The following is a 226,275-nucleotide window of genomic DNA, read 5'->3' on the forward strand; positions in this document are numbered from 1 at the left end:
CTTTCGTCTCGACCGAGGCGCGCATTCTACAGCAGCCTCATTTGCTGTCAAGCGGTTATTTTCAGAAGTTTTCAAAATTTCTTTTTCAACTTCAACCACTTGCGCTTTCGATCTCTCGTCAGCGGGAGGCGAATTCTACAGCGTTGCACGCTGCTGTCAACACCTCTTTTCTCCGCTTTCGACCGGGAGGATCGAAACGCCGAAAGGGCCAAACATCACCACCCTCTTCGACTCCCTCCGGGCTTCGCTGAACTGAAGCGACCCGCTGCCGAAAACTTCGTAACTCGTTGAATCTCAAGGAGTTTTCCGTTTCGACTGCGCCGGAAGTGGGGCGAATTATAGAGAACTGAAATCTGCCGTCAACCGCTATTTTCGGTTTTCTTCCAATAACTTGCAGATTGATCAAAAAGCATCCCAAAACACCCTATATAGAGGCCGGACACCCCGGCCTCTATATAGAAGAAGCATCACAGCACTCCATTCTCCTTCAACCCGGCGACCGCATCGGCTTCCAGGCCCAGCACCCGCTGCAATACCTCGAGCGTATGTTCGCCCAATAGCGGCGGCGCCTGACGATACTCCACCGGTGTCTGCGACAACCGGATCGGGCTCGCCACCTGCGGCACCCTCCCAGCCAATGCATGGGGCAGATCAATCGCCAACCCACGGGACTTCACCTGCGGATCCTCGAACACCTGCGACAGATCATTGATCGGTCCGCACGGCACGCCGGCCTGCTCCAACTGAGCCACCCATTCGGCCGTCGTCTTGAACACTGTCGCCTGACGGATCAGCGGAATCAGCACCGCCCGGTTCGCCACCCGCTGCTTATTGGTGGCAAAGCGAGGGTCATCCGCCCACTGGGGTTGCCCGGCCACTTCGGCGAACTTGCGGAACTGCCCGTCATTACCCACCGTCAGGATGAAATCACCATCGGCCGTAGGAAAATCCTGATACGGCACGATATTGGGGTGCGCATTCCCCAGGCGCTTGGGCGCATTGCCCGTGGTCAGGTAGTTCATCGCCTGGTTCGCCAGGCACGCCACCTGCACGTCGAGCAATGCCATGTCGATGTGCTGCCCCCCACCTTCCTGATCACGGTGAGCCAGCGCCGCCAGGATCGCGACCGTCGAGTAGAGCCCGGTCAGGATATCCGTCAGCGCAACGCCGACCTTCACAGGCCCGGCACCCTCATCACCCTCCGGCCGGCCGGTCAGGCTCATCAAGCCGCCCAAGCCCTGGATCATGAAGTCATAACCGGCCCGCTTGGCGTACGGGCCGGTCTGGCCGAACCCGGTGATCGAGCAATAGATCAGGTTAGGGTTGATGGCTTTCAGCGATGCGTAATCCAGGCCATAGGCCGCCAGCCCACCCACCTTGAAGTTCTCGATGAGGATGTCGGACTTGGCGGCCAGCTCCCGAACCAGTCGCTGCCCTTCCGGGCGGGTGAAATCGATGGTCACCGACTGCTTGTTGCGATTGGCCGACAGGTAATAGGCCGCCTCGGAGGTGTTCTCGCCGTAGGCGTCCTTAAGGAAGGGCGGCCCCCAGGCGCGGGTATCGTCACCGTTGCCCGGACGCTCGACCTTGATCACCTCGGCGCCAAGGTCGGCCAGTATCTGCCCGGCCCACGGGCCCGCCAACACTCGCGACAAATCCAGAACCCGCAGATGAGACAGCGCACCCATGCTCGCTCTCCTATTAATAGAACGCCTGCAGACCGGTCTGCGCACGCCCCAGGATCAGCGCGTGCACGTCGTGGGTGCCTTCATAGGTGTTGACCACTTCCAGGTTGACCAGATGGCGAGCCACACCGAACTCATCGGAGATCCCGTTGCCGCCGAGCATGTCACGGGCCATGCGCGCGATCTCCAGGGACTTGCCGCAGGAGTTGCGCTTCATGATCGAGGTGATTTCGACGGCTGCCGTGCCTTCGTCCTTCATGCGGCCCAGACGCAGGCAGCCTTGCAGGGCCAGGGTGATTTCGGTCTGCATGTCCGCCAGCTTCTTTTGGATCAGTTGCGTGGCGGCCAACGGGCGGCCGAACTGCTGACGGTCCAAGGTGTACTGACGAGCCGTGTGCCAGCAGAACTCGGCGGCGCCCAGTGCACCCCAGGAAATGCCGTAACGTGCCGAGTTGAGGCAGGTGAACGGGCCTTTCAGGCCACGCACGTCAGGGAAGATGTTCTCTTCCGGCACGAACACGTTGTCCATGACGATCTCACCGGTGATCGAAGCGCGCAGGCCGACCTTGCCGTGAATGGCAGGTGCGCTCAGGCCTTTCCAGCCCTTCTCCAGCACGAAGCCGCGGATGTCGCCGGCATCGTCCTTGGCCCAGACCACAAACACATCGGCGATCGGGCTGTTGGTGATCCACATCTTGGCGCCGGTCAGGCTGTAGCCGCCGTCGACCTTGCGCGCACGGGTGATCATCGCGCCCGGGTCGGAACCGTGGTTCGGCTCGGTCAGGCCGAAGCAGCCGATCCATTCGCCGGAAGCCAGCTTCGGCAGGTACTTCTGCTTCTGCGCTTCGGTGCCGAACTCGTTGATCGGCACCATCACCAGAGAAGACTGCACGCTCATCATCGAGCGGTAGCCGGAGTCGACACGTTCGACTTCACGGGCAATCAGGCCGTAGCTCACATAGTTCAGGCCGCTGCCGCCGTACTGCTCGGGAATGGTCGCGCCCAGCAGGCCGACCTCGCCCATTTCGCGGAAAATCGCAGGATCGGTCTGCTCATGGCGGAAAGCCTCCAGCACACGCGGTGCGAGGCTCTGTTGGGCGAACTGCTCGGCGCTGTCGCGGATCATGCGCTCTTCTTCGGTGAGCTGTTGATCCAGCAGCAGGGGATCGATCCAGTTGAAGCTAGCTTTACCGCCCATGAGTGAGTCCTCGCAAATCAGGTGAATTGACGTGGCATTGATCCTAGGCTCGGTTCGCCGTCGCGGCAAACGAGGATTTCGCATCCTGTTGTGCTAATTTCTCACTCCGAAACATCGCCAGATGCCTTTCGTGCGATGTATTAGTGAGGTTGACGTACATGCGCAGAAAGATCCCCAGCACCACGGCCCTCATCAGCTTTGAAGCCGCCGCCCGGCACGAGAGTTTCACCAAGGCCGCCGAAGAACTTTCCCTCACCCAGGGCGCCATTTGCCGACAGATCGCCAGCCTGGAGGAGTTCCTCAGCGTCGAACTGTTCCGACGTTCGCGGCGCGGCGTGAAACTCACCGAAGCAGGGCTTTCCTACAGCCGCCGGGTCGCCACGCAGTTGGACGCCGTCGAGCGCGACACGCTGTCGGTGATGGGCCAGCAGGGCGCCAACGTGATCGAACTGGCGGTGGTACCCACCTTCGGCACCCAATGGTTGCTGCCCCGGCTCAAGGACTTCCAGCTCAAGCATCCGGAAGTGACCGTCAACTTGACCAACCGCACCCGGCCGTTCCTGTTCGCCGACACCGACTTCGACGCCGCAATCTACTTCGGTGACGCCGACTGGTCCGGTACGGAATCCCACAGGCTGATGGGCGAGAATCCGATGCCGGTGTGCAGCCCGGCCCTGCTCGGCCACAAGACGCACCTGACGCCGGACGAGATCGCCGATCTGCCCCTGCTGCAGCAGACCACTCGCCCGTATGCCTGGCGCCAGTGGTTCAACTCACAGCACCTGAATGTGCCCCGCGACATGACAGGCCCGCGCTACGAGCTATTCTCCATGCTTGCCCAGGCGGCCATGCACGACATGGGCATCGCGCTGATCCCGCCGTTCCTGATCCAGCGCGAACTGGCCGAGAAACGCTTGGTGATCGCCAACCCGAATGCGCTCTCCAGCATCAAGGCGTATTACTTGATGATTCCGGAGCGAAAAGTGGAATCGGCATCACTGAAGGCATTTCGCGATTGGCTGGTGAACCAGGCACACGGCTACAACCTAGAGGAATAAAGGCTTTCAGTATTTACTGACCCCGTAGTCAATAAAATTGAAGCCCTACAGATGTAAGTATTTGTCGCAAATCCGCAGACTGTATCCGAAAGTCGTACAGACGTCCCACAAGCGCCTGACGACGTGGCTTTGCGCCACCCAATGCGACTCATCACGGCCCATTCACGCCACCGATGCGATTTTTTTGCAAATTCAGCCAGAATCCTTGAAAGGCACGGCCTGCAAGGGATTCAGCTGGCCATCTGCGACATTCGGTCACGGGATGACTTGTAGTTAATTTTCCGTCACCCGTCATAATCCCTTGAAGGGCATAAACTTCGCCTGCAAAATGCCGCGCCCCGCCTTGATTCGGCGGGGCCGTGCTGATCGGCCGCCCCAGCCGCACCATCCGAAGTGCATGGGTTTACTCAATAAGATCACGCAGGAGATTTGACGTGCACATTGGTGTTCCTCTCGAAACCCAGACCGGTGAAACACGGGTTGCTGCAACCCCGGAAACCATCAAGAAGCTGATCGGCCAAGGTCATAAGGTCACTGTGCAAAGCGGCGCCGGCATCAAGGCCAGTGTTGTGGACAGTGCCTTTGAGGCGGCAGGCGCAACCATCGGCAGCGCCAACGATGCGTTCGGCGCCGAGCTGATCCTCAAGGTGGTCGCCCCCAGCGACGCCGAACTGACGCTGATCAAGCGCGGAACGGTGCTGGTGGGCATGCTCAACCCCTTCAGCAACGAAACCATCGCCAAAATGGCCGAGTGCGGGATCACCGCCTTCGCCCTGGAAGCGGCGCCGCGCACCTCCCGGGCCCAAAGCCTGGACGTGCTGTCGTCCCAGGCGAACATCGCCGGTTACAAGGCCGTGCTGCTGGCCGCCCACTACTACCCGCGCTTCATGCCGATGCTGATGACGGCAGCCGGCACCGTGAAAGCGGCGCGCGTGCTGATCCTCGGCGCGGGCGTGGCCGGGCTGCAGGCGATCGCCACGGCGAAACGTCTGGGTGCGGTGATCGAAGCGTCTGACGTGCGTCCTGCCGTCAAGGAGCAGATCGAATCCCTCGGCGCCAAGTTCGTCGACGTGCCCTACGAGACCGACGAGGAGCGCGAATGCGCGGTCGGCGTCGGCGGTTACGCCCGTCCGATGCCGGCGAGCTGGATGCAGCGCCAGGCCCAGGCCGTGCACGAGCGCGCCAAACAGGCCGACATCGTCATCACCACCGCCCTGATTCCGGGCCGCAAGGCGCCGACGCTGCTGAGCGCGGAAACCGTGGCGCAGATGAAGCCAGGTTCCGTGGTCATCGATCTGGCCGCAGCCCAGGGCGGCAACTGCCCGCTGACCGTGGCCGACCAGGTCGTGGTGAACAGCGGCGTGACCATCGTCGGCCCGACCAACCTGGCCGGCGAGGTCGCGGCGGACGCCTCGGCGCTGTATGCCCGCAACCTGCTGGACTTCCTGAAGCTGGTCTTCACCAAGGAAGGCCAGTTCGAAGTGAACCTCGAAGACGACATCGTCGCCGCGTGCCTGATGTGCCGCGACGGCCAAGTCATCCGCAAAAACGCCTAAGCAGGGATTCAGACGATGGAAGAGCTTATCTCCCCCGGTATCTACAACCTGATCATCTTCGTGCTGGCGATCTATGTCGGTTACCACGTGGTCTGGAACGTTACGCCTGCGCTGCACACGCCGCTGATGGCGGTGACCAACGCCATTTCGGCGATCGTGATCGTCGGCGCCATGCTCGCCGCCGCCCTCACCATCACCCCGCTGGGCAAGGCCATGGGCACCCTCGCCGTGGCGCTGGCGGCGGTCAACGTGTTCGGTGGCTTCCTGGTCACCCGCCGCATGCTTGAGATGTTCAAGAAGAAAGCCCCGAAAGCCGCACAAGAAGAGGCGCCGAAGTAATGAGCATGAATCTCGTCACGACGCTCTACCTGATCGCGTCGATCTGCTTCATCCAGGCCCTCAAGGGCCTGTCGCACCCGACCACGTCGCGCCGCGGCAACCTGTTCGGCATGCTCGGCATGGCGCTGGCGATCCTCACGACCGTAGGCCTCATCTATAAGCTGGGCGCTGAGCTTGCCACCGCCGGCATCGGTTACGTGATCGTCGGCCTGCTGATCGGCGGCACCGCCGGTTCGATCATGGCCAAGCGCGTGGAAATGACCAAGATGCCTGAGCTGGTCGCGTTCATGCACAGCATGATCGGCCTGGCGGCGGTGTTCATCGCCATCGCGGCGGTGGTCGAGCCGCAGTCGCTGGGCATCGTCAAGCAACTGGGCGACCCGATCCCGGCGGGCAACCGTCTGGAACTGTTCCTCGGTGCCGCCATCGGCGCGATCACCTTCTCCGGTTCGGTGATCGCCTTCGGCAAGCTGTCGGGCAAGTACAAGTTCCGTCTGTTTCAGGGTGCACCGGTACAGTTTGGCGGTCAGCACAAGCTGAACCTGCTGCTGGGCCTGGCCACGCTGGCGCTCGGCGTGACCTTCATGGTCACCGGCAACCTAGCCGCGTTCGCGCTGATGCTGGCTCTGGCGTTCGTGATGGGCGTGCTGATCATCATCCCGATCGGCGGCGCCGACATGCCGGTGGTGGTGTCGATGCTCAACAGCTATTCGGGCTGGGCGGCGGCGGGCATCGGCTTCTCGCTGAACAACTCGATGCTGATCATCGCCGGTTCGCTGGTGGGTTCAAGCGGTGCGATCCTGTCGTACATCATGTGCAAGGCGATGAACCGCTCCTTCTTTAATGTATTGCTGGGCGGTTTCGGCAATACCGCCGACGCGGGCCCGGCCGGCTCGAAAGAGGCCCGCCCGGTGAAGTCCGGTTCGGCCGACGACGCCACCTTCCTGCTGACTAACGCCGACACCGTGATCATCGTGCCGGGCTACGGCCTGGCGGTGGCCCGTGCCCAGCATGCGCTGAAGGAACTGACCGAGAAGCTGACCCACCACGGCGTGACCGTGAAGTACGCGATCCACCCGGTGGCCGGCCGGATGCCGGGGCACATGAACGTGCTGCTGGCGGAAGCCGAAGTGCCGTACGACCAGGTGTTCGAGATGGAAGACATCAACTCCGAGTTCGGCCAGGCCGACGTGGTGCTGGTGCTCGGCGCCAACGACGTGGTCAACCCGGCCGCCAAGAACGATCCGAAATCGCCGATCGCCGGCATGCCGATCCTTGAGGCGTTCAAGGCCAAGACCATCATCGTCAACAAGCGTTCGATGGCCAGCGGCTATGCCGGCCTGGACAACGAACTGTTCTACCTGGACAAGACCATGATGGTGTTCGGCGACGCGAAAAAGGTCATCGAAGACATGGTCAAAGCGGTCGAGTAACCCTCTCCCGCACCACCAAAACGCCCCGCTCCGTCGGGGCGTTTTCGTTGGCGCAGATCGTTGGACAATTTGCCGCGTTGTTACCGATCCGGTAACGGTGTTTTACTCGGAACCCGCTGAATAGACGCCTCTTTTGCGACCTTGGTAGCGGGACAGGCGTTCGCGAAATTCAATAGACTGCGCATCCTGCTACTCGCTGCCCGAGATAAAAATCCATGTACCGTGACCGTATTCGCCTGCCTTCGTTGTTGGATAAAGTGATGAGCGCCGCCGAGGCCGCCGCTTTGATTGAGGACGGCATGACCGTCGGCATGAGCGGCTTCACCCGCGCCGGCGAAGCCAAGGCCGTCCCCCATGCACTGGCCGAGCGGGCCAAGGTCACGCCGCTGAAGATCAGCCTGATGACCGGCGCGAGCCTGGGCAACGACCTCGACAAGCAACTGACCGAGGCCGGCGTGCTGTCGCGGCGCATGCCGTTCCAGGTCGACAGCACCCTGCGCAAGGCGATCAACGCCGGCGAGGTGATGTTCATCGACCAGCACCTGTCGGAAACCGTCGAGCAGCTGCGCAACCAGCAGCTCAAGCTGCCGGACATCGCCGTGATCGAAGCCGTGGCCATCACCGAGCAGGGCCACATCGTGCCGACCACCTCTGTGGGCAACTCGGCGAGCTTTGCGATCTTCGCCAAGCAGGTGATCGTCGAGATCAACATGGCGCACAACGCCAACCTCGAAGGCCTGCATGACATCTATATCCCGACCTACCGTCCGACCCGCACGCCGATCCCCCTGGTGAAGGTCGATGACCGCATCGGCAGCACCGCCATCCCGATCCCTGCGGAGAAGATCGTCGGCATCGTCATCACCCAGCAGCCCGACTCGCCGTCCACCGTGCTGCCGCCGGATGCCGACACCAAGGCCATCGCCGACCACCTGATCGCGTTCTTCAAGCAGGAAGTCGACGCCGGGCGCATGACCGACAAGCTCGGTCCGCTGCAGGCCGGCATCGGCAGCATCGCCAACGCGGTGATGTGCGGACTGATCGACTCGCCGTTCCACGACCTGACCATGTACTCCGAAGTGCTGCAGGACTCGACCTTCGACCTGATCGACGCCGGCAAGCTGAGCTTCGCCTCGGGCAGTTCGATCACGCTGTCCGAACGCCGCAACAGCGATGTGTTCGGCAACCTGGAACGGTACAAGGACAAGCTGGTGCTGCGGCCCCAGGAGATCTCCAACCACCCCGAAGTGGTGCGGCGCCTGGGCATCATCGGCATCAACACGGCGCTGGAGTTCGACATCTACGGCAATGTCAACTCCACCCACGTCTGCGGCACCCGGATGATGAACGGCATCGGCGGCTCCGGCGACTTTGCGCGCAACGCCCACCTGGCGGTGTTCGTGACCAAGTCGATCGCCAAGGGCGGCGCGATCTCCAGCGTGGTGCCGATGGTCAGCCACGTCGACCACACCGAGCATGACGTCGACATCCTGGTCACCGAGATCGGCCTGGCCGACCTGCGCGGCCTGGCCCCGCGCGAGCGCGCCCGGGCGATCATCGACAACTGCGTGCACCCAGACTACCGCCAGGCCCTGAACGATTACTTCACCGCCGCCTGCGCCATCGGCGGCCACACGCCGCACATCCTGCGGGATGCCCTGAGCTGGCACATGAACCTGGAAGAAACCGGGCGCATGCTGGCTGTGTAATTCACACAGATCCCCCGCTGACGCAAACACAGTTTTCGTCAGCGGGGGATTGCAAACACTTAACCTGACAAAAACTGTACTTCTGTACCGGTACTTTTCAGCTGTTTTCCCCGCACCTTTCTCTCCAAATGAGCAATAACGCACCAATCAGGTGCGGACAGGTACAGTTTGCTCAATTTTGACCCGTACACCCCCTATAAACAGTTAACTGGTCACTCACAATACAAGTGAACTGTATCTACAGAGACTGGGCAAACGAGAGGATCATGGGCACCAGTTAAACCACTACCTGATCCCGCCACAAGCGGAAGGATGACCACCATGGAACGTACACTCAGTTCCGAACTGTTCTTCGAAGACAAAGCTGTAAAATCCCAGGCTTCCATGCCTCTGCGCGTTCTCGCCAACCTGATGCTGTGGCAGCGCCGCATCTCCAGCCGCCACCAACTGGCCCGTCTGGATTCGCGTCTGCTGGCTGACGCCGGTATCAGCGAAGCACAACGCTACGAAGAGCTCAGCAAGCCGTTCTGGCGCTAAGCAGCGTCGCTGGCCCTGGTCGCAAGACCCACCGCCAGCACCCGAATTGAAACGACAAGGCCCGTCGCGGGAAACCGCGACGGGCCTTGTCGTTTGGGCGTGCCAGAATCTGCGGAACAGGTGCACCGCACAATGACAGGTACAGTTTTAAAACTACTCAAACTGAACCAGTACAATTTAGCCTCGGTGTGTCTGCTCCGTTCTCGGCGCCAGGCTCAACATGACCTTCTCTCCCGCCGCCCAAGGAACAGGTCATGAATGAGTTACAGGACGTATCCAAAGAACAGGACCGGCCCTGCGCGCAACGTCCGTTCACGCGGCTGCTCAAAGGCCTGCTGCAAGGTCTGGAACGTGCCAGAACCCGGCGCCTGCTGGCCGGGCTCGATGGCCGGGATCTCGCCGACTTGGGCCTCAGCCACGCCGACCGGCTGAATGAAATGGATAAGCCGTTCTGGCGCTAGCACTCTGCCCACTGGGCGAATCCGGTGCGCAAGCCTAATATCCACGCAGAACGTGGCGAATGCTGTGCGATCGGCGTCTGACTCCCAGACACCGTGCCACCTCTCAATACGGTTTTATCCACAGGAGTTCTCCCATGTCCGCTCTTCGCCTGCTCAGCGCTGCCGCCCTGCTGGCCGTCGCCGCCAATGCCAGCGCCACCAGCTTCATCGTCACCACCGATGCCGTGGTCGGCGCACTCAAGTCCTCCTCCGACGCCACCTCCGACGTCACTTCGTCCTTCCGCGACGACAAGATCGTCCTGGCCGCCCGTGACGACGCCGCCAGCTTCGTGGCCAGCGAAGGCGACATCCGCGGCGTGAAGCTGGAAAGCGCCCTGGATCACATCCGCCATCAGGCACCGCAACTGAACGCCACCGACGCGCAGCTGGCCCAGGCCATCCTGACCCTCTGAAACCGTTGCGTCACGGGACACGCCAGCCGTGTCCCGATGTTTCGGCGCTGGCTCTGGCCCGGGCGTTGCGTTAGCCTTCAGGCTCTTCAACCGCAGCCGAGCCCCATGCGTTTTCTTGCCAATCTGCTTATCCCTTCCGTTCTGACGGCAGCCTGCTGGGCCACGCCGGCCAACGCCTTCGATGTGTCCACGCAGAGCACCGTGGTCAGCGTCTACGCCACCGGCATGGTGTCTTCCGCGCCGTTCGACCGTAAACTGCTGCTCGCCGCGCACGACGATGCCGCGGCCTTCGTTGCCAGTGACGGCGAACTGCGAGGCGCCCGGCTGGAATCCGCACTGCATTACCTGCGCAAATCCCGGCCCAAACTTCATGTCAGTGACCTTGAACTGGCACAGGCAATTCTCGTCCAATAGTCATCCATGCCCTTTCGGAGTCGTTCCATGCGTAGCCCGCTGATTGCTGCCGCCCTTGGCCTGCTGTTGTTGGCCGATATGGCCCAGGCGCACACCCTGGTAGCCACCAGTAACATCATTGTCCGCGCCTCCCAGCGCACCATCGATTTCACCTCCGACACCACCACGTCGATCCGCGATTCGAAGATCATCCGCGAAGCCCATGACGACGCCGCCAGCTTCGTCGCCAGCAACGGCGACATCCGTGGCGCGCACCTGGAAGCCGCACTCAATACCTTGCGCACCCGCGTTCCGGAAGCCCGTGACGCCAGCGACCAGGTGCTGGCCGAAGCCATCCTCGCACTGTGAAGTCACTCGGCACCTGGCTGCTGGCCGGGGCGCTGTTGCTGACCGGCCACAGCGCCCACGCCGGCCTGCAACTGCGGCTCAAGACCGACGGCCTGAGCACCGCCCAGCAACAGGCCAGCCAGGCGCTGCTCGATGAAGCCATGCAGGCCCTGCCGCCCAGCTTCATCGAGCGGCTGGACCGGCGGATCGACGTCGGCTGGACCGACGACATGCCCGGCAACGCCTACGGCCAGGCCACGCTGGTGGCCGAACTGGACCTGAACCGCAAATTGCTGGCCGGCCTCACCGACGGCAGCGCCGCCAAGGAAAAGACCGGCCGCCCCCACGGCACCGTCCGCCAGGAACTGCTGGCCACGGTACTGCACGAAATCACCCATATCTACGACCGCGCCCGGCTGTGGCCCGCCGCCGAACGCACGCTGATCCAGCGCTGCACCCGGCGCAACGACAGCAGCGGCCTGGTCGGCATCCCGGATGAATGCCGTGGTCAGAACGGCCGCCGCTTCACCTTGAGCGACGATCCCCGCCTGCTGGATCTCGCCGGCTGGCAGCAATACGTCGGCCGCCGCGGCGAACGCGAGCAGCACAACCGGCAGATCGCCCGCAGCCCGGATCTGTACGAAACCTCCAGCCCCAAGGAGTTCGTCGCGGTCAACATGGAGTACTTCCTTCTTGACCCGAGCTACGCCTGCCGCCGGCCCGCGCTGTATCGCTACTACAAGGAACACTTCGGCTGGGCGCCGCCCGCCAAGGACACGTGCGCCAAGACCTTCGCCTTCCTCAACGCCGGCAATGACTTCGCCAAGCAGCCGCTGGGCCAGGTCGACCCGGAACGGGTCTACGCCGTCGACTACCTGCTGGCCGAGGCCAACCAGAACTGGGTCAGCCGCTGGGGTCACAGCATGCTGCGCCTGGTGATCTGCGCCCCCGGCCGCCCCCGTGGCCCGGATTGCCGGTTGGACCTGGACCAGCACCTGGTGCTGTCGTACCGCGCCTTCGTCGGCGACGTGCAACTGTCGAGCTGGGACGGCCTGGTGGGCAAATACCCGTCGCGGCTGTTCGTGCTGCCGCTGGCCCAGGTGATCGACGAATACACCAAGACCGAACTGCGCAGCCTGGCCTCGGTGCCGCTGAACCTGTCGCGCAGCGAGATCGAAGACGTGGTCGAGCACGCTGCCGAGATGCACTGGAGCTACGACGGCAACTACTTCTTCCTGTCCAACAACTGCGCGGTGGAAAGCCTGAAACTGCTGCGCAGCGGCAGCAATAACGCACAGCTTGCCGGCCTGGACAGCATCATGCCCAACGGCCTGCTGGAGGTGCTCAAGGGACGCGGCCTGGCGGACACCCGGGTGCTCGACGATCCGAAGGAAGCCCTGCGCCTGGGCTATCGCTTCGACTCGTTCCGCGAGCGCTATCAGGCGATGTTCGATGTCTTGAAGAAACAGTTGCCGATCCCGCAGGCCACCGTCGAAGACTGGCTGTCGCTGTCCGCCGAAGAACGCCGGCCTTGGTTCGAGCGCGCTGACCTTCGCACCAGCGCTGCGTTGCTGCTGTTGGAACAGGCCAGTTTCCGCCGCCAGTTGCTGCTGGCCCAGGACGAGGTGAAGCAGCGCTACCTCGGTGCCCGGGAGCTGGAGAACGGCGGTATGGAGAAGGCCAACGCCACCCTGCAGCAGATCCTCGCCAACAGCGGCTTCCTCAGCCGTCCGGCGGAGCTGCTCGACTCCCGCGGCTACGGCCTGCCGCAGCCGAGCGAGTTCAGCCGGCTGGAGGCCGAAAGCAGCCAGCGCCAGAAGCAGTTGCTGGCGCTGAGCGGCGACCTGGACAAGGAAGTGCGGGCCTTGCTGGAGCCCAAGCGCGCTGCGGAGATCGCGGCCAGCGAGGCCAATGTGAAGCAGATCGGCGAGCATCTGCGCAAACTGCACAAGGCAGCGGGCGGGTTGGAGTTGCCTTGACCGGCCTGCCGCATGGGCCGAACGAAAAAAGGGATCCGGAGCTTAGCCCCGGATCCCTTTTTACTGCCTGATCAGTCGATGGCGAGCGGCCCCCGCAACGGGAGCCTTGCCCTCAGCCGATGCGCGCCTTGCGCACGCCTTCGGCCAGCGAAGCGCACAAGCCCAGCACACCGTCGACCGCCTGCGCCGGCGTCTGCGCATTGGCGATGTGGTCGATCAGCGCCGAACCCACCACGACACCGTCGGCCAGGCGCGCGATGGACGCCGCCTGCTCCGGGGTGCGGATGCCGAAACCGATGCTGATCGGCAGGTCGGTGTGGCGACGCAGGCGCGCCACCGCTTCCTCGACATGCTCCAGCGTCGCGGCGCCGGCACCGGTCACACCGGCCACCGACACGTAGTAGACGAAGCCGGAGCTGCCGTTGAGCACCTTCGGCAGGCGCGCGTCGTCGGTGGTCGGGGTGGTCAGGCGGATGAAGTCCAGGCCTGCCGCTTGGGCCGGGTCGCACAGCTCGGCGTTGTGCTCCGGCGGTATGTCGACCACGATCAGGCCGTCGACGCCGGCCTCGTTGGCGTCGCTGATGAAGCGCTCGACGCCGTACTTGTGGATCGGGTTGTAGTAGCCCATCAGCACCAGCGGCGTGTCGCTGTTGCCCTGACGGAACTCGCGCACCATCTGCAAGGTTTTCGCCAGGTTCTGCTTGGCGCCCAAGGCACGGATGTTGGCCAGCTGGATCGCCGGGCCGTCGGCCATCGGGTCGGTGAACGGCATGCCCAGCTCGATCACGTCGGCGCCGGCGGCCGGCAGGCCCTTGAGGATCGCCAGCGAAGTGTCGTAGTCCGGGTCGCCGGCGGTGACGAAGGTCACCAGTGCGGCGCGGTTTTCCTGCTTGAGGGCGGCAAAACGTGTTTGCAGGCGGCTCATCAGTGTTTCTCCTGCGTCGATTGTTCCATGTGGTGCATGACGGTCTGCATGTCCTTGTCGCCGCGGCCGGACAGGTTGATCACCATCAGGTGATCCTTCGGCAGCTTGGGCGCGCGCTTGAAGGCTTCGGCCAGGGCGTGGGAGCTTTCCAGGGCCGGGATGATCCCTTCCAGTCGGCAGCACTGGTGGAAGGCGGCCAGGGCTTCGTCGTCGGTCACCGAGGTGTACTGGACGCGACCGATGTCATGCAGCCAGGCGTGTTCGGGGCCGATGCCGGGGTAGTCGAGGCCGGCGGAGATCGAATGGGCGTCGATGATCTGGCCGTCGTCGTCCTGCAGCAGGAAGGTGCGGTTGCCGTGCAGCACGCCCGGCACGCCGCCGTTCAGGCTGGCCGCGTGCTTGCCGGTCTCGATGCCGTAGCCCGCGGCTTCGACGCCGACGATCTCGACGCTCTTGTCGTCGAGGAACGGGTGGAACAGGCCCATGGCGTTGGAGCCGCCGCCGATGCACGCCACCAGGCTGTCCGGCAGACGGCCTTCCTGGGCTTGCAACTGCTCGCGGGTTTCCTTGCCGATGACGGCCTGGAAGTCACGCACCATCGCCGGGTACGGGTGCGGGCCGGCCACGGTGCCGATCAGGTAGAAGGTGTTGTCGACGTTGGTCACCCAGTCGCGCAGCGCTTCGTTCATCGCGTCCTTCAGGGTGCCGGTGCCGGCGACCACCGGGATCACCTCGGCGCCCAGGAGCTTCATGCGGAACACGTTGGCCTGCTGGCGCTCGATGTCGGTGGTGCCCATGTAGATCACGCAGTCCAGGCCGAAGCGTGCGGCCACGGTGGCGGTGGCCACGCCGTGCATGCCGGCGCCGGTCTCGGCGATGATGCGTTTCTTGCCCATGCGCCGCGCCAGCAGGATCTGGCCGATGCAGTTGTTGATCTTGTGCGCGCCGGTGTGGTTCAGCTCTTCGCGCTTGAGGTAGATCTTGGCGCCGCCGCAGAACTCGGTCAGGCGTTCGGCGAAGTACAGCGGGCTAGGACGTCCGACGTAGTCGCGCTGGAAGTAGGCCAGTTCCTCCTTGAATGCCGGATCTTCCTTCGCCGCTTCATATTCGCGGGCCAGGTCGAGGATCAGCGGCATCAGGGTCTCGGCGACGTAACGGCCGCCGAACGCGCCGAACAGGCCGTTGTCGTCCGGGCCGCTGCGCAGGTTGGAGGTGTTCGAAGTCTGGGTCATGGATGACTCCCGGTGAATTCGCCTAAGGGACAATGGCGTTCACTCTACCCCTGACGATCCGGGCTGAAAACCGATAAGATCGCCGCAACCTGTCAGGAAAACTCACAAATAAAATGAGCCATGACCTCCCCCCGCTGAACGCCCTGCGCGCCTTCGAGGCCACCGCCCGGCTGAACAGTGTCAGCCAGGCCGCCGAGCAGCTTCACGTCACCCACGGCGCCGTCAGCCGCCAGCTCAAGGTGTTGGAAGAACACTTGGGCGTGAGCCTGTTCGTCAAGGAAGGGCGCGGCCTGAAACTCACAGATGCCGGCGCCCGGCTGCGGGACGTCAGCGGCGAAGCGTTCGAGCGGCTGCGCAACGTGTGCGCCGAACTCAGCCAGAGCACCGCCGACGCCCCGTTCGTGCTCGGCTGCTCCGGCAGCCTGCTGGCACGCTGGTTCATTCCACGGCTGGGACGGCTGAACGCAGACTTGCCGGACCTGCGCCTGCACCTGTCGGCCGGCGAAGGCGACCTCGACCCCCGGCGGCCCGGCCTCGACGCCCTGCTGCTGTTCGCCGAACCGCCATGGCCGGCGGACATGCAAGTCTACGAGCTGGCCGCCGAGCGCATCGGCCCGGTCATGAGCCCGTTGTTCAGCGGCGCCGCCAGGCTGCACGGCGCACCGGCCGAGGCCCTGTTGAGCGAGCCGGTGCTGCACACCACCTCCCGTCCGCAAGCCTGGCCGGCCTGGGCACGGCAAAGCGGCCTCGACGCCAAGACGCTGAAGCTGGGGCAGGGTTTCGAGCATCTGTATTACTTGCTGGAGGCGGCGGTCGCCGGCCTCGGCGTGGCCATCGCGCCGGAACCGCTGGTGACGGAAGACTTGAAGGCCGGGCGCCTGATCGCGCCGTGGGGCTTTTGCGAAACCCCGGCGCGACTGGCGCTATGGCTGCCCAAGCGCGCCGCCGACGGGCGCGCCCGGCAATTGGCGCAATGGCTGAAGAACGAATTGCGCCAGACCGATCACTCGCCGCGCTTGAACAGCAGGTAAGCGGCCAGCAGGCCCAACGCACCGACCGCCACGCCGGCGGTCGTCCAGGGATGTTCCTGCGCGTAGTCACGGGTGGCGATCCCGGTCTCGCGGGTCTTGGTCTTGACCTCTTCATAGGCGTCGCTGAGCAGGCTGCGCGAATGCCGCAACGCACTTTCGGCATTGCCCTTGAGTGCTTTGAGGGTCTTGCGCGACTCGTCCGAAGCGTCGTCCTTCAGGCTTTCCAGCGACTTGAGCAGACTCTCGATCTCGGCTTCCATGCTTTGCAGCGAAGCTTTGCGTAACGAGGTGTTGGCCATGGTGGTTCTCCTGCATTGGTGAGAAACGGCGTGTGATGGTTGGGACTTCGCCCGTCCCGGAAAGTGCAGAAAATCTGAGCCGCCTCCCCCGCGGCATGCCGGAACCGACACGGCAAATCGCTGCTAGGCTCTATGGCACACTTCAAGGAGAGCGCCATGAGCGACCATCACACCTACAAGAAGATCGAGCTGGTCGGTTCGTCCACCAGCAGCATCGAAGACGCCATCAACAACGCGCTGGCCGAAGCCAGCAAGAGCGTCAAGTACATGGAATGGTTCGAAGTGACCGAGACCCGCGGCCACATCAGGGACGGCAAGGCCGCCCATTTTCAGGTGACCCTCAAGGTCGGGTTCCGGATTGCCAGCAGCTGAGTTTGGTCTACGCTTCTGAACTTGCGCGCTGGCCGAGTGCCATAGGAATGGCAAAGCGCTACAGGGCGAGCGCACCGGACGAACGCTCCGGTGCCGTCTCTTTCGATCCGACCAGGGAGTGCAACCGATGAAGAAGTTCATGTTGGCGGTAGGTTTGTTGAGCCTTGCGGGTGGCGCATTCGCTGCCGGCAAGTCGTGTGAGGAACTGAAGGCCGAGATCGCGGCCAAGCTGGATGCCAAGGGCGTTTCCGGCTATTCGCTGGAGATCGTGGACAAGGGGGCAGCGGCGGGCGGCAAGGTCGTCGGCAAATGCGAAGCCGGCGCCAAGGAAATCGTCTACAAGCGAGGCTGACGGCGCCTGAAAATCAAAAGCCGACGCAACGCGTCGGCTTTTTTGTGGCCATCGTTTCCAGCGAAACGGACTCAGCCCTTCATCACCTGCGCCAGCAGCTCATAGGAATGCAGCCGGTCAGCGTGCTCGTACAGGTCGCAGGTGAAGATCAGTTCATCGGCCTGGGTCTGCTCGATCAGCACCTCCAGCTTGGCGCGGATCTTCTGCGGACCGCCGACCATCGCCAAGCCGAGGAAGTCCCCCACCGCCTCGCGCTCATGGGGCAGCCACAGGCCGTCCATGGTCTTCACCGGCGGCCTTTGCACCAGGCTTTGCCCACGCATCAGCGCCAGGATCCGCTGGTACACCGAGGTGGCCAGGTAATCGGCCTGCTCGTCGGTGTCGGCCGCCACCAGCGGCACGCCCAGCATCACGTACGGCTTGTCGAGCACCGCCGACGGCTGGAAGTGGTTGCGGTAGACGCGGATCGCCTCGTGCATGTAGCGCGGGGCGAAGTGTGAGGCGAAGGCGTAGGGCAGGCCCCGCTGGCCCGCCAGTTGCGCACTGAACAGGCTGGAGCCCAGCAGCCACACCGGCACCTGGGTGCCGGTGCCCGGCATCGCGATCACCCGTTGGTCCGGGGTGCGCGGGCCGAGGTAGCGCACCAGTTCGGCGACGTCCTCGGGAAAATCGTCGGCGCTGCCGGAACGCTCACGGCGCAACGCCCGGGCGGTCATCTGGTCGGAGCCGGGCGCACGGCCCAGGCCCAGGTCGATCCGGCCCGGATACAGGCTCTCCAGGGTGCCGAACTGTTCGGCGATCACCAGCGGCGCATGGTTGGGCAGCATCACCCCGCCGGAGCCGACGCGGATGCTCGACGTGCCGCCCGCCAGGTAGGCCAGCAACACCGAGGTGGCGGAACTGGCGATGCCGTCCATGTTGTGGTGCTCGGCGACCCAGAACCGGGTGTAGCCGAACTTCTCCACGTGCCGGGCCAGATCCAGCGAGTTGCGCAGCGACTGGCCGGGGCTGCCGTTCTCGCGCACCGGCACCAGATCGAGGGTGGAAAACTTTACGTCGGACAGTTGCTTCATAAAGTGCTTCTCCGGGTGAGGGTGCAGGTTCATCCATGCGAACGCCGACCTGCCCCGTTCATAGGCGTGTCCTGTGCAATGAGGGCATATACCCGAGTTTCAATAGCCGATTGGAAAATTCCTACTAAAAAAGTCAACGATTCTCATGGGGCAGAGGTTTGAGCCGGGTCAGAACCTGCCCGGCCAAACGGTGGTCGAATGGTTGACCGCAGCCTTCGCGCATCTTCGTGCGCGCTGCGTCGAGGGAGCTTCAACCATGAAACTTTTTGCTGTGGCGGTGTTCGGTCTGACCCTGGCCAGTGCGGTGCTGGCGGCCCCGAAACCCTGCGAGGAACTCAAGGCCGAGATCGAAGCCAAGATCCAGGCCCAGGGCGTGACCTCCTACACCCTGGAGATTGTCGCCAACGAGGAAGTCCACGATCAGAACATGGTCGTCGGCTCGTGCGAAAACGGCACGAAGAAGATCATCTACCAGAAGAACGACCGCTGATCCGGGCTAGATGATGCAGTTGACCTCACGGTCCTCGGCGACGATTTCCCGCTTGGCGTTGTACAGCCGGGCGCTCGGCGTGAAAGCCAGGGAGCGGCCTTCGAGCAGGTAGCGCTGGCCCGCCTCGAAATGGTCGTAGCGGATAGTCAGGTAGCACAGGCGCTCGACGGGCCCGGTCATCAGGCTGCCGCCGCCGCCGAACACTTCAAAGTCGAAGCGCACCCGCAGTTCGTGGCTGCCGGGTGTGACCTGAAAGAAGCGCCCGTCCCTCAGGCGCTGGTTGTCGAGCCGCTCGGCCATCAACAACTTGCCGCCAGGGGTGGGCGTCGAGAAGTCGACCCAGGCCATCGCGGGATCGACCGGCGGCATCGGCGTCTGGCAACCGGCGATCAGGCCGGCCGCCAGCAACAGCATCAACGTGCGCATGATGAATGTCCGTGGATTCGGGCACCCAGCATAACGCCGATCAGGTGCGCTGACAGCCCGCCGGCTTGGCCTGCCCCACCACCTTGCGCTGCTGATCGTACAGTTTGGCCCATGGCCGGAAACCGATGTTGCCGGCCTGCAACTGATAGCGCTCGCCGGCGTTGAAGTCCTTGAAGGTCAGGCTCAACCGGCAATCGCGCCACAGCGGCTCGGCATCCGGGCCGATGTTGGTCGCCTCCACCGGGAACTGGTAACGCACCTTCAGCTCATGGCTGCCGGGCTGCACTTCGAAATATCGTTTGTCGACCGCCGCCCTGGCATCGACCTCCAGAGCCTGCAGCGCCGTGTCCTGCTGGCGGGACTCCAGGTCGATCCAGGCTTGCGAAGGGTCAGGGGCGGGCATTCCGAATCCGGCACAGCCGGTCAGCGTCAGCAGGCCGGCGGTCAGCATCAACTTGCGCATGGCGAAGCTCCTATGGGCGGGATAGTCTTGCGGGCAGACTGTCCGGGGGTTTCTTATTTTGTTCAGGCCGCTACCCAGCCTTGGGTTACTTGATCGCGTTTTGCGGATTTTGTTTCCGGGTGTTTTGCTTTTGCTGCTCAACGGTTGCGCAAGCCTCAGTTACTACAGCCAGTTGGCCGGCGGTCAGCTGCAACTGCTGCGGGCCCGGGAACCGGTCGCCGAGGTGATCGCCGACCCCGCCCGCGACCCCAAACTGCGCGCGCACCTGGCCGAGTCGCAGAAGGCCCGGGACTTCGCCAGCCGTCACCTGCACCTGCCGGACAACCAGAGCTACCGGCTCTACGCCGACATCGGCCGGCCGTTCGTGGTGTGGAACGTGTTCGCCACCCCGGAGTTCTCCTTGAGCCCGCAAAACCATTGCTTCCCCATCGCCGGCTGCGTGGCCTACCGCGGCTACTACAGCCAGGGCGCGGCCCGGGGCGAAGCGGCGATCCAGCGCCTCAAGGGCATGGACGTGTCGATCGGCGGCGTCGAGGCCTATTCGACCCTGGGCTGGTTCAACGACCCGATCCTCAATTCGATGACGGGCTGGGGCGACGAGCGCCTGGCCACGCTGATCTTTCACGAACTGGCCCATCAGCGCTTCTATGTGCAGGACGACACCGAGTTCAACGAGTCCTTCGCCACGTTCGTCGAGCAGGAAGGCACGCGGCAATGGCGGGCGTTCCGCGGGCTGGCGCCGGACAACGGCTCGCGCCTGCAGCAGCGCGACCAGTTCATCGGCCTGATCCTCGACACCCGTGCCCGTCTGGAAGCGCTCTACGCACAACCGCTGGCGGCCGAGGTCATGCGCCAGCGCAAGGCCGAGGCGTTCGAACGGTTTCGCCGGGATTACCGGGCCCTGCGTGACCGGCAGTGGGCCGGGGACAAACGCTACGATGCGTGGGTGAACGCGCCGCTGAACAATGCTCGCCTGTTGCCGTTCGGGCTGTATGACCAGTGGGTGCCGGCGTTTGCGGCGCTGTTCGGGCAGGTGGGTGGGGATTGGGTGAGGTTCTACGCCGAGGTCGAGAAGTTAGGCAAATTGGGCGCAGTTGAGCGCAAGTCGGCGCTCAAGGCCTTGGCGAACCCTGAACCAGCCGGCTGAACCGACCGGCTGGTTCCCACAGAAACGCCTCAACACGTGTGGGAGCCAGCCTGCTGGCGATGGCTGCCCGATCAGCGCCGCAGGAACGCCTGATGCAGCTCGTCCAGCGTCTCGAAGTGATAGGCCGGCGCTTCGGCGCTCAGCTCCTCATGGCTGCCGAACCCATAGCCCACCGCCGCCGCGTCCAGCCCGTTGCGGCGTGCGCCGATCAGGTCGTGCTTGCGGTCGCCGATCATCAGCGTGTCGGCCGGATCCAGTCCTTCCTCGGCGATCAAATGGGCAATCAGCTCGACCTTGTCGGTGCGGGTGCCGTCCAGTTCGCTGCCGTAGATCACCTTGAAGTGCCGGGCGAAATCGAAATGACGGGCGATCTCCCGGGCGAACACCCAGGGTTTGGAGGTCGCGATGTACAGCTGCCGGCCCTGGCCACCGAGGGTTTCCAGCAACGGCATGACACCGTCGAACACCCGGTTTTCGTAGAGACCGGTGACCTTGAAGCGCTCACGGTAGAAATTCACCGCCTCCCACGCCTTGGCCTCGTCGAAGCCATAGAACTGCATGAACGCCTGCAGCAGCGGCGGGCCGATGAAGTGTTCCAGCTTGCTCAGGTCCGGCTCGTCGATGCCGAGCTTGGCCAAGGCGAACTGGATGGAGCGGGTGATACCCTCGCGCGGGTCGGTCAGGGTGCCGTCGAGGTCGAACAGTACGGTCTGGTAATGCATGAAAATTCCTGGGCTTGTGCGGGACGGTTCAGATCTGGTCGTAGCCTTCGGCCAGGTGCAGATCCTTGAGCTTCACGTAGTTCGCCGCGCTGTAGGTGAAAAAGGCGCGTTCCTTGTCGGTCAGCGGCCGGGCCTGCTTCACCGGGCTGCCCACGTACAGGAAGCCGCTTTCCAGGCGCTTGCCCGGCGGCACCAGGCTGCCGGCGCCGACGATCACGTCGTCCTCGACCACCGCGCCGTCCATGACGATGCTGCCCATGCCGATCAGCACCCGGCTGCCCACCGTGCAGCCGTGCAGCATGACTTTGTGGGCGACGGTCACGTCGTCGCCGATCAGGCACGGGAAACCGTCCGGGTTGAAGGGGCCGGCGTGGGTGATGTGCAGCACGCAGCCGTCCTGGATGCTGGTGCGCGCACCGATGCGGATGCGGTGCATGTCGCCGCGGATCACGGTCAGCGGCCATACGGAGCTGTCTTCGCCGATTTCGACGTCGCCGATCACCACCGCGGAGCCGTCGACAAAGGCGCCTTTGCCAAGGCGCGGGGTGTGGTTCTGGTACTTGCGAAGGGACACGATAAGTTCTCTCTCTGTCGCCGATAGCTGCGGTCGCTGCCGATTGTAATTAAGATGGGCCCACGATTCTAAATGCCTGTTCCCTTCTGCCAAGGTGCCAACCGTGAGCGTGAACAACCCACTTCTGCAGCCCTACGACCTGCCGCCGTTCTCCGCGATCCGTGCCGAACACGTGCAGCCCGCCATCGAAACCATCCTGGCCGACAACCGCGCCGCCATCGCCGAGATCCTCAAGGCCCAGGGCACGAACCCGACCTGGGCCGGCCTGGTGCTGGCGATGGACGAACTCAACGACCGCCTCGGCGCCGCCTGGAGCCCGGTCAGCCACCTCAACGCCGTGTGCAACAGCGCCGAACTGCGCGAAGCCTACGAGGCCTGCCTGCCGGCCCTGAGCGCCTACTCCACCGAGATGGGCCAGAACCGCGAGCTGTTCCAGGCGTACGAAGCGCTGGCCAACAGCCCGGAAGCCGCCGGCTTCGACGTGGGCCAGAAAACCATTCTGGAGCACGCCCTGCGCGACTTCCGCCTGTCGGGCATCGACCTGCCGGAAGCCGAGCAGAAGCGCTACGCCGAAGTGCAGAGCAAACTGTCGGAGCTGGGCAGCCGCTTCTCCAACCAGTTGCTCGACGCCACCCAGGCCTGGACCAAGCACCTCACCGACGAGGCCGCCCTCGCCGGCCTGACCGACTCGGCCAAGGCGCAGATGGCCGCCGCCGCCCAGGCCAAGGGGCTGGACGGCTGGCTGATCACCCTGGAGTTCCCCAGCTACTACGCGGTGATGACCTACGCCCAGGACCGCGCGCTGCGCGAGGAAGTCTACGCCGCCTACTGCACCCGCGCCTCGGACCAAGGCCCGAACGCCGGCCAGAACGACAACGGTCCGGTGATGGACCAGATCCTCGACCTGCGCCAGGAACTGGCCAAGCTCCTGGGTTTCGCCAGCTTCTCCGAGCTGAGCCTGGCCACCAAGATGGCCGAGTCCAGCGACCAGGTGCTGAGCTTCCTGCGCGACCTGGCCAAGCGCAGCAAGCCGTTCGCCGCCCAGGACCTGCAGCAGCTCAAGGCCTACGCCGCCGAGCAGGGCTGCGCGGACCTGCAGAGCTGGGACAGCGGCTTCTACGGCGAAAAGCTGCGTGAACAACGCTACAGCGTGGCCCAGGAAACCCTGCGCGCCTACTTCCCGATCGACAAGGTGCTCAGCGGCCTGTTCGCCATCGTCCAGCGCCTGTACGGCATCGAGATCGCCGAGCTCAAAGGCTTCGACGCCTGGCATCCGGACGTGCGCCTGTTCGAGATCAAGGAAAACGGCCAGCACGTGGGCCGCTTCTTCTTCGACCTGTACGCCCGCGCCAACAAGCGCGGCGGCGCCTGGATGGACGGCGCCCGCGACCGTCGCCGCACCGTCGAAGGCGTGCTGCAGAGCCCGGTGGCCAACCTGGTGTGCAACTTCACCCCGGCCGACAGCGGCAAGCCGGCGCTGCTGACCCACGATGAAGTCACCACCCTGTTCCACGAGTTCGGCCATGGCCTGCACCACCTGCTGACCCGCGTCGACCATGCCGGCGTGTCCGGCATCAACGGCGTGGCGTGGGATGCGGTCGAGCTGCCGAGCCAGTTCATGGAGAACTGGTGCTGGGAGCCGGAAGGCCTGGCGCTGATCTCCGGCCATTACGAAACCGGCGAACCGCTGCCCCAGGACCTGCTGGAGAAAATGCTCGCGGCGAAGAACTTCCAGTCCGGCCTGATGATGGTGCGCCAATTGGAGTTCTCGCTGTTCGACTTCGAGCTGCACGCCACCCACGGCGACGGCCGCAGCGTGCTGCAAGTGCTCGAAGGCGTGCGCGACGAGGTCTCGGTGATGCGTCCGCCGGCCTACAACCGCTTCCCCAACAGCTTCGCCCACATCTTCGCCGGCGGTTACGCGGCCGGCTACTACAGCTACAAGTGGGCGGAAGTGCTGTCGGCGGATGCGTTCTCCAAGTTCGAAGAGGACGGCGTGCTCAACGCCGACACCGGCCGCGCCTTCCGCGAAGCCATCCTGGCCCGCGGTGGCTCGCAGGAGCCGATGGTGCTGTTCGTCGACTTCCGTGGCCGTGAGCCGTCGATTGACGCACTCTTGCGTCACAGCGGCCTGAGCGAGGACGCGGCAGCATGAGCGAGGCACCTGTGAAGACGAAGAAACGCTTTATCGCCGGAGCGGTCTGCCCGGCGTGCAGCGAGCCGGACAAGCTGATGATGTGGAGCGAGGACGACATTCCCCATCGCGAATGCGTGGCCTGCGGTTACGCGGACACGCTCAACGAGCAAGGCCTGTCGGTTCCGAAGGAGCTGGGCACGCGGGTCAACACCGTCGCGCTCAAGCCTGCGCCGGACAAGAGCGTGCAGGCGGTGCAGTTCTTCCCGAATCCGAAGCTGAAGAAAAAGTCAGACGACTGACCTGCCGTCAGCCCCGGACAGGGAGCCTCTGCGGCGAGGGCGCCAGTGCCTCGCCGCAGAAGGTCCGGTTCACTTGAGGTTGACGCTCTGGAACCAGCTCTTCATCGAGCACGTGGCGAAGGGGCTGGTGCTGCAGTCGCCATTGGCCAGCGCCGTACGCAACTTGTCGACATCGGCCTGCATCACGTAGCGGACGCCGTCCTTGAAGTGCCCGCTTTCGCCGAACCCGCCCTGAGTCATCTCATTCAGCGCATCTTCCTTGCTCCAGCCCTGCACCACGATCCGGTACATCGCCGCCATCAGGCCGGTGCGGTCGGAGCCGTGCTTGCAGTGCATCAGCACCGGGCCCTCGGCCTCGGCGGTCTGGATCGCACGCAACGTCTTGAGCACATCACTGTCATCCACGTGATTGGTGCGGTAAGGCAACTGCACAAGGTTCACGCCAGGGGACTTCAGCCAGCCCGAGTCGGACTCCGGCAAGAAGTTGATGACCGTGGCCACCTTCAGGTTCTTCAGCAGCGGCACGGCGCCGCCGTCGGGCAACGCGCTGCGGTAGAGGGTCGGCGACATCTGGAACAGGTTGTATTGCACCTCCACCGGCTGCGCCCATTCGGCAGGACGGGCCGCCGGAGCCTCGGCGGCCTGGACCGGCACCCAGTGCAACACGACAGCAAGCGAAAGACACATGGCGGGGAGGAAACGCAATCGGGACATGCTCGGTGGACCGTAGGGATTCATGATTGAGGGGCCTCGCAGCTTCAGGGTTCGGCAGTCAAATCCCTGTGAGACGCTTGTCAAAGAATCGTGAACCGGCCGGTGCCCTTCGTCGCAATCACGGTTTTTTTCAGATGAATCGATTCATCTCGATGCTTAGCCTGCTACCATTTGTCACATGATGTTGCAGACGCGTTCCCCTTCTTCTGGCCGTTCCGGCCACGTCGCAGCCAAACAACCTTAAGCCGCCCGCAGAGGTGGCTGACAACCATCAATGCCTGACGAGGTGCCCCCCCATGTCTGATGAAAGTCGAGACAACCCGCGGCGTGAGTTCTTGCGCAAGTCCCTGACCTTGATTCCCGTCGTCACCCTGGCCGGCAGCGGTCTGGGCAGCAGCGTGCTGCAGGCCGCCCCTGAAGCCGCGCCTGCTGCGCCTGCCGCAAAATCGGCTGCGGCCCAGACGGGCGAGTATCAGCCAAGCTATTTCACCGCCGAAGAGTGGGCGTTCATCAACGCCGCCGTCGCGCAGTTGATCCCCAACGACGCCCAAGGCCCCGGCGCCCTCGAAGCCGGCGTGCCGGAATACATCGACCGTCAGATGAACACGCCTTACGCCGCCGGCGCCCTGTGGTACATGCAAGGCCCGTTCAACGCCGACGCCGCGCCGGAAATGGGCTGGCAGAGCAAACTGGTGCCCAAAGAGATCTATCGCCTGGGCATCGCCGCTGCGGATCAGTGGGCAAAATCCCTCAACGGCAAAACATTTGCCGAGCAAGACAGCGCTACCCGAGACGAATTGCTCAGGCAGCTCGAAGCCGGAAAACCGCAGTTCGACGCCGTCCCGGCCAAGGTTTTCTTCAGTCTGCTGCTGCAGAACACCAAGGAAGGGTTCTTCTGCGACCCGATCCACGGCGGCAATAAAGGCATGGTCGGCTGGACCCTGATCGGCTTCCCCGGCGCCCGCGCCGACTTCATGGACTGGGTGGAGCGCAACGAGGCGTACCCCTTCCCGGCCGTTTCGATCCGCGGCGAGAGGGCGTGAACATGGCAACGGTAATGAAAAAAGTAGATGCGGTGATCGTCGGCTTCGGCTGGACCGGCGCAATCATGGCCAAGGAGCTGACCGAGGCTGGCCTCAACGTGCTGGCGCTGGAGCGCGGGCCGATGCAGGACACCTACCCTGACGGCAACTATCCCCAGGTGATCGACGAACTCACCTACAGCGTGCGTAAAAAACTCTTCCAGGACGTTTCCAAGGAAACCGTCACCATCCGCCACAGCGTCAACGACATCGCCCTGCCGAACCGCCAATTGGGCGCGTTCCTGCCGGGCAACGGCGTGGGCGGTGCAGGCCTGCACTGGTCGGGCGTGCACTTTCGCGTCGATCCGATCGAGCTGCGCATGCGCAGCCACTACGAAGAGCGCTACGGCAAGCACTTCATCCCCAAGGACATGACCATCCAGGACTTCGGCGTCAGCTATGAAGAGCTGGAGCCGTTCTTCGACTTCGCCGAAAAGGTCTTCGGCACCTCCGGCCAGGCCTGGACGGTGAAGGGGCAACTGGTGGGCCAGGGCAAGGGCGGCAACCCCTATGCGCCGGATCGTTCGAACCCGTTCCCGCTGGAATCGCAGAAAAACACCGTTTCCGCACAGCTGTTCGGCAAAGCGGCCACGGAGGTCGGCTACAAGCCCTACAACCTGCCTTCCGCCAATACCTCGGGACCTTACACCAACCCCTACGGTGCACAGATGGGCCCGTGCAACTTCTGCGGATTCTGCAGCGGCTACGTCTGCTACATGTACTCCAAAGCCTCGCCGAACGTGAACATCCTGCCGGCGCTCAAGCCTTTGCCGAATTTCGAGCTGCGGCCCAACGCCCATGTGCTTCGGGTCAACCTCGACAGCAGCAAGACCAAGGCCACCGGCGTCACCTACGTCGACGGCCAGGGCCGGGAGATCGAGCAGCCGGCGGATCTGGTGATCCTCGGCGCGTTCCAGCTGCACAACGTGCGGCTGATGCTGCTGTCCGGCATCGGCAAGCCGTACGACCCGGTCAGCGGCGAAGGCGTGGTCGGGCGTAACTTCGCCTACCAGAACATGGCCACGATCAAGGCGTTCTTCGACAAGGACACCCACACCAACAACTTCATCGGCGCCGGCGGCAACGGGGTCGCGGTGGACGACTTCAACGCCGACAACTTCGACCACGGCCCCCACGGTTTCGTCGGCGGCTCGCCGATGTGGGTCAACCAGGCCGGCAGCCGGCCGATCGCCGGCACCTCCAACCCGCCGGGCACGCCCGCCTGGGGCAGCGCCTGGAAACGCGCCACCGCCGACTACTACACCCATCAGGTGTCGATGGACGCCCACGGCGCGCATCAGTCCTACCGGGGCAACTACCTCGATCTGGATCCGGTGTACCGCGATGCCTACGGCCTGCCGCTGCTGCGGATGACCTTCGACTGGCAGGAAAACGACATCAAGATGAACCGCTTCATGGTCGAGAAGATGGGCAAGATCGCCGAAGCCATGGGCCCCAAGGCCATCAACGTGATCAGCAAGAAGGTCGGCGAGCACTTCAACACCGCGTCCTACCAGACCACCCACCTCAACGGCGGCGCGATCATGGGCACCGATCCGAAGACCAGCGCGCTGAACCGCTACCTGCAAAGCTGGGACGTGCACAACGTGTTCGTCCCAGGCGCGTCGGCCTTCCCCCAGGGCCTGGGCTACAACCCGACCGGACTGGTCGCCGCCCTGACCTACTGGTCGGCGAAGGCGATCCGCGAACAGTACCTGAAAAACCCCGGCCCGCTGGTCCAGGCTTAAGGAGCGATGACCATGAAGACTTTCGTTATCGCGACCCTGGCGTTGCTCGGCAGCGCCTCCCTGTACGGCGCCGACGTCGATCCATCCTTGATCAGACAAGGTGAGTACCTGGCCCGCGCAGGCGACTGCGTGGCCTGCCACACCGCCAAGGACGGCAAACCGTTCGCCGGCGGCCTGCCGATGGAAACCCCGATCGGCACGATCTACTCGACCAACATCACCCCGGACAAGCGCGGCATCGGCGACTACAGCTTCGAGGACTTCGACCGGGCCGTGCGCCATGGCGTGGCCCGCAACGGCAGCACGCTGTACCCGGCGATGCCCTATCCGTCCTACGCCCGCGTCAACGAAGCCGACATGCAGGCGCTTTACGCGTTCTTCATGCACGGCGTCGAACCGGTGGCCCAGGAGAACAAGGCCAGCGACATTCCCTGGCCGTTGAGTATGCGCTGGCCGCTGACGGGCTGGCGCTGGCTTTTTGCGCCGAAGGTCGAGGACTACAAAGCTACGTCGGACGATGCCGTCGTCAGCCGTGGGGCTTATCTGGTGGAAGGCCTTGGACATTGCGGCGCTTGTCATACGCCACGTGCCTTGACCATGCAGGAAAAATCCCTGAGTGCAGGCGAAGGCAGCACGTTCCTGTCAGGCAGCGCGCCGTTGGAAGGCTGGATCGCCAAGAACCTGCGCGGCGACCACAAGGACGGCCTCGGCGGCTGGAGCGAAGAGCAGTTGGTGCAGTTCCTGAAGACCGGGCGCAGCGACCGCAGCGCGGTGTTCGGCGGCATGAGCGACGTGGTCACCCACAGCATGCAGTACATGACTGACGCCGACCTGACCGCGATCGCCCGCTACCTGAAATCGCTGCCGGCCAAGGATCCCGCCGACCGCCCGCACCAATACGACGAAACGGCCGCCAAGGCCCTGTGGAACGGCGACGACAGCCAGCGCGGCGCAGCGGTGTACATCGACAACTGCGCGGCCTGCCACCGCACCGACGGCCACGGCTACACCCGCGTGTTCCCGGCGCTGGCGGGCAATCCGGTGCTGCAATCGGAAGACCCGACCTCGCTGATCCACATCGTGCTCCAGGGCGGCACGCTGCCGGCGACCCACGCGGCGCCGTCGGCCATCACCATGCCGGGGTTCGGCTGGCGGCTGTCGGACCAGGAAGTGGCGGACGTGGTGAGCTTCATCCGCGGCAGTTGGGGCAACAAGGGGGCGCCGGTCAGCGCAGATGAGGTCAAACACTTGCGTGCCGAACAGATGAAGACGGCATCGACGCAAGAGCCTGCCCACTGACACACCGCAACATAAAAAAGGCCCTCCCCGCAGCAATACGGGCAGGGCCTTTTTTATTGCACGCCGCAAGTTTCGCGGCATGCTAAACCTCAAGGCGTTTTGATACTGACATAAGCCTTGACCAACGCCAGCAACTTGGCCTTATCGTCTGCATCGATATCACCGTCGCCATCGATGTCTTTTTCGTTGCGAACAGTGAACGTCTTGCCGCCGTCGTAGGAAGCGGCGATGAGTGTGCGGGAATCGACCAGGGAGTCCGTCGACACAGCGTTCTCAGCATCCCAGCCGGACTCCTTCAGCGCGAATTGCAGGGATACCAGCACTTCCTTGGGATTGACCGGAGTGGGGCCGAGTTTCTGCAAAAAGATGCCACGAGGATTGAGGTAAGACATGCTTAATTCCTTTTATTTAAATCATCCGAGTTACAACGCAGGCAATCCTAACGCCATAGCAACTAACGAAACTACGCTGAATATATAACCTCACGTTTCTCTCAACTAACGATCCCGATACCGACGCGTTGCGGAGTCAGAACCCGCAGGGGCCGAGCGGCAGAATCGCCGAACGGCACTGGCCGTTTGCGAAGACCAAGGATACTGTATGCACATACAGCACACAGGACACCGCCGATGCACACGCCCTTGCCTCCCCGCGGCCGCGGCACCGCCGCCAACCCGCACAACCGCTTCGCGCCGAGCCGCTCGGTGGCCGAGGACGACGGCTGGCATCAGGAAGTGCCGCAGACCCAAGGCACCGAGGTGCGGATCGAGACGGCGAAGACCATCATCACCCGCAACACCTCACCGGACCTGCCCTTCGACCGCTCGGTCAATCCCTACCGCGGTTGCGAGCACGGCTGCATCTATTGCTACGCCCGGCCCAGCCACGCCTACTGGGACCTGTCGCCGGGTTTGGATTTCGAGACCAAACTGATCGCCAAGACCAACGCCGCCCAGGTGCTGGAAGAACAGCTGGGCAAACGCGGCTACCAATGCGCACCGATCAACCTGGGCTCCAACACCGATCCCTACCAGCCCATCGAACGCGAGCAGCGGATCACCCGCCAGATCCTCGAAGTGCTGCTGCGCCACCGGCATCCGGTGACCATCGTCACCAAAGGCTCGCTGATCCTGCGCGACCTCGACCTGCTCACCGAACTGGCGCAACAAAGGCTGGTGGCGGTGATGATCAGCCTCACCACCCTGGACGACGAGCTCAAGCGCATCCTCGAGCCCCGCGCCGCCGCGCCCAAGGCCAGGCTGCGGGCGATCCGGGTGATGCGCGAAGCGGGCATCCCGGTGGGCGTGCTGTGCTCGCCGATGATTCCGATGATCAACGACAGCGAGATCGAAAGCCTGCTCACCGAGGCCCACGCGGCCGGCGCCCAGAGCGCGGCGTACATGATGCTGCGCCTGCCGCTGGAGGTGGCGCCGCTGTTCGAGGAGTGGCTCCAGGCGCATTACCCGCAGCGGGCGACCCATGTGCTGAGCCTGATCCGCCAGAGCCGCGGCGGCGAGCTGTACGACAGCCGCTTCGGCGCCCGCATGCGGGGCGAAGGGCCGTTCGCCGACCTGCTGGCCCAGCGGTTCGCCAAGGCGCTGAAGCGTCTGGGGCTCGACCGTCGGGAAGGCTTCGGCCTCGATTGCTCGGCCTTTTGTCCGCCGGGTCGCCAGATGTCGCTGATTTAGCGACAATTGCCCCAAGGTTGAGTGACGGAACCGCTCGACCGGTTGCGCCGGTCACGTTTTTTGTGACCTGGAACACAGGTTCCAGAGCCTTTGATTCAGTTTGAGTTAAGTTTCGGCGGTTACCTTGTTCATCGAGTGACTGACGGGTCAGGATCGGCCCGGATGTTTGAACAGCCACTGGCTTCACACCGGAATACACGGGAATGACTCCCCGAATCCGCCAAAGAGGATGAATCATGAGTGACAAGGATAAACAGCCGTTGGCTGCGTCGGCGCCGGCCCCTGAGGCGGAAACCGCCGATGCAGCGCTGAAGCACATCGTCGACGGCTTTTTGCATTTTCATCATGAGGTCTTTCCGCAGCAGGAAGAACTCTTCAAGAAACTCGCCACGGCCCAGTCGCCACGGGCGATGTTCATCACCTGCGCCGACTCGCGCATCGTCCCCGAACTGATCACCCAGAGCTCCCCCGGCGATCTGTTCGTGACCCGCAACGTCGGCAACGTCGTACCGCCCTACGGCCAGATGAACGGTGGCGTGTCCACCGCCATCGAATACGCCGTGCTCGCCCTGGGCGTGCAGCACATCATCATCTGCGGCCACTCCGACTGCGGCGCCATGCGTGCGGTGCTCAACCCGGACAGCCTGGAGAAGATGCCGACGGTCAAGGCCTGGCTGCGCCACGCCGAAGTCGCGAAAACCATGGTGCAGGACAACTGCAACTGCGCCAACGAAAAAGAAAGCATGCCGATCCTCACCGAGGAAAACGTCATCGCCCAACTGCAGCACTTGCGTACCCATCCCTCGGTAGCCTCGCGCATGGCGAACGGTCATCTGTTCATCCATGGCTGGGTCTACAACATCGAAACCAGCGAAATCAAAGCGTACGACGCGGATCAGGGCTGCTTCCTGCCGCTGGACGGCAGCCATCCGATCCCGGTGGCGACGCCAAAAGCGCGCTTCTAGATCCTCCTAAAAATCTCTGTGGTTTGACGCCGGCCGCTGTTTCAGCGGTCCGGCCTCGCCACGCCTGAAGAAAAGTCCGGGAGAATCCCTATGCGTGCCGCTCAATTGAAAGCTGTTCTGCCACGGGAGCTGTTGGCTTCGGTGGTTGTGTTCCTGGTCGCCCTGCCGCTGTGCATGGGCATCGCCATCGCGTCCGGCCTGCCGCCGGCCAAGGGCCTGATCACCGGAATCATCGGTGGGCTGGTGGTGGGTTGGCTGGCCGGCTCGCCGCTGCAGGTCAGCGGGCCGGCGGCGGGTCTTGCGGTGCTGGTGTTCGAGCTGGTGCGCCAGCACGGCGTCGAGATGCTCGGGCCGATCCTGCTGCTGGCCGGGTTGCTGCAGCTGGCGGCCGGGCGCCTGAAGCTCGGCTGCTGGTTCCGGGTCACCGCGCCGGCGGTGGTGTACGGCATGCTCGCCGGGATCGGCGTGCTGATCATCCTGTCCCAGGCGCATGTGATGCTCGACGCCGCGCCGAAACCCTCCGGCCTGGACAACCTCACCGCGTTCCCCGGTGCCGTGGCCCAGGCCCTGCCGTCGTTCGGCTGGCAGGCCGGGCTGTTGGGGCTGGGAACCATCGCGGTAATGTGGCTGTGGGAGAAGTTCCGCCCGCATTCGCTGCGCTTCGTGCCCGGCGCGCTGCTGGGCGTCGGCCTGGCCACGGGCGCCAGTCTGTTGCTGGCACTGCCGGTCAAACGGGTCGAGGTGCCGGACAACCTGGCGCAGGCCATCGACTGGCTCAAGCCGGCGGACCTGCTCAACCTCGCCGACCCTGCCTTGCTGGTCGCAGCGTTCGCCGTGGCCTTCATCGCCAGCGCCGAGACCCTGCTGTCCGCTGCGGCGGTGGACCGCATGCACAGCGGCCCGCGCTCGGACTTCGACCGTGAACTGTCGGCGCAGGGGGTAGGCAACATGCTCTGCGGCCTGGTCGGCGCGTTGCCGATGACCGGGGTGATCGTGCGCAGTTCGGCCAACGTCCAGGCGGGTGCCACCACACGCTATTCGACAATCTTCCACGGCCTGTGGCTGCTGGCGTTCGTGCTGTTGCTGTCGAGCCTGCTGCAGAGCATTCCGGTGGCGAGCCTGGCCGGCGTGCTGGTCTACACCGGGTTCAAGCTGGTGGATCTGAAGGTGTTCCGCGGCCTGGGCCGTTACGGCCGGATGCCGATGTTCACCTACGCCGCCACGGCGCTGGCGATCATCTTCACGGACTTGTTGACCGGCGTGCTGATCGGCTTCGGCCTGACGCTGCTGAAACTGGCGCTGAAGGCCGCACGGCTGAAGATCAGCCTGATCGACCTGCCGCAGGAAGGGGAAATGGAGATGCGCCTGACGGGCGCGGCGACGTTCCTCAAGGTGCCGGCGCTGACCCAGGCCCTGGCCAGCGTTCCGCCGGGCACGACGGTGCATGTGCCGCTCAACAACCTGAGCTACATCGACCACGCCTGCCTGGAACTGCTGGAGGAATGGGGCAGGGCCAATGCCGCCAAGGGGTCGAGGCTGCTGATCGAATCCCGGGGGCTCAAGCGCAGGCTTGAAGGGCGGGTGCGCACCACCGTCGGCATCGGCACGGCCGGCTGAAACAAACCTTGTGGGAGCGGGCTTGCCCGCGAAAGCGGTGGGTCAGTCGAACGGAAAGTGACTGACACTACGTCTTCGCGGGCAAGCCCGCTCCCACCGTCACGATGTGTGATCCGGGATCAGGCGGCCGGCTGGTCCAGCTCCAGGCCCACGCCCAGGCGGCGGCCCATGCACGGCCAGCGTTTCCAGGCGGCGCCGGTGTCCGGGCTGCTGAGCTTCTCGCGGTAGGCCTCCACCGACTCCAGCGCGAAGCTGTCGTCGTCGAGCATGCTGTCCACCGCGTGGTGCACCACTTCGTCGAGTTGGTTGGCGAATGCCTCACCCAGCAGCTGGTGGGCAATCAGATTGGCGACCGTCATGTCCAAGGGGATCAGTGGCTGGCCGAAATGCTTGATGTACAGGTCGTTGACCTCTTCGACAAACCGGTGGGCCAGATAGGCCTCGTCCAGCAGGCTGTCCAGGCCCACGGGGGGCTGGAGGAAGTACTGCTCGGCGATTTTCAGCACCGGTTTGATCTGTGACTCGATTCCCGCTTCCCTGGCGACTTCATTGGCTGCGTCCAGCAGGTCCGGCACTTCATCGATGTAGGCGGCGACGAAGCGCGTCAGGACGGCTTCGGCACCGGTTTCCGGCAACTGGATCGCCGGGTGCAGGTGAGGCAATTGATTTTCCAGCTGACGGGTCAGCCGTCCGGTGTCTTTCTCGTGTTCTCGGGCTATTCGGATCTGCTCGCGCAATGCGGCGGTGTTCATGAAAACTCCAGGGTACAGGGCAATGAAATAGGGAAGACATAACTTAGCTGGCTTACGAAAAATGCTAAGACGCATTTGTCATAATTATTTCATCCTTGATACACCGGGGTTATATCGGTGTGCCACCACTCCGCTGCATCCTTCTCCATTCGTGCCCTGGAACGCAAGTGCCAGCTGTTTCATGCGATTTACGCGCTCGCGTTGCGAGGTTCAAGTCGCTGTCTATACTCGCCAGTGAATGGAGTTAGCTGATGATGCCTGACTGCCCGCGCAGCAAGGCCCGGCGATTCAAGTTCGTAGTCTGATGCAGCCGCTCCCTTGCCGCAGGCGTTGCGCCTACGGGACAACAAGAACGATAAGGGGAACCCGCAATGATGCGACATCCACACGTCTGGATGGGCCTCCTGTTGTGGTCGATTTTCAGCCAGGCGCAAGCGGCCTGGACTGTGAATATGGCGCCTGGAGCGACTGAGATCAGTCACGCTGTGTTCGACCTGCACATGACCATCTTCTGGATCTGCGTGGTGATCGGGATCATCGTCTTCGGCGCGATGTTCTGGTCGATGATCCTGCACCGCCGCTCCACCGGCCAGGTCGCGGCACGCTTTCACGAGAGCACCACCGTCGAGATCCTCTGGACCGTCGTGCCGTTCCTGATCCTGGTGGCGATGGCCGTTCCGGCGACCGCCACCCTGATCAAGATGTACGACACCAGCGAGCCGGACATCGACATCCAGATCACCGGCTACCAGTGGAAGTGGCACTACAAGTACCTGGGCCAGGACGTCGAGTTCTTCAGCAACCTGGCCACCCCCGCCGAACAGATCCACAACAAGCAGGCCAAGGGCGACCACTACCTGCTGGAGGTCGACAAGCCGCTGGTGCTGCCGACCGGCGCCAAGGTGCGCTTCCTCGTCACCTCCGCCGACGTGATCCACTCCTGGTGGGTGCCGGCCTTCGCGGTCAAGCGCGACGCCATCCCCGGGTTCGTCAACGAAGCCTGGACACGCATCGACAAGCCCGGCCTCTACCGCGGCCAGTGCGCCGAGCTGTGCGGCAAGGACCACGGCTTCATGCCCATCGTGGTCGACGTGAAGGAGAAGGCCGACTACGACAAGTGGCTCGCCGAGCGCAAGGCCGAGGCCGCGCAGCTCAAGGAGCTGACCAGCAAGGAATGGACGCTGGACGAGCTCAAGGAGCGCGGCGACAAGATCTACCACACCACCTGCGTGGCCTGTCACCAGGCCGAGGGCCAGGGCCTGCCGCCGATGTTCCCGGCGCTCAAGGGCTCGAAGATCGCCACAGGCCCCAAAGAGGCGCACCTGAGCCTGGTGTTCCACGGCAAGCCCGGCACCGCCATGGCGGCGTTCGGCAAACAGCTGTCGGAAGTCGACATCGCCGCCGTCGTGACCTACGAACGCAACGCCTGGGGCAACAACAAGGGCGACATGGTCACGCCCAAAGAAGTGCTGGAGCTCAAACAGGCGGAAAGCAAATGAGCCGCGCCGCCACGTCCTCCCGCCAACGTCCGGGGCTGCGCGCCCCGCACGGCCCTGCCCGTCCGCTTGAAGGAGAAAGGCCATGAGCGCCGTTATCGATGACCACGGTCATGCCGACCACGCCCACGGCCCCGCCAAAGGCCTGATGCGCTGGGTGCTGACCACCAACCACAAGGACATCGGCACGCTGTACCTGTGGTTCGCGTTCTGCATGTTCCTGCTCGGCGGCTCGTTCGCCATGGTGATCCGCGCCGAGCTGTTCCAGCCCGGCCTGCAGATCGTCGAGCCGGCGTTCTTCAACCAGATGACCACCATGCACGGCCTGGTGATGGTGTTCGGCGCGGTGATGCCGGCGTTCGTCGGCCTCGCCAACTGGATGATCCCGCTGATGATCGGCGCGCCGGACATGGCCTTGCCGCGGATGAACAACTTCAGCTTCTGGCTGCTGCCGGCGGCATTCCTGCTGCTGGTCTCGACCCTGTTCACCCCCGGCGGCGGGCCGAACTTCGGCTGGACGTTCTACGCGCCGCTGTCCACCACCTACGCGCCGGAAAGCGTGACGTTCTTCATCTTCGCCATCCACCTGATGGGGATCAGCTCGATCATGGGCGCGATCAACGTGATCGCCACCATCCTCAACCTGCGCGCCCCCGGCATGACCCTGATGAAGATGCCGCTGTTCGTCTGGACCTGGCTGATCACCGCGTTCCTGCTGATCGCGGTGATGCCGGTGCTGGCCGGCTGCGTGACGATGATGCTGATGGACATCCACTTCGGCACCAGTTTCTTCAGCGCCGCCGGCGGCGGCGACCCGGTGCTGTTCCAGCATGTGTTCTGGTTCTTCGGCCACCCCGAGGTGTACATCATGATCCTGCCGGCCTTCGGCGCCGTCAGCGCGATCATCCCGACCTTCGCGCGCAAGCCGCTGTTCGGCTACACCTCGATGGTCTACGCCACGGCGAGCATCGCGTTCCTGTCGTTCATCGTCTGGGCGCACCACATGTTCGTGGTGGGCATCCCGCTGGTGGGCGAACTGTTCTTCATGTACGCCACCATGCTGATCGCGGTGCCGACCGGGGTGAAGGTGTTCAACTGGGCCAGCACCATGTGGCAGGGCTCGATGACCTTCGAGACGCCGATGCTGTTCGCGGTGGCGTTCGTGATCCTGTTCTCCATCGGCGGTTTCTCCGGGCTGATGCTGGCCATCGCCCCGGCGGACTTCCAGTACCAGGACACCTACTTCGTGGTCGCCCACTTCCACTATGTGCTGGTGCCGGGGGCGATCTTCGGGATCTTCGCCTCGGCCTACTACTGGCTGCCGAAGTGGACCGGCCACATGTACGACGAGACCCTCGGCAAGCTGCATTTCTGGCTGTCCTTCATCGGCATGAACCTGACGTTTTTCCCGATGCACTTCGTGGGACTTGCGGGCATGCCCCGGCGGATCCCGGACTACAACCTGCAGTTCGCCGACTTCAACATGGTGTCGTCGATCGGCGCGTTCATGTTCGGCGCCACGCAGATCTTCTTCCTGTTCATCGTGATCAAGACCATCCGCGGCGGCGCGCCGGCGCCGGCCAAGCCTTGGGACGGCGCCGAAGGACTGGAGTGGAGCGTGCCGTCGCCGGCGCCGTACCACACCTTCACCACGCCGCCGGAAGTCAAATGAACACCGGCCGCCCTGCAGGCGCGAGCCTGCTCGCGAAGAACGATGACGCGCTGTGCCTGCAGCACCGGGTCGTCCGCTTCGCGAACAGGCTCGCGCCTGCAGGGGGCTCGGTGAGGAGCTGGAACCATGGCTGACTCGGTCTCGATGAAAAAACTGGTCACCCGCCTGCTGAGCGTGGTGGTGGCGATGTTTGTCTTCGGCTTCGCCCTGGTGCCGCTGTACGACGTGATGTGCAAGGCCTTCGGCATCAACGGCAAGACCGCCGGGCAATACGAGGGCGAGCAGACCGTCGACACCTCGCGCCAGGTGCGCGTGCAGTTCCTGTCGACCAACACCGCCGACATGCCGTGGGACTTCTACCCCAAGCATGACGAGCTGACGGCCAACCCCGGTGCGGTCAACGAGATGATCTTCATCGCCCGCAACCCCACCGACAAGCCGATGAGCGCCCAGGCCGTGCCGAGCATCGCGCCGAGCAACGCGGCGGCGTATTTCCACAAGACCGAATGCTTCTGTTTCACCCAGCAGGTGCTGCAGCCCGGTCAGCAGATCGAGATGCCCGTGCGCTTCATCGTTGACCGCGACATGCCCAAGGATGTGAAGCACCTGACGCTGTCCTACACGCTGTTCGACATCACCGCCCGTCATCCACCGGTAGCCGCAAGCACTGGCGGTTAAGCGTGCCCGATAAGGAGAACAATAAATGGCGACTCATGAGCACTATTACGTTCCGGCCCAGAGCAAGTGGCCGATCGTGGCGACCGTCGGCATGGTCACCACGGTGTATGGGCTGGCGACCTGGTTCAACGACCTGAAGGCGGCGCGCCCGGAATCCCACGGACCGCTGATCTTCTTCATCGGCGGCCTGCTGCTGGCGTACATGCTGTTCGGCTGGTTCGGCGCGGTGATCAAGGAAAGCCGTGCGGGGCTGTACAGCCCGCAGCTGGACCGCTCGTTCCGCTGGGGCATGAGCTGGTTCATCTTTTCCGAGGTGATGTTCTTCATCGCCTTCTTCGGCGCGCTGTTCTATGTGCGGCACGTGTCGGGGCCGGCGCTGGGCGGCGAAGGCACCAAGGGCATCGCCCACATGCTGTGGCCGAACTTCGAATTCGTCTGGCCGCTGCTGAACAACCCGGACTCCAAGCTGTTCCCGCCGCCCAAGGAAGTCATCAGCCCCTGGGGCCTGCCGCTGATCAACACCATCTTGCTGGTGAGCTCCAGCGTCACCGTGACCATCGCCCACCATGCCCTGAAAAAGGGCCACCGCGGCGCGCTGAAGCTGTGGCTGGCGATCACCGTGCTGCTGGGCTGCGGGTTCCTCGCGCTGCAGGCCGAGGAGTACATGCACGCCTACCACGAACTGGGCCTGACCCTGGGTTCGGGCATCTACGGCGCGACGTTCTTCATGCTCACCGGTTTCCACGGCGCCCACGTGACCATCGGCACGATCATCCTGTTCGTGATGCTGGTGCGCATCATGCGCGGGCATTTCGACGCCGAGCACCAGTTCGGCTTCGAGGCGGCGAGCTGGTACTGGCACTTCGTGGACGTGGTGTGGATCGGCCTGTTCGTGTTCGTCTACGTGCTCTGAGGCTCACCAGGGCGCATGCGAGACCAGTTGGCCGCTCCAGAAGCCCCAGGCGATCAGGCCGACGGTGGCGGCGGCCAGGGTGACCCGAACGCTCAAGGCGATCACCAGACGGTTCGAGCCGCTGTCGTCCTTGACCAGAAAGAACAGGCCGCTGAACAGGCTGATCACCGTGGCGATCAGCATCAGGACGATGGCTGCCTTGAGCATCATGGCAAGACTCCGGGGGGACAGGCGATGCAATTGAGTATAGCGGTCGCGCGCACCGGCTCCGGGGCACGGCCATGAAGCGCTTCCGGCCCGGCGTCGTGCCGACGGTGGCGGTGGTTCTGCTGCTGCCGCTGATGGTGTCGCTGGGTGTCTGGCAGCTGGGCCGCGGCGCTGAGAAGACCGCCTTGCTCGCCAGCTACGCCGAACGCCGCGCCGCCGAACCGATGGCCGCCGCCGAACTGCTGCACAGCGCCGATCCGGCCTTCCGCCGGGTGCACCTGCACGGCCGCTTCGATGCCGACCACAGCCTGCTGCTCGACAACCGCCAGCGCGACGGCAAGGTGGGCGTCGAGCTGCTGCAGCCGTTCCAGGACCGGCGCACCGGCCAGTGGCTGCTGGTCAACCGCGGCTGGCTGCCGTGGCCGGATCGGCGCCTTGCCCCACAGTTCACGACCCCGGCCGACGCGGTGGACATGGATGCCTGGGTCTACGTCGCCCCCGGGGCGACCTTCCAGCTGCATGCCGATCCGGTCAGCGACGCCTGGCCGCAGACCGTCACCGCCGTCGAGCCGGCGCGGCTGTGGAAAACCCTCGACCGCGACGGCTTCGCCTATGAAGTGCGCGCAGAACCCGGCCCCGCCAGCTACGTCACCGACTGGCCGGTGGTGGCGATGGGCCCGGAAAAACACCTCGGCTATGCCGTGCAGTGGTTCGCCATGGCCACCGCCCTGCTCGGCCTTTACCTGTATCTCGGCTGGCACAACGCAAAGGAGAAACACCATGGGAGCGGCCATGAATCCACCCAGCATGTCTGAAGCCAAGCCGGCGGCCGGTCGCCGCCGCGGACGCATCCAGCTGCTGCTGATCGTGCTGGGCGTGGTCGGCCCGATGATCCTCGCCACCGGCATGTACAAACTGCAGTTCTGGGTGCCGGAAGGCCGCAGCTACCACGGCGAGCTGATCGGCAACGGCCAGACCCGCGCCGACCTCGGCGTGACGGCCGACGAGGAGCGCTGGCAGATGCTGGTGACCGCCCCCGGCGATTGCGCGGCAGACTGCCAGCAATTGGTGTACCTGGCGCGGCAGATCCAGATCGGCCTGGGCCGCGACGCCGGGCGCGCCAGCCACGCCCTCGCCGCCGCGCAGCCGCTGGGCGCCGACTACGAAGCCCGGCTGGCCCGCGACTACCCGCAACTTCAGCGCTACCCGCTGGACACCGCCGGCCTGCGCAAGACCGCCGGGGACGCGTCCGCGCCGCAGCTGTGGATCATCGACCCCCACGGCAACCTGGTGCTGCGCTACGGCCCGGACGTCAACGGCAAGGATCTGCTCAACGATCTGCGCCACCTGCTGAAACTGTCGAACATCGGATAGGGACATCGTCATGGCCAAACCCGGATTTCGCCTTGCGCTGTTCGCCACCCTGCTGGCGCTGATCGTGGTGCTGCTCGGCGCCTACACCCGCCTGACCCACGCCGGCCTCGGCTGCCCCGACTGGCCGGGCTGCTACGGCTTCATCAGCGTGCCCAAGAGCGAAGCCCAGCTGGCCCATGCCGAGCTGCACTTCCCGGACTCGCCGGTGGAGGCCCACAAGGGCTGGAACGAGATGATCCACCGCTATTTCGCCGGCACCCTGGGCATGCTCATCGCCGTATTGGCCGGGCGGGCGTGGGTCGATCGCCGGCACCCGGGGCAACCGCTGAAGCTGCCGCTGTTCCTGCTGGCGGTGGTGTTCGCCCAGGCGGCGTTCGGCATGTGGACGGTAACGCTGAAACTGTGGCCGCAAGTGGTCACCGGGCACCTGCTGGGCGGCTTCGCGACCTTGAGCCTGCTGTTCCTGCTGACGTTGCGGCTGTCCGGCGTGCTGCCGGCCCTGAGCGTGCCGCGTCGCCTGCAATATTGGGCGACCGCCGGCCTGGTGCTGGTGATCGGCCAGATCGCCCTCGGCGGCTGGGTCAGCTCCAACTACGCGGCGGTGGCCTGCATCGACTTCCCCACCTGCCACGGCCAATGGCTGCCGCCGGCGGACTTCGCCAACGGCTTCCACCTGACCCAGCACATCGGCCCCAACTACCTGGGCGGGCAACTGGACAGCGACGCCCGCACCGCCATCCACCTGACCCACCGCATCGGTGCCCTGCTGGTGACCCTGGTGCTGCTGGGGCTGGCCTGGCAACTGAAGGCGGTGGGCATGACCCGCCTCGCCGGGCTGGTGCTGGCCGCCCTCGCCGCGCAGATCACCCTGGGCGTCAGCAACGTGCTGTTCCATCTGCCGCTGCCGGTGGCCGTGGCGCACAACGCCGGCGGCGCCGCGCTGCTGCTGACGATGGTGCTGGTCAACTATCACGCGCGCACCGCCCTGGTGCGGATCAAACGGCCGATGCCGGCCGGCTGGCGCCTGAGCCCGCGCAGGCACCCTGCCGCGCCGGTCACCCTCAAAGGAGAGACGCCATGGCGATTCTGATCGGCGAACGCCCTGCCCAAGCGCTGTGGCGCGACTACCTGGAGCTGACCAAACCGAAGGTGGTGGTGCTGATGCTCATCACCTCGCTGGTGGGCATGTTCCTGGCGACCCGGGCCGGCGTGCCGTGGACCGTGCTGGTGTTCGGCAACCTGGGCATCGCGCTGTGCGCCGGCGGCGCGGCGGCGGTCAACCATGTGGTGGACCGGCGCATCGACGCGGTGATGGCCCGCACCCACAAGCGGCCGCTGGCCGAAGGCCGGGTGGCGCCACTGGCGGCACTGACGTTCGCCCTGGCGCTGGCGCTGGCCGGCCAGGCCCTGCTGCTGGCCTTCACCAATGCCCTGACCGCCTGGCTGACCCTGGCCTCACTGCTCGGCTACGCGGTGGTCTACACCGGTTTCCTGAAACGGGCGACCCCGCAGAACATCGTCATCGGCGGCCTCGCCGGCGCCGCCCCGCCGCTGCTGGGCTGGACCGCCGCCACCGGCCACGTCAGCGCCGAACCCCTGCTGCTGGTGCTGATCATCTTCGCCTGGACGCCGCCGCACTTCTGGGCCCTGGCCATCCACCGCAAGGAGGAATACGCCAAGGCCGACATCCCGATGCTGCCGGTCACCCACGGCGAGCACTACACCAAGGTGCACATCCTGCTGTACACCTTCGCCCTGCTGGCGGTCAGCCTCCTGCCTTACGTGATCCACATGAGCGGGCTGCTGTACCTGATCTGCGCGCTGGGGCTGGGCGCCCGGTTTCTGCAATGGGCCGTTGTGCTGTACCGTGGCACTCGGCCGCACGCGGCGATCAACACCTTCAAGTACTCTATTTATTACTTGTTCCTGCTGTTCATCGCCCTGCTCGTAGACCACTACCTATTGTTGAACCTATGACTCGAACCCAGAAAACCGTCTTCATCCTCGTCGCCGTGATCGCGCTGATCCTCGGCCTGACCGTCAACAAGGTGCTGAGCGGCAAGGGCCAGGGCGACCCCACCGCGCTGATCGACGCCGGCATCATCCTGCTGCCGCAGAGCCGCAGCCTGCCGGACGTGACCATGACCGACCAGGACGGCAAGGCCGTCACGGTCAACGAGCTCAAGGGCAAATGGAGCCTGCTGTTCTTCGGCTACACCTTCTGCCCGGACATCTGCCCGACCACCCTCGCCCAACTGCGCCAGATCAAGAGCGAACTGCCCAAGGACGCGGTCGACAAGCTGCAGATCGTCCTGGTCAGCGTCGACCCCAACCGCGACAACCCGAAACAGCTCAAGCAGTACCTAGGCTACTTCGATCCGCAGTTCATCGGCCTGACGCCCAAGTCGGTGGAGGAACTGCAGAAGGTCGCCAACGCGGTGAGCATCCCGTTCATCCCGGCTGACACCAGCAAGCCGAACTACACCGTCGACCACAGCGGCAACCTCGCGGTGATCGGCCCGGACGGCACCCAGCGCGGCTTCATCCGCGCGCCGCTGAACAACGCCAAGCTGGTGGCGCAGTTGCCGGTGATGCTCAACCGGCAGTGAAGCAGGCACAAAAAAAGGGACGCCCGAGGCGTCCCTTTTTCATTGCTGCAGCGATCAGAACGCCGGCAGCACCGCCCCCTTGTACTTCTCGGTGATGAATTGCTTCACCTCCGGGCTGTGCAGGGCGGCGGCCAGTTTCTTCATCGCGTCGCTGTCCTTGTTGTCCCCGCGGGACACCAGGATGTTCACGTACGGCGAGTCGTTGCCTTCGATCACCAGCGCGTCCTTGGACGGATCGAGTTTGGCTTCCAGCGCGTAGTTGGTGTTGATCAGCGCCAGGTCGACCTGGGTCAGCACGCGCGGGATGGTCGCGGCTTCCAGTTCACGGATCTTCAGGTCTTTCGGGTTCTCGGCGATGTCCTTGACGGTGGACAGGATGTTCTTCGAGTCCTTGAGCTTGATCACGCCGGCCTTGTCCAGCAGCAGCAGCGCACGGCCGCCGTTGGTGGCGTCGTTCGGGATCACCACGTTGGCGCCGCTCGGCAGCTCGTCGAGCTTCTTGAACTTGCTGGAGTAGGCGCCCAGGGGTTCCAGGTGCACGCCGGCCACGGCCACCAGGCTGGTGCCCTTGGCCTTGTTGAACTCATCGAGGTACGGCTGGTGCTGGAAGAAGTTGGCGTCCAGGCGCTTCTCGGCCACCTGCACGTTCGGCTGAATGTAGTCGGTGAACACCTTCACCTTCAGGTCCACGCCTTCCTTGGCCAGCGCCGGTTTCACGAACTCGAGGATCTCGGCGTGGGGCACCGGGGTCGCGGCCACGGTCAGGGTTTCGGCGGCGTGGGCCGAGAAAGCGGCGGCGGCAGCGAGGGCAACGAACAGTCTTTTCATTCAGCTAACTCCTTGTGGGTATCCGCCGGCGGCGCCTTGGCGCCTGCCGGGGAAGGCCGGCTCATGTTTTTCTGTGACAGGATCGATTATTTGCGCGAGAAGTGGACGACCAGCCGGTCGCCCACCATTTGCAGCACTTGCACCAGGATCAGCAGCAGCACCACGGTCACGACCATCACGTCGGTCTGGAAGCGCTGGTAGCCGAAACGGATCGCCAGGTCGCCCAGGCCGCCGGCGCCGACCACACCGGCCATCGCCGTGTAGGACACCAGTGTAATCGCTGTCACCGTAATCGCCGCGAAGATGCCCGGACGGGCCTCCGGCAGCAGCGCGTTGACGATGATCTGCCGGGTGGTCGCGCCCATCGACTGGGTGGCTTCGATGATGCCGCGGTCCACCTCGCGCAGGGCGGTTTCCACCAGCCGCGCGAAGAACGGCGTCGCGCCCACCACCAAAGGCGGAATCGCACCGGCCACGCCCAGCGACGTGCCGGTGATCAGCACGGTGAACGGGATCATCACGATCAGCAGGATGATGAACGGCAGCGAACGCAGGATGTTCACCACCAGCGACATGATCGCGTAGACGCCGCGGTTCTCCAGCAATTGGCGCGGGCTGCACAGGAACAGCAGCACGCCGAGCGGCAGGCCCAGCAGGACGGTGAACAGCAGCGAGCCGCCGAGCATCATCAGGGTGTCGCCGGTGGCCAGCCAGATTTCCAGCCAGTCGATGTTTTCGAACAGGGACTTGAGCAGTTCCATCAGCGGAGCACCTCCATGTGAACGTCGGCGGCGGTGAAGCGGGCGAACGCCGCGTCCATGTCGCCGCCGGTGACGGCGAGGGTCAATTGCCCGTAGGGAACGTCTTTGATGCGGTCGATGCGGCCGGCCAGGATGCTGTAGTCCACCCCGGTCTCCCGGGCGACGGTGCCGAGCAGCGGCGCGTAGGTCGCATCGCCCTGGAACGTCAGGCGCACGATGCGGCCCGGCACGTGGGCGAAGTCATCGCGTTGTTCGTTTTCGTCGATCTGCTCGTCTTCCTGGACGAAACGCTTGGTCGTCGGGTGCTTCGGATGCAGGAACACGTCCGCCACCGGGCCTTGCTCGACGATCGTGCCGGCGTCCATCACCGCCACCTGGTCGCAGACGCGGCGGATCACGTCCATCTCGTGGGTGATCAGGACGATGGTCAGTTTCAGCTCGCGGTTGATCTCGGCCAGCAGTTGCAGCACCGAGGCGGTGGTCTGCGGATCGAGGGCGCTGGTGGCCTCGTCGCACAACAGGATCTTCGGCTTGGTCGCCAGGGCGCGGGCGATGCCGACGCGCTGCTTCTGGCCGCCGGACAGTTGCGCCGGGTACTTCTTGGCATGGTCGGACAGACCGACCCGGGCCAGCAGTTCGGCCACGCGGCGGTCGATCTCGCTGCGCGACAATTCGCCGGCCAGGGTCAGCGGCAACGCGACGTTGTCGGCCACGGTCTTGGACGCCAGCAGGTTGAAGTGCTGGAAGATCATCCCGACCTGCTGCCGGAAACGGCGCAGGCCGTTGGCGTCCAGCGCGGTGATCTCTTCGCCGTCGACGATGATCTTGCCGCCGCTGGCGTCCTCCAGGCGATTGATCAGACGCAGCAGGGTGCTTTTGCCCGCGCCGGAATGGCCAATCAGGCCGAACACCTGACCGTTCTCAATCGACAGACGGGTCGGGTGCAGCGCAGTGATGTCCTTACCGGCGACGCGGTAAGTCTTATGGACGTTTTGAAACTCGATCACGTAGCGAACCTTGTGGGGCGCGTTGAAAAGGGTCAGCGGTTAGCCGGGCGCGCATTTTAGCCTGTCCGTATAGAGGTTCTTAGCATTTATTTCGCAAACAACCTTTCTTTTGGCAATAACGCGATCAAAGGTCATAAAAAAGGAACGGTCCGGCGTCTCGGTCAGTCACTCGAATAACCCCTGGAAATGCCCCATGGCTATCGGCACCGCGCCGGAAAACCTGACGGGCCCCGACCCAAACGAGGAGTTCAAGCCTGATGAGCACCAAAAAACCCGCTGCCGAGAAGAGCCGACTGGCCGGAACGGACACCCCCGACCGCGCCAACACCAACGCCAAGCTCGACCGTCTGGAGCCGTTCCGCTCCGACGCCACCGGCCAGGCCCTGCGCACCAACCAGGGCGTCAAGGTCGCCGACAACCAGAACACCCTCAAGGCCGGCGACCGCGGGCCGTCGCTGCTGGAAGACTTCATCATGCGTGAGAAGATCACGCACTTCGACCATGAGCGCATCCCGGAACGCATCGTCCACGCTCGCGGCGCCGGCGCCCACGGCTTTTTCCAGAGCTACGGGAACCATTCGGCGCTGACCAAGGCCGGTTTCCTGCAGGATCCGGCGAAGAAAACACCGGTGTTCGTCCGTTTTTCCACCGTGCAGGGGCCGCGCGGCTCCGGCGACACGGTGCGCGACGTGCGCGGCTTCGCCGTGAAGTTCTTCACCGAGGAAGGCAACTTCGACCTGGTGGGCAACAACATGCCGGTCTTCTTCATTCAGGACGCGGTGAAGTTCCCCGATTTCGTCCACGCGGTGAAACCCGAGCCGCACAACGAAATCCCCACCGGCGGCTCGGCCCACGACACCTTCTGGGATTTCGTTTCGCTGGTGCCCGAGTCGGCGCACATGGTGATCTGGGCCATGTCCGACCGGGCGATCCCGAAAAGCCTGCGCAGCATGCAGGGCTTCGGCGTGCACACCTTCCGGCTGGTCAACGCCGAGGGCACCTCGCGCTTCGTCAAGTTCCACTGGCGCCCCACCGCCGGCACCTGCTCGCTGGTGTGGGACGAGGCCCAGAAGCTCGCCGGCAAGGACACCGACCACCATCGCCGCGACCTCTGGGAAGCCATCGAGACCGGGGACTACCCGGAGTGGGAACTAGGGGTGCAGGTCATCGAGGAACAGCACGAGCACGACTTCGAGTTCGACCTGCTCGACCCCACCAAACTGATTCCCGAGGAGATCGTGCCGATCACGCCGCTGGGCAAGATGACCCTCAACCGCAACCCGGACAACTTCTTCGCCGAGACCGAGCAGGTCGCGTTCTGCCCCGGCCACATCGTGCCGGGGATTGACTTCTCCAACGATCCGCTGCTGCAGGGGCGTCTGTTTTCCTACACCGATACGCAGATCAGCCGACTCGGCGGGCCGAACTTTCACGAGCTGCCGATCAACCGTCCGCTGGCGCCGTTCCACAACGGCCAACGCGACGCCCAGCACCGTTCGACCATCGACAAAGGCCGCGCCTCTTACGAGCCGAATTCGATCGACGGCGGCTGGCCGAAGGAAACCCCGCCCGCCGCGCAGGACGGCGGTTTCGAGAGTTATCCGGAGCGCATCGACGCAAACAAGATCCGCCAGCGCAGCGAATCCTTCGGCGATCACTTCTCCCAGGCCCGGCTGTTCTTCAACAGCATGAGCCCCCACGAGCAGGAGCACATCATCGCGGCCTACAGCTTCGAACTGGGCAAGGTGGAGCGCGCGACCATCCGGGCGCGGGAGGTCAACGACATCCTCGCCAACATCGACCTGGAGCTGGCCAGGCGCGTCGCGGAAAACCTGGGCCTGCCGGCGCCGGCCAAAGGCACGGTGGCGGTGCGCAAGTCCTCGCTGGAGCGCTCGCCCGCGCTGAGTCAGGCCAACTTGCTGCCGGAAAACATAAAAACCAGAAAAGTGGCGATTCTGGCCGCGAACGGCGTCGATAGTGCAGCCATCGACGCCATGAAGAAAGCACTCAGGGCCGAAGGCGCCCACGGGAAGCTGCTCGGCCCGACCTCGGCGCCGCTCAAGGCCGCCAACGGCAAGACCCTGGCGGTGGACGCGTCGATGGAAGGCATGCCGTCGGTGGCCTTCGACGCGGTGTTCGTGCCGGGCGGTGCGGCGTCGGTCAAGGCCTTGGGCGGTGACGGGGTGGCGTTGCACTACCTGCTGGAGGCGTACAAGCACCTGAAGGCAATCGCCTTGCAGGGCGAGGCCGAACAATTGCTGGACATGCTGAAGCTGGAAAAGGACGCGGGACTGGTGACGGGCAAAGACGCCGGGGCGCTGACCCAGGCGTTCTTTGCCGCGATCGGGCAGCACCGGGTCTGGGAACGGGAAGCCAAGGCGAAGGCGGTTCCTGCATAAGGGTTCCCCGGTGCCCATGAGGACGCCATCGCCAGCAGGCTGGCTCCCACAGGATTCGGAACGCCGCAGATCCCTGTGGGAGGCCAGCCTGCTGGCGATGGACTCCGGACTTGGCGCTTAAGGCTTGCGCGGGCTCAAGACCATCTGCGCCGGTACGGTGCGCACGGTCTGCTTGCGGATCTGCAGGTCGAAGCCCGGATCCAGCTTCTTCACGCGCTTGGTCAGCAAGGTCGCCAGCCACGGGTAGTCGGCGGTGCGCGGGGCCTGCAGGGTCACTGCGCAGTCGTAATTCACCACATCGGCGGCGATCGCATCCAGTTGCCGACGCAATTTGCGGCTATCGGTGATGTTCAGCGCCACCGTGGTACTTTCCGCGGTCGGGTCGATCACCCGCGCCTTGGGCTTGGACTCCGCCGCCTGCAGCGCCGCTTCAGCCTTTTCCAGCTCGGCCTTGCGGGCTTCGGTGATGGCGCCGTTGACGCCGCCGGTCAGCGCCGGGGCCTTGGGCATCAGGGCACGGGCACGGCTCAGGGCCATGGCGGCGGCGTTCACGTCGCCCTTCTGCAGCACGATCTGGCTGCGGCGCAGGTAGGCTTCGGCCAGTTGCCTCTGGTACTGCTCAAGGGACTGGTCGTTGGGGGTTTCCGCCTGCAAGGCCGCCAATTGGTCTTCGGCGGTGGCCAGTTCGCTGCTGGCCAGGCTTTGCTCCAGTTGTGCGATGGCCGTGGCCCGCGCGTCGGGGGCTTCGGCCACCGGCGGCGTGCTTTGGCAAGCGCCCAGCAGCACGGAAAATGCGACAAGGAGCAGATAACGGGAGGCGAACGGCTTCATTCCTGCGACTCTCTAATTGCGCAAAAAGCGAGCAAGTCTACACCCCTCGACGGGGCAGGACAAAACTGAGCAGAAACAGTGCGGCCGCCGTCACAACGATCGAAGGGCCGGCCGGGGTGTCCTTGAACCAGGACAGCGCCAGCCCGCCGCACACGGCCAGCATGCCCAACAGGCTCGCACCCAGCGCCATCTGCTCCGGGGAGCGGGCGTGACGCTGTGCCGCAGCCGCCGGGATGATCAGCAGCGAGGTGATCAACAGCACGCCGACGATCTTCATCGCCACCGCGATCACCACCGCGATCAGCAGCATCAGCGCCATGCGCAGCCCGGCCACCGGCAGGCCTTCGACCTTGGCCAGCTCTTCGTGCACGGTGATCGCCAGCAACGGCCGCCACAGCGTCACCAGCAACGCCAGCACCGCCGCGCTGCCGCCGAGGATCCAGGCCAGGTCGGTGGGGCTGATCGCCAGCAGGTCACCGAACAGATAGGCCATCAGGTCGATCCGCACTTCATGCATGAAGCTTAGTACCACCAGGCCAAGGGAGAGCGTGCTCGGCGCGAGAATTCCCAGCAGCGTGTCGGAGGCCAGCGGCTGGCGCTGCTGCAGCGTCACCAGCACCACCGCCAGCAGCAGGCAGCCGACGGTGACCGCCACGGTCGGACTGACATCCAGCAGAAAGCCCAGGGCCACGCCCAACAGGGCGGCGTGGGACAGGGTGTCGCCGAAGTAGGCCATGCGCCGCCAGACCACGAACGAGCCCAACGGCCCTGCGACCACCGCCAGCGCCAGACCTGCAAGCAGGGCGTAGAACAGAAAATCAGCCATGCTTGCAGCCATCTCCGTGAACATGGGGTTGGCCCGCCGGGGCCGCCTTGACCACCGAACCGTGCAGGTCGTGGGCGTGGTCGTGATGGTGGTGATAGATCGCCAGGCTCGGCGCGTTGTTGCCGAACAGCTCGACGAAGGCCGGGTCGCCGCTGACCTGCTCCGGATGCCCGGAACAGCAGACGTGGCGGTTGAGGCAGACCACCTGGTCGGTGGTGCTCATCACCAGGTGCAGGTCATGGGAGACCATCAGCACGCCGCAGCCGTGGCGGTCGCGCAGCCGCGTGATCAGGCTGTACAGCTCGGCCTGGCCGGCCACGTCGACGCCCTGCACCGGCTCGTCGAGCACCAGCAGCTCGGGTTCGCGCAGCAGCGCCCGGGCGAGCAGCACGCGCTGCATCTCACCGCCGGAAACGCTCTGCACCGGGCTGTCGATGACGTGCTCGGCGCCGACCTCCCTGAGTGCCGCCAGGGCCCGTGTGCGGTCGACGCCCGGCACCAGACGCAGAAAACGCAGCACCGACAGCGGCAAGGTCGGATCGACATGCAGCTTCTGCGGCATGTAGCCGACCCGCAGCTTCGGCTTGCGCCAGACGCGGCCGCTGTCCGGCTTGAGCAACCCGAGCACGGCGCGCACCAGGGTGGTCTTGCCGGCGCCGTTGGGGCCGATCAGGGTTACGATCTGCCCCGGCTCGACGCTCAGGTGAATGTTGTCCAGCACGCTCTGCCCGGCGAACCGGACCGCGACCTGCTCGAGACGGATCAGCGTGTCGCTCATCAAGCCCCCCGGCAGCCGGAGCAGAGGCCGACCACTTCCACGGTCTGGGCCTCGACGACGAAGCCGACATCCTTGGCGCTGTGGATGATCGCGTCGCTGATGGCCTTCTGCTCAAGCTCGATGGCGGCGTGGCATTGGCGGCAGATCAGGAACTGGCCCTGATGCGCGTGCTCCGGGTGGACGCAGCCGATGAAGGCGTTGAGCGAGGAGATGCGGTGCACCAGGCCGTTCTCCAGCAGGAAATCCAGCGCCCGGTACACGGTCGGCGGCGCGGCGCGACGGCCGTCCTGCTCGCTCAGCACCGCGAGGATGTCGTAGGCGCCCAGCGGCTTGTGGCTCTGCCAGACCAGTTCCAGCACCCGCCGACGCAGCGCGGTCAGGCGCAGGCCCTTGCGTGCGCACAGGGCGTCGGCCTCGGACAAAGCGCTGTGCACGCAATGAGAGTGGTCGTGGGGGCGGCTGGCAATCGGTGTAATGGGCATGAGCGGCGACGAGTTTGGCTAGAGACGTTATTATGTTACCCGTTCTCGCCTCCTTGAGTGGTCATCGTGTCCCGACTTTTTTCTGTTTTTGTCGCATTCGTCACCGGTTTCCTGCTGATCGGCACGGCCCAGGCCGAGGTCAAGGTGCTCACCAGCATCAAGCCGCTGCAACTGATCGCCGCCGCCGTGCAGGACGGCGTGGCGATTCCCGAAGTGCTGCTGCCGCCCGGCGCCTCGCCGCACCACTACGCCCTGCGCCCGTCAGACGTGCGCAAGGTGCAGTCGGTGGATCTGCTGTACTGGATCGGCCCGGACATGGAAGGTTTCCTGCCCCGGGTGCTGAACGGCCGCACGCTGCCGAGCGTCGCCGTGCAGGATCTGCCTGGCCTGAAGCTGCGCCGCTTCGCCGAGGACAGCCACTCGCACGCCGAAGAGGCCGACGAGCATGACCACGACCACCGTCCGGGTACCCTGGACGCGCATTTGTGGCTGTCTCCGGTGAACGCACGGGTGATCGCCGACAAGATGGCCGCCGACCTGAGCGCCGCCGACCCGGCCAACGCCCAGCGCTACCAAAGCAACGCCAAGGCGTTCGACGGGCGCCTCGATGCGCTGGACGCGCGCCTGAAGAAACGTCTGGCCGGCATCGAAGGCAAACCCTACTTCGTGTTCCACGAAGCCTTCGACTACTTCGAAGACGCCTACGGCCTCAAGCACGCCGGCGTGTTCAGCGTCGCGGCGGAGGTGCAGCCGGGCGCACAGCACGTGGCGGCGATGCGGGCGCGGCTGCAGGAAGTCGGCAAGACCTGCGTGTTCAGCGAACCGCCGCTGCGCCCACGCCTGGCGGAAACCCTGGTGGCCGGGCTGCCGGTGAAACTGGCGGAACTGGACGCGCTCGGCGGCTACACCCCGGCGACCGCCCAGGGTTACGAGCAAGTGCTGGAAAAGCTGGGCAACGACCTGGCGGGTTGCCTGGAGTCGCTGTAAGCGATCCTGTGGCGAGGGATCTTGCTTCCGTTTAGCGCTCAAGGTTCCGTCGACTGCCCGGAACCTTGAAGGGGCATGGCACCCGATGCGAGCACGTTCGCCCGCCACCCGGTCAGAGCGCGAACGGCAACTGGACGCTGATGGCCTGGCGCTGCGCCAGGCGCTGCTCGAATTCCTTCGGATCGTGGATCAGCACGTCCTGCCCGGCGAACGACTCCGCCGCGATCAAACGCGACAGCCAGAACCGCACGCACGCCACCCGCAGCATCACCGGCCACAGTTCGGCTTCCGCCGCCGTGAACGGACGCAGCGCCGCGTAGGCCCCCAGAAGCGCCCGCGCCCGCTGGCCGTCGATCTGCCCGGCGTCGTCGGAGCACCAGTCGTTCAAGGCGATGGCCACGTCGTAGAGCATCGGCCCCGAGCAGGCGTTGTAGAAGTCGATCAGCCCGGTCAGGTGCGTGCCTTCGAACATGGCGTTGTCGCGGAACAGGTCGGCGTGGATGTTCGCCCGCGGCAACGCGAGGATCTTCTCTTTCTGCACGGTGATTTCGTCCAGCGCCTTTTGCAGCAGCGCCCGCGGCTCGTCGCCCAGATGCGACAGGAACTGCGTCCCCTCCTCCAGCATCCAGTCCAGGCCGCGGTCGGTCTTGCGCTTGATCATGTTGGCGCCCTGGGTCGCCAGGTGCAGATGGGCCTGCAGCGCGCCGACCTGCGCGCAGTGCTGGGCGTTGGCCTGCTTGATGTGCTTGCCGGCCAGGCGCGGCTGCAGCAGCGCCGGCTTGCCCTTGAGCTCGCGCAGGGCCTCGCCGTCGGTGGTGCGCAAGGCGTACGGCACCGGCAGGTCGGCCTTATGCAGCACGTCGAGCAGGTCGATGAAGAACGGCATCTCCTGCACCGGGCCGCGCTCGACCAGGGTCAGGACGAACTCGCCCTGTTCCAGGCTGATGAAGAAATTGGTGTTTTCGCTGCCGGCGGCGATCCCCTGGAAATCGAGCAGACGGCCGAGCCCGTAAGGGGCGAGAAAGGTTTCCAGCTCGGGCCGAGCCAGGGGGGTGAACACAGACATGGTCAAAAACTGCTCAGTTCTGGCGCCGGGGTCGGGCCGGCGCCGGGTGAAATTAAGGAACTACTTCCATTCAAAGATCTTCCATGACGGAATCAGCATATCCGGCTGGTCCGAACGGATGAAGTTCGCGTCGGTACCGTCGGCACGCACCAGAAAGTACGGCGGCGCGCCCTTCACGGTGACTTTGATCGCATACAGGAACCCGTTCTGGCGGTACTCCTGGATCGTCCTGTCGCCCTCCGTGCGAATGGTGACCTCCGGATCCGCCGACGGCGCATCATCCGCCGCGATCGCGGCCAGCGGTGAGACAGCGATCAGACTGACCAGCAGCAAGCGATTTAACGTACGCATGATAACCTTGTCCCTTTGTCGTCAACGGTCCCGCTATTCTAGCGCCGGACCCGCCGAAAAGGTTGATCCTGCACATGAGCCAAGCCCCCCTCGTCCTGGTGGACGGTTCGTCCTACCTTTACCGCGCCTTTCATGCGCTGCCGCCGCTGACCACCTCCAAAGGCATGCCGACCGGCGCGGTCAAAGGCGTGCTGAACATGCTCAAGAGCCTGCGCAAGCAATACCCGGACAGCCCGTTCGCCGTCGTCTTCGACGCCAAGGGCGGGACGTTCCGCGACGAAATGTACGCCGAATACAAGGCCAACCGGCCGAGCATGCCCGATGACATGCGCGTGCAGATCGAGCCGCTGCACCAGAGCGTGATCGCCCTCGGCTTCCCGCTGCTGTGCGTCGAAGGCGTCGAGGCCGACGATGTGATCGGCACCCTGGCCCGCAGCAGCGCGGCCGCCGACCGGCCGGTGATCATCTCCACCGGCGACAAGGACATGGCGCAACTGGTCGACGGGCACATTACCTTGGTCAACACCATGTCCGGCAGTTCGATGGACGTGGAGGGCGTTAAGGAGAAGTTCGGTGTCGCACCGGAGCAGATCATCGATTATCTGGCCCTGATGGGCGACTCCTCCGACAACATCCCCGGTGTGCCCGGCATCGGTCCGAAAACCGCTTCAGGCCTGCTGGTGGGCGTCAACGGCGGCCTGACCGAACTCTACGCGCAGCTCGACATCGTGCCGACCCTGCCGATCCGCGGCGCCAAGACCCTGCCGGCCAAGCTCGAAGAGCACAAGGAGATGGCGTTCCTCTCCTATCAGTTGGCGACCATCAAGGTCGACGTGCCGCTGGACATCACTCTCGACGACCTGCACATGGGCGCCGAGGATCCGGCCAAGCTCCTTGAGCTTTACACGCTGATGGAGTTCAAGGGCTGGATCAACGACCTGGAGCGCGACGCCAAGCGCGTCGAACTCAAGGCCGCGGCCGAGCCTGAGCCGGCCGCCGACCTGTTCAGCGCCGCCGAGGCCGAAGCGCCGCAAGCGACCGGCGCAACCCGCTACGAGACCGTCCTCGACCAGGCGCGTTTCGATGTCTGGCTGGAAAAGCTCAAAAGCGCCGAACTGTTCGCTTTCGATACCGAAACCACCGGCATCGACGCGCAACAGGCGCAACTGGTCGGCCTGTCGTTCGCCGTGCAGGCCAACGAAGCGGCCTACGTTCCGCTGACCCATTCCTACATCGGCGTACCGGATCAGCTCGACCGCGACACCGTGCTGCGCGCGCTCAAGCCGATCTTGGAGGATCCGAACAAGCTCAAGGTCGGCCAGCACGCCAAGTTCGACATGAACATCCTGGCCAACTGCGCCATCGGCGGCGACCCGGCCAACGGCATCACCGTGCGCGGGATCGCCTTCGACACGATGCTCGAATCCTACGTGCTGAACTCCACCGCCACCCGCCACGACATGGACAGCCTGGCGCAGAAATACCTGGACCACACCACCGTGAGCTTCCAGGACATCGCCGGCAAGGGCGCCAAGCAACTGACCTTCGACCAGATCGCCCTGGAGCAGGCCGGTCCATATGCCGCCGAAGACGCCGACGTGACCCTGCGCCTGCACCAGGCCCTGATCGAAAAGCTCAACGCCATCCCGAGCCTGGCCAGCGTGCTGACCGACATCGAGATCCCGCTGGTGCCGGTGCTGGCGCGCATCGAGCGTCAGGGCGCGTTCGTCGACGCTGCCCTGCTCGGCGTGCAGAGCATCGAGCTGGGCGACAAGATGGTCGCCCTGGAGCGCGAAGCGTTCGAGATCGCCGGTGAGGAATTCAACCTGGGCTCGCCGAAACAGCTGGGCGTGATCCTTTACGAGAAGCTCGGCCTGCCGGTGCTGAAGAAGACCGCCACCGGTCAGCCCTCCACCGCCGAAGACGTGCTGGCGCGGCTCGCGGAGGACGATTACCGGTTGCCGAAGGTGCTGATGGAATACCGCTCCATGAGCAAGCTGAAAAGCACCTACACCGACCGCTTGCCGGAACAGATCAACCCGCGCACCGGACGCATCCACACCTCCTACCATCAGGCGGTGGCGTCCACCGGACGGCTGTCCTCCAGCGACCCGAACCTGCAGAACATCCCGGTGCGCACCGCCGAAGGCCGCAGGATCCGCCAGGCGTTCGTCGCGCCGGCCGGCTACAAGCTGCTGGCGGCGGACTACTCGCAGATCGAACTGCGGATCATGGCCCACCTGTCCCGCGACGAAGGCCTGATGAACGCGTTCCGCAACAACCTGGACGTGCACACCGCCACCGCCGCCGAAGTGTTCAAGGTCGAACTCAACGAAGTGACCTCCGATCAGCGCCGCAGCGCCAAGGCGATCAACTTCGGGCTGATCTACGGCATGGGCGCGCAGAAGCTGGGCAAGGACATCGGCGTCGACACCAAGACCGCCAAGGCTTACATCGACACCTACTTCGCCCGTTACCCCGGCGTGCGCGAATACATGGAGCGCACCCGTAAGCAGGCGGCCGACCAGGGCTACGTGGAGACTTTCTTCGGCCGCCGCCTGTACCTGCCGGAGATTAACTCCAACAAGCCGCAGGAACGCGCCGCCGCCGAACGCACGGCGATCAACGCCCCGATGCAGGGCACGGCGGCGGACATCATCAAGAAGGCCATGGTGGCGGTGGACAACTGGCTGCAGGCGTCGGGACTGGATGCCAAGGTGATCCTGCAGGTCCACGACGAACTGGTGCTGGAGGTCCGCGAGGATCTCGTCGGTCAGGTCAGCGAAGAAATCCGCACGCACATGAGCGGCGCGGCGAAACTGGATGTTCCGCTGCTGGTCGAAGTGGGTATCGGCAACAACTGGGACGAGGCTCACTGAGCCTTCTGGGACGGGCCTTCGCTGCGGCATGGCGTCGCGGCGAACGCCCGGGAACGGGCTTAGTTCCGATCGCTCTTGGAATTATTCCAAAGCTTTTTGAAAAAAATCTGAACTAATCTTGCGAAGGGCCACTCAGAGTTACTGAATGGCTGGTGAAGCCCTTCGATGCTCCTATGTTGTGTTAAGTGTTGGCAGATATCTGAACCCCGCCCTAGCGGTTCGGAACTTGAACCCCGGAACTTCTCCCTCCCCATATGAAGTCCGGGGCTTTTTTTGCCCGCGATTTACTCGGCCGCCGCTTCGGCGCCCTTGTCCGCAAGCTCCATCCAGCCCGCCAGCACGGTGTAAGCCTCTTCCAGGCCCATGCGCTTGGGCGCGGAGAACAGCTGGATCGAGACCGTATCGCCCCACCCCTTGCGGATCTCCGACTGCACCTTGAGCAGCGTGTTCTTGGCGGCGCCGTAGGTCAGCTTGTCCGCCTTGGTCAGCAGGATGTGCATCGGCATGCCGGCGGCGACGGCCCAGTCGAGCATCAGCCGGTCGAAGTCGGTCATCGGGTGGCGGATGTCCATCAGCAGGATCACCCCCATCAGACTCTCGCGACCGCCCAGGTAGGCCTCGAGGTGGCGCTGCCAGTGCTGCTTGAGCGGGATCGGCACTTTCGCATAACCGTAGCCCGGCAGGTCGACCAGACGGCGTTCATCGTCTAGCTTGAAGAAATTCAACAGCTGCGTGCGGCCCGGGGTTTTCGAGGTGCGCGCCAGGCTGGCGTGGGTCAGGGTGTTCAGCGCGCTGGACTTGCCGGCGTTGGAGCGGCCGGCGAAGGCCACTTCGTAGCCCTGGTCGCTGGGGCATTGATCGACTTTGGCGGCGCTGAGCATGAAGGTGGACTGTTGGCACAGGCCGAGGATGGGGTTCTTGAGCTGCATGGGATTTCCGATGTGGACGGCGCCGGGAATGGGCGCGGCAAGCGAGGTCGCTTCCGTTTCAGTGACGCCAGTATATAATGCCGCAGATTTTGTGTGCGCTTTGTCCCAGCGTAGGATGAAGTTCACGAGAGCGACAGACCTTGATTGCGCAACAGAACGCAGAACGCTCTCAACCCTGAAAAGGTCGTTTTATGACGAAATGGCTGCTGGCTGCCGGGCTTCTGATGCCGCTTCACAGCATTCAGGCCGCACAGGATCCGGAAGCCGTGTACAACCGTGTCTGTGGTGCCTGTCATTCCGGCCAGCTCCCTGCGGCGCCCCGCAAGGGCGATCGGGAAGCCTGGACGCCGAGATTGGCCAAGGGCATGGAGACGCTGGTGCAACACGTGACCCAGGGTTTCAAGGCGATGCCGCCGCGTGGTTTGTGCATGGACTGCAGTACCGAGGATTACCGAGCCATCATCCTCTGGATGAGCGAGTAAGCCCGGTCCATAACTCTTAACCCTTAGCCGTAGTTGGATTAGCTGATGAACAAACTGATCGTGAGTCTGCTGTTGACCGTGGGAATCTCAGGCTTCGCCCATGCTGCAGGCGATGCCGCCGCAGGCCAGGCCAAAGCCGCCGTATGCGGTGCCTGCCATGGCCCGGATGGCAACAGCATGGCGCCAAACTTTCCGAAACTGGCAGGCCAGGGCGAACGCTACCTGACCAAGCAACTGCACGACATCAAGTCGGGCAAACGCACCGTCCTGGAAATGACCGGCCTGCTGACCAACCTGAGCGATCAGGACCTTTCCGACATCGCCGCCTACTTCGCCAGCCAGAAAGGCAGCGTCGGCGCCGCCGATCCCAAGATCGTGGCCCGCGGCGAAGCGCTGTTCCGTGGCGGCAACCTTGAAAAAGGCCTGCCGGCCTGCACCGGCTGCCACTCCCCGAACGGCGCCGGCAACGCGGCCGCCGGGTTCCCGCACCTGGGTGGCCAGCACGCCCAGTACATCACCAAGCAGCTGACCGATTTCCGCAAGGAAGAAGCCGGACGCACCAACGACGGCGACGCCATGACCATGCGCACCATCGCCCGCAAGCTGAGCGACGAGGACATCGCCGCCGTCTCCAGCTACATTCAAGGCCTGCACTGAGGCCAGGCTTGCCGGCGTGATCCGGGCGTTGCGCGCAAGGGAATCCCCCGCTACGTTAACGCTCGATTAATCCGCTCAAGCAAGTATAAAAAGGGTGGCCTTGGCCGCCCTTTTTTGTGGCCGCTGCCGTTACACTACAGGACTCATGCCCGCCACGACCTGTCCGCAGACAGGCTGCGCGAGGCGACCCATTTGCCCAGGAGTAAAGCATGCGTAATCTGATCATCAGCGCCGCCCTCGTCGCTGCCAGCCTGTTCGGCGTGACCGCCCAGGCCGCCGAGGCCCCTGCCGCCCCTTACGTCGAACTGAGCAATCCGGTGCCGGTCGCCGTGCCTGGCAAGATCGAAGTGGTGGAGCTGTTCTGGTACGGCTGCCCGCACTGCTACGCGTTCGAGCCGGTGATCAACCCATGGGTCGAGAAGCTGCCGGCCGACGTCAACTTCGTGCGCATCCCGGCCATGTTCGGCGGCCCGTGGGACGCCCACGGCCAGATGTTCCTGACCCTGGAAGCCATGGGCGTCGAGCACAACGTCCACGCCGCCGTGTTCAACGCCATCCAGAAGGAACACAAGAAGCTGACCGACAAGAACGACATGGCCGACTTCCTCGCCACCCAGGGCGTGGACAAGGACAAGTTCCTCGCCACCTTCGACTCCTTCGCCATCAAGGGCCAGATCGTCAAGGCTCGTGAACTGGCCAAGAAATATGAAATCTCCGGCGTTCCGACCATGATCGTCAACGGCAAGTACCGCTTCGACATCGGCTCTGCCGGTGGTGCCGAAGAGGCCCTGAAACTGGCTGACCAACTGGTCGCCAAAGAGCGAGCGTCCAACAAGGCCGCCGCCAACTAAGCGCGGCGACCGCCATGCGCCGCTGGAGAGCCGAACGCCTCGTCGGCCTGCACGATCCGCAGGTCAACGAGCATCACCTGGAGTCCACGGGCCTGCCCGCAGACAGCCGTCTGCGCTTGCTCAGCTTCAACATCCAGGTCGGCATCTCCACCGAGCGCTACCGGCACTACCTGACCCGCAGCTGGCAGCACCTGCTGCCGCACAACGGGCGCTCCGGCAACCTGCAGAAGATCGGCAGCCTGCTCGGCGATTTCGATCTGGTAGCCCTGCAGGAAGCCGACGGCGGCAGCCTGCGCTCGGGCTACGTCAATCAGGTCGAGCACCTGGCCCAGCTCGGCGCTTTCCCCTACTGGTACCAACAGCTCAACCGCAACCTCGGCCGCCTGGCCCAGCACAGCAACGGCGTGCTCAGCCGCTTGCGGCCGTGGGCGATCGAAGACCATCCGCTGCCCGGGCCCAAGGGCCGCGGCGCCATCCTGCTGCGCTTCGGCGAAGGCCCGGAGGCGCTGGTGGTGGTGATGATGCACCTGGCCCTCGGCCCCCGCGCACGCACGCTGCAACTGGCGTACATCCGCGACCTGATCGGCGACTACAGGCACCAGGTGCTGATGGGCGACATGAACACCCACGCCAGCGACCTGCTGCAGCACTCTCCGCTGCGCGACCTCGGCCTGCTGGCCCCGCAGCTTGAAGCGACTTTCCCCAGCTGGCGCCCCCAGCGCTGCCTGGACCATATCCTGCTCAGCCCGACCCTGACCCTGGAAAAGGTCGAAGTGCTGCCGCAACCGATTTCCGATCACCTGCCGGTCGCGGTAGAGATTCGTCTGCCGGGTTCGCTCACGGCCGATGCATTGCCCGCGTTGAGTCCTGCCCTTCGCGGAAGCCCTGAATGAGCGACGAAGCCCAGCGCTGGAAAGAGAAATACCTCAAAAGCATCGAACAGCAGGAAAAGCTCGAACGTCGTTGGGACGCCCGGCTCGACCTGCTGCGCCGCGGCCTGGTGCGCAGCACCCTGGCGGCCGAAGGCACCGACCGGGTGGTCGACCAGTGCATGAAAGAGATGCGTGATGTGGTGCGCACCGACGACATGGACGCCGGCCTCGCCGCCCTGCTGCCGCGCCTGGAAAAAGCCGTGCTCGACTCCGAGCAGCGCCGGGAGACGCGGATCAACCAGGTCAGCACCGCGCTGAATGCGCTGGTCACCCAGTTGCAGGCCTTGCCGCTGCCGCGGGACGTCGCCCGGCCGCTGAAGAAGTTCGCCAAGCAACTCGACGACCGGGTCGGACAGGCCCGGGAAATGCCGCTGCTGCTCAGCGAACTCAGCGGCTTGCAGGGCAAGGCCCTGAGCCAGTTGGAGACGCCGGCGGAACCGGGCCGGCCCGGACTGCTGCAGCGCCTGTTCGGCCATCGCGACAATGACGAGCAGCCGGAGCCGGTGCTGCCGATACCGACGGCTCCGGCTTCCGAGCACACCGAACCGACGCACGCCCCACCGGCCGACCTGCGGCAAGAGACCGCCCCCAGCCCAGTCGCCGAGCCTGAAGAGGCCGCACCCGCCGGCCACCTGCCGGGGGCCAGCCTCGCCACCGAAGCGACGGCGCCCGCACCGCTGCCGAGCCCGGCCAGCCTGCCGGAGCCGGAGCCGGAGCCGGAGCCGGAGCCGGAGCCGGAGCCGGAAGTATTCGCCTTCACGCCGCAGCCACCGGTCGCCGAGCGCACGCCCCAGGCACCCGTTGCGGCGATCACCGAACCGGCCACCCCCGAACCGGTTCCGGCTGCACCAATGCCCGCGCCGGTCGCGGTCAATCCGGACGAGCTGATCCAACCCGGCGAAAACACCGCCGCGATGATCCTCGACAGCCTGCCCCTGCCCGAGCCCATCGCCCTGGCATTGGCGGCCATCGACCCCGAACAGGCCGAGCACGACATCCTCTACGCCCTGCCGGATTCCCCTGAGCCGTCCTACAGCTCGGTGGCTCGGCACATCGAAGACACCCTGATCGGCCTGCTGGACGACCTGACGCTGCCCGAGCGCCATCGCCCGCAAGCCGAGGCAATGCGCGATCGGTTGAAGAACGGCTTGAACTGGTACGAACTGTTGCCGATCCTCGACGATCTGGCGACGTTGATGCTGGCCATCACCGACAGCGGCCAACACGAATTCGAGGTGTACCTGCAACAGCTCAACGAACGCCTCGAAGCGTTCCAGAGCAACCTCAAGGCCGCCAGCGAGGGGCACGCCGACAACAGCTCCGCCGCCCGGGCCATGGACACGCAGATCCGTGAGCAGGTCGACGGCCTGCAGAACAGCGTGCAGGAAGCCGCCGACCTGGACGACCTCAAGCAAGTGCTGGAAAACCACCTGGAAGGCCTGCTCGGCACCATGGATCAGCACCAGAAGCAGCGCGACGCCCGCGAGCAGGAAGTCGCCGCACGCCTCAAGAGCCTGGCCGAGCGCGTGGCCCACATGGAGCAAGAAGCGCTCGGCTACCGCGAGCACCTCGAAGAGCAACGCCAGAAGGCCCTGATCGATCCCCTCACCGGCCTGCCTAACCGCGCCGCCTGGAGCGAGCGGCTCGAGCAGGAAATGACCCAGTGGCAGCAACACGGCAACACCTTGAGCCTGGCCATGCTCGACCTCGACCACTTCAAGCGGATCAACGACAACTACGGCCACCTGGCCGGCGACAAGGTGCTGAAGATCATCGCCACGGTGCTGCGCAAACGCCTGCGCGGCACCGATTTCATCGCCCGCTTCGGCGGCGAGGAATTTGTCCTGCTGCTGCCGGCCACCACCCCGGCGGTCGGCGCCCGGTTGCTGGAGACCTTGCGCGCGGCCATCGAGGCGTGCCCGTTCCACTTCAAGGGGGAGCGGGTCACGATCACCATTTCCATGGGGTTGGCGTCGTTCAGACCGGGAGAACGCAGCGATCAGGTGCTCAAAAGAGCCGATCAGGCGCTGTACCGGGCAAAAAACGCCGGACGCAACCGGGTGGAGGCCGGCTGAGGCAATTGTTCCATTTTGTTTAAATCGGGCCGATGGCCGTCTGCGGGCCGGGCAGTACGTTACACTGTTGCATTATTGTCTTGCGTGTACTGCCCTAAACCATGAAATTCCTTGCTCTCCTCGTGTCGCTGCTCGTGCTGGCCGGTTGCGCCAGCGGCCCGCGATTCGACACCAGCCACCCTTCAGCCAACCACGACAGCCGCATCCAATACGTGGTGGTGCACTACACCACTGCCTCGCTGGAGCGCTCGCTGCAACTGCTGACCCACGGCGAAGTCAGCAGCCATTACCTGATCGGCGACGACAAGAAGGCGACCATCTACAAACTGATGGACGAAAACCTGCGCGCCTGGCACGCCGGCGAAAGCGAGTGGCAGGGCCGCACCTGGCTGAACTCAAGCTCGATCGGCATCGAAATCGTCAACCCCGGCTTCCGGGACACCCCGAACGGCCGTGTGTGGTATCCGTACAGCGAAGCCCAGGTGCAGTCGCTGATCGTGCTGCTCAAGGACATCAGCAAACGCAACGGCATCAGCCCGCGCCACATCATCGGCCACAGCGACATCGCGCCGCTGCGCAAGCTCGATCCTGGCCCGCTCTTCCCCTGGAAGCGCCTGGCCGCCGAAGGGCTGGGCCTGTGGCCGAACGAGCAGGCGGTCGCCCAGCGGCAGGCGCAGTTCAATGCGCAGCTGCCGGACATCGGCTGGTTCCAGATGCAATTGGCGCGGCTGGGTTACGCCACCCCGCAGACCGGCGAGCTGGATGTGGCGACCCGCCACGTTCTCGCGGCGTTCCAGATGCATTACCGCCCTTCGCGCTTCGACGGCACGCCGGACGCGCAAACGGCAGCGTTGCTGGTGGTGCTGAACCAGACAAAATAATGACGCCCGCCCGACGGTCAGGGCGAAATCGCAATCAGCAGCTATAACTCATTGGTAATTCTTCGGATATCCATGATGGTAGCTACCCGAGAGACGTTGCGTGGCTGGTTTTATCGCCCGTGGTTTTTGGCGATGCTCGCGGCTGTCCTCAGCGCAAGCCTTTTGATCACCGGCGGGCTGTTCGTGGCGGTGCGCCAGGTCGAACAGAACGAAAGCCAGGAGATGAACGCCCAGGGCGCACGCTTCCTCGCCCGCCTCGAGCAACTGTTCGGCCAGCTGCGCGAAAGCCTCGACGACCTGGAGGCCCAACCCCTGCGCAGCTGCGACGAGGAAATGATCGCCACCCTGCAGCAAGTCACCTTCAATTACCGCTTCGTCTACGAAGCCGCCTACATGGACGCTTCGCGGATCTGCTCCAACCGTCCGCGCCAGGATGCCCTCTCGGTGGTGCGCCCGCCGGACATCAAGGGCCCGACCTACAGCTACTGGCTCAACACCACCACCGAACCCGACGAAAACCGCGCCGCCCTGATGCTCGGCCGCGGCAACTTCCGCGTGGCCACCTCCCGCGGGCACCTGACCGACATGGTCGACCTGTCGCCCGGCAGCAGCCTGCTGGTGGTGCTCGATCACGGGTCGCGGGCGATTCCGGTGCTCGGCGTGCCGCAGGCCTGGCCGCCCACCGACCATTGGCCGCCGAAGAACCCGGACGCGCTGCAGGTGACCCAGACGCGCCTGATCTATCGCATGCCCACCGACAACCCGGAGTACCAGCTGGTGCTGATCACCCCGCGCACCGGCATGCACATCCCGGAGCTCTGGTGGTGGATGGTGCCGCTGTGCCTGATGCTCGGCGCCTTCGTCGGCCTGCTGGTGTTCTGGCTGGTGCGCCAGCGGCAGTCGCTGGACGCCGAGCTGCACGGCGCGATCCGCCGGGGCGAGCTGCAGGTGCTGTACCAGCCGATCTTCGACCTCGACAGCCGCAACTGCGTCGGCGCCGAGGCCCTGTTGCGCTGGCGCCGGCCGGACGGCACGCTGACCAGCCCCGATCTGTTCATCCCGATGGCGGAGAACACCGGGCAGATCCGGCAGATGACCGACTTCGTCCTGCAGCGCCTGCTGGAGCAGCTGGGCCAGCTGCTGCGGGCCAATCCGCAGCTGTACATCTCGGTGAACTTGGCGGCCTGCGATGTGATGGTGCCGCGCATCGGCCAGGTCATGGCCCGGCTGCTGGCCCTGCACCGGGTCGCGGCGCGGCAGATCGCGTTCGAGGTCACCGAACGCGGCCTGATCGACGTGGTGGTGGCGCGGGAGAACCTGCAAGCGCTGCGCGACGTGGGGCATCAGGTGCTGATCGACGATTTCGGCACCGGCTATTGCAGCCTCGCCTACCTGCAGACCCTGCCGGTGGACTGCCTGAAGATCGACAAGGCGTTCATCGATGCCCTCGGTCACGACGCCGCCAGCAGCGGGGTCGCGCCGCACATCATTCACATGGCGCAGGCGCTGGATCTGAAGGTGATCGCCGAGGGCATCGAGCTCGAGTCCCAGGCGGCGCTGCTCAGCAGCGAAGGCGTGAAGTTCGGCCAGGGCTGGCTGTTCGCCCACGCCCTGAGCGCGGTGCAGTTCATCGAGCTGATCACCCGTGGCCGGCGCCTGGCCGGGCGTCGGATCGACGACGAAGCCTAGACTGCCAACGCCATGTAGAACTGCGTGCCCTGCCCCGGCCGCGAATAGACGCCCATCCGGCCACCGTGCAGCTGGACGATTTCCTTGCACAGCGCCAGGCCCAGCCCCGCGCCGCCCTTCTTGCGCCCGACCTGAACGAACGGTTCGAAAATCCGTCCCTGCTGACCGTAGGCGATGCCTTCGCCGTTGTCCTCGACGCTGATGATCACCCGCTCGCCGTGGCGCCGGGCCTGAAGGCGGATCAGCCCGTCCCGGGCGGTGTGGCGCAAGGCATTGTCGATCAGGTTGTCCAGCACCCGGTCCAGCTGCGCCTGATCGGCCTGCAGCCGCGGCAACGGCTCCTGCACCTCGACGCTCAGGGTGACGCCCTTCTCGGCCGCCGCGCCGGCAAAACGCGATTGCGCCTGCTCCAACAGATCCCCGATCGAGCACGGCGCCAGCGACAGCTTCTGCAGACCGCTCTGGTAGCGCGAGAAGTTGAGCAGGTCGTTGATCAGTTGCATCAGGCGCTGCATCTCTTCGTTGACCGTGTCCAGCAGATCGGATTCCCGGGAGTCCTCGGCGAACTTCGCCCGCTCGCGGAACAGGCCGAACGCCATGTGCATGCCGGTCACCGGCGTGCGCAGCTCATGGGACGCGCGCAGGACGAATTCACTGCGGACCCGTTCGAACGCGCGCTGCTCGGTCACATCGTGCAGCACCATCACCGCCCCGAGGATATGGCCCTGGGTGTGGCTGACCGGGGTCAGGCTGAACGTCAGCAGCCGCGCCTCGCCGTCGACTTCGACACTCAGATCCTCCGGTGCCCGCTCCAGCGAGCCGCCCCGCAGCACCGATTGCAACTGGACATCCAGTTCGGGCCGGCCCAGCGCCGCGCCCAATCCTTGCCCGCACCGGTCGCTGTCCCAGCCCAACTGCCGCTGGGCCACCGGGTTGAGGTGTTCCAGGCGCCCTTCGCGGTCGATCATCAGCAGGCCGTCATCGATGCTGTCGAGCACCGCCTGCAAGCGCTGCTGGCCGGCCAGCAGCTCGTCGACGTTGGTGGCCTGGTGCTCGCGCAGGGCTTCGGCCATCAGGCCGAAACGCCGGGTCAGCTGGTTCATTTCCAGGGCGGGGGAAATCGGCAGGGTCACCTCGAAATTGCCTTGGCCGATGCTGTCGGCCGCTTTGGCCAGGGCCTCGATGGGGGCGCCGAAACGCCGGGCGATCCCGTGGGCGGTCACAAAACCGATGATCAGCACCGCCAGGCCCACCAGCCCGAGCAGGCCGGCGATCAGCAACGCCCGTTGGCGGGCGGCCTGCTGCACCGCATTGATGTTGTCGAGGGCGCGCTTGTGTTCGGTGACCAAACCGTTGCGCAGAGTGTTGAAGCGTTCGCGCAACTCACCGCTGTCGCTCAAGGAGGTGGCCGACCGGTCATAAGCCTCCATGAAACGCTGGTAATCGTCCTTGGCCTGCTTGAACCCGTACGGGTTGTCGTCGCCTTGGGCTTCGTGGGCGATGCCCTCCTCCAGCAGTTCGCGGTAATGCTGTCGCGAGGCTTCGAACGCCGCAGGGTCGGGCTTTGCCGACAGCATCATGATCAATTGGTCGCCCAGGGTCTGGCGCAGCTTGAGCCCCAGGTCGAGGGTGACAAAGTTGTTGCGCACCAGCGCTTCCTGGCTGCCGGCCATCTGCATGACGCTGACCAGGCCCAGCAGCAGCCCCAGCAGGGCCACGGTGATCAGCGCGGAAATGCTCAGGAACAACCGGGTACGCAACTTCATTGCCAGCTTCATCGTCACCCGCTCACAGGTTGTATTGCTTGCGCTTGCGGTACAGGGTCGAGGCGTCGATGCCCAGTGTCTTGGCCGCCTGGTCGAGGGTGCCGGCGGTGGCCAGCACCGCGCCGATGTGGGCCCGCTCCAGTTCGTCGAGGCTCAGGGCGGCGCCGATCCGCGGCGTATTGGCGGCCGGTTGCTCGGCCATGCCCAAGTGGCTGATTTCCACCCGCTCCTGAGGGCAAATGATGCTGGCGCGCTCGACCACGTTGCGCAGCTCCCGGATGTTGCCCGGCCAGCGGTAGCTGAGCATCGCCTCGCGGGCCTCGTCGCTGAACACTCGGGCCGGACGCGCGTATTCCTTGACGAAACGGGCCAGGAAACGCTCGGCCAGGGTGAGGATGTCCTCGCTTCGTTCACGCAGCGGCGGCAGGTGCAGGGTGATGACGTTCAGGCGGTACAGCAGATCCTCGCGGAAACGCCCGTCACGCACCATGTCTTCCAGGTTGAGGTTGGTGGCTGCCAAGATCCTCACATCGGCGCGCCGAGTGACCGGATCCCCTACCCGCTCGTATTCCTTGTCTTGAATGAAACGCAGCAGTTTCGGCTGCAAGGTCAGGGGAAAATCGCCGATCTCGTCGAGAAACAGCGTGCCGCCGTCGGCCTGGTTGACTCGCCCGAGCGTGCTCTCGCTGGCGCCGGTGAACGCGCCGCGGCTGTGCCCGAACAGTTCGCTTTCCATCAGTTCGGCGTTCAGCGACGGGCAGTTGACCGTGACGCAGGACTTCTTCTCGCGCTTGCTCCAGCCATGGATGGCCCGGGCCAGCTCGCCCTTGCCGGTGCCGGACTCGCCCAGGATCAGGATGTTGGCATCGGTGCCCGCCACTTGGCGCGCGGTCTCCAGCACCACCTTCATTGCCGGGCTGTGGGAGTCGAGGCCGTCCTTCGACTGGCGGATTTCGCCTTCGAGGGCTTCCAGGCGTGCCGAGAGCCGGCGCACTTCCAGTTGCTTGGCCGTGGCCAAGCGCAACTGATCGGGGCTGCACGGCTTGACCAGGTAATCGGCGGCGCCGGCCTGGATCGCATCCACCGCGGTGTCGACCGCCGAATGGGCGGTGACGATCACCACCCGCATCCACGGCGCCTGAACGCGCATCTGCGCCAGGACGTCCAGACCGTTGTCCTCGCCCAGGCGCAGATCCAGAAAGCACAAGTCGAACACCTGCCGCTGCAGCAGCGCATCGGCCTGGGCGGCGCTGGTGGCGGTGGCCACCGTATAGCCCTCGTCTTCGAGGCAATAGCGGAACGTTCGCAGGATGGCGGATTCATCGTCCACCAGCAGAATGCGGCCTTGATGCTCAGTGGCTGATTCCATTTTTCCTACGCTCCATAAGTGAATGTCTTGGTTTAGTCCCGGAAAAATCGGGCAAGTTGCATGGTCGATTCTGATCGATTCCAGTCATGGCAGGGTAGCTCCCTCCTGCCCTTACGGCTAATCCGCTGATTTTTCTGACTTTTGCGGTCGATCACGGATTTCGCCATTACCTCCCGCCTCATTTCTGACATCCGCGCCCCGCCATCCATTCAAAAAGAATGAAATGTCTGTCGGAGCGGTCGTGCAATTCGCACGACGGTGACAGGCGGCATCGTGCAGGATGCGTCGTCATTTTCCTTGATTGATTTTATAAGTTATTGATTTTATTGATTATTTTTGATCAAAAAAAGCTGGCATGCGCTCTGCAAAGACTCCCTCAGACCGGGCAGACATCGATCGCCCCAACGAATAAGAGTGAGGACACCAGGATGACTCGCCCAAGCGCCACCACCGCTCGCCTCTCGTCCCTGCACATCCAGCAAGGCCTGTTCGGCCTGCTCGCGCTGTTGGTCACCCTGATCGCGTGCCAGCAATACCTGCGCTGGGAACAGAGCCAGACGCCTGAACCCCTGATCTCGATCCAACACCCCGTACAGACCCATTTCAGCGCGGTCGCCAGCCGCCAGGCCGAGGACGTCGCGCTGCGCATGGTCGACGTCGACCAGCCGCAACCGCTGGATCAGGCGCCCCGCGAAGAACGCTGGATCTTTTGAATGAATCTGGGCGTCGAACGCCGAGACGGGCAACACCCTTAAAACAGAAGTGAGGAGAATCATCATGTTGAGCTGGGCAATCACCTTCCTGATCATTGCCATCATCGCCGCCGTGCTGGGCTTCGGTGGTATCGCGGGCACTGCCACGGGCATCGCCAAGATTCTCTTTGTCGTGTTCCTGGTGATGTTCATCGCGTCCTTCATCTTCGGCCGCCGCGGCCGAGGCTGACCATGAGCGTCGTGAAGACACTGGCGGCCGCCCTGCTCATGGGCGGCTGCGCCATGGCGATGGCGGCCAATGATGGCCAGACGCGCGTCAACGAGCTGCTCAATGCCGACCCCCAATACCGGGACACCTGGCAAAAAGTGGTGAAGAAAGAGGAACGCCTGCCGGAATGGGTGATGAACCTCTCCGGAGCGCCGCAGCAGCAAATGAATGCCGTCGAAGAGGATGGCGACCAGTACCTGGTGGGGCCGCTGTGCGAGACCGAGCAGACCTGCCTGAACCACCGCCTGATCGTCGCCTTCAGCTTCGACAAGAAGCAGGCCTACGCCCTGCTGGTCGATGTGCCGGAGGGGCTGCCGGCGGACAAGTCGCCGACGCGGCATGCCACTTACCGATTCCTGGGCAAGCCCGATGAAGGCATGCAGGGACTGCTGACCGAAACGCTGAGGAAGGATCCGAACTGGTATTGAACATGAGGGCAGCGCCAAGCTGCCCTTCATTGCGCCCGCCCGAGGAAGGCCGGCGCATGGCCAAGGGGCCGGGACGTTCTGACTGTTGCAGGGTCGGAGTGACCTACGGGTACAGGGAGTGCCTGCGATGAGGGCCGGGCCAGGGCAATGAAGCTGCGCGCAAGTTCGCCGGCCCGTCCGAGGTCCGACGGACTTGCCGAAAGCTTCGAACGCGCCAAACGTTGATCTAGAGCGTCCTGCTCACCGTTGAATCGTTCAGACTGTGGCGAAAACCGTTTCGCCGTGTTTCGCGGCGACCGTATATCGATAAAGAACCCGATTTCACATCGGGCCTTTTCGTTTTCCGTTGTAGGTTTTTTCCCAAATTTTCTTCCGATTCAGGACACCGTAAAAACAAGCCAGCTACGCTGAAATGGCCGGTTCACGGCGCTTATGCCTGCTTGAATGTCGCAATCGAACCGCTTGGGACGCCAGTTTCAATTGAAAAATCTCATGCCGATTCGGCATAGGGTAGTCGCTTACGGCATTAGACGGCGCAACCCCGCATCGGAATAGTTGCGCCTTTTTTCGCCTGCCGGAGAGCGTAATCATGCGCTCCGGAGCACCTTATACGGAGGCAGATGCACAGACTTTTGCGCCGAGCGCGTTCCAGTTCCTGCATGTGCCTGAGTCAAACGCAAGTAAGGGTAAAAATAATGAAGAAGGCAAAGCTCAGCCTCGCCTGGCAAATCCTGATCGGTCTCGTATTGGGGATTGCCATTGGCGCGTTGCTCAACCACTTCAGCGCCGAAAAGGCCTGGTGGATCAGCAACGTCCTGCAACCGGCAGGCGATATCTTTATCCGTCTGATCAAGATGATCGTGATCCCGATCGTCATTTCCTCCCTTATCGTCGGCATCGCCGGCGTGGGCGACGCCAAGAAGCTCGGGCGCATCGGCCTGAAGACCATCATCTACTTCGAGATCGTCACCACCATCGCCATCGTCGTCGGCCTGCTGCTGGCCAACGTGTTCCATCCGGGCGCCGGCATCGACATGAGCACCCTGGGCACCGTGGACATCTCCAAGTACAAGGCCACCGCCGCCGAAGTACAGCATGAACACGCGTTCATCGAGACCATCCTCAACCTGATCCCGTCGAACATCTTCGCGGCCATGGCCCGCGGCGAGATGCTGCCGATCATCTTCTTCTCCGTGCTGTTCGGCCTCGGTCTGTCGAGCCTGCAGTCGGACCTGCGCGAACCGCTGGTGAAGATGTTCCAGGGCGTCTCGGAAAGCATGTTCAAAGTCACCCACATGATCATGAACTACGCCCCGATCGGCGTGTTCGCCCTGATCGCGGTGACCGTGGCCAACTTCGGTTTCGCCTCGCTGCTGCCGCTGGCCAAGCTGGTGATCCTGGTTTACGTCGCCATCGCGTTCTTCGGCTTCGTGGTGCTGGGCCTGATCGCTCGCCTGTTCGGCTTCTCGGTGATCAAGCTGATGCGCATCTTCAAGGATGAGCTGGTGCTGGCCTACTCCACCGCTTCGTCCGAAACCGTGCTGCCGCGCGTGATCGAGAAGATGGAAGCCTACGGCGCGCCGAAGGCCATCTGCAGCTTCGTGGTGCCGACCGGCTACTCGTTCAACCTTGACGGCTCGACCCTGTACCAGAGCATCGCGGCGATCTTCATCGCCCAGCTGTACGGCATCGACCTGTCGATCAGCCAGCAGCTGCTGCTGGTGCTGACCCTGATGGTCACCTCCAAAGGCATCGCCGGCGTGCCGGGCGTGTCCTTCGTGGTGCTGCTGGCCACCCTGGGCAGCGTCGGCATTCCGCTGGAAGGCCTGGCGTTCATCGCCGGCGTCGACCGCATCATGGACATGGCGCGCACCGCCCTGAACGTGATCGGCAACGCCCTGGCCGTGCTGGTCATCGCCCGTTGGGAAGGCATGTACGACGACGCCAAGGGCCAGCGCTACTGGAACTCCCTGCCGCACTGGCGCAGCAAGGACAAGGTTCCGGCGGCCCAGGCCACCAAGAACTGACACACGCCCTGCTGGCTTCCTGCAGTCAGCGGCCGCACAAACAAACCCCGGATCATTTCCGGGGTTTGTCGTTTTCGGCAGCCCCGCTATCATTCGCCGCATCTTCCGGGGGAATTTGACTGATGCTTAACGGCCTGTGGCTTGGCTTCTTCATCGTGGCGGCCGTGTCGGCGCTGGCGCAGTGGCTGGTGGGCGGCAACGCCGGGATCTTCGCGGCGATGGTCGAAAGCATCTTCGCCATGGCCAAGCTGTCGGTCGAGGTCATGGTGCTGCTGTTCGGCACCCTCACCCTGTGGCTGGGCTTCCTGCGCATCGCCGAGAAGGCCGGCATCGTCGAATGGCTGGCCAAGGCCCTGGGCCCACTGTTCCTGCGCCTGATGCCGGAAGTGCCGCCGGGCCATCCGGCCATCGGCCTGATCACCCTCAACTTCGCCGCCAACGGCCTGGGCCTGGACAACGCCGCCACCCCCATCGGCCTCAAGGCCATGAAGGCCCTGCAGGAGCTCAACCCCAGCGCCACCGTGGCCAGCAACGCGCAGATCCTGTTCCTGGTGCTCAACGCCTCATCCCTGACCCTGCTGCCGGTCACCATTTTCATGTACCGCGCCCAGCAAGGCGCGCCGGACCCGACCCTGGTGTTCCTGCCGATCCTGCTGGCCACCAGCTGCTCGACCATCGTCGGCTTTCTCTCGGTGGCGGTCATGCAGCGCCTGCGCATCTGGGACCCGGTGGTACTGGCCTACCTGCTGCCCGGCGCGCTGATCCTCGGCGGCTTCATGGCGCTGCTGGCGACGATGTCCGCCACGGCGTTGGCCGGATTGTCGTCGATCCTCGGCAATCTGACGCTGTTCGGCTTGATCATGCTGTTTCTGGTGATCGGCGCGCTGCGCAAGGTGAAGGTGTACGAAGCGTTCGTCGAAGGGGCCAAAGAGGGCTTCGACGTGGCCAAGAACCTGTTGCCGTACCTGGTGGCCATGCTTTGCGCCATCGGCGTGCTGCGGGCCTCCGGGGCGCTGGACTTCGGCCTCGACGGGATCCGCCACCTGGTGCAGTGGGCCGGCTGGGACACCCGTTTCGTCGATGCGCTGCCGACAGCGATGGTCAAGCCGTTCTCCGGCAGCGCCGCGCGGGCGATGCTGATCGAGACCATGAAGACCTCCGGCGTGGACAGCTTCCCGGCGCTGGTGGCGGCGACGATCCAGGGCAGCACCGAGACCACGTTCTACGTGCTGGCGGTGTACTTCGGCGCGGTGGGCATCCAGCGGGCGCGGCACGCGGTGGGGTGTGCGCTGCTGGCGGAGTTGGCCGGCGTGCTCGGCGCCATCGGCGTGTGCTACTGGTTCTTCGGCTGATCGCCGATCTGGGACGAAAGCCGGACTGCCGGCGATTGCCCGTAGGCCGACAGACCGCCATCGCCAGCAGGGCTGGCGCCCACAGGGGATCGTGGGTGTGTATGGAATCTGCGGCCAGCTCTCAAACCTGTGGGAGCTTGCCTGCAAGCGATGAGGCCGGTACTGCCGACATCTGTGGTGTCTGACACGTCGCCATCGCCAGCAGGGGATCGTGGGTGTGTCCCACGGGATTCTGTGCGGTGCTCAAGGCCGGGGTTGCGATGCGAATCGCTGGCCTTGCTCCACCGCCCACGCCACCACCTTCGCGGTCAGGCGGTCGCTGGCCTGGCCGAACCCGGCGACTGCCGCCGGCACCTTTACATCGCTCAGCGGCTGGCGTTCCTCGAAGCGGCGGCTGGCGAGGATGCGCTGGTCGTAGCCACGCACCAGCAACGCATCCAGGCGCACCACGACGCTGGCGCCGTTGCCCTCATATTCCGTCTGAAACGCTTGCAGGCTGCCGCCCAGCTCCAGGTCCGCCTGGAAGTTGCTGTCGTCGGTGCTCAGCAGCGACACCCGGCCGTCACGCTGGAAGCCGTCGAGTAGGCGGTTGCGCAGCAGCACCGGCGCCGGGTCGCTCCAGCGCGAGGCCTTGTAGGTGCTGATCACGTCGCCCTGAGGGATCACGGCGATGCCCGGCCGGTTCAGCGCTTCGCTGGCCTGCAGTTTGTTCAGGCGCAGCGACCAGTGTTGGACGGCCGCCGGGCCGGTCGGGGCGGGAGCCTGGGCGGCGGGCAGGCGGTAGACGTCCAGCGGCTCCGGCTTGGGCAGGATCGAACACGAAGCGGCCAGCACGAAACCGGCGAAAAGGGCGAGGCGGGTCGGCTTCATGGGGTGAATTCCTTGTTCTTGTCGTTGCCCAGCAGGTAGCCGCTGGGGTTGGCCTCCAGGCGTTGGGAGATGGCGCGCAGCGAGCTCAAGGTTTCGCGCAGTTCCCGCACCGCCGGCGCCAGGCCGTTGAGGCCTTGCAGGCCACTGTCCAGGGACGTCTGGTTCTTGCTCAGCAGGCCGTTGATCGTGGCGCTGCTTTGCTCCAGGGATTTCATCGCCTGCTCGGCGCTGCCCAGAGCCTGCTTGCCCTGATCGTTGAGCAGGCCGTTGGCGTTGCGCATCAGCGCCGACGTCTGTTCGAGCATGCTGCCGGCCTGCTTGCCCACCGCCGCCAGTTGCTGCATGGCCTGGCGCAGGTCGCCGCGCTGGTCGTTGATCGCGCCGGTGGTCTGTTCCAGGTGGGTGAGGGTGTTGCTGATGCGCTCGACGTTCTGCGCCGAAAACATCTGGTTGGCGTTGTGCAGTAGCTCGTTGACCCCGGTCATCAGGTCGTTGCTGTCATTGAGCAGGCGGGAGATGGGCGAGGGCGTGGCGACGATGGTCGGCAGCTTGCCGTCGCGGCCCTTGAGGTTCGGGCTCTGCGGAGTGCCGCCGCTGAGCTGGATGATCGAGGTGCCGGTGATGCCGGTCAGGGCCAGCTTGGCCAGGGTGTCTTCCTTGATCGGGGTGTCGCCGCCCAGGCGGATCCGCGCCAGCACCCGGCGCGGGTCTTCCGGATCAAGCCTGAGGCTGACCACGTCGCCGACCTTGATCCCGCTGTACTGCACCGCGCTGCCCTTGGACAGGCCGCTGACCGCCTCGTTGAACACCACTTCGTAATCCTTGAACTCGGTGTCGACGCTGGACTTGGCCAAAAACAGGCCGAAGAGCAGGGCGCCCGCCACCACGATCACGGTGAACAGGCCGATCAACACATGATGGGCTCGGGTTTCCATGTCAGACCTCGTTGAGCTGTGAAGCGGCGCCGAGCGCCGAGCGGCCCCGGGGGCCGTGGAAGTATTCGTGGATCCACGCGTCGTCGGTTTCCGAGACCTGGTCGATCGGCCCGGCCACCAGCACCTTCTTCTGCGCCAGCACCGCCACGCGGTCGGTGATGGTGTAGAGCGTGTCCAGGTCGTGGGTCACCAGAAACACGCTCAGGCCCAGGGCGTCGCGCAGGGTCAGGATCAGTTGGTCGAACGCGGCGGCGCCGATCGGGTCGAGCCCGGCGGTGGGCTCGTCGAGGAACAGGATGTCCGGATCCAGCGCCAGCGCCCGGGCCAGCGCCGCGCGCTTGATCATGCCGCCGGACAGGGATGCGGGGTACTTGTCCGCCGCCGACAGCGGCAGCCCGGCCAGCGCCAGCTTCACCGCCGCCAGGTGTTCGGCGTCGTCGCGGCTCAGGCCCGCGTGCTCGATCAGGGGCAGGGCGACGTTCTCGGTCACGGTCAGCGAGGAGAACAGCGCGCCCTTCTGGAACAGCACGCCGAAACGCCGCTCGATCAGCGAGCGCTCGTGCTCCGGCAGGCTCGGCAGGTTCTGGCCGAACACCGTGACGTTGCCTTCGCTGGGCCGGCGCAGGCCGACGATGCTGCGCAGCAGCACCGACTTGCCGCTGCCGGAGCCGCCGACCACGGCCAGGATCTCGCCCTTGTACAGGTCCAGGTCCAGGTTCTCATGCACGCTCTGGCGGCCGAAACGGTTGCACAGGCCACGGACTTCGATGACCGCCTCGGCGGGCGCGCGGGGTGGACGGCTCACCAGCTCATCTCCATGAAGAACAGGGCGGCCACCGCGTCGAGCACGATGACCACGAAAATCGACTGCACCACGCTGGAGGTGGTGTGGGCGCCGACCGATTCGGCGCTGCCGCTGACCTTGAAGCCTTCGAGGCAGCCGATCGCCGCGATGATGAACGCGAAGACCGGCGCCTTCACCAGCCCCACCAGGAAGTGCTGTACGCCGATGTCGGTCTGCAGCAGCGACAGGAACATCGCCGGGGAAATCCCCAGCGACACCGCGCAGACCACACCGCCGCCGACGATGCCGCAGAGCATCGCCAGGAACGTCAGCATCGGCAGGGCCACCAGCAGCGCCAGCACCCGGGGCACCACCAGCAGTTCCATCGGGTCGAGCCCGAGGGTGCGGATCGCGTCGATCTCTTCGTTGGCCTTCATCGAACCGATCTGCGCGGTGAAGGCACTGGCAGTGCGGCCGGCCATCAGGATCGCGGTCAGCAACACGCCGAATTCGCGCAGGAAAGAGAACGCCACCAGATCCACGGTGAAGATGCTCGCGCCGAAACCGGCCAGCACCGTCGCCCCGAGGAACGCCACCACGGCGCCTACCAGGAAGGTCAGCAGGGCGACGATGGGCGCGGCGTCGAGGCCGGTCTGCTCGATATGCGCCACCACCGGGGTGATCCGCCAGCGCTTGGGCCTAAGCAGGCTGCGGGCGATGGTTTCCAGGATCAGGCCGATGAAGCCCAGCAGTTGCAGGGTGTCTTGCCAGACCGTGTCCACCGCGCGGCCGATGCGGGTCAGCAGTTGCACGCTGACGCTGATTTCCGGTTCCTTGACCGGCACGCAGAAGTCGGTCAGCGAGCGGTACACCGTCTGCAGCAACGCACGGTCGGCGTTGGAGAGGGTGCAGTCGGGGTGTTCGGCGGACTGGCCCAGGCGTTCGGAACCGAGCAGTTCCACCAGCAACGAGGCGCCGGCGGTGTCGAGGGCACCGAGGCCGTTGAGGTCGATGGGGGTGTCGGCGCCGTACTGGCCGCGCAGCGTTTGGCACAGGTGCTTGAGCCCGGCGTAGTGGGCCAGCGTCCAGTCGCCCGTGACCCGCAGGCGGGCAGGGGTGAGCGTGGTGTCCAGCCGGGCGTTGCCGGCCATCGGGCTGCTGGTCATAGGCTCCGTGCGTGTGCGGCTGTTACGGGAACCTACGTAATAGCACGAACCCGATTACTTTTCTTTGGCCGGTGTGCTGTCCGGGACGGTGAAACGCAGCACGCCGATCACCTGGCCGTCCTCGGTCAACACCCGCACCTGCCATTTGCCCGCCGGGTCGGCCGGGAAGTTCTGCTTGTGCGTCCACGCCCGGTAGCCTTCCTTGCGCCCGCCGTGGATGTCGAGGGCGATGCGGTCGACCTCTTTGCCGTTGAACTGCCACACGTGATAGATCCGCTCGTCCAGCCCCCGCGGCGCGCTGATCGCGGTGTAGGCGTAGAGCCCGCCGTTGCGGATCTGCTCGACGCTGACCTCTTCGAGGCTGTCGCCGGGGGTGCGGTCCTGCAGTTGGGTGCTGATCGCCACGTCCGTCATCCACAGCGTGGCCGGCGGCACCCACGAACGCAGCACCCAGCCGACGGCGCCGATGCCCAGGGTGATGCTGAGGATGGCCAGCGCGTTGCGCACGGTGCGGATCGGGAAGATCGACGCCAGGCTGGGGAACGACAGCGCCACGGCGATGCCCAGCGCCCATTTGAAGCTCTGCGAGGTGGTCAGGTGCAGGATCACCGGCAGCGCGGTGAGGAGGGCGGCGAACAGGGTCAGGGTGTGCAGCGCCAGAAACGCCCAGCGCCGCCGCGCCAGCCATTTGTAGTAGAGCGGGTCGGTGATCGAAATGAACGCGGCGATGCTCAGCAGGCCGGTGAACACCAGTTGGCCGCTGTTCCAGGTCGTGGTGATGAAAAAGAACGGCAGGACGAAGAACAGGCTTTCCTGGTGGATCATCTGCGTGGCGTAGCGCAGCAGCGGTTCGGGGATCTCGCGCTTGAAGATCCGGGTGAACAGCTGGGTGAGGCTGTTTTCCAGCATCAGCCAGATCCAGCTCAGCAGCATGATCGTGGCGATCCAGCTGGCCAGCCCTTGCTGGCGGTCCACCAGGATGAAGCTGCCGGCCCCCGAGATGAAACCGCCGAGCGCAATGACCCCGGGATAGCGCTTCATCAGTTCGAGGATGCGCTGGATCAGCTGGGTCAGTTTGAGCATGGGGGCAGTTCGCGGCGGTCGAGGAAAAACTGCGACAGAGTACCGCCCGCCGGGCGCCGTGGCGAGGCTGCCGATCAGTAAAATCAGCGGACAGGCCCCTGTGGGAGCCGGCCTGCCGGCGATGGCTTCGTGTCAGCCCCATCACCGTTGCATGACACACCGCGATCGCCAGCAGGCTGGCTCCTACAGGATCAGCGGTTGTCAGGCTTGCGGTGGCGCAGGCGCCAGCCCAGCACGATCAGCAGCAGGGTGCCCAGGCCGCCGCCCAGCAGCCACAGCACCTGGTCGTCGCCGAGCAGCGGCTTCTCGATCCGCAGGTAGCCCGGTTGCAGCAGCAGTTCGCGCATGGCCTTGTTCGCCGCCGCAAGCGTCACCCCTTGCAGCTCCCGGGCGGGGTCGGCGAAGCGCCCGTCCTCATAGTCGCCCAGGGCGCTCCAGTAATAGTCTGCCAGCGCGCTGTTGCCCTGCACGGCCCAGGCCTGGTGGGCGATGGCCGCCTGCTTGAGGCGGGCGAAGGTGTCGGGGTCCAGGCCGTCCCTGAGCAGGTCGGCCTTGAGCCCCTCCAGTTCGCGTTCGGCCTGGGTGATGTCGTCGCGGTCCACATCGGCGTTGAGGCTCATGAAGCCGACGCCGCCGAACACCTCGCGCTCGGCCCACGGCCCGTAGGACAGCGCGTGGTCCAGGCGCAAGCGGCGGTACAGCGCCCAGTCCAGGTAGTTCTTGAGCAGGTCGAAGGTTTCGTCGTACTGGTCGTCCAGCACCGGTTCGGGCACCAGCCAGTGCAGCTTGGCGCCGTTGCCGATGAAGCCGCGCATCAGCGTGCGCTCGTGGGCGGCGCTGCTGCTGATGTCCGGCAGCGTCCGGTGCTCGCTGGGGTCGACCGGCTCCAGCGCGCCCCAGGCCCGTTCCAGATAGGCCGGCAGCAGCCGGTCGAGCTCGCCGACCACGATCAGGGTCATGTTGTTGGGCGCGTACCAGGCCTTGCGCACCTTCTCCAGCTGCTCGCGGGTCAGGCCGTCGACCTCGGCCCGCTGCGGGCATTTGAGCCCCAGTTCCACCGCCAGTTGATTGCTCGCGCTGTGGCCCAGGTCCTGGCGGTCGAGCCAGCGCCGCAGGTGCGTGTAATGGCCGCCGTCCTCGCGCTCGACCACGCGCTTGGCCGCGATGATCGCGTTGTCGTCGATGCGCGTGCGGGTCAGCAGGTCCAGCAGCAGGTCGAGCACCTTGCGCTGGTTCTTCGCCGGCGCCTCGATGACGAACGTGGTGTCGGCGTTGCTGGTGAAGGCGTTCCATTCACCGCCCAGGGCCTGCATGCGCTCCTCGAGGCCGCCTTCACCGGTGGCGTCGGTGCCGCTGAACAGCAGGTGTTCGAGCAGGTGCGGCAGTTCCTTTTCGTCGCAGCCGAAATCGTCGATGCCGACCCCGACCACCAGCCGGATCGCCACATGCCCGCGCTCGGTGCCGGGCTTGAGCAGCACCTGCAGGCCGTTGGGCAGGGCGTAGCCTTCGACCTGGAAGCGATCCAGGGCCAGGGCGGGCAGGGAACCGAGCAGCAGGCAGGCGAACAGCAGGCGACGCATAACGAGTTTCCGTACGGCTGAAAGGGGGATCCGGGGTGCCTGAAAGGCCCTCACCGCCAGCAGGCTGGCTCCCGCAGGGGGATGGGGTACCAATGAGGGCCTGAAGGCCGGATCACTGTAACTGACTGGCCACGGTTGCAGACGTTCAAGGCGAATGCGTGATGTCCGTCATGTCGTCCGCCGCCAGCGCGCCGGTGTCCGACGTCTCCAGTACCACATAGGCGCTGCCGCAGAACAGTGAATTGAGCCGTTTCATGTCCGCGATCAGTTCCAGGTGCAGCGAGCTGGTTTCGATGCTCTGCACGATCTTGCGCTGCAGGCGGCTGACGTGGGCGTGGGCCAGGCGCCGCTCCTGGGCGCGGAACCGGCGCTTTTCCCGCAGCAGCTGGCGCGCGCTTTCCTTGTCGCCGCTGAGGAACACCGACAGCCCCAGCCGCAGGTTGGCGATCAGCTGAGCCTGCAGCCCGGCCAGTTCCTCCAGCCCGTCCTCGGAGAACGAACGGCGTTGGGACGTCTTTTGCTGCTGCACCTTGCGCAGCATGCGTTCGATCAGGTCGGCGGCCAGCTTGAGGTTGATCGCCAGTTCGATGATTTCCGCCCAGCGCCGGCTGTCCTGTTCGCCCAGGTCTTCCCGGGGCATCTGCGCCAGGTACAGCTTGATCGCGCTGTACAGCGCCTCGACGTCATCGGTCAGCCGGCGCACTTCCTGGGTCACGGCGGTCTGCTTGCCGCGCAGCGCATCGAGGGCGGCGTCGAGCATGTTGTCGATCAGGTCGCCCATGCGCAGGGTTTCCCGGGCGGCGTTGGCCAGGGCCAGGCTCGGCGTGGTCAGCGCCGTCGGATCGAGGTGGCGGGGCCGGGCGGTGCCGTTGGCCTGTTCGCGCTCCGGCAGCAGCCAGGCGCACAGCCGCGCCATCGGCCCGACGCTGGGCAACAGCACCAGGCAGCGCACGGTGTTGTAGAGCAGGTGGAAGCCGATGACCATTTCCTGGGCGCTGAAATCCAGGCTGTCCAGCCAGTGCACCAACGGGTCGAGCACCGGAATGATCAGCAGCAGCCCGATCAGCTTGTACAGCAGGCTGCCCAGCGCCACCTGCCGGCCGGCGGCGTTCTGCATGCTGGCGCTCATGAACGCCAGCACGCCGCTGCCGATGTTGGCGCCGATCACCAAGCCGATCGCCACCGGCAGGCTGATCACGTTGGCGCCGGCCAGGGTCGCGGTCAGCAGCACGGCGGCGAGGCTGGAATAGGAAACCATCGCGAACAACGCACCGACCAGGGCGTCGAGCAGGATGTCGCCGGTCAGCGAGGCGAAGATCACCTTCACCCCTTGGGCATGGGTGATCGGCGTGGCCGCCTCGACGATCAGCTGCAGCGCCAGAATGATCAGCCCCAGGCCGATGGCGACCCGGCCCATCTGGCCCAGCCGCGTCTGCTTGCGCGACAGGAAGAAGATCACCCCGATGAAGATCAGCAGCGGCGACAGCCACGACAGGTCGAAGGTCAGCACCCGTGCCATCAGCGCCGTACCGACGTCGGCGCCGAGCATGGTGGCCAGGGCCGGGGTCAGCGCCATCAGGCCCTGGCCGACGAAGGAGGTGACGAGCATGGCGGTGGCGTTGCTGCTCTGCACCATCGCGGTCACGACGATGCCGGCGATGAAGGCCAGCCAGCGCTTGGACATGTTCTGGCCGATGACGTGGCGCAGGTTGGAGCCGTAGACCCGCAGGATCCCGGTGCGGACGATGTGCGTGCCCCAGATCAGCAGGGCCACGGCGGAAAGCAGATTGAGCAGGGTGAGCATTGCAGGCCCCCTGTGATGACGGCGCCCCAGAGGGGCAAGTGGACGGTGCCGCGCGTTTTCTACGAGTTGTATTTAAGCTGTAGTCGGCTAACGGTCTGGGCGCCAGCATCGCACAGCCCAAGCGTCGATTGAAACAAAAGCGTCATGAAACCCAAACCGAGCCCACCGCAAAAAACGATGGGAGCGAGCCTGCTCGCGATGGGGCCGTCACGTTCGACCGTTGGGTCGACTGACAAACCGCCATCGCGGGCAAACCCGCTCCCACAGGGTATTGCGCGTGACCTGACGGGTTACTGGCCCGGCACGTCCTTGCGCAGCTTCACCGGATCCTGCTGCTGTTTCTTCCTCGCGATCGCGCCGCGCATCTTGATGTTGATCGCTTCGACGGCCAGCGAGAACGCCATGGCGAAGTAGACGTAACCCTTAGGCACATGCACGTCGAACGCTTCGGCGATCAGCACGGTGCCGACCACCAGCAGGAACGACAGCGCGAGCATCTTCAGCGACGGGTGCTTGTCGATGAACTCGCTGATCTTGCCCGAGGCCAGCATCATCACCAGCACGGCCACGACGATCGCAGCGACCATGACCGGCACGTGGGAGACCATGCCCACGGCGGTGATGACCGAGTCCAGGGAGAACACGATGTCGATGATCGCGATCTGGATGATCGTGTAGAAGAAATTGCCGCCCTTGCCCGAAGGCGCGTCGTCGCCTTCGTCTTCGCCCTCCAGCGCGTGGTACATCTCCTGGGAGCTTTTCCACAAAAGGAACAGGCCGCCGAAGAACAGGATCAGGTCGCGGCCGGAAATGCCCTGGCCGAACACCACGAACAGGTCGGCGGTCAGGCGCATGACCCAGGTGATCGACAGCAGCAACAGGATCCGGGTGATCATGGCCAGGCCCAGGCCGAAGATCCGGGTGCGGGCCTGCATGTGCTTGGGCATGCGGCTGACCAGGATCGAAATCATGATGATGTTGTCGATCCCCAGGACGATCTCCAGGGCGGTCAGAGTGAAGAAGGCAACCCAGATCTCAGGGTTGGTCAGCCATTCCATGTGTATTCCTTTGAGCGAGTGTTAAACCACGACGCCAGCATGGAGCTGGCGGCGTGGAAGTTTGGTGCCGTTGCAGTTACAGAGTGCTGAACAGCGGAAAAGTCCCCAACAGCAACGCGGCCGCCAGTATGCACAGGCAGACCAGCACTGCCCACTTGAGCGTGAAGCGCTGGTGGTCGCCGAACTCGATCCCGGCCAGGGCCACCAGCAGGTAGGTGGACGGCACCAGCGGGCTGAGCAGGTGGACGGGCTGGCCGACGATCGAGGCACGGGCCATTTCCACCGCAGTGATGCCGTAATGGCTGGCCGCTTCGGACAGCACCGGCAGCACGCCGTAGTAGAACGCGTCGTTCGACATGAAGAACGTGAACGGCATGCTCACCAGCGCCGTGATCACCGCCAGGTAAGGGCCCAGGAAATCCGGGATCACCGCCAGCAGGCTCTTGGACATGGCGTCGACCATGCCGGTGCCCGACAGGATACCGGTGAAGATGCCCGCCGCGAAGATCAGGCTGACCACTGACAGCACGCTGCCGGCGTGGGCCGCGACACGGTCCTTCTGCTGCTGCAGGCAAGGGTAGTTGACGATCATCGCGATGCTGAACGCCACCATGAACAGCACCGGCAGCGGCAGCAGGCCGGCGATCAGGGTGCACATCAGGGCCAGGGTCAGCAGGCCGTTGAACCAGATCAGCTTCGGACGGCGGGCGTCCGGGAACTGCGAGACGCTGATTTCGCTGTGGTCGATCTCGTCGCCGACCAGGTGCAGCTCGCCCAAGCGCGCGCGCTCACGCTTGCCGTAGAAGTAGGCGATGACCAGGATCGCCACCACGCCGGCGGCCATGGCCGGGATCATCGGCACGAAGATGTCCGACGGATCCACGTGCAGCGCACTGGCGGCACGGGCGGTCGGGCCGCCCCACGGGGTCATGTTCATCACGCCGCCGGCGAGGATGATCAGGCCGGCCATGATCCGCGGGCTCATGCCGATGCGGCTGTACAGCGGCAGCATGGCGGCCACGCAGATCATGTAGGTGGTCGCGCCGTCGCCGTCCAGGGACACGACGAGCGCCAGGACGGCGGTGCCGACCGACACCTTCAGCGGGTCGCCCTTGACCAGCTTGAGGATCTTGCGCACGGCCGGGTCGAACAGGCCGGAGTCGATCATCAGGGCGAAATACAGGATGGCGAACATCAGCATCACGCCGGTCGGCGCAAGCTTGGTGATGCCTTCGAGCATCATCGGGCCGATCTTCGGCGCAAAGCCGCCGAACAGCGCGAACAGGATCGGGATGATGATCAGGGCGATCAGCGCGGACAGGCGCTTGGTCATGATCAGGAACATGAACGTGATGACCATGGCGAAGCCAAGGAAAGTCAGCATGGGAATACTCCAGGCGTAGCGCGGCTAGGGAATGGGCGGACCTTGGGGGATCAGCGCAGAACGGGAAGCACGGAACGTACGGGCGGAGTGACAGCGAGGAGGCGGGTTGCAGAGGACATCAGAATCACCATTGTTGTTGTTAATTGGGCCGGGCGGGCGAGGTTGCGCACGCATTGGCCAGCCGGTCTGGTGCCGGCAGTGGGGGCGATCCTAATCGGGGAAGCTTTCAGCCAGCTTTCGCCGGCGAAAGCTTTGGGCGAACGGCCAACCGGCCGTCGGAAGCGGCTAGAGTCAACGGATCCGGGCACGGGAGGGAAAGGCCATGAACGAACTGCACCACGGCGGATGCCACTGCGGACACATCCGCTATCAGATCAGCGGGCCCCTGCATGACATCGCCCACTGCCATTGCTCGATCTGCCGGCGGGTCAGCGGCGGCATCGTCACCACCTGGCTGACGGCGCCGGCGGCGGATTTCCGCTGGCTGGCCGGCACGCCGTCGCGCTACGAGTCGTCGGACACCTGCACGCGGTTCTTCTGCCCGCAGTGCGGGGCGCAGCTGGCGCTGGCGACGCGGCTGAGCCCCGAGAGCATCGACGTCACCGTCGCCACCCTCGACCACCCGGAACAGGCGCCGGCCGACCGGCACATCTGGACCGACAGCCGGCTGCCGTGGCTGCACCTGGACGAGCACCTGCCGCAAGAGCCGGAAGAAACCCTCTGATCAAAAAATGGACAGGTTCAGCGGCCGCACCGCACCCATCCAGATCGCGTGCTCGGTGTGGTCGAGCAGGTCGTCGCCGGTGTCCGGGTGCAGGAACACCACCAGCCCCTTGCGGTTGAGCGCCAGCCAAGGCAGCACATCACAAAGCAGCTCGGGGCCGAACGCCAGTTGGCAGCTCCAGTCCGGGTGCGGGCCGACCGGGCGCTCGTGCATCCGGCCCATTTTCAGGGGAAACCGTAGCGCGGCCTGCTCGCACAGGGCCCGGGCCTGCTCGATCGTGCCGGCATCGTAGTAGATGTGGGCGTGATAACCCTTGATCTGTTGCATCTGCAATCCTCTGCATCGAAATTGAAAGCCGCTCACACCGCCACCGACGGCAACGCCAACCCGTTCAACGACTGGGCGCTGCCGGCCTGCTCGGCCATCAGCCAGTCGACGAACCGTTGGATCAATGCCCCACGTCGTTTGCGCGGCGGCAGCACCACGTAATAGCCGAGCCGCGACAGGGTGGTCTCGGCGATGGGCCGGCACAGCAAGCCCTGGCTCAGCAAGTTATCCACAAGGTGGCGCCAGCCGATGGCCACGCCCTGGCCGCCGATGGCCGCCTGGATCAGCAGCGTGTAGTTGTCGAAACGCAATTGCCCCGGCGCCGGCGGGGTGGTGAGGCCGAGCTCGCGGAACAGTCCGCTCCAGTCGAACCAGCGGCTGCTGTTCTCGCCCCGCAGGTGCAGCAGCGGAAACTCCAGCAACGCCTGGGGCGAAAGGGGAAGGGCGCGGTCCTTGAGCAGTTGCGGGCTACACACCGGGAACACTTCTTCGCTGAACAGCCAGTGGCTTTCGCCCTGCTTGAAGCGCCCGTCGCCGAACAGCACCGCCACGTCGATGTCGGTGCGCAGCATGTTGTGGCTGCGCTCGCTGGTGACCAGGCTCACGTCCACCTGCGGATTGGCCGCGTGGAAGCGGTGCAGGCGCGGCATCAGCCAGTAGGCGGCGAAGGCGAAATCGGTGGCGACCTGCAACACCTCATGCTGCTGTTGTGCGCTGATCGCGCTCAATCCTGCGTCGATGTTCTGCAAACCGAGGGCAACCTGTTCGAACAGCAACGCACCGACCTCGGTCAGGCCGATGCCTCGGTAGATCCGGTCGAACAACCGCGCGCCGAGCTGCTCCTCCAGCCGCTTGATCTGCTGGCTGACGGCCGGCTGCGTGGTGCCCAGCTCCACCGCCGCAGCGGTGAAACTGCGGTGACGGGCCGCCGCCTCGAAGGCGCGCAACAGGTCCAGCGAAAGGTCGCCAAGGGCTTCATACATAAGCAGTGCTTATCCTAGTCATTGTTCGGCACGGGCTTTACCGAACGGGGCATGGAATCCATGCTCAATCGCAGCAATGTCGCATAACTCTCCACTATGGAATGCCGCGATCACATGAAGCGCAAGAACATTCTTTTCATCATGGCCGATCAGATGGCCGCGCCCATGCTGCCGTTCTACGGCCCGTCGCCCGTCAAGCTGCCGAACCTCAGCCGTCTCGCCGAGCAGGGCGTGGTGTTCGACGCCGCCTACTGCAACAGCCCGCTGTGCGCGCCGTCGCGCTTCACCCTGGTCAGCGGCCAATTGCCCAGCAAGATCGGCGCCTACGACAACGCCGCCGATTTCCCCGCCGACGTCCCGACCTACGCCCATTACCTGCGCCGCCTCGGCTACCGCACCGCGCTGTCGGGCAAGATGCACTTCTGCGGCCCGGACCAACTGCACGGCTACGAAGAACGCCTGACCAGCGACATCTACCCCGCCGACTACGGCTGGGCGGTGAACTGGGACGAGCCAGACGTGCGCCCCAGCTGGTACCACAACATGTCCTCGGTGCTGCAGGCCGGGCCGTGCGTGCGCACCAACCAGCTCGATTTCGACGAAGAAGTGGTGTTCAAGGCCCGCCAGTACCTGTACGACCACGTCCGCGAGGACGGCGACCGGCCGTTCTGCCTGACCGTGTCGATGACCCACCCGCACGACCCGTACACGATTCCCAAGGCGTTCTGGGACTTGTACGACGATGCCGACATCCCGCTTCCGGTCACCCCGGAGCAACATTCGCTCGACCCGCATTCCCAGCGACTGCTCAAGGTCTACGACCTGTGGGACAAGCCGCTGCCTGTGGATAAGATCCGCGACGCGCGCCGGGCCTACTTCGGCGCGTGCAGCTACATCGACGACAACGTCGGCAAGCTCCTGCAGACCCTGGAGGAAACCGGGCTGGCCGACGACACCGTCATCGTGTTCTCCGGCGACCACGGCGACATGCTCGGCGAGCGCGGGCTCTGGTACAAGATGCACTGGTTCGAGATGGCCGCCCGGGTGCCGCTGCTGATCAGCGCCCCCGGCCAATTCGGCGCCCGCCGGGTCAGCGCCGCCGTGTCCACCGCCGACCTGCTGCCGACCTTCGTCGAATTGGCCGGCGGCAGCCTGGAACCGGGCCTGCCGCTGGACGGCCGGTCGCTGGTGCCGCACCTGCAAGGGCAGGGCGGGCACGACGAAGTGTTCGGCGAATACATGGCCGAAGGCACCGTGAGCCCGTTGATGATGATCCGGCGCGGCGCCTACAAATTTATCTACAGTGAAGACGACCCTTGCCTGCTGTTCGATGTGGACAATGATCCGCACGAGCTGGAAGAACTCAGCGCATCGCCGCAGCATCGCCAGCTGTTCGACGATTTTCTCGCCGAGGCGCGGGCCCGCTGGGACATCCCGGCGATCCACCGGGACGTGCTCGCCAGCCAGCGGCGGCGGCGCTTCGTCGCCGGGGCGCTGACCCTCGGCACGCTCAAGAGCTGGGATCACCAGCCGCTGGTGGACGCCAGCCAGCAGTACATGCGCAACCACATCGACCTCGATGACCTGGAGCGCAAGGCCCGTTATCCACAACCCTGCCAAAACCAATAACGCAAAGGGGAAGTCCATGGTCAAGTTATCCACAATCGTGACGGTCGGCCTGATCAGCCTGGGCAGCGCCCAGGCCTGGGCCGAGGCAAGCTGCGAAACCGTGAAGATGGCCGACCCCGGCTGGAGCGACATCGCCGCCACCAACGCCATCACCGGGTTCCTGCTGGACGGCATGGGCTACAAGCCCAAGGTCGACACCCTCGCGGTGCCGATCACCTTCGGCGGCCTGAAGGACGGCCAGGTCGACGTGTTCCTCGGCAACTGGATGCCGGCGCAGCAGGGGTTCTACGACAAGTTCGTGGCCACCGGCGACGTCACTCAACTGGCGAAGAACCTCGACGGCACCGAGTTCACCCTGGCCGTGCCCGACTACGTGTGGGACGCCGGCGTGCATGACTTCGCCGACCTGAACAAGTACGCCGACAAGTTCGACAAGAAGATCTACGGCATCGGCTCCGGCGCGCCGGCCAACATTTCCTTGCAGGAGATGATCAAGAAGGACGACTTCGGCATGGGCCAGTGGAAGCTGATCGAGTCCAGCGAACAGGCGATGCTCGCCGAAGTGTCGCGGGCGGTGAAGAAGCAGAAGTTCGTCACCTTCCTCGGCTGGACGCCGCACCCGATGAACGTGCAGCTGAAAATGCATTACCTCAAGGGCGGCGAGAAGTACTTCGGCGACACCGGCAGCGTGCACACCCTGACGCGCAAAGGTTACGCCGAAGCCTGCCCGAACGTGGGCCGGCTGCTGACCAACCTGTCGTTCACCCAGCAGATGGAGAACAGCATCATGGCCGAGGTGGTGAACAAGAAGATCAGCAACGCCGACGCGGCCAAGGCGTGGATCAAGGCCAACCCGGCGGTGCTGGAGAAATGGCTGGACGGGGTGAAGACCGTGGACGGCAAAGACGCACTGCCTGCGGTCAAGGCCCGGCTCTGAACGCTGTGGCGAGGGCGCTTGCTCCCGCCGGGCTGCGCACTCCAGCGGGAGCAAGCGCCCTCGTCACAAGCCACAAGCTAAAACTGCAAGCCACCCGTGAGGGTGTGTGCCTGATACCCTTGCGCAAAATCCCGTCCGAGAGGATCCATGGCCCTCCCCAGCCGCCGCTCACTGCTGCCCTTCCTGACCTGGCTACCCCGGCAAACCCGCGCCAGCATCGGACGCGACCTGATCGTCGGCCTCAGCGGCGCGATCCTCGCGCTGCCCCAGTCGGTCGCCTACGCCCTGATCGCCGGGCTACCGCCGGAGTACGGGCTGTATGCGGCGATCGTCCCGGTGCTGATCGCCTGCCTGTGGGGCTCCTCCTGGCACCTGATCTGCGGACCGACGGCGGCGATCTCGATCGTGCTGTACGCCAGCGTCAGCCCGTTGGCCGTCCCCGCCTCGCAGGACTACGTCACCCTGATCCTGCTGCTGACCTTCCTGGCCGGGATCTTCCAGTGGCTGCTCGGCCTGCTGCGCTTCGGCGCCCTGGTGAATTTCGTGTCGCACTCGGTGGTGCTCGGCTTCACCCTCGGCGCGGCGGTGGTGATCGCCGTCGGCCAGTTGCCGAACCTGCTGGGCCTGGACCTGCCCGCCAAGGCCACGGCGCTGGCGAGCCTGACGGATCTGCTGAGCCACCTGGGGGCTGTGGATAAGCCGTCGCTGGCCCTGGGCCTGGCCACCGTGGGGGTGGGCGCCATGCTCAAGCGCCTGCTGCCGCGCTGGCCGACGTTGTTGATCACCCTGGCGCTGGGCAGCCTGCTGGTGTGGCTGTGGCCGGCGATGTTCGGCCATGTGCGCCTGGTCAGCGCGTTCACCGGCAGCCTGCCGCCGTTCAGTGCGCTGCCGCTGGATCTGGACCTGATCCTGCGTCTGCTGCCCAGCGCGGTGGCGGTGGGCATGCTCGGGCTGGTCACCAGCCTGTCGATCGCCCGCTCCATCGCCGCCCGTTCGCAACAGTTGCTCGACGCCAACCAGGAAGTCCGCGCCCAGGGGCTGTCGAACATCGTCGGGGCGTTCTTTTCCGGTTCGCTGTCCGCCGGGTCGTTCACCCGCTCGGGGCTGAGCTACGAGGCCGGCGCCTGCTCGCCGCTGGCCGGGGTGTTTTCGGCGGTGTGGGTGGCGCTGTTCGCGCTGTTCGGCGCCGCGCTGATCGCGCACATTCCGATCCCGGCCATGGCCGGCAGCATCCTGCTGATCGCCTGGGGGCTGGTGGACCATCGCGGCATCCGCGCCCTGCTGCGGGTCAGCCGCGCCGAGTTCGCGGTGATGGCCCTGACCTGCGCCGCCACGCTGCTGCTGGAACTGCAGACGGCGATCTACGCCGGGGTGCTGGCGTCGCTGTTCTTCTACCTCAAGCGCACCTCGCAGCCGCGGGTGCAGCATTGGCGCGACGGCGAGGACGATGTGCTGCGGGTCGGCGGCTCGATTTTCTTCGGCGCCAGCCACTACCTGCAGGTGCGCCTGCAACGCCTGCACGGCGCCCGGGTGGTGATCGAGGCGCAGCAGATCAACTTCATCGATTACTCGGGGGTGGAGATGCTGCACCAGGAAGCCCGGCGCCTGCTGAGCCAGAACCGTTGCCTGACGTTGCGCCGGGCGCGGCCGCAGGTGGTGGAGGAGTTGCTCAAGCTGGAAGGGCCGCAGAAGTGCCCGATCCGCTTCGAGGATTGACCGCAGAGCCCACTGGGGGAGCGGACCTGCTCGCGATGGCGGTCTGTCTGTCACAGCGATGCTGGAGGTGACGCCTTCATCGCGGGCAGGCTCGCTCCCTCAGGGTCATTGCGCCAATTGGCGGCGCAGTTCGGCCAGCACCGGCGCGGTGTCGGGGCGCACCCCGCGCCACAGGAAAAACGCTTCCGCCGCCTGCTCGGCGAGCATCCCCAGCCCGTCCATGACCACCCCGGCGCCGTGTTCGCTGGCCCAGCGGCAGAACGCGGTGGGTTCCTTGCCGTACATCATGTCGTAGCACAGGGTCTTGCCCGGCTCGATCAGGCTCGGGGCGACCGGCGGCACGTCGCCGGTGAGGCTGGCCGAGGTGGCGTTGATGATCACGTCCACCGGCTCCTGCAGCCAGTCGAAACCGCTGGCCGACACCGGCCCAAGGTCGCAGAACAGTTCGGCCAGCAACTCGGCCTTGTCCACCGTGCGGTTGGCGATGATCACCGACGCCGGCCGCTCGGCCAGCAACGGCTCCAGCGCGCCGCGCACCGCGCCGCCGGCCCCCAGCAGCAGGATGCGTTTGCCGGTCAGGCTGAAACCGGCATTGACCGTCAGGTCGCGCACCAGCCCGGCGCCGTCGGTGTTGTCGCCCAGCAGGCTGCCGTCGGCCTGCCGGCTCAGGGTGTTCACCGCACCGGCCCGTTGCGCGCGGGCGGTCAGGCTGTCGGCCAGGCGATAGGCCTCTTCCTTGAACGGTACGGTGACGTTGGCGCCGCGTCCTTCCCGGAAGAACGCCGTGGCGCAGTCGCTGAAGCCGTCCAGCGGCGCCAGCAGGGTGCTGTAGTCAAGCTGCTGGCCGGTCTGCCCGGCGAACAGCGAGTGGATCATCGGCGATTTGCTGTGGCCGATCGGGTTGCCGAAAACGACGTAACGGTCCATCGACACTCCTCAGGCCTGAGCCAGCCAGTCGCGGTCTTGCAGGAAGTAGTCGGTCAGGCGCGCCTCTTCGCTGCCCGGCTCGGCTTTCCAGTCGTAGGCCCAGCGCACCTGTGGCGGCAGCGACATCAGGATCGATTCGGTGCGCCCGCCCGACTGCAGGCCGAACAGGGTGCCGCGGTCGTACACCAGGTTGAACTCGACGTAGCGCCCGCGGCGGAATTCCTGGAACTCACGCTGCTTGGCGGTGAACGCCTCGTGCTTGCGGCGCTGGACGATCGGCAGGTAGGCGTCGATGTAGGCATCGCCGATGGCGCGCATGAAGGCGAAGCTGGTGTCGAAGTCCCACTCGTTCAGGTCATCGAAGAACAGGCCGCCGATGCCGCGCGGCTCGTGGCGGTGCTTGATGTGGAAGTAGGTGTCGCACCAGGCCTTGTAGCGCGGGTAGACGTCCGGGCCGAACGGCGCGCAGGCCTGGGCGGCGATGCGGTGCCAGTGGACGCAGTCTTCTTCGTTGCCGTAGTACGGGGTCAGGTCGAAGCCGCCGCCGAACCACCAGACCGGTTCTTCGCCTTCCTTTTCGGCGATGAAGAAGCGCACGTTGGCGTGGGACGTCGGCACGTGCGGATTGTGCGGATGGATCACCAGCGACACGCCCAGGGCCTCGAAGCCGCGTCCGGCCAGCTCCGGCCGGTGGGCGCTGGCCGACGGCGGCAGGCCGCTGCCGAAGACGTGGGAAAAGTTGACGCCGCCCTTTTCGATCACCGTGCCGTTCTCGATCACCCGGGTGCGACCGCCGCCGCCGGCCGGACGGGACCAGGCGTCTTCGACGAAGCGCGTGCCGCCGTCTTCGGTCTCCAGCGCGGCGCAGATGCGGTCTTGCAGGTCGAGCAGATACGCCTTTACGGCGTCGGTGCGGGTCGTCATGGCATCACCTTGGATCGGGCAAAACTGCGCGCGGCCCCCGCAAACAAGGGGCGCCGCGCAAATGGGCGCACAGCATACCATCGCAGGCGAGCCTGCCGCAGTTGACGAAGATCAAGCTTGGGGGTTCGATAGCAGGCTTCCCGAATGTCTCAAGGAGCAGGCAGATGGCCAAGCGTATCCAGTTCCGCGCCCACGGCGGCCCCGACGTGCTCGAATACGTCGACTACTCGCCCGTCGAGCCCGGCCCGCAGCAGGTCCGCGTGAGCAACAAGGCCATCGGCCTGAACTTCATCGACACCTACTACCGCAGCGGTCTGTATTCGCCGCCGTCCCTGCCGTCTGGGCTCGGCGCCGAAGGCGCGGGCATCGTCGAGGCGGTGGGCAGCGCGGTGACCCGGTTCAAGGTCGGCGACCGCGTGGCCTACGGCAGCGGCCCGCTGGGGGCCTACAGTGACGTGCATGTGCTGCCCGAAGCCAACCTGGTGCACCTGCCGGACGCCATCGGTTTCGAGACCGCCGCCGGCGTGATGCTCAAGGGCCTGACCGTGCAGTACCTGCTGCGCCAGACCTACGAGCTCAAGGGCGGCGAAACCATTCTGTTCCACGCGGCGGCCGGCGGCGTCGGCCTGCTCGCCTGCCAGTGGGCCAAGGCCTTGGGCGTGAAGCTGATCGGCACCGTCAGCTCCAAGGAAAAGGCTGAACTGGCCAAGGCCAACGGTGCCTGGGCGACCATCGACTACAGCCACGAGAACGTCGCGCAACGGGTGCTGGAACTGACCGACGGGAAGAAGGTTCCGGTGGTGTACGACGGCGTCGGCAAGGACACCTGGCCGGCCTCGCTCGACAGCGTGGCCCCGCGCGGGCTGGTGGTGAGCTTCGGCAATGCGTCCGGCGCGGTGGAGGGGGTCAACCTGGGGATCCTCGCGGCCAAAGGTTCGCTGTACGTGACCCGCCCGACCCTGGCGACCTACGCCAACAACGCCGAGAACCTGCAGCGCATGGCCGACGAGCTGTTCGGGATGATCGCCGCCGGCAAGCTCAAGGTGGAGATCGGCCAACGCTATCCATTGGCGGACGCCGCCAAGGCGCAGACCGACCTGGCGGCGCGCCGCACCACCGGCTCGACCATCCTGTTGCCCTGAAGCCAGCCTGCTGGCGATGGCGGTGGGTCATTCACCACCGATGCCGGCAGTGCCGGCCTCATCGCTTGCAGGCAAGCTCCCACAGGGTTTTGGGGGGTGCAGGGATCCTGCTAATACCCGGGATCCTTTGTGGGAGCCAGCCTGCTGGCGATGGCGGTGCAGCCTGTCTCAGGCCGGGCGCACCACGTTGCCGGTCGCCAGGTCGCGGATCAGGCTCGGGTTCTTGCGCCCGCCGAGCATGCCGCCGAGCACCAGGTCGACCTGGCCGCGGAAATACTGCTCGACCCGCAGCCGGGTGCGCGCCGCCGGACGCCCCTGGGGGTTGGCCGACGTCGACACCAGCGGCCCCACCAGCGCGCACAGGTCACGCACCTGCGGATGATCGCTGACCCGCAGCGCCACGGTGTCATGCACGCCGGTGATCCACTCGGGCAGCAGGTTCTGGTGCGGCACCAGCCAGGTGTTGGGCCCGGGCCAGGTGGCGGCCATGCGGTCGATCCACTCCTGCGGGAAGTCTTCGAACAGGAAGTCGAACTGACGGATGTTGTCGGCGACCAGGATCAGCCCCTTGTCCGCCGACCGGTTCTTGATCGCCAGCAGCCGATCCACCGCCTCCTCGTTCCACGGGTCGCACCCCAGCCCCCAGACGGCTTCGGTTGGGTAGGCAATCACCGCCCCGGCGCGAATCTCTCGTGCGGCTTGCTGCACACGCCAACTGTTGACCATGAAACACTCTCCGCAAACAGGTTTCGCGCAGTTTACCGATCTTCCCCGTAAAACCCAGCCTCCCGAGCGTCAGCTCACCCGCGCCAGCCAGCGGCCGCTTTCGCACACGGCGCGGCCGTCCATCTCCAGCTCGGTCAGCGCCGCCAGCACTTTGGGCAGCGCCCAGCCGCAGCTTTCGGCCAGGGCTTCGCTGGTGTGCGGCGCGGCATGCAGCAGCCGCAGCAACGGGTGATCGGCCGGCGACGGGGCTGTGGACAACGGCACGCGCTGCCAGCCGCGCAGGGCTTCGAGGATGTGCTCGATGGTCTCCACCAGCGCCGCGCCGTCGCGGATCAGCTGATGGCAGCCCCGGGCGCCGGGATGATGGATCGAACCAGGTATCGCAAAGACCTCGCGCCCCTGTTCCGCCGCCAGCCGGGCGGTGATCAGCGAACCGCTGGCCACGCTGGCCTCGACCACCAGCACGCCGAGCGCCAGGCCGCTGATGATCCGGTTGCGCCGGGGAAAGTTGCTGGCGACGGGGCCGGTGTCCAGCGGAAACTCCGACACCACTGCGCTGCCGGAGGCGATCATCGCGTCGGCCAGCCGTCGGTTGCGCTGTGGATAAAAATTTTCCAGCCCCGTGCCCAAGACGCCGACGGTGCGCCCGCCGACGTCCACGGCGGCCTGGTGCGCCGCCGCGTCGATGCCCAACGCCAACCCGCTGGTGATGACGAACCCGGCCCCGGCCAGGCTGCGCGAGAACGCGGCGGCGCTGTCCATTCCAGGGCGCGACGCGCGGCGGCTGCCGACCATCGCCAGTTGCGGCCTCTCCAGGATCTGCGGGTCGCCGGCCACGAACAGCAGCGGCGGCGGATCGGCAATCTGCGCCAGCAGCGCCGGGTAATCGGGCTGGCCCCACATCAGCACATGCCGGTCCGGCCGCTCTAGCCAGCGCAATGCGTGGCTGGCGCCATCGCGCACCTGCGGACAACGCCGGGCCTCGGCGCAGGTCGCCGGCAACCCCAGCGCCCGCCAGGCGCTGGCCGGGGCGCTGATGGCCTTGGACGCCGAGCCGAAGGCTTCGAGCAATTTGGCGAAACGTTTGGGACCGATGTCCGGCATACGGTGGAGGCGCAGACGCGCCTCCAGTTCCGCCGGGGAAACCGGCGTACAGGCAGACAGTTGCATGGATCATCCTTGACCGTCGGGCGTCCCGAACCATTCGGGACAAGCTGTGGATAACTCTGTTGGTAACTTGTGAAGCCAACTAAGGGTTGCGCACCTTGTCCAGCACCGCCAACGAGCGCGTGGCGTTCAGCACCAGGCCGTAACTGAGCTTGTCGTAGGTGCGGAACACCATCAGCAGGCCGGCGCGCTCGTCCGGGATCTTCAGCGGCTGGCCGGTGATCCGGTCGCGCACGGTTTCCCCGGTCTTCATCACCACCAGCACGTTGCCTTCGGCCAGGCCGTCGCGCTTGCCCTTGTTCAGCGTCACCACGTCCATGGCGCCGATCTGGGTGACGCCCCGCGGCACGTCGATGATCAGGCCGTTGATGTCGGTCTGCGGCGCGCTGGGCATGAAGGTCGAGTTGATCGAGCGCTCCTCGCCGCTGAACAGACGGTCACCCAGGCGCACTTCCTGGGTGGTGCGCTGCAGGGCGAGGGTGGCCACGTCGCCTTCGGTGGCGATGATCTCGCCGCCGCCGACGTCATCGGCGTTGATCCCCAGGAACTCCTTGCTCTGCGGGTCGGTGTAGACCTTGCCCTGGCGGAAGATCCCGTACACCGGCCGGCTCATGTCGAAGCGGCCGCGGGCGAAGATCCGGTCGCCGATGCCGCTGAGCACCCGTTCGGCATCGCCGGCGACGATGTACGGCGCCTTGTCGAATTCCTCGACCTTGTCGACGATCCGGTTGCTGAGCAGGAAGCTGTTGATGGACTTGAGCGGAATGCTCGGGATGGCCTCGGCCACCGGGCTGCTGCGCACCCGCGGCGACAGCTTGATGGTGCCGCGCGAGGCGCCGCGGTTGAGGGTCAGGCGCGGCTGGCCGTTGACGTAGTCGAGCGTCAGCGTGTCGCCCGGGTAGATCAGGTTGGGGTTTTCGATCTGCGGGTTGGCGTGCCACAGCTGCGGCCATTGCCAGGGCTCGCGCAGGTATTTGCCGGAGATGTCCCAGAGGGTGTCCCCCGAAACCACCGTGTATTGCCGTGGAAAACCTTCCTTGAGCTGCACTTGCCCGTGCGCGGCGCCGGCCGAGGCCAGAAGCAGCAGGGCGAACAGTGTTTTCCTCATGCGGTGAATCCCTTTATCATGTGCATTCGCGTGAATCGTCAGAGCCCCCGTGGCTCGCCCCGGCCTGCACTGCAAAAGCCAGGGGCTACGCTTCACAACGGTAGCCTGCATCCTCGGACCCGCCAGGCCATCGACCCGACTTTACCTCACACGTGCAGCAATCAAGCCTATGGCCATTTTGAACATCCTCGAATTTCCGGACCCGCGCCTGCGCACTATCGCCAAACCTGTGGCCGTAGTGGACGACGAAGTGCGTCAACTGGTCGATGACATGTTTGAAACAATGTATGAAGCGCCGGGCATCGGCCTCGCCGCGACCCAGGTCAACGTGCACAAGCGTATCGTCGTGATGGACCTTTCCGAAGACCGCACCGAGCCCCGGGTGTTCATCAACCCCGAGTTCGAGCCGCTGACCGACGAAATGGATCAGTACCAGGAAGGCTGTCTGTCGGTGCCGGGCTTCTACGAAAACGTCGACCGCCCGCAGAAGGTCAAGATCAAGGCCCTGGACCGCGAAGGCCAGCCTTACGAACTGATCGCCGAAGGCCTGCTCGCGGTGTGCATCCAGCACGAATGCGACCACCTCAACGGCAAGCTGTTCGTCGATTACCTGTCCACGCTCAAACGCGACCGCATCAAGAAGAAGCTGGAAAAGCTCCACCGCCAGAACGCTTGATGCCCTCCTTCAAAGGCTTGCTGCGGCAAGCCTTTTTCTTTTTCAAGACGCTTTGCACTTAGAGACCCCCGAATGACTGAGCCACTGCGCATCGTTTTTGCCGGCACCCCGGAATTCGCCGCCGAACACCTCAAGGCCCTGCTGGCCAGCCCTTACGAGATCGTGGCGGTCTACACCCAACCGGACCGTCCGGCCGGCCGCGGGCAAAAACTGATGCCGAGCCCGGTCAAGCAGCTGGCTGTGGATAACCATATCCCGGTGCTGCAGCCGCCGACCCTGCGCAACGCCGACGCCCAGGCCGAACTGGCCGCCCTCAAGCCTGACCTGATGGTGGTGGTGGCCTACGGCCTGATCCTGCCGCAAGCGGTGCTGGACATCCCGCGTTTGGGCTGCATCAACAGCCACGCGTCCTTGCTGCCGCGCTGGCGCGGTGCGGCGCCGATCCAGCGCGCCGTGGAAGCGGGCGACGCCGAAAGCGGCGTGACCGTGATGCGCATGGAGGCCGGCCTGGACACCGGGCCGATGCTGCTGAAGGTCGTCACCCCGATCAGCGCCGACGACACCGGCGGCAGCCTGCACGACCGTCTCGCCGAAATGGGCCCGCCGGCCGTGGTGCAGGCGATCGCCGGCCTCGCCGCCGGGACGCTGGAAGGCGAGGTGCAGGACGACGGCCTCGCCACCTACGCCCACAAGCTGAACAAGGACGAGGCCCGCATCGACTGGCGCCGTCCGGCCATCGAACTGGAACGCCTGGTGCGCGCCTTCAACCCGTGGCCGATCACTCACAGCACCCTCGACGGCGAAGCGCTGAAAGTGCTGGCGGCCACCCTGGCCGACGGCAAGGGCGCCCCCGGCACCATCCTCGGCGCCAGCAAGGACGGCCTGATCGTCGCCTGCGGCGAGCAGGCGCTGTGCCTGACCCGCCTGCAACTGCCCGGCGGCAAGGCGCTGAACTTCAGCGACCTGTTCAACAGCCGCCGCGAGAAATTCGCCGTCGGCACCGTCCTCGGCGAAACGGCGGACACCCCATGAATCCACGTCTGGCAGCCGCCAAGGCCTTGGCCGCCGTCCTCAGCGGAAAAGCCTCGCTCAACAGTTCCCTGCCCACGCAACTGGACAAGGTCGAGGACCGCGACCGCGGCTTCACCCAGGATCTGGCGTTCGGCACCGCCCGTTGGCAGCCGCGGCTGTCGGCCCTGGCGGAAAAACTGCTGCAGAAGCCGTTCAAGGCCGCCGACGCCGACGTCGAGGCCCTGATGCTGGTAGGCCTCTACCAATTGCTCTACACCCGGGTGCCGGCCCACGCGGCCATCGGCGAAACCGTCGGCTGCGCCGACAAGCTGAAGAAGCCTTGGGCCAAAGGCCTGCTCAACGCCGTGCTGCGCCGGGCGCAACGGGAAAGCGAAGCGCTGTTCGCCGAACTGGCGCGGGACCCGGTGGTGCGCACCGCCCACCCGCGCTGGCTGCAGAAATCCCTGAAGGCCTTCTGGCCCGAGCAGTGGGAAGCGATCTGCGAGGCCAACAACGCGCACCCGCCGATGATCCTGCGGGTCAACCGCCGCCATCACAGCCGCGACGCCTACCTCGCGCTGCTGACCGACGCCGGGATCGCCGCGCAACCGTGCGCCTTCAGCCGCGACGGCATCGTGCTTGAGGCCGCCGCCGACGTGCGCAGCCTGCCGGGCTTCGCCGAGGGCTGGATCAGCGTCCAGGATGAAGCCGCGCAACTGGCCGCCGACCTGCTGGACCTGGCGCCGGGCCAACGGGTGCTGGACGCCTGCTGCGCCCCCGGCGGCAAGACCTGCCATATCCTCGAAGCCGAACCGGCGCTGGCCGGCGTGGTGGCGGTGGACCTGGAAGCCAAGCGGCTGGTGCGGGTGAAGGAAAACCTCGAACGCCTCGGCCTGAGCGCCGAACTGATCGCCGCCGACGGCCGCGACACCGCCGCCTGGTGGGACGGCAAGCCGTTCCAGCGGATCCTGCTCGACGCGCCGTGCTCGGCCACTGGCGTGATCCGCCGCCATCCGGACATCAAGCTCACCCGCCAAGCCGACGACATCGCCGCCCTCGCGCAACTGCAGGGCGAGCTGCTCGACACGATGTGGAAAACCCTGGAGGTGGGCGGCATCCTGCTCTACGCCACCTGCTCGACCTTGCCCACCGAGAACACCGAGGTCATCGCCGCGTTCCTTGAGCGCACCCCGGGCGCCCGGGAGCTGGACCTGGCCACGGCGGCCGGCATCAGGCAGCCCCACGGCCGTCAATTGCTGGCCCAGCAAGGCGGACACGACGGGTTCTACTACGCCAAGCTGATCAAGATCGCTGCCGCGCGCGGCTAAACGGATTCAACGGAGTGACTGGATGAAGATCATCATCCTCGGCGCGGGGCAGGTCGGCGGCACGCTGGCCGAACACCTGGCCAGCGAAGCCAACGACATCACCGTGGTCGACACCGACGGCGAACGCCTGCGCGACCTCGGCGACCGCCTCGACATCCGCACCGTGCAGGGCCGCGGCTCGCTGCCCACCGTGCTGCGCCAGGCCGGCGCGGACGACGCCGACATGCTGGTGGCGGTGACCAACAGCGACGAGACCAACATGGTCGCCTGCCAGGTCGCCCACACCTTGTTCCACACCCCGACCAAGATCGCCCGGGTGCGCGAGGCCGCCTACCTGACCCGCGAGGAGCAGCTGTTCCAGAACGAAGCGATTCCGGTGGACGTGCTGATCAGCCCCGAGCAGGTGGTCACCAACTACATCAAGCGCCTGATCCAGCATCCGGGCGCATTGCAGGTGATCGACTTCGCCGAAGGCCAGGCCCAACTGGTGGCCGTGCGCGCCTACTACGGCGGGCCGCTGGTGGGCCAGCAGCTGCGCCAGTTGCGCGAGCACATGCCGAACGTCGAGACCCGGGTCGCCGCGATCTTCCGCCGCGACCGGCCGATCCTGCCCCAGGGCGACACGGTGATCGAGGCCGACGACGAAGTCTTCTTCATCGCCGCCCGGGAGGACATCCGCGCGGTGATGAGCGAAATGCGCCGCCTCGACGAAACCTACAAGCGCATCGTCATCGCCGGCGGCGGGCAGATCGGCGAACGGCTGGCCGAGGCCATCGAAAGCCGCTATCAGGTGAAGATCATCGAGATGAACCCGGCGCGCTGCCGCTACCTCTCCGACACCCTCGACAGCACCGTGGTGCTGCAGGGCAGCGCTTCGGACCGCGACCTGCTGCTGGAAGAGAACATCGCCGACGCCGACATCTTCCTGGCCCTGACCAACGACGACGAGGCCAACATCATGTCGTCGCTGCTGGCCAAGCGCCTCGGGGCGAAGAAGGTGATGACGATCATCAACAACCCGGCCTATGTGGACCTGATCCAGGGCGGCGACATCGACATCGCCATCAGCCCGCAGCTGGCGACCATCGGCACCCTGCTGGCCCACGTGCGCCGCGGCGACATCGTCAGCGTGCACTCGCTGCGCCGGGGCGCGGCGGAGGCCATCGAGGCGGTGGCCCACGGCGACGCGAAGTCGAGCAAGGTCATCGGCAAGGCCATCGAACACATCGCCCTGCCGCCGGGCACCACCATCGGCGCGATCATCCGCGACGAAGAAGTGATCATCGCCCACGACGACACGGTGATTCAGGCCGGCGACCATGTGATCCTGTTCCTTGTGGACAAAAAGCACATCCGCGATGTGGAGAAGCTGTTCCATGTGGGGCTGAGCTTCTTCTGAGGCTTGCGCAGCCGGCCCCTGTGGGAGCGGGCCGGCTCGCGAAAACAGTCTGTCGGGCCCCGACCGACAACTGACACAACCGGAAAAGGAGTCCACCGATGATCGAATCCCTGGAGAAAATGCTCGCCAAGGGTGTGGATAACGCACTGCTGCGCTTCGGCCTGGGCAAGGGTTACCTGGATCTGGGGGAGAACGCCAAGGCGGCGGAGCATCTGCAGCGCTGCGTGACGTTCGATCCGAAGTATTCGGCGGCGTGGAAGCTGCTGGGCAAGGCGCAGCTCGCGGCGGGCTCGCCCGATGCCGCGCGCCAGGCCTGGGAGCAAGGCCTGGAGGCCGCCCGCGCCCACGGCGACAAGCAGGCGGAAAAGGAAATGACGGTGTTCCTCAAGAAGCTCGACCGCCAGCCCCGCTGATCCCGCGACGCTACAGGTAACGCAGGCCGATGCCTTCGGCGTCCACCGTCACCACTTCCATCCGCACCCGCGGCGCGCCTGTGGGCAAGTCCTGGACCTGGCCGTACACCACGGCGCCCTTGGGCAGCGACGCCAGGCGCGGATGCTCGACGTACACCCCGGTCGTGGATAGGTTGCGGGTCTGGCCCAGGCATTCGCCGAAGCTTTCGTGAGTGATCTTGATGCGAAACGATTTGCGGTGTTCGGACATCTTCTGCGCCCTTGAATGAACGGTTGTGGATAACCTTGCCCAAGAAGGTTATCCACAGATCGTGCCAATCGACTCAATACCAGCGGGCCTCGCCCGGCGGACGTTTCTTGAAGCGTTTCATGCTCCACATGTACTGGCTGGGGTAGGCCGCGACGTAACGCTCGACCACCTGGCTCATGGCCGCGCAGGACACCTCGGTGTCGGTGCTGTACATGGCTTCGGGCGCGGCTTCGAGGATCACCTTGTAGCCGGAGCCGTCGGGCAGCCGAAGGGCATGCAGGAACACGCCGACCGCCTTGCCGCCGGCCAGCATGTTCGGCACGAACTTGCTGGTCAGGGCCTGGGTGGCGAAGAACGGCACGAAGATCCCGGCGGATTCGGCCGGTTCCGGGTCGGCAGGGATGCCCACTGCACCGCCTTTGCGCACTTCCTTGATGACGCTGAGGATGCCTTCCTTGGTGGAGGCGGCGACGCGGTTGCCCAACTGCACCCGCTGCTTGCGCAGCAATTCGTCCACCGCCTTGAGCTTCGGCGGGCGGTAGAAGATGATCGGTTTGCACTGGCTGCAGTAGAAGTGGTTGAGCACTTCCCAGTTGCCCAGGTGGCTGGTGATGCCGACCACGCCCTTGCCGGACGCCAAGGCGTCCTTGAGGATGTCCAGGCCTTCGACTTCACGCACCAGTTCGATGGAGCGCCGGGCCGGCCAGATCCAGGCGCAGGCGCTTTCGGTCAGGGACTTGCCGATGTCCTTCAGGCTCTGGCCGACCAGGCGCTCGCGCTCGGCCGGATCCATCGCGGGAAAACACTTGGCCAGGTTGATCCGCACCACGTCGCGGGAGCGGTTGGGGGTTTTCCACATGATCCAGCCGATCGCCGAACCCACGGCCTGCACGGCCCGCCACGGAAGCAGGGCAAACAGCCGCAGAGCGCCTACCAGCAAGGCGCCTTTAAACTTATCCACAGGTCACTCCTGATCTTGTGCTGTGCGCGAGGCGGCCATTCTAACCGGCGTTGACGAGCTGCGCGTAGCGGTCGCAGTCCCGGGTGTGGTCCATGACCATGCCCGAGGCCTGCATCAGCGCGTAGCAGATGGTCGGGCCGACGAAGGTGAAGCCGGCCTTCTTCAGGCCTTTGCTCATGGCCTCGGCCTGCGGGGTGATGGCCGGGACTTCGCTGCGGTCCTGGAAATGGTTGACCACCGGCTCGTTGCCGACGAACGACCAGAGGAACCCCGCCGGATCCTCCAGCGCCAGCCAGGCCCGGGCGTTGCGCCGGGCGGCCTCAAGCTTGAGGCGGTTGCGGATGATGCCCGGATCGAGCATCAGCTCGGCGATGTACGCGTCGCTCATCTGCGCCACCCGCTGCGCGTCGAAGCCGAACAGCACCTGGCGGTAGCGTTCGCGCTTGCGCAGCACGGTGATCCACGACAGCCCGGCCTGGAACCCTTCGAGCAAAAGCAACTCGAACAATCCCTGCGCCTCGCGCAGCGGCGTTCCCCACTCCTGATCGTGGTAAGCCATGTACAGCGGATCTTCGGTGCACCAAAAGCAGCGTGGCATAAGGCTCCAGGGGGTGGTGGCGCGACTGAATCGGGTATACTCCCGCTCTTTAAATCGCAGCCCAAGAAACAGGTGAATTTCGTGAGCCAGCCTACGCCAGCCGTGCGTACCTTCCAAGACTTGATCCTCGCGCTCCAGCAGTACTGGGCCGAGCAAGGTTGTGTGGTACTTCAGCCCTACGATATGGAAGTAGGCGCCGGCACTTTCCACACCGCTACATTCCTGCGCGCCATCGGTCCCGAAACCTGGAACGCCGCCTACGTGCAGCCAAGCCGCCGCCCGACTGACGGCCGCTACGGCGAGAACCCGAACCGCCTGCAGCACTACTACCAGTTCCAGGTGGTGCTGAAGCCGAACCCGGAAAACTTCCAGGAGCTGTACCTGGGCTCCCTCAAGCACGTGGGCCTCGACCCGCTGGTGCACGACATCCGTTTCGTCGAAGACAACTGGGAATCGCCGACCCTCGGCGCCTGGGGCCTGGGCTGGGAAGTCTGGCTCAACGGCATGGAAGTGACCCAGTTCACCTACTTCCAGCAGGCGGGCGGCATCGAGTGCTACCCGGTGACCGGCGAAATCACCTACGGCCTTGAGCGCCTGGCCATGTACCTGCAAGGCGTGGACTCGGTCTACGACCTGGTCTGGGCCGACGGCCCGTTCGGCAAGGTGACCTACGGCGACGTGTTCCACCAGAACGAGGTGGAACAGTCCACCTACAACTTCGAGCACGCCAACGTCGACAAGCTGTTCGAACTGTTCGACTTCTACGAAAGCGAAGCCAAGCGCCTGATCGAACTCGACCAGCCGCTGCCGCTGCCGAGCTACGAAATGGTGCTGAAGGCTTCGCACACCTTCAACCTGCTGGATGCGCGCCGGGCGATCTCGGTGACCGCGCGTCAGCAATACATCCTGCGCGTGCGCACCCTGGCGCGTTCCGTCGCCCAAGCCTACCTGCTGGCCCGCGCCAAGCTGGGCTTCCCGATGGCGACCCCGGACCTGCGTGACGAAGTACTGGCCAAGCTGGAGGCTGCACAATGAGTGCTCAAGATTTTCTGGTTGAACTGGGCACCGAAGAACTGCCACCCAAAGCCCTGAACACCCTGGCCGAAGCGTTTTTGGCCGGCATCGAGAAAGGCCTGCAGGCCGCCGGCCTGAACTACCGGGGCAAGGCCGTCTACGCTGCGCCGCGCCGTTTGGCCGTGCTGATTTCCGCGCTGGACACCCAGCAGCCGGACCGCAGCATCAATCTCGACGGCCCGCCGCGCCAGGCCGCCTTCGACGCCGAAGGCAATCCGACCCAGGCCGCCCTGGGCTTCGCCAAGAAGTGCGGCGTGGAGCTGAGCGAAATCGACCAGAGCGGTCCGAAGCTGCGCTACAGCCAGAACATCGCCGGCAAGCCGACCGCCAGCCTGCTGCCGACCATCGTCGAAGACTCGCTGAACGACCTGCCGATCCCCAAACGCATGCGTTGGGCTGCGCGCAAGGAAGAGTTCGTGCGTCCAACCCAATGGCTGGTGATGCTGCTCGGCGACCAGGTCATCGACTGCACCATCCTGGCCCAGAAGGCCGGCCGTGAGTCCCGCGGCCACCGTTTCCACCACCCGGAAAACGTGCGCATCGGCTCGCCGTCGAGCTACCTGGCCGACCTGCGCGCCGCCTACGTGCTGGCCGACGCCAACGAGCGCCGCGAGATCATCAGCAAGCGCACCGAAGAGCTGGCCACCCGCCAGGAAGGCACCGCGATCGTGCCGCCGGCCCTGCTCGACGAAGTGACCGCGCTGGTCGAATGGCCGGTGCCGCTGGTGTGCTCGTTCGAGGAGCGTTTCCTCGATGTGCCGCAAGAAGCCCTGATCACCACCATGCAGGACAACCAGAAGTACTTCTGCCTGCTGGACGCCGACGGCAAGCTGCTGCCGCGCTTCATCACCGTGGCCAACATCGAGAGCACCGATGCGCAGCAGATCATCGCCGGCAACGAGAAAGTGGTTCGCCCGCGCCTGACCGACGCCGAGTTCTTCTTCAAGCAGGACAAGAAGCAGAAGCTCGAAGCGTTCAACGACCGTCTGCAGAACGTGGTCTTCCAGGAAAAGCTCGGCAGCGTCTACGACAAGGCCGAACGCGTTTCCAAGCTGGCGGCCTACATCGCTGCGCGCATCGGCGGCAACGCGTCGTGGGCGGCCCGCGCAGGCTTGCTGTCCAAGTGCGACCTGGCCACCGAAATGGTCGGCGAGTTCCCGGAAATGCAAGGCGTGGCCGGCTACTACTACGCCCTCAATGACGGCGAGCCGCAAGACGTCGCCCTGGCGCTGAACGAGCAGTACATGCCGCGCGGCGCCGGCGCCGAACTGCCGGCCACCCTAACCGGTGCGGCCGTGGCAATCGCCGACAAGCTCGACACCCTGGTCGGCATCTTCGGCATCGGCATGCTGCCGACCGGCAGCAAGGACCCGTATGCCCTGCGCCGTGCGGCCCTGGGCGTGCTGCGGATTCTGATCGAGAAGCAACTGGACCTGGACCTGAACGATGCCGTGGCCTTCGCGGTGAACGGCTTCGGCGCCAAGGTCAAGGCGGCAGGGCTGGCCGACTCGGTGCTGGAGTTCATCTTCGACCGTCTGCGTGCCCGTTACGAAGACGAAGGCGTGGATGTCGCCACCTACCTGTCGGTGCGTGCCCTGAAGCCGGGTTCGGCGCTGGACTTCGACCAGCGCGTGCAAGCGGTGCAGTCCTTCCGCAAACTGCCGGAAGCGGCGGCGCTGGCGGCGGTGAACAAACGTGTGTCGAACCTGCTGAGCAAGGTGGAAGGCTCGGTGCCGACCGTGGTCGAGGCCAAGTACTTCGACAACGCCAACGAGTTCTCCCTGTACTCCGCCATCCAGCAGGCCGACCAGGCCGTGCAGCCGATGGCCGCTTCGCGCCAGTACAGCGAATCGCTGGCGCGCCTGGCCGCCCTGCGCGAGCCGGTGGACGCGTTCTTCGAGGCCGTGATGGTCAATGCCGACGACGCCAACGTACGGGCCAACCGCTACGCGCTGCTGGCGCGCCTGCGTAACCTGTTCCTCGGCGTCGCCGACATTTCGCTGCTGGGTTGAGGTATTGCCGTTGAAACTGCTGATTCTCGATCGGGACGGAGTGATCAATTACGACTCCGACGCTTACATCAAGTCGGTGGAGGAGTGGATTCCGTTGCCCGGCTCGATCGAAGCGATCGCGCAGTTGAGCAAGGCCGGCTGGACGGTGGCGGTGGCCACCAACCAGTCGGGCATTGCCCGCGGCTACTACGACCTCGCCACCCTGGAGGCCATGCACGCGCGCCTGCGCGCGCTCGTGGCCGAGCAGGGCGGCGAAGTCGGGCTGATCGTGCATTGCCCGCACGGGCCGGACGAGGGCTGCGATTGCCGCAAACCCAAACCCGGCATGCTCAAGGCCGTTGCGCAGCATTACGGCGTGCCCCTGGCCGGCGTGTGGTTCGTGGGCGACAGCCTTGGTGACCTGGAGGCCGCCAAAGCCGTCGATTCACAGCCTGTTCTGGTGAAGACCGGAAAGGGCGAAAAGACCCAAGCCAAAAACTTGCCGGTCGGCACCTTGATTTTTGACGATCTGGCGGCGATTGCCGCAGAACTTATCCACAACTAGAGTGCTTCTGACGTTCCTGACCAAGGATTGATCGGGAGTGCGCTTGAACAGTCGGGCATCGCCCGTAACGGTAAACGTCGCCATGTCGATACTGCAGGCCATCAGAATTGCTCTCTTTTACCTGCTGCTGGGCACCAGTTCCCTGCTGTGGTGCAGCCTGAGCTTTTTCATCGCGCCCTTTCTGCCGTTCAAGGCGCGCTATCGCTTCATCAACGTGTACTGGTGCCGCTGCGCCTTGTGGCTGAGCAAGGTATTCCTCGGCATCCGCTACGAAGTCAAAGGCGCGGAAAACGTGCCTGACCGGCCCTGCGTGATTCAGTCGAACCACCAGAGCACCTGGGAGACGTTCTTTCTCTCCGCCTATTTCCAGCCCTTGAGCCAGGTGCTCAAGCGCGAACTGCTGTACGTGCCGTTCTTCGGCTGGGCGATGGCCATGCTGCGCCCCATCGCCATCGACCGCGACAACCCGAAAGCCGCGCTCAAGCATGTGGCGGCCAAGGGCGACGAGCTGCTCAAGGACAACGTGTGGGTACTGATCTTCCCTGAAGGCACCCGCGTTCCCTACGGCACCATGGGCAAGTTCTCACGGGGCGGTTCTGCCCTGGCGGTGAACGCGTCGCTGCCGGTGCTGCCGGTCGCCCACAACGCCGGCAAGTTCTGGCCCAAGACCGGCTGGGGCAAGAAACAGGGCGTCATCACCGTCGTCATCGGCCAGCCGATGTACGCCGAAGGCGCAGGACCTCGGGCCATCGCCGAGCTGAACGACCGGGTCCAGGCCTGGAACGAGCAGGCCCAACGGGATATGGGCTCGCTGCCGCCGGCGCCTGTCGCCAACGGTGAGGCCACGGTCTGAGATTTTGTGGATAACCTGTGTACGAGTTCGTTGAAAAGTGGCGGATTCAAGTTTTAACTGGTTGATTTACTTATATATTTCCCAAGCTCATAAAACCCCGGAAATGGTGCATAAGTTTTTCCGGGCGCAAAGGAACCGGCTGATATAGCCGGTTTTTTTATGCGTGCTCTTCCGCCAACAGCGGCAGCTCCAGACGGAACGTAGTGCCTTGACCGACCACGCTCAGGCACTCGATCCGCCCGCCGTGGTGATCCACCACCGCCTTGACCATCGAAAGCCCCAACCCGACGCCGTCGATGCCCTGGGCAGAGGAAAAACGCCGGTACTGGCTGAACAGTTCAGGCAGTTCCCCGGCGGCGATGCCCTTGCCCTGATCCGTCAGTTCGATGCACAACCAGTCTTCGTGACAACGGATCCGCAGGCGCACTGCCGTTCCCGGATCGCTGTACTTGATCGCGTTCTCCAGCAAGTTGAACAGGGCCCGGGTCAGCAGGCCCTGATCGGCCATGACCAAGCGCTCCTGGGCAGGCTCGTCTATGTCGTGAAGCAATTCGATGCGCTTTTGCTGGGCGATGGGCAGGGCCTGATCCAGCACGTCCAGCACCAGCATCGCGAACAGGCTCGGCTGGAACTGATAGGCCTGGGATTCGGCGCGGGCCAGCAGCACGAAGCCATCGGTGAGATCCAGCGCCCGCCGCACCTGGCGCTCGATCTGCTCGAACAAGGGCGAGTCCGCGCCGGCCTGGTGCCGGTGCACGTCCAGCAGGGCGAGGATCGCCGAATGCGGGGCGCGCAGATCGTGGGAGAGAAACCGCAACAGCACGCTGCGCTGCTCTTCCGCCGCACGCTCGGCGCTGAGGTCGGTCAGGCTCAGCAGCCAGCCGATCGGCATGTCGCCGTCCACCGGCAGCAACGCCGCCCGTTCCAGCCGCAGGCTGCGTTCCTTGCGGTCGCGGAACTCCAGCAGGGGCAGGGCAGACAGCAGCGGGCGTGGCACTTGGTCCAGCTCCGGGTAGCCGAGGCGGGCCAGTTGATCGAGCACGTCGTCCCCCACCAGGTCGCTGCCGAACAGGTTCCGCGCATTGCGGTTGCCCAGCAGAATCTGGCCATGAGGATCGCTGATCAGGGTGGCCACCGGCAGGTATTCCAGGCCATCGGCAATGAAACGTCGGGTATCGCGGGTGCGGCTCATGGCCTGTTCCAGCGCCATGATCTGCCCCTGCAGACGGTCGGCGCCCTGAAACCGGGCGCGGCGGCGCTCAGGGAACACCTTCGGTTCGCTGTCCAGTCGCGCCAGCTCCCAGCCGAAGTACGTCAGCACCACGCTCAGGCGCCGCCAGTTCCAGATCAGATAACCGAACAGCATGCCCAGCACCGCCGGCGTCGGCGACCACCAGTGGCGCAGTTCCGCCAGCCCGACGCTGGCCAGCAGCGCGCAGGCCATGCCGATCAAGGTCAGCCACAGCGCCAGGCGCGGACGCCACAGCAGCAAGCCCAGCACGCTCGTCACCAGCGCCACCGACAGCAGCGCGCCCATGACGGGCGAGGGGTCATCCAGGTTGATTTGCGAACGCCACGACAGCAGCGCAGTCAGCGGCAATAGCACTAGACTTATCCACAACCACTCACGCACCAGTCGCCGAAACAGCCTCTGCACTTGGCTCGGCACCCGACTTTCATGCCGGCGCGGGTTATTCATGGGGAACGGGGCAGGGCGGGTTGAATGGTTTCATCGGCCAAAGGTCTGAGGGCGTGTCTGAATGATTTCAAGGAATCATAGCGGACGCCGGAACACCGGGCCGCCGACTTTTGCAGTCCCGACCCACCGCCCAACGAAAAGGAATGATCGCGTATGCGCGTTGCGATACTGGACGATGAACCGGCCGAACTGCGCCGGGTCGAGCAGACCCTGCAGCAAATGGCCGAAAACGGCGAACAGCCCTGGTCGCTGCACAGCTTCGAGAGGGGCGAAGAGCTGCTGCGGCAACTGCGCCGGGAAACCTTCGACCTGCTGATCCTCGACTGGCAACTGCCGGACCTCACCGGCCTGTCATTGCTGCGCTGGACCCGCGAGCACATGGAAGCGCCGCCGGCCGCCATCATGCTCACCAGCCGCGACGGCGAAAACGACATCGTCCAGGCGCTCAACGCCGGGGCCGACGACTACGTCAGCAAGCCGTTCCGTCCCAATGAACTGAAGGCCCGGGTGTCGGCCGTGCTGCGCCGCCACGCCCAACAACGCCCGGCCGCCGGCGAAGTGCTGCACTTCAACGATCTGGTGTTCGACGACGGCGAACTGACCGTCACCCGCGACGGCAGACCGATCGCCATGACCGAACGCGAATACCGCCTGGCCCGCTGCCTGTTCAGCAACCTCGGCCGGCCGCTGTCCCGGGACTACCTGTACGAACGATTCTGGCCCCATGAGGAAATGTCGTCTTCGCGGCCGCTGGACACCCACATCTATCGCCTGCGCAACAAGCTGGGGCTGACGGCGGACCGGGGTTGGCAGTTATTGACGATCTATGGGTATGGGTATCGGTTGGAGAGTGTGGGGACTTAGTCACCAGTGCACCCGTGAGCATTCACTCTTCGGAGGAGTTGCCACGGAGCTTTTTCGCGGCTGCTTCGATTTGTTGGATGCTCTTTTTCGGTACGGGAAGTTCCTCAGGCATGGTTCCACCCAAGTCAGCGATGGTTTCCCGTACCTTTCTGCCAACCTCCAGATGCACCTGATTGGCCTGCTGCTTACCTTGCACCTTATCGCGACGCAGCTTTTCCTCAGCCTGGGTGGCACGGAACAGATTGGCGGCCAGTTCGGTCGACCCCATGTGATCCAGTATTCTCTGACTTTTTTTCAAACCTTTCCGCTGATGAATGGCCCTTTGATCGAGGCCGCCATAAAGCCCCTGATAACCATGATTCTGGAAGACAGCGAAATCGAGACCCGATTCGACCCCAGCCTGCTGCGCAGCTTCAACTAATTGCTTGTTGTGTTCTCGTAACTCGTTACGCAGCAGCAAACGCTTCTGATCATCCCTCAACGCCTGAAAGGAGGCATCGTCTGAGAGTTCTTGGCGTCTTGTCTGAACCGCGAAATAGGTCTGTCCCGCCGCGATGACAGATTTCGCAGGATCGCCATTCTGGACAGTCAGATAGCAGGCATAGCGAGAAAGGTGAAAATCCTTCAGCTCCCGCTGAGCCCCTGACCCTAAAGAAACCATTTTGGTGGTTTCAACAAAATGGTTGCCGACTGGATGATGACTGAGCTCGCAAGCCTGTACCGCTTTGCCGATGACGTTTTCGAAGTTCCGCCACTCCCGGTACTCCAAGAGGGGAGCAAGCTCTCGTGCAGACCAGTATTCCCCATCCTCATCGGATAGATGCCTGATCTCCTCAAAAGACTGGTGTTGCTCACTCAAAGGTCAATCCTCCCATGGAGAGCCGGAACAGACTCAGCTCAAAACTCACGTGAGACTCGCACTGATACATCGACTGATCAATGGCGTATTAACAACTGCACACATTGTCGGGCGGGGACATACGGTTTCCAGAGGAACCTGTACTGATTCAAAATGTGAACAGCCCGGTGAATCCAAGACTCACCGGGCTGTTCATTTGTTGGCCGTAGACCGCGTCTAGATCAGAAATCCAGGTTCGCCACCGACAGGGCATTGCTCTCGATGAAGTCACGACGAGGCTCGACCGCATCACCCATCAGGGTGTTGAAGATCTGGTCCGCGGCGATGGCATCTTCGATGGTCACTTTCAGCATGCGGCGCACGGTCGGGTCCATGGTGGTTTCCCACAGCTGATCCGGGTTCATCTCACCCAGACCTTTGTATCGCTGGATGGTGTGGCGCTTGGTGCTTTCGGCCATCAGCCAGTCCAGGGCTTCCTTGAACTCGGTGACCGGCTTCTTGCGTTCGCCGCGCTGGATGTACGCGCCCTCATCCAGCAGGGTGCTCAGCTGGGCGCCGAGGGAAACGACGGTCTTGTAGTCGTTGCTGCCGAAGAAGTCGCGGTTGAAGGTGACGTAGTTCGACAGGCCGTGGGAGATCTGCTCGACCTCCGGCAGCCACACGCCACGCTCGCGGTCTTCGCGCAGGCTGGCCTTGTAGACCAGGCCGGACTTCTCGACGGTGCGCAGGCGCACTTCGTACTTGGCCAGCCATTCCTGCATGGCGGCGTGGTTGCCCAGCATCTCCAGGCTCACCGCCGGCAGGTAGATGAAATGCTCGGTCAGCTCCTGCGGGTACAGGCGCGACAGGCGCTTGAGGGTCTTCATCACCATGCGGAAGTCGTTCACCAGGCGCTCCAGCGCTTCGCCGGAAATGCCCGGGGCGTCTTCGTCCAGGTGCAGGCTGGCGTCTTCCAGGGCCGACTGCGTCATGTACTCTTCCATGGCGTCGTCGTCCTTGATGTACTGCTCCTGCTTGCCCTTCTTGACCTTGTACAGCGGCGGCTGGGCGATGTAGATGTAGCCGCGCTCGATCAGCTCAGGCAACTGACGGAAGAAGAAGGTCAGCAGCAGGGTGCGGATGTGCGAACCGTCGACGTCAGCATCGGTCATGATGATGATGTTGTGATAACGCAGCTTTTCGATGTTGTACTCTTCGCGGCCGATGCCGCAGCCCAGCGCGGTGATCAGCGTGCCCACTTCCTGGGACGAGATCATCTTGTCGAAACGGGCCTTCTCGACGTTCAGGATCTTGCCCTTGAGCGGCAGGATGGCCTGGGTCTTGCGGTTGCGCCCCTGCTTGGCAGAGCCGCCCGCGGAGTCACCTTCCACGAGATACAGTTCGGACAGCGCAGGATCCTTTTCCTGGCAGTCGGCCAATTTGCCCGGCAGGCCGGCGATGTCCAGCGCGCCTTTGCGGCGGGTCATCTCACGGGCCTTGCGCGCCGCTTCACGGGCACGGGCCGCGTCGAGCATCTTGCCGACGACCAGTTTGGCTTCGTTCGGGTTCTCCAGCAGGAAGTCGGAGAAGTACTTGCCCATTTCCTGTTCGACCGCGGTCTTCACTTCGGAAGAGACCAGCTTGTCCTTGGTCTGGGAACTGAATTTCGGATCCGGCACCTTCACCGAGATGATTGCGGTCAGGCCTTCACGGGCGTCGTCACCGGTGGTGGCGACCTTGTGCTTCTTGGCCAGGCCTTCCTGTTCGATGTAGTTGTTCAGGTTACGGGTCAGCGCGGAACGGAAGCCCACCAGGTGGGTGCCGCCGTCACGCTGCGGAATGTTGTTGGTGAAGCACAGCAGGTTTTCGTTGAAGCTGTCGTTCCACTGCAGGGCGATCTCGACGCCGATGCCGTCTTCACGCTGGATGTTGAAGTGGAACACCTGGTTGACCGCGGTCTTGTTGGTGTTCAGGTATTCAACGAATGCGCGCAGGCCGCCTTCGTACTTGAACAGCTCCTCTTTGCCGCTGCGCTCGTCCTTGAGGACGATGCCGACGCCGGAGTTGAGGAACGACAGTTCGCGAATGCGCTTGGCCAGGATGTCCCAGCTGAAGTGGATGTTCTTGAAGGTTTCCTTGGAAGCCTTGAAGTGGATCTGGGTACCGGTGGTTTCGCTGTCGCCCACGATCGCCATCGGCGCCTGAGGCACGCCGTGCACGTAGGTCTGCTCCCAGATCTTGCCGCTGCGGCGAACGGTCAGCACCAGCTCTTCGGACAGGGCGTTCACCACCGACACACCTACACCGTGCAGGCCGCCGGAGACCTTGTAGGAGTTGTCGTCGAACTTACCGCCGGCGTGGAGGACGGTCATGATGACCTCGGCGGCGGAAACGCCTTCCTCCTTGTGCACATCCACCGGGATGCCGCGACCGTTGTCGCGCACGGTGATGGATTCATCCGGGTGGATGATGACGGCGATGTCGTCGCAATGGCCGGCGAGGGCTTCGTCGATCGAGTTGTCGACCACCTCGAACACCATGTGGTGCAGACCGCTGCCATCGTCGGTGTCACCAATGTACATACCGGGACGTTTGCGCACGGCATCCAGGCCTTTCAGCACTTTAATGCTCGATGAGTCGTACGTATTTTCTTCGCTCAATGCCTTCACTCCCGATGGTCGTGGGTCTGGGTGATACGGCCCTGTTCCACGTGGAACAGAGCGACTGGCGTTTCCGTCTGCCAGCCTTCCCTCAAAAATTCGTGGTCTACACAGGTGATAAAGACCTGGCAGCGTAAGTCTTCCAGCAAGCGGCACAGCGCACGGCGGTGCTGCTCGTCCAGCTCGGACGGCAAGTCATCCACCAGATAAATACACTGCCCGCGACGGGCCTGGCTCACCAGGTGCCCCTGGGCGATCCGCAAGGCGCAGACCACCAGCTTCTGCTGCCCCCGGGACAAGATGTCCGCGGCGTTGTGCGCACCCAATCGAAGGCGCAGGTCAGCGCGTTGCGGCCCGGCCTGGGTATGGCCCATCTGCTGGTCCCGTTGCAGGGAGCCGGCAAGCACGGCGCTCAGTTCCCGGTCCTTGTCCCAGCCCCGGTAATAGCTGAGCGTCAAACCCTCGAGCTCAACCAGTTCGCTCAAGGTCTGTTCAAAGACCGGTTTCAAGGCTTTGATGTAAGCGCGGCGGTATTCATCGATTTCAGCGCTGGCCTGGCACAGTTCCCTGTCCCAAACCGCTTGCGAAACGGCGTCAAGTGTACCATGCCGCAGCCAGGAGTTTCTCTGGCGCAAGGCCTTCTGCAAACGCTGCCAAGTGGCCATGAACCGCGGTTCGACGTGGAACACGCCCCAGTCCAGAAACTGCCGGCGGATCTTCGGCGCGCCTTCCAGAAGGCGAAAACTGTCCGGGTTGATCAACTGCAGCGGCAGGATTTCCGCCAGTTGCGCAGCGCTGCGGGCGTTCTGCCCGTCGATGCGGATCTGGAACTCACCCTGGCGGTCGCGGGATATCCCCAGCGCGCTGTGTCCGCCTTCGGCCAGCTCGACCTGGCCGAACACGGTGCAGCTGAGCTGTTCGTGCTGAATGACCGGCAACAGCCGCGTGCTGCGAAACGAACGGGCAAGCCCCAGCAGGTGAATGGCTTCCAGGACACTGGTTTTGCCGCTGCCGTTGGCGCCGTAAAGGATGTTGATGCGGGGAGAGGGGGAGAAGGTCACCGGGTGCAGATTGCGCACCGCGGTGACCGAGACGCGACTGAGCGACATCTAGTTGGCGCTGATTACAGACGCATCGGCATGACAACGTAAGCCGAATCGTCGTTGTCGGATTCCTGCACCAGCGCACTGCTGTTGGAGTCGGACAGGATCAGGCGAACCTGCTCGGTGGTCATCACGCCCAGCACGTCCAGCAGATAGCTGACGTTGAAGCCGATCTCCAGCGAGCTGCCGTTGTATTCCACGCCCACTTCTTCTTCCGCCTCTTCCTGCTCCGGGTTGTTGGCCTGGATCTTCAGCTGGCCGCTGGCCAGTTGCAGACGGATACCGCGGTACTTCTCGTTGGACAGGATCGCGGTACGGCTGAACGCCTCACGCAGGGCCTGGCGGTCGCCCAGCACCAGCTTGTCGCCACCCTTGGGCAGGACGCGCTCGTAGTCCGGGAACTTGCCGTCCACCAGTTTCGAGGTGAAGGTGAATTCGCCGGTGGTCGCGCGGATGTGGTGCTGGCCCAGCACGATGCTGACGTTGCCGTCCGGCTCGGTGAGCAGGCGCGCCAGTTCCAGGATGCCTTTGCGCGGCACGATCACCTGGTGGCGGTCCTGCTGGCCGATGTCGGCCTGCATCGAGCACATCGCCAGGCGGTGACCGTCGGTGGCCACGGCGCGGATCACGCCGGTGGACACTTCCAGCAGCATGCCGTTGAGGTAGTAGCGCACGTCCTGCTGGGCCATGGCGAAGCTGGTGCGCTCGATCAGGCGACGCAGCTTGCTTTGCTCAAGGCTGGTGGTCAGCGATCCCGGGCCTTCTTCCACGGTCGGGAAATCGTTGGCCGGCAGAGTCGACAGGGTGAAGCGGCTGCGGCCGGCCTTCACCACCAGCTTCTGCTCGTCGACCTTGATGTCGATCAGCGCGTCGTTCGGCAGGCTCTTGCAGATGTCCATCAGCTTGCGCGCAGGCACGGTGATGGAGCCGGTTTCCGCAGGCTCTTCGAGCTGCACGCGGCCGACCAGCTCGACTTCAAGGTCCGTGCCGGTCAGCGACAGCTGCTGGCCGTCGACGACCAGCAGCACGTTGGACAGCACCGGCAAGGTCTGTCGGCGTTCGACGACACCTGCGACCAGTTGCAGGGGTTTCAACAGGGCTTCGCGTTGAATGGTGAAATGCATGGTCTAGTCCCTTGCCTCAATAAGCTGCGCTGGCGTTCATCAAGTGGTCAGTGTACGCAGCAGGTTCTTGTAGTCCTCGCGGATGTCCGCGTCGGATTCCTTAAGTTCGTTGATCTTGCGGCAGGCGTGCAGAACGGTGGTGTGGTCGCGGCCGCCGAACACATCGCCGATTTCCGGCAGGCTGTGGTTGGTCAGTTCCTTGGACAACGCCATGGCGACCTGACGCGGGCGCGCCACCGAGCGCGAACGGCGCTTGGACAGCAGATCGGAGATCTTGATCTTGTAGTACTCGGCGACGGTGCGCTGAATGTTATCCACAGAGACCAGCTTGTCCTGCAGCGCCAACAGATCCTTGAGGGATTCGCGGATCAGCTCGATGGTGATCTCGCGGCCCATGAAGTGCGAGTGGGCGATCACGCGCTTGAGCGCGCCTTCGAGCTCACGGACGTTGGAACGGATGCGCTGGGCGATGAAGAACGCCGCATCGTGGGGCAGCTCGACCTTGGCCTGGTCGGCCTTCTTCATCAGGATCGCGACGCGGGTCTCCAGTTCCGGAGGCTCGACCGCCACGGTCAGGCCCCAGCCGAAACGGGACTTCAGGCGCTCTTCGAGGCCTTCGATCTCCTTCGGATAGCGGTCGCTGGTGAGGATCACCTGCTGGCCACCTTCAAGCAAGGCGTTGAAGGTGTGGAAAAATTCCTCCTGGGAGCGTTCCTTGCGGGCGAAGAACTGGATGTCGTCGATGAGCAGGGCGTCCACCGAGCGGTAGAACCGCTTGAACTCGTTGATCGCGTTCAGTTGCAGCGCCTTGACCATGTCGGCCACGAAACGCTCGGAATGCAGGTACACGACCTTGGCGTTCGGGTTCTTCTTCAACAGGTGGTTGCCCACCGCGTGCATCAAGTGGGTCTTACCCAGGCCGACGCCGCCGTACAGGAACAGCGGGTTGTAACCGTGCTTGGGGTTGTCCGCCACCTGCCAGGCCGCCGCACGGGCGAGCTGGTTGGACTTGCCTTCGACGAAGTTCTCGAAGGTGAAGGTGCGGTTCAGGTAGCTGGTGTGCTTGAGGGCGCCCTCGACCTGCACGGTGCGCTGTTCGGTGCGCACCGGGGCCTGCTGGGAAGCGGCGCCGGCCATCGGATCGAAACTGTCGCGCGACGGCTCCTCGATGACTTCTTCGGCTTCGGCCTTCTGCGCAGCACGCTTGGCCGGCGCTGCCACCGGGGCCGGTGCGGGCGCGGCAGGCGCCGCATTCACCTGGGCCTGTGCCGCTGCGGCCGCCAACGGGGCGTTCGGCGCGGCGCGGGGGGCCGAGCTGCGTTTGCTGCCTATTAATAAGGAAAGCGCCGGCGCCATGCCGTTGCCGTGCTCATCCAGCAGCTCGAGGACGCGTCCCAGGTACTTTTCGTTGACCCAGTCCAGAACAAAACGGTTGGGCGCATAGACGCGCAACTCGTCGCCTTCGGCTTCGACCTGCAGTGGACGGATCCAAGTGTTGAATTGCTGGGCAGGCAGCTCTTCGCGCAAAAGCTCCACGCACTGCTGCCAAAGTTCCACTGACACGGAGATCCCCTAAGTTGAAAGCCGGTAAGGCAAAAACAAGCGGCCATTGTAGCGGCCAGCCGTCCACTTATCCACACGCAGGTGACCCGATGGAGGCGAATTATCAATGCGTTAACCGGGAAAAAGGTGACCGACGGTGTTCCAGGGAGCTCTGTGGATAACCGCCGATGAGGGCACTGGACAACTGGGGGCAAAAGCGCGTGGATAACCGGCCTGTGGATAACCATCCATTGCATACACAGGTTTTCCGGCCTCGCGGCACAGGCTGACCACGGTTTTCCAGCGTAGTTGTCATTCTCTGTACATCAGACGGAATAAGGCCTCGGCGTAGTTATCCACAAAGGAAGGCCACACTAGCTTTAACAAGCTTTACAGAAAAGCTTTAAATTCTTCGCTTCTTTATTTTTATGTTTGCCAGCGGGTTCTCAAGCCAGAAGGCCGAGGACGATCTGTCCATAAGGAAACGTTGGTTGGAAATTGACCTGAGGACTTGCTTTCTCTAGAATCCCCGGTCTCTTAAAACAGGGGCCATTCCGGCCGTTGTGGACGAACCAGGTAACACGACATGAAACGTACTTTCCAACCAAGCACTATCAAACGCGCTCGTACCCACGGTTTCCGTGCTCGCATGGCCACCAAGAACGGTCGTGCCGTCCTGTCGCGTCGCCGCGCCAAAGGCCGTGCGCGTCTGACCGTTTGATATCCCGGTACTGGAGGTGAGTCAGGACTTCAGTCGGGAAAAGCGTCTGCTTACACCCCGGCACTTCAAGGCAGTCTTTGACTCCCCTACCGGCAAGGTTCCGGGGAAAAATCTCCTGCTCCTTGCGCGCAACAACGATCTCGATCACCCCCGCCTCGGGCTGGTCATCGGGAAAAAGAGCGTAAAGCTCTCCGTCGAGCGCAATCGCCTCAAACGCCTGATGCGCGAGTCGTTCCGTCTGAACCAGGATTCACTGGTCGGCTGGGACATCGTCATCGTCGCGCGCAAAGGTTTGGGCGATGTTGAAAACCCCGAATTGATCCAACATTTCGGCAAGCTCTGGAAACGCCTGGCGCGCAACAAGCCGGCATCTCCAGCCAAAACCGAAACTGTGGGGGCTGACAGTCCAGATGCGTAAACTGGCGCTCGTTCCGATCCGGTTCTATCGCTATGCCATTAGTCCGCTGATGGCCAGTCACTGTCGTTTTTACCCCAGCTGTTCTTGCTACGCGTACGAAGCCATCGAAAATCATGGCCTTCTGCGCGGTGGCTGGCTGACCTTTCGTCGTTTAGGTCGCTGTCATCCGTGGAATCCCGGTGGTTATGACCCGGTTCCACCTGTCCCTACCTCCCGTTCTTCTTCGATGGCCGAGTAATCATGGATATCAAACGCACGGTCCTGATCGTCGCCCTGGCAATCGTGTCCTACGTCATGGTCCTTAAATGGAACCAGGACTACGGTCAAACTGCCCTGCCGACTCAGAATGTTGCCTCGAGCACGACCACATCTGGCTTGCCGGACACCACAACCGGCAATAACGCCTCCGCCAACGACGACATTCCGCACGCCGCGAGCGACAGCAACGCGCCCGCCGAAGCGCCGGTCGCCGTCAGCAAGGACCTGATCCAGATCAAGACCGACGTGCTCGATCTGGCGATCGATCCACAGGGTGGTGACGTCGCTCAACTGACCCTGCCGCTGTATCCGCGTCGCCAGGACCGTCCGGACGTGCCGTTCCAGCTGTTCGACAACGGCGGCGAGCGCATCTACCTGGCGCAAAGCGGCCTGATCGGCACCAACGGCCCGGACGCGAACCCGGCCGGCCGTCCGCTGTACGCGTCGGAGAAGAAGACTTATCAACTGGCCGACGGCCAGGACCAACTGGTCGTCGACCTGAAGTTCAGCAAGGACGGCGTCAACTACATCAAGCGTTTCACCCTGAAGCGCGGCCTGTACGACGTGACCGTTTCTTACCTGATCGACAACCAGAGCGCACAACCCTGGACTGGCGCGATGTTCGCCCAGCTCAAGCGTGACGCCAGCGCCGATCCTTCGTCCACAACCGCCACCGGCACCGCGACCTACCTGGGCGCCGCCCTGTGGACAAGTTCCGAGCCGTACAAGAAAGTGTCCATGAAGGACATGGACAAAGGTCAGCTCAAGGAAACCGTCAACGGTGGTTGGGTCGCCTGGCTGCAGCACTACTTCGTGACCGCATGGGTGGCTCCGAAGGGCGAAAGCAACATCGTCCAGACCCGCAAGGACAGCAAAGGCAACTACATCATCGGCTACACCGGCTCCACATTGACCGCTGCGCCAGGCGCCAAGGTCGAAACCAGCGCCGTGCTGTACGCAGGTCCAAAGAGCCAGGCCGTCCTGAAAGAGTTGTCCCCAGGCCTGGAACTGACCGTCGACTACGGCATCCTGTGGTTCATCGCCCAGCCGATCTTCTGGCTGCTGCAACATATCCACAGCATCGTCGGCAACTGGGGCTGGTCGATCATCTTCCTGACCATGCTGATCAAGGGTCTGTTCTTCCCGCTGTCGGCCGCCAGCTACAAGTCCATGGCCCGCATGCGCGCCGTGGCGCCGAAACTGGCTGCACTGAAGGAACAGCATGGCGACGACCGGCAGAAAATGTCGCAAGCCATGATGGAGCTGTACAAGAAAGAGAAGATCAACCCGCTGGGCGGCTGCCTGCCGATCCTGGTGCAGATGCCGGTCTTCCTCTCGCTGTACTGGGTACTGCTCGAAAGCGTGGAAATGCGCCAGGCGCCGTTCATGCTGTGGATCACCGACCTGTCGATCAAGGATCCGTTCTTCATCCTGCCGATCATCATGGGCGCCACCATGTTCATCCAGCAGAAGCTGAACCCGACGCCGCCGGATCCGATGCAGGCCAAGGTGATGAAAATGATGCCGATCATCTTCACCTTCTTCTTCCTGTGGTTCCCGGCCGGTCTGGTGCTGTACTGGGTTGTGAACAACTGCCTGTCGATTGCCCAACAGTGGTACATCACGCGTAAGATCGAATCGGCGACGAAAAAAGCCGAGGCGTAACTTACTCTGTGGATAACCACTCAAAACGCCCCCTAGTGGGGCGTTTTGCTATCTGCCACTTTTGTCTGGATACCGGTTTATGAGCGCACCTCGTGAAACCATCGCCGCCGTCGCCACTGCCCAGGGGCGCGGCGGTGTGGGCATCGTCCGCATTTCCGGCCCGCTGGCCGGTGCCGCGGCGAAAGCCATCAGCGGCCGCGAACTGAAACCCCGGTTCGCCCACTACGGCCCGTTCTTCAGCGCCGACCGAGAGGTGCTGGACGAAGGACTGGCGCTGTATTTCCCGGGCCCCAATTCCTTCACCGGCGAGGACGTGCTGGAACTGCAGGGCCATGGCGGCCCGATCGTGCTGGACATGCTGCTCAAGCGCTGCCTGGAACTGGGCTGCCGACTGGCGCGCCCCGGCGAATTCAGCGAACGCGCGTTCCTCAACGACAAGCTCGACCTGGCTCAGGCAGAGGCCATCGCCGACCTGATCGAAGCCAGTTCCGCACAAGCGGCGCGCAATGCGTTGCGCTCTCTGCAGGGTGCGTTCTCCCAGCGTGTGCATGAACTCACCGAGCAACTGATCGGCCTGCGCATCTATGTGGAGGCCGCTATCGACTTCCCCGAGGAAGAGATCGACTTTCTCGCCGATGGCCATGTGCTGAGTATGCTCGACAAGGTGCGTGACGACTTGTCCACCGTGCTCCGTGAAGCCGGGCAGGGCGCATTGTTGCGCGACGGCATGACCGTCGTGATCGCCGGTCGGCCGAATGCCGGCAAATCCAGCCTGCTCAATGCGCTGGCCGGCCGGGAAGCGGCGATCGTGACCGAGATCGCCGGCACGACCCGGGACATTCTGCGCGAACATATCCACATCGACGGCATGCCGTTGCATGTCGTGGACACCGCCGGCCTGCGCGACACCGACGACCATGTGGAAAAGATCGGCGTCGAACGCGCCCTTAAAGCCATCAATGAAGCGGACCGGGTGCTGCTGGTGGTCGACGCCACCGCGCCGGAGGCCGCCGATCCGTTCGCTCTGTGGCCGGAATTCCTGGAAACGAAGCCGGATCCGGCCCGCGTGACCCTGATCCGCAACAAGGCTGACCTGACCGGGGAGGCGATCGCCCTGGAGGTCAGCGAAGATGGCCATGTCACGATCAGCCTCAGTGCGAAGTCGGCGGGCGAGGGGCTTGAGTTGCTGCGCGAACACCTCAAGGCCTGCATGGGCTACGAACAGACGGCGGAAAGCAGCTTCAGCGCCCGACGCCGGCACCTCGAAGCCCTGCGTCACGCCAGTGCGGCGCTGGAGCACGGCCGCGCGCAACTGACCCTCGCCGGCGCCGGTGAACTGCTGGCCGAAGACTTGCGCCAGGCCCAGCAATCCCTGGGGGAAATCACCGGCGCGTTCAGTTCGGACGACCTGCTGGGACGAATCTTCTCCAGCTTCTGCATCGGCAAGTAATCCAGCCGTCTCCCATAGACAGGCCCAATCGCGGCCTGTCTGCCCTTCCTTCCCATCATTCCTCTCTCAAACGTCGGCCAGACACGTTCTGCCCGGTCGGATTTTCCATGCCCGGAGCGTTCTCGTTCGTCTGATTTCTGTGGATTAAGCCCTGTGAATAACTGCCGATGAGGTCAGTTGATAACAGGGCCTGAAAACTGGATATAACCGCATCTGTGGATAACGACCCCTTTCATCCACAGGCTTAAGGCGGTTATCCCAATGGCTCCGTGGCACATGGACACAGACTTATGAATCTCTGTACAGATTGAAAACAAAGGCGTTCAGCCTGTTATCCACAGATAGGGGCGGGCCTAAGAATAAACATAAAAACAAGGTTTTATACATTTCTTTCCTTTTTAATTTTTTTGTCCGCGATTTTTCCACAGCTGGTTAAATTTTGTGCAAAGGGTTCTTTAGGAAAGGCGAAGTCCCTATACTTGCCGACCAGGTTCAGAAACCTGAGATCGAATTTTTCCTTAAATACCTACTTAAGCAGGCACGAGGTGCGTGGTGGATTTCCCTTCCCGTTTTGAAGTGATCGTCATCGGCGGCGGTCATGCCGGTACCGAGGCAGCACTGGCGTCAGCGCGCATGGGGGCAAAGACCCTGTTGCTGACGCACAACGTGGAAACCCTCGGCGCCATGAGCTGCAACCCGGCCATCGGCGGCATCGGCAAGAGCCATCTGGTCAAGGAAATCGACGCCCTCGGCGGCGCGATGGCCATGGCCACCGATCTGGGCGGCATTCAGTTCCGCGTATTGAACAGCCGCAAAGGCCCGGCGGTGCGGGCGACCCGCGCACAAGCCGACCGGATCCTGTACAAGGCCGCTGTCCGCGAGATCCTGGAAAACCAGCCCAACCTGTGGATATTCCAACAGGCCGCCGACGACCTGATCGTCGAGCAGGAACAAGTGCGCGGTGTCGTCACCCAAATGGGTCTGCGTTTCTTCGCCGATTCCGTGGTGCTGACCACCGGCACGTTCCTCGGCGGACTTATCCACATCGGCCTGCAGAATTATTCCGGCGGCCGCGCCGGCGATCCGCCCTCGATCGCCCTGGCCCGTCGCCTGCGTGAGCTGCCGCTGCGCGTCGGCCGCCTGAAGACCGGTACGCCGCCGCGCATCGACGGTCGGTCTGTGGATTTCTCGGTGATGACCGAGCAGCCGGGCGACACGCCGATCCCGGTCATGTCGTTCCTGGGCACCAAGGAACAGCATCCGCGGCAGGTCAGCTGCTGGATCACCCACACCAACGCGCGCACCCACGAGATCATCGCGGCGAACCTCGACCGTTCGCCGATGTACTCCGACGCCGGCGAGATCGAGGGCATCGGCCCGCGCTACTGCCCGTCGATCGAAGACAAGATCCACCGTTTCGCCGACAAGGAAAGCCATCAGGTGTTCATCGAACCTGAAGGCCTGACCACCCATGAGCTGTACCCGAACGGGATATCCACAAGCCTGCCGTTCGACGTCCAGCTGCAGATCGTGCAATCGATCCGCGGCATGGAGAACGCGCACATCGTGCGGCCGGGCTATGCGATCGAGTACGACTACTTCGACCCCCGCGACCTGAAGTACAGCCTGGAGACCAAAGTCATCGGCGGCCTGTTCTTCGCCGGCCAGATCAACGGCACCACCGGCTACGAAGAGGCCGGCGCCCAAGGTCTGCTGGCCGGCGCCAACGCCGCGCTGCGGGCCAAGGGCAAAGAAGCCTGGTGCCCGCGCCGCGACGAGGCGTACATCGGCGTGCTGGTCGACGACCTGATCACCCTCGGCACCCAAGAGCCGTACCGCATGTTCACTTCCCGTGCCGAGTACCGCCTGATCCTTCGCGAGGACAACGCCGACCTGCGCCTGACCGAAAAAGGCCGCGAACTCGGCCTGGTCGACGACGCGCGTTGGGCGGCGTTCTGCAAGAAGCGCGAAGGCATCGAGCTGGAAGAGCAGCGGCTGAAAAGCACCTGGGTTCGCCCGGGCACACCCCAGGGCGATGCGATCGCCGAAAAGTTCGGCACGCCGCTGACCCACGAATACAACTTGCTCAACCTCTTGAGCCGTCCGGAAATCGACTACGCTGGTCTGGTCGAAGTGACCGGGCAGGGCGCCGAAGATCCACAGGTCGCCGAACAGGTCGAGATCAAGACCAAGTACGCCGGTTACATCGACCGGCAGCAGGACGAGATCGCCCGCCTGCGCGCCAGCGAAGACACGAAACTGCCTGTGGATATCGATTACGCGAGCATTTCCGGTCTCTCCAAGGAGATCCAGGGCAAGCTCGGCGCGACCCGCCCTGAGACCCTGGGCCAGGCGTCGCGGATTCCGGGCGTCACCCCGGCGGCGATTTCCCTATTGATGATTCATTTGAAAAAACGCGGCGCGGGCCGTCAGTTGGAGCAAAGCGCTTGAGTTCTAAGGTCACTTCGCAACACGCCGAAGAGTTATCCACAGGAGCCCGTGCGCTCGGTGTCAACCTCAGCGAAACCCAGCACGAGAAACTGCTGGGTTACCTGGCCCTGTTGATCAAATGGAACCAGGCCTACAACCTGACCGCCGTGCGCGATCCGGACGAGATGGTTTCCCGTCACCTGCTCGACAGCCTGAGCGTGATGCCGTTCATCGAAAACGGCCATTGGCTGGATGTGGGCAGCGGCGGCGGCATGCCGGGCATCCCGTTGTCGATCCTGTATCCGGACGCACAAGTGACGTGCCTGGACGCCAACGGCAAGAAGACCCGCTTCCTGACCCAGGTCAAACTCGAGCTCAAACTGGATAACCTGCAAGTTGTCCACAGCCGGGTCGAGGCCTTCCAGCCTGCGCAGCCGTTCAACGGGATCATTTCCCGGGCGTTCAGCAGCATGGAGAACTTCACCGGCTGGACCCGCCACCTCGGCGACGCCGACACCCGCTGGCTGGCAATGAAGGGCGTCCATCCGGCCGATGAGCTGGTAGCATTGCCGGCAGACTTCAAACTCGATAGCGAACACGCCCTGGCCGTACCCGGTTGCCAAGGCCAACGCCATCTGCTGATACTGCGCCGCACGGCATGATTGGGAACACAAGCAAGAATGGCTAAGGTATTCGCGATAGCGAACCAGAAGGGTGGTGTGGGCAAGACCACCACCTGCATCAACCTCGCAGCATCCCTGGTCGCGACCAAGCGCCGGGTGCTGCTGATCGATCTCGATCCACAGGGCAACGCCACCATGGGTAGCGGTGTGGATAAACATGGCCTGGAAAACTCGGTCTACGACTTGCTGATCGGCGAATGCGACCTGGCCCAGGCCATGCACTTTTCCGAGCACGGCGGTTATCAGCTGCTGCCGGCCAACCGCGACCTGACCGCGGCGGAAGTCGTCCTCCTGGAAATGCAGATGAAGGAAAGCCGTCTGCGCAGCGCCCTGGCGCCGATCCGCGAGAACTACGACTACATCCTGATCGACTGCCCGCCGTCGCTGTCGATGCTGACGCTCAACGCGCTGGTGGCCGCCGATGGCGTGATCATCCCCATGCAGTGCGAGTACTACGCGCTCGAAGGCTTGAGCGACCTTGTGGATAACATCAAGCGCATCGCTGAACTGCTGAACCCCAACCTCAAGATCGAGGGGCTGCTGCGCACCATGTTCGACCCGCGCCTGAGCCTGATGAACGACGTCTCCGCGCAGCTCAAGGAGCACTTCGGCGATCAGCTGTACGACACGGTGATCCCGCGCAACGTGCGCCTGGCCGAAGCGCCGAGCTACGGCATGCCGGCCCTGGCCTACGACAAGCAATCGCGCGGTGCGCTGGCCTACCTGGCCCTGGCCGGCGAGATGGTTCGCCGTCAGCGCAAGAATTCACGCATCGCCGCCGCCCAGCCAACTTAAGGAATCCCCATGGCCGTCAAGAAACGAGGTCTCGGACGTGGACTGGATGCACTGCTGAGCGGTCCGAGCGTCAGCGCACTGGAAGAGCAGGCGGCGCAGGCCGATCTGCGCGAACTGCAGCACTTGCCGCTGGACCTGCTCCAGCGCGGCAAGTACCAACCGCGCCGGGACATGGATCCGCAAGCGCTCGAAGAGCTGGCGCAATCGATCAAGGCCCAGGGCGTGATGCAGCCGATCGTGGTGCGCCCCATCGGCAGCGGCCGCTTCGAAATCATCGCCGGCGAGCGCCGCTGGCGCGCCAGCCAGCAGGCCGGGCAGGAAACCATCCCGGCGATGGTGCGCGACGTGCCGGACGAAACGGCCATCGCCATCGCGCTGATCGAGAACATCCAGCGCGAAGACCTGAACCCGATCGAAGAAGCGATCGCCCTGCAGCGCCTGCAGCAGGAATTCCAGCTGACCCAGCAACAGGTCGCCGAGGCGGTGGGCAAGTCCCGCGTCACGGTGGCCAACCTGCTGCGGCTGATCGCCTTGCCTGAAGTGATCAAGACCATGCTGTCCCATGGTGACCTGGAAATGGGGCACGCCCGTGCCTTGCTCGGTTTGCCGGACAATCAGCAGGTCGAAGGGGCGCGACATGTTGTCGCACGCAGCCTCACCGTGCGCCAAACCGAGGCACTGGTTCGGCAATGGCTCAGCGGCAAACCGCAGCCTGCGGAGCCGGCCAAACCGGACCCGGACATCGCCCGCCTCGAACAGCGTCTGGCCGAGCGCCTAGGCTCTGCGGTGCAGATCCGCCACGGCAAGAAGGGCAAGGGTCAGCTGGTGATCGGCTACAACTCCCTCGACGAGCTTCAGGGCGTGCTTGCACACATCCGCTGAAACAATTCCTCTTGTAGCGCGCAGTCGGAAATCACTACCTGACAGTTGAATAGGGGCAGAACCGCCCCTATACTCTGCGCGCATTTTGTCGGCACAAATTATGCCAAGTTATTGAATTTCGGCAGCCGACCATTGGAGAGCAACAGTGATGGAAACCCGCACGCCAAACCGCTTGCCTTTCCATCGCCTGGCGGTTTTTCCGGTGTTGATGGCTCAGTTGGTCATTCTGCTGATCGCCGCTTTGGCGCTTTGGCAATGGCGCGGAGTCGTTGCCGGATACTCGGGTCTTTGCGGAGGCCTGATAGCCTTGCTGCCCAATGTTTATTTCGCTCACAAGGCATTTCGGTTTTCCGGCGCCCGAGCAGCCCAGTCCATCGTCCGGTCTTTTTACGCCGGCGAGGCAGGCAAACTGATTTTGACGGCAGTGCTGTTTGCACTGGTGTTTGCAGGTGTGAAGCCATTGGCGCCGATCGCTGTGTTCGGCGCGTTCGTGCTGACCCAGTCGGTCAGCTGGTTCGCTCCCCTGCTGATGAGAACAAGACTTTCGAGACCTTAGGGCGTTTGAGGCAACCATGGCAGAAACAACGGCTTCGGGCTATATCCAGCACCACTTGCAGAACCTGACCTTCGGTCAGCTACCCAACGGCGGCTGGGGCTTTGCCCACACCGCGGCAGAAGCCAAGGAAATGGGTTTCTGGGCTTTCCACGTCGATACCCTCGGCTGGTCGGTTGCCCTGGGCCTGATCTTCGTATTCCTGTTCCGCATGGCGGCCAAGAAGGCGACCTCCGGTCAGCCGGGCGCGCTGCAGAACTTCGTTGAAGTCCTGGTCGAGTTCGTCGACGGCAGCGTGAAGGACAGCTTCCACGGCCGCAGCCCGGTGATCGCACCGCTGGCGCTGACCATCTTCGTATGGGTGTTCCTGATGAACGCCGTCGACCTGGTGCCGGTGGACTGGATCCCTCAACTGGCCATCCTGATCTCCGGTGACCACCACATCCCGTTCCGCGCCGTGTCGACCACCGACCCGAACGCGACCCTGGGCATGGCGTTCTCGGTTTTCGCACTGATCATCTTCTACAGCATCAAGGTCAAGGGCATCGGCGGCTTCATCGGCGAGCTGACCCTGCACCCGTTCGGCAGCAAGAACATCCTGGTCCAGGCGCTCCTGATCCCGGTGAACTTCCTGCTGGAGTTCGTGACCCTGATCGCCAAACCGATCTCTCTGGCACTGCGTCTGTTCGGCAACATGTATGCCGGCGAGCTGGTGTTCATCCTGATCGCCGTGATGTTCGGCTCCGGCCTGCTGTGGCTGAGCGGCCTGGGCGTTGCGCTGCAGTGGGCGTGGGCTGTGTTCCACATCCTGATCATCACCCTGCAGGCGTTCATCTTCATGATGCTGACCATCGTCTACCTGTCGATGGCGCACGAAGAAAACCATTAAGGGCAGCTTCGGCTGGTCTGATGTCCCTCCCGGTCAAACGGGAGGGGGCTCCTGACGGGGCCTCTGAAACGATTTGTTTTACCGCTTTAATCTAAAAAACCTAAACCATACGACGTAAAAGTCGGGAGGAAAGATGGAAACTGTAGTTGGTCTAACCGCTATCGCTGTTGCACTGTTGATCGGCCTGGGCGCACTGGGTACCGCAATTGGTTTCGGCCTGCTGGGCGGCAAGTTCCTGGAAGGCGCTGCGCGTCAGCCGGAAATGGTTCCAATGCTGCAAGTCAAAATGTTCATCGTTGCCGGTCTGCTCGACGCCGTAACCATGATCGGTGTTGGTATCGCTCTGTTCTTCACCTTTGCGAACCCGTTCGTTGGTCAGATCGCTGGCTGATTACTCGGATCTTCCGGGTAATTTGGTGTGATGGACAACGTAACTGCGAGGTGTTGGCGTGAACATTAATGCGACCCTGATTGGCCAGTCCGTTGCGTTCCTGATTTTTGTACTGTTCTGCATGAAGTTCGTATGGCCTCCGGTCATCGCGGCTCTGCACGAACGTCAAAAGAAGATCGCTGATGGTCTGGACGCTGCCAGCCGTGCAGCTCGCGACCTGGAGTTGGCCCAAGAGAAAGCGGGTCAGCAACTGCGCGAAGCGAAAGCCCAGGCAGCTGAAATCATCGAGCAAGCCAAGAAGCGCGGTAACCAGATCGTTGACGAAGCCCGTGAACAGGCTCGCGTCGAAGCTGACCGTGTGAAGGCTCAGGCTCAGGCCGAGATCGAACAGGAACTGAACAGTGTCAAAGACGCGCTGCGTGCCCAAGTGGGCAGCCTGGCCGTTGGCGGCGCTTCGAAGATCCTGGGCAAGTCAATCGATCAAAACGCGCACGCAGAGCTGGTTAACCAACTGGCTGCTGAAATCTAAGCGAGGGCGATCATGGCAGAACTGACCACGTTGGCCCGACCTTACGCTAAGGCGGCCTTCGAGCACGCTCAGGCCCACCAGCAACTGGCCAATTGGTCAGCCATGCTCGGCCTGGCAGCAGCGGTGTCGCAAGACGGCACCATGCAGCGCGTGCTCAAGGCCCCGCGACTGACGAGCGCAGAAAAGGCCGCCACGTTCATTGACGTGTGCGGCGACAAGTTTGATGACAAGGCACAGAACTTCATCCACGTCGTTGCCGAAAACGACCGTCTCCCGCTGTTGCCGGAGATCGCCGCCCTGTTCGACCTGTACAAGGCCGAGCAGGAGAAATCGGTAGATGTGGAAGTCACCAGTGCATTCGCATTGAACCAAGAACAGCAAGACAAACTCGCCAAGGTTCTCAGTGCACGACTCAACCGGGAAGTGCGCCTGCAGGTCGAGGAAGACAGCTCCCTTATCGGGGGCGTTGTCATCCGCGCCGGCGACCTGGTTATCGATGGCTCAGTTAGCGGCAAACTCGCGAAACTGGCCGAAGCATTGAAATCTTGAGTTTGAAGGGGCAGCAGAGCAATGCAGCAACTCAATCCTTCCGAAATTAGTGAAATTATCAAGGGCCGCATCGAAAAGCTCGATGTGACCTCCCAAGCCCGTAACGAAGGCACTGTCGTCAGCGTATCTGACGGCATCGTGCGGATTCACGGTCTGGCCGACGTCATGTACGGCGAGATGATCGAGTTTCCGGGCGGCGTCTACGGTATGGCCCTCAACCTGGAGCAAGACTCCGTAGGTGCCGTTGTACTGGGCGCGTACACCAGTCTGGCTGAAGGCATGAGCGCCAAGTGCACCGGCCGCATCCTGGAAGTTCCTGTCGGTAAGGAGCTGCTGGGTCGCGTCGTCGACGCACTGGGCAACCCTGTCGACGGCAAGGGTCCGCTGAACAACACCGAGACCGACGCGGTCGAGAAAGTTGCTCCGGGCGTGATCTGGCGTAAGTCGGTAGACCAGCCTGTACAGACTGGCTACAAGGCCGTCGATGCCATGATCCCTGTCGGCCGTGGCCAGCGTGAGCTGATCATCGGCGACCGTCAGATCGGCAAGACCGCTCTGGCGATCGACGCGATCATCAACCAGAAAGACAGCGGCATTTTCTGCGTCTACGTAGCCGTTGGTCAGAAGCAATCGACCATCGCCAACGTGGTTCGCAAGCTGGAAGAGAACGGTGCACTGGCCAACACCATCATCGTTGCCGCCAGCGCCTCGGAATCCGCCGCACTGCAATTCCTGGCTCCTTACGCCGGTTGCACCATGGGCGAATTCTTCCGTGACCGCGGTGAAGACGCACTGATCGTCTACGATGACCTGTCCAAGCAGGCCGTAGCCTACCGTCAGATCTCCCTGCTGCTGCGCCGTCCGCCAGGACGCGAAGCGTACCCAGGCGACGTGTTCTATCTCCACTCCCGTCTGCTGGAGCGCGCATCCCGCGTTTCGGAAGAGTACGTCGAGAAGTTCACCAACGGCGCAGTGACCGGCAAAACCGGTTCCCTGACCGCTCTGCCGATCATCGAAACCCAGGCTGGCGACGTTTCCGCGTTCGTTCCGACCAACGTGATCTCCATCACCGACGGTCAGATCTTCCTGGAATCGGCCATGTTCAACTCGGGCATCCGCCCTGCAGTGAACGCCGGTGTTTCGGTATCCCGTGTGGGTGGTGCCGCTCAGACCAAGATCATCAAGAAGCTGTCGGGCGGTATCCGTACCGCGCTGGCCCAGTACCGTGAACTGGCGGCATTCGCCCAGTTCGCATCGGACCTGGACGAAGCGACCCGCAAGCAACTCGAGCATGGTCAGCGCGTTACCGAGCTGATGAAGCAGAAGCAATACGCGCCGATGTCGATCGCCGACATGTCGCTGTCGCTGTATGCCGCTGAGCGTGGGTTCCTGACCGACATCGAAATCGCCAAAGTCGGCAGCTTCGAGCAAGCGCTGATTGCTTACTTCAACCGCGATCACGCCGATTTGATGGCCAAGATCAACGTGAAGGGTGACTTCAATGACGAAATCGACGCTGGCCTCAAAGCCGGTATCGAGAAGTTCAAGGCCACCCAAACCTGGTAAGCCGCAGCGGGAGCCGCAAGGCTCCCGCTTGCTAACCTGATAGGTGTTACATGGCAGGCGCAAAAGAGATTCGCAGTAAGATTGCGAGCATCAAAAGCACGCAAAAAATTACCAGCGCCATGGAAAAAGTGGCGGTCAGCAAAATGCGCAAGGCACAACTGCGCATGGCTGCTAGCCGTCCTTATGCGGAGCGTATCCGCCAGGTAATTGGGCATCTGGCCAACGCCAACCCGGAATACCGCCATCCGTTCATGATCGACCGCGAAGTGAAGCGTGTCGGCTATGTCGTGGTGAGCAGTGACCGTGGTCTGTGCGGCGGCTTGAACACCAACCTGTTCAAGGCCCTGGTCAAGGACATGACGGTAAACCGCGAAAACGGCGTCGAGATTGATCTGTGCGTTGTAGGCAGCAAGGGTGCGGCGTTTTTCCGCAACTTCGGCGGTAACGTCGTCGCAGCCATCAGCCACTTGGGTGAAGAGCCGTCGATCAATGACCTGATCGGCAGCGTCAAGGTAATGCTGGATGCCTACCTGGAAGGCCGTATCGACCGCCTGTCCGTGGTGTCCAACAAGTTCGTCAACACCATGACGCAGACGCCGACCGTGGAGCAGTTGATTCCACTGGTGGCGACCCCGGATCAAGAACTCAAGCACCACTGGGACTATCTCTACGAACCGGACGCCAAAGAGCTGCTTGACGGCCTGATGGTGCGTTACGTGGAGTCGCAGGTGTACCAGGCGGTGGTCGAGAACAACGCGGCTGAACAAGCTGCGCGGATGATCGCGATGAAGAACGCCACCGACAACGCCGGTGATTTGATCAGCGATTTGCAGCTGATCTACAACAAGGCGCGTCAGGCTGCGATCACCCAAGAGATCTCGGAAATCGTCGGCGGCGCTGCCGCGGTTTAACGGTTCAAATATTCAGAGGATCCAGCTATGAGTAGCGGACGTATCGTTCAAATCATCGGCGCCGTCATCGACGTGGAATTCCCACGCGACAGCGTACCGAGCATCTACGACGCCTTGAAGGTTCAAGGCGCCGAAACCACCCTGGAAGTTCAGCAGCAGCTGGGCGACGGCGTGGTTCGTACCATTGCGATGGGCTCGACCGAAGGCCTGAAGCGTGGTCTGGACGTCAACAACACTGGCGCAGCCATCTCCGTACCGGTCGGTAAAGCGACCCTGGGCCGGATCATGGACGTGCTGGGCAACCCGATCGACGAAGCCGGCCCGATCGGCGAAGAAGAGCGCTGGGGCATCCACCGCGCCGCTCCTTCCTTCGCGGAACAAGCCGGCGGCAACGACCTGCTCGAAACCGGCATCAAGGTTATCGACCTGGTCTGCCCGTTCGCCAAGGGCGGTAAAGTCGGTCTGTTCGGTGGTGCCGGTGTAGGCAAGACCGTAAACATGATGGAACTGATCCGTAACATCGCCATCGAGCACAGCGGTTACTCCGTGTTCGCCGGTGTGGGCGAGCGTACCCGTGAGGGTAACGACTTCTACCACGAGATGAAGGACTCCAACGTTCTGGACAAAGTGGCACTGGTCTACGGCCAGATGAACGAGCCGCCGGGAAACCGTCTGCGCGTAGCCCTGACCGGCCTGACCATGGCCGAGAAGTTCCGTGACGAAGGTAACGACGTTCTGCTGTTCGTCGACAACATCTACCGTTACACCCTGGCCGGTACCGAAGTGTCCGCACTGCTGGGCCGTATGCCATCGGCGGTAGGTTACCAGCCGACCCTGGCTGAAGAGATGGGCGTGCTGCAAGAGCGCATCACTTCGACCAAGCAAGGTTCGATCACCTCGATCCAGGCCGTATACGTACCTGCGGACGACCTGACCGACCCGTCGCCGGCGACCACCTTCGCCCACTTGGACGCCACCGTCGTTCTGTCCCGTGACATCGCTTCCCTGGGTATCTACCCAGCGGTAGACCCACTGGACTCGACTTCGCGTCAGCTGGACCCGAACGTGATCGGCAACGAGCACTACGAAACCGCTCGCGGCGTTCAGTACGTGCTGCAGCGCTACAAAGAGCTGAAGGACATCATTGCGATCCTGGGCATGGACGAGCTGTCGGAAACCGACAAGCAGTTGGTGGCCCGCGCCCGTAAGATCCAGCGCTTCTTGTCGCAGCCGTTCTTCGTGGCTGAAGTCTTCACCGGTGCTTCGGGTAAATACGTTTCCCTGAAGGACACCATTGCTGGCTTCAAAGGCATCCTCAACGGTGACTACGACCACCTGCCGGAACAAGCGTTCTACATGGTTGGCGGCATCGAAGAAGCGATCGAGAAAGCCAAGAAACTGTAATCCCGGCGCCCGGCAACGGGCGCTAATTTAGGTTGAGGCAATCAGATGGCTATGACAGTCCATTGCGACATCGTCAGTGCGGAAGGGGAAATCTTTTCCGGCCTGGTCGAGATGGTGATTGCGCACGGTGCACTGGGTGATCTGGGTATCGCTCTGGGTCACGCGCCGCTGATCACCAATCTCAAGCCGGGTCCGATCCGCCTGATCAAGCAAGGCGGGGATGCCGAGGTGTTCTACATCTCCGGCGGTTTCCTCGAGGTTCAGCCGAACATGGTCAAGGTTCTCGCCGACACCGTGCAACGTGCTGCCGACCTGGATGAAGCCTCTGCTCAGGAAGCCGTCAAGGCCGCCGAGCGGGCTCTGCACGACAAAGGCGCTGATTTCGATTACGGCGCTGCGTCCGCACGTCTGGCCGAGGCCGCAGCTCAGCTGCGTACCGTCCAGCAGATCCGCAAGAAGTTCGGTGGTTAATCCACCGGTCGCTTGTTGTGCGATTGTTAAAAAAGGGTAGCCTCGGCTACCCTTTTTTATTTCCGATTTTCACAACCCGGTCGCAATCGCTGACCACCCAGGATTGGTAGCCAGTCATGTCTCTTGAAATCGTTATCCTCGCGGCCGGCCAAGGCACCCGCATGCGTTCGGCGCTGCCGAAGGTGCTGCACCCGATCGCCGGCAACTCCATGCTCGGCCATGTTATCCACAGCGCCCGCCAGCTGGAGCCGCAGCGCATCCATGTGGTGATCGGGCACGGGGCCGATGCGGTGCGCGAACGCCTGGCGGCCGATGACCTGAATTTCGTGCTGCAGGACAAGCAACTGGGCACCGGCCACGCCGTCGCCCAAGCCGTGCCGTTCATCCAGGCCGATACCGTGCTGATCCTCTACGGCGATGTGCCGTTGATCGAGGTCGACACCCTGCGCCGCCTGCTGAAGCAGGCAGGCCCTGAACAGCTCGGGCTGCTGACCGTCGAGCTCGACGACCCGACCGGCTACGGCCGCATCGTGCGCGACGCCGACGGCAAGGTCACGGCCATCGTCGAGCAGAAGGACGCCAACGAGGCCCAGCGGGCCATCACCGAAGGCAACACCGGCATTCTGGCCCTGCCGTTCCGGCGCATGGGCGACTGGATGGGCCGGCTCTCCAACAACAACGCCCAGGGCGAGTATTACCTGACCGATGTGATCGCCATGGCGGTCAGCGACGGCCTGGTGGTGGCCACCGAGCAGCCAGACGACGCGATGGAAGTGCAGGGCGCCAACGACCGCAAGCAGCTGTCCGAACTGGAGCGCCACTATCAGTTGCGCGCCGGCCGCCGGCTGATGGCCCAGGGCGTGACGCTGCGTGACCCGGCCCGTTTCGATGTGCGCGGGGAAGTGACCGTCGGTCGGGACGTGCTGATCGACATCAACGTCATTCTCGAAGGCAAGGTGGTCATCGAGGACGACGTGGTCATCGGCCCGAACTGCGTGATCAAGGACAGCACCCTGCGCAAGGGCGCGGTGGTCAAGGCCAACAGCCACCTCGAAGGGGCGGTGCTGGGCGAAGGCAGCGATGCCGGACCGTTCGCCCGCCTGCGCCCGGGCACCGTGCTGGAAGCCCGGGCCCATGTGGGTAACTTCGTCGAACTGAAGAACGCCCACATGGGCGAGGGCGCCAAGGCCGGGCACCTGACGTACTTGGGCGATGCGCAGATCGGCGCCCGCACCAACATCGGCGCCGGCACCATCACCTGCAACTACGATGGCGCCAACAAGTGGAAGACCGTGCTGGGTGAGGACGTGTTCATCGGCTCCAACAACTCGTTGGTGGCGCCTGTGGATATCTCTGCCGGTGCGACCACCGCGGCCGGTTCGACCATCACCCAGAATGTGGATAAGGCCCAATTGGCGGTCGGCCGTGCGAAACAGCGCAACATCGACGGCTGGAAACGACCGGAGAAGATCAAGAAGGGCTGAGTTATCCACATCAGCAGGCGGGCCGACAGTTATGCACAGCTCGGCTCCTCCCTTTCGCGGGCAAGCCGCTCCAACAGGTTCCTTGAGAATCATGGTGGGAGCGGGCTTGCCCGCGAAGCTTTTCCACAGAAGAAATTCCTGCGGCAGGCTTGACCATTTTTCACTGATAGGTTTTGATTGCGCTCATTATCTTTCGAATCGAAACTTAATCGGCCATGTCGAAACGCAATACGCCCCAACGGCGCCATAACATCCTGGCCTTGCTCAACGAGCAGGGCGAAGTGAGCGTGGATGAACTGGCGAAACGCTTCGAAACCTCCGAAGTTACGATTCGCAAGGATCTGGCCGCACTGGAAAGCCATGGCCTGCTGCTGCGCCGTTACGGCGGCGCCATCACCATGCCGCAGGAACTGGTGGCGGACACCAGCCAGAACGTCTCGAAATATAAGCAGGCCATCGCCCGCGCGGCGGTCACGCGCATCCGCGAGCACGCCCGCATCATCATCGACAGCGGCAGCACCACCGCCGCCATGATCCCGGAACTCGGCCATCAGCCGGGCCTGGTGGTCATGACCAACTCCCTTCACGTCGCCAATGCCTTGAGCGAGCTCGAGCACGAACCCGTGCTGCTGATGACCGGCGGCACCTGGGATCCGCATTCGGAGTCCTTTCAGGGCCAGGTCGCCGAGCAGGTACTACGCTCATACGACTTCGACCAGTTGTTCATCGGCGCCGACGGCATTGACCTGGTGCGCGGCACCACGACGTTCAACGAGCTGCTCGGCCTGAGCCGGGTGATGGCCGAAGTGGCGCGGGAGGTGATCGTGATGGTCGAGGCCGACAAGATCGGCCGCAAGATTCCCAACCTGGAGCTGCCCTGGAGCAGCGTCCATACCCTCATCACCGATGATCGCCTGCCTCAGGAGGCACGGGATCAGATACAGGCCCGCGGCATCAATTTGATTTGCGCGACTGTCAGTCAGGAGAAATAAGCATGTGTGGAATTGTCGGCGCCGTCGCTGAACGCAGCATCACCGCCATCCTGCTCGAAGGCCTCAAGCGCCTTGAATACCGGGGCTACGACAGCGCCGGCGTGGCGGTGTACACCAACGCCAACACCCTTGAGCGCACCCGCCGCGTGGGCAAGGTCAGCGAGCTGGATGCGGCCCTGGCCGAGCATCCGCTGGTCGGCCGCCTCGGCATTGCCCACACCCGCTGGGCGACCCACGGCGCGCCGAGCGAACGTAACGCCCACCCGCATTTCTCCGGCGACATCGCCGTGGTGCACAACGGCATCATCGAGAACCACGAAGCCTTGCGCGAACAACTGAAGGCGCTCGGGTATGTCTTTTCTTCGGACACCGACACCGAAGTCATCGCCCACCTGCTCAACCACAAGCTCAAGGAGCTGAAGGACCTGACCGTCGCCCTCAAGGCCACCGTCAAGGAACTGCACGGCGCCTACGGCCTAGCGGTGATCAGCGCGCAGCAGCCCGATCGCGTGGTCGCCGCCCGCAGCGGCAGCCCGCTGGTGATCGGCCTGGGCCTGGGCGAGAACTTCCTCGCCTCCGACCAATTGGCCCTGCGTCAGGTCACCGACCGCTTCATGTACCTGGAAGAGGGCGACATCGCCGACATCCGCCGCGATAGCGTGCAGATCTGGGACGTCAACGGCCAGGCCGTCGAGCGCCAGACCGTGCAGTACAGCGACGGCGCAGAAGCCGCCGACAAGGGCGAGTTCCGCCACTACATGCTCAAGGAAATCCATGAGCAGCCAACGGTGGTGCAACGCACCCTGGAAGGTCGCCTGAGCCAGGACCAGGTTCTCGTTCAAGCCTTCGGCCCGCAGGCCGCCGAACTGTTCGCTAAGGTGCGCAACGTGCAGATCGTCGCGTGCGGCACCAGCTACCACGCCGGCATGGTCGCCCGTTACTGGCTCGAAGAGCTGGCCGGCATTCCGTGCCAGGTCGAAGTCGCCAGCGAGTTCCGCTACCGCAAGGTGGTGGTGCAGCCGGACACCCTGTTCGTCACCATTTCCCAGTCCGGCGAAACCGCCGACACCCTGGCGGCGCTGCGCAACGCCAAGGAACTGGGCTTCCTCGCCAGCCTGGCGATCTGCAACGTCGGCATCAGCTCGCTGGTGCGCGAGTCCGACCTGACCCTGCTGACCCAGGCCGGCCGCGAAATCGGCGTGGCCTCGACCAAGGCCTTCACCACCCAACTGGTGGGCCTGCTGCTGCTCACCCTGTCCCTGGGCCAAGTGCGCGGCACCCTGGGCGCCGGTGTCGAAGCCACCCTGGTGGAAGAACTGCGCCGCCTGCCGACCCGCCTCGGCGAGGCCCTGGCCATGGACAGCACCGTGGAGAAGATCTCCGAGCTGTTCGCCGAGAAGAACCACACCCTGTTCCTGGGCCGTGGCGCGCAATTCCCGGTGGCGATGGAAGGGGCCCTGAAACTCAAGGAGATCTCCTACATCCACGCCGAGGCCTACCCGGCCGGCGAGCTGAAGCACGGCCCGCTGGCGCTGGTGGACAACGACATGCCGGTGGTCACCGTCGCGCCGAACAACGAACTGCTGGAGAAGCTCAAGTCCAACCTGCAGGAAGTCCGCGCCCGCGGCGGCGAACTCATTGTGTTCGCCGACGAAAAGGCCGGGATGTCCAACGGCGAAGGCACCCACGTGGTGCAGATGCCGCACATCAACGACATCCTGTCGCCGATCCTCTACACCATTCCGTTGCAACTGCTGTCGTACTACGTCGCCGTGCTCAAGGGCACCGACGTGGATCAGCCGCGCAACTTGGCGAAGTCGGTGACGGTGGAATAACTTATCCACAGCTGGCGTACCCTCATGGTTTTTTAAAATAAAGATTGACACTAAATAATAAAGATTGACACAAGCCAACATAGATTGACACAAGGTCTAAACCCCCGTATTTACGGGGGTTTTCCTTTTCTAGATCGGTCCTTCGGTCTGGATTCATCGCTTCGATTTTTAGCTGTAGTAGCCTAGGAATGCCTTCGAGATGACTGCTAGGCCGAGCATCTTTTCCTACAACTATTTCCAGCGTGAAATGAAGCGGTTCGCACGAGCTGAGGAGGCGGGGGTTGCGAGGTCGCAGGTTTGCATCACAGCAGGACATTGAACGGCACATTGCAAACGGATTTGGCGCAGGCGCCGGGGCGAGCTACGTGCCTTGGCTAAGAGTGCAGGATGTTCCGTCAAGGGGGCGTTCGCACAAGATCCTAGGAGTGAAGGTTGATCGGATACATCACCTTCTGTCAGACCTTGAGAGGTCTTATCACCTTGTTTGCGAATTTTCTGAAGACGTTGTGGATATTCGTGAACAATACCCCTTGTTACCCCTAGAGCATGTGCAAACTATTGCCGCTTCAATAGGTGTCCGTTATCCGACGTACCCAGGCACCAAAGTGCCATATGTAATGACAACGGATTTTCTATTAACCGTTCGAGAGCCAGGTGGAGGTTTTAAAACTGTTGCTAGAACGGTTAAGTATCAAAAGGATTTGGATGGTAAAGGGGTGAAGAGAACGCTTGAAAAGCTTGAAGTTGAAAAGCGGTTTTGGCAAAAACAAGGAGTTGATTGGAATGTCGTTACTGAAGAGCACTTCACTCGGGATTTGATAAAGAATCTTGGAATGCTCAGGAAATACTCAAAGCTGCCGAGGGACTTAATGAAGTCATCCTTGCATGCTAGATTCATCGAGCTCCTAGAGAACAGCAGACCCTATCCATGGAGTTTGGCGGAGTGTCTGCGAAAAATTGCCTCTCAGTTATCTATATCATATGCCGACGCCAGAGGAATGTTTTTTTATTTTGTCTGGAATAAAGTCATCAAGATTGATTTGTTGAATGCCCCTCTATTATTGACTGATGCTTTGCCAGAGTTTGAAGTTGTTCAAACTGCCGGTCAGATATCCTTGAAGGAGAATATGTCATGAAAGTTTTCGTTAATGGCGTATTTGAACCGGTTACAGAGCTCTCCGTTATCAGCGATATGGTTAGGGCTATCCATCTCGATGAAAAACAGGATGTGGTGTATGTCATTGGGTTAACAGAACCTTTTCGGCAGCCCTATGCTGTTGGCCTAGAAGGTTTTCGCTGCTCGTTGAGTTCCGGTGATACCAAGCCAGTAACCATCACTACGCCAGAGTTCATGATGGTGCTTGAGGACGATCTGAGCGAGAAGGCGAAGCAAGCCAGAGATGATAAATGGGATGTCATAGCCCCGCTGATTGAGACTAGTTATCCAGGACAACTATTTGTTCGTGGTGAACTGGGGAGGTTGGTGTCGAACAGAGCTTCGGAGCTTGGAATTCAGCGTAAAACTATTTATCGACTGCTCTACCGGTATTGGGTTTATGGTCAGGTGAGAAACTCATTGCTGAATAATTATGCGGCAGTGGGGGTTTCAGAACGAAACTATGATCCTAGTAGACCGCCGGGGAGGCGGCCAAGGTTTCAAGGAGCTCTTGTCCAACCTGCCAAGATTATTAACGCGGTTGACAAGCGTTGTATCCGGCTTGGGTACTCTTTGTATGTTAATGATAAAAAACCATCTATTGTCAGCGCTTATGACGAAATGCTGAAAAAGTTCTATTCAGTAAAGGATATGTCTAAGAATGATGGTGAGGGGTTTCGTCTACTACCTAGCTCAGAAATACCGAACTATCACCAGTTCTATAATTGGGGTAGGAAGTTTTTCGATGAGGTCGAGACTGAACGTGGGCGTAAAGGGTTAAAAAAATGGCTTAAGGACTGTCGTCCGCTCTCTGGTACTGTCCGCGATTGGCTTCGTGGCCCCTGTCATCAGTTCGAAATCGATGCAACGATTGCCGATATTTATTTGGTAAATAGCTACTCTAGGCGAATACTGATAGGTCGGCCGGTACTTTACATCGTAGTCGATAGTTTCTCCGGAATGATCGTTGGCCTTTATGTGGGACTGGAGGGCCCTAGTTGGAATGGCGCCAGGCAAGCGCTGTTCAATGCTTTCACCTCCAAGGTCGAGTTCTGTGCCCAGAATGATGTCGAGATCGACCCAGAGGAGTGGGACTGCCACCACCTGCCTTACAACATCTACTCAGACAGGGGGGAGATGCTGTCGCTGGCATCAGAGGGACTTGCGAAAGGTCTGGGCATCGAGATGGGGACTGCACCGCCTTTCCGACCAGACTGGAAGCCGATGGTGGAGAGCCGCTTCGGTATTTTGAATGATCTCACCGGGATCAGATGGCTCCCCGGTGGAGTGGCTGCGCGCGAGCAAGAGAGGGGTGAGCGAGATAACCGGCTAGACGCAACGCTGAACCTGAAAGAGTTCACTCAGATCATCATCAGGTGTGTCCTCCACTACAACCGGCATCATCGGCAGCCCGGTCGGCTCACCCAGGCGATGATGAATGATGGTGTTGAGCCTACTCCTGTCGGGATCTGGACATGGGCTTCTGAAAACGAACTGATCGAGCCCAATAGTCGGCCAGATGAGCTGGTATATCTCCACCTGTTACCTCGTGATCGGGCAACCGTTCAAAAAGGTGGGCTTATGTTCCGCGGCATGCACTATGTCTGTGCAATGGCTGTGGAGAAAAACTGGTTTGCCAAGGCCCGCAGTCGTGGGGTGTGGTCGGTAGAGTGTTGGTACGACCCGAATTCGTCTTCGCATATCTGGATTCACGATGATAGTAAGCAGTTCATCCGTTGTGATCTTCGCCAGTCGGATACTAAGTACGCCGGTTATCGCTCGGACGAAATCTATGATTTGATCGAAGCCTATCGACAAAAACCGCCTGCACACCGGCGCGCCGAGTTGGAAAGCCGTGTGGATCTAACCGACGTGGTCAGTAAGATCATCAACAATGCGCTTGCTGAGCAGAAGCAAGAACCGGCACCCGCGACAAAAGCGAAAGCCGTAGGAAACATTCGCGAGAATCGGGCTGAAGAGCGATTCAGGGAGCGCGAGGCTGCTACTGTTCCTGATGGTGTGCGGGCAAAGCCAACTGATCGAGACGTTGGGCCAACACCCAAAGCACCTGACTCATATGCAGGCCCGCGTAGCGCACAGGTCATCGATATGCTCAAGAGAATCCGCCCAGGACGTACCAAATGAAAGGCGCCCAGATTTTTGCGAGCTACGCCAAGCAGCCTATCCCTGAATACGCTGGCAACCCACTAATCGAGGCGTTGCCTCCGATTCTTTCGGAGACAGCAGCTGCGGAATTGATCTCGAATTTCCCTCAGCCAGTGGATCCCGAAGAGCTCACTTTGGATGGGGCAACCCGGATTCACTGTATAGATCGTTTGAGAACAGTGGTGCAGCCCTTTTTGCTTCACTTGGATTTAGAGTCCATGTTCTCCCTGCTCATCCGTCGGGGGTACGTGGGCCGTAATCCCACTTCCCCTGATACTGTTAGGCATCTGCACTCCTTGTCGGGAGCTCAGCGTTACCATGACGCCTTCAAGTCGACCGCCGAGACTTTCAGCGTGGTGGGCCTAAGCGGTATTGGTAAGTCGACAGCCCTGCACGCCATCTTGAGCCTTTATCCACAAACGATTCGTCATGAGCGTTATGAGGGTAAGCAATTCGTCCATACCCAAATCACTTGGCTCAAGCTCGACTGCCCCCGAGATGGTTCCTTGACGGGGTTTTGCCAGCAGTTTTTTTATGCCGTCGGAAATGCCTTGGGGGACAAGGACTATCACAAGCGTCATAGGCATCGGAACATCAATGATGCACTGCAGCAGATGGAGCAGGTTGCCAGCACATTTTTCATTGGTGCGTTGCTAATCGACGAGCTTCAGAACCTCCACTTGGCTAAAACCGGCGGCAAGGAGAACATGCTGAACTTCTTCCTCAACCTGGTTAACAACATAGGAATTCCTGTCGTTTTCATCGGTACAAACTCGATGATCAGCTTGTTTTCGGATGTCATGCGCAACGCCCGTCGTTGCTGCGGCGTGGGTATGCTGGAGTTCAAACGCTTCGAAAAAGAAGATGACGAATGGAAAACGCTGGTCGAGAACCTTTGGAGTTATCAGTGGTGCAAGCAGACGGCTGAACTGACTGCCGAGATTTTCGATGTGTTGTATGAGCACACCCAAGGCGTTACAGATTTTCTCGTCAAGCTGTTGGTGTTGAGTCAGCGTTATGCGGTTCAAAGCGGCTCGGAGTGTTTGACTGCCGAGATAATTGCGAAGGTGAGCAACTCCAAGATGCAGATCCTGAAGCCAGCATTGTCAGCTCTGCGCAGTCGAGATCCAAAGCGGATGCGGCAGTTCGATGATCTGCTTCCGATCGAAGAGCAACTAAACGACATGATGGCGTTCGAGGGATCGGGTCGAGTAGAGCGCCTTGCTCTGCTTCGGAGTGTCGGGCCGCGTGAACATCCTACAAACCCGACACCAGCAGCTGTTTCCACGAGCAAACCCAAGGCACCTGCTGCTGTTGCTGTCGAGTCCTCTGAGGCTCAGATTCTGAGTGAACACGATTCCACACTTGCAGCGTTGAGGGCTGCCGGTTGGATGAATAATGACCTTTTTGAGTTTTCACCGACGTATCGTAAAAAGTGAGTCGGAGGTGGTGAAATGGATCTTAGATTCCATTTCTTCCCCGCTGCCTTTTCCGACGAGACACTACACAGCATGCTTTCTCGCTATGCACGCCTTTGCGGTGTTCGCAGCTTCAAAGCAGCTTTCGCCGGAGTAAGATCCCCAGCGGCTTTTTCGCAGAGTGTGGCTTTCCCAAGTCACTTGGCCGATTTAGTCGAGGCCCTTCCTTGCGGCACGGGCTTGTCGGTGGCTGAGGTTATCAAGCGTCACACGCTGTTGCCCTACTACTCACCCTTTGTCAGCCAGGATCAAGTAGATCAGGCCCACGCTTTGATGGCCGGCGATGGAACAGGGCTAATGCTCAAGTTGGGAGTCAATGCGAGTCGTCTCGAATTCGCTTGCAGAACGCGTTATTGCCCAGAATGTGTAGCCCAGGATCAGGTTCAAGTTGGAGTCGCCTATTGGCATCGGGTTCACATGCTCCCCGGCGTGCTGGTATGTCCCCATCATGGCACCTTGCTCAACGTCGTGGATCATCGCTGGTTTAGTCGCAATTCTCGGCAACTCAACCTGCCTGGCGATGACAGTGTGCAGGAACACTCGATACCGCTTCATGTCCCATTGCTCTGTCTGCCGGCGCTACATGACATAGCGCTGCGCTCACTACTGGTGCTCGAATCTGAGGTTCATGCTCTGTCGACCTGCAAAGTGCGCTCCACGCTTCTGCAAGGAGCCGTGGAACACGACCTTACTTCCAAGCCCCGTCGCTTGCATCTACGACGTCTTGCGCAGCATATGGCTGCATTCTGCCGAACACTTCCGAATACTTGGGAATATTCGGTACTCAGTGAGGCTCGAGAGGGAGTCCCCGCCACCTGGGTCACTAAGCTACTGCGCAAGCCAAGAGACTCCCACCATCCTCTCAAGTACATCCTGTTGGCCAGCGCACTGAGGGTCGATATGGAGAGCGTGCTGGGTAAGAAGACATTATCCGAGCCACAGATAGCGCCCCCTATTACGGTTGTCTCTCAACCCCCAAAGTGCGCTCCACGGACGTTTGCCATCGAGGGACTGGACTGTATATCGATGGCGGTGTGGAAACATGCGCTCGCGGGAGCCGATGCAAGAAAGATCGCTTCAGTACTGGGGATTTCGCTGGTCCACGTGTATCGGACCATCCGCGGCGTGGAAGGTGGGCCAGACGCCTGGAAAGAGGCCAGGTTTCTCAGCCAGCTCCGCGAAAAACGAATGGTCTTCGATGCTGAGTATCGCTGGCAGAAGGCACATGACTGCCGGGGGTACGCTTGGCTGTATCGTTGCGATCGGCCTTGGCTGACGGAGTGCATTGCGAAGCGAGCTGCCGATCATGCAAACAGAGCGGATAGCGCTGACATGTTCGCCGTTCTCGATGTGAGACTTGCCAAGCAAGTCGGGCAATGTGCCCGATCTCTTCGCTCTTTGCCGGGAAAACCTGTCCGGATCTCACGTACCAGGATCGGTCGAGAGCTACACGTACTGTCCCGTTTCGAGAAACAACTCTCCAAGCTACCCCTCTGTGCAGCAGCACTCATCGAGTTTTGTGAGTCTCTTGAAGAGTTTCACAATCGACGATTGTGGTGGGCGAGGCAAAAGCTTCGTTCGGAGGGAAAGACCATAAGCCAGTCGTCTCTCTACAGGACTGCGAGTATCAGGCGTAGGATTTAGTCAGGTGATGATCGGGTGCCACGTGTTAAGAAAATCCTTACCCTGGTACAGGTTGGCGTGTGTTACAAGGGGGCCGAACCTGGGATATGTGTCCTTTGCGAGCCCTACCTTGTAAGTCGATAACTGATGTCTGATCTGCTTTTTTTCCCGATGTCGATGCCGGACGAGATGTTGCATTCTCGTATCACCCGCTATCACTACCTGTCAGGTAACAGAACCGAAGCAGAGACCTTTCATGATCTGTTCGACTCGACTCCATTTGGCGTCGGAATGCTTCCTAAACAGATCGAGGTACTCGCAGCGAAGCTGCCGGGGGATAGAGAGCGCAATCTCGACGAGCTCATCAGCAACAACACCACTTTTCCAGCCTACCGGCCTTTTTTGGGTATGCTCGACGATGCGGAAAAAGGAGGTGACGGGAGCGTTGTTTCTGAAGTGGCGCGTGTACCGCGTCGAGAAGTAACTGTTCACGGAAAGGCCAAGATCTGTCTCAGCTGCGTACAGCAGGATCTCTTGGAGCTTGGCTATGCCTACTGGCATCGGTCACACCATTTGCCTGGAGTCATGGCCTGCTGGCGTCATGGTGTGCGGCTTATTCACTCCTGCCCAAAGTGCTCTCATCCATTCTATCGGAGATACAAATTACTCCCGAGCTTAACCGAACAATGTGTATGTGGTTGGAGTCCGTTAAAAGCTGCAGAAGGGACGAAATCTTCGGACGTTGAGATGAAGTTTGCAATTTTCGCGTATGAAGTTCTCCAGCGTAATCTTCCATCGATGTGTAGTAAAATTCTCTACTCCTGCCTTGTTCGGCAAACTAGAAAACGCGGTTTCACTCACGGCGAACTAATCAGTACTGCAAAGTTGATTGATAGTATTAGAGCTAAATTTGGGGATGAGCTTTTGTCGCAGATGGACAGGGCTTTTGACCAAGGTAAGCTTCAGACCTGGATCAGGTTTCGGGTTTATAAAGGCCAGATCGATATGCCGTTAGCCCGGCATTTGATTATTGCGTTGCATCTGTTTGGTAGCGCCGAGAAATTTGAACTATCCCTAAGAGAAGAGCTCATTCTTTTTAGCGCTGCAAATTCTGGCATATCTTCAAGAATTAGGCCGGGGCAGTCTAGCAAGAAGGATCAGCATCGACAAAAAATAGAAACGCTAATTGCGCTTCGGCCAGACATTGACTTAGAACATCTTTGGACGAATGCTTATCAAGCTACTCGATGGATCACGGAACATGATAACTCATGGCTTATGGCAAAGCTTCGTGCGGTGAAACATGACCCCGCGTCGCTAGAAGAGGTCAGCGATCCACGAGATCCATCATATGCTGACATCATAAAAGCAGGTGTCGATGATTTGTATAGAATTACTAAAGATCAGAAACGTGTAAATATCGGCAATCTCCTGAAATTGCTTCCAACCCGGATGAACCCTATACCAGCAATTCGTAAACAGAAATTTCCTTTAGTCACTCAGATGGTTGAGCGTCATCTTGAGTCTGTCTGGCATTTTCGATTAAGGCGCTTGGTGTGGGCAATTGCGGAAGTGCGAAGGTTGAACCTCCCTTTGAACACTGGAAGTCTCAGGTTAGTCTCCACGTTACCTGCTCAAGTTTTTCCAATACTTTTTAGCTTCTTTGAATGGAACCTAGAGCAATTAGTCAAAAACGGTATTGGGCCAGAGGCCTTACTCAAGTCGACCGGCGTAGCGCGGAATTGGGAAGGTCCTCCTGGTTATGATTTCATCTTGGGTGGGCATGCATATCGCCGGAAGGGATCCTGTGTCGAACCTTCGGAGCTGATGTGAAAACAGGGTAGTGTCTAATCAGTTTATCGAACTCCTCAGGACTGCCGTATGCGCATGATTGCATCCGCAATCGCTTGTGCATTTTTGTCCAAGGTCTCCATGGCAACTATCGCATTAACTGAAACGCTCTCTACACCGCTCTCTGAAAGCCACTTTGTGATCTCTTCGATTGCTGCACCTATGGCGTGTTGGTTGTGCAGGAGCAGTGTCAGGGCATCCGCCGTGGCTATTTTGACGTCTGTGTTGTCCGACATGACAGTCCTCCTTGGGAAGGTTTTCGGGAAGTCTAGACTATCTTTCTTTTTGGTTAAGACTTAATCAGCGATTTTTAATGGGGAGTTTTTATGGTAGATCAAGAACAGCTTATCCGCGAAATTATTTAGGCGTCGGTTGATGTGTTCTTGAGAAAATACGGAAACTTCTTGGTGGTTACATTGTTATTAAAGAATGGTTGGAGCTTAATATTTGGGTTTTTCGTTTTTTGAAGTAATATGCGAAATTTTATAGGTGCTTGGCCATGGTTGTGGTTTTGGGGGCTTATAGATTAGACTTGTTTTGTGCGGGAACAAAATTGCTTTCGGGCCATACATCTGAAAAGGAGTTGTGAATGTCTTTAAAGGAACTAATTCAGTCAGTTCTATCAGTTATTGAGCATGGAAGTCATGAAGAAGTGATGGCGGCTCCTCGAGGATGGATCGTAAAAGAGAAAGGATTGTATGTTACGGATATTGCAAAATATAATCAGTTTTTGGAAATGATATATGGTGCTGATAAAGTTGTAAGCTCTAGATTTTCCAGGGTGACGATATTTGAATTTCTGAACAAGCAGTTTCCGAAGCTAAAGATTTCGAACCAAGAAGTTGAGTTTGACGAAAAATTGTTCTTCAAAGATTTTTATGATGTTAAACCTAGGAATTTGCTAGTAACAGCCCCGATATCTGGAATTAGATTGGATGGAGGGGTTAAAAATTTTGAGTTGTCTATTTATAAGTTTGGGTATCTTCAGGATTTGCAGTTTCCGATAGCCAACGAAAGTGGAATGTATGTAAGTGTTTTAGTGAAAAATATTTACGATAAAGTCAAAGCCGTTCAAAAAGCGAATGATGCATTTCTGAATTTGGCTAAGATCATTGTATTTATGTCTGGCAAGCTTGATAGAAGCATTTCTATTGAAACGGGATTGCCTCTTAAGCCAAGTGTGTCGCATGAGCAAATGTATGTCAGCACGAGCTCTCATCAAGTTTCTGATGAAGGTGGCCCTCTGGACTGGGCGAACATAAAAAATGAGCTTCGAGAGAAGATTCCAGTTAATAATAGCTTTTTCTCTGAGAATACTGATTTTAGAAAGCTGTGGGTTTTGTATGGGAAGAAGCACAATGGTGAGAAGCTTAACGATCTCGAATCAAGAATACTAAATTCTGCCCTTGCTCTTGGTGAGTCTGCAATAACTAATGATACTAGAAACTCTATAATCTATACTTGCATCTCCTTGGAAATACTGTTCTCGCTGGATGAGGGAGGGCTCTTTCAGAAAAGCATAGGAGAGAAACTGTCAGATGTTTTTTCTTTTATTGTTGCTAAAGATGTAGAAGCTAGGCTGGAAGTTGGTAGGCTTGTTAAGAAAGTTTATGGGCTACGTTCTGCTATTGTTCATGGTGGTGATAAAGAGCTTTCAAATGAAAATTTAGTTGTTAATTTTTTCATGCGCCTTGCAATAAATGAGCTGCTGAATGGTGAAAGGTTTTCCGCTGTTACAAGCCTTAAAGATATTTATGAGTTGCTGAAAAGAGCGCAGAATTCATATTGAATTGGTTTTCGCTTGAAATAGACCCATGGTTGATTAAAGGAGTTGCTCTGTTTAGTTGGAATAAAAAATGAGGATGATTGCAGCAGAGCTAAACGTTGGGCTGCAATCACCGGGATAGAGATAAGCTGTGAATGATTGGCCCAACCTACATTGCGTAGGCTGGGCCATCAGTAACTCAGCCGTTCTGAATCGTCCTGACTTTCTCGGTAGTGATCGGTTCACCGCCGATACCCCAATCGCCGCTCTTCACTTCCTCGAAAATGACCCAGGTCACACCGCGCATTTTCTCTCCTTCGACCGAGACCATGGCGTCGGTGATCTTGCTGATAATCTCAGCCTTTTGTTCGGTCGAGAAGCCCCGTGCCAGAAAGCTTCATTGATGTACGACAGCAACTCACTAGAACAGTGAAAGCGGATCCTGGCGAGAGGAGGTGGATGCTCATCCGCAGCTAAGTGTTTTTCGGCCTAGACTGCTGCTAACTCGCTCTTCGTCGACTGAACTTCAGATAGGGAAATCACGATGCGCCTTAAGTCTGTCAAGCTCACTCACTTCCGCGGTTATCGCCACACCACGTTGATACCCATCGATGAAGCCATGACAGGCATCGTCGGCCGCAATGACTACGGCAAGTCGACCATTTTGGAAGCCTTGGCCATTTTTTTCGAGACGGATGGTGCCAAGCCCGACAAGAGTGATATGAACTGCTTCAGCCTAGCGGAGGGTGCAGATCAGTTTGAAATTGCCTGTGAGTTCGATGGGCTGCCAGATCGGATGGTACTAGATGAAAATGCCGAAACGACCCTGACTGATGAGTTTCTGCTTAACGCGGACGGCGTGTTAGAGATCGTCAAGAGTTTTAAGGCAAGTACCGGGAAGTTGGATCGTACAGCTATCCGATGCCAGCATCCTGCTGACGCGCAATTGGCTACTTTGCTAAGCCTCAAAATGGTTGATCTCAAAAAACTCGGTGAGCAGCGCGGTGTTGCTGAGTCTGTGGCCGATAAGCGCGTAGCGGCGTTGTGGCGGAAAGCAATTCGTACTGCAGCTGGACAGATAGACTGCCAAGAGACTTTGCTCGATGTGAGTAAAGCGCTTTCAGCGGACAACAAATCCATCTGGGACAAAATCGAGGCCCAGCTGCCAATCTTCGCCTTGTTCAAGGCCGATAGAGAAAGCAGTGATGGCGATGCCGAAGCTAAGAACCCCCTCCAGCAGGCAGTCAAGGAGGCTCAGGCTGAACTGCAGGAGCAGATCAGTGAGTTGGAAAAAAAAATCGAGACCAGTGTGCTGGACGTAGCGAATCGCACTCTGGAAAAACTTCGAGAAATGGCTCCTGAGCTCGCCAACGAGCTGACACCTCGATTCAAGGAGAAGCCAAAGTGGAGCTTCAGCTTCACCTTAGATGGGGAAAATGGCATCCCTATCAACAAGCGCGGCAGTGGTGTGCGCCGACTGATTCTCCTCAACTTCTTCCGTGCCGAGGCGGAGAAGTCAGTAGTGGGTAGCCAGCGTGACGTTATCTATGCCATTGAAGAGCCTGAAACTTCCCAGCATCCGAACTACCAGATGATGTTGATGAAAGCGCTGCTCGAACTTTCTCTTCAACACAATCGACAGATCATTCTGACCACTCACGTACCAGCCCTGGCCGGCCTGATGCCCATCGAAGGCATTCGTTATGTCACCAAAGACGAGAACGGCTCGCCCTTCGTTAAATTGCCTGGCGACGATGTGCTCAAGGAAGCCGCAGAGAGTTTGGGCGTCCTGCCAGAGACTGGCCTTGAGCGTGCGAGAGGAGTCGTGCTGGTAGAGGGGAAATCAGACGTGGTTTTCCTCCGGCATGCTGCCAATACGCTTAAGGCGGATGGGCATCTCGACTCGAGCTTAGAGGATCTTGGCATAGTTCCAATCTTGATTGGCGGCTGTGGTAGCGTGAAGCACTGGGTAACCCTAAATCTTGCTGACGACCTTGGCTTGCCCTGGTGCGTATTTTTGGATTCAGACATTGGGGGTAGTCCTGAACAGGTGGCAGCGATCGAGAAGCGCAAGCGAGAGGTGGAAGCTCGGGGACGCTCGTTCTACTCGACGCGCAAGCGAGAAATTGAAAACTACCTCTGCCCGGATATGATCGAAGCTCAAACCGGAATCAGGGTGGCATTCACTGACACCTGTGATGCCAAGAAAATTATTGGCCTAGCGGTGCGCGTTAAAGCTGATGATGTCATTGATCGCTTCTGGCCACTGATGTCATCTGATCAAATTCTCCAGTGCTCCACCTACCGAGAAAACGATCTGGAACGCTACGAGCTTAAAGAGCTGATCGAGAGCCTGCAGAAGTTAGTCGCCTGAGGGGATGGCAAATGATCGAGTGCTCTAAAGGGTCGCTTTCCGCTTCTTGAACCGGCCACAACTCCTGGCGATTCAGTATGCTGAGCTTGATCCAAGCGTAAAGGTTATGAACGAATATCCCCAAATTCATTACTTTGGTTTGCCTGATGACAGAAGGGTGTTTTCTTGGGGCCAAAAGGGCGCGGGCGAAAATTGAAGATCTCCCCTTGCGTTGCCTTTGGCCTGTTGTTAGATTTGGTCTGCGCTGGGTAGGCGCAACTCACCCGTCAGTGGCAGCTGGAAATCGGCACTACCCTGTAAGACCAAGCTCAAGGCCAAGGTTTCTTCTGGTCCCTTAGCAACGTAGGCGGGTGGCGTGTGCAGAAGGGGCGAGGAAAAAACCATGCGCCATCAATCGAATTCCGCACTGCCTTCATCTCTGCCAGGTCTCAAACGATTGGCTAAGTCGATCGGCCGGCAACAAGAAATTCCCCATTTCCAAGCGCTCAACCAGGCCGCCCAAAACTGCGGGTACCAGGATTATCACCATGCTCGTCGTGTCCTAGAGCGACTGAGTGCGGGCGATCTCCCTACGCCGGGAAGCTACAGCATTTACCTGTCGGCCTATTGGCGCGACACGTCGACTAAACCATTCCAGTGGGGACTGGAAACGCTGAAGATCGAATTGCCCAGTCCGCTGCTTGTGATCGTGCAGAAGCACCAGTGCGGTAGCGCGCGCAACCTTGAGGCCTTCTACATCGAGTGCGAAGATCACCTTGAGATGCGTGGGAATCTGGACTCGCAAGAACGTGCGCGTGAGCTGCTATGCCGAGCCGCGCTGACGCTTCAGTTCATGGAGGCGACCGGTCTGCGTCCGGCAACGACCAAGGTTCAGCGGAAGAAGATGCAGATCGTCGAGGAGCTGCCCGAGCGCGATCATCTGTCACGCTGGCTGGCTCCGTCTGGTCAGTGGGTTGTTCTGGACGAGCCCTATGATCATGTCACCGAGCCAAAGTCGTCGGCGTCGCGGGCGGCCTGGGTGGAGAGTCACGGGTTGTTTTGGGCTCGGCCAACGTGGAGCGGGCTCTATTACCCGGATAATGCTGTTCCCCACCTGATCTGTGCCGACCAGGCGCTACTGCATCAGTTGGTAAAGACGATCGAGGCCATGCCCGAGGTCGTGTCCCTTGACCTGGATGAGTGGCAGGGCACTACTGCTGACTACTGGTCACAGTTCGTGAGCCCGGCGCGTGAAGCTGCTGGTGCGAAGCGCAAGCCACGCGCTGGCACCACCTATGGATTTAGCAAAAACGCGATTGAGTATTGGCGCCGCCCAGGGTTCAAGCCGCTGTGGCGCCCCGATCCGTCCATGAGCCTGGCCAATCACGTTGCGTTGGGCAAGATCTTCCAGAGGCTGAGTGTTTCAGGGCTCCACATCGATGCCTACAACACGCTCGGTGGCATTCGATCGGAGCTCGAAGAATGGATGTTCGCGGAAAACTCCTGGGGCAACCGGAAGTGCACCAGGGAAGAGGAGAATGCTTACTACAGTGGGAATGAATTCGCGCGGTACCGGACGGCCAGGGAGCAGCTGAAGGCTGTAGATCGAGTCCATGCGATTCTGACCCGGTCGTATCTCGACTGCGCGCCGCTGCGCAAGATGCTCAAGCGCCTGGCTGCTGCACGCGCTGTAGTGGCGGAGTCTGCAGGATTGTAGCGAATAGTCCGGGGGACGTATGACCTCCTCTGGGGGCGCGAGGAAGAGCTCCCAGCGTGACCAGCAGACCGCCAGGTGGGTGTTGATAGGCGCCGAGTGATCGATGCGACCCTGCTGACTAACGAGTCAACGAGTAACACACGCGTTATTCAATGGCTTGATGGGCTATACGGCGGCGGTGGGATTCTTGATCTGGAGCCATGGGCCGAACCTGGATTAAGGGCGGGTAAGCACTTGACGCAAAAAAGCCACCCTAGGGTGGCCTTATCTACGACGGACTCTACCAGCGTATTGCCAAAGCCCCGCAGGATCCAAAGATCTGTGTTCAAGACCTTTTAGCTCTGCGGGTGGGCGTAACTCGGGCGATATGTCGGACCACCATTGTGACGCCGAAACGCGATTCCTGCCCTTTCCTGTGACTCAAGACTTCGCTTGCTTACATCTCTCCCTAAAGGGAGTTGCTTAGCTCCAATGGGGCGGAGACTACGAATTGGATCGAGTGCAAGCTCGGCGGTAAGCTGCTCAAAAGGCGACCTGATCTCTCTGTACGAAACGTACAGGTGCATCGAGCAGATTCACTGCGGCGAGATTATCGCTGGTTGAAGATCAGCCGCAGTGAGGGAAAGGCTGGGGTTAGGCTACCAACTGCAAACGAGGAGCGAGTGCCAGGTAGTCTTGGGGCATGGTTGAAAGGATCGCGGCGACCTTTTCCTGCGGCAGCCGCTCAGTGAGCAGCGCTTCAAGCTTGCCTAGCCGCTCTTGGACTGCGCGGGCACGATCCCACTGAATGCTGAACCGCTTGGCCGCGACTTTTTGCTCCACACGCACCAAATGACGGCTGAGGTCGTAGGTATAGCGCATGGTGACCTTGCTCGACGACCCGTCATCATCAGCCTCTTGGAAGGTCAGTTCGAACACCAGACCCTGAGAGGTTTTTCGTGCTGAGGACTCGACGTAGTCGTCTTCGAAGAGATTGTCGATGAGCTCACTGGGCTGAACGCCACGGGTTACGTGGAGAGTCGAAAGCTCATCAACCAGCATTTTGATGGATTCAAGACTCATTTCAGCATTCTCCTCAATTCATCGATGATTACTTCCACGTGCTCAATTGACTTGGTCAGCGAGCCATTGTCGCGGTCAGCAACCCTACCGAATTTCTTCGCCAGCTTGGTGTTGATAAAGCTAACCAGTATACCGTCGTTCGGTGTATTGGGTTTCACCATCGGCAGGTGGTTTTTGAATATCGGATAAAGGGTAGAAGCTTTCTCTGGGATCTGCAGGTCACTGAGCAACGTCGCGACCTCGTCCTGAGCCTTCTTGGTCAGGATCTCCCGCAACTGCTTGCGAGCAATCTCAGGCCGCTTCTCCACAAGGTTGGGATCTATGATCTGAGCCGCTTTCTTCGTCTCGGCGTTGAGAAACACGTTCTTGAGCTGTGCCAGAACATCCGCGTCGTAGCCCTCGATACCAGGAAGCGCCTGCACCTTCTGGGTTGCGATGGATTCGACCTCAGCCCTTTTCTCTGAAAAAATTTTGTTGAAATCCAAGTCCACAAGGTACGAGTCCCGGTCACTCACAAACGCTTCGGATGTGGAAACGCCCGCTAGCTCCTGCTCTTTACGGGTGTAGTCCTCGTCCGTGATGGTGTAGTCGCGGGTTCGCTGATGCTTGGCCCGGTCAACCTCAGTCTGGAAGGCCGTCCACATCAAATCCAAGCCGGTCTCCTGGTGATAGATCACCACGGCGTTGTTATCGATCTCAAAGGCCGTGATCTCCTCGTCCGGAATCGCCCGCAGGACCCTGCCCACGATCTGCGCAAAGGCGTTTTCGCTCCGGTAGGGTCGGAAAAGCGCGAGAACTGTGAGGTACCGATGGTCGTAGCCTTCCATCAACATGTTCACGGAGATGACAACATCGCATTGGTGGTTATCGATCACCCGAAACGCCGCAGCGATATCGGCCTGATCCATATAGCTGTGCACGACAGCTACAGTCAGGTTCCTGGATTGATACCAGGTGCGCAGGTCCTCGGCATGGGTGACGCTGCAGCCAACAGCGAGAATCTTGTGTGGCACATCAGGAGAAGTTTTCCGAAGCTCATCCAGCTTTTGAATGCTCAGGTTGATCACGTCCATCGAGCATTCTGGGGACAGGGCTACGCTTCGCTCCACCCATTCCGGCTCCTTGAATTCGAGGACTTGTTCTTTGGAGAGACGAACGCCCGGCTGTTCGTTGATCGTGAAGTAGAGTTCATGAGCATTGACGGTCTCTTTCCTCAGCCACTTCACGTACCGATCACGCATCACCTCGGACAAAGGTGTCTTGTGGATCAGTTTTCCCGGCACCTCCTGGTTGTCGCCTCGGAACGGTGTCCCCGTGACGAAGATCTTCTTGGCCTTGGAGAAGTGGGCCAGGGTCTTTTGCCAGCTACCAGCCGGCGCATGGTGTCCCTCATCGATGATGATGAGGTCGAAGAAGTCAGACGGCACCCGCTTCGTCAGTGACTGTCCACGTTCGTTATGCACCTGCTGAATGTTCGAGTAGACGAAGTGAGCCTGCTCAAGGCTGGACTGATGAGTGTCCGAGTTGAATTCGCACGTGACCGGAAGATCCTCGGCACTGAAGATCACATCGAAATTGATCCAGAAGTTGTCTTCCAGCATTTCCTGGGTCTTTCGGATGCTCTGCTTCGTAACCAAGCCCGGCGTTATGATCAGAACGCGCCCCTTTGCCAGGCCGAACGGTACGATGGAAATCAGCCCGGATTTGCCAGTCCCTGTCGGCAGGACAATCAGTGCATCCTCGTTGGAGTTTTCGAAATGCTCCTGCGCCTTAATGTAGGCCTCAATCTGCGGGCTACGCAGCTTTTTATTGCCAAGGATGTTGGCTGCCGTATCGGTGAAATAATTCATAGACAGTTATGGTTCCTATCGGCAGCGCGCGCTAAGGTGCCCGCTCGCTGCATAAGTGCACGGCGACGGGGAAGACAGATTTGGAGTTGTTCGAGGTGCAGCAGACGTAAGCATAGAAATATCCATATTTCGGGCCAGGCATCATCTGAGTCGTGATGGCTGTGCGTGTGAGCTTGGGATGATTGTAGCCCAGTGATATCACGCTTTGGATCTGATTCTCTTGAAAGTCCGTTCTGCGGTACAGGGTCTGTACATTTGTACCTTTCATGGACAGTTTGAAATGTGTGGCAGGACAATACGCTGAGCATGCCGGTATGCGGCATGACCTATCTCAGGCTCAGCGAAAGGATTTCCTAGCATGCTTTACCTTACTGACGGACAGCCCTCCTTCTGTCCAAAATGCGGCAAGCCTATCGATCCACAACTATGCGGCTGGGAGGCAAGAGATCGTTTTTACAACGGCAACCATCCGTTTCTCTGTGGTTGCGGTGCCCGTTACCTCATTGGAGAAGCGGGCGTGAACAAAGCTTTTGATTTGGCCGAGACGGTTGCAGGGGATGCAGGCATAGATCGGCAGGCGCGAGCCAACTTGATGTGCGAGCTGTATGTGATATTGGGAGCACTTGACGCTCCGACTGCAGTGCTCGATCAGGTACTGGCCGCAGTTGAAGGTGACGAACTACCGTATTCCACTTTGCTGCCATTCGAGAATGACTAGCCAAAAGTGGCTTTGACTTCAGAGTCGAAGAGACTGGTACGGACACGTGGTGCCGGCGCACCTTGGGGGGAGGCATAGATTTTGTCGTAGCTACTTGCCAATGCATGCCCCCCGAAGAGGAGACTGAGATGGTGATCGGGCCATTAATAGCCATGTACGCAAAGTCACATATTTGTGATTATCCGTCCATGGCTGAGTCATTGAAGGCGAGTGAGAAAGTGGCTTCGACCACTTCTCGTTTGCGAGATGGCTTCAGGCCTTTAGCGTCGCCCCCCCCCCCCGCTGGCCCATGGTGCACCATGTGGGTTGATAAGCTTGTCAGCAGTTAGGTCTGGCCGCATTGGTGTATCAATTATCTGCGCAATGTCAGCCCCTCGCTCGCTTGATTAGGTATGACTGAGTGTGCCGCTGGTTGTGTCAAACTTTATTTCGGGTTGCGAAGGGCCTTTTTTCGCTAACGCGTGAGGCTGTGTCAAACTATGTTTCGGTTCCAGTGGCAGGCATTAGCACTGAAGCCCGCGGATTTTGCGACCCTCTGTGTCAATCTATGTTCCGAGCAGCCACCTCAAGAATCGCAGCTTCGGCTGCGATTTTTTTCGACTCGAGGATTTCGATGGACCGCTTCCAGGAAATGCAGGTCTTCACCGCCGTCGCCCAGGAGCAAGGCTTCTCGGCGGCGGCGCGGCGGTTGGGGTTGTCGGCGGCCAGTGTCACCCGGGCGGTGGCGGCGCTGGAGCAGCGGATCGGCACGCAGTTGCTGGTGCGCACCACCCGCAGCGTGCATGTCAGCGAGGCGGGGCAGCGGTATCTGGAGGACTGCCGGCGGATCCTGGCCGAGGTGCAGGAGGCCGAGGATTCCGCCGCCGGCAGCCATGCCCGGCCCCGTGGGCAGTTGACGGTGACCGCGCCGGTGCTGTTCGGCGAGCTGTTCGTCACGCCGGTGATGGCCGGTTACCTGGCGCAGTATCCCGAGGTGTCGATCAATGCCTTGCTGGTGGACCGTGTGGTGAGCATGGTCGAGGAGGGCGTCGACGTGGCGGTGCGCATCGGGGAGTTGCCGGACAGCAACCAGCACGCGATCCGGGTCGGCGAGGTGCGGCGGGTGATCTGCGGTTCGCCGTCGTACTTTGCCGCGCACGGGCGGCCGGAGAGCCCGCAGGATCTGGCCGGGGCGCCGGTGGTGGCGACCTCTTCCATCGGTCAGGTGCGCAACTGGCCGTTCATCGAGCACGGCGAACCGGTCAGCGTGCGCCCGGAGCCTCGACTGGTGGTGACCGCCAACCAGGCCGCCATCGCCGCCGCGTGCCTGGGGCTTGGGCTGACGCGGGTGCTGTCTTATCAGGTGGCCGGCAAGATCGCGTCCGGCGAACTGGAGATCGTCCTCGCCGAGTTCGAGCTGCCGCCGCTGCCGATCCACGTGGTGTATCAGGGTGGGCGCAAGGCGCCGGCGCGGGTGCGCAGTTTTGTCGACTACGCCGTGAAGGCGCTGCGCGAGCATCCGGGGTTGAAGAATGCGGCGTTATTTCGCCCAGTGAAATAATCGATTGCGTTTGCTGGTGATTCTATAGGTCTGGTGAAAGGCGGAAGATGGCCGCCACGGTTGTCGCCCATTCCGGGCGGCGCTTTCCTCCTGCGGAGTCGACCATGCAAGCGATCAAACTGTACAACTTCCCGCGTTCCGGCCACGCACACCGCGTGGAGTTGATGCTCTCGCTGCTGCAACTGCCCGTCGAACTGATCCTGGTCGACCTGGCCAAGGGCGAGCACAAGCAAGCGCCGTTTCTCGCCCTCAACAGCTTTGGCCAAGTGCCGGTGATCGACGACGGCGGCGTGGTGCTGGCCGACTCCAACGCGATCCTGGTGTACCTGGCGCAGAAGTACGGCAACGGCCGCTGGCTGCCGGCCGACCCGGTGGGCGCGGCACGGGTGCAGCGCTGGCTGTCGGTGGCGGCCGGCCCCATCGCCTTCGGTCCGGCGGCGGCGCGGCTGGTCACGGTGTTCGGCGCGCAACTGAATGCCGAGGAACTCATCACCCGCGCCCACAACCTGCTCAAGGTCATGGACCTGGAGCTGGGCAAGACCCCGTACCTGGCCGGTGCGGAGCCGACCATCGCCGATGTGTCCGCCTACAGCTACATCGCCCACGCGCCGGAAGGCAACGTGTCGCTGGACGACTACGCCAATGTCCGCGCTTGGCTGCAGCGTGTCGAAGCCTTGCCCGGTTTCGTCGGCATGCCGCGTACGGTGGCCGGCCTGCAGAAAACCGCCTGATGTCCACGGCCCGGCCGAGCCGGGCCATCCACACTGCGCCGGCGGCGTAGGGGAGGCTCTGTGATGGAACGTTCACCCTGGCACGCCGGCGAACGGCAACTGCAAAACCATGTCGGCGTCGCCGAGCGGATGGAGGCGTTCGGGCGCAAGGTGATCCGCACCTGGATGCCGGACCAGCACCGCGAGTTCTACCGGCAACTGCCGTTCATGCTGTACGGCGCGGTGGATGGCGAAGGCCGGCCCTGGGCCAGCGTGCTGGAAGGCGAGCCGGGGTTCGCCCGCTCGCCGGATCCGGAGCATCTGCACTTCCTGGGCCTGCCCGCCGCCGATGACCCGGCGGCGTTGCAGGACGGCGCCGCCATCGGCCTGCTCGGCATCGAATTGCACACCCGCCGCCGCAACCGGCTCAACGGGCGCATCGGCGCTCTTGGGGCCGACGGTTTCGAGGTGACGGTTGAGCAATCCTTCGGCAACTGTCCGCAGTACATTCAGTTGCGTCAGTTTCAGCGCGTGCCGCTGACGGATCCGGCGACGCGGCCGGCCACGCACCTGGACGCCCTCGACGATGACGCCCGCGCCCTGATCGAAGGGGCCGACACCTTCTTTGTCGCCAGTTACGTCGAGGTCGACGGCCAGCGTTCGGTGGACGTCTCGCACCGTGGCGGCCAGGCCGGTTTCGTCCGGGTGCAGGGCAATCGCCTGACCATTCCGGACTTCGCCGGCAACCTGCATTTCAACACCCTCGGCAACCTGTTGCTCAACCCCCGGGCGGGGCTGCTGTTCATCGACTTTTCCACAGGCGACCTGCTGCAGCTCAGCGGGCGCACCGAAGTGATCCTCGATGATCCGCAGATCGCCGCGTTCCAAGGGGCCGAGCGGCTGTGGACGTTCGAGGTAGAAAAACTGGTGCGGCGGCCGGCGGCGTTGGCCTTGCGCTGGCGCTTCGAGGGCATGTCGCCCACCAGCCTGCTGACCGGCAACTGGCCCCAGGCCGAGGCGCGCCTGCAGGCCCAGGCGCTGGGCGACCGCTGGCGGCCGTTGCGGGTGGCGCGGATCGAGACGCAGAGCCGCAACATCCGCTCGTTCTATCTGGAGCCGGTGGACGGCGCCGGGCTGCCGGTGTTCCAGGCCGGCCAGCATTTGCCGCTGCGCTTCACCCTCGACGGTGAGACGCACATCCGCACCTACAGCCTGTCCGGGGCACCGTCGGACGATTTCTTCCGGATCAGCGTGAAGCGTGAAGGTCGCATCTCCACCTATCTGCATGAACAGGTGCGTGTCGGCGATGTGCTGGAGGCGCGTGCGCCCCAAGGGCATTTCACCGTGGCGGCGCTGGAGCGGCGGCCTCTGGTGCTGCTGGCCGCCGGGGTCGGGGTCACGCCGCTGCTGTCGATGCTGCGTGAGGTCGTGTATCAGGGCCTGCGCACGCGGCGGATCCGGCCGACCTGGTTCATCCAGAGTTCCCGCAGCCTGGCCGACCAGCCGTTCCGCGCCGAGCTGGACCGGCTGCTGGAGGACACCGGGGACGCGGTGAGGGTGCTGCGCCTGCTCAGTCAACCCGAGGACGGCCTGCGCGAAGGCGAGGACTTCGACCTGCGCGGACGGATCGACGGCGACCTGCTGCGCAATCTGTTGACGGTCGATGACTTCGATCAGGTGGACTTCGTTCTGTGCGGCCCCGGCGCCTTTACCCAAGGCGTGTACGACAGCCTGCTGGCGCTGGATGTGCGGGATGCGCAGATCCATGCCGAAACCTTCGGCCCGTCGACGTTGCGCCGCCGGGCGGATCCGGACGCGGTGGTGATCGATCAGCCGCCGGCGGCCACTGCCCCGGTGCCGGTGGTGTTCGAGCGGTCGGCCAAGGAAGCCCGGTGGCATCCGGAGGGCGGCAGCCTGCTGGAGCTGGCGGAAAGCCGCGGCCTGCGTCCGGAGTTCAGTTGCCGGGGCGGTTCGTGCGGCACGTGCCGGACACGGCTGGTCAGCGGCGCGGTGCATTATCCACAGCCCCCGGCCGAAAGCCCGGAGGACGGGCATGTGCTGATCTGCTGCGCGGTGCCGGCCGCCGGAACCCAGGCCCTGGTGCTGGACCTGTGACCGGACGGGCCTGTGGATAACCGGTTCGCCGGGGGCCGGCGACCGGTTCAGGTGTATTGAAGGGAATGCACGTGTTGCGGGACAGGGCCGGACGGCAGGTTGCGCAAGGTGTGTGCCGCCATTTGCGCACTGGCCTCGCGCCAGGTGAGCCATTTCCAGTCGGCGACGTCACGGGCTGCCGGGAAGCGGCCGCTGCGTTCGAAGTCGCCGATCAGGTCGGCCAGCGTCTGCGGGTCGTTCAAGTCGAAATAGGCCATGAACTCGCGGCCGATCTCGCGGAACACCGGAATGTCGCTGCCCATCGCGGGCAAGCCGCGCTGCATCGCTTCCACCAGCGGCAGGCCGAAGCCTTCGACGTAGGAAGGAAAGACCAGCGAGCTGGCGCGGGAGTAGGCGTATTCCAGGCTGGTGTCGTTCAGGTCGTTGAACATGAACAGCCGTTGGTTGAACTCGCGGTGGTTGCGGATCCGCGCAAGCAACGTTTCGCACTTCCAGCCGATGTGCCCGGCGATGCACAGGCGCGCCTTGGAGCCGGCGGCCCAGGCGCGTTCGAAGGCGTCGAGCAGGTAACTGTGATTCTTGCGTGGCTCGATGGTGCTGACCATCAGGTACACCGGCTTGGGGGTGGAGAACAGGCGTTCCAGGCCTGGCTCGACGGCCGCGTCGGCGGCGCTCAGGTCCAGCTCGCAGCCCAGGTGAAAATAGTCGAACCAGGTTTTGCGCGCCGCCGCGTGGCCGAGGCGCCGCTCCAGTTCGCTGCGCATCTGGTCGCGCACGGTCGCCGAAATGGCGACGTAACCGTCGGCGATGCGGGTGATCCAGTCGAACCAGGTGTTGAAGACCTGCACCAGGCGCGCGTCGTAGAAATGCGGGTGGGTCAGCGGAATGAGGTCGTAGATCACGGCCGTGATGCCGACGCCTTCACGCTTGAGCTGTTCGGCGTGGGGAAAGAAGTCCGGGTTCCACGAGGAGTCGAGCAGCACCAGTTGATCCCCCGGCCGATGCTGCAGCGGTTCGCAGCGGCTGGGCAGTTGATGGCGGTTGATCCGTTCGACCAGGCGCAGCGGCACGCTGAAGGCGGCCATGGCGCTGAGCCGGTAGGCTGCGTAAAACGCCCGGCGGGCGATCCGGCTGGTGAGGCGGCGGTCACGGGCCTGATACCACTGCAGGAAATGATGGGCCAGACGCTCCAGGCGTCCGCCGAACTCTACGATGCGGTTGGACAGGGGCGTGTCCAAGGGGGCCAGGCGCAGCACGCGGTACAGCTTGCCGTTGAGGAACACCACCGGCACGCACTCGACGCCGTCCACGCTGGGCGGCAATTGGTTGATGACGTTGCGCACCACCCGCTGGATGCCGGAGTTGATCTGCGGATGCTGGAAAACGTGGGTGCATTCCACCAGCAGGCGCGTCATGACATGCCCCCCGGCAGACGCCCGCCGGCCGTGTCCGGATGCAGCTTGGCAGGTGGCTCACCGGAGCCTTTGGTCACCGGAACGAACGGACAGTTTTTCAAACCGCGATCCCTTGGTCTTGAACTCTCACCGTTTTCCCACAGGCTTGGGGGGAATGTCTGTCAGACCGGAGCTAGAGCCCCTGTAAGAGGACAGGCGAGGTTGTTGTAGTTGTTTGGTTGCCAATCTGTGCCAATTAATCAGCAATTTCAACAAGTCTTACCGTGACCGGTCAGTTCTGCTTTGCGCTGCCCCATTTATTCGCGCCGGATGGTTCACGAAGTCGCGGCGGATGTGTTTAGAATGCCCCTCGTCACGATTGGCCGAGGTTCGGCAGGGCGACGCGAGAACCCTGTGAAGCTGACCACTAAAACAAGAACGTAGACGGATCGAACACCAGGGCCTGCGCCATCCGCGACTTGCCCGGTTGCAGTTCTCCGTCATGAAATGAAATGGCCGGGACGGCTGTTTCATCGTGGGATGCCATGAATTTCATTCTCTACTCCGACGTCAACGACCACTCCATCAGCCAGAGCCTGGGACGTCCCGAATACAGCTACTACTTTGTGCTCAAGGCCTACCGGCCGGTGCTCGAAAGCCTCGGGCAAGTGCATGTGGTGTCTTCCCCGGCCGAAGTCGATCCCCTTTACCGGCAGTTGCTCGCCCGTGGCGAAGACTGTCTTTTCCTGTCGTTCGCACCGCCCCAGAAAACCCCGACCGAGCTGGCCTGCCCGATGGTCTGCGTGGTCGCCTGGGAGTTCGATTCGATCCCCGACGAGCAGTGGGACGACGATCCGCGCCATGACTGGACGCGCATGCTGGCGCGCCATGGCCGGGTGATCACGCTGTCGAGCCACACCGCCCGGGCGATCCGCCGGGCCATGGGCGACGACTTTCCCGTGCTGGTCCTGCCCACCCCGCTGTGGGAGAACTTTGCCGCCATCCGCGAGCGGCAGGCCGATGCGCCGGTGAACCCGGGCATGACGCTGTCGATCAAGGGCTGCATTTTCGACACCCGCACCCTGGCCCTGTCGGCCGACGACCTGGTGCCCAAGCCGCTGACGCCGGAAGAGGAAGCGGCGCTCGAGGCGCTGCGTCCGCCGCCCTTGACCCTCAAGCGCCGTTTCGTCATCGCCCGGCACTTCTTGCGCCAGTGGGCGCTGGATCTCGGCCGCGAGCAAGGCGTGCCGCGGGTCAAGTTCCTGCACCACTGGTACTGGGAAGGGATCCGCGACCTGCTGTCGGACAAGGCCCACGGGTGGCTGGCCCGGCAACTGCCGGCGATCGCCGGCCCGCAGGCGGTGGCTGAGCCTGCGCCTGCGCCGCTGAACCTGCCGGACACCTCGCAGGTGGTCGAGACCCGGGTCGACGGGGTGGTGTACGTCACCGTGTTCAACCCCAAGGACGGCCGCAAGAACTGGCACCAGATGATCACCGCGTTCTGCTGGGCGTTTCGCGAAACGCCTGACGCGACGCTGGTGCTGAAGATCACCCAGAACGATCTGGCGTCCTACCACGGCGAGTTGATGACCCTGCTGGCGCAGCTTTCGCCTTTCGCGTGCCGCGTCGTGGTGATGCACGGCTACCTGGACGATGCCCAATATGCCCGGCTGTACGAGGCCGCCAGTTTCTACGTCAACGCGTCGCGCTGCGAAGGCCTGTGCCTGCCGCTGATGGAGTTCATGGCCAGCGGCAAGCCGGCCATCGCTCCGGACCATACGGCCATGGAGGACTACATCGACGACAGCGTGGCGTTCGTGGTCAAGTCCAGCGAAGAGCTGACCATCTGGCCCCAGGACTCGCGGATCATCTACCGCACGCTGCGCCACCGGCCCGACTGGGGATCGCTCAAGGACGCCTACGAAAACAGCTACCGGCTCGCCAAGAGCCAGCCGCAGGCTTACCGGCACTTGTCCGTCGCTGCGCTCGAACGCATGCGCGCCTACTGTGCGTTCGCGCCGGTGCAAAAAAGGCTGGCGGACTTCCTTGGGCTGGTGCCGCCGAGCGCCGTTGCCGCACCCGTTACGGAAGACGCCTCATGCTGATCATCATTCATTCCGAAACCAACCAGCACACCATCGAGCGCAACCTCGGCCGCTCCGAGTACAGCTATTACTTCGTGCTCAAGGAGTATCGGCCCGTGCTCGAGCGCCTGGGGCGGGTGGTCGAAGTCCGCGATCCGCAGCGCGAGGTCGATGCGCTGTACCTTGAGTGCGTCGCCCGCGGCGAGCCTTGCGTGTTCCTGTCCTTTTCGCCGCCGCACCGCACGCCGGTGCACCTGGCCTGCCCGACCTTGCCGGTGTTCGCCTGGGAGTTCAGCACCATCCCCGACGAACCGTTCGCCGGCGAGCCGCGCAACGACTGGCGCACCGTGCTGCAGGCCTGCGGCGCGGCCATCACGCATTCCGGCTACACGGTCGATGCCGTGCACCAGGCCATGGGAACCGATTACCCGATCATCTCCGTGCCGGCTCCGGTATGGGACCGCTTCAGCGCCCGTGGCACGTCGGCTCAGGCTCGGCCGCAGACGGGGCCGGTGCGTTTGACGATCAAAGGGCTGGTGGCCGACAGCCGTCAGCTCGACCTGGAGGCGTTCGGCCCGGTGCATCTTCGCCGCGGCAAGGCCATCGACTTCAAGGCGCCGGTCCAGGAGCAGGAACTGGTGCTCGACGGCGTGGTGTACACCTCGGTGTTCAACCCCGGCGACGGCCGCAAGAACTGGGAGGACATGCTCAGCGCCTTCTGCGTCGCCTTCCGCGACACCGAGGATGCGACGCTGGTGCTCAAGCTCACGCATCACGACGCCGAAGAGGCGCTCGGCGACATCCTCCATCACCTCTACAAGAACCAGTCCTATCGCTGCCGCATCGTGCTGATCCACGGCTACCTGGCGGATGCGGACTACGAACGGCTGGTGCAGGCGACCCGCTATGTGGTGAACACCTCCTACGGCGAAGGGCAATGCCTGCCGCTGATGGAGTTCATGTCCTGCGGCAAGCCGGCCGTGGCCCCGCGCACCACGGCGATGATCGATTACCTGGACGGGGACAACGCGTTCCTGGTGCGCACCACCGACGAACTCACCGCGTGGCCCCACGACCCGCGCAAGGCCTACCGGACCTTGCGCTACATCACCGACTGGGCGTCGGTGCGCGACGCCTACCGGGCCAGCTACGAGGTGGCCAAGCACGATCCGCAACGCTACGCGCAGATGTCGGCGCACGCGGTGCGCAGCCTTCAGGCCTTTTGCAGCCAGGCCGTGGCGGAGCAGCGCTTGCGCGATTTCCTGGGGCGGGCGCAGGAGTTGTGCGCGACGGTCCCTGCGCAAACCTGCGGTGCCTGAGCCGATGAGCGAACGGCGGATCCTGGACATCGAAGTGCTGCGGGCCATTGCGGTGCTGGGGGTGCTGTTCCATCACCTGCAAGGCAGCCTGTTCACCGATCCGGTGCCGTTGCTGGAGACGATCCATGCCTGGGCGCAGCCGTGGTGGGGCGTCGACCTGTTTTTCGCGATCTCCGGGTTCGTCATCGCCCGCAGCCTGATTCCGGTGCTGCGCGGTTGCGAAGGCCGCCAGGCGCAGTGGCTGCAGGTGCGCGACTTCTGGTTGCGCCGGGCGTTCCGGCTGCTGCCGTCGGCCTGGCTGTGGCTGGCGCTGATGCTGCTGGCCTGCGTGTTCCTCAACCGTTCGGGGGCCTTCGGCACCTGGCAGGCCAACGTGCAGGCCACCTTCGCCGGGGTGTTTCAATACGCCAACTTCCGCTTCGCCGACAGTTTTTTCCATTACGAGTACGGCAGCAGTTTCGTCTACTGGAGCCTGTCGCTGGAGGAACAGTTCTACCTGCTGTTTCCGCTGTTGATCCTGGTGTGCCGCAAGCGACTGGTCTGGGCCTTGCTCGCCTTGGTCGCGGTGCAGCTCTTCACCGTGCGCACGCCGCTGCTGATGGTGATCCGCACCGATGCGCTGGCGTTGGGCGTGCTGCTGGCGATGTGGAGCGCGCAAGCGTCGTGGCGGCGCTTCGAACCGAGGTTCCTGAGCCGGCCCTGGCTCGGCCTCCCGACGTTGATCGCGGTCGCGGCGTTGCTGAGCTTCATGGCCACCGACCGTTTCACCTTCGCCCCTTACCGCATCGGCTCGATCGCCGTGCTCGGCGCGGCGCTGGTGTGGATCGCATCGTACAACGGCAACTACCTGCTGCCGGCGGGTCGGACGCAACGACTGATGGCGTGGATCGGCAGCCGCTCCTACGGCATCTACCTGATCCACATTCCGGCCTATCAACTGGTGCGCGAACTGAGTTGGCGCCTGCAGGCCGCCGGCCTTCCCGACTTCGGCGGCCACCCGGTCGCCACGCTCCTGGCCGCCGCCGGCCTGATCGCGCTGCTGAGCGAACTGAACTACCACCTGATCGAAATGCCCATGCGCAACCGCGGCGCCGCCCTGGTGCGGCGCCTGCGCACGTCACCCACCGCCGTCCCATCCCCTGGAGCCACCTCATGCTGAGCCTTTTGAAGAAACTCACGGCGGCGCCGTCCGCCGAGCCTGTCGCCCCGGTCGCCGACAAGGTCGATCCGTACATGCTCGGGCTGCGCGACGCCATGCTCAGCGGCTGGTTCAACCAGGAGACCGGCGAGCTGTTCACAGGCTTTCCGGTGACGGCCGACGACACCCTGCTGGATGTAGGCTGCGGCGACGGCGGCAACGTGCATTTCTGCGGGATGCGCGGGGCGAAGATCATCATCGCCGACATCGACGGCGCCAAGGTCGAGGCCACTCGCCAGCGTCTGGGCGACACGCCGGCGCGCGACGTCGAGTGCCATGTCACCGACTGCAACCCGCTGCCGATCGCCGACGCCACCGCTACCCGCGTGGTGTCCACCGAAGTCATCGAGCACGTCGACGACCCGGCGCAGTTCCTCGCCGAACTGGTGCGGGTCGGCCGGCCGGGGGCGCTGTACCTGCTGAGCGTGCCGCACCCAAGCTCCGAAGACCTGCAGAAGGACATCGCCGCGCCGGAGTATTTCCAGAAGCCGAACCACATCCGGATCATCGGCGAGGAGCAGTTCAAGGGAATGGTCAGCGACGCGGGCCTGGAGATCATCAGCCACAGTTCGTACGGCTTCTACTGGTCGATGTGGATGCTGCTGTTCTGGGAGGCGAAGGTGGACTTCAGCAACGCCGACCATCCGCTGCTCAACCACTGGGCCGACACCTGGAAAACCGTGCTCGACTCGCCGCGTGGCGCGCAGATCAAGCAGGCGCTGGATGCGGTCGTGGCGAAAAGTCAGGTGATCATCGCCCGCAAGCCGTAGTGCCGGCGCGGGATTGTTCGGTGCGTTGACTGACGCCATCGCCAGCAGGCGGGCCCCACCGTGTGTGGGCCGCGCCGGCCACTGTGGGAGCGGGCTTGCCCCGGGCGGCGATCCGCCGATGGCGTCAGTTCAGTCAACCAAGATGTCGGTCGCTTGCAAAGGTTTTGTGTACCCTTGGCGCTTTGCGTGGTCAGGGAGTCGCAAGCAATGCGGTTTTTCATCGGGCTGTCGGCGGTGCTGGCCATCGCCACTTGGCTCACGGCCTGTGAGCGGACGCCGGCGCCGCCCCTCGACCAGCAGCTCTACATCTGGCAGCGCCAATGGACGCCCGCCCACGGGGCTGCGCTGCGTGACAGCCGCGCTGACTTTTCCACGGTGCGGGTGCTGGCGTTGCAGGCGTTTCCACAGGCGGGATGGAGCCGGGCGCGGATCGATCCGGCGTTGCTCCACCAGGACGGTCGGCCGCTGATTGCGGTGGTTCGACTCGACGGCCAGCTCAAGTCCCTGGACCTTGCGCACGCCACGGCGCAGATCCTTCAGGTGCTCGACGACTGGCGCGGACAGGGGCTGACGTTGGCCGGCGTTGAGATCGACCACGATGCCGGCAGCGCACGGCTGCCGGCCTATGCCGAATTCCTCGCCCATCTGCGCCCGGCGCTGCCGCCCTCGTTGCCGCTGAGCATCACCGCGTTGCCGGCGTGGCTGGACAGCCCGCAATTGCCGGCGTTGTTGGCGACGGTCGACAGCAGCGTGCTGCAGGTGCATGCGGTGAGCGATCCGCGCCGGGGCCTGTTCGATGCGGATCAGGCGCGGCGCTGGGCGGACGCCTGGGGACGGGTCAGCGACAAGCCGTTCTATCTGGCGCTGCCGGCCTACGGCGTGGCGCTGTTGCCGGACAGCGGCGGGGCGCCGGAAGTGGAGAGCGAGGTCGCGATCCCGCGGCGCGGCGAACGCCGCGAACTGCTCGCCGATCCACAAGCCTTGAGCCGGCTGGCCAGCGCACTGCGCGAAGACCGCCCGGCGCATCTGGCCGGCCTGATCTGGTTCCGCCTGCCGCTGGCCAACGACCGCCGGGCCTGGAGCCTGACCACGTTGCGTGCCGTCGCCCGCGGCGAACCCCTGTCGAGCAGCCTCGGCGTGAGCTTCACGGTGCAGGACGGACTTTACGACATCGGCCTCGCCAACCGGGGCAATCTCGACAGCCCTTGGCCCGCGCGCCTGACGGTCAAGGCCCGGGACTGCGTCGGCGCCGACGCCCTGGCCGGTTACTCGTTGCAACAAACGCCGGATCTGCTTACCTTCACCCGCCTGCGCGACGGCCGGTTGCCGGCGGGCGGTCAGCGTGCTGTCGGTTGGGCGCGTTGTGCACACATTGATCAAGGAGGTTCGCATGTTGACCCGTAACTGGCCCCGCCACCTGCTCTGCCTGAGCCTCAGCCTGCCGCTGGGCACGGCGCTGGCCTGCGGCCCGGACTTCCCGATGCGCCTGCTCGACAACCGCGGGCAATCGCTGGCGGAGCTGCCGGAGGGCAACTTCAACTTCGAGATCAGCCGCCTGGGCAAAGCCATCGACGGGCTCAAGCTCACGACGGTGGCCACCCACAACCCGGACGCCTACGGCGAGCCCGGCGAGTACGTCGACGAGCGCGAGCAGGCCGAGCAGGCGGACCTGAGCGAAGCTGCGCAGGCGCAGGTCAAGCGCTTGCGCAGCCTCGGCGATGCCCGTCAGGCCTATGAGCAGGGAACCGGCCTTCCCGCCGAAGTTCGCCTGTACGTGGCCGGCGCCGTGGCGTTCGCCGCCGCCGATTACCCGCTGGCCGCCGACTACTTCAGACAGGTGCTGGCGCTGCCGGCGGATCAGCGTCCGTTGCGCAGCACGTGGGCGGCGTACTCCCTGGGCCGTTCCCTGTACGCCATGAGCGGGCAGGCGGACGACGCCCTCGACCCGCTGGAGCAGGCGCTCGCCGCGTTCCGCCAGACCCGCCAGCTGAACATCGACGGTTTCAGCGACCCGCTGGAACTGGGCGTGGCCAGCCTCGGCGAAGAGGCCCGGGTGCTGCGCACCGCCGGCGACTGGAACGGCGCCATCGAACTGTACGCGGCGCAGAACCAGCATGGCTCGATGGTGGGCGCGTCTTCGCTGAAACTGCTGGTGAACGACCTGGTGGCTTTACCCGAGGATCAACTGGCCAAGCTGCTGCGGGGCAAAGCGGTGCAGCAACTGGTCACGGCCTCGCTGATCAGCCGGATCGGCTGGTCGTTCGGCGAACAGCCGGAGCGCGAGAAAGCACTGATCAAACTGCTGCAAGACAGCACCCGCGGCAGCCTGGACAACGCCGACCGCCTGGCGGCGATGAACTATCAGCAGGGCGACTACGCCACCGCCAAGGCGCTTCTCGAACACGCCGGGGACGGCGGGCTGGCCTGGTGGCTGCGGGCGAAACTGGCGGTGCGCGACGGCGATTCCAACGCCGCCGCAGCGGCGTACGCCAAAGCCGCCCAGGCCTTCCCGAAGGACGAATCGTGGGGCGAGCGGCGCACGCCGGACTGGGCCTTCGAAACCCTGCGGCCCAAGTGCCGGGTGGACGGCGAAAGCGCGATCCTCGACCTGCAGCGCGGCGATTACCTGCAAGCCTTCGACCGGCTGTACCAGAGCCAGGACATTTACTGGTTCGACGCCGCGACCGTGGCCGAGCGGGTGCTGACCCTCGATGAGCTCAAGCGCTACGTCGATGAGAAAGTGCCGGCGCCGCCGGTGCTGAGCCAGCAGGACCGCGACAACTACGTGCCGCTGTCGGTGGCGGCGAACCTGCGCAACCTGTTGGGCCGGCGCTTGCTGCGCGAAGGTCGCTACGAAGAGGCGGTCGGCTACTTCGACAATCCCGACCTGCAGAACAAGGCCCGGCTGTACGGTCAGCAGCGCCTGAACGCCGACTCGGCCTGGTGGCCGACCAAACGCGCCGCCGCGCTGTTCAACGCGGCCTGGACGGCCCGGGAATGGGGCATGGACATCCTCGGCTACGAGATGGCGCCGGATTACGCGACGTTCGGCGGCAACTACAGCCTGGAAACCACCGAACTGAAAGTCGGCCCGTTGGTGGCCGACGCCGAAGTGCAGCGCCAGAAGGCCAGCGAGGCGCAGCCCGACGTGCGTTACCACTACCGGTTCGTCGCCACCGCATTGGCCAACCGCGCGGCCGACAACCTGCCGCACACCAGCCAGGCGTTCGCCGCCGTGCTGTGTACGGCGGCCGGCTGGAACAGCAGCGAGGAGGATCAGCGCGGGCTGTACCAGCGCTATGTGAAGGAAGGCCCGTACGTGCCGTGGGCGGTGGACTTCGGCCACCAGTGCCCGTATCCGGACTTCGAGAACGCGGACAAGCGTTACGTGACCCAGGTCACCGACGCCGTGCGCTCGACGCTGCGTCCTTACAAGTGGCCGGTGCAGATCGGCGCGGCCGTGGTGGTGGCGGGCGCTGCGCTGTGGCTGTTCGGCCGCCGACGCAAGGCCCGCAAAGCCTAGGCCTGCTGGACGAACGTCAGGCGCACGGCGAAACCGATCAACAGGCTGCCGAACAGCCACTGTTGCAGGCGCTGAGCCGAAGGGCTGTTGTGCAGCCAGCGGCCCAGGGCGGCGCCGGCCAGGGCGTAGGCGCTGTCGAACAGCAGCCCTGCGCCCACCAGCAAGGCACCGAGCACGGCGAACTGGGTGAGCACCGGCGCACCGTCGGCGACGATGAACTGCGGCAGCAGCACCGAGCAGAACAGCAACGCCTTGGGGTTGAGCAGATTGGTCAGCAGGCCGCGGCGCACCGCTTCGCGCCACTGCGCCTTCGCGTCCGGCACTTGCGCCGCGTTCAGGTCCGGCAGCAACGTGCTGCGCAGGCACTGGACGCCGAGCCACAGCAGGTAGGCCGCCCCGGCCAGGCGCACCACGTCGAACGTCCACGGCGCGGCCTTGAACAGCGCCGCCAGCCCCAGCCCCGCCAGCGCCACATGGCAGCCCCGGGCCACCGCCAGCCCGACGGCAGTGGCCAGCGCCGCACCGCGGCCCTGACGGGCGCCGGTCTGCAACAGCAGGATCATGTCCGGGCCCGGAAGCAGGTAGACCACCGCCAATGCCAGGAAAAACAGCCAGAGACTCGCCATGCCGCACCTCTTTCGTTGTCGATTCGGTCGGCTCAGTCTAGGGCCGAAGGGCAGGGCAGGTGGTTGCGTAGTTCGCTTCAAATGCGCTTGGGATTGGCATAACCTGCTTTCTTTTTGCGCATAGACCATCAGGATCTGCCAACCATGAAACTGGACGCCTTCGACCGCAAGATTCTCGCCGCGCTGCAACGGGACGGACGCCTGAGCAACGTGCAGCTGGCCGACGAGATCGGCCTGTCGGCGTCGCCGTGCCTGCGGCGGGTGCGGATGCTGGAGGAGGCGGGGGTGATCCGCGGCTACCAGGCCAACCTCGACCGCGATGAAGTGGGCCTGGGGCTGACGGTGTTCGTCGGGGTCAAGGTGGAGCGGCACAACGATGAGCGGGCCGAAGCGTTCCGGGCGGCGGTGACGGCGCTGCCGGAGGTGATTTCGGCGTTTCTGGTGTCCGGCGAGTCGGACTTCCTGTTGCAGGTGGTGGTGCCTGACCTGCGGGCCTATGACCGCTTTCTCACCGGTTGCCTGCTGAAGTTGCCGGGGGTGAGTGACATCCGCAGCAACTTTGCGATCAACACGGTGAAAACGCCGGGGGCGTTGCCGTTGGGGCATCTTCCGGCTTGAGGCCGAGTTGAGCCCATCGCGAGCAGGCTCGCTCCTACAGGGACTGCATCAATCTCTGTGGGAGCGAGCCTGCTCGCGATAGCGGTCTGTCTGCAGGCGGCCTACATCTGCGTCGCCATCCCTTCCACATCCATCGCGGCCTGGCGCAGCGCCTCCGAGCGGGTCGGGTGCGGGTGGCAGGTCAGGGCGATGTCCTCGGCCGAGGCGCTGAACTCCATGGCCACGCAGTACTCGCCGATCATCTCGCTGACGCTCGGGCCGACCAGGTGCACGCCCAGCACTTCGTCCGTGCGCTCGTCGGCGATGACCTTGGCGAAACCTTCGGTCTCGTGGTTGATCTTGGCCCGGCTGTTGGCGGTGAACGGGAACTTGCCGACCTTGTAGGCCCGCCCTTCGGCCTTGAGCTGCTCTTCGGTCTTGCCGACGCTGGCCAGTTCCGGCCGGGTGTAGATCACGTTGGGGATCAGGTCGTAGTTGACCTCGGCCGCCTTGCCGGCGATCCGCTCGATGCAGGCCATGGCTTCGTCTTCGGCCTTGTGCGCGAGCATCGGCCCGGACGTGACGTCGCCGATCACCCACACCCCGGCGGCCTCGGTGCGGTGGCGGTCGTTGGCGAGCATGCCGCGCTTGTCGGTGCCCAGGCCGACGTTCTCCAGGCCCAGCCCGCGGGTGTACGGCCGGCGGCCGATGGCGACCAGCACATAATCGGCTTCCAGCAATTCGGCGTCGCCGCCGGCGGCGGGTTCGACGCTCAGTTGCACGCCGTTGGCCGTGGTCGTGGCGCTGGTGACTTTCGAGCTCAGCCTGAACGCGATCCCTTGCTTGCCCAGTGAGCGCTGCAAGGCTTTGCCGGCCTCGCCGTCGACGCCGGGGCAGATGCGGTCCAGGTATTCGACCACCGTCACTTGCGCCCCGAGCCGGCGCCAGACCGAGCCCAGCTCCAGGCCGATCACCCCGGCGCCGATCACCACCAGGTGTCTGGGCACTTCGCCCAGCGACAGCGCGCCGGTGGAGTCGAGGATGCGCTTGTTGTCGATCTCCACGCCGGGCAGGGGCGTGGGCTCGGAGCCGGTGGCGATGACGATGTCCTTGGCGGTCAGCTCGATGCGGCTGCCCTGATCGCCGGTCACGCTGACCTTGCCGGGGCCGTCGATATGGCCCCAGCCCTTGATCCAGTCGACCTTGTTCTTGCGGAACAGGAACTCGATGCCTTTGGTCAGGCCGGCGACGCTTTCGTCCTTCTGCTTCATCATCTGCGCGAGGTTGAGCGAGGGTTTGACCTCGATGCCGAGGTTGGCGAATTCCGGCCCCAAGGCCGCTTCGTACAGTTCGGAGGCATGCAGCAACGCCTTGGAGGGCATGCAGCCGACATTCAGGCAGGTGCCGCCGAGGGTGGCGCGGCCCTCCACGCAGGCGGCCTTGAGGCCGAGCTGGCCGGCGCGGATCGCCGCGTTGTAGCCGCCGGGGCCGCCGCCCAGAATCACCACGTCATAGTTGCTCATGCGCTTGCTCCCGGTTGATGGATGCGGATCGGTAACGGTAGTCCGCACTAAAAATTACGAACGTAATATGTGCGTTTCCAGACATTTCGGTCAAGGCTTCAGGCAAGCGACAGGTGGGTCGTCTTTAGATAGTGGATTTGTGTACGAATATTTCACGGCATTTGTTATATCGTAACGATATGTGCCGTTAGCCAAGGGTTTTGGGGGGATATGCAAGTCGATCTGGAGGGGGATGGCACCCATGTGACCGGACTGCCGCGCTTTCAACAGGCCGCGGCCCAAGGTCGCCGCTTGTGCCGGATGGCCGTCGGGCTGGGCTCGCTGGCCGGGGCAGGGTGGGTGCTGGCGTTCTTTGTCGGGCTGTTTGCCCCGCAATCGTTGTGGCCGGCGCTGCTGGTCAACCTCAGCGCTGCGTTGCTGGTATTGGTGGCCGGGCTGCAATCGGCGTGGTGGGTGAGCCGCTGGCGGGCACGGGTGATCGATCCATCCGCATCGGTCGTCCCCGAAGATGATTCGCCTGCACCGGACGGTTGGTACGAGCGGTTGCTCGACCGGTTGAGTCGTCGCGGCCTGCATCTGCTCGGGCAGGTCGGCGCGCCCACGTTATGGCTGGGCGGCTGGGCCTTGGCGGCCGCGTTGAGCGTCGATCAGACGTGGAACCTGGCGTTGCCGTCCGCCGCTGTGGGCATATCGGCGACGGTCGGCGCCGCGCTGGCGTTGGTGCTGGCGTTCGGGTTGCTGGTGCTGGAGCGGCAATGGGCCCAGGAGCCTCCAGCGCAATGGCCTGAAGCGGGTTCGCTGGCGCAATTGGCGCGCGTGGCGATCATCTGTCTGGTATTGGCGGCGTTGTGCCTGTTGTTCGCCAGCGAAAGCGCCGTGTGGCCGGTGCGCGTCGCGGTGCTGATCGGCCTCCTGCCGGGCGTGGTGGCGCTGGAGTTGCTGCTGCGTGCGGTGTTGTCGCTATTCAGCCCGCGCCGGGAGACGCTCGAGCCGACCCTGCTGGCGCGCAGCGTTGTGGCGGATCTGCTGCGCTGGCCGCCGCAGCCGCTGCTGGCCTTGCAGCATGAACTGCACAACCGCTTCGGCATCGATCTGCGCCAGATCTGGGCCTTCAGCTACATGCGCCGGGCCCTGCTGCCGGTGCTGGCGCTGGTCGCAGCGGTGGGGTGGCTGCTGACCGGGCTTCATGAAATCCCGATGCAAGGCCGCGGCATCTACGAGTGTTTCGGCAAACCGGTGCAGGTGTTCGGCCCCGGCCTGCACGCCGGTCTGCCCTGGCCGTTGGGGCGGGTGCTGAGCGTCGAGAACGGCGTGGTGCATGAGCTGGCCACCAGCGTCGGCGAAAACCCGGCGCCCGTTCAGGCGGAGCCCGCCGAAGGTCCGCCGCCGCTGACGGCCAACCGCTTGTGGGACGCCAGCCACGTCAACGACAAGTCCCAGGTGATCGCCGGCAGCCGGGGCGGGCAGCAGAGCTTCCAGATCGTCAACATGGACGTGCGCTTCGTCTACCGCATCGGTTTGAGCGATCAGGCTGCCTTGGCCGCCACCTACAACAGCGCCGATGTGCCGACGCTGATCCGCAGCACGGCCAGCCGGATTCTGGTGCACGATTTCGCCTCACGAACCCTCGACGGTTTGCTGGGGCAAGACAGGACAGGGCTCGCCGAGGAGATCGGCCGGGCGGTGCAGCACGACCTGCAGAAACTCGACAGCGGCGTGGAAATCCTCGCCACGGTGGTCGAGGCCATTCATCCGCCAGCCGGTGCGGCCAATGCCTATCACGGCGTGCAGGCCGCACAGATCGGCGCGCAGGCGTTGATCGCCCGCGAGCGCGGCGCAGCAGCCGAGGCCAGCAACCAAGCGCAACTGCAGGCCAGCCTTGCCGGGGATCAAGCCACCGCCAATGCCCGTGAAACGGAAGCGGCGGCACGGGCGGCGGACCTGAAGTTTTCGGCCGAACAAAAGGCCTACGCCAGCGCCGGTCAAGCGTTCGTGCTGGAGCAGTACCTCGGTCAGCTCAGCCAAGGGCTGAGCAAAGCCCGGCTGCTGGTGCTCGACCACCGCCTGGGCGGCAGCGGCAATGCGCCGACCATTGACCTGCGCACCTTCACACTGCCGGCCGATCCCGCGCCCGCACGCAATGTTGCTCAACCAGGAGTCACCCATTGAGCCAGTCGCACACTCACGATCATTCCGATCACAGCGGCCACGGTCATGCTCATGGCGGGCATCACCATCCCCACGGTCATCATCACCATCACCACGGCGAGCCGGAAGAAGCGGGGCCGTTCCCGTGGCGGCGCATGGGCTGGGCGGCGTTGCTGGTGGCCTTTGCCGTCGCGGCGGCGAGCCTGGTGCAGGTGCGCTCCGGGGAGGCGACGGTGATCACCCGCTTCGGCAACCCGACCCGGGTGCTGCTGGATCCCGGGCTGGGCTGGCGCTGGCCGGCGCCGTTCGAGGCGGCGATCCCGGTGGACTTGCGTCTGCGCACCACGTCCAGCGGTCTGCAGGATGTCGGCACCCGCGACGGCTTGCGCATCATCGTGCAGGCGTATGTGGCGTGGCAGGTGCAGGGCGATCCGGACAACGTGCAGCGTTTCATTCGCGCCGTGCAGAACCAGCCGGACGAAGCCGCGCGGCAGATCCGCACGTTTGTCGGTTCGGCGCTGGAGACCACCGCCAGCAGTTTCGACCTGGCGAATCTGGTGAACACCGATGCCGCTCAGGTGCGCATCGGTGACTTCGAGGCGCAGTTGCGCCAACAGATCGACCAGCAATTGCTGGCGACCTACGGGGTGCGGGTGGTGCAGGTCGGCATTGAGCGGCTGACCTTGCCGTCGGTGACGCTCACGGCCACCGTCGATCGGATGCGCGCCGAGCGTGAAACCATCGCCACCGAACGCACGGCGGTCGGCAAGCGCGAAGCGGCGCAGATCCGCTCCGCGGCCGAACGCGATGCGCGCATGGTGCAGGCCGACGCCACAGTGAAGGCGGCAGAAATCGAGGCGCAGTCCCGGGTCGAGGCGGCGCAGATCTACGGACGCGCCTATGCCGGGTCGCCGCAGTTGTACAACTTGCTGCGTTCGCTGGACACCCTCGGCACCATCGTCACGCCTGACACCAAGCTGATTCTGCGCACCGACGCCGCGCCGTTCCGCGCCTTGGTGGACGGTCCGCCGACGCTCGACAGCAAAAGCGGATCGCAGCCATGAGTGAAGTTCCACGTGGAACACAACCGTTGAACAGCCCGTGGATACAGGCCGGACGCCTTGCGTTCTTTGCGCTGTACGCCGTGACCGTGCTGGCGGCGCTGGCCTGGGCATTCTCCAATGTGCGGCAGATCGATCCGCAGAACCGCGCGGTGGTTTTGCATTTTGGTGCGTTGGAGCGGATTCAGAATGCCGGTTTGCTGTTGGCCTGGCCCGAACCCTTCGAGCAAGTGGTGCTGCTGCCGGCGGCGGATCGGGTGATCGAGCGTCGGGTCGACAATCTGCTGCGTAGCGACGCGGCCTTGCAGGCGGATCGCGTGGTGACATTCGCCACACCGTTGAGCGACGCGCTGGCCGGTTCCGGCTATTTGCTCACCGGGGATGCTGGCGTCGTGCAACTGGATGTTCGGGTGTTCTACAAAGTGACCGACCCTTATGCGTATGTGCTTCAAGGTGACCATGTGCTGCCCGCGCTGGATCGCCTGGTGACCCGCAGTGCGGTGGCCCTGACGGCCGCCCGGGACCTGGACACGATTCTGGTGGCCCGACCTGAACTGATCGGCGCCGATAACCAGGCCGCCGAGCGTCGTGAACGGTTGCGCGGCGATCTGGTGCAAGGCATCAACCGACGCCTGGCCGAGCTGAAGGCAGACGGGCAGGGCATCGGCATCGAAGCGGTGCGGGTCGACGTGCAGTCGAGTCTGCCGGCGCCAGCGGTGAGTGCGTTCAATGCCGTCTTGACCGCCAGTCAACAGGCCGACAAAGCCGTGGCCAACGCCCGCACCGAAGCGGAGAAGCTCACCCAGACCGCCAACGAACAAGCCGACCGCACACTGCAGGTCGCCCATGCGCAGGCCGGTGAGCGGCTCGCCAAAGCCACCGCCGACACGGCGACGGTCCTGAGCCTGGCCAAGGCCCGGCAGCAAGGCAGCGACCCGCAGATGTTGCTGCGTCTGTACCGCGAGCGCATTCCGAAGGTCCTCGGCCAGGCCGGTTCAGTCACCACGGTGGATCCGAAGGACGATGCCCGGCTGATCATTCAGGGAGCCAGCAAATGACCACGAACACCCTTCCTGCGCCGAGCCTGTTGTCCTCGGCGGAACAGCGCCGCGCCGCACGCCAGTTGACCCTGGCGATGCTCGCCCTGGGCCTGCTCGGGCTGGGGCTGATCTGGCGCTGGCTGATGCCGGAGCAGACCGGCGTCAGCCAGTTGCTACTGGGCGTCGCGTCGGTTCTGGTGGCGGTGCCGGTCATGCGTTCGGCCTGGTTCAGCCTGCGCTATCCGAGCCTGCACGGCATCACCGATCAGTTGATCGCGCTGGCCCTGCTCGGCGCCTGGGCCACCGGTGACCTGCTCACGGCGGCGTTGCTGCCGATCATCATGATCTTCGGCCACGTGCTGGAAGAACGCAGCGTGATCGGCTCCCAGGAGGCGATCCATGCGCTGGGCCAGTTGACCCGCAGCCATGCACGCAAGCTTCAGGCCGACGGCTCGGTCATCGAAGTCGACAACGGCACGCTCAAGGCCGGCGACACGGTTGAGGTCCGGGCGGGGGACCGGGTGCCGGCGGACGGGCGGGTGCTGTCCGGCCAGGCCAGCCTCGACACGGCGTCGATCACCGGCGAGTCGGTGCCGGTGGAGGCGGGCGTCGGCATGGAGGTGTTCGGCGGGGCGATCAACCTCGACGGCCTGCTGCGCATCGAGGTGACTCGCACCGGCGATGAATCGACCCTCGGCAAGGTCATCGGCCTGATGCAGAACGCCGAACGCTCCAAGCCGCCGATCACTCGCCTGCTGGAGCGTTACGCCGGCAGCTACATGGTGCTGGTGTTGCTGCTGGCGGCGGTGACCTGGTTCATCACCCACGATGCGCAAGCGATGCTTGCGGTGCTGGTGGCGGCTTGCCCGTGCGCGTTGGTGCTGTCGGCGCCGGCCACCGCGATTGCCGGTGTGGCGGTGGCGGCGCGGCACGGGATCCTGATCCGCAGTTCGGCGTTCCTTGAGGAGCTGGCCGATCTCACCTCGTTGGTGGTGGACAAGACCGGCACCCTGACGTTCGGCACCTTGCGCTTGCAGTCGGTCGACAGCCCCCGCGTCGAGCACGGCACGGTGATTGCGCTGGCGGCGGCGATCGGTGCAGCCAGCAGCCATCCGGTCAGCCGTGCGCTGGCCGGTCTGGCCGAGCCGGACAGTGACCTGGCGCTGACCGACATCCACGAGCGGCAAGGCTTGGGCGTGGTCGCGATGACGACCCGGGGCGAAGCGGCGCTGGGTCGCCCGGAGCTGTTCACGCAGTTGGGCATCGTCACCACCGCCGTACCGGAGCACGACGGCCCGATCGCCGGGCTGGCGCTGAACGGCGAATTCCTCGCCTGGCTGCTGCTCGCCGACAGCGTCAAGCCGGAAGCGCGGCTGGCGCTGGGCGAGTTGCGCGACCTGGGCCTGGGACGGCAATTGCTGCTGACCGGCGATCGCCACAGTGTGGCGAACGCGCTGGCCCGGGATGTCGGCCTGCACGAAGTGGAAGCCCAAGCGTTGCCGGAGGACAAGCTCAACCGGGTGCTGAAGGAGATCGACAGCGGCTTCCGGCCGATGGTGGTCGGCGACGGCATCAACGACTCATTGGCGCTCAAGGCCGGGGTGGTCGGTGTGGCGATGGGGGCGGGAGGCGCCGACATCGCGCTGGCCTCGGCCGACATCGTGCTGATCGGCAGCGACCTGCGACGCCTGGGCACCTGCGTGCGGCTGAGTCGCCAGTGCCGGCGCACGTTACAGGTGAACGTGGTCATCGGCCTGGGCTGGACGCTGGCCATCGTCGTGTTCGCCGCGTTCGGTTGGCTCGGTGCAGCCGGGGCCATGATCGCTGCGCTGCTGCACAACCTCAGCACCTTGCTGGTGCTGGGCAATGCCGGGCGCCTGCTGCGGTTTCAGGAACCGTTGCTGAAACTGAAGGAAGATTGATCATTTTTTGAACGGTGCGCCGGCCCCGAAGTCTTCCGAACAGGCGCACCGTACAAGGATGACCGTGCAGGCGCAGGCGTTCCGGTTCATAGCGGACGGCTATTAAATCGATAGCCTGCTATTTTTCAAGGATGGTCTACCCTCAGATCAGACGTCTGAAACCAGGGGGATATTCCATGCTCGCGCAACTTCCACCGGCCTTACAGAAACTGCAGCTACCGCTTCGCCTGCGGCTCTGGGACGGCCATGAGTTCAATCTCGGGCCGACGCCCAGCGTCACCATCGTGGTCAAGGACCCGCAGATGGTCACCCAGTTCACCCATCCAAGCCTGGACGCGCTGGGGGCGGCGTTCGTCGAGGGCAAGCTTGAACTGGAAGGTTCGATCAGCGAGGTCATCCGGGTCTGCGACGAGCTGAGCAATGCGCTGCTCGACGAAGACGAAGGCAGCCAACCGGTGCGCTCGCTCCACGACAAGGAAACCGACGCCAAGGCCATTTCCTATCACTACGACCTGTCCAACGCGTTCTATCAGCTGTGGCTGGACAGCGACATGGCGTATTCCTGCGCCTACTTCGAAACCGGCAGCGAAACCCTGGAACAGGCCCAGCAGGCCAAGTTCCGCCATCTGTGCCGCAAGCTGCGCCTGCAGCCCGGCGACTACCTGCTGGATGTCGGCTGCGGCTGGGGCGGGCTGGCGCGGTACGCCGCCCGTGAGTTCGGCGCGAAGGTGTTCGGCATCACGTTGAGCAAGGAACAACTGGCGCTGGCCCGCGAGCGGGTCAAGGCCGAAGGGCTGGAAGACCAGGTCGAGCTGCAGTTGCTCGACTACCGCGACCTGCCCCAGGACGGCCGTTTCGACAAAGTGGTCAGTGTCGGCATGTTCGAGCATGTGGGCCACGCCAACCTCGCCGAATACTGCAAGACCCTGTTCGGTGCGGTGAAGGAGGGCGGCCTGGTGATGAACCACGGCATCACCGCCAAGCACACCGACGGTCGTCCGGTGGGACGCGGCGCCGGGGATTTCATCGAGAAGTACGTGTTCCCCAACGGCGAGCTGCCGCACCTGGCGATGATCTCTGCCGAGATCAGCGAGGCGGGTCTGGAGATCGTCGACGTCGAAAGCCTGCGCCTGCATTACGCGCGCACCCTGGACCACTGGAGCGAGCGCCTGGAGGACAACCTGGAGACCGCCGCCAAACTGGTGCCGGAGCAAGCGCTGCGCATCTGGCGCCTGTATCTGGCCGGATGCGCCTACGCCTTCGCCCACGGCTGGATCAACCTGCACCAGATCCTCGCCGTGAAGGCCCACCCCGACGGCAGCCATGAACTGCCGTGGACCCGGGACGACATCTACAATCCGTAGGCCTCAGAGAATCGGCGAAATGAGCCGGGCGATCCGCATGCCGACCTGTTGCAGGTGGTGGATCTCCCGGCTTTCGTCTTTGGCGATCTCGTTGGCCTGGGCGAAGTCATCGTTGAGCATCTGCTCCACGCGGGTGGCGAATTCGCTGTCCACGGTCAGCAGCATCACTTCGAAATTGAGGCGGAAGGAGCGGTTGTCCAGGTTGGCGCTGCCGATGGCGCTGATTTCGCTGTCGATCAGCACCACCTTCTGGTGCAGGAACCCGGGCTTGTAGCGGAACACCCGCACCCCGGCGCGCACGGCTTCGAACGCATAGAGGCTGGAGGCGGCGTAGACGATGCGGTGGTCGGGGCGCGACGGCAGCAGCAGCCGCACATCGACGCCGCGCAGCACCGCCAGGCGCAATGCCGCGAACACCGCTTCATCCGGAATGAAATAGGGGCTGGTGATCCACACCCGCTCGGTGGCGGCGTGGATCGCTTCGACGAAGAACAGTGAGCAGGTCTCGTAGGGGTCGGCCGGGCCGCTGGCGAGCAATTGGCAGAGCACGCCGTCCTCCGGATAGGCCTCCGGCAGGATCATCGGCGGCAGGGCGCGCGCGGCCCAGAACCAGTCCTCGGCGAACGATTCCTGCATGCAGGCCACCACCGGGCCGCGCACTTGAATGTGGGTATCGCGCCACGGTGCCAGCGGCGGTTTCTCGCCCATGTACTCGTCACCGACGTTGTGGCCGCCGACGAAACCGGTCATGCCGTCCACCACGACGATCTTGCGGTGGTTGCGAAAATTCACCTGAAAGCGGTTGAGCCAGCCGCTGCGGGTGGCGAACGCCCGCACCTCGACGCCGCCGTCGCGCAGGGCCTGCACGTAGCTGTGGGGCAGGGCATGGCTGCCGATGCGGTCGTAGAGCAGATGCACCGCCACGCCTTCGGCGGCCTTCTTCAGCAAAAGGTCGCGCAGGCGCTGGCCGAGCTGATCGTCGTGGATGATGAAGAACTGGATCAGCACCGCCTCCCTGGCCTGGCCGATGGCGTTGAACAAGGCCTTGAACGTGGCCGGGCCGTTCACCAGCAGTTGCACGTCGTTGTTGGCCAGGCACGGCATCCGTCCCAGCCGGGGCATCGCGCGCAACGAGGCGTAGGCATTCGAGGCGCGGGCGGTCAGGGCCTCTTCCACCCACGGCCTCCAGTTGAGTTCGGAGATCGCCTGACGCATCTGTTCGTTGGCCTGGCGTCGCGCCTTGATGTAGCCGTCGAAGGTGCTGCGGCCGAAGACCAGGTACGGGATGAGCGTCAGGTAGGGAATGAAGATCAGCGACAGCGCCCAGGCGATCGAGCCTTGCGCTGTGCGCACGGTCAGCACCGCGTGAAGGGCGGCGATCGAGCCCAGGGTGTGGATCAGGGCGATCAGGTAACCGAAGAGGTGCGGTCCGAAGTAATCCATGGGGCAGCCGTGCTCCTGAAGTTTCAATGCCTAACAGACCATGTTCCGTTGCGGTTGTCGCCATTTAATTGGAGCATGAACCGAAGCGACCGGCCGACGTCTAACGGCCACTACTGATCAGGAGTCTCGCAATGAACGTTCGTCTGCTGGGTTTGGCGCTGGGCCTGGGTTTGGCTTTGCCGGTGGTTGCTCAAGCGCAAATGCTGCAGCCGGGTTTGTGGGAAATGACGTCGAGCAACGTCAAGGTCGATGACCAGGCCATGGACGTGCAATCGATCCTCGGCCAGATTCAAGGGCAAATCACGCCGCAGCAACGGGCGGCGCTGGAGAAGCAAGGCATCAACATCGGCGGCAAGGGCATCCGCGCCTGCCTGACGCCGCAGCAAGTGGCGACCAACGACATTCCCCTGGCGGATCCGCAGTCGGGGTGCAAGCAGCAGATCACCGAGCGCAACGGCAACCAGTGGAAATTCCGCTTCAGTTGCCCGCGGGCCCAAGGCACCGGCGTGGCGACGTTCCTCAGCGACCGGGAGTTCACCACGGTCGCCAACGGCACCTTCAATGCCATCGGCATCAACCAGAAGGGCAGCCTGGAAACCCGCGCGGTGTGGTTGGGGCAGGACTGCGGCACCGTCAAGCCAAGAGCCTGAAAGGCTTCGCGGGCAAGCCGGGAAGGCTTGCCCGCGAACGCGTCACCGATTCAACGCATGAACCTCAGGGGCAACCCCCGACACCCTTCGTTCACCCGCTGGCCATCCCAGGCGATCTGTCCCGACACGACGGTCAGGCTCACCCGATGCCTGAACCGCCGTTCGGCGAACGGCGTCCACCCGCATTGCGACAGCACCGGTTGGCGTGACACGGCGACCCCTTGCGGCTCCGGTCGTATCAGCACCAGATCCGCCCAATATCCCTCACGCAAATAACCCCGGTCCGGGATAGCGAACAGATCCGCCACCCGGTGGCTGGTCTTCGCCACCAGGGTGGTGATCGGCAACACGCCGTCGGCCACCAGCTCCAGCAGCGCCGGCAAGGCGTGCTGCACCAGCGGCAAGCCCGCCGGCGCCTGGTCGTACGGTCGCTGCTTTTCGGCCCACGTGTGCGGCGCATGATCGCTGCCGATCACATCCAGGCGGTTGCTCAGCAAGGCCTGGCGCAAGGCGTCGCGGTCGGTGCGGGATTTGATCGCCGGGTTGCATTTGATCCGGTTGCCCAGCGTCGGGTAGTCGCGGTCGTCGAACAGCAAATGGTGCAGACAGACTTCGGCGGTGATGCGTTTTTGGGTCAGCGGTTTGTCTTCGAACAGTTCCAGCTCGCGGGCGGTGGTGAGGTGCAGGACGTGCAGGCGGGTGCCGTGGCGTCTGGCCAAGTCCACGGCGAGCGAAGAGGAGCGGTAGCAGGTCTCGGCATCACGGATCAGCGCATGGGCGTCGGGCGGCAGGTGCTCGCCGTAGCGCTCGCGCAGCCTGGCGGCATTGGCCTCGATGCTGGGCGTGTGTTCGCAGTGGGCCAGCAAGATCGTCGGCACCTCGGCGAACAGCCGTTCCAGGATCCGTGGATCGTCCACCAGCAGGTTGCCGGTGGAGGCGCCCATGAACACTTTCACCCCGGCCACTTCGCACGGGTTGAGCGCGGCCACCGTGTCGAGGTTGTCCTGGCTGACGCCGAAGTGAAAGCCGTAGTTGGCCACGGAACCGATGGCGGCCCGGCGCTTCTTGTCGGCCAGCGCGTCGAGGGTGAGGGTGGCCGGGGAGGTGTTGGGCATGTCCATGAAACTGGTGATGCCCCCGGCGACGGCCGCGCGGGATTCAGAGTGAATGCTGCCCTTGGCCGGCGAGCCCGGTTCGCGGAAATGCACCTGGTCGTCGATCATGCCCGGCAGCAGCCACTGGCCGGCGGCGTCGATTTCCTGCGCTGCGTTCTCGCCGAAGATGCTTGAGGCGATTTTGACGATGCGGCCATGGCTGACCAGCACGTCCGCTTCGAATTCCCGTCCTTCGTTCACCAGCCGCGCATGGCGGATCAGCAGGTTGCCCATGGCTCAGAACTCGTTCTGCAGGGCTTTGTAGCCGCGCACCAGATCGACGTTGGTGCGCGCCACGTCCTCGGAAAACTCCGAAGCGCTGACGCTCACCGGCGGGAACTGCGAAAGGTCGGTGCCCGGGCCGATGCGGGTGGTGGAGGGGACATAGAACGCATCCGGCAGGTCGCGTCCGTCCACCACCGAGTTGTGCCGCACCACGCAACCGTTGCCGACGGCGCAGTTGAACAGCACGCTGTTGAAACCGATGAACACCCGATCGCCGACCTTGCACGGGCCATGCACGATTGAACGGTGGGCAATGGAACTGTACTCGCCGATGGTCACCGCCGCGCCGGACTTGGAGTGGATCACCACGCCGTCCTGAATGTTCGAGTTGGCGCCGATGGTGATCGGCTCCATGGCGCCGGAGGCGTCCACTTCGTCGGCGCGGATCACCGCGTAGGGGCCGACGAACACGTTTTCGCCGATGACCACTTTGCCGCAGATGATCGCGGTTTTGTCGACGTAGGCGGATTCGGCAATCAGCGGCAGGTCGCCGGAAGGGTTCTTGCGGATCATGGTTGGCCCAGGGCTTGGTAGAGGGTGTTGAGGTTGTGTTCGAACAGGCCGGCGAACGTGCTGGCCGGTCCGGTGGCGGCGAGGGCGTCGGAGTACAGGGTGCCGCCGATGCGGGCGCCGGTCTCTTCGGCGATCTGCTTGAGCAGGCGTGCGTCTTTGATGTTTTCCATGAACACCGCTTTGACCTTCGCCTGGCGGATCTGGGTGATCAATGCAGCGACTTCGGCGGCGGACGGCTCACGCTCGGTGGACAGTCCTTGCGGCGCCATGAAGTCGATGCCGTAGGCCTGGCCCAGGTAGCCGAAGGCGTCGTGGCTGGTGACGATCTTGCGGTTGCCCGGCGGCAGCGAGCCGAGCTTGGCGCGGGCGTCGGCCAGCAGGGCGTGGATCTGTTTCAGGTAGGCCTGGCCGTTGCGCTCGTAGTCGGATTTATTGGCCGGGTCGGCGGCGCTCAGCGCTTTGGTGATGTTGGCGATGTACAGCTCGATGTTCGCCAGGTTGTGCCAGGCGTGCGGGTCGGGGACGGTTTCGCCGTCCTCGTCAAGCGAGCGCGGAATCACGCCGCGGCTGGCGGTGACCACCGTCGCGGTGGTGGCGGTGCTGCTCACCAGGCGATCCAGCCAGGGCTCGAACCCCAGGCCGTTCTTCACGATCAGCCGGGCCTTGAGCAGGGCCTTGGCGTCGTCCGGCGTGGGCTCGTAGGTATGGGCATCGGCATCCGGCCCGACCATGTCGGTGATCTGCACATGCTCGCCGCCGACCTGGTGCACCAGGTCGGCGAGAATGCTGAAACTGGTGACCACCGGGATCTTTTCCGCCGCCGACAACGACATCGACAGCGTCAGGCTGAACAGCAGTAATAGAACGCGCATCGGAAAACACCTCATGGTGATGTGAGCAAAGGCGGGCGGCGCAACAGACCGTGGATCGGTCCGAACACCACGGACAGCAGGTAGCCGACGCCCGCGATCAGGACGATGGCGGGGCCGCTGGGCAGCGAGCAGTGGAACGACAACAGCAAACCGAACCAGACCGACAGGCAGCCGATCAGCGCCGCGATGGCGATCAGAACCGGCAGGCGCCGGCTCCAAAAGCGCGCAGCGGCGGCGGGCAGCATCATCAGCCCGACCACCATGAGCGCGCCGATGGCCTGAAAGCCGATCACCAGGTTCAGCACCACCAGGGTCAGAAACACGCCATGGGCGATCGGGCCGAGCCGGCTGACGGTCTTCAGGAACAGCGGATCGAGGGTGTCGAGCACCAGCGGCCGATAGATCAGCGCCATGGCCGTCAGGCTCAGGGCGGACACTCCCAGCATGCCGTTGAGCGTCGGCCCGTCCACCGCGAGTGCCGAACCGAACAGCAGGTGCAGCAAATCCAGACGCTTGCCGGCGATGCCCAGAATCAGCACGCCGGCCGCCAGCGACATGGGATAGATCGCCGCGAGGCTGGCGTCTTCGCGAAGGCCGGTGCGACGGGTGATCCAGGCGGCGAGCCCGGCCATGCCTAAACCTGCGCCGAGTCCGCCGACGGTGAGGGCGGGCAGACTCAGCCCGGCGAACCAGAAGCCGAGCGCCGCGCCGGGGAGAATGCCGTGGGCGACGGCGTCGCCGATCAGGCTCATGCGGCGCAGGATCAGGAACACGCCCAAGGGGGCTGTGCTGCAGGCCAGCAGCAGCCCGCCGATCAGGGCCCGGCGCATGAACATGAATTCGTGGAACGGTTGCCAGAGGTGGACGAAGGTGCGCATCAGGCCACCTGCGGTGGGAGTGTCTGCTCGATCAGTTCGGCGGTGCTGCCGTATACGCAGCCGGTGTGCCTGATCAGCAGGGTATGGGGGATGTGTTGACGGACGGCGGCGAGGTCGTGGCAAACCACCACGAGGGTTCGCCCTTGCGCGTGCCAGGCATGCAGGTGCTGCCACAGCAATGCCTGCCCCTGTTCATCGAGTGCGGCATGCGGCTCGTCGAGCAACAGCAAAGGCGTATCGGCAAGGCTCAGGCGGGCGAGCAGGGCGCGTTGCAGTTCGCCGCCGGAGAGGGCCATCAGCGGGCGCTGTTCCAGGCCGTTCAGTTGCCAGTCCTCCAGCGCGTTCGCGAGGCGCCGCTTTCGCAAGGGTGAAGACAACCGGCGTCCCCAGAAACCCGCCGCCACCAGTTCCCGCAGGGTAATAGGGAACTGGCGGTCGAATTGCTGTTGCTGGGGCAAGAAGGACAGGCCGCCTTGCCGTGGAACACCCAAGTCGACTCTGCCCGACAACGGCTTCTGCAGTTTCGCGATGACCTTGAGCAGGCTGCTCTTGCCGCTGCCGTTCACCCCGACCACGGCGGTCAGACTGCCGGTCTCCAGAGAAAGGGAGAGAGCGGGGGTCAGCGGTTGGCCGAGTGCTCCCCACGTCAAGGACTGGCAACGGATCATTGAGCCTCCCGCCGCCAGCGGCTTTCGGCGACGGCGTCATGGGCGTGGAGGCTTTCGGCGTGGATCACTCGCAGATGGAACTCACGGACTCCGGGCGAGCGGCGCAGGGCCAGATTCAAGCGACGGGCAGCGTCCTCGCAGAACATCAGGTTTTGCCCATTGGCAAGGGCGAAGGCTTGTTCGTCGGCGCGTTTCACGGCGGTCTGGACGGCGGTGCCGACGGCGGCTTCAGCGTGGTTGATGAAATCGGTTAGCGAGAGGTGTTCTGTCGCCGCATCGAGGTGTAGGTGCAATTGCGCGGTGCTGCGTTGGCTGTGGGGCGTGGCGACAATGCCTCGGGTCGAGCCCAGCCAGGCCAACACATCGGCGTGTTGAAGAGGCTTGTTGGCAAAGTCGTCAACGAACTGTTGCTGGATCAACTGCCGCGCGAGCGCCGCCGAGCAAGGACAGGTCGACGAATACGGCACCTCGATTTTGAGTTCCACGTGGAACATTCCGTTTTTCAGGTGCGCGGCGAGGGTGACGGGATAGGCCTTCCAGCCGGCCAACGGACTGACCAATGCCGGCCGCTTGAGCATCAGATCGGTATGGATGTTCAGGTAAGCGCTGCTCGACAGACCTGTGTGGCTGTCGAGAAAAGCCTGCAGAACCTCACGCATGAGGCTGGGGCTCAGGTTCTTTGTTTCCAGACTTTCTAGCGCCAAGTAAAGCCGGGACATGTGAATCCCCCGGGCCTCGCCGTCGTCCAGACTGACGCCAGCATCCGCTTTGGCGCACAGGCGTTGTCCCTCGATCAAAACGGGCAGTGCGATGCCGCGCATGCCCACCCATTCGAGCGCAAGGGGCTGGCGAGCGGCTTGCGCTGCGATATCCGGAAGCGTCAACGCATTCATGAGCGGGTCCATCGTGTGATTTGAATTGATGTTATATTATAACAATTACAATCGCGATGCCTTTTTCATGAGCGGGCTTTCCTATGCACAGACGTCACTTGCTTCACCTGATGCTGGCCAGCGTCGCCTTGGCCTTTCCCTTTGGTGCGAAAGCCGCGCAGATCCGTCAGGCGCGGCTGTGGCGATCCGACGACAAGCTGCGGTTGGTGTTCGATCTCAGCGGCCCGGTGAGCTACAAGACGTTCTCCTTGGGCTCGCCGGATCGTCTGATCATCGATGTGGCAGGAGCGGAGGCGAGCGGTGATTTCAGTCAACTGCCGTTGAAGGACACGGTCATCCGCTCCATCCGTTCCGGACGTTATGGGCGCGGTGATACACGGATCGTGCTGGATCTGAAGAATCCAACGCAGTTGAACAGCTTCTTGCTGGCACCCCAGGACGGCCAAGGTCATCGCTTGGTGCTGGATCTGGTAAGCAGCGCAGCGCCAGCACCGATGGTTCCACGTGAAACACTCGCGCAGACCTCCAGGGCGCACGCCAAACGCGACATCATTGTCGTAGTGGATCCGGGGCACGGCGGCAAGGATCCGGGGGCCGTGGGCGCCAAAGGTGCGCGGGAAAAGGACGTCGTGCTGTCCATTTCGCAGTTGCTCGCGCGGCGCTTGAAACGGGAGAAAGGGTTTGATGTGAAGCTCGTGCGCAACGACGACTTCTTTGTTCCACTGCGCAAGCGTGTGGACATCGCCCGTCAGCACAAGGCCGATATGTTCATCTCCGTGCACGCCGATGCGGCCCCTCGTCTGACGGCAGCCGGGGCGTCGGTGTACTGCTTGTCTGAAGGGGGTGCGACGTCGGCCACCGCACGCTTCATGGCCCAGCGTGAAAACGGTGCGGATCTGCTTGGCGCCACCAGTCTGCTCAACCTCAAAGACAAGGATCCAATGCTCGCTGGCGTGATCCTCGATATGTCGATGAACGCCACCATCGCCGCCAGCCTGCAGTTGGGCAGTACGGTGCTCGGCAGTCTCGCCGGCATTACCACGCTGCATCAGAAACGCGTGGAACAGGCCGGATTTGCCGTGCTGAAGTCACCGGATGTGCCGTCGATCCTGGTGGAGACCGGTTTCATCTCCAATGCCCGCGACAGCCAACGACTGGTGAACCCCCGCCACCAACAGGCAATTGCCGATGGTTTGTTCGAGGGATTGCAGCGCTACTTTCAGAAGAATCCGCCGCTCGACAGCTACCTCGCCTGGCAGCAGGCGCAGAAAAGTCCCGTGGTCTAGCAGCCCGTAAGGCGGTTGCAGGTGAATTTGGCGCTGCCGCCGCCGGAGCTGGAATAGCGGTTGATCGTGGTCCAGCCCACGCGGCGGTTATAGCCGACCCAGGCTTCGCCGTCGGTCGCGATGCCTGTGAAGAAGGTCAGTTGTCCGTAGCGGCTGTTGGTTTGCGCCCAATAGCGTTGGCCGGCCTTGTCGAAGCCGCGCAGGTAGATCGTGCTGCCCACGGTGTTGACGCTGTAGGCGTTGCCCTCGGCATCGACGCAGGCCAGCAGGTTGGCGCTGCGTGTGCACGTGGCCAGGCCGGGGAGTTGTCCCCAGGCGGTTGAGGCCAGCAGCAATCCAAGGCCCAGCAGCGTGCGTTTCAGCGCCTGTTTCATGGCAATTTCCGACAGGTTAGACGGTGTACAGCTTCCTGCGCGACGGCGCTTGGGGCAAGAGAAGAGTGGTCAACTCATATTGTTATACTATAACATTAATTTGAATCGCCTTTACCCCCTGATTTTCAAGCGCCTGCTTCTGTGGTGGCCTCCTGGAGGCTTCAAGAGCGCCAGATCGCAAAAACCGACCGTTTGATGAGGATTACCCCATGTCATACATGTTGCCAGTGACCGTTTTGTCAGGCTTTCTCGGCGCCGGAAAAAGTACGCTTCTGAATTACGTACTACGTAATCGGGGCGGCCTGCGTGTGGCCGTCATCGTCAACGATATGAGCGAAATCAACATCGATGGCAGCGAAGTCCAGCGTGATGTCAGCCTGAATCGCTCCGAAGAGAAACTCGTGGAGATGAGCAACGGCTGCATCTGCTGTACGCTGCGCGAAGACCTGCTCGAAGAAGTCGGCCAGTTGGCCCGTGAAGGCCGATTCGATTACCTGCTGATAGAGTCCACCGGTATCTCCGAACCGTTGCCGGTCGCCGAAACCTTCACCTTCCGCGACGAGCAGGGCCAAAGCCTGGCTGACATCGCTCGCCTCGACACCATGGTCACTGTAGTCGACGGCCTGAATTTCCTGCCCGACTATCAAGCTGCCGAAAGCCTCGCCGCACGGGGTGAAGTCCTGGGGGAGGAGGACGAGCGCTCCATCACCGACCTGCTGATCGAACAGATCGAATTCGCCGACGTGCTGCTTATCAGCAAAATCGACCTGATCGGCAGCCGTGAACGGGAAGAGCTGATGGCCATCCTCAGGCGCCTGAACGCTCAGGCCGAGATCATCCCGATGGTGATGGGTGAAGTGCCGCTTGCGAAGATCCTCAACACCGGCCGTTTCGACTTCGAGAAGGCCGCCCAGGCCCCGGGCTGGCTGCAGGAGCTGCGCGGCGAGCATGTTCCCGAAACCCAAGAGTACGGCATCGCCTCCACAGCCTATCGGGCCCGGCGGCCGTTCCACCCCCAGCGTTTTTTCGACTTCCTCAACCGGCCCTGGCTGAACGGAAAACTGCTGCGCTCCAAGGGATTCTTCTGGCTGGCCAGCAAACCCGCCGACGCCGGCAGTTGGTCGCAGGCCGGCGGCCTGATGCGCCATGGGTTCGCCGGGCGCTGGTGGCGGTTCGTACCGAAGGAGCAATGGCCGCAGGATCGGGAAAGCACTGCCGCGATCATGGAAAACTGGACGGCCAGTGTGGGGGATTGCCGACAGGAGCTGGTGTTCATCGGTCAGGACATCGATTTCGCGCAGCTCACGGCGGACCTCGATGACTGCCTGCTGAGCGACGCGGAAATGGCCGTCGGCGCGCAGGGCTGGCGGCAGTGGCCGGATCCGTTCGGCCCTTGGCACGAAGAGGCTGCCTGATGCTCGCCTTGAACCCGTCGTATCGCGCCACCCGTGTGCAGCATCAGGGGCCCACGCCGCAGGATCTGGCGCGGATCCTTGAGGACGACATCAACCTCGCGGTCTGGCAACGGCAACTGCCGCTGCACATCGCGGATTTTGCGGATCTGCTCCTGTCGCTGGAGGTGCCGTACGCCGAAGCGCTGTGCCTGGAGCTGCCTGACGAAGAGGCGGAGCCGGACCTGGACGGCCTCGCCGGCGAGTTCCGCGACCTGGCCGGCCACGAAGCGTTTGTCGCCGACCTGAAATGGCTGACGGGCGCCTTCGCCTGCCTGCTCGGCGCCACGCGCATCGGCCTGCGCCTGCGGGTGCTGGACAAGGCCATGTGCCCGCGGTTTCACGTCGATCATGTGCCGGTGCGCCTGATCACCACCTATGCGGGCATCGGCAGCGAATGGCTCAGCGAAGGATCGATGGATCGCCGTCTGCTGGGCAACCCCGACGCCGAGCCCGCAGAGCCGTCGAGCATCCAGCGGCTGAAGGCTGGTGAAGTGGCCTTGCTCAAGGGCGAGAAATGGCATGGAAACGAAGGGTTCGGCCTGATCCACCGTTCGCCGCAACCGGCGCCGGGCCAGCGCCGGCTGATGCTCACCCTCGACTGGCTCGGCTAGCGCCTCAAGGCTTGAGCCAGCGGCCGTGGCTCTGGTTCTCGCAGTACGGTTGCAGGTACGCCGCGTCGGAGGCCACGCCGTAATAGTGGATATCCTGGCGATAGGGCATATTGGCGACTTGCGCGTCGCTGCAGACGCCGAAGGCGCCGGCGGGGCATTGGTCGACGTACTGGACCTCGACGGTCTGCCCGGCCAGGGTGGGTCGGCAGAAGCCGTCGCTGAACAGTTTCTGCGGGATGTTGCGGTTCTGCTGGCAGACCTTCACGTCCAGCCGTTCCGCCTGGCTGTGCACCACGCAGGCCTGGGCCAGCGCCTCGCTCGACACCAGCGCCAGCAGCAACGACCATCCCATCCACCGCATCTTCGACCTCCAGAACACTTCAGCCATGTTGCAGAACATTCCCACCCACGTCATCGCCGGGCCGCTGGGTGCAGGTAAGACCAGCCTGATCCGCCAGCTCATGGCCCAGCGCCCGGCGCACGAGCGCTGGGCGGTGCTGATCAACGAGTTCGGCCAGATCGGCCTCGACGCCGCGCTGCTGACCCGCGACGCCGATGGTATCGCACTGGGCGAAGTGGCCGGCGGCTGTTTGTGCTGCGTCAACGGCGCGCCGTTCCAGGTCGGGCTCGGTCGGCTGCTGCGCAAGGCCAGGCCGGATCGCCTGTTCATCGAACCGTCGGGGCTTGGGCATCCGGCGCAGTTGCTCAAGCAGTTGGGCGAGGCGCCCTGGCTGGGTGTCCTGGCTGTGCAGCCTTGCGTGCTGGTGCTGGATGCCCAGGCGCTGGCGGACGGCAAGCCGCTGCCGGACACGCAAAGGCAGGCCTTGGCCGGCGCCGGCCTGCTGTTGCTGAACAAATCGGAAAACCTCGCAGAGCCAGCGCGGCAAGCGATCGCCGCGCAATTGCCGGCGGTCAGGTTTATCTGGACGGAGCAAGCCCGGATGCCGCTGAGCGAGCTGCCGGGTCTGACGGCGCAGGCGGTGGCGGGGGCGGAGCCGTTGAATGTGCCGAAGGGGTTGGCGCAGATCCCGGCGGTCTGGAGCGATCCGGCGCTGCCGATTTGCCTGCACCAGGCCCAGGACGATGGCTGGAGCATCGGTTGGCGCTGGCACCCGGGGCAGGTTTTCGACAGCGCGCGTGTCCGGCAGTGGCTGGAAAGCCTGGCCTGGCGTCGGGCGAAACTGGTGATCCACAGCGCGGACGGCTGGCGATCGATGAATGCCCTGGATAACGCGCCGGCGCCATGGCAGCCCAGCGAATGGCGCAAGGACTCGCGGATCGAGCTGATCTTCGCCGAGCGGCAGGATGCCGCGACATTGCAGGCAGGTCTGGCGGGTTGCCGGATCGGGGTCGCCTAGCTCAGGGCTTCCACTTGGTGTGTTCCTGCCGCCACTGGCTCAGCTCGATCACTTCGGCCCGGGGCTTGGCGACGTCCGCCACCGGCGGCGCCTCGTCGAACGGCGCCGGGTAGGGTGCCAGTTCGATCTGTGCGCTGTGCGCGCCGAACTGAGTGATGGTGCCGTTGTGGCGGGTCTCGCCCGTCACGGTGAATTCGAAGCCGTAGACCCGGGCCAGCCGCCGGCGGCCGCTGGCGTCCTTGATGAAGCCGATCCGCTTCAGCGCGACATTGCCGTCGAGCAGCTCGACGCCGACGTTCACGCAATGCTGCTTGACCCGTTCCAGCGCGCGCTCCCGCAAGCCGTGGTTGTGCCAGAGCCATGCGCCGGCGGCGGCGAACAGCATCAGCACGAATATGTTTTCCAGGGTCAGCATCAACGGGAAACTCCAAAAGAGGGCATCAGCTTAACTGCGTCGCCGGTCTGTCGTACAGGCTGCGTTTCGTCGCATACTGCGCGGCTTGAATTTCAATCGTTTTACGGAAAATCCCGAATGAAACGTACGCCTCATCTGCTCGCCATCCAGTCCCATGTGGTGTTCGGCCACGCCGGCAACAGCGCTGCGGTTTTTCCGATGCAGCGGGTCGGGGTGAATGTCTGGCCGCTCAACACCGTGCAGTTTTCCAACCACACCCAGTATGGCCAGTGGGCCGGCGAAGTGCTGCAGCCGCAGCGGATTCCGGAGCTGGTCGAAGGCATCGCCGCCATCGGCGAGCTGGGCAACTGCGATGCGGTGCTGTCGGGCTACCTGGGCAGCGCCGCCCAGGGCCGGGCGATTCTCGAAGGGGTGGCGCGGATCAAGTCGGTCAATCCCAAGGCCCTTTACCTGTGTGATCCGGTGATGGGGCATCCGGAGAAGGGTTGCAGCGTGCCGGCGGAGGTCAGCGACTTTCTGCTGGAAGAGGCGGCGGCGGTGGCCGACATCATGTGCCCGAACCAGCTGGAGCTGGACAGCTTCGCCGGACGCAAGCCGCAGTCGTTGTTCGACTGCCTGGCCATGGCCCGCGCGTTGCTCGCCCGCGGTCCCAAGGCTGTGCTGGTCAAGCACCTGGACTATCCGGGCAAGCCGGCCGAAGGGTTCGAGATGTTGCTGGTGACGGCCGAGGGCAGCTGGCATCTGCGCCGTCCTCTGCTGGCGTTCCCGCGGCAGCCGGTGGGCGTGGGCGACCTGACGTCCGGGCTGTTCCTGGCGCGGGTGCTGCTGGGCGACAGCCTGCTGGCGGCGTTCGAGTTCACCGCGGCGGCGGTGCATGAGGTGCTGCTGGAGACCCAGGCCTGCGCCAGCTACGAATTGCAGCTGGTGCGGGCCCAGGACCGGATCGCCCATCCGCGGGTGAAATTCGAGGCGACCCCGATCAGCCTGTGACCCACGCAAACTGTGGGAGCCTGCCTGCTGGCGATGGCGTCAGCAGGGACACCGCCTGACAGCGGCGGTGCGACGTGCCCGCGAAGGCTGTCGATGAAGCGGCTCCAGGCCGAAGGGCTCACGCGTCGCCCTTGATCTCCTGATAGCGCTTCTCCAGCTCCTGACGAATCTGCCGGCGCTGCTGGGCCTGCATGAAACGGCGCTTCTCCTCGCTGTTCTGCGGCTGCAGCGGCGGCACCGGCGCAGGCTTGCGCTGGTCATCCACCGCGACCATGGTGAAGAAGCAACTGTTGGTGTGGCGCACCGAGCGCTCGCGGATGTTCTCGGTCACGACTTTGATGCCGACTTCCATCGAGGTGTTGCCGGTGTAGTTGACCGACGCCAGGAAGGTCACCAGTTCGCCGACGTGGATCGGCTCGCGGAAAATCACCTGGTCCACCGACAAGGTCACCACGTACCGGCCGGCGTAACGGCTGGCGCAGGCGTAGGCCACTTCGTCGAGGTATTTGAGCAGGGTGCCGCCATGGACATTGCCAGAGAAGTTGGCCATGTCGGGTGTCATCAGTACCGTCATCGACAGCTGGGCGTTTCCGGGTTCCATAACGTTCTCACGGGTCAAGGCAGGATTGCTGGAAGAAGCGCCTCTGCGGGCGCCTGGTCGTTTTTCAAACCACCGTTATCGGGACGCCGGGCAACTGGCCGCCGTCACGCCCGATCGATCTGTTTCCATATATTGCACCGCCTTCCGGCCGGAAGTCGCGGTGTTACCCTGCCAAAGCCACTTCCCAAGGGCGATTCCCACACCAAAAGCGGATTTTCATTCAGCTTGCCCAGCCTGTTTCCCAGGCCAGCGGCCAGCCTTGCCATTCAAGGAGCCCACGCCATGCATGCCATCAGTTTCATTCAGGACCTGGCAGTGATCATGTTGGTCGCGGGCGTGGTGACCGTGCTGTTCCACCGCTTCAAGCAGCCGGTGGTGCTCGGCTACATCGTCGCCGGGTTCATCATCGGCCCGCACACGCCGCCGTTCGGCCTGATCCACGACGAAGACACCATCAAGACCCTCGCCGAACTGGGGGTGATCTTCCTGATGTTCTGCCTGGGCCTGGAGTTCAGCCTGCGCAAGCTGTTCAAGGTCGGCGCCACGGCGTTCATCGCGGCCTTCCTCGAAATCGTGCTGATGATCTGGATCGGCTACGAAATCGGCCGCTGGTTCGACTGGAACACCATGGATTCGCTGTTCCTCGGCGCGATCCTGGCCATTTCCTCGACCACCATCATCGTCAAGGCACTCAATGACCTGAAGATGAAGAACGAGCGTTTCGCCCAGCTGATCTTCGGTGTGCTGATCGTCGAGGACATCCTGGGCATCGGCATCATCGCCTTGCTGTCGAGCATCGCCGTCAGCGGCACGGTGAGCTCCGGCGAAGTGTTCTCCACGGTCGGCAAGCTGTCGCTGTTCATGATCGTCGCCTTGGTCATCGGCATCCTGCTGGTGCCGCGCCTGCTGGCCTACGTGGCGAAATTCGAAAGCAACGAGATGCTGCTGATCACCGTGCTGGGCCTGTGCTTCGGCTTCTGCCTGCTGGTGGTCAAGCTGGAATACAGCATGGTGCTGGGCGCCTTCCTGATCGGCGCGATCATGGCCGAGTCGCGGCAGCTGCTGAAGATCGAGCGCCTGATCGAGCCGGTCCGCGACCTGTTCAGCGCCATTTTCTTTGTCGCCATCGGCCTGATGCTCGACCCGATGATCCTGCTGCAGTACGCCTGGCCGATCGCGGTCATCACCGTGGCGGTGGTGTTGGGCAAGATGCTGTCCTGCGGCCTCGGTGCCTTTATCGCCGGCAACGACGGACGCACCTCGCTGCGGGTCGGGATGGGGCTTTCGCAGATCGGCGAGTTTTCCTTCATCATCGCGGCGCTGGGCATGACGCTGCAGGTCACCAGCCATTTCCTCTATCCGGTGGCCGTGGCGGTCTCGGTCATCACCACGTTGCTGACGCCGTACCTGATCCGCGCCGCCGATCCGCTGTCGATCAAGCTGTCCGCCGCCATGCCGCAGCGCCTGGGGCGGGTGTTCGGCCTCTACGGCGAATGGCTGCGCAGCATCCAGCCCCGTGGCGAAGGGGCTTTGCTGGCGTCGATGATCCGGCGGATCCTGCTGCAGGTCGGGGTGAATCTGGCGCTGGTGATCGCGATTTTCCTGGCCGGCGCCTTTTTCGCCGGGCGCATTTCGGTGTGGCTGCAGGACTGGATCGCCGATCCGGGCTGGCAGAAGGCATTGATCTGGGGGGCGGCGCTGCTGCTGTCGTTGCCGTTCCTGATCGCGGCTTACCGCAAGCTCAAGGCGCTGTCGATGCTGTTGGCGGAGATGGGCGTCAAGCCGGAAATGGCCGGACGCCATACGCAGCGGGTGCGGCGGGTGATCGCCGAAGTGATTCCGCTTCTTTCGCTGCTGGTGATTTTCCTGCTGTTGGCAGCCTTGTCGGCCAGTATCTTGCCGACCAACAAGTTGCTGGTGCTGGTCGCCGTGGTGGCGGCCGCCGTGGCGGCGCTGCTCTGGCGCTGGTTCATCCGGGTGCACACACGGATGCAGGTGGCCTTGCTGGAGACCCTCGACAACCACAAGGAGCCGTCGGGGCACTGAAGGCCGCCCTGGGCGACGGGGCGGATCAGCTTTCCAGCCAGACGTCCCGTGCCCAGTGCCAGACCGACTCCCAGGACTCTTCGGTGACCAGTTCCTCTTCGCCCGACCACAGCACCACGGTGCCGTCCTCTTCGACGCAGTAGTAATCATCGCCGTCCTGACAGATCGGGATCAGGTCGCGCGGCACGCCGGCATCCCAGGCGTTCGCGGCCACTTCGGGCAGGTAGGTGTGGGACTGCGGGTCGGTGACGGTCACCGGCTCCAGGCTGCCGTACACCACGTCGCTGACGGTCAGCAGGAACTCCTTGAAGACGAACGGGATGTTGATGAAGAGCTGTTCTTCGATCTCAACCAGTTGGTCTTCGTCAGGCAGTTCCAGGGGAACCGGCACGGGCTCGTTGGCTTCGCGCAGTTGTTCGATGATTTCTTCCACGTCCGGGATCCTCTTGCTTGTATGGCGCGGTTTGCATGGGGCGGTTTATACAGTAGCTCGCTATGGATGCAACCGCGAAATAGAAAACCCCGGCCATGGCCGGGGTTTTCGGTACTGCAGGCCTGACGCGCCTGGGATCAGCCGTTCTGGCGGATGCCGGCCACCAGCCATGGCTGGTTTTCGCCCTGCGGACGTTCCATGTTCCAGCTTTCGCTGAACACTTCGCCCTGGTCGAAACGCGAGGTCTTCGACACGCCGCTGAAGGTCAGGGTGGCGATGGTCTTGTCTGCACGGTCATCCACGCCGTCCAGTTGCACCTGGAGGTTGTCGATGTAGGTGGACTGGAAGCCGTCGCCCAGGTCCGCGCGCTCGCGCTTGAGGAACTCGAGCATCTGCGGGGTCACGAACTCGGCGATCTTGTCCATTTCGTTGGCGTCCCAATGCTGCTGCAGGGCCTGGAAGTGGCTGCGGGCGGCTTCGAGGAAACGCTGTTCGTTGAACCAGGCCGGTGCGTTGATCACCGGACGGGCGGCAGGGGCTGCCGACCCGCCGAAGATCGAGCCCATGGCGGCCGGCTTCTGCTCGAACGCTTCACGCTGCATCGGCGCATGGCCGGCCGGCGCGAACTGGTCCTGCTGCTTGCGGCGACGGGCGGCGATGAAGCGGAAGATCACGAACGCGATGAGGGCCATGATCAGGATGTCGAAGAACTGCATGCCCTGGAAGCCGTCGCCCATGAACATGGAGGCGAGCAGGCCGCCGGCGGCGATGCCGGCCAGCGGGCCGAGCCAGCGCGAGGCACCGCCGGCCTTGGCGGCCGCGCCTGCGGCACCGGCAGCACCGGCGGTCGCCGCAGCGCCGCCCATGCCCGGGGAAGAAGGAGCCATCTGGCTGGTCTGGTGCGTCGGCGCGGCGCCGGAGCTTTTGCCACCACCGAAGCGCTTGGCTGCGTTGACATCGAGGCTCATCGTCAGGCCGATGCACAACGCCATGGCGATGCTGAGGAAACGTTTCATAAAGGGTATTCCCGTTTGTGGAGAGCACGCGCGCCATGTTGCACAGCTGAAGTGTTACTGGCTAGCGGCAGAGTGTTTCGGGCTTTTGCCTGACAGGCTAGGTTCAGCTCGGTCGAGGCAATAGGCCCATGTACATTTGTCTGTAGGAAAAATAGGAAGGTTCAGCGGGTTTCTATTCAGCGGCGCAAGGCCAACAAGACGACGCCCGCGGTGATCAGGCCGATCCCGCCCCATTGGCGCAGGTCGAGCTTCTCGCCGAGCAGGAGCGCGCCGAGCACCGCCACCAGCACCACGCTGAGCTTGTCCACCGGGGCGACCAGCGAGGCCGGGCCGACCTTCAGGGCGCGGAAGTAGCACAGCCACGACGCGCCGGTGCCCAACCCGGACAGCAGCAGGAACAGGTAGCTCTTGGCGGAGATCGATCCCAACGACTGATATTGGCCCGTCGCGTACAAAATCAAGGCCAGGCTGACCAGCACCACGAAGGTGCGCAGCAGGGTGGCGAAGTCGGAATTGACGTTCTCGATGCCGACCTTGGCGAAAATCGCGGTCAGCGCGGCGAACAAGGCCGAGAGCAGGGCCCAGAAGGTCCACGAGGAGAAGAAGCCTGAGCCCATGAATCGCTCCCTGTCGGATCAAGGTTCACACACGCCGGTGCGGGAGCGAGCCGGCTCGCGATTGAAACGCCGCGGTTCGACTGACGAACCGCATTGAAGCCATCGCGAGCAGGCTCGCTCCCACACAAAGGCGGATTCAGTTTCAGATCGCTTCCAGCTTCGCGTAGCCCAGCATCAGCCACTTGCTGCCTTCGCTGAAGTTGACCTGCACCCGCGCCTGGGCGCCGGCGCCTTCGAAGTTGAGGATCACGCCGTCGCCGAAGATCGAATGGCGCACGGCCTGGCCGAGGCTCAGGCCGGTCTCCGGGATCGCGCTGCCGCTGAACAGATTGCTGCCGCTCATCGACTGGTTGCCGCCGAACGGACGGCTGACGCTGTTCGACAGGCGCACTTCCTGGATCAGGCCCTTGGGCACTTCCCGCACGAAACGCGACACCTTGTTGTAGGTCTCGCTGCCGTACAGGCGTCGGGTCTCGGCATAGGTCATCACCAGGTTCTGCATGGCGCGGGTGATGCCGACATAGGCCAGACGCCGTTCCTCTTCGAGACGTCCCGGTTCCTCCAGGCTCATTTTGTGCGGGAACAGGCCTTCTTCCATGCCCACCAGGAACACGTAAGGGAATTCCAGGCCCTTGGCGCTGTGCAGGGTCATCAGCTGAATGCTGTCTTCGTGCTCGTCGGCCTGGGTGTCGCCGGCCTCCAGCGACGCGTGGCCGAGGAACGCCGCCAGCGGCGTCAGGTCCTCGTCCTCGTCGGTGTTCTCGAAGTTGCGCGCGGCGCTGACCAGTTCCTCAAGGTTTTCCACCCGGGCCTGGCCTTTCTCGCCTTTTTCCGCCTCGTGGTAGGCGATCAGGCCGGACTGCTCGATGACGGTCTGGGTCATCAGGTGTAGCGGCATGTCGATGCACTTGGCGGCGAGGTTCTCGATCAGTTCGATGAACGCGCCCAGGGCGCTTGCCGCGCGGCCGGTCAGGCCTTTGTTGGCGACCAGCTGGCGCATTGCTTCCCACATCGACACATCGCTGTGGCGCGCGTGCTCGCGGATCGCCTCGACGGTCTTCTCGCCGATGCCCCGGGCCGGGACGTTGATCACCCGTTCCAGCGCGGCGTCGTTGCCGCGGCCTTCCAGCAGGCGCAGGTAGGCCATGGCGTTCTTGATTTCGGCCCGTTCGAAGAAGCGCTGGCCGCCATAGATGCGGTACGGGATGCGTTCGCGCAGCAGGGCTTCTTCCAGCACGCGGGATTGGGCGTTGGAGCGGTAGAGAATCGCGATGTCGCTGCGGGACAGGCCGGTCTTCAGGGCGCTTTCGATGGTTTCGACCACGTAGCGCGCTTCGTCGTGTTCGTTGAACGCGGCGTACAGGCTGATCGCTTCGCCGTCGCCGCCGTCGGTCCACAGCTCTTTGCCCAGACGCCCGGTGTTGTTGGCGATCAGGGCGTTGGCAGCCTTGAGGATGCCGGCGGTGGAGCGGTAGTTCTGCTCCAGGCGGATGGTTTCGGCGTCCGGGAAGTCGGCGGAATACTGATGGATGTTCTCGATCTTCGCCCCGCGCCAGCCGTAGATCGACTGGTCGTCGTCGCCCACCACCATCAGGCTGTCGCCGCCCTTGGCCAACAGGCGCAACCAGGCGTACTGCACGGCGTTGGTGTCCTGGAACTCGTCCACCAGGATGTGCCGGAAACGTTTCTGGTAATGGGCCAGCAGGCCCGGATGGTCGCGCCACAGATCCAGGGCGCGCAGCAGCAGTTCCGAGAAGTCGATGACCCCGGCGCGCAGGCACGCGGCCTCGTAGGCTTCATAGATGCCGCGCATGGTGGCCAGGAACAGGTCGCCGCCGGCCTGGATGTGCTGCGGGCGCAGGCCTTCGTCTTTCTGCCCGTTGATGAACCATTGGGCCTGGCGGGCCGGCCAGCGTTGCTCGTCCAGCCCCAGCTCGCGGATCACCCGCTTGACCAGCCGCTGCTGGTCGTCGCTGTCGAGGATCTGGAAGGTCTGGCTCAGCCCGGCCTCCTGCCAGTGCGCCCGCAGCAGGCGGTGCGCCAGGCCGTGGAAGGTGCCGACCCACATGCCGGCCGGGTTGATGCCCAGCAGCTGTTCGATGCGGTGGCGCATCTCGGCGGCGGCCTTGTTGGTGAAGGTCACCGACAGGATGGAGTGGGGCGAGGCGTTTTCGACCTGGATCAACCAGGCGATACGGTGCACCAGCACTCGGGTTTTGCCGGAGCCGGCACCGGCCAGGACCAATTGACGGCCAACGGGGGCCGCTACGGCCTGGCGTTGGGCATCGTTGAGGGAGTTCAGCAGAAGGGAGAGATCATCGCGCATCGGGGCATTCTAGGGTGCGCCGCAGGCCCGGGCAAACCAAGCGTTGCATGAACCGATGAAAGCGCTGCCGATGACGACCGGCCAGTCACCGGCCGCATGCGTTGGCCCGCTTGGTTCCGGGGCTTTCGCGGGGCAGCCGGCGGGGCGAAGTTTCGGCGAAATTATGATCTGGAGCAGTTTGGCAAGTGAATCGGCTTGTGTATGCTCCGTCCACGTTTCGGGCCCATGCTCACCTTATAAGAACAAGAACGTTGCCTATGACCCTCAGCCCCGACCTGTCGGGCCCCCTCGTGGAGCCCCGGGCTATCCGCAAGCACTACGCCATGCAGATGGCGGTCGAGCGCACGCGCCTGCTGTATCAGGGCTCACTGTTGCCCACGCTGTTCATGCTGATCAACGGTCTGGTCTGCGCCGGCCTGCTCTGGAGCCCGCAGCGCTACTTCGTGGTCAGCGTCTGGCTGGTGTGGCTGCTGTCGCTGGTCGCCTTGCGGGTGATTCAGGTCGCCGCCTTCGATTCGGCGATCCCCGACCGACAAGCCCAGCCCGTCTGGCGCCGGATGTTCCTGCTCGGCTCGACCATGACCGGACTGACCCTGGCCGGTGCGGGCATCGCTCTGGTGCCGGCGGACAACTTCATGCAGCAGGCCTGGGTGTTCGGCCTGATCGGCGCCGCAACGCTGTCCGCCAGTGTTGCCTACGCCGTGAGCATTCCAGCGTTTCTGTCCTTTACCTTGCCGTGCCTGCTGCCGGCCATCGGCTACCTGTTCTGGGGCGGCGATGAGCAGGCCCGCGGCTGGGGCTGGCTGGGGCTGATCCTGCTCGGTTCGCTGAGCGTGGTGGCCTGGCAGGTCAACCGCCTGATCGACCGCGGCCTGCTGCGGCGTTTCCAGAACCAGCACCTGATCGAACACCTGCAGCAGGCGCAGGCGCGCAGCGAGCAGCTCAACCAGGAGCTGGCGAAGGAAATCGAGCAGCGCCGCTGCGCCGAGGGCCGTTTGCGCGAGGCCCAGGTCGAGCTGGAAGACCGGGTCGCCCAGCGCAGCCGTGAGCTGGACGCCGCCAACCAGGCCCTGAGCAAAAGCGAGGCGCGCCTGGCGCTGGCGCTCAAGGCCAGCGAGCTGGGCCTGTGGGACTGGAACCTGCAGACCGACGAAGTCCATCACACGCAAATCCAGGAACTGTTCGGCATCGACCCTGAGTACGTCACCGGGCTGCTCAGGCATCTGCGTCCGCGCCTGCACCCCGAAGACGTGCCGCCGCTCAAGCGGGCGCTGATCGAGCACCTCAAGGGCCGCACCGAGGACTATCAGATCGAGTACCGCGTGCGCCACGGCGACGGTCACTGGGTCTGGATCGAAGACCGCGGCCGCGCCGTGGAACGCAGCGACAGCGGGCAGGTCACCCGCATGGTCGGCACCCGGCGCGACATCAGCGTCAGCAAAAGCCAGGAAGCGCAACGGCAACTGGCGGCGACAGTGTTCGAGGCGGCCAGCGAGGGCATCGTGATCCTCGATCCGAACTACTCGCTGATCGCCATCAACCAGGCGTTCAGCCGCGTCACCGGTTACGACATCGAAGACATGCTCGGGCGCAACGTCGTCGAACTGCCGTGCAGCCGCGATGCACGCCGGCACTACGTCGCCATCCGCCATGCGCTGGAGCAGCACGGCACCTGGCAGGGCGAACTGGTGGAAACCCGCAAGAACGGCGAGCTGTACCCGCAGTGGCTGCAACTGAACGCTGTACGCGATGATCGGGGAAACGTCAGTCATATCGTGGGCTTCTTCGCCGATCTGTCGGCTCGACGCGAGTCCGAGGAGCGCATGCGCTTCCTGACCCATTACGACGAACTCACCGGCCTGGCCAACCGCTCGCTGTTCCGCGAGCGCCTGCATGAGGCCCATCAGCGCGTGCGTCAGGGCGGGCGCCGCAGCCTGGCGCTGCTGCACATCAACCTGGATCGGTTCAAGCTGCTCAACGACAGCCTGGGCCATGAAGTCGCCGACCAGTTGCTGCAACGGATGGCCCGGCGGCTCGTCAGCGCGCTGCCGGAGGCGGACACCATCGCGCGGTTGTCCGGCGACGAGTTCGCGGTGCTGTTCGATGCCTACGGCAACCTGTCGAGCCTGGCGCGGGTCGCCACGCGCCTGCTGGCCAAGCTGCGCTTGCCGCTGACCGTGGAAGGGCACGAACTGGTGGTCAGCGCCTCCATGGGCATCAGCCTGCTGCCGGACAGCGCCCGGGAGATCGCCGCGCTGGTCAGCCAATCGAACATGGCCATGCAGCACGCCAAGCACCTGGGCGGCAACAACTTCCAGTTCTACACCGACAGCCTGCAAGCCAGCACCCTTGAGCGCCTGCAGCTGGAAAACCAGTTGCGCAAGGCGATCGAAGACAAGCAACTGCACGTGTTCTACCAACCGAAGCTGTGCCTGGCCACCGGCCGCCTGAACGCCGCCGAAGCACTGGTGCGCTGGGATCATCCGACCCTGGGCCGGGTGCCGCCGGGGGACTTCATCGGGCTCGCCGAGGAGACCGGGCTGATCGGCCCCATCGGCGAATTCGTCCTGCGCCACGCCTGCCAGCAAGCCTGCGAGTGGCAGCGCCAGGGGCTGGAGCCGATCCGGGTGTCGGTGAACCTGTCGGTGCATCAGCTGCGCCAGGGCAAGCTGGCCAGCCTGGTGCGCCAGGTGCTGGAGGAAACCGGCCTGGCCCCGCACTACCTGGAGCTGGAACTGACCGAAAGCCAGTTGCTCGACAGCGTCGAGCACATCATCGCCACGTTCCAGCAGCTGCGCGATCTGGGGGTGAAGCTGGCCATCGATGACTTCGGCACCGGCTATTCCTCCCTCAGCTACCTCAAGCGGATCCCGGTGGATTACGTGAAGATCGACCAAGCGTTCATTCGTGGCCTGGGCGAGGGCAGCGAGGACGCGGCGATCACCCGGGCGATCATCGCCATGGCCCACGGACTGACGCTGAAGGTGGTGGCCGAAGGCGTCGAGCGGCCCGAGCAACTGGCGTTCCTGAAGGCCGAGGGGTGCGACGAAGTGCAGGGCTATCTGATCAGTCGTCCGGTGGAGGCCGACGCCCTGGCCGACCTGCTGCGCGGGCAGGAAAACCTGCGCTGAAGGGCTACATGCGGCGGATGCCGCCTGATACGGGGATATCGAGTGATGCATTGAGCAGGCAAAAAGCCAATTCATGTAGTATAACTACAAGCTTGCTACATGCCTTGCGACTGCCCATGGCAAGCGCCTGACCACAACAAGAGTCCAGCCCTTGAATCTGCTGCAACATATCGCCCAGTCACGTCACCTGTTACGCAAGTCGGAGCTCAAGGTCGCCGACCACGTGCTGCTTGACCCGGCGGCGGTGATGCACAGTTCCATGGCCGACCTGGCCCACAGCGTCGGCATCAGCGAACCGACCATCGTGCGCTTCTGCCGGGCCATCGGCTGTTCCGGTTTCCAGGACCTCAAGCTCAAGCTGGCGCAGAGCCTGGCGGCGGGCGCCAGCTTCGGTCAATTCGCCATCCATGAAGACGATTCGGTCGCCGACTACAGCCTGAAGATCTTCGACACCACCCTGCACACGCTGATGGAGGTGCGCGAGAAGCTCGACCCTCAGGAGCTGCAGCGGGCGGTGACCCTGATGTCCCAGGCCCAACGCGTCGAGTTCTATGGCTTCGGCGCATCCGGCGCGGTGGCGGCGGATGCGCAGCACAAGTTCTTCCGGCTGCTGCTGACGGCGGCGGCGTACTCCGACCCTCACATGCAGGCGATGTCCGCCGTGACGCTGAAGCCGACCGACGTGGCGATCTGCATTTCCCAGTCCGGCCGCTCCAAGGATCTGCTGATCACCGCCAACCTCGTGCGTGAAAGCGGCGCTTCGCTGATCACCCTGTGCCCGAGCCAGACGCCGTTGGCCGAGCTGTCCACCGTCAACCTGGCGATCGACGTGCATGAAGACACCGAGATCTACACGCCGCTGACTTCGCGCATCGCCCACCTGGTGGTGATCGACGTGCTGGCGATGGGTGTGGCAATGGCCCGCGGCCCGAGCCTGGTCAACCACCTCAAGAGCGTCAAGCGCAGCCTGCGCAGCCTGCGGCTGTCGCCCAAGGCCGTGAAACCCCTGGACGACTGACGCTGCAGGATCCTGGGGCGAGGGAGCCGGCGCCCTCGCCACATTCATCCGCCTGTAACCTCCGCGCCGCCAAACCGTCATCCCCCGGGCCTATCGTGAAACTCCCGTACTCGCCTTGGGAGACTCGAAATGGCTCAGCCCTACGAAGAACGCAACAGCGCTGCGAAAACCCGCCGTCAACAGGAAGACCAGCGCCGCATGGAGTTTCGCCGCGCCATCGAAGACCGCTTCGAGTTGCGCCAGCTTCAGGCCGAAATCAGCGGCGTGCCCTCGGATTTCGAGTTCAACTACTGGCAGGCGGCACCGTCGGCTTCCCGGCGAAGCGCTCAACCAGCGCGCTGATCTGCGCACGTTCGCTGCGGATGAACGCCAGAAAGGCGTGAGCCACCGGTGACAGGCGCTTGGCCTTGGCCTGCACCAGGCACCAACTGCGCAGCAGCGGCAGTTCTTCGACCGGCAACTCCACCAGGCCGCCGGTCGCCAGCTCCAGGTTCAGGGCGTGGCGCGTCAGCAGCGCCAGGCCCAGGCCGGCCAACACGCACTCGCGCTGGGCTTCGGCCGAGGCCACTTCCTGGGTCTGGGTGAAATGCACGCGCTTCTCCTTGAAATATTCCTCGCAGGCCAGCCGCGTGCCGGAGCCGGGCTCGCGGATCAGCAGGGTATAAGGCTCAAGGTCCTGCAGGCGCAGCGGCCCCATGTGCGACAGCGGATGATCCGGCGGCGCCACCGCCACGATCGGGTTGTTGAGGAACGGCAGGAATTCCAGGCCCATGTCCTGGGGCACCATGGACATGATCACCAGGTCGTCGCGGTTGTCGGAAAGGCGGCGGATGACCTGGCCCCGGTTGACCACCGTCAGTTGCAGGTTCACTTCCGGGTGCTGGCGCTTGAAGGCGGCGAACAGGTGCGGCACGAAGTACTTGGCGCTGGACTCCACCGCCAGTTTCAGCTGGCCCTGCAACGATCCCTGCATGTCCGAGAGCTGCATGTCGAGGTTTTCCAGGCGGCCGAAGATGTCCCGGCTGGCCCGTTGCAGCGCTTCGGCGGCCTCGGTCATGTAGAGTTTCTTGCCTACATAGTCGAACAGCGGCTGGCCGATCAGCTCTTCGAGCTGACGGATCTGTAGGCTGACGGCCGGTTGCGTGAGGGACATTTCGTCGGCGGCGCGGCTGTAGGAGCGCAAGTCACACACTTCGTTGAAGATCTGCAATTGACGCAATGTCATACGCATCAAGGACTTACGCATTTTCTACCGGCTCTGGCGACGACTGGGTGCAATGACTATAAGTCTTTACTTATGCCTGTCCCAATTTTTATTCATTTTTGTTAATCCCTTGCCGGCGCTAGTGTGAAGCGGCGACCAGATTGAAACATTTGGTCACGCGTCGACCTGGGTCTAGCAGGTCGTGGTTACCACCGGCTTAAGGGAACCTCCAAGTGATAACAAAGATCCTGATCGCCAACCGTGGTGAGATCGCCGTACGAATCGTGCGTGCCTGCGCCGAGATGGGCATCCGCTCGGTAGCGATTTTTTCCGACGCCGACCGGCATGCCTTGCATGTGAAGCGTGCGGACGAGGCCCACAGCATCGGTGCCGAGCCGCTGGCCGGTTACCTCAACCCGCGCAAGCTGGTGAACCTGGCGGTGGAGACCGGCTGCGATGCGCTGCACCCCGGTTACGGTTTCCTGTCGGAAAACGCCGAACTGGCGGAGATCTGCGCCGAACGCGGGATCAAATTCATCGGCCCGTCGGCGGAAGTGATCCGCCGCATGGGCGACAAGACCGAAGCGCGCCGCAGCATGATCAAGGCCGGCGTGCCGGTCACGCCGGGCACCGAAGGCAACGTGTCGGGGCTCGAAGAGGCCCTGAGCGAAGGCGACCGCATCGGTTACCCGGTGATGCTCAAGGCCACCTCCGGCGGTGGCGGCCGGGGCATCCGCCGCTGCAACAGCCGCGAAGAGCTTGAGCAGAACTTCCCCCGCGTGATCTCCGAGGCCACCAAGGCGTTCGGCTCGGCGGAAGTGTTCCTGGAAAAGTGCATCGTCAACCCGAAGCACATCGAGGCGCAGATCCTCGGTGACAGTTTCGGCAACGTGGTGCACCTGTTCGAGCGTGACTGCTCGATCCAGCGCCGCAACCAGAAGCTGATCGAGATCGCCCCAAGCCCCCAGCTGACCCCGGAGCAGCGCGCCTACATCGGCGACCTGTCGGTGCGCGCCGCCAAGGCTGTGGGCTACGAGAACGCCGGCACCGTGGAGTTCCTCCTCGCCGACGGCGAGGTGTACTTCATGGAGATGAACACCCGGGTGCAGGTGGAACACACCATCACCGAGGAAATCACCGGGATCGATATCGTCCGCGAACAGATCCGCATCGCCTCCGGCCTGCCGCTGTCGGTGAAACAGGAAGACATCCAGCACCGCGGTTTCGCGCTGCAGTTCCGGATCAACGCCGAAGACCCGAAAAACAACTTCCTGCCGAGCTTCGGCAAGATCACCCGCTACTACGCCCCCGGCGGCCCGGGTGTGCGCACCGACACGGCGATCTACACCGGCTACACCATTCCGCCGTTCTACGACTCGATGTGCCTGAAGCTGGTGGTCTGGGCGCTGACCTGGGAAGAGGCCATGGACCGCGGCCTGCGCGCCCTCGACGACATGCGCCTGCAAGGGGTCAAGACCACTGCGGCGTACTATCAGGAAATCCTGCGCAACCCGGAATTCCGCAGCGGCCAGTTCAACACCAGCTTCGTCGAAAGCCATCCGGAACTGACCAACTACTCGATCAAGCGCAAACCCGAAGAGCTGGCCCTGGCCATCGCCGCCGCCATCGCCGCCCACGCAGGCCTGTGAGGAAAAGAACAATGAGCAAGAAGATTCATGTAACCGACACCATCCTGCGCGACGCCCACCAATCGCTGCTCGCGACCCGCATGCGCACCGAAGACATGCTGCCGATCTGCGACAAGCTCGACAAGGTCGGCTACTGGTCGCTGGAAGTCTGGGGCGGCGCGACGTTCGACGCCTGCGTGCGCTTTCTCAAGGAAGACCCGTGGGAGCGCCTGCGCCAACTGCGCGCCGCGCTGCCGAACACCCGCCTGCAGATGCTCCTGCGCGGCCAGAACCTGCTGGGCTACCGCCATTACAGCGACGACGTGGTCAAGGCGTTCGTCGCCAAGGCCGCAGTCAACGGCATCGACGTGTTCCGCATCTTCGACGCGATGAACGACGTGCGTAACCTGCGGGTGGCCATCGAAGCGGTGAAGGCCGCCGGCAAGCACGCCCAGGGCACCATCGCCTACACCACCAGCCCGGTGCACACCATCGAGGCTTTCGTGAACCAGGCCAAGCAGATGGAAGCCATGGGTTGCGACTCGGTGGCGATCAAGGACATGGCCGGCCTGCTGACCCCATTCGCCACCGGCGAACTGGTCAAGGCCTTGAAGGCCGAGCAGTCGCTGCCGGTGTTCATCCATTCCCACGACACCGCCGGCCTGGCCGCGATGTGCCAGCTCAAGGCCGTCGAAAACGGTGCCGACCACATCGACACCGCCATCTCCAGCTTCGCCTGGGGCACCAGCCACCCGGGCACCGAATCGATGGTCGCCGCCCTCAAGGGCAGCGAGTTCGACACCGGCCTGAACCTGGAACTGCTGCAAGAGATCGGCCTGTACTTCTACGCCGTGCGCAAGAAGTACCACCAGTTCGAAAGCGAGTTCACGGCGGTCGACACCCGTGTGCAGGTCAACCAGGTGCCGGGCGGCATGATTTCCAACCTGGCCAACCAGCTGAAAGAGCAGGGCGCCCTGAACCGCATGAACGAAGTGCTGGCGGAAATCCCGCGGGTGCGCGAAGACCTGGGTTACCCGCCGCTGGTGACCCCGACGTCGCAGATCGTCGGCACCCAGGCGTTCTTCAACGTGCTGGCCGGCGAGCGCTACAAGACCATCACCAACGAAGTGAAGCTCTATCTGCAAGGCGGTTACGGCAAGGCCCCGGGCACGGTGAACGAGCAGCTGCGCCGCCAGGCCATCGGCAGCGAGGAGGTGATCGACGTGCGTCCGGCGGACCTGCTCAAGCCGGAAATGACCAAGCTGCGGGCCGACATCGGCGCCCTGGCCCAGTCCGAAGAGGACGTGCTGACCTTCGCCATGTTCCCGGACATCGGCCGCAAGTTCCTCGAAGAGCGTGCCGCCGGCACCCTGACGCCGGAAGTGCTGCTGCCGATCCCGGAAGCGGGCAAGGTGACTTCGGCGGGCGGTGAAGGCGTACCGACCGAGTTCGTCATCGACGTCCACGGCGAAACCTACCGGGTGGACATCACCGGCGTCGGCGTGAAGGCCGAAGGCAAGCGCCACTTCTACCTGTCCATCGACGGCATGCCGGAAGAGGTGGTGTTCGAACCGCTCAACGAGTTCGTCGGCGGCGGCAGCAGCAAGCGCAAGCAGGCTTCGGCGCCGGGCCACGTCAGCACCACCATGCCGGGCAACATCGTCGATGTGCTGGTGAAAGAGGGCGATACCGTCAAGGCCGGCCAGGCTGTGCTGATCACCGAAGCCATGAAGATGGAGACCGAAGTCCAGGCGGCCATCGCCGGCAAGGTCACCGCCATTCATGTCGCCAAGGGTGACCGGGTGAATCCGGGCGAGATCCTGATCGAGATCGAGGGCTGACCGACAGCGCCGATGCAACGCTTTATACCTCGGGGGGGCATGTGCCCCCCTTTTTTTGTCCGCTGTTTCCGGCGGGAACGGCACACTCCGCCGTTCCCGCAGAACAGATCGGGCCGGCGCCGTCAGAAGGCCATGCGCCATTGGCCTGACACGCCGTGCCGGCGGCTGCGGTGACCGATATCGCCGCTGTAGCCCACGCCCAACGAATGCCTTGGCGAGACGGCCAGGTCCAGCCCCGCGTCCAGCGTCAGGTTGTTGCGGTCCAACGCTGTGCCTTTCACGGTGAAGTCCCTGCTGCCGGCCGCCAGTTTCTGGCGGGTGTGGCTTTGGACGTCGCCGTAGGTGTGTTTCCACCCGGCGCTGAACCGCGGCGTCAGTTGCAGGCCGTCCTCCAGTGCCTTGACGTAGGCAAGGCGCAGCCCAAGGGTGCTGCTGACGTTCTGTTGCGTCTGGCCATGGACCTGCAGCGAGGCATCGCCACCCTTTTCGGCATGGCTGTCGCGCTGATAGCGTTGAATGCCGAGGCTGGCAAAGGGTTCGGCGCTCAACCGGCCTTGGCCGAGGTTGTAGCCGAGCTCGGCAAAGGCCTGACCGGTGTGCGCCTCATATTTGCCCTTGGGTCGGTCGCTGAATCCGTTGTAGGTGACGCTGCGGTTACTGGCGCCGGCATGGTTGCCGTAGGCAGCGCCTAACCGAATGGCCATCGGCCCGCTCTGGCGCAAGGCGTAGGCCCCCAGGTGCCAACTGTCGAGCCGGCCCTCGTACTGCCGCCCGTCCAGTCGGGTTCGCGACTGCCCTCCGAGCACTCCCAGACGCCAATGCTCATCCGCTGCCCAGTCCGCCCCCAGCAGCAAACCTTGGGTCGCATGCCGCAGCGTACTGGCGCTTTCGCTCCGATCCAGCGTGCCGCCGTCGCCGAGAGCCTGCAGCCAGACACGGCTGCCGGTTTCGCCGCCGTTGGCCAGGAGCGGCGGGTTGCGCTCCACCGAGGGGCCATCGCCCGTCTGGCGCATGACGGACAGCAGACTGGCGCCGACCGGTGCGACACTGCCCAGCGTCGCTCCCGCCAGGTTGGCGTTGCCGCCGGCGGACAGTTGTTCGAGGGCATGGGATGCGGTGATCCGGTTCGTGGTCAGCAAGGCTTTGACGGCGGTGTTGCCTGGGGCCGTCGCTCCTGCGGTGACAATGCCCGGGCTGGCCGGCGCCGATGGACCAGGCGCCTCGGGGGGCGTCGGTGGCCCGTCGGTCCCGGCAGGCTGTTCGGCGACCGGGTCTTGAGGGACAGTGTTTTGCGGCATGCCCGGATCGAGTGCTGGCTCCTCGATGCTTTTGGCGAGTTCGCGCCCGTTTTCACTGGCGGCTGCGTCATCGAGCGGAACATCGTTGCGGGCATAGGTCAGGCCGACCGTCTGACCGGTGTAGTTCACGGTTGGGGTCATGAAGGCCAGATCGCTGGTGACCTGACCGAACTGGCCCTCGACCAGGCTGGCCTGGATGATCGTATGTTGGCTCGTCTGCGCATAGTCGCCCGGCGCCGCGATGATGTTCAGGGTCGCGTCGCCGAGGCGGGCGGTGCCGCCGACATTGATTGTTTCGCCGACGTTGGCGGCGTCGATTCCATAGGCCAATACGGCCGTCTTTTGCAACTCGAGATCGCCCCGCACCCGAGGCGCCCCGTGAAGCGCGTTGACCTCCAGCTTGCCGGCAACCAGCAGATGGCCGGCTTCGCCGTTGCCGCGCAAGGTCGCTCGCCGATCCACCGAGACCTGGCCAAAAATGCTTCCCCGGTTGTTCAGCGTGGCGTTGTCCGCGACGAAGGCGCCGCCGGGGAAGTCGCCCGTTCCGGTCAATGTCCATTGGCCGCGCTTGATTCGCACATGATCGAAGTTGCGGCTTTCCCCGAGTTCGCCGACGTTGGCCGTGTCGAGCGTCATGGCGTTGACGCCTTCGCCGCCGTCGACGATGCCGTCGAACCGGCCTTTGCGGCTGACATTGACCAGATCGTTGGCCTCGCCCAGTTTTCGCGCGATGCCGTCGGAGCCGGATTCCGGCCGGATGACCGAAGTCGCTTGCGTGTCCGGATCCTTGAGATAGCTGTCGATCCGCGCCTTGTGCTCATCGAGCGGCATGAGTGCGGCGGGAAGGTCCTGAGCCGCCGCGTAACCGGCATGGCCGAGGGCGACGGCGACTGCCAAGGCCACGCAGTGTGGGCGAAACGTAGGTCGGTTGAGCATCGGGTTCTGCCTCGCTGGAAAGGAGGCCAAACTCTAAAAGTCGATGCCGGTGCGCCGATGCCGGGCGATTCTGCGTGTCGTGCAGGGGATGGAATCCGGTTTCGTAGCCGGGAGGAGGATGATCGGCCGACGTTCGTCATTTCACCCAGCGACATGACGCTATTGCCTACGGTCGGTGCTGAAACTTCGATTGGCGAAATGTCAGAAGCCCATCTACCGAGTGCGATGGTGATGCCCTGAATGCATCTGCATTGTTTTGCGTTTTTTACGACGAGAAACAGCCACATCTGCATTTTGTTGCAGATCTGGGGGCGCTTGGCGCCCAACGAACGCATTACAGTTCACCTACAAAACTGGGGCAGTATTTGAATATGTGGGATCTGAAATGAGCATGACTGTCGTCGAGAGCACAGTGCTCATCGAAAGCATTCAGCAGCGCTGGCCCAAGGAACCTTGGAGATCGGCGAAGCCGTTCGCCGTTTGCGCGTGGAAGTGACCGGATTGCACCAGACCCAGTTCGCGAAGATGTGCAGGATTTCGGTGCGCACGCTGGTGCATATCGAGCACGGGGAAGGCAATCAGACGCTCAAGTCGCTGAATGCTGTGTTCCGCCCGTTCGGGCTGAAGATGGGCGTGCTGAGGATCCGCAGCGATGACCGCTGGCCCCGCAGCACACCCGATGCAGGGTAAGCCTTATGCGCGGCACTCGGCCAGGCCCTTCACCTGCCCCGACGCCGTCTGGTTTTCGTCGCTCAGCCAACGCTCGAACCCTGCCGCCACCGCCGGCCATTCCGAGTCCAGGATCGAATACCACGCCGTGTCGCGGTTCTGGCCCTTGACCACCATGTGCTGGCGGAACACGCCTTCGAAGGTGAAGCCCAGGCGTTCGGCGGCGTATTTGGAGCGGGCGTTGGCGTTGTTGCACTTCCACTCCAGGCGGCGGTAGCCCAGGGCGAAGGATTCCTTGGCCAACAGGTACACCGCTTCGGTGCTTTTCGGCGAGCGCTGCATCGGGGCGCCGAAGGTGACGTGGCCGATTTCGATGCGGCCCTGGGCCGGCACGATGGACATCAGGCTGAGGATGCCCTGGACCTGGCCGCTGGCGCGGTCGATCACGCTGAAGAAATACGGGTCGCTGGCGGCGGCGTGATGGTTCAGCCAGTCGTTGAACGCGCTGCGTTGCGGGAAAGGGCCGTAAGGCAGGTAGTCCCACAGTTTCGGATCGGCGCCGGGGCCTTGCAGGGCGTTGAACAGGTCATCGCCATGGCGGGCCGGGTCGAGTTTTTCCAGGCGGATGAAGCGCCCTTCGATCAGTGTGGTCGAGGGGGGCGGAACGCCTTTCCAGTCAGCGAGCGGGGTGGTCATGAAGGTTGATCCTCAAATGGCTTTGCGAAACTGGATGAAGCCCGGACGCTCGGCGATGCGCTCATAGAGGCGGATCGCCGTGGCGTTGGTTTCGTGGGTCAGCCAGTGCACCTTGCAGCAGCCGTCGGCCTTGGCCGTGGCGTAGACGTGTTCGATCAGCAGACGCCCGACGCCGGTGCCGCGGGTTTCGGGCGCCACCAGCAGATCCTGCAGGTAGCAGGAGTTCTCGATGCTCCAGTTCGAACGGTGGTAGATGAAATGCACCATGCCGACGGCTTTGCCGTCTGCCCAGGCGAGGGCCGCATGGGTCGGTTCGGCGGGGTCGAGGAAACGCTGCCAGGTGCTCTGTGTCACGGCGTCCGGCAACTCCGTTTGGTAGAAGCGCAGGTAGGCCTGCCACAGCGGCAGCCAGGCTGAGTGGTCGTCGGCGGTGACCGGGCGGATGTCGATCTGACTCATGGTGAGGGTCCTTAGCGCATCAAGTGGGCGAGGGTGCGGTCGGTGAAGTCGGGACTGGCGGCCAGCCCTTCGCGCACGCCGGCGATGTCTTCGGCGCTGCGGTTCTGGCTGAGCTTGCGTTTGCCTTCGAGGCGGTCGATGGGGATCGCGAAGCCGACGATGGCCTTGAGCATGCCGTCGATGTAGTCGGCGGGGGCGTCCTCGACTTTCCACGGTGTGGGGCGGTTCGCTTCATGGCGGTCGGTGAGGGTGCTGACGATGTCGAGCAGACGTCCGCCGTCGCTGAAGGTCTCGGCGTGGCCGTAAGCGTGCACGGCAATGTAGTTCCAGGTCGGCACGACTTTGCCGTGCTCGGCCTTGCTCGGGTAGAACCCGGGGCTGACGTAGGCGTCGGGGCCGGCGAAGATCACCATCGCTTCGGCGCCGTCGCGCAAGTCTTTCCATTGCGGATTGGCCTTGGCCAGATGACCGTACAGCGTGCCGTGTTCGCCTTGTTCACGATGCAGCAGCACCGGTACGTGGCTGGCCTGCAGACCTTGCGCCCCGTGGGTGACGAGGATGGCGAGGCGGGTGGCGAGGATCAGTTCGTGCAGCTGGGAGAGGTCGTCGACGGCGAAGGCGCGTGGCGTGTACATGAAGAAAATTTCCTTGGCGGTTGCCTGCATCCTAGGCAGGCTATTGGTCTGTTGTAAGAGCCACTCACGACCAATTTCATGGAGCCATTGCCATGGCCACCGAGCCGTTGTCCTTGTCCTTCAACCCGGCGGGCATCGAACTGGACCGACGCCAGGGCCTGAGCCGTCAGCTGTACCAGGCGTTGCGCCTGCGGGTGCTGGACGGGCGCCTGGCCAGCGGCATGCGCCTGCCTGCGAGCCGGGACCTGGCCGCCGCGCTGGGAATCTCCCGCAACAGCGTGGTGCGGGCCTACGATCAGTTGTATGCCGAAGGGTTCATCGAAGGGCGGGTCGGCGATGGAACTTACGTGGCGCAGTTGCCGCAGGCGTCGCTCTCGGCGGAAAAGTTTTCCACAAAAGTATCCACAGGGTTTTCAACAAGCTTACCCACAGCGTTATCCACAAAATGCGAAGATTTTCCTGGGTATTTATCCAGCAAAGTTATCCACAGTGCTGCCTTGGCACGGGTCACGGAGAACCATTTGCCGATGCCGCCCAGCGGGCCGCCCAAGGCGTTCCGCGTCGGCATTCCGGCGTTCGACCTGTTCCCGTTCGAGGTCTGGGCCAAGCTGAACGCGGGGTTCTGGCGCAAGCCCGACCTGCATCAGCTGTGCTACGGCGACCCGGCCGGCGATGCGCGGCTGCGCGGGATGATCGCGGCTTACCTGCGCAGTTCGCGTGGCATGCAGTGCACCGCTGAACAAATTGTGATCACCAGTGGCGCGCAACAGGGAATCAGCCTTTGTGCACAGTTGCTGGTGGAGCCGGGCGACGGTGTGGCCATCGAGAATCCGGGCTACCGGGCGGCGGGCCACGCTTTTGCGCTGGCCGGCGCGAACCTGCACGGGGTGGCGGTGGACAGCGAAGGCATTGACTGCGGCGGGCTGGAGCGGCTCGGCGATTGTCGGCTGGCCTACGTCACGCCTTCGCACCAGTACCCCAGCGGTGTGGTCATGAGCCTGGCCCGGCGCCTGGAGCTGCTGGCCTGGGCCGAACGCACCCGAGGCTGGATCGTCGAGGACGACTACGACGGCGAATACCGCTACCGCGGCGCGCCGCTGGCACCGTTGGCGGCGCTCGACCGTCACGGCCGCGTGCTGTACGTCGGCACTTTCGGCAAGGTCGCGTTCCCGGCGCTGCGCCTGGGCTATCTGGTGCTGCCTGCGGGGCTGGTGCAGGCGTTCGCGCAGCGGCGCGCCGTGGACGTGCGGCACTCCGAGGTGAGCACCCAGGCGGTCATGGCCGAGTTCATGGCCGCCGGCCACTTCCAGCGGCATATCCGGCGCATGCGCCGCGCCGCCCTGAGCCGGCTCAACTGTCTGCAGGCCCATTGGCCCGCCGGCATCCGTGGCGTCGGCCCGTTGCCCGACGTGATGGCTGGCCTGCACCTGACGGTGCCGGTCGACAGCATGGCGCGCGAGCTCGAACTGGTCGAAAAGGCCCGAAACGCCGGCGTCGAGGTCAACGGGCTGAGCGGTTACTGGCTGCCCGATCCATCACCGCCGGCGGATCGGTGCGCCGGCCTGGTGCTGGGGTTCGCGGCGGTGCCCGAGCCGGCCATAGAGGTTGCGCTGGCACGCCTGGCCACGGCGTGGCGCGATTGACGCCGTGTGCCCTGGGGCTCAAGGCCCGGGCGGGGCGGGCGAGCGGACCTTCAGAAACAGGTCGATCGCCTCGGGCTTGATCAACCGGCGCAGGGCGTTGTCCACCTCGTCGAACGTGCCCAGTTCCTGGCGCGCCGCTTCCGGCAGGGATTTGAGGTACTCGTCGGCGGGCTTGAGGTGGGCGACGGTGAACCCGCCTTCGGCGTCGGTCACGTTGGCGTAGTGGAAATGAGCGACCCACAGCGGCTTGTTCTGCTGTGTCTTGTCGAGCACGCGGTACTCCTGGAACCAGTCCTTGCGTTGCCGGGTCCTGATGCGGCCGCGCGGGTCTTTGACGATGTTGACCTGGCCGTGTTCATGCAGCCATTGAAGGTAGGTTTCCCGGGGTTTGCGTCGTTTGATCATGTCGCCGTAGATCCGGATGCCTTCCCGATTGCATTTGGCGGCCGCCGAACGTAGATCCTGGCTCAGCCTGCTGAAGGCGTAAGGCGTGTTGCCCGACGCGCTCATGCGCCCGTAGGCCGCATCGACGTCCTTGGCCGCCTGCTGAAGGCGGACGGCCTGTTGGTCGAACAGATCCTTCATGTCCGCAGGAATGCGCCGGGGCCGCCGGGAATCCGCGCTTGTGTGCTTGATGAAGAGATCGTTGTCGTCGTACAGCGAACGGCCCCGTTCGAGGATCTGACCGTCCTCCGCCGGAAGGGGCTGCACGGTGCGGCGAACGGGAGCCTTGAAGACGGGCACCTTCTCGACCGGGGTCGGTTTGGGCGCAGGGCCTGCCCGCACCGCCTCAAGAACCCGTGGCTGCAGCCTGTTCACTTTGCCGAGGGGCCGCGAGGTCGACGGCCCGGGATCCAGCCTGGCCATGGCGGCCAACGGAATCTCCTCCGGTTCGGGCAGCCGTTCGAGCAGGCGTTTGCGCGACAGTTCGAGGAACTCGGTGACCAGCCCCTGAACCCGGCGGAAGCGGATCGGCTCCAACTGTCCGGGCGAGTCGGCGAGCAGTTCCCGCAGACGCCGGTCACAGGCCTCCAGGCGATCGACCAGCGCGGTGGCCTCCTCCATCTCTTGCAGGGGCGTGACCGCCGTTTCGGGATCGGCGCTGCGCCCGGCCAGTGCGTGGCCCGCGATTCCCGCTTCGTCGAACACGGTCATGACACTCTGGCGCAACGCCTCGGCGTCCTTGCCCGGCCCGTCGATCAGGCACAGTTCGGGAGACATGCCGATCTCATTGCCGAGAAAGTCATAGCGCGACAGTGTCGGGCGCAGGTCGCGCAGGCCCAATGCGGTCTTGCGGGTCTGTCCGGACTCTTTCATCAGCCGATCCAGCGAGCTGTCCAGCTGATCGAGCTGTGCGACGATTTCGTCGCTGATGGCGATGGACCGCCGTATGTTTTCGATCTGCTCGGCACGGGGCAAGGGCGGCGATTCCGCCGTCTGGCGGATCAGCGGTACGACCTGTTGGGCGTACTCGCGCAATTTCATCCTCATCCAGCCGTTGATGAATCGGTGCTGTTCGGCGGTGAGGCGCATCAATTGCGCTTCATAGAACTTGCCGGTGCCTCCGGCGGTGCGCCAGGCAAGCAGGTCGGTCAAAGCCTGGGTGTAGCCGTTGGCGAGACTTTCGGATTGCGTCAGGTAGGCGGCAATGGCCTGCGGCGACATCTCCGATGTCAGGTCATGGTCCTCGGAAGGCACCAGGATCTTTTGCAAGGCCGCCTGCTGGGTGGGTTCCTGTGCCCAGAACGCCTGCAGCGCGGCCCAGGCCTTGTCCCGCTCAGCGGCTTTCTTTTGCCGCAGCGCCGCGATCTTGCTCGTCGGCTGGCCGCCGCGCAACCTCAGCCTGAGGTCCCAGACCCAGCGGTTTTCCGCCGCGTCGAAGCGGATGGCCAACCCTGGTCGGCCGGCATCTTCGGGGTCGGTCACCCAGGTGGCCCCATCGCCGTCGGTGCGCACCTGGAACCAGCGTTTGCCCACCTGGGCGTAGCGTTTTCCTCCCGCCCCGTACAAACGGTCTGCGTCCGGGGTCGATGCTGCGGACAGCTCCGGTGCCGCCTGCAGCCGGTCGATGAATTGCTCGAACCGCGTTCCGGAGGCGGTGCGCACTCCGTTGATCGGTGCCAGGTCGCCAAGGTGGGCCTCAGGCAGGGCGGCTTGCGGCAGGGGCGGATTCTGGAAGACCCTCGCCTGCACCGGTGAGCCTGGTGCTTCGATCAGGGCCGGCTCCGGCAAGGGTTCGGCCTCGGTGCCCTTAACCGTGGGGCCTGCAAGCCGGAGCCGGCTCCACGCCATGCGGTGGGTCAGCAGGATGCTCAGCGTCAGCAGCACATCGCCGGTGGACGACCATTGCACCACCGTATCGCCGCGTTCGTGGGCTTCGAGGGCCTGCTGGATCTGGCTGATGCCTTGCCAGACCCAGACGGCGGTGCTGGCCGGGCCGCTGAGGAAGCTGGCGGCCACACCGAACATCGCCCAGCCGCTCTCCACCAGCAGTGTCCGGCGCCGTTCGGCGTTCGAGGTCGACTGGCGGTCGGCGAGGCTGACCAGTGCCCGGCTGTGGTCGTTGTACAGCGCGGTGGGGATATCGCCCGCAAACGGCGCGCCGGCCAGCTCGATCGAGGGGGACAGGCCGAGGTGGATGAACGGCTCGAACGCCAGGTCGACGATGGTGCGCGGCGAGGGGATGCCGTTGGGAAACACGTACTGGGCGTACTCGAAGCTGCGCTCCTCGTCGGCCAGCCAGGCGAGCACCGAGTCACGCAGTTCGCCGGGCTGGTGGAAGGCGTACAGCATGTTCTGCGCGGACTCGAACTGGAGCAGCGAGCGCTTCATCAGGGGCCGGTACAGCAGGCACGGCTCGCTGCGGCCCTGGTCCGGGCCGATGACGTACATGCCGGTGACGGTGTCGGTCCCGCTGCCCAGCCGGAACCGCGGCAAGAACGCCAAGGGCCGGATCTGCACCGGCCAGTCGGCGGGCGGGGTGCTGCCGGCCATGGATGCCGCCAGCCGGCAGATCTGCCGGTATCCCCGTTCATCCACGCTGCCTTCGTGCTTGAGCTTGCACTCCAAAGCCCGCAGTTGCAGCAGGGTCGGCAACTGAAGGCAGTAGAGCCGCCTGTGGCGCCGGGCCCGCTCCGGGTCGTCGATCAGGGTGCGCTTGACCAGCTGCGGGTAGATTTCGCCGACATCGACCTTTTCGGCGATGCGTGTCAGAAACGCTGGCGTCATCCAGTCCGGCGTCGCCGACCCGTCGGCGTAGGCGACGGCCGCCATGTAGGGGGGCGTGTTGCTCAGGGCGAACTGGCCGAGGGTCTGGACGCTGCGCTCGAACGGCGAAGGCAGGAAGAGGCCGCCGACCTCGAAGCTTTGGGTCACGGTGATCCGCACGTCATCCAGGTGCAGCGCCGCAGCCGTGTCGCCCTTTCGTTCGGCAACGATGGCTTCGCGCATTCGCCGTTGGGCGTAGGTCTGTATCGACGGGAGGCCTGCGGGGTCGAAGGCGTCCTCGGCCTCCTCGTGCAGCAGGCCCAAGGTGTTCAGGCATGCGCTGTAGGTCTGGATGTCCTCCAGCGAGGCGCTCGACAACCATGGCGGCATCGCGTCGGCCAGTTGGGCGATGCGTTGGTTGTCGCGGGGGCTGAGGGTGCGGATCTCGGTCTGGCGCGGCGCGAACCGGGCCTCGGCCGAGCGGCTGGCCGGGTCGAGCGCATCGATGGAGTCGAGCTGGCAGTTCACCAGCGCCCAGGCCATGGCGTCGAAGACGTTTCCTTCCGGCTCGTAGAGGCGCCACTTCAGGCTGAAGCCACCGAGATTGACGTCGATCCGTTCGGGCAGCACGGCACCCAGCTGCTCCATCGAATCGAAGGCTTCGTAACCGTCGGAGACGGTGTACATCACGATCAGTTCGCGGTCGCCGCAGTTGGCGGTCAGCACCAGCGCACCGGGTGACATCAGGTGCCGAGTGTCGAAGGAGTCGGCGAAATCGAAGGCATAGTCCAGGTCCGGCAGGCGGGCGCGGACATTCGACAGACCGCTGTCCTCCAGCGGACGCGAGGCCTTGTCGGGGAACCTTGAGACCAGGCGGCTCAAGGCGCATTGATCCGTATCCCAATCGTTGACCGCGCCCACGTCAAGCGCGGCCCTGAGCATGTCGGACAGCCGTTGCCAGCGCGGCAGCGCACCGACGGCCTCGTTCCAGTAGTCCAGCTGGGATTGCTGGAAGTTCGTGAAGATCTGCGGCGCCTGCTCGTTGAGCAGCGTCGTCAGTGCATCCATGCCGACGGGCAAGTGGACCGGCTCCTGGGCATAGGGCGTCAGGGTCAGGAAATGTTCGCCTTCGATGTAGTTGGCGCTGTTCCGGTCAAGGGCCAGGCGCACCAGTGCATGGCTCAGCGATTCGAAGTGGCTGCTGCCGCTGACCAGCGCGCCGTTGCGCTCGTGCCAGACCGGGGCCATCACCACCGCCACGTCCGGATCGATGTCGAGGTCGGGAAAGCGCTGCTTCAGTGCGTCGCGCAATTGTCGTGTCGTGGCGGCATGCAGGGTCGGGCCGCGGCTGATCTGTTCGATCACGTGGCTTTTGTTCTGCAGCAGCGGGACGGGCGTTTCTGTCGGGGTTTCGCTCATGGGTCGCAACCGTTGGGAGGCCTGTGGGGAATCTTGTTCGCTGCCACGGTATCCGTGCCTCGGACGGTGCCTGCGGTAGCCGGTTACCGCAGGCAAAAAAAAGACCCGCACGGGGCGGGTCTTGTCGGTTGGAGCCGGATCAGGTGCCGGACTTGATCCGGGTCCAGGCCCGGGTGCGGGCGCGCTCGGCGTCGCGGGGCAGCGGCTGCAGGGTGTAGAGCGTGTTCATGGCCGCGTCGGTCGGGTACAGGTTGGGGTTGTTGCGGATCGCCGGGTCGACCTGTTGCGTGGCGTCCTTGTTGGGGTTCGGGTAGCCGACGAAGTCGCTGACCGGTGCGATCACCTGCGGCTGCAGCAAGTAGTTGATGAAGGTATAGGCGTCCTGCGGGTTCTGCGCGCCCTTGGGGATGGCGAGCATGTCGAACCAGATCGGCGCGCCTTCCTTGGGCAGGCGCATGTCCACCACCACCCCGTTCTTCGCTTCCTTGGCGCGGTTGGCGGCCTGGGAGAAGCTGCCCGAGTAGCCCACCGCCACGCAGATGTCGCCGTTGGCGATGTCGGCCATGTACTTGGAGGAATGGAAGTAGGTGACGTACGGACGGATCTTCAGCAGCAGCGCTTCGGCCTTGGCGTAGTCCTGCGGGTTCTTGCTGTTGGGGTCCAGCCCCAGGTGCTGCAGGGCCAGCGGCAGGATCTCCGACGGCGAGTCGAGCAGGGCGACGCCGCACTGCTTGAGTTTGCTGATGTTCTCTTCCTTGAAGATCAGGTCCCAGCTGTCCACCGGGGCGTCGTCGCCCAGCACCGCCTTGACCTTGGCCGGGTTGAAGCCGATCAGGATGGTGCCGTACATGTACGGCACGGCGAACTTGTTGCCCGGATCGTTGGCCTCGATCAGCTTCATCAGTTTGGGGTCGAGGTGGTTCCAGTTCGGCAGCCGGCTGCGGTCCAGCGGCTGGAACACCCCGGCCTCGATCTGCTTGGCCAGGAACACGTTGGACGGCACCACCACGTCATAGCCGGAGTTGCCGGTCAGCAGCTTGGCCTCCAGCGCTTCGTTGGTGTCGAAGATGTCGTAGACCAGTTTGGTCTGGGCGTTCTGTGCCTTGAAATCCTCCAGGGCCTTGGGGGTGATGTAGTCGAACCAGTTGTAGACGCGCAGGGTGCGTTCTTCGGCGTGGGCCGCGCCGCCGAGCAGCGCGGCGCACAGCGCGCAAGCGATGAGGGTCTTGAGGCTGTTCATTGTTCGAAGCCTTCGAGCACGTTCACCGCGTTGATGCCGATTTCCTCCACGGCGTAGCCGCCTTCCATGACGAACAGCGTCGGCTTGCCCAGGGCGGCGATGCGCTTGCCCATGGCCAGGTAGTCCGGGCTGTCGAGCTTGAACTGCGAGATCGGGTCGTCCTTGAAGGTGTCCACGCCCAGGGACACGACGACGATGTCGGCGCCGTAGCGCTCGATCTCTTGGCAGGCCTGCTCCAGCGCGGCGCTCCAGACGTCCCAGCCTGCGCCGGCCGGCAGCGGGTAGTTGAAGTTGAAGCCTTCGCCGGCGCCTTCACCGCGCTCGTCTTCATAGCCGAGGAAGAACGGGAACTCCGCCTCCGGGTGGCCATGGATCGAGGTGAACAGCACGTCGCTGCGTTCGTAGAAAATCGACTGGGTGCCGTTGCCGTGGTGGTAGTCCACGTCGAGGATCGCGACTTTCTTGTGGCCCTGATCGAGGAACGCCTGGGCGGCGATGGCGGCGTTGTTGAGGTAGCAGTAGCCGCCCATCAGGTCGCTGGCGGCGTGGTGTCCCGGCGGACGGCACAGGGCGAAGGCGCTGTGGGCGCCGCGCTGGATTTGCGCCTGGGCGGTCAGCGCCACCTGCGCGGCGCTGTAGGCCGCCTGCCAGGTGCCGGCGGTGATCGGTGCGCCGCCGTCGAAGCTGTAGTAGCCGAGCTGGCCGTGCAGGCTGGTCGGCTTCACCTGGCGCAAGGTGCGCGCCGGCCAGGTGTAGGGCAGCAGGTCGCCGTCGGTGTTGAATTCGGTCCAGCGCGTCCAGGCGCCCTTGAAGAAATCGAGGTAGTCGCGGCTGTGGATGCGGGCGATCGGCTCGAGGCCGAAATCCTTCGGCGCCTGCACCGGGCCCAGGTTCTGGTGCCTGACCCGTTGCAGCACGTGGTCGGCGCGGGACGGCATCTCGAAGCACGGCTTGAGCTGGCCGTCGATGAGTTCGCAGCGGCCGTGGTGCAGGTGGTGGTCGTCCGAGTAGATCGTCAGCATTTGTTGTTCTCCGCAGGGCTGATTCGGTTGAACACAGTGTTGCGGCCCGAGGCGGATCGGAGAACGGCGGGAGCGGCCAAAAGGGGATCGATGCGGCCAAAAGTGCTGACCTCAATTCGCCCCTCGCGCCTGCCGAGGCGGGGCTCAGCCGTGGGGGCGGAACTGGCTCGGGGCCACGCCGCTCCAGCGCACGAACGCATGGCGGAAGCTCGCGGTCTCGCTGAAGCCCAAGGTCTCGGCGATGCGGTAGATCGGCATCTGGTCTTCGCACAGCAGTTGCTTGGCCCGCTCGAAGCGCAGCTCATCAAGCAGTTCCTGATAGCTGCAGCCCATGTCCTTGAGGTGCCGGCGCAGGGTGCGCGGCGAGCAGTTCATCTGCTGCGCGAGGCCCTCCAGCCCCGGTGCGCAATTGAGCTGCGCGCCGAGCAACTGGCGGATCCGTCCCAGCCAGGCCTGGCGCCCGGTGAACTCGGTGTTCTGCTTGCGGCAGCGCTCGGCCATGGCCTGGTGGGTGATGGTGTCGGCCAGCGGCAGCGGTTGGTCGAGCCAACGCCGCTCGAACGCGAAGGCATTGTCCTTGGCGCGAAAGTGCAGCGGACAGTCGAACGGTTGGGCGTAGCTGTCGCGGTAGTCCGGGGCGGCGTGTTCGAAACGGGCGGCGCGCAACGGCAGCGGGTGGCCGAGCAGGTCGTCGCAGATGACTTTCAGCGAGACCAGGCAGAACTCGGCGTTGAACACCGCCATCGCCGGGCTTTCGCGGTAGTCGGCGGCGACGAACCAGACCTGTTCGCCGTCGTCTTCCAGGCTCAGTTCGAACAGGGTGCCCAGCAGCGCCGGATAACGGACCGCCAGGCGCAGGGCGTCACCGAAGGTGGCACAGGTGAGCAGGGCGTAACCGAGTATCCCGTAGCAGGAAACATGCATGCGCCGGCCCAGCTCCAGCCCGATGTCGTGCTTGAGCGCCACGGCGTTGGCGCACACCTGCATCTCCTGGTTGGTGGTGATGCGGGTGTCGGCGCGGCTCAGGTCTGCGGTGCTGATGCCGCTGCCGGCCAGCAGCGCATCGTCCGACAATCCTTGGTCCTTGAAGGTGTTGAGGATCAGCGAGACCGCGTTGAGGGTGGTGAGGTGGGAGTGGAGCATGGGATCTTCCAGCCTGGGGATGGCTGGAAAGCAGCAAGTTGCATGCCGGACGGGAACGGCAAGGGTGAACCGTTGCGGCGAGCGAGCGGGCTCACTCGCCACAAGGTTCGGTCGGTGTCAGGCGAGTTCGCCGCACAGGTCCAGTTCGACCAGGCGCCGCACATCGGCGTCGTCCAGCCCCGCGCCCAGCAGCGCGTTCAGCTTGCCGAACGCCGCCTCGCGGGTCATGCCGCCGCCGGACAGGACGCCCACGCCGCGCAAACGGCTGCCGGCCTCGTAGATGTCCAGCTCGACCCCGCCCTCATGGCATTGCGTCACGGCGACGACCACCACGCCCTTGTCCCGCGCCCGGCCGAGGCTGGCGAGGAATTCGGGGTTGTCGCTCGGGCCGGTGCCGCTGCCGTAGCACTCCAGCACCAGGCCCTGGATGCCGCTGGCGGTCAGGCCGTCGATGACCTGTGCCGAAATGCCGGGGAACAGCGGCAGCACCGCGACGTTCGCCAACTGTTTCGGCGCGCCGTAGGTCAGTTGGGCAGGCAGCGAAGCGGCGTGCGTGCCGCCGCCCTGGCGCTCCAGCCGCTTGAACGGGTGACGCCCGAAGCTGCGCACCTTCGCGCAGCGGGTCGGCGCCAGCAGCTCGCCGTGGAAGTACAGGTGCACGCCCGGCGCCAGGCCCTGGCCGAGGGCGGTCAGCGCACCGCTGAGGTTTTCCCACGCGTCGCTGTCGGTGACGCCGGCCGGCAGCATCGAGCCGGTGAAGCACACGCGGGCGTGCAGGCCCAGCAGCTGGAAGCTCATGGCGGCGGCGCTGTAGGCCAGGGTGTCGGTGCCGTGCAGGATCAGCACGCTGTCGCAGCCCTGCACATCGACGGCGTCGACCACCGCTTCGCGCAGTTGCTGCCAGTAGGCCGGGGTCATGTTGGCGCTGTCGATCAGCGGCGCCATCTCACGGAAGCGCCACTGCGGCACCACCAGCTCAGGCTGGCCGTGCAGGTACTCGCGCATCCGCGCCTCGAAACCGGAGGCCGGGGCCAGGCCGTTGGCGCTGGCCTGCATGCCGATGGTGCCGCCGGTGTACAGCACCATGACGTGCTGGGCGGCAGGGTAGGTCGAAGGGTTCATGGGATTCTCCGAAACGGTGAGGTGCTGTGGGAGCGGGCATGCCCGCTCCGACATTTAACGCACTGTAACCGACGGGCGCAGAGGATGCGCCCGCCGTTCACCCGTCAGCGTTGCGCTGCGGGCACGCCTTGCGGCTCGGCCTTGGCGGCCGGCGAAGTTTCGGCGGGCCAGGCCTGCAGGTCCAGGTCCAAGTCGGCGAACTTGCGCGAGTCGAACACAGGCTGGTCGACGCCGGCACGGCGCTGCTCGTCGTAGTCGCGCATCACGCGCAGGCCGACCTTGAACAGCATGGCCAGGGCCATCAGGTTGACGAAGGCCAGGCAGGTCATGGTGATGTCGGCGAAGGCGAACACGGTCGACAGATCCTGCATCGAACCCCAGACCACCAGCGCCAGCACCAGGCCGCGGAACACCATCAGCACCACGCGGTTGCGGCTGAGGAATTGCAGGCTGTTCTCGCCCAGGTAGTAGTTGTAGAGGATGCAGGTGAA

The 226,275-nt window shown here is 63.6% G+C and carries 206 protein-coding genes and 1 pseudogene (1 of these 207 only partly in view); 123 read left to right on the plus strand and 84 right to left on the minus strand.

Going from position 1 to position 226,275, the window contains the following annotated elements:
- Nucleotides 1–467: 467 nt before the first annotated feature.
- The gene (locus tag CAG41_RS00010) at nt 468–1,688 is read right to left on the minus strand and encodes a CaiB/BaiF CoA-transferase family protein (RefSeq protein WP_085630428.1); all 1,221 of its coding nucleotides are present in this window, start codon (nt 1,686–1,688) and stop codon (nt 468–470) included.
- Nucleotides 1,689–1,701: 13 nt separating this feature from the next.
- Entirely contained in the window at nt 1,702–2,883 is a 1,182-nt protein-coding gene (locus CAG41_RS00015; RefSeq protein ID WP_085579505.1) for an acyl-CoA dehydrogenase, read from the minus strand.
- Between the two features lie 158 nt (nt 2,884–3,041).
- Between CAG41_RS00015 and CAG41_RS00020 the strand changes: the two genes are divergently transcribed.
- From CAG41_RS00020 to CAG41_RS00070, 11 genes are all read left to right on the plus strand, one after another.
- Nucleotides 3,042–3,941 (plus strand): LysR family transcriptional regulator, encoded by a 900-nt coding sequence (locus CAG41_RS00020; protein ID WP_085579503.1) that lies wholly within the window; start codon nt 3,042–3,044, stop codon nt 3,939–3,941.
- Nucleotides 3,942–4,375: 434 nt separating this feature from the next.
- Nucleotides 4,376–5,497 (plus strand): Re/Si-specific NAD(P)(+) transhydrogenase subunit alpha, encoded by a 1,122-nt coding sequence (locus CAG41_RS00025; RefSeq protein WP_085706584.1) that lies wholly within the window; start codon nt 4,376–4,378, stop codon nt 5,495–5,497.
- 15 nt (nt 5,498–5,512) lie between these two features.
- The gene (locus CAG41_RS00030; protein ID WP_085579499.1) at nt 5,513–5,836 is read left to right on the plus strand and encodes an NAD(P) transhydrogenase subunit alpha; all 324 of its coding nucleotides are present in this window, start codon (nt 5,513–5,515) and stop codon (nt 5,834–5,836) included.
- A complete protein-coding gene (locus CAG41_RS00035) occupies nt 5,836–7,269 on the plus strand; it encodes an NAD(P)(+) transhydrogenase (Re/Si-specific) subunit beta (RefSeq protein WP_085579497.1) in 1,434 nt (477 codons plus the stop codon). The genes CAG41_RS00030 and CAG41_RS00035 overlap by 1 nt, the downstream gene beginning before the upstream one ends.
- Nucleotides 7,270–7,484: 215 nt before the next feature.
- Nucleotides 7,485–8,978, plus strand: a complete 1,494-nt coding sequence (locus tag CAG41_RS00040; protein ID WP_085579495.1) for an acetyl-CoA hydrolase/transferase family protein — start codon at nt 7,485–7,487, stop codon at nt 8,976–8,978.
- A 321-nt stretch (nt 8,979–9,299) separates the two neighbouring features.
- Nucleotides 9,300–9,515 (plus strand): DUF1127 domain-containing protein, encoded by a 216-nt coding sequence (locus CAG41_RS00045; RefSeq protein ID WP_085579493.1) that lies wholly within the window; start codon nt 9,300–9,302, stop codon nt 9,513–9,515.
- 254 nt (nt 9,516–9,769) lie between these two features.
- Entirely contained in the window at nt 9,770–9,976 is a 207-nt protein-coding gene (locus tag CAG41_RS00050; RefSeq protein WP_085638792.1) for a DUF1127 domain-containing protein, read from the plus strand.
- A gap of 134 nt (nt 9,977–10,110) precedes the next feature.
- Nucleotides 10,111–10,428: a DUF2388 domain-containing protein gene (locus CAG41_RS00055; RefSeq protein WP_085579489.1), complete on the plus strand. Its 318-nt coding sequence runs from the start codon at nt 10,111–10,113 to the stop codon at nt 10,426–10,428.
- Between the two features lie 105 nt (nt 10,429–10,533).
- The gene (locus CAG41_RS00060; protein WP_085579487.1) at nt 10,534–10,842 is read left to right on the plus strand and encodes a DUF2388 domain-containing protein; all 309 of its coding nucleotides are present in this window, start codon (nt 10,534–10,536) and stop codon (nt 10,840–10,842) included.
- A gap of 27 nt (nt 10,843–10,869) precedes the next feature.
- Complete coding sequence (locus CAG41_RS00065) at nt 10,870–11,190, plus strand: DUF2388 domain-containing protein (protein WP_065260625.1); 321 nt, start codon at nt 10,870–10,872, stop codon at nt 11,188–11,190.
- Nucleotides 11,187–13,148: a DUF4105 domain-containing protein gene (locus CAG41_RS00070; protein ID WP_085706585.1), complete on the plus strand. Its 1,962-nt coding sequence runs from the start codon at nt 11,187–11,189 to the stop codon at nt 13,146–13,148. The genes CAG41_RS00065 and CAG41_RS00070 overlap by 4 nt, the downstream gene beginning before the upstream one ends.
- A 112-nt stretch (nt 13,149–13,260) precedes the next feature.
- Here CAG41_RS00070 and trpA read toward each other — a convergent pair whose 3' ends face one another.
- Nucleotides 13,261–14,073, minus strand: coding sequence for a tryptophan synthase subunit alpha (trpA, locus tag CAG41_RS00075; RefSeq protein WP_085579483.1), 813 nt, complete (start codon nt 14,071–14,073; stop codon nt 13,261–13,263).
- Complete coding sequence (gene trpB / locus CAG41_RS00080) at nt 14,073–15,305, minus strand: tryptophan synthase subunit beta (protein ID WP_085579481.1); 1,233 nt, start codon at nt 15,303–15,305, stop codon at nt 14,073–14,075. The genes trpA and trpB overlap by 1 nt, the downstream gene beginning before the upstream one ends.
- A 113-nt stretch (nt 15,306–15,418) precedes the next feature.
- On the opposite strand from trpB, the gene CAG41_RS00085 reads away from it, so the two are divergent.
- The gene (locus CAG41_RS00085; RefSeq protein ID WP_085706586.1) at nt 15,419–16,336 is read left to right on the plus strand and encodes a LysR family transcriptional regulator; all 918 of its coding nucleotides are present in this window, start codon (nt 15,419–15,421) and stop codon (nt 16,334–16,336) included.
- On the opposite strand, the gene CAG41_RS00090 is transcribed toward CAG41_RS00085, so the two are convergent.
- Nucleotides 16,309–16,635, minus strand: a complete 327-nt coding sequence (locus CAG41_RS00090) for a YqjD family protein (RefSeq protein ID WP_085630422.1) — start codon at nt 16,633–16,635, stop codon at nt 16,309–16,311. The two genes, CAG41_RS00085 and CAG41_RS00090, sit on opposite strands and share 28 nt — an antisense overlap.
- Nucleotides 16,636–16,791: 156 nt before the next feature.
- Between CAG41_RS00090 and CAG41_RS00095 the strand changes: the two genes are divergently transcribed.
- Both CAG41_RS00095 and CAG41_RS00100 read left to right on the plus strand, forming a co-directional pair.
- A complete protein-coding gene (locus tag CAG41_RS00095) occupies nt 16,792–17,007 on the plus strand; it encodes a dodecin (protein WP_085579474.1) in 216 nt (71 codons plus the stop codon).
- Nucleotides 17,008–17,134: 127 nt separating this feature from the next.
- Nucleotides 17,135–17,359, plus strand: a complete 225-nt coding sequence (locus tag CAG41_RS00100) for a DUF1161 domain-containing protein (RefSeq protein WP_085579472.1) — start codon at nt 17,135–17,137, stop codon at nt 17,357–17,359.
- A 71-nt stretch (nt 17,360–17,430) separates the two neighbouring features.
- Here CAG41_RS00100 and CAG41_RS00105 read toward each other — a convergent pair whose 3' ends face one another.
- Nucleotides 17,431–18,432: an LLM class flavin-dependent oxidoreductase gene (locus CAG41_RS00105; RefSeq protein ID WP_085579470.1), complete on the minus strand. Its 1,002-nt coding sequence runs from the start codon at nt 18,430–18,432 to the stop codon at nt 17,431–17,433.
- A gap of 256 nt (nt 18,433–18,688) precedes the next feature.
- Between CAG41_RS00105 and CAG41_RS00110 the strand changes: the two genes are divergently transcribed.
- Entirely contained in the window at nt 18,689–18,922 is a 234-nt protein-coding gene (locus tag CAG41_RS00110) for a DUF1161 domain-containing protein (protein WP_085630420.1), read from the plus strand.
- A 6-nt stretch (nt 18,923–18,928) separates the two neighbouring features.
- On the opposite strand, the gene CAG41_RS00115 is transcribed toward CAG41_RS00110, so the two are convergent.
- Complete coding sequence (locus CAG41_RS00115) at nt 18,929–19,348, minus strand: hypothetical protein (RefSeq protein WP_085579466.1); 420 nt, start codon at nt 19,346–19,348, stop codon at nt 18,929–18,931.
- A gap of 40 nt (nt 19,349–19,388) precedes the next feature.
- A complete protein-coding gene (locus CAG41_RS00120; RefSeq protein ID WP_085579464.1) occupies nt 19,389–19,811 on the minus strand; it encodes a hypothetical protein in 423 nt (140 codons plus the stop codon).
- Between the two features lie 58 nt (nt 19,812–19,869).
- On the opposite strand from CAG41_RS00120, the gene CAG41_RS00125 reads away from it, so the two are divergent.
- Entirely contained in the window at nt 19,870–20,958 is a 1,089-nt protein-coding gene (locus CAG41_RS00125; RefSeq protein WP_085579462.1) for an aminopeptidase, read from the plus strand.
- Nucleotides 20,959–21,029: 71 nt separating this feature from the next.
- On the opposite strand, the gene CAG41_RS00130 is transcribed toward CAG41_RS00125, so the two are convergent.
- The gene (locus CAG41_RS00130; protein ID WP_085638785.1) at nt 21,030–21,680 is read right to left on the minus strand and encodes an HAD family hydrolase; all 651 of its coding nucleotides are present in this window, start codon (nt 21,678–21,680) and stop codon (nt 21,030–21,032) included.
- A gap of 28 nt (nt 21,681–21,708) precedes the next feature.
- Nucleotides 21,709–22,254, minus strand: a complete 546-nt coding sequence (locus tag CAG41_RS00135) for a gamma carbonic anhydrase family protein (RefSeq protein ID WP_085579458.1) — start codon at nt 22,252–22,254, stop codon at nt 21,709–21,711.
- Nucleotides 22,255–22,357: 103 nt separating this feature from the next.
- Between CAG41_RS00135 and prlC the strand changes: the two genes are divergently transcribed.
- Both prlC and CAG41_RS00145 read left to right on the plus strand, forming a co-directional pair.
- Nucleotides 22,358–24,409, plus strand: a complete 2,052-nt coding sequence (gene prlC, locus CAG41_RS00140) for an oligopeptidase A (protein ID WP_085630414.1) — start codon at nt 22,358–22,360, stop codon at nt 24,407–24,409.
- Nucleotides 24,406–24,690 (plus strand): YheV family putative zinc ribbon protein, encoded by a 285-nt coding sequence (locus tag CAG41_RS00145; protein ID WP_085579454.1) that lies wholly within the window; start codon nt 24,406–24,408, stop codon nt 24,688–24,690. The genes prlC and CAG41_RS00145 overlap by 4 nt, the downstream gene beginning before the upstream one ends.
- Before the next feature lie 69 nt (nt 24,691–24,759).
- On the opposite strand, the gene CAG41_RS00150 is transcribed toward CAG41_RS00145, so the two are convergent.
- Nucleotides 24,760–25,404 (minus strand): tyrosine-protein phosphatase, encoded by a 645-nt coding sequence (locus CAG41_RS00150; RefSeq protein WP_085579452.1) that lies wholly within the window; start codon nt 25,402–25,404, stop codon nt 24,760–24,762.
- Nucleotides 25,405–25,700: 296 nt separating this feature from the next.
- Here CAG41_RS00150 and CAG41_RS00155 point away from each other — a divergent pair, with 296 nt between their 5' ends.
- From CAG41_RS00155 to CAG41_RS00165, 3 genes are read left to right on the plus strand one after another with little or no spacing between them, the layout of a single operon-like run.
- Entirely contained in the window at nt 25,701–26,447 is a 747-nt protein-coding gene (locus tag CAG41_RS00155) for a gluconate 2-dehydrogenase subunit 3 family protein (protein WP_085706587.1), read from the plus strand.
- Between the two features lie 2 nt (nt 26,448–26,449).
- A complete protein-coding gene (locus CAG41_RS00160) occupies nt 26,450–28,234 on the plus strand; it encodes a GMC family oxidoreductase (protein WP_085579448.1) in 1,785 nt (594 codons plus the stop codon).
- Nucleotides 28,235–28,246: 12 nt separating this feature from the next.
- Nucleotides 28,247–29,533: a cytochrome c gene (locus tag CAG41_RS00165; protein ID WP_085706588.1), complete on the plus strand. Its 1,287-nt coding sequence runs from the start codon at nt 28,247–28,249 to the stop codon at nt 29,531–29,533.
- 89 nt (nt 29,534–29,622) lie between these two features.
- Here the strand turns inward: CAG41_RS00165 and CAG41_RS00170 are convergent, their stop codons facing one another.
- Complete coding sequence (locus CAG41_RS00170; protein ID WP_085579444.1) at nt 29,623–29,925, minus strand: hypothetical protein; 303 nt, start codon at nt 29,923–29,925, stop codon at nt 29,623–29,625.
- Between the two features lie 237 nt (nt 29,926–30,162).
- Here CAG41_RS00170 and CAG41_RS00175 point away from each other — a divergent pair, with 237 nt between their 5' ends.
- From CAG41_RS00175 to CAG41_RS00185, 3 genes are all read left to right on the plus strand, one after another.
- A complete protein-coding gene (locus CAG41_RS00175; RefSeq protein ID WP_085579442.1) occupies nt 30,163–31,221 on the plus strand; it encodes a PA0069 family radical SAM protein in 1,059 nt (352 codons plus the stop codon).
- A gap of 236 nt (nt 31,222–31,457) precedes the next feature.
- Nucleotides 31,458–32,186: a carbonic anhydrase gene (locus CAG41_RS00180; RefSeq protein WP_085579440.1), complete on the plus strand. Its 729-nt coding sequence runs from the start codon at nt 31,458–31,460 to the stop codon at nt 32,184–32,186.
- 90 nt (nt 32,187–32,276) lie between these two features.
- Nucleotides 32,277–33,803 carry a SulP family inorganic anion transporter gene (locus tag CAG41_RS00185; protein WP_085706589.1) on the plus strand — a complete coding sequence of 509 codons (1,527 nt, stop codon included), beginning with the start codon at nt 32,277–32,279 and terminating at the stop codon, nt 33,801–33,803.
- Between the two features lie 119 nt (nt 33,804–33,922).
- Here CAG41_RS00185 and CAG41_RS00190 read toward each other — a convergent pair whose 3' ends face one another.
- Nucleotides 33,923–34,555 carry a hypothetical protein gene (locus CAG41_RS00190; protein WP_085579436.1) on the minus strand — a complete coding sequence of 211 codons (633 nt, stop codon included), beginning with the start codon at nt 34,553–34,555 and terminating at the stop codon, nt 33,923–33,925.
- A 371-nt stretch (nt 34,556–34,926) separates the two neighbouring features.
- On the opposite strand from CAG41_RS00190, the gene coxB reads away from it, so the two are divergent.
- The 5 genes from coxB to CAG41_RS00210 all read left to right on the plus strand — a co-directional run bounded on the left by coxB (nt 34,927) and on the right by CAG41_RS00210 (nt 39,314).
- On the plus strand, nt 34,927–36,054 hold the full coding sequence (gene coxB, locus CAG41_RS00195) for a cytochrome c oxidase subunit II (protein ID WP_085579434.1): 1,128 nt from the start codon (nt 34,927–34,929) through the stop codon (nt 36,052–36,054).
- 82 nt (nt 36,055–36,136) lie between these two features.
- Nucleotides 36,137–37,723: a cytochrome c oxidase subunit I gene (gene ctaD, locus CAG41_RS00200; protein ID WP_085579432.1), complete on the plus strand. Its 1,587-nt coding sequence runs from the start codon at nt 36,137–36,139 to the stop codon at nt 37,721–37,723.
- Nucleotides 37,720–37,857: a hypothetical protein gene (locus CAG41_RS28515; protein WP_170930256.1), complete on the plus strand. Its 138-nt coding sequence runs from the start codon at nt 37,720–37,722 to the stop codon at nt 37,855–37,857. Before ctaD ends, CAG41_RS28515 begins: the two co-directional genes overlap by 4 nt.
- Nucleotides 37,850–38,401, plus strand: coding sequence for a cytochrome c oxidase assembly protein (locus CAG41_RS00205; RefSeq protein WP_085579430.1), 552 nt, complete (start codon nt 37,850–37,852; stop codon nt 38,399–38,401). The genes CAG41_RS28515 and CAG41_RS00205 overlap by 8 nt, the downstream gene beginning before the upstream one ends.
- Before the next feature lie 25 nt (nt 38,402–38,426).
- A complete protein-coding gene (locus CAG41_RS00210; RefSeq protein ID WP_085630398.1) occupies nt 38,427–39,314 on the plus strand; it encodes a cytochrome c oxidase subunit 3 in 888 nt (295 codons plus the stop codon).
- A gap of 3 nt (nt 39,315–39,317) precedes the next feature.
- Here CAG41_RS00210 and CAG41_RS00215 read toward each other — a convergent pair whose 3' ends face one another.
- Nucleotides 39,318–39,521 (minus strand): twin transmembrane helix small protein, encoded by a 204-nt coding sequence (locus tag CAG41_RS00215; protein ID WP_085579525.1) that lies wholly within the window; start codon nt 39,519–39,521, stop codon nt 39,318–39,320.
- A 74-nt stretch (nt 39,522–39,595) separates the two neighbouring features.
- Here CAG41_RS00215 and CAG41_RS00220 point away from each other — a divergent pair, with 74 nt between their 5' ends.
- The 5 genes from CAG41_RS00220 to CAG41_RS00240 are packed head-to-tail and all read left to right on the plus strand — an operon-like array spanning nt 39,596 to nt 43,504.
- Complete coding sequence (locus CAG41_RS00220) at nt 39,596–40,336, plus strand: SURF1 family protein (protein ID WP_085579426.1); 741 nt, start codon at nt 39,596–39,598, stop codon at nt 40,334–40,336.
- Nucleotides 40,302–40,895 carry a hypothetical protein gene (locus CAG41_RS00225; protein ID WP_085579423.1) on the plus strand — a complete coding sequence of 198 codons (594 nt, stop codon included), beginning with the start codon at nt 40,302–40,304 and terminating at the stop codon, nt 40,893–40,895. Before CAG41_RS00220 ends, CAG41_RS00225 begins: the two co-directional genes overlap by 35 nt.
- A gap of 10 nt (nt 40,896–40,905) precedes the next feature.
- Nucleotides 40,906–41,985, plus strand: coding sequence for a heme A synthase (locus CAG41_RS00230; protein ID WP_085579421.1), 1,080 nt, complete (start codon nt 40,906–40,908; stop codon nt 41,983–41,985).
- On the plus strand, nt 41,973–42,872 hold the full coding sequence (cyoE, locus tag CAG41_RS00235) for a heme o synthase (protein ID WP_085579419.1): 900 nt from the start codon (nt 41,973–41,975) through the stop codon (nt 42,870–42,872). Before CAG41_RS00230 ends, cyoE begins: the two co-directional genes overlap by 13 nt.
- Nucleotides 42,869–43,504, plus strand: coding sequence for an SCO family protein (locus CAG41_RS00240; RefSeq protein WP_085655953.1), 636 nt, complete (start codon nt 42,869–42,871; stop codon nt 43,502–43,504). The genes cyoE and CAG41_RS00240 overlap by 4 nt, the downstream gene beginning before the upstream one ends.
- 54 nt (nt 43,505–43,558) lie before the next feature.
- Here CAG41_RS00240 and CAG41_RS00245 read toward each other — a convergent pair whose 3' ends face one another.
- The 3 genes from CAG41_RS00245 to CAG41_RS00255 all read right to left on the minus strand — a co-directional run bounded on the left by CAG41_RS00245 (nt 43,559) and on the right by CAG41_RS00255 (nt 46,100).
- Nucleotides 43,559–44,332: a MetQ/NlpA family ABC transporter substrate-binding protein gene (locus CAG41_RS00245; protein WP_085579415.1), complete on the minus strand. Its 774-nt coding sequence runs from the start codon at nt 44,330–44,332 to the stop codon at nt 43,559–43,561.
- An 86-nt stretch (nt 44,333–44,418) separates the two neighbouring features.
- Nucleotides 44,419–45,093: a methionine ABC transporter permease gene (locus CAG41_RS00250; protein WP_085579412.1), complete on the minus strand. Its 675-nt coding sequence runs from the start codon at nt 45,091–45,093 to the stop codon at nt 44,419–44,421.
- Nucleotides 45,093–46,100 (minus strand): methionine ABC transporter ATP-binding protein, encoded by a 1,008-nt coding sequence (locus CAG41_RS00255; RefSeq protein ID WP_085579410.1) that lies wholly within the window; start codon nt 46,098–46,100, stop codon nt 45,093–45,095. Before CAG41_RS00255 ends, CAG41_RS00250 begins: the two co-directional genes overlap by 1 nt.
- A gap of 257 nt (nt 46,101–46,357) precedes the next feature.
- Here CAG41_RS00255 and katE point away from each other — a divergent pair, with 257 nt between their 5' ends.
- A complete protein-coding gene (gene katE, locus CAG41_RS00260; protein WP_085579408.1) occupies nt 46,358–48,499 on the plus strand; it encodes a catalase HPII in 2,142 nt (713 codons plus the stop codon).
- Between the two features lie 117 nt (nt 48,500–48,616).
- On the opposite strand, the gene CAG41_RS00265 is transcribed toward katE, so the two are convergent.
- From CAG41_RS00265 to CAG41_RS00280, 4 genes are read right to left on the minus strand one after another with little or no spacing between them, the layout of a single operon-like run.
- Nucleotides 48,617–49,330: a PA5502 family lipoprotein gene (locus CAG41_RS00265; protein WP_085579406.1), complete on the minus strand. Its 714-nt coding sequence runs from the start codon at nt 49,328–49,330 to the stop codon at nt 48,617–48,619.
- Nucleotides 49,331–49,367: 37 nt separating this feature from the next.
- Entirely contained in the window at nt 49,368–50,156 is a 789-nt protein-coding gene (znuB, locus tag CAG41_RS00270; RefSeq protein ID WP_085579404.1) for a zinc ABC transporter permease subunit ZnuB, read from the minus strand.
- A complete protein-coding gene (gene znuC / locus CAG41_RS00275; protein WP_085579402.1) occupies nt 50,149–50,934 on the minus strand; it encodes a zinc ABC transporter ATP-binding protein ZnuC in 786 nt (261 codons plus the stop codon). Before znuC ends, znuB begins: the two co-directional genes overlap by 8 nt.
- Complete coding sequence (locus CAG41_RS00280) at nt 50,934–51,416, minus strand: Fur family transcriptional regulator (protein WP_085579400.1); 483 nt, start codon at nt 51,414–51,416, stop codon at nt 50,934–50,936. Before CAG41_RS00280 ends, znuC begins: the two co-directional genes overlap by 1 nt.
- Nucleotides 51,417–51,473: 57 nt before the next feature.
- Here CAG41_RS00280 and CAG41_RS00285 point away from each other — a divergent pair, with 57 nt between their 5' ends.
- On the plus strand, nt 51,474–52,403 hold the full coding sequence (locus tag CAG41_RS00285) for a zinc ABC transporter substrate-binding protein (protein WP_085579398.1): 930 nt from the start codon (nt 51,474–51,476) through the stop codon (nt 52,401–52,403).
- 112 nt (nt 52,404–52,515) lie between these two features.
- Here CAG41_RS00285 and CAG41_RS00290 read toward each other — a convergent pair whose 3' ends face one another.
- On the minus strand, nt 52,516–53,469 hold the full coding sequence (locus CAG41_RS00290) for a homoserine kinase (RefSeq protein WP_085706709.1): 954 nt from the start codon (nt 53,467–53,469) through the stop codon (nt 52,516–52,518).
- A gap of 60 nt (nt 53,470–53,529) precedes the next feature.
- Nucleotides 53,530–53,820: a DUF2782 domain-containing protein gene (locus CAG41_RS00295; protein ID WP_085630392.1), complete on the minus strand. Its 291-nt coding sequence runs from the start codon at nt 53,818–53,820 to the stop codon at nt 53,530–53,532.
- Between the two features lie 74 nt (nt 53,821–53,894).
- Here CAG41_RS00295 and polA point away from each other — a divergent pair, with 74 nt between their 5' ends.
- Complete coding sequence (gene polA / locus CAG41_RS00300) at nt 53,895–56,699, plus strand: DNA polymerase I (RefSeq protein WP_085630390.1); 2,805 nt, start codon at nt 53,895–53,897, stop codon at nt 56,697–56,699.
- A 284-nt stretch (nt 56,700–56,983) separates the two neighbouring features.
- Here polA and yihA read toward each other — a convergent pair whose 3' ends face one another.
- The gene (gene yihA, locus CAG41_RS00305) at nt 56,984–57,628 is read right to left on the minus strand and encodes a ribosome biogenesis GTP-binding protein YihA/YsxC (protein ID WP_085630388.1); all 645 of its coding nucleotides are present in this window, start codon (nt 57,626–57,628) and stop codon (nt 56,984–56,986) included.
- 191 nt (nt 57,629–57,819) lie between these two features.
- On the opposite strand from yihA, the gene CAG41_RS00310 reads away from it, so the two are divergent.
- The 7 genes from CAG41_RS00310 (at nt 57,820) to CAG41_RS00345 (ending at nt 65,195) form a co-directional block, all read left to right on the plus strand.
- Nucleotides 57,820–58,110, plus strand: a complete 291-nt coding sequence (locus tag CAG41_RS00310) for a cytochrome c5 family protein (RefSeq protein WP_085630385.1) — start codon at nt 57,820–57,822, stop codon at nt 58,108–58,110.
- 45 nt (nt 58,111–58,155) lie between these two features.
- Nucleotides 58,156–58,767: a cytochrome c gene (locus CAG41_RS00315; protein WP_085579387.1), complete on the plus strand. Its 612-nt coding sequence runs from the start codon at nt 58,156–58,158 to the stop codon at nt 58,765–58,767.
- Nucleotides 58,768–58,976: 209 nt separating this feature from the next.
- On the plus strand, nt 58,977–59,618 hold the full coding sequence (locus CAG41_RS00325) for a thiol:disulfide interchange protein DsbA/DsbL (RefSeq protein ID WP_085579383.1): 642 nt from the start codon (nt 58,977–58,979) through the stop codon (nt 59,616–59,618).
- A gap of 14 nt (nt 59,619–59,632) precedes the next feature.
- Entirely contained in the window at nt 59,633–60,511 is an 879-nt protein-coding gene (locus CAG41_RS00330; RefSeq protein WP_085579381.1) for an endonuclease/exonuclease/phosphatase family protein, read from the plus strand.
- Nucleotides 60,508–62,625 carry a GGDEF domain-containing protein gene (locus CAG41_RS00335; protein WP_085706590.1) on the plus strand — a complete coding sequence of 706 codons (2,118 nt, stop codon included), beginning with the start codon at nt 60,508–60,510 and terminating at the stop codon, nt 62,623–62,625. The genes CAG41_RS00330 and CAG41_RS00335 overlap by 4 nt, the downstream gene beginning before the upstream one ends.
- 101 nt (nt 62,626–62,726) lie before the next feature.
- The gene (locus CAG41_RS00340) at nt 62,727–63,506 is read left to right on the plus strand and encodes an N-acetylmuramoyl-L-alanine amidase (protein ID WP_085579377.1); all 780 of its coding nucleotides are present in this window, start codon (nt 62,727–62,729) and stop codon (nt 63,504–63,506) included.
- 72 nt (nt 63,507–63,578) lie between these two features.
- Nucleotides 63,579–65,195, plus strand: coding sequence for an EAL domain-containing protein (locus CAG41_RS00345; RefSeq protein ID WP_085579375.1), 1,617 nt, complete (start codon nt 63,579–63,581; stop codon nt 65,193–65,195).
- On the opposite strand, the gene CAG41_RS00350 is transcribed toward CAG41_RS00345, so the two are convergent.
- Both CAG41_RS00350 and algB read right to left on the minus strand, forming a co-directional pair.
- The gene (locus tag CAG41_RS00350) at nt 65,192–66,973 is read right to left on the minus strand and encodes a KinB sensor domain-containing domain (RefSeq protein ID WP_085630381.1); all 1,782 of its coding nucleotides are present in this window, start codon (nt 66,971–66,973) and stop codon (nt 65,192–65,194) included. The genes CAG41_RS00345 and CAG41_RS00350 overlap by 4 nt on opposite strands.
- 10 nt (nt 66,974–66,983) lie before the next feature.
- A complete protein-coding gene (gene algB, locus CAG41_RS00355; RefSeq protein WP_085579371.1) occupies nt 66,984–68,330 on the minus strand; it encodes a sigma-54-dependent response regulator transcription factor AlgB in 1,347 nt (448 codons plus the stop codon).
- Nucleotides 68,331–68,758: 428 nt separating this feature from the next.
- Here algB and CAG41_RS00360 point away from each other — a divergent pair, with 428 nt between their 5' ends.
- From CAG41_RS00360 to CAG41_RS00380, 5 genes are all read left to right on the plus strand, one after another.
- Complete coding sequence (locus tag CAG41_RS00360) at nt 68,759–69,043, plus strand: hypothetical protein (RefSeq protein ID WP_085706591.1); 285 nt, start codon at nt 68,759–68,761, stop codon at nt 69,041–69,043.
- Nucleotides 69,044–69,107: 64 nt separating this feature from the next.
- Nucleotides 69,108–69,272 (plus strand): DUF1328 domain-containing protein, encoded by a 165-nt coding sequence (locus CAG41_RS00365; protein WP_085579366.1) that lies wholly within the window; start codon nt 69,108–69,110, stop codon nt 69,270–69,272.
- Between the two features lie 2 nt (nt 69,273–69,274).
- Entirely contained in the window at nt 69,275–69,739 is a 465-nt protein-coding gene (locus tag CAG41_RS00370) for an inhibitor of vertebrate lysozyme family protein (protein WP_085579364.1), read from the plus strand.
- Between the two features lie 695 nt (nt 69,740–70,434).
- Entirely contained in the window at nt 70,435–71,766 is a 1,332-nt protein-coding gene (gene gltP / locus CAG41_RS00375) for a glutamate/aspartate:proton symporter GltP (RefSeq protein ID WP_085579362.1), read from the plus strand.
- A gap of 122 nt (nt 71,767–71,888) precedes the next feature.
- A complete protein-coding gene (locus CAG41_RS00380; RefSeq protein ID WP_085579360.1) occupies nt 71,889–73,118 on the plus strand; it encodes a nucleoside recognition domain-containing protein in 1,230 nt (409 codons plus the stop codon).
- Nucleotides 73,119–73,361: 243 nt separating this feature from the next.
- On the opposite strand, the gene CAG41_RS00385 is transcribed toward CAG41_RS00380, so the two are convergent.
- The 9 genes from CAG41_RS00385 to CAG41_RS00425 all read right to left on the minus strand — a co-directional run bounded on the left by CAG41_RS00385 (nt 73,362) and on the right by CAG41_RS00425 (nt 83,782).
- Complete coding sequence (locus CAG41_RS00385; RefSeq protein ID WP_085579358.1) at nt 73,362–73,988, minus strand: ABC-type transport auxiliary lipoprotein family protein; 627 nt, start codon at nt 73,986–73,988, stop codon at nt 73,362–73,364.
- Nucleotides 73,985–74,923 (minus strand): MlaD family protein, encoded by a 939-nt coding sequence (locus CAG41_RS00390; protein WP_085706592.1) that lies wholly within the window; start codon nt 74,921–74,923, stop codon nt 73,985–73,987. The genes CAG41_RS00385 and CAG41_RS00390 overlap by 4 nt, the downstream gene beginning before the upstream one ends.
- A 1-nt stretch (nt 74,924) precedes the next feature.
- Entirely contained in the window at nt 74,925–75,728 is an 804-nt protein-coding gene (locus tag CAG41_RS00395) for an ABC transporter ATP-binding protein (RefSeq protein ID WP_085579354.1), read from the minus strand.
- Nucleotides 75,725–76,873, minus strand: a complete 1,149-nt coding sequence (locus CAG41_RS00400) for an ABC transporter permease (protein WP_085630377.1) — start codon at nt 76,871–76,873, stop codon at nt 75,725–75,727. The genes CAG41_RS00395 and CAG41_RS00400 overlap by 4 nt, the downstream gene beginning before the upstream one ends.
- Before the next feature lie 54 nt (nt 76,874–76,927).
- Nucleotides 76,928–77,956 carry a DUF5924 family protein gene (locus tag CAG41_RS00405; RefSeq protein WP_085579350.1) on the minus strand — a complete coding sequence of 343 codons (1,029 nt, stop codon included), beginning with the start codon at nt 77,954–77,956 and terminating at the stop codon, nt 76,928–76,930.
- 191 nt (nt 77,957–78,147) lie between these two features.
- Entirely contained in the window at nt 78,148–79,536 is a 1,389-nt protein-coding gene (locus tag CAG41_RS00410) for a pitrilysin family protein (protein ID WP_085706593.1), read from the minus strand.
- 145 nt (nt 79,537–79,681) lie between these two features.
- Nucleotides 79,682–81,340, minus strand: a complete 1,659-nt coding sequence (locus CAG41_RS00415; RefSeq protein WP_085579346.1) for a Na/Pi cotransporter family protein — start codon at nt 81,338–81,340, stop codon at nt 79,682–79,684.
- Nucleotides 81,341–81,630: 290 nt separating this feature from the next.
- A complete protein-coding gene (locus CAG41_RS00420; RefSeq protein ID WP_085706594.1) occupies nt 81,631–82,398 on the minus strand; it encodes a TerC family protein in 768 nt (255 codons plus the stop codon).
- Between the two features lie 76 nt (nt 82,399–82,474).
- A complete protein-coding gene (locus CAG41_RS00425; RefSeq protein ID WP_085579342.1) occupies nt 82,475–83,782 on the minus strand; it encodes a CitMHS family transporter in 1,308 nt (435 codons plus the stop codon).
- Between the two features lie 322 nt (nt 83,783–84,104).
- Between CAG41_RS00425 and CAG41_RS00430 the strand changes: the two genes are divergently transcribed.
- Nucleotides 84,105–84,506, plus strand: coding sequence for a GFA family protein (locus CAG41_RS00430; RefSeq protein WP_085706595.1), 402 nt, complete (start codon nt 84,105–84,107; stop codon nt 84,504–84,506).
- Here CAG41_RS00430 and CAG41_RS00435 read toward each other — a convergent pair whose 3' ends face one another.
- Together CAG41_RS00435 and CAG41_RS00440 are read right to left on the minus strand one after the other, a co-directional pair.
- Nucleotides 84,507–84,833, minus strand: coding sequence for a DOPA 4,5-dioxygenase family protein (locus tag CAG41_RS00435; RefSeq protein WP_085706596.1), 327 nt, complete (start codon nt 84,831–84,833; stop codon nt 84,507–84,509).
- 32 nt (nt 84,834–84,865) lie between these two features.
- Nucleotides 84,866–85,816: a LysR family transcriptional regulator gene (locus CAG41_RS00440; protein ID WP_085579335.1), complete on the minus strand. Its 951-nt coding sequence runs from the start codon at nt 85,814–85,816 to the stop codon at nt 84,866–84,868.
- A gap of 114 nt (nt 85,817–85,930) precedes the next feature.
- Between CAG41_RS00440 and betC the strand changes: the two genes are divergently transcribed.
- The 3 genes from betC (at nt 85,931) to CAG41_RS00455 (ending at nt 90,098) form a co-directional block, all read left to right on the plus strand.
- Nucleotides 85,931–87,445: a choline-sulfatase gene (gene betC / locus CAG41_RS00445; protein WP_085630369.1), complete on the plus strand. Its 1,515-nt coding sequence runs from the start codon at nt 85,931–85,933 to the stop codon at nt 87,443–87,445.
- 16 nt (nt 87,446–87,461) lie between these two features.
- Nucleotides 87,462–88,382, plus strand: coding sequence for a choline ABC transporter substrate-binding protein (gene choX / locus CAG41_RS00450; RefSeq protein WP_085579330.1), 921 nt, complete (start codon nt 87,462–87,464; stop codon nt 88,380–88,382).
- A 147-nt stretch (nt 88,383–88,529) separates the two neighbouring features.
- Nucleotides 88,530–90,098 (plus strand): SulP family inorganic anion transporter, encoded by a 1,569-nt coding sequence (locus CAG41_RS00455; RefSeq protein WP_085655943.1) that lies wholly within the window; start codon nt 88,530–88,532, stop codon nt 90,096–90,098.
- 105 nt (nt 90,099–90,203) lie between these two features.
- On the opposite strand, the gene aroE is transcribed toward CAG41_RS00455, so the two are convergent.
- Both aroE and hemF read right to left on the minus strand, forming a co-directional pair.
- Complete coding sequence (gene aroE / locus CAG41_RS00460; protein ID WP_085579326.1) at nt 90,204–91,025, minus strand: shikimate dehydrogenase; 822 nt, start codon at nt 91,023–91,025, stop codon at nt 90,204–90,206.
- Between the two features lie 9 nt (nt 91,026–91,034).
- Complete coding sequence (gene hemF, locus CAG41_RS00465) at nt 91,035–91,949, minus strand: oxygen-dependent coproporphyrinogen oxidase (protein ID WP_085579323.1); 915 nt, start codon at nt 91,947–91,949, stop codon at nt 91,035–91,037.
- 164 nt (nt 91,950–92,113) lie between these two features.
- Between hemF and CAG41_RS00470 the strand changes: the two genes are divergently transcribed.
- Nucleotides 92,114–93,091: an NADPH:quinone reductase gene (locus CAG41_RS00470; RefSeq protein WP_085579321.1), complete on the plus strand. Its 978-nt coding sequence runs from the start codon at nt 92,114–92,116 to the stop codon at nt 93,089–93,091.
- Nucleotides 93,092–93,259: 168 nt separating this feature from the next.
- Here CAG41_RS00470 and CAG41_RS00475 read toward each other — a convergent pair whose 3' ends face one another.
- The 3 genes from CAG41_RS00475 to CAG41_RS00485 form a co-directional block, all read right to left on the minus strand.
- Nucleotides 93,260–93,817 carry an L-threonylcarbamoyladenylate synthase gene (locus CAG41_RS00475; RefSeq protein WP_085579318.1) on the minus strand — a complete coding sequence of 186 codons (558 nt, stop codon included), beginning with the start codon at nt 93,815–93,817 and terminating at the stop codon, nt 93,260–93,262.
- Between the two features lie 69 nt (nt 93,818–93,886).
- Nucleotides 93,887–94,987 (minus strand): DNA-processing protein DprA, encoded by a 1,101-nt coding sequence (dprA, locus tag CAG41_RS00480; RefSeq protein ID WP_085579316.1) that lies wholly within the window; start codon nt 94,985–94,987, stop codon nt 93,887–93,889.
- Nucleotides 94,988–95,066: 79 nt separating this feature from the next.
- Nucleotides 95,067–96,092 carry a LysM peptidoglycan-binding domain-containing protein gene (locus CAG41_RS00485; protein WP_085630361.1) on the minus strand — a complete coding sequence of 342 codons (1,026 nt, stop codon included), beginning with the start codon at nt 96,090–96,092 and terminating at the stop codon, nt 95,067–95,069.
- Between the two features lie 169 nt (nt 96,093–96,261).
- Between CAG41_RS00485 and def the strand changes: the two genes are divergently transcribed.
- From def to CAG41_RS00510, 5 genes are all read left to right on the plus strand, one after another.
- Entirely contained in the window at nt 96,262–96,768 is a 507-nt protein-coding gene (gene def, locus CAG41_RS00490; RefSeq protein WP_085579312.1) for a peptide deformylase, read from the plus strand.
- Nucleotides 96,769–96,840: 72 nt separating this feature from the next.
- Entirely contained in the window at nt 96,841–97,800 is a 960-nt protein-coding gene (fmt, locus tag CAG41_RS00495) for a methionyl-tRNA formyltransferase (protein ID WP_085655941.1), read from the plus strand.
- Nucleotides 97,797–99,107, plus strand: coding sequence for a 16S rRNA (cytosine(967)-C(5))-methyltransferase RsmB (gene rsmB, locus CAG41_RS00500; protein WP_085706597.1), 1,311 nt, complete (start codon nt 97,797–97,799; stop codon nt 99,105–99,107). The genes fmt and rsmB overlap by 4 nt, the downstream gene beginning before the upstream one ends.
- Before the next feature lie 22 nt (nt 99,108–99,129).
- Nucleotides 99,130–100,506, plus strand: coding sequence for a Trk system potassium transporter TrkA (gene trkA, locus CAG41_RS00505; RefSeq protein WP_085579306.1), 1,377 nt, complete (start codon nt 99,130–99,132; stop codon nt 100,504–100,506).
- Between the two features lie 98 nt (nt 100,507–100,604).
- The gene (locus CAG41_RS00510) at nt 100,605–100,919 is read left to right on the plus strand and encodes a tetratricopeptide repeat protein (protein WP_085579304.1); all 315 of its coding nucleotides are present in this window, start codon (nt 100,605–100,607) and stop codon (nt 100,917–100,919) included.
- Nucleotides 100,920–100,929: 10 nt separating this feature from the next.
- Here the strand turns inward: CAG41_RS00510 and CAG41_RS00515 are convergent, their stop codons facing one another.
- The 3 genes from CAG41_RS00515 to CAG41_RS00525 all read right to left on the minus strand — a co-directional run bounded on the left by CAG41_RS00515 (nt 100,930) and on the right by CAG41_RS00525 (nt 102,728).
- On the minus strand, nt 100,930–101,169 hold the full coding sequence (locus CAG41_RS00515) for a PilZ domain-containing protein (protein WP_085579302.1): 240 nt from the start codon (nt 101,167–101,169) through the stop codon (nt 100,930–100,932).
- A gap of 73 nt (nt 101,170–101,242) precedes the next feature.
- Entirely contained in the window at nt 101,243–102,130 is an 888-nt protein-coding gene (locus CAG41_RS00520; protein ID WP_085579300.1) for a lysophospholipid acyltransferase, read from the minus strand.
- 40 nt (nt 102,131–102,170) lie between these two features.
- Nucleotides 102,171–102,728 carry a DNA-3-methyladenine glycosylase I gene (locus CAG41_RS00525; RefSeq protein WP_085630355.1) on the minus strand — a complete coding sequence of 186 codons (558 nt, stop codon included), beginning with the start codon at nt 102,726–102,728 and terminating at the stop codon, nt 102,171–102,173.
- Between the two features lie 81 nt (nt 102,729–102,809).
- On the opposite strand from CAG41_RS00525, the gene glyQ reads away from it, so the two are divergent.
- The 4 genes from glyQ to CAG41_RS00545 all read left to right on the plus strand — a co-directional run bounded on the left by glyQ (nt 102,810) and on the right by CAG41_RS00545 (nt 107,211).
- A complete protein-coding gene (gene glyQ / locus CAG41_RS00530) occupies nt 102,810–103,763 on the plus strand; it encodes a glycine--tRNA ligase subunit alpha (RefSeq protein ID WP_022641565.1) in 954 nt (317 codons plus the stop codon).
- Nucleotides 103,760–105,814: a glycine--tRNA ligase subunit beta gene (glyS, locus tag CAG41_RS00535; RefSeq protein ID WP_085579296.1), complete on the plus strand. Its 2,055-nt coding sequence runs from the start codon at nt 103,760–103,762 to the stop codon at nt 105,812–105,814. The genes glyQ and glyS overlap by 4 nt, the downstream gene beginning before the upstream one ends.
- Before the next feature lie 4 nt (nt 105,815–105,818).
- The gene (gmhB, locus tag CAG41_RS00540; protein ID WP_170929991.1) at nt 105,819–106,358 is read left to right on the plus strand and encodes a D-glycero-beta-D-manno-heptose 1,7-bisphosphate 7-phosphatase; all 540 of its coding nucleotides are present in this window, start codon (nt 105,819–105,821) and stop codon (nt 106,356–106,358) included.
- Between the two features lie 82 nt (nt 106,359–106,440).
- Nucleotides 106,441–107,211, plus strand: a complete 771-nt coding sequence (locus tag CAG41_RS00545; protein ID WP_085579292.1) for a 1-acyl-sn-glycerol-3-phosphate acyltransferase — start codon at nt 106,441–106,443, stop codon at nt 107,209–107,211.
- Nucleotides 107,212–107,368: 157 nt separating this feature from the next.
- Here the strand turns inward: CAG41_RS00545 and CAG41_RS00550 are convergent, their stop codons facing one another.
- Nucleotides 107,369–108,910 (minus strand): HAMP domain-containing sensor histidine kinase, encoded by a 1,542-nt coding sequence (locus tag CAG41_RS00550; RefSeq protein WP_085579290.1) that lies wholly within the window; start codon nt 108,908–108,910, stop codon nt 107,369–107,371.
- A gap of 153 nt (nt 108,911–109,063) precedes the next feature.
- Between CAG41_RS00550 and CAG41_RS00555 the strand changes: the two genes are divergently transcribed.
- Complete coding sequence (locus tag CAG41_RS00555; protein ID WP_085579288.1) at nt 109,064–109,774, plus strand: response regulator transcription factor; 711 nt, start codon at nt 109,064–109,066, stop codon at nt 109,772–109,774.
- 22 nt (nt 109,775–109,796) lie between these two features.
- Here the strand turns inward: CAG41_RS00555 and dinD are convergent, their stop codons facing one another.
- The 5 genes from dinD to dnaA all read right to left on the minus strand — a co-directional run bounded on the left by dinD (nt 109,797) and on the right by dnaA (nt 117,062).
- A complete protein-coding gene (gene dinD / locus CAG41_RS00560; protein WP_085579286.1) occupies nt 109,797–110,633 on the minus strand; it encodes a DNA damage-inducible protein D in 837 nt (278 codons plus the stop codon).
- A 221-nt stretch (nt 110,634–110,854) separates the two neighbouring features.
- Nucleotides 110,855–113,272 carry a DNA topoisomerase (ATP-hydrolyzing) subunit B gene (gene gyrB / locus CAG41_RS00565; RefSeq protein ID WP_085579284.1) on the minus strand — a complete coding sequence of 806 codons (2,418 nt, stop codon included), beginning with the start codon at nt 113,270–113,272 and terminating at the stop codon, nt 110,855–110,857.
- Nucleotides 113,273–113,277: 5 nt separating this feature from the next.
- Nucleotides 113,278–114,381, minus strand: coding sequence for a DNA replication/repair protein RecF (recF, locus tag CAG41_RS00570; RefSeq protein WP_085579282.1), 1,104 nt, complete (start codon nt 114,379–114,381; stop codon nt 113,278–113,280).
- Nucleotides 114,382–114,395: 14 nt separating this feature from the next.
- Nucleotides 114,396–115,499, minus strand: coding sequence for a DNA polymerase III subunit beta (dnaN, locus tag CAG41_RS00575; RefSeq protein ID WP_085579280.1), 1,104 nt, complete (start codon nt 115,497–115,499; stop codon nt 114,396–114,398).
- Nucleotides 115,500–115,538: 39 nt separating this feature from the next.
- Complete coding sequence (gene dnaA / locus CAG41_RS00580; protein WP_085579278.1) at nt 115,539–117,062, minus strand: chromosomal replication initiator protein DnaA; 1,524 nt, start codon at nt 117,060–117,062, stop codon at nt 115,539–115,541.
- A gap of 565 nt (nt 117,063–117,627) precedes the next feature.
- Here dnaA and rpmH point away from each other — a divergent pair.
- The 26 genes from rpmH to CAG41_RS00715 all read left to right on the plus strand — a co-directional run bounded on the left by rpmH (nt 117,628) and on the right by CAG41_RS00715 (nt 146,173).
- A complete protein-coding gene (gene rpmH, locus CAG41_RS00585; protein ID WP_013793569.1) occupies nt 117,628–117,762 on the plus strand; it encodes a 50S ribosomal protein L34 in 135 nt (44 codons plus the stop codon).
- Nucleotides 117,763–117,778: 16 nt separating this feature from the next.
- Entirely contained in the window at nt 117,779–118,180 is a 402-nt protein-coding gene (rnpA, locus tag CAG41_RS00590; protein ID WP_170929990.1) for a ribonuclease P protein component, read from the plus strand.
- Nucleotides 118,173–118,418 (plus strand): membrane protein insertion efficiency factor YidD, encoded by a 246-nt coding sequence (yidD, locus tag CAG41_RS00595; protein ID WP_085579274.1) that lies wholly within the window; start codon nt 118,173–118,175, stop codon nt 118,416–118,418. The genes rnpA and yidD overlap by 8 nt, the downstream gene beginning before the upstream one ends.
- 2 nt (nt 118,419–118,420) lie before the next feature.
- Nucleotides 118,421–120,103, plus strand: coding sequence for a membrane protein insertase YidC (gene yidC / locus CAG41_RS00600; protein ID WP_085706598.1), 1,683 nt, complete (start codon nt 118,421–118,423; stop codon nt 120,101–120,103).
- 79 nt (nt 120,104–120,182) lie between these two features.
- A complete protein-coding gene (mnmE, locus tag CAG41_RS00605) occupies nt 120,183–121,553 on the plus strand; it encodes a tRNA uridine-5-carboxymethylaminomethyl(34) synthesis GTPase MnmE (RefSeq protein ID WP_085706599.1) in 1,371 nt (456 codons plus the stop codon).
- Between the two features lie 552 nt (nt 121,554–122,105).
- Nucleotides 122,106–124,004: a tRNA uridine-5-carboxymethylaminomethyl(34) synthesis enzyme MnmG gene (gene mnmG, locus CAG41_RS00615; protein ID WP_085655938.1), complete on the plus strand. Its 1,899-nt coding sequence runs from the start codon at nt 122,106–122,108 to the stop codon at nt 124,002–124,004.
- Nucleotides 124,001–124,645, plus strand: a complete 645-nt coding sequence (gene rsmG / locus CAG41_RS00620; protein ID WP_085706600.1) for a 16S rRNA (guanine(527)-N(7))-methyltransferase RsmG — start codon at nt 124,001–124,003, stop codon at nt 124,643–124,645. The genes mnmG and rsmG overlap by 4 nt, the downstream gene beginning before the upstream one ends.
- A gap of 18 nt (nt 124,646–124,663) precedes the next feature.
- The gene (locus CAG41_RS00625) at nt 124,664–125,461 is read left to right on the plus strand and encodes a ParA family protein (RefSeq protein WP_085579263.1); all 798 of its coding nucleotides are present in this window, start codon (nt 124,664–124,666) and stop codon (nt 125,459–125,461) included.
- A 9-nt stretch (nt 125,462–125,470) separates the two neighbouring features.
- Complete coding sequence (locus CAG41_RS00630) at nt 125,471–126,343, plus strand: ParB/RepB/Spo0J family partition protein (protein WP_085579261.1); 873 nt, start codon at nt 125,471–125,473, stop codon at nt 126,341–126,343.
- 148 nt (nt 126,344–126,491) lie between these two features.
- On the plus strand, nt 126,492–126,899 hold the full coding sequence (locus CAG41_RS00635; RefSeq protein ID WP_085579259.1) for a F0F1 ATP synthase subunit I: 408 nt from the start codon (nt 126,492–126,494) through the stop codon (nt 126,897–126,899).
- A gap of 16 nt (nt 126,900–126,915) precedes the next feature.
- Nucleotides 126,916–127,785, plus strand: a complete 870-nt coding sequence (gene atpB / locus CAG41_RS00640; RefSeq protein ID WP_085579257.1) for a F0F1 ATP synthase subunit A — start codon at nt 126,916–126,918, stop codon at nt 127,783–127,785.
- A gap of 133 nt (nt 127,786–127,918) precedes the next feature.
- Complete coding sequence (atpE, locus tag CAG41_RS00645; protein WP_003097235.1) at nt 127,919–128,176, plus strand: F0F1 ATP synthase subunit C; 258 nt, start codon at nt 127,919–127,921, stop codon at nt 128,174–128,176.
- A 58-nt stretch (nt 128,177–128,234) separates the two neighbouring features.
- Entirely contained in the window at nt 128,235–128,705 is a 471-nt protein-coding gene (locus tag CAG41_RS00650; RefSeq protein ID WP_085579255.1) for a F0F1 ATP synthase subunit B, read from the plus strand.
- A 12-nt stretch (nt 128,706–128,717) separates the two neighbouring features.
- Complete coding sequence (locus tag CAG41_RS00655) at nt 128,718–129,254, plus strand: F0F1 ATP synthase subunit delta (RefSeq protein WP_085579253.1); 537 nt, start codon at nt 128,718–128,720, stop codon at nt 129,252–129,254.
- Between the two features lie 21 nt (nt 129,255–129,275).
- On the plus strand, nt 129,276–130,820 hold the full coding sequence (gene atpA, locus CAG41_RS00660; protein ID WP_085579251.1) for a F0F1 ATP synthase subunit alpha: 1,545 nt from the start codon (nt 129,276–129,278) through the stop codon (nt 130,818–130,820).
- A 50-nt stretch (nt 130,821–130,870) separates the two neighbouring features.
- A complete protein-coding gene (gene atpG, locus CAG41_RS00665) occupies nt 130,871–131,731 on the plus strand; it encodes a F0F1 ATP synthase subunit gamma (RefSeq protein WP_085579249.1) in 861 nt (286 codons plus the stop codon).
- 27 nt (nt 131,732–131,758) lie between these two features.
- Entirely contained in the window at nt 131,759–133,135 is a 1,377-nt protein-coding gene (gene atpD / locus CAG41_RS00670) for a F0F1 ATP synthase subunit beta (protein WP_065260117.1), read from the plus strand.
- A gap of 45 nt (nt 133,136–133,180) precedes the next feature.
- Complete coding sequence (locus CAG41_RS00675; protein ID WP_085579247.1) at nt 133,181–133,606, plus strand: F0F1 ATP synthase subunit epsilon; 426 nt, start codon at nt 133,181–133,183, stop codon at nt 133,604–133,606.
- A 116-nt stretch (nt 133,607–133,722) separates the two neighbouring features.
- Nucleotides 133,723–135,090 (plus strand): bifunctional UDP-N-acetylglucosamine diphosphorylase/glucosamine-1-phosphate N-acetyltransferase GlmU, encoded by a 1,368-nt coding sequence (glmU, locus tag CAG41_RS00680; RefSeq protein ID WP_085579245.1) that lies wholly within the window; start codon nt 133,723–133,725, stop codon nt 135,088–135,090.
- 215 nt (nt 135,091–135,305) lie between these two features.
- Nucleotides 135,306–136,082 (plus strand): DeoR/GlpR family DNA-binding transcription regulator, encoded by a 777-nt coding sequence (locus CAG41_RS00685; RefSeq protein WP_085579242.1) that lies wholly within the window; start codon nt 135,306–135,308, stop codon nt 136,080–136,082.
- 2 nt (nt 136,083–136,084) lie between these two features.
- On the plus strand, nt 136,085–137,917 hold the full coding sequence (gene glmS / locus CAG41_RS00690) for a glutamine--fructose-6-phosphate transaminase (isomerizing) (protein WP_085638699.1): 1,833 nt from the start codon (nt 136,085–136,087) through the stop codon (nt 137,915–137,917).
- A gap of 281 nt (nt 137,918–138,198) precedes the next feature.
- Nucleotides 138,199–139,053, plus strand: coding sequence for a TnsA endonuclease N-terminal domain-containing protein (locus tag CAG41_RS00695; RefSeq protein WP_085706601.1), 855 nt, complete (start codon nt 138,199–138,201; stop codon nt 139,051–139,053).
- Nucleotides 139,050–141,218, plus strand: coding sequence for a Mu transposase C-terminal domain-containing protein (locus CAG41_RS00700; RefSeq protein ID WP_085706602.1), 2,169 nt, complete (start codon nt 139,050–139,052; stop codon nt 141,216–141,218). The genes CAG41_RS00695 and CAG41_RS00700 overlap by 4 nt, the downstream gene beginning before the upstream one ends.
- Nucleotides 141,215–142,678 (plus strand): ATP-binding protein, encoded by a 1,464-nt coding sequence (locus CAG41_RS00705; RefSeq protein ID WP_085706603.1) that lies wholly within the window; start codon nt 141,215–141,217, stop codon nt 142,676–142,678. Before CAG41_RS00700 ends, CAG41_RS00705 begins: the two co-directional genes overlap by 4 nt.
- A 72-nt stretch (nt 142,679–142,750) precedes the next feature.
- Complete coding sequence (locus tag CAG41_RS00710) at nt 142,751–144,361, plus strand: TnsD family Tn7-like transposition protein (protein ID WP_371917404.1); 1,611 nt, start codon at nt 142,751–142,753, stop codon at nt 144,359–144,361.
- Between the two features lie 126 nt (nt 144,362–144,487).
- Nucleotides 144,488–146,173 (plus strand): TniQ family protein, encoded by a 1,686-nt coding sequence (locus CAG41_RS00715; protein WP_085706605.1) that lies wholly within the window; start codon nt 144,488–144,490, stop codon nt 146,171–146,173.
- 35 nt (nt 146,174–146,208) lie between these two features.
- Here CAG41_RS00715 and CAG41_RS00720 read toward each other — a convergent pair whose 3' ends face one another.
- The gene (locus CAG41_RS00720; RefSeq protein WP_085706606.1) at nt 146,209–146,427 is read right to left on the minus strand and encodes a hypothetical protein; all 219 of its coding nucleotides are present in this window, start codon (nt 146,425–146,427) and stop codon (nt 146,209–146,211) included.
- A gap of 353 nt (nt 146,428–146,780) precedes the next feature.
- On the opposite strand from CAG41_RS00720, the gene CAG41_RS28095 reads away from it, so the two are divergent.
- Nucleotides 146,781–147,980 (plus strand): HEPN domain-containing protein, encoded by a 1,200-nt coding sequence (locus tag CAG41_RS28095; RefSeq protein ID WP_139834938.1) that lies wholly within the window; start codon nt 146,781–146,783, stop codon nt 147,978–147,980.
- Nucleotides 147,981–148,155: 175 nt separating this feature from the next.
- Here CAG41_RS28095 and CAG41_RS00725 read toward each other — a convergent pair whose 3' ends face one another.
- Entirely contained in the window at nt 148,156–148,347 is a 192-nt protein-coding gene (locus CAG41_RS00725; protein ID WP_085706607.1) for a tautomerase family protein, read from the minus strand.
- A 153-nt stretch (nt 148,348–148,500) separates the two neighbouring features.
- Between CAG41_RS00725 and CAG41_RS00730 the strand changes: the two genes are divergently transcribed.
- Both CAG41_RS00730 and CAG41_RS00735 read left to right on the plus strand, forming a co-directional pair.
- On the plus strand, nt 148,501–150,330 hold the full coding sequence (locus CAG41_RS00730) for an AAA family ATPase (RefSeq protein ID WP_085706608.1): 1,830 nt from the start codon (nt 148,501–148,503) through the stop codon (nt 150,328–150,330).
- A 382-nt stretch (nt 150,331–150,712) separates the two neighbouring features.
- The gene (locus tag CAG41_RS00735) at nt 150,713–152,026 is read left to right on the plus strand and encodes a DUF5623 domain-containing protein (RefSeq protein ID WP_139834939.1); all 1,314 of its coding nucleotides are present in this window, start codon (nt 150,713–150,715) and stop codon (nt 152,024–152,026) included.
- 633 nt (nt 152,027–152,659) lie between these two features.
- Here the strand turns inward: CAG41_RS00735 and CAG41_RS00740 are convergent.
- Both CAG41_RS00740 and CAG41_RS00745 read right to left on the minus strand, forming a co-directional pair.
- Nucleotides 152,660–153,088 carry a hypothetical protein gene (locus CAG41_RS00740; protein ID WP_085706610.1) on the minus strand — a complete coding sequence of 143 codons (429 nt, stop codon included), beginning with the start codon at nt 153,086–153,088 and terminating at the stop codon, nt 152,660–152,662.
- On the minus strand, nt 153,085–154,938 hold the full coding sequence (locus CAG41_RS00745; RefSeq protein ID WP_085706611.1) for a DEAD/DEAH box helicase: 1,854 nt from the start codon (nt 154,936–154,938) through the stop codon (nt 153,085–153,087). The genes CAG41_RS00740 and CAG41_RS00745 overlap by 4 nt, the downstream gene beginning before the upstream one ends.
- Nucleotides 154,939–155,296: 358 nt before the next feature.
- Between CAG41_RS00745 and CAG41_RS00750 the strand changes: the two genes are divergently transcribed.
- From CAG41_RS00750 to CAG41_RS00765, 4 genes are all read left to right on the plus strand, one after another.
- Nucleotides 155,297–155,656 (plus strand): hypothetical protein, encoded by a 360-nt coding sequence (locus CAG41_RS00750; RefSeq protein WP_085706612.1) that lies wholly within the window; start codon nt 155,297–155,299, stop codon nt 155,654–155,656.
- Nucleotides 155,657–156,269: 613 nt separating this feature from the next.
- Entirely contained in the window at nt 156,270–157,196 is a 927-nt protein-coding gene (locus tag CAG41_RS00755; protein ID WP_085579231.1) for a LysR family transcriptional regulator, read from the plus strand.
- A gap of 104 nt (nt 157,197–157,300) precedes the next feature.
- Entirely contained in the window at nt 157,301–157,927 is a 627-nt protein-coding gene (locus CAG41_RS00760; protein ID WP_085579229.1) for a glutathione S-transferase family protein, read from the plus strand.
- A gap of 63 nt (nt 157,928–157,990) precedes the next feature.
- Nucleotides 157,991–160,021: a pyridoxamine 5'-phosphate oxidase family protein gene (locus tag CAG41_RS00765; protein ID WP_085579227.1), complete on the plus strand. Its 2,031-nt coding sequence runs from the start codon at nt 157,991–157,993 to the stop codon at nt 160,019–160,021.
- A gap of 47 nt (nt 160,022–160,068) precedes the next feature.
- Here the strand turns inward: CAG41_RS00765 and CAG41_RS00770 are convergent, their stop codons facing one another.
- Nucleotides 160,069–161,436: a glycosyltransferase family 1 protein gene (locus CAG41_RS00770; RefSeq protein ID WP_085638696.1), complete on the minus strand. Its 1,368-nt coding sequence runs from the start codon at nt 161,434–161,436 to the stop codon at nt 160,069–160,071.
- A 524-nt stretch (nt 161,437–161,960) separates the two neighbouring features.
- Here CAG41_RS00770 and CAG41_RS00775 point away from each other — a divergent pair.
- From CAG41_RS00775 to CAG41_RS00800, 6 genes are all read left to right on the plus strand, one after another.
- Complete coding sequence (locus tag CAG41_RS00775) at nt 161,961–163,520, plus strand: glycosyltransferase (RefSeq protein WP_085638693.1); 1,560 nt, start codon at nt 161,961–161,963, stop codon at nt 163,518–163,520.
- Nucleotides 163,514–164,818, plus strand: a complete 1,305-nt coding sequence (locus CAG41_RS00780) for a glycosyltransferase (protein WP_085706613.1) — start codon at nt 163,514–163,516, stop codon at nt 164,816–164,818. The genes CAG41_RS00775 and CAG41_RS00780 overlap by 7 nt, the downstream gene beginning before the upstream one ends.
- A gap of 4 nt (nt 164,819–164,822) precedes the next feature.
- Nucleotides 164,823–165,977, plus strand: a complete 1,155-nt coding sequence (locus CAG41_RS00785; RefSeq protein ID WP_085638686.1) for an acyltransferase — start codon at nt 164,823–164,825, stop codon at nt 165,975–165,977.
- A complete protein-coding gene (locus tag CAG41_RS00790; protein ID WP_085579219.1) occupies nt 165,971–166,786 on the plus strand; it encodes a class I SAM-dependent methyltransferase in 816 nt (271 codons plus the stop codon). The genes CAG41_RS00785 and CAG41_RS00790 overlap by 7 nt, the downstream gene beginning before the upstream one ends.
- 207 nt (nt 166,787–166,993) lie before the next feature.
- Nucleotides 166,994–168,190: a DUF3142 domain-containing protein gene (locus CAG41_RS00795; protein WP_085706614.1), complete on the plus strand. Its 1,197-nt coding sequence runs from the start codon at nt 166,994–166,996 to the stop codon at nt 168,188–168,190.
- Entirely contained in the window at nt 168,177–170,309 is a 2,133-nt protein-coding gene (locus CAG41_RS00800) for a hypothetical protein (RefSeq protein ID WP_085706615.1), read from the plus strand. Before CAG41_RS00795 ends, CAG41_RS00800 begins: the two co-directional genes overlap by 14 nt.
- Here CAG41_RS00800 and CAG41_RS00805 read toward each other — a convergent pair.
- Nucleotides 170,306–170,935 carry a LysE family translocator gene (locus tag CAG41_RS00805; protein ID WP_085630326.1) on the minus strand — a complete coding sequence of 210 codons (630 nt, stop codon included), beginning with the start codon at nt 170,933–170,935 and terminating at the stop codon, nt 170,306–170,308. The two genes, CAG41_RS00800 and CAG41_RS00805, sit on opposite strands and share 4 nt — an antisense overlap.
- A gap of 144 nt (nt 170,936–171,079) precedes the next feature.
- On the opposite strand from CAG41_RS00805, the gene CAG41_RS00810 reads away from it, so the two are divergent.
- Entirely contained in the window at nt 171,080–171,553 is a 474-nt protein-coding gene (locus CAG41_RS00810) for an Lrp/AsnC family transcriptional regulator (protein ID WP_085579211.1), read from the plus strand.
- A 101-nt stretch (nt 171,554–171,654) separates the two neighbouring features.
- Here CAG41_RS00810 and lpdA read toward each other — a convergent pair whose 3' ends face one another.
- A complete protein-coding gene (lpdA, locus tag CAG41_RS00815; protein ID WP_085579209.1) occupies nt 171,655–173,055 on the minus strand; it encodes a dihydrolipoyl dehydrogenase in 1,401 nt (466 codons plus the stop codon).
- A gap of 210 nt (nt 173,056–173,265) precedes the next feature.
- On the opposite strand from lpdA, the gene CAG41_RS00820 reads away from it, so the two are divergent.
- The 5 genes from CAG41_RS00820 to cfaB all read left to right on the plus strand — a co-directional run bounded on the left by CAG41_RS00820 (nt 173,266) and on the right by cfaB (nt 180,590).
- On the plus strand, nt 173,266–175,224 hold the full coding sequence (locus CAG41_RS00820) for a protease modulator HflK (RefSeq protein WP_085706616.1): 1,959 nt from the start codon (nt 173,266–173,268) through the stop codon (nt 175,222–175,224).
- Entirely contained in the window at nt 175,221–176,267 is a 1,047-nt protein-coding gene (gene hflC, locus CAG41_RS00825; protein ID WP_085706617.1) for a protease modulator HflC, read from the plus strand. The genes CAG41_RS00820 and hflC overlap by 4 nt, the downstream gene beginning before the upstream one ends.
- Nucleotides 176,264–177,322 (plus strand): protease modulator HflK, encoded by a 1,059-nt coding sequence (gene hflK / locus CAG41_RS00830; protein WP_085638671.1) that lies wholly within the window; start codon nt 176,264–176,266, stop codon nt 177,320–177,322. The genes hflC and hflK overlap by 4 nt, the downstream gene beginning before the upstream one ends.
- Entirely contained in the window at nt 177,319–179,226 is a 1,908-nt protein-coding gene (locus tag CAG41_RS00835) for a heavy metal translocating P-type ATPase (protein ID WP_085706618.1), read from the plus strand. The genes hflK and CAG41_RS00835 overlap by 4 nt, the downstream gene beginning before the upstream one ends.
- 176 nt (nt 179,227–179,402) lie before the next feature.
- The gene (gene cfaB / locus CAG41_RS00840) at nt 179,403–180,590 is read left to right on the plus strand and encodes a C17 cyclopropane fatty acid synthase CfaB (protein ID WP_085579199.1); all 1,188 of its coding nucleotides are present in this window, start codon (nt 179,403–179,405) and stop codon (nt 180,588–180,590) included.
- 3 nt (nt 180,591–180,593) lie between these two features.
- Here the strand turns inward: cfaB and cls are convergent, their stop codons facing one another.
- Entirely contained in the window at nt 180,594–182,033 is a 1,440-nt protein-coding gene (gene cls, locus CAG41_RS00845) for a cardiolipin synthase (RefSeq protein WP_085630316.1), read from the minus strand.
- 131 nt (nt 182,034–182,164) lie between these two features.
- On the opposite strand from cls, the gene CAG41_RS00850 reads away from it, so the two are divergent.
- Nucleotides 182,165–182,683 (plus strand): DUF3617 domain-containing protein, encoded by a 519-nt coding sequence (locus tag CAG41_RS00850; RefSeq protein WP_085579193.1) that lies wholly within the window; start codon nt 182,165–182,167, stop codon nt 182,681–182,683.
- A 50-nt stretch (nt 182,684–182,733) separates the two neighbouring features.
- On the opposite strand, the gene CAG41_RS00855 is transcribed toward CAG41_RS00850, so the two are convergent.
- From CAG41_RS00855 to folE2, 6 genes are read right to left on the minus strand one after another with little or no spacing between them, the layout of a single operon-like run.
- The gene (locus CAG41_RS00855) at nt 182,734–184,071 is read right to left on the minus strand and encodes a dihydroorotase (RefSeq protein WP_085706619.1); all 1,338 of its coding nucleotides are present in this window, start codon (nt 184,069–184,071) and stop codon (nt 182,734–182,736) included.
- Nucleotides 184,072–184,074: 3 nt separating this feature from the next.
- Nucleotides 184,075–184,635 carry a DapH/DapD/GlmU-related protein gene (locus CAG41_RS00860; RefSeq protein ID WP_085579189.1) on the minus strand — a complete coding sequence of 187 codons (561 nt, stop codon included), beginning with the start codon at nt 184,633–184,635 and terminating at the stop codon, nt 184,075–184,077.
- Complete coding sequence (locus CAG41_RS00865) at nt 184,632–185,507, minus strand: metal ABC transporter substrate-binding protein (RefSeq protein ID WP_085638662.1); 876 nt, start codon at nt 185,505–185,507, stop codon at nt 184,632–184,634. Before CAG41_RS00865 ends, CAG41_RS00860 begins: the two co-directional genes overlap by 4 nt.
- A gap of 11 nt (nt 185,508–185,518) precedes the next feature.
- A complete protein-coding gene (locus CAG41_RS00870; protein WP_085706620.1) occupies nt 185,519–186,385 on the minus strand; it encodes a metal ABC transporter permease in 867 nt (288 codons plus the stop codon).
- Nucleotides 186,385–187,053, minus strand: coding sequence for a metal ABC transporter ATP-binding protein (locus CAG41_RS00875; RefSeq protein ID WP_085630308.1), 669 nt, complete (start codon nt 187,051–187,053; stop codon nt 186,385–186,387). Before CAG41_RS00875 ends, CAG41_RS00870 begins: the two co-directional genes overlap by 1 nt.
- Entirely contained in the window at nt 187,050–187,946 is an 897-nt protein-coding gene (gene folE2, locus CAG41_RS00880; protein WP_085706621.1) for a GTP cyclohydrolase FolE2, read from the minus strand. Before folE2 ends, CAG41_RS00875 begins: the two co-directional genes overlap by 4 nt.
- 83 nt (nt 187,947–188,029) lie before the next feature.
- On the opposite strand from folE2, the gene CAG41_RS00885 reads away from it, so the two are divergent.
- Nucleotides 188,030–189,232: an N-acetylmuramoyl-L-alanine amidase gene (locus CAG41_RS00885; protein WP_085630304.1), complete on the plus strand. Its 1,203-nt coding sequence runs from the start codon at nt 188,030–188,032 to the stop codon at nt 189,230–189,232.
- Here the strand turns inward: CAG41_RS00885 and CAG41_RS00890 are convergent.
- A complete protein-coding gene (locus CAG41_RS00890) occupies nt 189,229–189,606 on the minus strand; it encodes a glutamine synthetase (protein ID WP_085655924.1) in 378 nt (125 codons plus the stop codon). The two genes, CAG41_RS00885 and CAG41_RS00890, sit on opposite strands and share 4 nt — an antisense overlap.
- A gap of 209 nt (nt 189,607–189,815) precedes the next feature.
- Here CAG41_RS00890 and zigA point away from each other — a divergent pair, with 209 nt between their 5' ends.
- A complete protein-coding gene (gene zigA / locus CAG41_RS00895; RefSeq protein WP_085630302.1) occupies nt 189,816–191,021 on the plus strand; it encodes a zinc metallochaperone GTPase ZigA in 1,206 nt (401 codons plus the stop codon).
- A complete protein-coding gene (locus CAG41_RS00900) occupies nt 191,021–191,671 on the plus strand; it encodes a DUF1826 domain-containing protein (protein ID WP_085579172.1) in 651 nt (216 codons plus the stop codon). Before zigA ends, CAG41_RS00900 begins: the two co-directional genes overlap by 1 nt.
- Before the next feature lie 4 nt (nt 191,672–191,675).
- Here CAG41_RS00900 and CAG41_RS00905 read toward each other — a convergent pair whose 3' ends face one another.
- A complete protein-coding gene (locus CAG41_RS00905) occupies nt 191,676–192,032 on the minus strand; it encodes an NADH:ubiquinone oxidoreductase (protein WP_085630300.1) in 357 nt (118 codons plus the stop codon).
- A gap of 25 nt (nt 192,033–192,057) precedes the next feature.
- On the opposite strand from CAG41_RS00905, the gene CAG41_RS00910 reads away from it, so the two are divergent.
- Nucleotides 192,058–193,029, plus strand: a complete 972-nt coding sequence (locus tag CAG41_RS00910; protein ID WP_085693762.1) for a GTP-binding protein — start codon at nt 192,058–192,060, stop codon at nt 193,027–193,029.
- Nucleotide 193,030: 1 nt separating this feature from the next.
- Here the strand turns inward: CAG41_RS00910 and CAG41_RS00915 are convergent, their stop codons facing one another.
- Complete coding sequence (locus CAG41_RS00915; protein ID WP_085630450.1) at nt 193,031–193,444, minus strand: DUF3301 domain-containing protein; 414 nt, start codon at nt 193,442–193,444, stop codon at nt 193,031–193,033.
- Nucleotides 193,445–193,561: 117 nt separating this feature from the next.
- On the opposite strand from CAG41_RS00915, the gene pdxY reads away from it, so the two are divergent.
- Complete coding sequence (gene pdxY, locus CAG41_RS00920) at nt 193,562–194,434, plus strand: pyridoxal kinase PdxY (protein WP_085579166.1); 873 nt, start codon at nt 193,562–193,564, stop codon at nt 194,432–194,434.
- A 118-nt stretch (nt 194,435–194,552) separates the two neighbouring features.
- Here pdxY and CAG41_RS00925 read toward each other — a convergent pair whose 3' ends face one another.
- Nucleotides 194,553–195,035 (minus strand): acyl-CoA thioesterase, encoded by a 483-nt coding sequence (locus CAG41_RS00925; protein ID WP_085579164.1) that lies wholly within the window; start codon nt 195,033–195,035, stop codon nt 194,553–194,555.
- Between the two features lie 282 nt (nt 195,036–195,317).
- On the opposite strand from CAG41_RS00925, the gene CAG41_RS00930 reads away from it, so the two are divergent.
- Complete coding sequence (locus CAG41_RS00930) at nt 195,318–197,081, plus strand: cation:proton antiporter (protein ID WP_085579162.1); 1,764 nt, start codon at nt 195,318–195,320, stop codon at nt 197,079–197,081.
- A 25-nt stretch (nt 197,082–197,106) separates the two neighbouring features.
- Here the strand turns inward: CAG41_RS00930 and CAG41_RS00935 are convergent, their stop codons facing one another.
- The 4 genes from CAG41_RS00935 to uvrD form a co-directional block, all read right to left on the minus strand.
- Nucleotides 197,107–197,514 carry an SMI1/KNR4 family protein gene (locus tag CAG41_RS00935; protein ID WP_085579160.1) on the minus strand — a complete coding sequence of 136 codons (408 nt, stop codon included), beginning with the start codon at nt 197,512–197,514 and terminating at the stop codon, nt 197,107–197,109.
- 137 nt (nt 197,515–197,651) lie between these two features.
- Nucleotides 197,652–198,530: a Tim44 domain-containing protein gene (locus CAG41_RS00940; RefSeq protein WP_085579158.1), complete on the minus strand. Its 879-nt coding sequence runs from the start codon at nt 198,528–198,530 to the stop codon at nt 197,652–197,654.
- Between the two features lie 176 nt (nt 198,531–198,706).
- Nucleotides 198,707–199,147: an EamA family transporter gene (locus CAG41_RS00945; protein WP_085579156.1), complete on the minus strand. Its 441-nt coding sequence runs from the start codon at nt 199,145–199,147 to the stop codon at nt 198,707–198,709.
- 142 nt (nt 199,148–199,289) lie between these two features.
- Nucleotides 199,290–201,473 carry a DNA helicase II gene (gene uvrD, locus CAG41_RS00950; protein WP_085630291.1) on the minus strand — a complete coding sequence of 728 codons (2,184 nt, stop codon included), beginning with the start codon at nt 201,471–201,473 and terminating at the stop codon, nt 199,290–199,292.
- 257 nt (nt 201,474–201,730) lie between these two features.
- Here uvrD and CAG41_RS00955 point away from each other — a divergent pair, with 257 nt between their 5' ends.
- From CAG41_RS00955 to CAG41_RS00965, 3 genes are all read left to right on the plus strand, one after another.
- Nucleotides 201,731–204,604, plus strand: coding sequence for a GGDEF domain-containing phosphodiesterase (locus CAG41_RS00955; protein WP_085579151.1), 2,874 nt, complete (start codon nt 201,731–201,733; stop codon nt 204,602–204,604).
- 151 nt (nt 204,605–204,755) lie between these two features.
- A complete protein-coding gene (gene hexR, locus CAG41_RS00960) occupies nt 204,756–205,622 on the plus strand; it encodes a transcriptional regulator HexR (RefSeq protein WP_085579149.1) in 867 nt (288 codons plus the stop codon).
- A gap of 129 nt (nt 205,623–205,751) precedes the next feature.
- Nucleotides 205,752–205,964, plus strand: coding sequence for a PA3496 family putative envelope integrity protein (locus CAG41_RS00965; protein ID WP_085638639.1), 213 nt, complete (start codon nt 205,752–205,754; stop codon nt 205,962–205,964).
- On the opposite strand, the gene CAG41_RS00970 is transcribed toward CAG41_RS00965, so the two are convergent.
- The gene (locus CAG41_RS00970; RefSeq protein WP_085579145.1) at nt 205,906–206,868 is read right to left on the minus strand and encodes a LysR family transcriptional regulator; all 963 of its coding nucleotides are present in this window, start codon (nt 206,866–206,868) and stop codon (nt 205,906–205,908) included. The two genes, CAG41_RS00965 and CAG41_RS00970, sit on opposite strands and share 59 nt — an antisense overlap.
- 191 nt (nt 206,869–207,059) lie before the next feature.
- Here CAG41_RS00970 and CAG41_RS00975 point away from each other — a divergent pair, with 191 nt between their 5' ends.
- Together CAG41_RS00975 and oadA are read left to right on the plus strand one after the other, a co-directional pair.
- Nucleotides 207,060–208,475 (plus strand): acetyl-CoA carboxylase biotin carboxylase subunit, encoded by a 1,416-nt coding sequence (locus tag CAG41_RS00975; RefSeq protein ID WP_085579143.1) that lies wholly within the window; start codon nt 207,060–207,062, stop codon nt 208,473–208,475.
- Nucleotides 208,476–208,486: 11 nt separating this feature from the next.
- Nucleotides 208,487–210,295: a sodium-extruding oxaloacetate decarboxylase subunit alpha gene (gene oadA / locus CAG41_RS00980; RefSeq protein ID WP_085579141.1), complete on the plus strand. Its 1,809-nt coding sequence runs from the start codon at nt 208,487–208,489 to the stop codon at nt 210,293–210,295.
- Nucleotides 210,296–210,417: 122 nt separating this feature from the next.
- On the opposite strand, the gene CAG41_RS00985 is transcribed toward oadA, so the two are convergent.
- The gene (locus CAG41_RS00985) at nt 210,418–212,529 is read right to left on the minus strand and encodes an autotransporter domain-containing protein (RefSeq protein ID WP_085706622.1); all 2,112 of its coding nucleotides are present in this window, start codon (nt 212,527–212,529) and stop codon (nt 210,418–210,420) included.
- Between the two features lie 385 nt (nt 212,530–212,914).
- Between CAG41_RS00985 and CAG41_RS00990 the strand changes: the two are divergent.
- A pseudogene (locus CAG41_RS00990) lies at nt 212,915–213,219 on the plus strand (helix-turn-helix domain-containing protein).
- Nucleotides 213,220–213,222: 3 nt separating this feature from the next.
- Here the strand turns inward: CAG41_RS00990 and CAG41_RS00995 are convergent.
- The 3 genes from CAG41_RS00995 to CAG41_RS01005 are packed head-to-tail and all read right to left on the minus strand — an operon-like array spanning nt 213,223 to nt 214,988.
- Nucleotides 213,223–213,894 carry a GNAT family N-acetyltransferase gene (locus CAG41_RS00995; protein ID WP_085579137.1) on the minus strand — a complete coding sequence of 224 codons (672 nt, stop codon included), beginning with the start codon at nt 213,892–213,894 and terminating at the stop codon, nt 213,223–213,225.
- A 12-nt stretch (nt 213,895–213,906) separates the two neighbouring features.
- Complete coding sequence (locus tag CAG41_RS01000; RefSeq protein WP_085579135.1) at nt 213,907–214,353, minus strand: GNAT family N-acetyltransferase; 447 nt, start codon at nt 214,351–214,353, stop codon at nt 213,907–213,909.
- Nucleotides 214,354–214,364: 11 nt separating this feature from the next.
- Nucleotides 214,365–214,988, minus strand: coding sequence for an FMN-binding negative transcriptional regulator (locus CAG41_RS01005; RefSeq protein WP_085579515.1), 624 nt, complete (start codon nt 214,986–214,988; stop codon nt 214,365–214,367).
- 92 nt (nt 214,989–215,080) lie between these two features.
- Between CAG41_RS01005 and CAG41_RS01010 the strand changes: the two genes are divergently transcribed.
- Entirely contained in the window at nt 215,081–216,631 is a 1,551-nt protein-coding gene (locus CAG41_RS01010; RefSeq protein ID WP_085579133.1) for a PLP-dependent aminotransferase family protein, read from the plus strand.
- An 18-nt stretch (nt 216,632–216,649) separates the two neighbouring features.
- Here CAG41_RS01010 and CAG41_RS01015 read toward each other — a convergent pair whose 3' ends face one another.
- The 6 genes from CAG41_RS01015 to CAG41_RS01040 form a co-directional block, all read right to left on the minus strand.
- Nucleotides 216,650–221,257: a DUF6543 domain-containing protein gene (locus tag CAG41_RS01015; protein ID WP_085655917.1), complete on the minus strand. Its 4,608-nt coding sequence runs from the start codon at nt 221,255–221,257 to the stop codon at nt 216,650–216,652.
- 139 nt (nt 221,258–221,396) lie between these two features.
- Nucleotides 221,397–222,497 carry a polyamine ABC transporter substrate-binding protein gene (locus CAG41_RS01020; RefSeq protein ID WP_085579129.1) on the minus strand — a complete coding sequence of 367 codons (1,101 nt, stop codon included), beginning with the start codon at nt 222,495–222,497 and terminating at the stop codon, nt 221,397–221,399.
- On the minus strand, nt 222,494–223,519 hold the full coding sequence (locus tag CAG41_RS01025) for a histone deacetylase family protein (RefSeq protein WP_085579127.1): 1,026 nt from the start codon (nt 223,517–223,519) through the stop codon (nt 222,494–222,496). The genes CAG41_RS01020 and CAG41_RS01025 overlap by 4 nt, the downstream gene beginning before the upstream one ends.
- A 144-nt stretch (nt 223,520–223,663) precedes the next feature.
- Nucleotides 223,664–224,662 carry an AraC family transcriptional regulator gene (locus tag CAG41_RS01030; RefSeq protein WP_085693768.1) on the minus strand — a complete coding sequence of 333 codons (999 nt, stop codon included), beginning with the start codon at nt 224,660–224,662 and terminating at the stop codon, nt 223,664–223,666.
- A gap of 117 nt (nt 224,663–224,779) precedes the next feature.
- Complete coding sequence (locus tag CAG41_RS01035; protein WP_085579123.1) at nt 224,780–225,784, minus strand: asparaginase; 1,005 nt, start codon at nt 225,782–225,784, stop codon at nt 224,780–224,782.
- Nucleotides 225,785–225,888: 104 nt separating this feature from the next.
- Nucleotides 225,889–226,275, minus strand: the final stretch of a protein-coding gene (locus CAG41_RS01040; protein ID WP_085579121.1) for a sodium:alanine symporter family protein. The gene runs 1,053 nt beyond the window's last position; only the last 387 of its 1,440 coding nucleotides appear in the window; its start codon lies beyond the right edge, outside the window; the stop codon is at nt 225,889–225,891.

It is taken from the genome of Pseudomonas sp. B35(2017) (genome assembly GCF_002113645.1).
GTDB lineage: Bacteria > Pseudomonadota > Gammaproteobacteria > Pseudomonadales > Pseudomonadaceae > Aquipseudomonas > Aquipseudomonas ekonensis.

Excerpts from the sequence above, each read along its gene's own strand:
- CAG41_RS00010 (WP_085630428.1), bottom strand. The coding sequence starts at position 1,688 with ATGGGTGCGCTGTCTCATCTGCGGGTTCTGGATTTGTCGCGAGTGTTG.
- CAG41_RS00015 (WP_085579505.1), bottom strand. The coding sequence starts at position 2,883 with ATGGGCGGTAAAGCTAGCTTCAACTGGATCGATCCCCTGCTGCTGGAT.
- CAG41_RS00020 (WP_085579503.1), top strand. The coding sequence starts at position 3,042 with ATGCGCAGAAAGATCCCCAGCACCACGGCCCTCATCAGCTTTGAAGCC.
- CAG41_RS00030 (WP_085579499.1), top strand. The coding sequence starts at position 5,513 with ATGGAAGAGCTTATCTCCCCCGGTATCTACAACCTGATCATCTTCGTG.
- CAG41_RS00035 (WP_085579497.1), top strand. The coding sequence starts at position 5,836 with ATGAGCATGAATCTCGTCACGACGCTCTACCTGATCGCGTCGATCTGC.
- CAG41_RS00040 (WP_085579495.1), top strand. The coding sequence starts at position 7,485 with ATGTACCGTGACCGTATTCGCCTGCCTTCGTTGTTGGATAAAGTGATG.
- CAG41_RS00045 (WP_085579493.1), top strand. The coding sequence starts at position 9,300 with ATGGAACGTACACTCAGTTCCGAACTGTTCTTCGAAGACAAAGCTGTA.
- CAG41_RS00050 (WP_085638792.1), top strand. The coding sequence starts at position 9,770 with ATGAATGAGTTACAGGACGTATCCAAAGAACAGGACCGGCCCTGCGCG.
- CAG41_RS00055 (WP_085579489.1), top strand. The coding sequence starts at position 10,111 with ATGTCCGCTCTTCGCCTGCTCAGCGCTGCCGCCCTGCTGGCCGTCGCC.
- CAG41_RS00060 (WP_085579487.1), top strand. The coding sequence starts at position 10,534 with ATGCGTTTTCTTGCCAATCTGCTTATCCCTTCCGTTCTGACGGCAGCC.
- CAG41_RS00065 (WP_065260625.1), top strand. The coding sequence starts at position 10,870 with ATGCGTAGCCCGCTGATTGCTGCCGCCCTTGGCCTGCTGTTGTTGGCC.
- trpA (WP_085579483.1), bottom strand. The coding sequence starts at position 14,073 with ATGAGCCGCCTGCAAACACGTTTTGCCGCCCTCAAGCAGGAAAACCGC.
- trpB (WP_085579481.1), bottom strand. The coding sequence starts at position 15,305 with ATGACCCAGACTTCGAACACCTCCAACCTGCGCAGCGGCCCGGACGAC.
- CAG41_RS00085 (WP_085706586.1), top strand. The coding sequence starts at position 15,419 with ATGAGCCATGACCTCCCCCCGCTGAACGCCCTGCGCGCCTTCGAGGCC.
- CAG41_RS00090 (WP_085630422.1), bottom strand. The coding sequence starts at position 16,635 with ATGGCCAACACCTCGTTACGCAAAGCTTCGCTGCAAAGCATGGAAGCC.
- CAG41_RS00095 (WP_085579474.1), top strand. The coding sequence starts at position 16,792 with ATGAGCGACCATCACACCTACAAGAAGATCGAGCTGGTCGGTTCGTCC.
- CAG41_RS00100 (WP_085579472.1), top strand. The coding sequence starts at position 17,135 with ATGAAGAAGTTCATGTTGGCGGTAGGTTTGTTGAGCCTTGCGGGTGGC.
- CAG41_RS00105 (WP_085579470.1), bottom strand. The coding sequence starts at position 18,432 with ATGAAGCAACTGTCCGACGTAAAGTTTTCCACCCTCGATCTGGTGCCG.
- CAG41_RS00110 (WP_085630420.1), top strand. The coding sequence starts at position 18,689 with ATGAAACTTTTTGCTGTGGCGGTGTTCGGTCTGACCCTGGCCAGTGCG.
- CAG41_RS00115 (WP_085579466.1), bottom strand. The coding sequence starts at position 19,348 with ATGCGCACGTTGATGCTGTTGCTGGCGGCCGGCCTGATCGCCGGTTGC.
- CAG41_RS00120 (WP_085579464.1), bottom strand. The coding sequence starts at position 19,811 with ATGCGCAAGTTGATGCTGACCGCCGGCCTGCTGACGCTGACCGGCTGT.
- CAG41_RS00130 (WP_085638785.1), bottom strand. The coding sequence starts at position 21,680 with ATGCATTACCAGACCGTACTGTTCGACCTCGACGGCACCCTGACCGAC.
- CAG41_RS00145 (WP_085579454.1), top strand. The coding sequence starts at position 24,406 with ATGAGCGAGGCACCTGTGAAGACGAAGAAACGCTTTATCGCCGGAGCG.
- CAG41_RS00150 (WP_085579452.1), bottom strand. The coding sequence starts at position 25,404 with ATGTCCCGATTGCGTTTCCTCCCCGCCATGTGTCTTTCGCTTGCTGTC.
- CAG41_RS00155 (WP_085706587.1), top strand. The coding sequence starts at position 25,701 with ATGTCTGATGAAAGTCGAGACAACCCGCGGCGTGAGTTCTTGCGCAAG.
- CAG41_RS00160 (WP_085579448.1), top strand. The coding sequence starts at position 26,450 with ATGGCAACGGTAATGAAAAAAGTAGATGCGGTGATCGTCGGCTTCGGC.
- CAG41_RS00165 (WP_085706588.1), top strand. The coding sequence starts at position 28,247 with ATGAAGACTTTCGTTATCGCGACCCTGGCGTTGCTCGGCAGCGCCTCC.
- CAG41_RS00170 (WP_085579444.1), bottom strand. The coding sequence starts at position 29,925 with ATGTCTTACCTCAATCCTCGTGGCATCTTTTTGCAGAAACTCGGCCCC.
- CAG41_RS00175 (WP_085579442.1), top strand. The coding sequence starts at position 30,163 with ATGCACACGCCCTTGCCTCCCCGCGGCCGCGGCACCGCCGCCAACCCG.
- CAG41_RS00180 (WP_085579440.1), top strand. The coding sequence starts at position 31,458 with ATGAGTGACAAGGATAAACAGCCGTTGGCTGCGTCGGCGCCGGCCCCT.
- CAG41_RS00185 (WP_085706589.1), top strand. The coding sequence starts at position 32,277 with ATGCGTGCCGCTCAATTGAAAGCTGTTCTGCCACGGGAGCTGTTGGCT.
- CAG41_RS00190 (WP_085579436.1), bottom strand. The coding sequence starts at position 34,555 with ATGAACACCGCCGCATTGCGCGAGCAGATCCGAATAGCCCGAGAACAC.
- coxB (WP_085579434.1), top strand. The coding sequence starts at position 34,927 with ATGATGCGACATCCACACGTCTGGATGGGCCTCCTGTTGTGGTCGATT.
- ctaD (WP_085579432.1), top strand. The coding sequence starts at position 36,137 with ATGAGCGCCGTTATCGATGACCACGGTCATGCCGACCACGCCCACGGC.
- CAG41_RS28515 (WP_170930256.1), top strand. The coding sequence starts at position 37,720 with ATGAACACCGGCCGCCCTGCAGGCGCGAGCCTGCTCGCGAAGAACGAT.
- CAG41_RS00205 (WP_085579430.1), top strand. The coding sequence starts at position 37,850 with ATGGCTGACTCGGTCTCGATGAAAAAACTGGTCACCCGCCTGCTGAGC.
- CAG41_RS00210 (WP_085630398.1), top strand. The coding sequence starts at position 38,427 with ATGGCGACTCATGAGCACTATTACGTTCCGGCCCAGAGCAAGTGGCCG.
- CAG41_RS00215 (WP_085579525.1), bottom strand. The coding sequence starts at position 39,521 with ATGCTCAAGGCAGCCATCGTCCTGATGCTGATCGCCACGGTGATCAGC.
- CAG41_RS00220 (WP_085579426.1), top strand. The coding sequence starts at position 39,596 with ATGAAGCGCTTCCGGCCCGGCGTCGTGCCGACGGTGGCGGTGGTTCTG.
- CAG41_RS00225 (WP_085579423.1), top strand. The coding sequence starts at position 40,302 with ATGGGAGCGGCCATGAATCCACCCAGCATGTCTGAAGCCAAGCCGGCG.
- CAG41_RS00230 (WP_085579421.1), top strand. The coding sequence starts at position 40,906 with ATGGCCAAACCCGGATTTCGCCTTGCGCTGTTCGCCACCCTGCTGGCG.
- cyoE (WP_085579419.1), top strand. The coding sequence starts at position 41,973 with ATGGCGATTCTGATCGGCGAACGCCCTGCCCAAGCGCTGTGGCGCGAC.
- CAG41_RS00240 (WP_085655953.1), top strand. The coding sequence starts at position 42,869 with ATGACTCGAACCCAGAAAACCGTCTTCATCCTCGTCGCCGTGATCGCG.
- CAG41_RS00245 (WP_085579415.1), bottom strand. The coding sequence starts at position 44,332 with ATGAAAAGACTGTTCGTTGCCCTCGCTGCCGCCGCCGCTTTCTCGGCC.
- CAG41_RS00250 (WP_085579412.1), bottom strand. The coding sequence starts at position 45,093 with ATGGAACTGCTCAAGTCCCTGTTCGAAAACATCGACTGGCTGGAAATC.
- katE (WP_085579408.1), top strand. The coding sequence starts at position 46,358 with ATGAGCACCAAAAAACCCGCTGCCGAGAAGAGCCGACTGGCCGGAACG.
- CAG41_RS00265 (WP_085579406.1), bottom strand. The coding sequence starts at position 49,330 with ATGAAGCCGTTCGCCTCCCGTTATCTGCTCCTTGTCGCATTTTCCGTG.
- znuB (WP_085579404.1), bottom strand. The coding sequence starts at position 50,156 with ATGGCTGATTTTCTGTTCTACGCCCTGCTTGCAGGTCTGGCGCTGGCG.
- znuC (WP_085579402.1), bottom strand. The coding sequence starts at position 50,934 with ATGAGCGACACGCTGATCCGTCTCGAGCAGGTCGCGGTCCGGTTCGCC.
- CAG41_RS00280 (WP_085579400.1), bottom strand. The coding sequence starts at position 51,416 with ATGCCCATTACACCGATTGCCAGCCGCCCCCACGACCACTCTCATTGC.
- CAG41_RS00290 (WP_085706709.1), bottom strand. The coding sequence starts at position 53,469 with ATGTCTGTGTTCACCCCCCTGGCTCGGCCCGAGCTGGAAACCTTTCTC.
- CAG41_RS00295 (WP_085630392.1), bottom strand. The coding sequence starts at position 53,820 with ATGCGTACGTTAAATCGCTTGCTGCTGGTCAGTCTGATCGCTGTCTCA.
- polA (WP_085630390.1), top strand. The coding sequence starts at position 53,895 with ATGAGCCAAGCCCCCCTCGTCCTGGTGGACGGTTCGTCCTACCTTTAC.
- yihA (WP_085630388.1), bottom strand. The coding sequence starts at position 57,628 with ATGCAGCTCAAGAACCCCATCCTCGGCCTGTGCCAACAGTCCACCTTC.
- CAG41_RS00310 (WP_085630385.1), top strand. The coding sequence starts at position 57,820 with ATGACGAAATGGCTGCTGGCTGCCGGGCTTCTGATGCCGCTTCACAGC.
- CAG41_RS00315 (WP_085579387.1), top strand. The coding sequence starts at position 58,156 with ATGAACAAACTGATCGTGAGTCTGCTGTTGACCGTGGGAATCTCAGGC.
- CAG41_RS00325 (WP_085579383.1), top strand. The coding sequence starts at position 58,977 with ATGCGTAATCTGATCATCAGCGCCGCCCTCGTCGCTGCCAGCCTGTTC.
- CAG41_RS00330 (WP_085579381.1), top strand. The coding sequence starts at position 59,633 with ATGCGCCGCTGGAGAGCCGAACGCCTCGTCGGCCTGCACGATCCGCAG.
- CAG41_RS00335 (WP_085706590.1), top strand. The coding sequence starts at position 60,508 with ATGAGCGACGAAGCCCAGCGCTGGAAAGAGAAATACCTCAAAAGCATC.
- CAG41_RS00340 (WP_085579377.1), top strand. The coding sequence starts at position 62,727 with ATGAAATTCCTTGCTCTCCTCGTGTCGCTGCTCGTGCTGGCCGGTTGC.
- CAG41_RS00345 (WP_085579375.1), top strand. The coding sequence starts at position 63,579 with ATGATGGTAGCTACCCGAGAGACGTTGCGTGGCTGGTTTTATCGCCCG.
- CAG41_RS00350 (WP_085630381.1), bottom strand. The coding sequence starts at position 66,973 with ATGAAGCTGGCAATGAAGTTGCGTACCCGGTTGTTCCTGAGCATTTCC.
- algB (WP_085579371.1), bottom strand. The coding sequence starts at position 68,330 with ATGGAATCAGCCACTGAGCATCAAGGCCGCATTCTGCTGGTGGACGAT.
- CAG41_RS00360 (WP_085706591.1), top strand. The coding sequence starts at position 68,759 with ATGACTCGCCCAAGCGCCACCACCGCTCGCCTCTCGTCCCTGCACATC.
- CAG41_RS00365 (WP_085579366.1), top strand. The coding sequence starts at position 69,108 with ATGTTGAGCTGGGCAATCACCTTCCTGATCATTGCCATCATCGCCGCC.
- CAG41_RS00370 (WP_085579364.1), top strand. The coding sequence starts at position 69,275 with ATGAGCGTCGTGAAGACACTGGCGGCCGCCCTGCTCATGGGCGGCTGC.
- gltP (WP_085579362.1), top strand. The coding sequence starts at position 70,435 with ATGAAGAAGGCAAAGCTCAGCCTCGCCTGGCAAATCCTGATCGGTCTC.
- CAG41_RS00380 (WP_085579360.1), top strand. The coding sequence starts at position 71,889 with ATGCTTAACGGCCTGTGGCTTGGCTTCTTCATCGTGGCGGCCGTGTCG.
- CAG41_RS00385 (WP_085579358.1), bottom strand. The coding sequence starts at position 73,988 with ATGAAGCCGACCCGCCTCGCCCTTTTCGCCGGTTTCGTGCTGGCCGCT.
- CAG41_RS00390 (WP_085706592.1), bottom strand. The coding sequence starts at position 74,923 with ATGGAAACCCGAGCCCATCATGTGTTGATCGGCCTGTTCACCGTGATC.
- CAG41_RS00400 (WP_085630377.1), bottom strand. The coding sequence starts at position 76,873 with ATGACCAGCAGCCCGATGGCCGGCAACGCCCGGCTGGACACCACGCTC.
- CAG41_RS00405 (WP_085579350.1), bottom strand. The coding sequence starts at position 77,956 with ATGCTCAAACTGACCCAGCTGATCCAGCGCATCCTCGAACTGATGAAG.
- CAG41_RS00410 (WP_085706593.1), bottom strand. The coding sequence starts at position 79,536 with ATGCGTCGCCTGCTGTTCGCCTGCCTGCTGCTCGGTTCCCTGCCCGCC.
- CAG41_RS00415 (WP_085579346.1), bottom strand. The coding sequence starts at position 81,340 with ATGCTCACCCTGCTCAATCTGCTTTCCGCCGTGGCCCTGCTGATCTGG.
- CAG41_RS00420 (WP_085706594.1), bottom strand. The coding sequence starts at position 82,398 with ATGGAATGGCTGACCAACCCTGAGATCTGGGTTGCCTTCTTCACTCTG.
- CAG41_RS00425 (WP_085579342.1), bottom strand. The coding sequence starts at position 83,782 with ATGCTGACTTTCCTTGGCTTCGCCATGGTCATCACGTTCATGTTCCTG.
- CAG41_RS00430 (WP_085706595.1), top strand. The coding sequence starts at position 84,105 with ATGAACGAACTGCACCACGGCGGATGCCACTGCGGACACATCCGCTAT.
- CAG41_RS00435 (WP_085706596.1), bottom strand. The coding sequence starts at position 84,833 with ATGCAACAGATCAAGGGTTATCACGCCCACATCTACTACGATGCCGGC.
- CAG41_RS00440 (WP_085579335.1), bottom strand. The coding sequence starts at position 85,816 with ATGTATGAAGCCCTTGGCGACCTTTCGCTGGACCTGTTGCGCGCCTTC.
- betC (WP_085630369.1), top strand. The coding sequence starts at position 85,931 with ATGAAGCGCAAGAACATTCTTTTCATCATGGCCGATCAGATGGCCGCG.
- choX (WP_085579330.1), top strand. The coding sequence starts at position 87,462 with ATGGTCAAGTTATCCACAATCGTGACGGTCGGCCTGATCAGCCTGGGC.
- CAG41_RS00455 (WP_085655943.1), top strand. The coding sequence starts at position 88,530 with ATGGCCCTCCCCAGCCGCCGCTCACTGCTGCCCTTCCTGACCTGGCTA.
- aroE (WP_085579326.1), bottom strand. The coding sequence starts at position 91,025 with ATGGACCGTTACGTCGTTTTCGGCAACCCGATCGGCCACAGCAAATCG.
- hemF (WP_085579323.1), bottom strand. The coding sequence starts at position 91,949 with ATGACGACCCGCACCGACGCCGTAAAGGCGTATCTGCTCGACCTGCAA.
- CAG41_RS00470 (WP_085579321.1), top strand. The coding sequence starts at position 92,114 with ATGGCCAAGCGTATCCAGTTCCGCGCCCACGGCGGCCCCGACGTGCTC.
- CAG41_RS00475 (WP_085579318.1), bottom strand. The coding sequence starts at position 93,817 with ATGGTCAACAGTTGGCGTGTGCAGCAAGCCGCACGAGAGATTCGCGCC.
- dprA (WP_085579316.1), bottom strand. The coding sequence starts at position 94,987 with ATGCAACTGTCTGCCTGTACGCCGGTTTCCCCGGCGGAACTGGAGGCG.
- CAG41_RS00485 (WP_085630361.1), bottom strand. The coding sequence starts at position 96,092 with ATGAGGAAAACACTGTTCGCCCTGCTGCTTCTGGCCTCGGCCGGCGCC.
- def (WP_085579312.1), top strand. The coding sequence starts at position 96,262 with ATGGCCATTTTGAACATCCTCGAATTTCCGGACCCGCGCCTGCGCACT.
- fmt (WP_085655941.1), top strand. The coding sequence starts at position 96,841 with ATGACTGAGCCACTGCGCATCGTTTTTGCCGGCACCCCGGAATTCGCC.
- rsmB (WP_085706597.1), top strand. The coding sequence starts at position 97,797 with ATGAATCCACGTCTGGCAGCCGCCAAGGCCTTGGCCGCCGTCCTCAGC.
- trkA (WP_085579306.1), top strand. The coding sequence starts at position 99,130 with ATGAAGATCATCATCCTCGGCGCGGGGCAGGTCGGCGGCACGCTGGCC.
- CAG41_RS00510 (WP_085579304.1), top strand. The coding sequence starts at position 100,605 with ATGATCGAATCCCTGGAGAAAATGCTCGCCAAGGGTGTGGATAACGCA.
- CAG41_RS00515 (WP_085579302.1), bottom strand. The coding sequence starts at position 101,169 with ATGTCCGAACACCGCAAATCGTTTCGCATCAAGATCACTCACGAAAGC.
- CAG41_RS00525 (WP_085630355.1), bottom strand. The coding sequence starts at position 102,728 with ATGCCACGCTGCTTTTGGTGCACCGAAGATCCGCTGTACATGGCTTAC.
- glyS (WP_085579296.1), top strand. The coding sequence starts at position 103,760 with ATGAGTGCTCAAGATTTTCTGGTTGAACTGGGCACCGAAGAACTGCCA.
- CAG41_RS00545 (WP_085579292.1), top strand. The coding sequence starts at position 106,441 with ATGTCGATACTGCAGGCCATCAGAATTGCTCTCTTTTACCTGCTGCTG.
- CAG41_RS00550 (WP_085579290.1), bottom strand. The coding sequence starts at position 108,910 with ATGAATAACCCGCGCCGGCATGAAAGTCGGGTGCCGAGCCAAGTGCAG.
- CAG41_RS00555 (WP_085579288.1), top strand. The coding sequence starts at position 109,064 with ATGCGCGTTGCGATACTGGACGATGAACCGGCCGAACTGCGCCGGGTC.
- recF (WP_085579282.1), bottom strand. The coding sequence starts at position 114,381 with ATGTCGCTCAGTCGCGTCTCGGTCACCGCGGTGCGCAATCTGCACCCG.
- dnaN (WP_085579280.1), bottom strand. The coding sequence starts at position 115,499 with ATGCATTTCACCATTCAACGCGAAGCCCTGTTGAAACCCCTGCAACTG.
- rpmH (WP_013793569.1), top strand. The coding sequence starts at position 117,628 with ATGAAACGTACTTTCCAACCAAGCACTATCAAACGCGCTCGTACCCAC.
- yidD (WP_085579274.1), top strand. The coding sequence starts at position 118,173 with ATGCGTAAACTGGCGCTCGTTCCGATCCGGTTCTATCGCTATGCCATT.
- yidC (WP_085706598.1), top strand. The coding sequence starts at position 118,421 with ATGGATATCAAACGCACGGTCCTGATCGTCGCCCTGGCAATCGTGTCC.
- mnmE (WP_085706599.1), top strand. The coding sequence starts at position 120,183 with ATGAGCGCACCTCGTGAAACCATCGCCGCCGTCGCCACTGCCCAGGGG.
- CAG41_RS00625 (WP_085579263.1), top strand. The coding sequence starts at position 124,664 with ATGGCTAAGGTATTCGCGATAGCGAACCAGAAGGGTGGTGTGGGCAAG.
- CAG41_RS00630 (WP_085579261.1), top strand. The coding sequence starts at position 125,471 with ATGGCCGTCAAGAAACGAGGTCTCGGACGTGGACTGGATGCACTGCTG.
- CAG41_RS00635 (WP_085579259.1), top strand. The coding sequence starts at position 126,492 with ATGGAAACCCGCACGCCAAACCGCTTGCCTTTCCATCGCCTGGCGGTT.
- atpB (WP_085579257.1), top strand. The coding sequence starts at position 126,916 with ATGGCAGAAACAACGGCTTCGGGCTATATCCAGCACCACTTGCAGAAC.
- atpE (WP_003097235.1), top strand. The coding sequence starts at position 127,919 with ATGGAAACTGTAGTTGGTCTAACCGCTATCGCTGTTGCACTGTTGATC.
- CAG41_RS00655 (WP_085579253.1), top strand. The coding sequence starts at position 128,718 with ATGGCAGAACTGACCACGTTGGCCCGACCTTACGCTAAGGCGGCCTTC.
- atpA (WP_085579251.1), top strand. The coding sequence starts at position 129,276 with ATGCAGCAACTCAATCCTTCCGAAATTAGTGAAATTATCAAGGGCCGC.
- atpG (WP_085579249.1), top strand. The coding sequence starts at position 130,871 with ATGGCAGGCGCAAAAGAGATTCGCAGTAAGATTGCGAGCATCAAAAGC.
- atpD (WP_065260117.1), top strand. The coding sequence starts at position 131,759 with ATGAGTAGCGGACGTATCGTTCAAATCATCGGCGCCGTCATCGACGTG.
- CAG41_RS00675 (WP_085579247.1), top strand. The coding sequence starts at position 133,181 with ATGGCTATGACAGTCCATTGCGACATCGTCAGTGCGGAAGGGGAAATC.
- glmU (WP_085579245.1), top strand. The coding sequence starts at position 133,723 with ATGTCTCTTGAAATCGTTATCCTCGCGGCCGGCCAAGGCACCCGCATG.
- CAG41_RS00685 (WP_085579242.1), top strand. The coding sequence starts at position 135,306 with ATGTCGAAACGCAATACGCCCCAACGGCGCCATAACATCCTGGCCTTG.
- glmS (WP_085638699.1), top strand. The coding sequence starts at position 136,085 with ATGTGTGGAATTGTCGGCGCCGTCGCTGAACGCAGCATCACCGCCATC.
- CAG41_RS00700 (WP_085706602.1), top strand. The coding sequence starts at position 139,050 with ATGAAAGTTTTCGTTAATGGCGTATTTGAACCGGTTACAGAGCTCTCC.
- CAG41_RS00705 (WP_085706603.1), top strand. The coding sequence starts at position 141,215 with ATGAAAGGCGCCCAGATTTTTGCGAGCTACGCCAAGCAGCCTATCCCT.
- CAG41_RS00710 (WP_371917404.1), top strand. The coding sequence starts at position 142,751 with ATGCTTTCTCGCTATGCACGCCTTTGCGGTGTTCGCAGCTTCAAAGCA.
- CAG41_RS00715 (WP_085706605.1), top strand. The coding sequence starts at position 144,488 with ATGTCTGATCTGCTTTTTTTCCCGATGTCGATGCCGGACGAGATGTTG.
- CAG41_RS00720 (WP_085706606.1), bottom strand. The coding sequence starts at position 146,427 with ATGTCGGACAACACAGACGTCAAAATAGCCACGGCGGATGCCCTGACA.
- CAG41_RS28095 (WP_139834938.1), top strand. The coding sequence starts at position 146,781 with ATGTCTTTAAAGGAACTAATTCAGTCAGTTCTATCAGTTATTGAGCAT.
- CAG41_RS00730 (WP_085706608.1), top strand. The coding sequence starts at position 148,501 with ATGCGCCTTAAGTCTGTCAAGCTCACTCACTTCCGCGGTTATCGCCAC.
- CAG41_RS00735 (WP_139834939.1), top strand. The coding sequence starts at position 150,713 with ATGCGCCATCAATCGAATTCCGCACTGCCTTCATCTCTGCCAGGTCTC.
- CAG41_RS00740 (WP_085706610.1), bottom strand. The coding sequence starts at position 153,088 with ATGAGTCTTGAATCCATCAAAATGCTGGTTGATGAGCTTTCGACTCTC.
- CAG41_RS00745 (WP_085706611.1), bottom strand. The coding sequence starts at position 154,938 with ATGAATTATTTCACCGATACGGCAGCCAACATCCTTGGCAATAAAAAG.
- CAG41_RS00750 (WP_085706612.1), top strand. The coding sequence starts at position 155,297 with ATGCTTTACCTTACTGACGGACAGCCCTCCTTCTGTCCAAAATGCGGC.
- CAG41_RS00755 (WP_085579231.1), top strand. The coding sequence starts at position 156,270 with ATGGACCGCTTCCAGGAAATGCAGGTCTTCACCGCCGTCGCCCAGGAG.
- CAG41_RS00760 (WP_085579229.1), top strand. The coding sequence starts at position 157,301 with ATGCAAGCGATCAAACTGTACAACTTCCCGCGTTCCGGCCACGCACAC.
- CAG41_RS00765 (WP_085579227.1), top strand. The coding sequence starts at position 157,991 with ATGGAACGTTCACCCTGGCACGCCGGCGAACGGCAACTGCAAAACCAT.
- CAG41_RS00770 (WP_085638696.1), bottom strand. The coding sequence starts at position 161,436 with ATGACGCGCCTGCTGGTGGAATGCACCCACGTTTTCCAGCATCCGCAG.
- CAG41_RS00775 (WP_085638693.1), top strand. The coding sequence starts at position 161,961 with ATGAATTTCATTCTCTACTCCGACGTCAACGACCACTCCATCAGCCAG.
- CAG41_RS00780 (WP_085706613.1), top strand. The coding sequence starts at position 163,514 with ATGCTGATCATCATTCATTCCGAAACCAACCAGCACACCATCGAGCGC.
- CAG41_RS00785 (WP_085638686.1), top strand. The coding sequence starts at position 164,823 with ATGAGCGAACGGCGGATCCTGGACATCGAAGTGCTGCGGGCCATTGCG.
- CAG41_RS00790 (WP_085579219.1), top strand. The coding sequence starts at position 165,971 with ATGCTGAGCCTTTTGAAGAAACTCACGGCGGCGCCGTCCGCCGAGCCT.
- CAG41_RS00795 (WP_085706614.1), top strand. The coding sequence starts at position 166,994 with ATGCGGTTTTTCATCGGGCTGTCGGCGGTGCTGGCCATCGCCACTTGG.
- CAG41_RS00800 (WP_085706615.1), top strand. The coding sequence starts at position 168,177 with ATGTTGACCCGTAACTGGCCCCGCCACCTGCTCTGCCTGAGCCTCAGC.
- CAG41_RS00805 (WP_085630326.1), bottom strand. The coding sequence starts at position 170,935 with ATGGCGAGTCTCTGGCTGTTTTTCCTGGCATTGGCGGTGGTCTACCTG.
- CAG41_RS00810 (WP_085579211.1), top strand. The coding sequence starts at position 171,080 with ATGAAACTGGACGCCTTCGACCGCAAGATTCTCGCCGCGCTGCAACGG.
- lpdA (WP_085579209.1), bottom strand. The coding sequence starts at position 173,055 with ATGAGCAACTATGACGTGGTGATTCTGGGCGGCGGCCCCGGCGGCTAC.
- CAG41_RS00820 (WP_085706616.1), top strand. The coding sequence starts at position 173,266 with ATGCAAGTCGATCTGGAGGGGGATGGCACCCATGTGACCGGACTGCCG.
- hflK (WP_085638671.1), top strand. The coding sequence starts at position 176,264 with ATGAGTGAAGTTCCACGTGGAACACAACCGTTGAACAGCCCGTGGATA.
- CAG41_RS00835 (WP_085706618.1), top strand. The coding sequence starts at position 177,319 with ATGACCACGAACACCCTTCCTGCGCCGAGCCTGTTGTCCTCGGCGGAA.
- cfaB (WP_085579199.1), top strand. The coding sequence starts at position 179,403 with ATGCTCGCGCAACTTCCACCGGCCTTACAGAAACTGCAGCTACCGCTT.
- cls (WP_085630316.1), bottom strand. The coding sequence starts at position 182,033 with ATGGATTACTTCGGACCGCACCTCTTCGGTTACCTGATCGCCCTGATC.
- CAG41_RS00850 (WP_085579193.1), top strand. The coding sequence starts at position 182,165 with ATGAACGTTCGTCTGCTGGGTTTGGCGCTGGGCCTGGGTTTGGCTTTG.
- CAG41_RS00855 (WP_085706619.1), bottom strand. The coding sequence starts at position 184,071 with ATGGGCAACCTGCTGATCCGCCATGCGCGGCTGGTGAACGAAGGACGG.
- CAG41_RS00860 (WP_085579189.1), bottom strand. The coding sequence starts at position 184,635 with ATGATCCGCAAGAACCCTTCCGGCGACCTGCCGCTGATTGCCGAATCC.
- CAG41_RS00865 (WP_085638662.1), bottom strand. The coding sequence starts at position 185,507 with ATGCGCGTTCTATTACTGCTGTTCAGCCTGACGCTGTCGATGTCGTTG.
- CAG41_RS00870 (WP_085706620.1), bottom strand. The coding sequence starts at position 186,385 with ATGCGCACCTTCGTCCACCTCTGGCAACCGTTCCACGAATTCATGTTC.
- CAG41_RS00875 (WP_085630308.1), bottom strand. The coding sequence starts at position 187,053 with ATGATCCGTTGCCAGTCCTTGACGTGGGGAGCACTCGGCCAACCGCTG.
- folE2 (WP_085706621.1), bottom strand. The coding sequence starts at position 187,946 with ATGAATGCGTTGACGCTTCCGGATATCGCAGCGCAAGCCGCTCGCCAG.
- CAG41_RS00885 (WP_085630304.1), top strand. The coding sequence starts at position 188,030 with ATGCACAGACGTCACTTGCTTCACCTGATGCTGGCCAGCGTCGCCTTG.
- CAG41_RS00890 (WP_085655924.1), bottom strand. The coding sequence starts at position 189,606 with ATGAAACAGGCGCTGAAACGCACGCTGCTGGGCCTTGGATTGCTGCTG.
- zigA (WP_085630302.1), top strand. The coding sequence starts at position 189,816 with ATGTCATACATGTTGCCAGTGACCGTTTTGTCAGGCTTTCTCGGCGCC.
- CAG41_RS00900 (WP_085579172.1), top strand. The coding sequence starts at position 191,021 with ATGCTCGCCTTGAACCCGTCGTATCGCGCCACCCGTGTGCAGCATCAG.
- CAG41_RS00905 (WP_085630300.1), bottom strand. The coding sequence starts at position 192,032 with ATGCGGTGGATGGGATGGTCGTTGCTGCTGGCGCTGGTGTCGAGCGAG.
- CAG41_RS00910 (WP_085693762.1), top strand. The coding sequence starts at position 192,058 with ATGTTGCAGAACATTCCCACCCACGTCATCGCCGGGCCGCTGGGTGCA.
- CAG41_RS00915 (WP_085630450.1), bottom strand. The coding sequence starts at position 193,444 with ATGCTGACCCTGGAAAACATATTCGTGCTGATGCTGTTCGCCGCCGCC.
- pdxY (WP_085579166.1), top strand. The coding sequence starts at position 193,562 with ATGAAACGTACGCCTCATCTGCTCGCCATCCAGTCCCATGTGGTGTTC.
- CAG41_RS00925 (WP_085579164.1), bottom strand. The coding sequence starts at position 195,035 with ATGGAACCCGGAAACGCCCAGCTGTCGATGACGGTACTGATGACACCC.
- CAG41_RS00930 (WP_085579162.1), top strand. The coding sequence starts at position 195,318 with ATGCATGCCATCAGTTTCATTCAGGACCTGGCAGTGATCATGTTGGTC.
- CAG41_RS00940 (WP_085579158.1), bottom strand. The coding sequence starts at position 198,530 with ATGAAACGTTTCCTCAGCATCGCCATGGCGTTGTGCATCGGCCTGACG.
- CAG41_RS00945 (WP_085579156.1), bottom strand. The coding sequence starts at position 199,147 with ATGGGCTCAGGCTTCTTCTCCTCGTGGACCTTCTGGGCCCTGCTCTCG.
- uvrD (WP_085630291.1), bottom strand. The coding sequence starts at position 201,473 with ATGCGCGATGATCTCTCCCTTCTGCTGAACTCCCTCAACGATGCCCAA.
- CAG41_RS00955 (WP_085579151.1), top strand. The coding sequence starts at position 201,731 with ATGACCCTCAGCCCCGACCTGTCGGGCCCCCTCGTGGAGCCCCGGGCT.
- CAG41_RS00965 (WP_085638639.1), top strand. The coding sequence starts at position 205,752 with ATGGCTCAGCCCTACGAAGAACGCAACAGCGCTGCGAAAACCCGCCGT.
- CAG41_RS00970 (WP_085579145.1), bottom strand. The coding sequence starts at position 206,868 with ATGCGTAAGTCCTTGATGCGTATGACATTGCGTCAATTGCAGATCTTC.
- oadA (WP_085579141.1), top strand. The coding sequence starts at position 208,487 with ATGAGCAAGAAGATTCATGTAACCGACACCATCCTGCGCGACGCCCAC.
- CAG41_RS00985 (WP_085706622.1), bottom strand. The coding sequence starts at position 212,529 with ATGCTCAACCGACCTACGTTTCGCCCACACTGCGTGGCCTTGGCAGTC.
- CAG41_RS00995 (WP_085579137.1), bottom strand. The coding sequence starts at position 213,894 with ATGACCACCCCGCTCGCTGACTGGAAAGGCGTTCCGCCCCCCTCGACC.
- CAG41_RS01000 (WP_085579135.1), bottom strand. The coding sequence starts at position 214,353 with ATGAGTCAGATCGACATCCGCCCGGTCACCGCCGACGACCACTCAGCC.
- CAG41_RS01005 (WP_085579515.1), bottom strand. The coding sequence starts at position 214,988 with ATGTACACGCCACGCGCCTTCGCCGTCGACGACCTCTCCCAGCTGCAC.
- CAG41_RS01010 (WP_085579133.1), top strand. The coding sequence starts at position 215,081 with ATGGCCACCGAGCCGTTGTCCTTGTCCTTCAACCCGGCGGGCATCGAA.
- CAG41_RS01015 (WP_085655917.1), bottom strand. The coding sequence starts at position 221,257 with ATGAGCGAAACCCCGACAGAAACGCCCGTCCCGCTGCTGCAGAACAAA.
- CAG41_RS01020 (WP_085579129.1), bottom strand. The coding sequence starts at position 222,497 with ATGAACAGCCTCAAGACCCTCATCGCTTGCGCGCTGTGCGCCGCGCTG.
- CAG41_RS01025 (WP_085579127.1), bottom strand. The coding sequence starts at position 223,519 with ATGCTGACGATCTACTCGGACGACCACCACCTGCACCACGGCCGCTGC.
- CAG41_RS01030 (WP_085693768.1), bottom strand. The coding sequence starts at position 224,662 with ATGCTCCACTCCCACCTCACCACCCTCAACGCGGTCTCGCTGATCCTC.
- CAG41_RS01035 (WP_085579123.1), bottom strand. The coding sequence starts at position 225,784 with ATGAACCCTTCGACCTACCCTGCCGCCCAGCACGTCATGGTGCTGTAC.